The sequence below is a fragment of the Devosia ginsengisoli genome (assembly GCF_024707105.1).
Taxonomy (GTDB): Bacteria; Pseudomonadota; Alphaproteobacteria; order Rhizobiales; family Devosiaceae; genus Devosia; species Devosia ginsengisoli_A.
The window spans coordinates 1-225,475 of the sequence record NZ_JANQAJ010000013.1; the positions used below are offsets into that span (position 1 = coordinate 1).

The following is a 225,475-nucleotide window of genomic DNA, read 5'->3' on the forward strand; positions in this document are numbered from 1 at the left end:
TGCGCTCCTTGATGGCACGCTCCATGCGGAGCAGGCCAAGGCGATAGGAGTTTTCCATGAGTTCGCCGACCGAACGCACGCGGCGGTTGCCGAGATTGTCGATGTCGTCGATTTCGCCGCGGCCATCGCGCAGGTCGACCAGGGTACGGACGACTTCGACAATGTCTTCCTTGCGCAGGGTGCGCATGGTGTCCGGCGCATCGAGCTCGAGGCGCATGTTCATCTTGACGCGGCCAACGGCGCTGAGGTCATAGCGCTCGCTGTCGAAGAACAGCGACTGGAACATGGCTTCGGCAGTATCGACGGTCGGCGGCTCGCCGGGGCGCATCACGCGGTAGATGTCGAACAGGGCGTCTTCACGCGTCTCGTTCTTGTCCACGGCCAGCGTGTTGCGCAGATAGGCGCCGATGGTGACATGGTCGATATCGAGGATCGGCAGCTCGTCGAAGCCCAGTTCGAGCATCTTGGTCAGCGTCTTCTCGTCGAGCTCGTCGCCTGCCTCCATGTAGACCTCGCCGGTCTGCATGTTGATCAGGTCCTCGGCGACATACATGCCATAGAGGTCTTCGTTGACCGCCAGCAGGTGCGTCAGGCCGTTTTCGGCCAGATTCTTGGCCTGGCGGGCCGAGAGCTTCTTGCCGCCCTCATGCACGACGTCGCCGGTCTTGGCGTCGATCAGGTCGTGGGTCGGCTTGGCGCCCTTCCACTTCTCGGCGTCGTAGGGAACGCGCCAGCCCTTCTCGGTCTTCTCGTACTGCAGGGTGCTGTAATAGGTGCGCAGGATTTCCTCGGCATCCATGCCAAGGGCCTTGAGCAGCGAGGTAACCGGAATCTTGCGGCGGCGATCGATGCGCGCATAGACGATGTCCTTGGCGTCGAATTCGATATCGAGCCAGGAGCCACGGTAGGGAATGATACGGCCGGCAAACAGCAGCTTGCCCGACGAATGGGTCTTGCCCTTGTCGTGATCGAAGAACACGCCCGGCGAACGGTGCATCTGCGAAACGATGACGCGCTCGGTGCCGTTGACGATAAAGGTGCCGTTCGACGTCATGAAGGGCATGTCGCCCATATAAACGTCCTGCTCCTTGATATCCTTGACCGAACGGGCGCCGGTTTCCTCGTCCACTTCGAACACGATCAGGCGCAGCGTCACCTTGAGCGGGGCAGCGAACGTGATGTCGCGCGCACGGCACTCGTCGATGTCGTACTTCGGCTGCTCGAACTCGTACTTCACGAATTCGAGAGAAGCGGTATTGGAGAAGTCGGTGATCGGGAAAACCGAACGGAAGACGGATTGAAGCCCTTCATCGGGACGGCCACCCTTGGGCTCGTCGACGAGGAGGAACTGATCATAGGAGGCCTTCTGGACCTCGATCAGGTTGGGCATCTCCGTGACTTCGCGAATGGAACCGAAGGACTTGCGAACCTTGCGGCGGCCGTTGAACGTGGTAGCCATGAAAGCTCCTGTTTCTTTGCGATTTGTCTCGGAGGCAGATATCCAAAAATCCGACTATCAGCCGTCGGGTCTCGGGATATTTGCCCTTTCTCAGGCAGTTACGTGGGCTCAGCGATATCTGAAACCTTCCCGAGCCAAGGGAAGAGGGGCATAAAAACGCCAAACACCCCATGGTCGAAGAACCATAGGGCAACGTGGACGTCAGCGTGCCTCAGACATCGAAATCGTCATATATTCCGCAAATTGGCGCCAGGGACCCATCCAATCGGTCCGGCGAATCATCCCGTGAAAACGAGAATGCGAAATGGCACATAGAGCGCCATTTCGCAGATTTCAAGGCAAAAGTCGAAATTACTTGAGTTCGACCTTGGCGCCGGCGTCTTCCAGCTTCTTCTTGATGTCTTCGGCTTCAGCCTTCGAAGCGCCTTCCTTGACGGCCTTGGGAGCCGCTTCAACCAGAGCCTTGGCTTCGCCGAGGCCCAGGCCGGTGATGGCACGGACTTCCTTGATGACGTTGATCTTGTTGTCGCCGAACGAGGCGAGGATCACGTCGAATTCAGTCTTTTCTTCAGCGGCAGCAGCCGGGGCGCCAGCGCCGCCAGCGGCAGCAACGGCAACCGGAGCGGCGGCGGAAACGCCCCACTTTTCTTCGAGGAGCTTCGACAGTTCGGAAGCTTCCAGAACGGTCAGGGCAGACAGGTCGTCAACGAGTTTGGCGAGATCGGCCATTTGATAAATCTCTCTTTTTCAGGTGTTCAGTTCAAACCGGCCCAAATTCCACAGGAACGGGGCCATGGGGTTACGCTGCTTTGTTGCTCTGTTCCGCATGAGCGGCCAACACGCGCGCGATACCACCAGCCGGTGCGACGACGACCGACGCGATACGCGTGGCGGGCTGCTTGAGCATCCCGGCGAGCGTGGCGCGCAGTTCGTTGAGCGACGGCATGGTCGCCAGCGCCTTGACGTTATTCGCGTCAAGCGCGGTCTTGCCCATTACGCCACCAAGAACGACGTATTTCGCGTTCTTGTCAGCAAACTTCGCCGCAATCTTCGGCGCAGTCATGGGGTCTTCCGCATAGGCGATGACGATCGGGCCGGTAAACAGGCCCGAAATGTCGGCGTGGTCGGTGTCTTTCAGAGCAAGCTTGGCAAGACGGTTTTTCGCGATCTTCACATAGCCACCGGCACCCTTCACCTCACGGCGAAGCGATTCCAGATTGGCTACGGTCAGACCGGTGTTCTGCGCGAGAACGATCGACCCAGCGCCCGAGAGGGCTGACTGAAGCGATGCGACAAGCTCACGCTTTTCCGCTCTTTCCACTGCTAGTCTCCACATTGAGCCCGGCGAAAGTCAGCCGGGCCATTGCCAATTGCTGCCCTCCGATCTCCCGAGGGAGGAGAGGAGCAACGGTTACATGCCTGTCAACCGTGCTGCCCGCGAGGGCAACTGGCCTGGTTCGAACCGGGATCACCCTGCCCTTGCGGACAGGAAAATTCGGTCTTCACCCCATCTATGCTGGCGTCATCAGACATTAAGCCAACCCAAATCGGCTGGCACCGGCAGTCTCGGACAGGACTTTCACAACTTAATGAGAAAAGCTCATCAAAGTTGTGATTCAGGGCAGCAAAAGCCGCCCAGAACTGGTTTGGATGAGGGCTAATGAGTAGACCTCATCCTGAGCTTGTCGAAGGACGAGGTCGTGCCTCGCAACCTTCAACGTGCCCGACCTCGTGGTTCGACAAGCTCACCATGAGGTCTTCGAGAACTTACAGAGCCGAAGCCGGCTCCACATGCACGCCCGGGCCCATGGTCGAGCTCACGGCAACCTTCTTGACGTAGGTGCCCTTGGCGCCGGCCGGCTTGGACTTCTGCACGGCGTCGGTGAACGCCTTGATGTTCTGCAGCAGGGCTTCTTCCGAGAAGGAAACCTTGCCGACGCCCGCATGCAGGATACCGGCCTTTTCGACGCGGTACTCAACAGCGCCGCCCTTGGCAGCCTTGACGGCGCCTGCGACATCGGGGGTAACCGTGCCAACCTTGGGGTTCGGCATCAGGTTGCGGGGCCCGAGGATCTTACCCAGGCGACCGACCAGCGGCATCATGTCCGGGGTGGCGATGCAGCGATCGAAGTCGATCTTGCCGCCCTGGATAGCTTCCATCAGGTCTTCGGCGCCAACGATATCGGCACCGGCAGCCTTGGCTTCATCGGCCTTGGCATCCTTGGCGAACACGGCCACGCGCACGGTCTTGCCCGTGCCGTTGGGCAGGTTCACCACGCCACGGACCATCTGGTCGGCGTGGCGCGGATCGACGCCGAGATTGATGGCGATTTCGACGGTTTCGTCGAACTTGGCCGAGGCGCGCGACTTCACCATCTTGATGGCTTCGTCGAGCTTGTAGAGCTTGTTGCGGTCAATGCCCTCGCGGGCCTTGGCGATCTTCTTACCAACATGTGCCATCTGATCAGCCCTCGACCTGAATGCCCATGGAACGGGCAGAGCCGGCGATCATCGACACGGCAGCGTCGATATTGTCGGCATTGAGATCCTTCATCTTCTTTTCGGCGATATCACGCAGCTGGGCCACGGTGATCGTACCGGCCGATTCCTTGCCCGGCAGCTTGCTGCCCGACTTGAGGTTGACGGCCTTCTTGATGAAGTAGGTGACCGGCGGCTGCTTCATCTCGAAGGTGAAGCTCTTGTCGGCATAGGCGGTGATCACGACCGGAATGGGCGAGTTCTTTTCCATTTCCTGCGTGGCGGCGTTGAACGCCTTGCAGAATTCCATGATGTTCAGGCCGCGCTGACCAAGAGCCGGCCCGATCGGCGGGGACGGCGTCGCGGCGCCAGCCGGCACCTGCAGCTTTACGTAGCCAACGATTTTCTTTGCCAATTTCGTCTCCTAGACAGTGGCACAATTGCCGTTCAGGGAACCGTGGTGCGGAGTGCGTAGGCGGCTTGGCAACCACCATCCCCTTCCACGGGTTTCCGCCGGATCGCTCCGGCGGGTGGTCAGACCTTTTCGACCTGACCGTATTCGAGCTCCACCGGAGTGGGACGCCCGAAAATCGAAACTTCCACCTTGAGGCGGGCGCGTTCCTCGTCGACCTCTTCCACCACGCCGTTGAAGCTGGCGAAGGGACCGTCGGAAACACGCACATTCTCGCCCACTTCGAACGAGACGGAAGGCTTGGGATGCTCCACGCCTTCCTGCACCTGCTGCAGGATAGCCTGGGCTTCCTTTTCGGAAATCGGCATCGGCTTGTTGTCCGAGCCAAGGAAACCGGTGACCTTGGGCGTGTTCTTGATCAGATGGAACGCCTCGTCGGTCATGTCCATCTTCACCAGCACATAGCCCGGGAAGAACTTGCGTTCGGCATCGACCTTGCGCCCGCGACGGACCTCAACGACCTTCTCGGTCGGCACGATCACGTCCTCAAACAGGTGCTCGAGCTTTTTCTGCGCAACCTTCTGGCGGATGTCTTCCGCCACCTTGCGCTCGAAATTGCTGTAAGCCTGAACGATGTACCAGCGCTTGGCCATAAAGCGTCGCCGCTCCTAGTGAATAGTGTCCGTTACCCGCTTAGCGGATCGAAAGCATCAGCCCGACAGCCCAGGAAATGACCTGGTCGGCCAGAAGGAAGAACAGGCTCGCCAGAATAACCAGCACGAGGACCATGACCGTCGAGATCAGGACTTCGTTACGACCCGGCCAGGTGACCTTGGACGTTTCCTGCCGGACTTGCTGCAGGAACTGGATCGGGTTCGGGCGGGCCATATGCGAATCTACTCTTTGGGTTTTTGGTGCAAAACCAAAGGCCGCGCAGGAGTCCCGCACGGCTGGAATGTGGCTATCTAGAGAAACTTGGCACCAAATGCAACAGGCCGCGCCAACAATGATCGCGACCCGCCGACTCGCGCATCGATCAAATTGTTAACGATTCGTGAAGAACGTCTAAAATCCGGCTTGCGCGCGTGCCCGCAATGACATTTGATCCAATCGTGACGAAAAAGCGGCGGGAGGCTGTGGCATGTCTTCTGATGGTACGAGTTTCGCGGTCAAGGGCTGCGAGGTCCGCTATTACGGGCCGCACCAGACCATTGCCGGCCGCATCACCGGCGTTGTGCGCGTCCAGATCGAAGAACATTTCATGGGCAATACCAGCCGCTATCACCTCGATCTCAAGGTGAAGGCCGATGTCGGCGCCGTCGACACGCCCACCGTGCGCACCGCCCTGCTCACCCATGCCGCCCACCAGCTCAACCGCCTCAAGGCGCGCCACAGCGACACCCTGCCGGTGGCGGCGGAATAGCGCGCGAAGAGGTCTTGCGAAACGCGCCCATTGCCATTAGACACACCCTCGCCTGAAGGGGTTTAGCTCAGTTGGTAGAGCATCGGTCTCCAAAACCGAGGGTCGTGGGTTCGAGTCCCCCAGCCCCTGCCAGGCGATTTCCATGATTGCTGGAATTTTATCGACCCGCCGCGCTATCGCGCCTGCAGGTCGATATTGGGATGTTCGGCGATGATTTGCAGGACGATCTCGAAATAGGTCGGCCCCGTTCCTGCCTCCAGCGCCGCCAGGTCAGACTTGATCCGCTCGACGTCGTATCGTGACGGTTCCGCGAGCTTTTTGAGATAGTAGGCGCGGGTCGTGTCGCGTCCGAGCACCTCGCGGCAGGTCTCGAAAGCGTTCCAGACCAGCGTAACATTGGGTTCGCCATGCAAGGCACCAAACCCGCCATACAGCAGGTCGTCCAGCGCATCGAGGCTTGGTCCGAGCTGCCAGTCTGCATCGGCCATGAAGACGCGATTGATCTCGTCATAAAATGACGGGATGTCGTGAACTCGGCTCCCTTCGATGACAAGCGTTTTGGGCATCATGCGCCTTCCATATGGTTGGGGCCCGCGCCTAGCTCCAGATATGGGGTACCAGCGGAATGGCAAGCAGCACATTGCCCAGCAGGCTCGTGAGAAAGCTCACCGAGCGCCACGGCACCAACCCCTTCATGTAGCAATAGGCATGCGCCACTCGCGCCACGAAATAGAGGCCGGCGCCGGCAAGCGACAGCCAGCCCTGCTCGCCCAGGACGATGGAGAGGACCGCCAGCACGAGGAAGATCGGCAATGTCTCCTGCAGGTTGGCCAGGGCACGGCGCGCCCGCGCCAGTTCGCGACTGGGCTTGGGCAGGTCGTCGCGCGGCCCCATCTGGGCCTCGGTTCCAACCTGCTCGGTGAGATAGCGGCTGGGCAGCCCGACCTGCACCAACAGCAGGAGGAGCACGAGAAAAATGATCAACAGCACAATGAAATTCCTTTTGCCCGACAACGGGACACAAACGATCCTGCCACCCTAACGCCTGGGAGCCGCAGGGGATCGCCCTTTACAATGAACTATTCGGTGAACCAGTCCGAATGCGCCGCTGCCACTTTGGGCAGGGAGGTCAGGATTTCGCTCAGATGCTCGCGGATGCCCGCCTCGGCGGCATCGGCATCGTGCCGGCGGATGCCATCGGCAATGGCCGCATGCTGGCCGATCAGCGTTTCGAGCGGCGTGGCATCGGCCAATGATAGATAGCGCACCCGGTCCATCTGTGCCTTGAGGTTTTCCAGCAGCCGCCAGGCGCGTTCGCAATCGGCGGCCTGGGCGATGGCCTGGTGAAAGGCCTCGTCGAGCCGCAGGAACTCGGCAAGGTCCCCTGCCCGGTTGGCCATGCGCTGGCGCTCGATCAGCGTATCGAGCAGGTCATGCTGGCTCCGTTCGGCCTCAGCCGCCGCTTTCCTGGCTACCGCCACTTCCAGGGCCTCACGAATGAAACGGGCATTTTCCACCTCCCGCCGTGAGATCATCACCACCGAGGTGCCACGCTGCGGCCGGATTTCGACCAGCCCCACTTCCGCCAGCTTGATGAAGGCCTCGCGCACCGGCTGCCGCGACACGCCGAACTGGCGCGCCATCTCGGCTTCCGACAGCGGATCGCCCGGCCGCAACTGCAGTTGGATGATGGCCTGGCGCATGGCCTCGAACACCTTGTTACCCACGGTAGCGGGCCGCGCGAGCGGGTTGATGCTGTCAGACAGTGGCGAAATCATCGTCTTTCTTGACTCCCGTATACTACCATACTACCATTTCTTCATAGCCGCTGCATAGATGCCGGCTCGTCGCGGCCCCGGCCGCAAGGGAGGAACCACATGAAATTCATACCGCTCGCAGCGGCTTTTGCTGCTGGCCTGATCGTCTCGTCTTCCATTCCGGCTCTGTCGGCTGACTATACCCTCAGCGTCAATACCGCGCTCGCCACCTCGGACCCGCTCTACAAGGGCCTCGAAGCCTTCCGCGACAATGTCGCCACGGCCTCCAATGGTGCCATCGAGGTCAAGCTGTTCCCCAATTCCCAGCTCGGCCCCGATGAGGACGTGCTGGAACAGGCCCGCGCCGGCGCGCCGGTGGCCGTCGTGGTCGATGGCGGACGCCTTGCGGCTTTCGTCAACGAGTTCGGCGTGCTCGGCGCTCCTTATCTGGCCTCGGGCTATGACGGCATCCGCAAGGTTGTCGTATCCGACAAGTTCGAGGAATGGGTGAAGAAGCTGCACGACACGTCGGGCCATCAGGTCCTGTCGTTCAACTGGTGGCAGGGCGACCGTCACCTGTGGACCAAGGGGCCGGTGAATGTACCAGCCGACCTGGCGGGCAACCGCATGCGCACCATCGGTTCGCCAGTCTGGATCGAGACGATCACCGCCATGGGCGCCGTACCCACGCCGATGCCCTTCGCCGAAGTCTATTCGGCGCTGGAGCAGAATGTCATCGATTCCGTGGAAGCCCAGCTTCCCGCCGGTTTCGGCGCCAACCTGCAGGAAGTGACCTCTGTCCTGACCAAGACCGGCCATGTCAACCTGATCACCGGCCTCGTCACGTCGGGCCCGTGGTTCGACAGCCTGCCGGCCGAGTTGCAGACCGTGCTGCGCGACGAAGCGCTCAAGGCCGGCGACATCGCCTCCTACGGCACCCAGGACGCCCTGGCCCAGATCGAAGCCGATCTGGTCGCAGCCGGCATGACCGTCAACGAGATTGATGTCACGCCCTTCAAGGATGCCACAGCAGGTGTCTACGAAAAGCTCGGCTACGGTGCCCTGCGCGATGAACTCCAGGCCATCGCCAACGCTCCGTAATCCATCGAAAGCGGGCTCCTGCGGGAGCCCGCAGCCTCTTACCTATCGGAGCGCACCATGCTCAAGCGTCTGGCTCAACTCGAGCTGGCGATCTGCTTCGCCCTGCTCGCCGGCATTACCGGCCTGGTCTTCACCGCCGCCCTCATGCGGTTTTTCGGCCACCCGCTGATCTGGTCGGTGGATATGGCGCAACTGCTCTTCATCTGGCTGTGCTTCTTCGGCTCGAACAAGGCCATGCGCGAAAAATCGCATCTGGGCATGGAAGTGCTGGTGTCGCGCCTCGGCTACCAGCGCCGTTTCTGGCTCGAATTCGCCTGCTCGCTGGTCATTCTCGCGTTCCTGGCGGTCCTCGCCGTCGAGGGCTGGAAACTCACCATGCTCAACAGCGAGCGCACGTTCGGGGACAGTACCCTCTCCTATTCCTGGGTCACGGTGGCCGTGCCCTTCGGCTGTGTGCTGCTCGGCGCTACGCTGATCTACAACATGGTCCGCGCCTTCCAGGGCAGGCAGCAGGAATTGCTCATCTATAACCGCACGCAGGCCGAGATCGACGCCAGCGCACCCACGCTGGAGCTCTAGAAATGGCCCTGATCGGTATCGTCTTCGTCATTCTCATGGTCATCGGCATGCCCGTCGCCTTCGCGACCGGCATTTCGGGCTTCATCTTCTTCTTCACCACCCAGGGCATGCCCATGTCCATCGGCGTGCAGAAGATCGCCTCGATGAGCCAGAGCTTCCCGCTGCTGGCCGTGCCCTTCTTCGTATTGGCTGGCCATCTGATGAACGAAAGCGGCATCACCGCCCGCCTGCTCAGGGTGGCGCTGCTTTCGGTCGGCTGGATGTCGGGCGGACTGGCGCAGGTCGCCATCGTGCTCTCCACCCTCATGGGCGGCGTTTCCGGCTCCGCCGTGGCCGATGCCGCCATGGAGGCGCGTATCCTGGGGCCAACCATGGTGGCCAAGGGCTATGGCAAGGGCTTTTCGGCCGCCGCCATCGCCGTAGGCTCGCTTATCACCGCGACCATTCCGCCCTCCATCGGGCTGATCCTCTATGGCTTTGTCGGCAATGTTTCGATCGGCCGGCTGTTCCTGGCCGGCATCATTCCCGGTATCCTGATGATGGCCGTGCTGATGGCCACCACCTATGTCATCGCCAAGCGCCGCAAATATGTGGTGGCCGACAGCGCCCGCCCCACCTTCAAGGCCCTGGCTCTGGCCTGCTGGGATGCAAAATGGGCCCTGCTCTTCCCGGTGGCGCTGGTGCTGGCCATTCGTGGCGGCCTCTTCACCCCATCGGAAGTAGGTTCGGCCGCCGTGGTCTACGCCCTGGCCATCGGCTTCTTCGCCCATCGCGAACTGACCCTGGAAAAAGTCTGGCGCTGCTTCGGCCAGGCAACCTCCGATGTCGGGCTCATCATGCTCATCATCCTGATGAGCGGCATGGTCGGCTATGCCACCATCTATATGCAGGTACCGCAGGAACTGGCCGGCTGGATGCTGGCCGGGATCACCGACCCGAACATGATCGTGCTGGTCATCCTGCTTTTCCTGCTGCTGGCCGGCCTGGCGCTCGACAGCACCGTCATGGTGCTGCTGCTGACGCCGATCTTCGTGCCGATCATCACCCAGGTGGGCATGGACCCGGTGCATTTCGGCATCCTGATGATGTCGATCGTCACCCTGGGTGGCATGACCTGGCCCAGCGGCTCGGCCATGTTCGCGGTCTGCTCGCTGATGAATGTGTCGATCGAGGAATATTCCATCGAGATCGATTCCCTTCATCAGCGCCGTGGTCGCGCTGATCGCCGTACTGCTGTTCACGCCCGACCTGGTGCTGTGGCTGCCGCGCCTCGCTTTCGGCAACTGATCTCTCCCCCACTGCGGGCCGTGCTTTCACGGCGCGGCCCGCATCTTTCTCTTTCGGAGACTTCCATGAAGCAGACCTGGCGCTGGTTCGGCCCGCAGGATCTCACCAGTATCGACGATATCATCCAGAGTGGCGCCGAAGGCATTGTCTCGGCGTTGCACCACGTGCCCAATGGCGTGGTGTGGAGCCCGGAGGAAATCACCCGCCGCCAGCACCAGATCACCACCCGCAAGGATGGCTCGCCCTCGGGCCTCACCTGGGACGTGGTCGAAAGCCTGCCGATCTCCGAGGACATCAAGAAGCAGACCGGCGACTGGCGCGTCCACATCGCCAATTACCGCACCAGCATGGAACATCTCGCCGCCGCCGGCATCGACGTCATCTGCTACAATTTCATGCCGGTGCTGGATTGGACCCGCACCGCCCTGCGCTGGCGCCTGCCCCATGGCGGCACCTGCATGCGCTTCGACATCCACGACTTCGCCGCCTTCGACATCCACATTCTCGCGCGCCCTGGCGCCAGCGAAGACTATACGCCCGCCATCGCCGAAGAAGCGGCCATACGCTTCGCCCTGCTCGATGACGCCGGCAAGAGCACTCTGGCGCGCAGCGTCACCATGGGTCTGCCCGGCTCGACCGATTCCATGTCGCTCGACGATATGCGCACCCATCTCGACCAGTATGGCGCCATCTCGGCGGATAAATTGCGTCGGCACTTCATCGACTTCCTCGAACAGGTCGTGCCGCAGGCCGAAGATCTCGGCCTGCGCCTTTGCTGCCATCCGGACGATCCGCCATTCCCCCTGCTCGGCCTGCCGCGCATCATGTCAACAGGCGCCGATTTCAGGGCTGTTCTTGACGCGGTCGACAGCCCCGCCAATGGCATGACGCTGTGCTCGGGTTCGCTTGGCGCGCGTCCCGATAATGACCTGCCTGGTATCATGGCCGAACTGGGTCACCGCGTGCATTTCCTGCACCTGCGCAACGTCAAGCGCGAAAGTACCGCAATCAAGGGCTCGTTCCACGAGGCCGAACATCTGGAAGGCGATACCGACATGGTGGCGCTGATTGGCGTGATCCTCGCCGAAGAGCGCCGCCGCAAGGTTGCGGGCCGCGCCGACTGGCAAATCCCCATGCGCCCCGACCACGGCCAGGACATTCTCGATGACCTCAACCGCACCACCGCCCAACCCGGCTACCCCACCATCGGTCGCATGAAGGGGCTGGCGGAGTTGCGCGGCATCTCGCGGGCGCTCGACCATGCCAATGTGCGTTACCACGCCTAGCCGCACGCATTTTCCATGCCCACAAGCACTTGTCAGGCCCGGTCATGCCGGGCTATTGGCTAGCGGGTCGGTCACCGACCGGGCGGGTATAGCTCAGTGGTAGAGCAGCAGCCTTCCAAGCTGAATATGCGGGTTCGATTCCCGCTACCCGCTCCAAATCTTCCTTGGAATTGCTTTATTTTCCGGACGAGCCCAACGGGCCGTTTCATTGCCTTTTTCAGGCCGCGCGGGTGCCGATTCGTCGCATCCGTTCACCACAACCGCACCACCTCCCCGGTTTTTTACGGGGCTTTGCCAAAGGGGTGTTGACACGCTGTCATGAGACCACCATAAACCGCCCGGACGACGCGCCCCGGCGCTTCGTTTCCTGCCCAAGGCGACGTTCCGTGGAGGGGTGGGAGAGTGGTTAAATCCATCAGACTGTAAATCTGACCGCTTAGCGTACACTGGTTCGAATCCAGTCCCCTCCACCAACGCCCTTCCCGCACCGGACATGCTTGCTGGCCCGCCGCAAAGGCGCTAGGGCATTGCCATGAGCCGCAACAAGTTTCCCCCCAGCCGAAATACGATCCCGATACCGGGCCGGTCTATCTCTATGGCCTGCATACGGTGCGCGCCGCGCTGGACAATGCCAACCGCATCAAGAAGGTGCTGCTGGCCACGCCCAACGCGCTCAACCGGCTGAAGGAGACCGGCGAGATCGGCAAGGTCACCGTCAAGGAGACCACGCCTAAGGAGCTCGACCGCCTGCTGGGCGATGATGCCGTGCATCAGGGCGCCGCGCTGGAAGTCGATCCGGTGAGCCGCTTTGGCCTCGATGATATCAAGCCGCTGAAGCTCGTGGTCGTGCTCGACCAGATCACCGATCCGCATAATGTCGGCGCCATCCTGCGCACGGCCTGCGCCTTTGGCGCCGATGCGGTCATCACCACCGCCCGCCACTCGCCGCGCGAAACCGGCGTCATGGCCAAATCGGCCTCGGGCGCGCTCGACCTGGTGCCAATGATCGAGGTGCGCAACCTGGGTGACGCGCTGGAAAAGCTCAAGCAGCGCGGCATGTTGGTGCTGGGTTTTGATTCTGAATCGGAACATCAGCTCAAGCCCCGTACGGGCGATCAGCCGCTGGCAATCGTCATGGGGGCTGAGGGCAAGGGCCTGCGCCAGCGCACCCGCGAACTCTGCGACGAAATGGTCAAGCTCGACATGCCCGGCCCGATCAAGTCGCTCAACGTTTCCAACGCCGCGGCCATTGCCCTGTTCGCGGCCACCGCCGGACGGGTCTGATGAGCCAATTTGCCCCCTTCGCCATCGCCCTGCGCCTCTCGGGCGTCACCATCGACCAATATGCGCTCGATGCCGCCCTCAAGCAGCTCACCAGCCGCTACGAGCCCGAAGATGCCGAGGCGAGCCACTATGCCCAGGTGGACGTGCCGGTGAACAATCCCGTACGCGCTTTGCTGGAACTGGCCGAGCGCTCCGGCCTCGCCATCGCGGCCATGTTGGAAGACCGGCGCATCGGCAAGGCCGTGCTCGACATCGCCTTCGACTATCCCGAGCATGGTGAAGCCATGTCAGCCCGCCTGCCCGCCCATGTCGCCGCCGCCATTGCCGGCCATGGCATCGATATCGAAGTGTCGGTCTACCTGACCGATGTCGAGGAAGACGACGAGGACTAACGCCAGGCGCGCCCCGGCATCATTTGCGTGCGGCCGTGCTGTTGCGGATCACCAGGTGGGTCTTCAGCACGTGGCGGACATCGACGGCGGGCGAGCCGCCGAAATTGTCCACCAGCAGCGAAATCGCCACTTCGCCCGCCGCCACGCAATGATTGGAGATCGTGGTCAGGGCCGGGCTGGTCGTGGAGCCCAGCACATCGTCGCAGCCGACAACGCTGATCTGCTCCGGCACCGCGACGGCAAGGTCCGCCAGGCCGGCCAAAATACCCTGGGCCAGCAGGTCATCGAAAGCCACGCAGGCCGTGGCACCCGAAGCGACCACGCGCTCCGCCGATTTCCGCCCACTCTCATACGTCGATCTGTTCGCCGAAATCGACGAGACCTCAAGCCCCTGCCGCCGGGCAGCATTGCGAAACGCGGTGCGGCGCTGCGCATTCGACCATGAAGTCGCCGGGCCGCTGACATAGGCCAGGTGGCGATGGCCGAGTTCAGCCAGATGGGTCACCGCATCCTCCATGCCCGGAGCGCTGTCGATCAGCACCCGCAGCATATTGTCGATGTCGCGATTGATCAGCACCAGCGGCATGCGCTGGGCATAGGCCCATATCTGCGTATCTGAGAGCCGGGACGAGACGAGGACGACCCCATCCACCTGGCTGGCGAAGCGCTCGAGCAGTTGGTCCTCGCGCTCCGGTTTTTCGTCGGAATCACCGAGAAAGACGCAAAGGTCATAATCCTCGGCCTTGCGCTGCGCCGCGCGGATCAAGGGCGGAAAAAACGGATTGGCGACATCGGGCACGACAAGGGCGATATTGCGCGACCGGCCGGTGCTGAGCGCCTGCGCCACCGGGTTGGGCGTATAGCCCAGTTGCTTGGCCACTTCGAGCACGCGCGCGACAGTTTCGCGCGTCAGCCTTTCGGGCTGCGAGAATGCCCGCGAGACCGTGGAACGCGCCACGCCGGCCTGCGCCGCCACCTGGCTGATCGTCGGCCGCTTGCCGCCTGTCCAGTTCATATTCTGCCTCGCCAACACCTGCCCTAGGTTACTGTTTGCCACATTTGTCGAAATTTCGCTACATTGACTTGGCAACCGGTTGCATGATAGTTCGCACCACAATGTGAGGACGACCGGACGCCCCTCCCCGCCCGGCTAGCGGCTTCAGTTCGGCACCATCAGGGAGGCAGAGAAAACATGTCGCAAAAGTCGGGTTTTACGGTCAACCATGCGCCAGATCGCGCCACGCTCGAGCGGCAATCGGCACTGGCTATCGCGGACTCCCTCCGCTCCCTTCTCGCCCGGCAGCAAACCGTGCGCGCGGTATTCGCGGCCGCAGCCAGCCAGTTGGGCACCCTGGCCCTGCTGCGCCAGCAGGACGGGATAGACTGGCATCGTGTGGAAGCCTTCCACATGGATGAATATGTCGGGTTGCCGATCGAACATCCCGCGCGTTTCGGCAACTGGCTGAAGCGCAACGTCTTCGACCACCTGCCTTTGGGTGCCGTGCATCTCATCGAGCCGGGTGCAGATGCACAAGCGGCGGCACAGAACTATGCCGCGCAATTGGCCGCGGCGCCCATCGATCTCGTTTGCCTGGGGATTGGGGTGAACGGCCACATCGCCTTCAACGATCCGCCGGTCGCGGACTTCAACGACCCGCTGACCGTCAAGGTGGTCGAACTGGATCTGGTCTGCCGTCAGCAACAGGTCGATGATGGCGAATTCGCCACCACGGCCGATGTTCCCCGGCACGCGATCACGCTGACGATTCCGCAATTGATGGCCGGCAAACGGCTGATCTGCATCGTGCCGGGCGCCAGCAAGGCCGCAGCCGTGCGCGGCACCATTCACGGACCGATTGACACCGCCTGCCCGGCGAGCATCCTGCGCCGGCACGACGACTGCACCCTTTATGTCGATCAGGAATCCTATCCCCAATGAGCGGCAGCGGCGAGATTTCCGGCATTGACCCGGCAACCGGTCAGCCGCGACGCATTCATTTCGAGAACGGGCTGATCACCCGCATCGAGCCCGCTGCCGAAGCGGAGCACTATCTGGCGGCGGGCCTGATCGACCTGCAGGTCAACGGCTATGCCGGCCACGACCTCAATTCCGGCACGGTGGACGCCGCCACCGTTCGGGCGCTGGGGCAGGCCCTGCTGCAACACGGGGTCACCAGCTTTGCGCCCACGCTCATCACCGCGAGCGAAGCCGGCTTGCTGCACGGACTGCGGACCATCGCGCTGGCCCGCGCCAGCGACCCCGTATTGGCGCAGATGATCGGCCATATCCATGTGGAAGGGCCCTGGATTTCAGCCGAAGACGGCGCCCGAGGTGCGCACCCAGCGGCGCATATCCGCGCTATCGACCTCGACGAATTCCAGCGCTGGCAGTCGGCCTGCGATGGGTTGGTCGGCATGGTCACGCTCTCGCCGCACAGCCCCGATGCACCCGAAAAAATCCCGCATCTGGTGCGCATGGGCGTACAGGTGGCCATCGGCCATACCCATGCCACGCCGGCACAGATTGCCGCCGCGGCCGAAGCCGGCGCCAGCGTTTCGAACCACCTGGGCAATGGCATTGCCACCACCCTGCCCCGGCATCCCAACGCGATCTGGTCGCAACTGGCCGACGACCGCCTCACTGCCGGGCTGATCGCCGATGGCCACCATCTCGATGCGAATACGTTCAAGGCCATGCTACGCGCCAAGGGCGCAGGCCGCGCCTTCCTGGTTTCAGATGCCGTGGCTTTGGGCGGACTACCGCCGGGCCGCTATCGCCAGCCGATCGGCGGCGACGTCGAATTGAGCGCCGATGGGCGGCTGAGCCTGGCCGACACCCCTTACCTGGCCGGTGCGGCACGTAACCTGGCAGAAGGCGTCGCCATTGCCATCGCCATGGCCGGCCTGACGCTCGCCGAGGCGCTCGATCTCGCCAGCCGCCAGCCCGGCCGGCTCATGGGCGGCCGCGGCAGGCTGGAGGTTGGCGCAGCGGCGGATGTGATCTGCTTCGACTGGGCACCGGGGCAGACCAACCTCGATATCCGCAGCGTCTATCTGCGCGGGGAGCGCGTTGTAGGATGAAGGGTGGCGATCTCGACAGCCAGTTGCGCGACTGGCGAAGCAAATATGTTGCCCTCAACCAGGCCAGCCTCCAATGGCTCCTCGATCGCCCTACCTTGCCCGGCGGATGGCTCAACACCAAGGTCAACAGCCTGACGCTGGCCGACTATGGCCGGGATGACGGCCTCCGAGCGCCGCAATACACCTATGGCTGGATCCAGGGGCGCGGGCTGGAAGCGCTGGTGACCCATGCCGGGTACCTGCAAGCCGAAGCCCCCGATCTCGCCGCGCGGGCCATGAACGGGGCCCGATCGCTCTACGAAAACCTTGCCGCACTCTATGCGGAATACGGCAACGGCTATTTCCTCTACGACGGCGATCGGATTCCCATTCATATGGACTCTGCGGGCCAGGCGCATCGGCAACTGCCGGGCGCCGGCTTCGCCACCTATTCACAGGCCTTCATGCTGAAGGGCCTCATCGCCGCCGCACAGGGCTTCGACACACCGCGCGAGGCCGCCTGGCGCGGACATATGCAGACGCTTATTGCCGATCTGGAGAATGGGCACTTCATCCAGAATGAGCGCCAGCCGCTGGATGCGGCCGCCCTGTCCGGCGAACGCGAAAATTACGGCCCTCGCATGATCCTGCTCGGCGCCGCCGCATTACTGCGCGAGCGTGGCCATGAGGCCGACGCCGCCTTTGGCCATCGTTTCATCGATCATGTCCTCAACCGCCACATGAATGCCAAAACGCATCTGCTGCGGGACGAGCCGGATGGCGATCTGTGCAATCCCGGCCACGCCATCGAATTTTTCGGCTTCGCGCTCGGCTTCGTCGCTGCGGACGACCCGCGTATTCCGCAATTGCTGCAAGGATTGCTGGCCTGTTGTGAAGCGGGGTTCCACGGCCCCGGGGTCGCCATCGCCGTATCGGTGAAAACCGGCGCCGTGCTCGAACCGCATTTCCCCTGGTGGACCCTGCCCGAAACGATCCGGGCGACAGCTCTGGCCTATGAGCGGAGCGGCGATGAGCGGTTCATCGAATTCTGGCGTCGGGCCGACACCGCTTTCTGGCAGAACTACCTGCGCTCCGATGCGCCCATCGCCTTCCAGAACCGCGACTGGACCGGGCCAGTGGACCGGGTGCCGGCGACATCCGATCTCGACCCGCTCTATCATACCGGCCTGTCGCTGCTGGGTGCGATCCGGGTCGTCGACCGCCTCACCCGATAATGCGGCCCAGCACATCCATCCAATTGCGCCAGGCCAGCCGTTCGACCAGCTCCTGACCATAGCCGGCATCGGCCAGCGCTTTGATCAGAGCCGGCATGCCGGCTATGTCGCCAATGGCTTCCGGCACTACCGCGCCATCGAAATCCGAGCCGAACCCCACTCGGCCCTCGCCCAGCCGCTCGATCAGATAATCGAGCTGCCGCACCATGAGCGCCATGTCGGTATCGGCGCGCATGTCGCCGTCATCACGCAGGAAGGCGGTGGCGAAGTTGAGGCCCACCATGCCGTCGGAATCCCTGATAGCATCGAGCTGGCGGTCGGTCAGGTTGCGCGCGGCCGGGCAAAGGGCATGAGCGTTGGAATGGGTGGCCACCAACGGCGACTGTGACAGCTTGGCTACATCCCAAAAGCCCTGCTCGGTAATGTGGGAAAGATCGATCAGCATGCCGAGCCGGTTGCACTGCCGCACCAGATCGCGCCCCGCATCGGTCAGGCCCGGCCCGGTATCCGGCGAGCTCGGAAAGCGGAACGGCACGCCATGGCCGTATCGGTTTGGGCGGCTCCACACCGGCCCCAGCGACCGCAAGCCGGCGGCATACAGCACCTCCAGCATGTCGAAATTCGCATCGATGGGCTCGGCGCCTTCCAGATGCAGCACGATCGCCAATCTGTCCGCGGCAAAGGCGGCTTCGATATCCGCCCGGTTCAGACAGAGTGCCACCCTGCCACCAGCCTGGTCGAGGATGCGACGCAGCAGTGCGACCTGCGCGAGCAGCGATGCCTGGGCAGTTTCGAGCGCCAGCAGCCCCGGCAGTGGCATGTCGACACCATCGGGTGTGCGGTGCTCGGCAAAATCGAAACTGCCGCCCGACGGACAGAAAACCGCGAACAGCCCGCCGGCCACGCCACCCTTGCGTGCACGCGGCAGGTCGATATGGCCATCGGGCGACCCATTGAGGAAGGCGCCGGCCGGGTCGGCTACGCCCGACATGACGAGCCGTCCGAGAACATCGTTATGCCCGTCGAAAACCCTGACTGGGTTAGTCATTCGCTTCTATCTCCGTGAAGCTGTGTTTCTGGCCCGGCACCGCTGCCAGCAGCCGTTTTGTGTAATCGGATTGCGGACTGCCCAACACGGCCGCGACACTGCCGGATTCGGCAATCCTGCCACGCTGCATCACCACGATCGTGTCGCTGATCTGCGCCGCCACGCGCAGGTCGTGGGTGATAAAGAGAATACTGAGATCGAGCCGCCGCCTGATGTCGTCGAGCAGCCGCACCACCTGCTGCTGCACCGTGGCATCGAGAGCCGAAACGGCCTCGTCGGCGATCAGAACCTCGGGCTGCAATGCCAGCGCACGCGCAATGCAGATGCGCTGCCGCTGCCCGCCGCTGAACTGGTAGGGAAACCGATCCAGCGAATCCGGCCGCAACCCGACCAGTTCCATAAGCTCGGCGGCGCGCGCCGTGGCTTCTTTCCGCGAAGCGCCGAAATTCATCGGTCCCTCGATGATGGACTCGCCCACTTTGCGACGCGGGTTGAGGGAGCGGTTGGGGTCCTGGAACACCATCTGTACGCGCTGGCGCTGCCGGCGCGACCCGGCGGCCTGCGAGACATCGCTGCCCACCACGATCTGCCCGCCAGATGGGACAGTCAGCCCGGCAAGGCAGCGCGCCAGCGTGCTCTTGCCCGATCCGGATTCCCCCACGACGCTCAGCACTTCCCCGCGACGCAGCGTCAGGTCCACGCCGCCCACGGCATCGAACCGCTCCTGGCGAAACAGGCCCTTGCGGCGCGTGAAGCTCTTGCGCAGGTCGGTCATGCGCACCAAGACGGGGCCGAGGTCCTTCGGCTCGGGTCGTACGCTGCCCAGCTCGGGAATGGCATTGATCAGGGCACGGGTATAGTCCTGCCGAGGGTTTCCCAGCACGGCCTCGGCACTGCCCTGTTCGACCACCTGCCCATGCTGCATGACCACGACATGGTCGGCAATATCGCGCACCACGCCGATGTCATGGGTGATGAACAGAACACCGGTGCCCCGCCGCACCTGCAGGTCCTTGATGAGCCGCAGGATTTCAGCCTGCGTGGTCACGTCCAGCGCCGTGGTCGGTTCATCGGCGATGAGCAGCATCGGATCGAGAATCAGCGCCATGGCGATCATGACCCGCTGCCGCTGCCCACCGGAAAGCTCATGCGGATAAGCGCGGCTGATCTGTTCCGGGCTCGGAAGCTGCACGGCCTGCAAAGCCGCCAGAACCTGCTCCCGCCGCTCACCTGCGCCGAGCTTCGGCCGGTGGATCTTGAGGACCTCCTCGATCTGCGCCCCCACATTCACCACGGGATGCAGGGCCGTCATCGGCTCCTGGAAGATCATCGATACCTCGCGGCCGACGATCTGCCGCCTCTGCTGGGGGGTGACCTTCAACAGGTCCCGCCCGGCCAGCGAAATGGTGCCACGCACCCCGCGTTGCAGCACGCGCGGCAGCAGGCCCATCGTGGCCATGGCGGTCAGGGACTTCCCCGATCCGGATTCGCCCACCAGGCACACCATCTCCCCGCGGCGAATGCGCAGGTCGAGATTGGCCACGGCGTGAGGGCGGTCGGCCCCGATCGGCAGGTCGATCTGCAGACCTGCTATGTCGAGCACTGCAGGCTCTTTGGTCTGGTTCATATCAGTCACTCTTGAGCCGCAGCGGATCGGTGGAGTCGCGCAATCCATCACCCACCAGATTGACGGCGAGAACCGTGGCGGTAAGGAAAAGCGCAGGCACGAATACCCCCCAGGGCGCAATCTGGAAGGCCAGGCGCCCTTCGGCGATCATGTTGCCCCAACTGGGCATTTCCGGCGGCATGCCGACGCCCAGGAAGCTCAGCAGCGATTCCGCCACGATGGCATTGGCGCCGACATAGGTGCCGATCACGATGAGCGGCGCCAGCGCGTTGGGAATGAAATGCCGCCACAGCAACATGGGCAGCCGCGTCCCACCCATGCGCGCCGCTTCGACATAGGGTTCAGTGCGGATGGACAGCGCCAGGCTGCGCGTCAGGCGCACGGTATCGGGCAGGCTGGGAATGCCGATGGCGATCAGCAAGGCCCATAGTCCGCCGCCCCACATGACGACCATGGCAACGCCGACCAGCACCGCCGGCATGGCCATGATGCCGTCGATCACCCGCATGATCAGGCCATCCAGCCAGCGCACCGAACCGGCCAGCAATCCCAGCACCACGCCGACACACAGCACCGCGATACCGACAAGAAATCCCACCGTGAGCGAGATGCGGCCGCCATGCAGCGCGCGCGTCAGTACGTCCCGGCCGATGCGGTCGGTCCCGAGCCAGTGTTCGCCCGATGGCGGCTGCAGCCGCGCGGCGGGATTGATGTCGGTGGGGCCATAGGGGCTGATCCATGGCGCCAGAACGGCGGTGGCGACCAACACGGCCAGAACGGCTAGCCCGAATATCGTGACAGGATCGAGTTGCAGCCGCCGCATGGGGGCCGGGGATGCTATGTCGCTCATTGGCGGATCCTCGGATCGAGCAGCGCATAGATCATGTCGACCACCATGTTGACGAAGATGTAGATGAGCGCCGTCACCAGGATGACGCCCTGGATGATGGGGAAGTCACGCTTGAGAATGGCTTCCGTCACCAACCGCCCCAGGCCGGGAATGTTGAACAGCGTCTCGGTGACCACCACCCCGCCCAGCAGCCCGGCGAAACTGGAGCCGATAATGGTGATAATCGGCACAGCGGCACAGCGCAGGGCATGGGCCGTAAGCACGCGCAGCGGCGTGGCGCCCTTGGCCCGTGCGGTCCGCACGAAATCTTCTTTGAGCATGTCGAGCACCGCCGCGCGGCTGACGCGGGCAAACAACGACATGTAGAAGGCGCCTAGCGTGATGATCGGCAAGGTCATGCCCCGCAGGAACTGTCCGAAATCAGTCTGTGGCGGGGTAAAGCCCTGCACGGGAAACCAGCCGGGCACCAAGGCAAGCCAATAGACCAGCGTATAGGCCACGATGAAGATCGGCAGCGAAAAGCCGATCGAGGCCACGCCCATCAGCAGCTTGTCGGGCCAGCGCCCCGCCGTAACGGCCGCGAAAGTGCCCATGGGCACCCCCAGCACGACCGCGAAGAGCAGCGTACCGATCGCCAGTGCGATGGTCGGACCGATGCGCACCGAGATCATATCGACGACAGGCGTGCCGTAAAACAGCGAGCTTCCCAGATCACCCCGCAGGGTGTTGCCGGCCCAGTCGAGAAACTGGATCGGCAGCGGACGGTTAAGCCCCAGCGCTTCGCGCAGCGTCTCCACCTCGGCGGCGCCGGCACTGTCGCCGGCGATGATCCGGGCGGGATCGCTCCCGCCCAGATGCACCACGAGAAAGACCGCCAGCATGACGATGGCGATGACCGGCACGGTTGCCAGCGCACGCCGGAGGAGGAAAGAGATCATCTATTGCGCGACCTTGGTCACCCCGTAGAGCGGCGATGCCGCGCCGATGACGACATTGTCGACATTGACGTTCCAGGCATCGAATAGCTGGTACTGGCCACCGGGAACGAAGGTCATCAGCTCATAGACGCGCTGCTGGAACTCATCGGCAATCTCGCGGCGCTCCGCCGGATCGGACGTCAGGGCAAAGCGTGCCTTGATGGCCTCCGCCTCGTCGTCGCACGGCCACCCGGCCCAGGCCGCTTCGCAATTGGTCTTGCCCGGCAGGTTCGAGATCGGCGTATCGAGCAAGCCGCCCGAGGCCGTGGTGATGAACATGTTCCACCCGCCCTCCGTTTGCGGCTCCGTCTTCGCCCGCCGCTGGATGATGCTCGCCCAGTCGGACGCCGCCAGTTCGACATTGAAGCCGATGCTGCGCAATTCCTGCGCCGCGATAAGTGCGAAATTGTTCACCGTGGGAAGATCGGTAGGCTGCAGCAGCACGATCGGCTCGCCACCATAACCGCTCTCTTCCACCAGCTTGCGCGCCGCTTCCACATCGCCCGAACCGATAAGCTCCGTACCGATGTCGGTGGAATAGGGGCTATCGCAGGTATAGATCGACCGGCACTCCTTGCCCTCCCCCGGCGCAACGGCGGCCTGCAGATAGCTCTGCTGATCCACTACCATGGCGAAGGCCTGTCGCGCCTTGGCATTGTCGAAGGGCGGGTTGAGCGAATTGAAGCGCAGGACGATCAGTTCGCCGCGCGGATCGCGCGCCGCTACTTCCAGATTGTTGTCCGCCCGCAGGATGGGCAGCATATCGGCGGGCGGGCCTTCGACGAAATCCACCTCGCCGGCCATCAGCGCATTGGCGGCCGTCTGACGGTCGGCGATAAAGGTCCAGACAATGCGGTCGGTGCCGGCAACCTTGCCGCCGGACAGCATGTCCTGCGGCTCCGAACGCGGCACATAGGCCTCGTTGCGGTCGAAGACCAACTGGATGCCCGGCTTGGATTCCTCGGCATTATAGCTGTAGGGCCCCGAGCCGAGAGGCACGGTGAACGGAATGTTGGGGTCATCGCCGATCAGCGACTTCGGATACATGAAGGGAATGGGCTGATCCACCTTGGCCAACACGTCCAGCACCAGCCCATAGGGCGCGTTCAGCGTCAGCACGAATGTCTTGTCGTCGACGGCCACCAGGGACTCAGTGCTCGCCTTGAGCGTGCCGCCCATGCCGTCCTTGGCGAAGAACCGTTCCAGCGAAGCCACGCAGTCCTCGGCCGTTACCGGCGTTCCATCATGCCAGGCCAGCCCGTCGCGCAGCACGAAGGTGTAGACCAGCCCGTCGTCGCTCACCGTGTAGCTATCGACCATCTGCGGATGCGGGACCAGGTTGCTGTCCATCGCAAACAGCGTATCGAACACCAGGAACCCCATATTGCCGGTGATCTTGGCGGTAGTCTGGCTGGGATCGAGCGTCGGCAGGTCGCTCGACGGCACGAATTTCAGCACGTTTTCCTGCGCGAAGACCGGACCGGCCAGCGCGGTTCCGGCCAGAAAGGCCACAGCCAGAGCGGCCGCGAAAAAGTTACGTTTAGGCATCACCAATTCTCCCTTGTCGCGCCACCCCGGGGCACGCGCCGATCCTCCTCGCCCGCACGGCCCACAAATCCAGAGCAAGCACTGAGGCGATGTTGGAAACGCTATAGTGCAACCGGTTGCATGTCAACGCAGCCGTAAGTAGGATACTGGCAGCAACACAGGGAGTGCCGCGCAGCTTCACATGACCCATATCCCGAAAATCCAGGTCGAAATGCACAAACAGGATTATATTTCAAAGCTCTGGGAGCTTCTGCGCACCCAGCCGGCCACGGCACCGCAAGTTGTCCGCGCGACAGATGAAGACCATGGCGACTACATGGTTGAGTCCCTCGACCTGGACTATGCCGGAACCATCATCCGCGGGTTTCTGACACGTCCCAAGGCAACCGGTCGCCATCCTGCCATGCTCTATGCCCATGCGCATGGCCGTCGCTACGACATCGGCGCCCGCGAGCTATTGGATGGTCGGGCCGCGTTACGCGGCCCCTTGGGTCCGGTTTTCGCCCGAGCCGGATTCGTCACCCTGTGCATCGATATGCCGTGTTTCGGAGCCCGGGCCAGTATTTCGGAAGATGCCCTGGTGAAGCAGACGCTCTGGCGAGGAAGCACCGTCATGGGACAAATGCTGAGCGAACTGTCCGGCGCGCTAAGCTATCTCTGTGCCCGCCCGGATGTGGATGCGGAACGCATCGGCGCGTTCGGCATTTCCATGGGCGCCACCCATGCCTATATGCTCGCCGGGCTCGACGCCCGCATAAAGGCCGTTGCTCACCTGTGCTGCTATGCCGATTTCGAGACGTTGATCGAACTCGATCATCACGACCTGCATGGTCACTATCTCACCATTCCCGGATTTTCCCACGCAACGTCGGTGGGACAGATCGCCGGCCTTATCGCGCCGCGGCCACAACTCATCTGCAATGGTGCCGACGATCCGCTGACCCCGCCATCGGCGGTCACGCGCGCCTATAAGGAAACCGAGGCAGCCTATCAGGCATCCGGCAGCCCGGAAAATCTGCGCTATATTGCCTATCCCGACACCGGCCACACCGAAACCGATGCCATGCGGGACGAGGTCATGGCGTTCTTCGCAACGCATCTCGGACAAGCGAAAAGACTGACAGGCGTCAGGGGAGCTGGTCGACGCCCTAGAGCGTCCCCCGCAGCGGCGGCGCATCGGCCGTGATCACGTCGCGACCGAAGACCCCGGTATCCTTGGGCACGAGGCGCACCACCGAATAGCCGCGCTCCTGCAATTGCGCCAGGAACAACGGCAGCGTCTGCACCGTGCGCTGGTGGATGTCGTGGAACAGGATGATGCCGCTGCCCCGCGCGTCCAGCCGCGCCATGGTCCGCGCCACGACGGTCTCAGGCGTGTCCTTGTAGTAATCCTTGCTGTCGATATCGACATCCAGAATGACCATGCTGCCCTGCATCAGATTGGTACGCAGGAAGCCGGTCTGCGACAGATAGGGGAAGCGGAAGAAGGGCGAGAGCACCTGCCCGCCCCCGGCCAATGCCAGCCGCACCGCCCGTTCGCCTTTGGCAATCTCATCCAGCGCCGCCTGCCGATCGAGCGTGCTCAGGTCGACATGGTCGAACGTATGGCTGCCCACCGTGTGGCCGCTCGCCGCCACCTGTTGCGCCAGAGTCGGGTGGGCCTGTGCCGACGCCCCCAGCATCAGGAACGTCGCCTTGACGCCGAAATCGCGCAAAGTGGCAAGAATTTCGGTCGTCTTGCCGGGCCGCGGACCATCGTCGAAGGTCAGGATGACTTCGCCGGGACGCAGGATGATGTCCGTCGTCGAGGCCACGGCCAGCGTCCGCCCGCCGAGATTGCCCGACGAAAAGATCTGCTCGGGCATGGGCTGTTGAGAAATCGGCTGCGAGGCCGGCAGGATGCTGTTGGTGATCAGCGGCGCCGCATTGGCCTGCTGTTGCGCCACCATATGCGGCTCGGGTGGCTTGGCACAGCCCGCCAGCGCCGCACCCGCAACCACAAGACACATAACAAAACGCGAAAGCGACACAGCCTGAACTCAGCACGATCAAAACTGAGCTCACTTTTCGCGATTATGGTTAACAATCCCCTCGCGAAAACTTAAGGATTACTTACCCGCCAACGATTTAGCCTTCCGCCCCAGCGTATCCAGCGCGCTGAGAAAGGCCGAGCGATCAGCCGGCCGGAACCCGGCATTGTAACCCTTGATCTCCCCCGTCTCGCGGAGATGCTGCTTGAGGTCGCGCATGGCCAGCGCCATGCCGATGGAGGCCGTGGTGAAGGGCTTGCCGGTAAAGCCCAGCACATGGCAGCCCTTGTCGATGGCCCGGCTCGCCAGTGGGATATCGGCTGTGAGCACGATGTCGTTGGCCTGCGCAGCGTCGACGATCCAATCGTCCGCCGCGTCGGCCCCTGCCGGCACCACCACGACGCGGATCATTGGATCGCGCGACGGCCGCACCCCGCCATTGCTGACCAGCGTGATGACAAGCCCCAGCCGCTCAGCCACCCGCATGGCTTCTTCCTTGACCGGGCAGGCATCGGCATCGACGAAAATAGTCGGTTCAGGCATGGGCGATGACGTCTTTCACGAAGGCGAGCCGCTCGGCGACCGGCGCCTTGGGCAATTCGACGATGCGATAGCCCAGTTCTGCATAGACGTCACCCATGGGTTGATAGATGCGCTGCGCATGCTCCCAACCCTCGATGCGTTCGGCATCGGTGGCAAATATTTCGCGCCAGGGCGGCGCGAAGAAGACCACCTTGTTATAGCGATAGAGCGTGGCAGCGCGGTGATAGTGCTGACTGTCTGTAATCCCGAGCATGCGGCCATAGGCGACAAGGTCGGGGATACCACGGTCGCACAGCACCGGGCCGGACGCGCTCCGCAGGCTCTGCCAGGTCTGGATATCCCGATCCAGCATGAGTTCGGCAAACATCGCCGGGTTCCGCCATTGCACCGCCGGACCGTCGATCACAGCCTGGCTCTGGATGACCGCCCGCGCCGCCTCCTGCCCGATGCCCAATCCGACCCCGGCGGCGGCCTCCAGGAGTGTCGTCTTGCCACCGGCAGGCGCACCAGTGACGATGAAGAGATTGTCGGCATGATGAGTCATGATGCGTCCTCGTGATGAGACAGATGGAGGCGGGAAATGCAGGGGAAGGTGATCGACAAGGCGCACTGGGCGGATGCCTCGGTGGGCGTCGGCAATTGGCGCGGGGAGTTCGAGGGCGGCGCCCATGGCGCGGGCATTAGCGTGATCTTCGTCCACACCGAAAAACCCGGCGGAGGGCCACGCCTGCACAAGCACCCCTACCCCGAAACCTTCATCATCCGCAATGGCCGCGTGCGCTTCACCGTCGGCGACGAGACGCTCGAGGCATCGGCCGGACAGATCGTGGTCTGCCCCGCCAATGTACCGCACAAATTCGAGAATCTGGGTCCGGGACTATTGGAGCAGATCGACATTCACGAAGCCGGCGCCTTCGAAACCATCTGGCTGGAATGAGGGCATATCCTCATTGTGGCAGGTGAAGCCTGGTATCGAGCGCAAATCCTTCCTGCGACCGCAGGGCGTAGCGTCCAGCGGCCTTTGCTGCGACGAAGACAAGGTTCCAGCTATTGGTCGAAACCACGCTGGGCACCAGCACGAACGGATGCGCACGCAGCAACGCATCCCCGAAAGCCTGCTGGCCGACGCTCGGTATGCCGGGGTGCAGCCAATTCGCATTGGGCAGGGATGACGCCTCGACCACATGCACATCCCCGGGATCGAGAACGCGCAGCGACGTCAGGACATGGGGAACGGTATCCATGCGCTTGAAGCCGCGATGCACCGCCACTTCGAGAATGCTGGTCGAGGCATCGAGCGCACAATAAACCGCCCTGGTACCGGCCCTGCTCCATCGCCCGCCAAACCTGTAGGCGCCCTCCCCGCTGTCCCAGCTTGTGGCGAACTGGCGCGCATCGAGCCGCCAGGCGATGAGGTCGGTTCCGCCCAGCGGGCCGGGCAGCGGTGCCGTCACACATAGACCCCATATTCGATCTGGCCGAGGAAGGCTTCGACCAGTTCCGCACCGGCCGACGTGGTCAGCAGATCAAGCGGCTTGTGGCCGTTCAGCCCGATTGCCGGCTCATTGAGCCATTCCTCGGCATCGCGCTGGCTGCCCATGATTTCAGTGGCCTTGGCCAGTATCTCGGCGAACTTCCACACCCGTCCGCTCTGTTCGACGCTGAGCGGCTGCTTGGGATCAGCGCGCCGGCGCTGCAGGGTGCGCACACTCATACCGATGGCCTTTTCGAAAGCCATGGCATCGAGCACCGTCAACTGCCCCTCGAGATAGCTCAGCGCCTCTCCGGGCAGGCCAGCCGCGATGAGTTGATGGGCATCGAGACCATCATGCACGATCTGCTTGAGCAGCCGCTTGCCGCCCAGCAGCGCCGAAGCGCGGACAGGCTCGCTCACAAAAGGCATCTGGGCAGCTTCGGCCAGACCGTGCATGGCAACCTCCGTCATGTGTCGCATTATTTACGTCACATGTCGTAAAATGTCAAATCAGTACACCACAACGCTCCGGATGCTCTCGCCGGAATGCATCATCTCAAAACCCTTGTTGATGTCTTCGAGCCGCAGCGTATGGGTGATCATCGGGTCGATCTCGATCTTGCCGTCGAGATACCAGTCGACGATCTTGGGCACATCCGTCCGGCCCTTGGCGCCACCGAAAGCCGTGCCCATCCAGGTACGGCCGGTGACGAGCTGGAACGGGCGCGTGGAAATTTCCTGCCCTGCCCCGGCCACGCCGATGACCACCGACTTGCCCCAGCCACGATGACTGCATTCCAGCGCCTGACGCATAACCGTGGTGTTACCGGTGCAGTCGAACGTGTAATCGGCCCCGCCGATCAGATCGCCACGACGCTTGGTAAGATTGACGAGATAAGGAACGATGTCTTCCCCGATCTCCTTCGGATTGACGAAATGCGTCATGCCGAAGCGCTCGCCCCATTCCTTCTTGTCGTTGTTGATATCGACGCCGATGATCATATCGGCACCGGCCAGCCGCAGCCCCTGGATCACGTTGAGCCCGATGCCGCCCAATCCGAACACCACGGCTGTCGCGCCGATTTCCACCTTGGCCGTGTTGATCACCGCGCCGATACCGGTAGTGACGCCGCAGCCGACATAGCAGACCTTGTCGAAGGCCGCCGACGCGTCGATCTTGGCCACCGCGATCTCAGGCAGCACGGTGAAATTCGAGAACGTCGAGCAGCCCATATAGTGATGGATCGGCTTGCCTTCGAAGGAGAAGCGCGAGGTGCCGTCGGGCATCAGCCCCTGCCCCTGCGTGGCGCGGATCGCGGTGCAAAGATTGGTCTTGCCCGAGCGGCAGGAATAGCATTCCCGGCATTCGGGCGTGTAGAGCGGAATGACGTGGTCACCCTTCTTGAGGCTGGTGACACCCGGTCCCACATCCACCACCACGCCTGCCCCCTCATGCCCCAGAATGGCCGGAAACAGGCCCTCGGGATCGGCACCCGACAGGGTGAAGTCGTCGGTGTGGCAGATACCCGTCGCCTTGATTTCGATCATCACCTCGCCGGCCTTGGGGCCGTCGAGATCGACCTCGACGATTTCGAGCGGCTTGCCGGACTGGAAGGCAACGGCGGCGCGGGTCTTCATGAGGGATTCTCCTGTTCGATTTCCCCATGACTGGCACAGGCCCGCCTTGTGGGCAACCGAGCCCTATTGTCCTCCACCCAGCGTCAACGCCACATTCACTGTGGCCGCCAGGATCACGGTATTGAAGAAAAAGGCGAACGTGCTGTGGGCAATAACGCGCCGCCGCATGCTGTTGGACGTCACCTTGATATCAGAGGTCGCAACAGCCGCACCCAGCACATATGAAAAGTAGAGGAACGCCGTGCCGTTCGGCTCCTCATCGCCCGGAAAGCTCAACCCGCCGGCAACCTCGGAATCACCAGCCGCCTCCTCGGGCGCCTCGTAATATTCGTAGGCATAGTGCAAAGCCGCCATCGTGTGGAAGGCAAACCACCCCAGCAGCACTGAGGTCACCGAAATCACCACTTCGCCGATATCGGGATCATCCCCGCCATTGAGGGCGAGGAACAGGGAAACCACGCAGACCACCACCACGCCCACAGCAATGAAGAAAATGCCACCGACCGGGGCATCTTCTTCGCGCGCATGTTTGGCAAGAAATTCCGGCGTCAGCTTCGGTAGCTTCCTGGCCACCATGCCGAGGTAGCACAGGAAAAACGCATTGCCGCCAATGCCGATCGCATAGGCCGGCACCAACCAGACGGTCAGCGCAAAGGCCACGAGCCCAACGCCACATGCCTGATAGAACAGCCGGTGCCTGTGTGACATACGACGCGACAGCACGGAAAAGTGGTTCTTGGGCATCTCAGACTACCAGCGGACGACAGCGCACTGTGCGCCGCCGACCCGACAGCGTCAAACCAGCCCGGTCTGCGCCCCCGGCCCCGGCGTCGCGCCGGGTGGCACCTTGCCGAGAATGATCATGCCCAGCACTTCGTCCTTGGTCACATCCTCGGTGCGGGCGCTGCCCACCACCTGGCCATTCTTCATCACCACCACCCGGTCCGCGAGGTCGAACACGTCATGGATATCGTGGCTGATGAGGAAAATGCCGATGCCGTCGGATTTGAGCTGCTTGATGAGTTCCCCCACCTGCGCCGTCTCCTGCGGCCCCAGCGCCGCCGTGGGCTCGTCCATGATCAGGATGCGGGCATTGAACAGAATGGCGCGGGCAATGGCCACCGACTGACGCTGGCCGCCCGAAAGCGCCTTCACCGGCTCCTTGAAGCGGCGGAAATTCGGATTGAGCCGCCCCATCACCTCGCGCGCCTTGGACTCCATCGCCGCATCGTCCAGCGTGCCGATCGCCGTGGTGATCTCGCGGCCAAGGAACAGATTGGCGGCGGCATCGACATTATCGGCCACAGCTAGCTGCTGATAGATGGTCTCGATACCATAGGCTTTGGCATCGCGCGGATTGTTGATCGTGGCGTCCTCGCCATTGATGCGGATCGAACCGGCATCGCGCTTGTAGGCGCCCGACAGGATCTTGATCAGCGTCGACTTGCCGGCGCCGTTATGGCCGAGCAAGCCCACGACTTCGCCCGGAAACAGGTCGATCGAAGCGCGATCCACCGCACGGATGCCACCGAAGGCGATGGAGATGTCATTCATCTCGACGAGAGGCGTTCTGGTGTCCAGCATGACAAGGACTCCCTAGTGTTTATTGCGGCGGTAGAGCGTGTCGAGCCACACCGCGAAGACGAGGACCGCACCGACCACGATGGATTGCAGCGGGCTGTCGAGCCCCATCAGCACCATGCCCGATTGCAGCGACTGCATGACCAGCGCACCCAGCAGCGCTCCGGCAATGGTGCCGACGCCACCAGCCAGCGACGTGCCACCGATCACCGCCGCGGCGATGACATAGAGTTCGTCCAGCGTGCCCAAAGCATTGGTCGCGGCATTAAGACGGGCTGACGAGATAGCGGCCGCGATGGCGCAGAGCGCGCCCATCAGCATGAAGATCTTGACCGTCACCCAGCGCGTATTGATGCCCGCCAGTTCCGCCGCCTCGGGGTTGCCACCCATGGCGAACACATAGCGGCCGAAACGGGTGCGCGTGGCGATGAAGGTCATGACCACGCCGACGCCAAGTGCGATCAGCACCGGAATGGCGATGCCATGCGAGATGAACAAGCCGCTTTCCGGCACCGGAATGCCATTGGCCTCGGCATATCGGGCGGCGATACGCACCGGCCAGGGATAGGCATTGGCCACCAGGACCGCGCCGATGACCAGTCCGCAGCCGATAATCGCCAGGGCGATTTCGGCCCAGATTGGCCGCAGCGGAAAATTGAAACGGCGGCGCTGGCGCCGACCCCAATAGAGGCCGATGAGAATTGCCGCACAGGCAATGACGGCGACGATCCAGCTCCACAACGAGCCGACCGAGCCCGCCGGGCCACCGCCCATGAGCTGGAAGGTCGGATCCATCGGCGCCACCGTGCGCCCCATGGTCACCCACCAGGCCGCGCCGCGCCAGACAAGATAGCCGCCGAGAGTGACGATGAAAGCAGGTACGCGCAGATAGGCGATGATCGTGCCCTGCAGCGCGCCAATGCCGACACCCACCACCAGGCCCGCCGCCAGCGACAGGACCCAGATCATTGGATGTCCGAGCCCCAGGCCGAGCTGGGATGGCAGGATATCCGTCTGCATCACCCCCATCACCATGCCGACGACACCCAATATGGAGCCGACGGACAGGTCGATATTGCGGGTGACGATAACAAGCACCATGCCGGTGACCATCACGGCCACCGAAGCCGTCTGCACCGACAGGTTCCAGAGGTTTCGCGGCGTCAGGAACAGCCCGCCCGAAAAGATGTTGAAGCCGATCCAGATAATCGCCAGGGCCCCGATCATGCCCAGCAGGCGCGTATCCAACTCGGTCGCCATCAGGAAGCGTTGCAGCGGATTCTGCGCAAACCGGCTCGGGTGAATATTGGTTGGAATGGCGTGCTGATCTGCCAAAGGTGCGTCTCCCCGCTGGGCTGCCCCGCCATCCGGCGGTGCTGTCCTGTCACGACGATGCCGCAGCGCGAACGCCGCGGCACCGTTTCAGTCAGGATATTACGTTTACGTCTCAATCACACGCGGCAACCGAACCGGCGGTCACGCCGGCGCAGACCACGTCCTTGGACACCCAGCCGGCGTCGATGACGACGTCGAGATTGTCCTTGGTGATGGCGACGGGGGCGATGAAGAAGGCGTTCATGGCAACCCCCTTCGGCCCGCCATTGAATGGCACCACGCCGGTGACGGCATCGAGAGCGGTGCCGCCGGCCAGTTCGAGCGCCACTTCAGCGGCCTTCTTGCCCAGTTCGCGCGCGTCCTTCCAGACCGAAACGGTCTGGGTGCCGAGCGCAATGCGGTTGAGGGCGGCATGGTCGCCGTCCTGGCCCGAAACCGGCACCGAACCGGCCAGGCCCTGCGCGGCCAAGGCCGCAATGGCGCCGCCAGCGGTACCATCATTGGAAGCGACGACAGCATCGACTTCATTGTTATTGGCGGTCAGGAACTGTTCCATATTCGCCTGGGCGACTTCCGGGTTCCAGTTGTCGGTATAGGCTTCGCCGACATTCTTGATCGCGCCGGAATCGATGCCGGCCTGCAGCACTTCCATCTGGCCTTCGAACAGGAAGTCCGCATTGGGATCGGCCGAGTTGCCCTTGATGAAGACATAGTTGCCTTCCGGCTGGACGGCAGCGACGCCGGCAGCCTGCAGCCGCCCGACTTCCTTGTTGTCGAAGGTCAGGTAGAAGGCGTCCGGATTCTCGATCAGGCGATCATAGCCGACCACCGGAATGCCTTCGGCAACGGCTGCGGCAACGGCCGGGCCAACAGCTTCGCTGTCCTGGGCCAGCACGATGATCGCATCGGCGCCCTGCGCGATGAGGCTTTCGATATCGGTGAGCTGCTTGGAGGCCGACGACTGCGCGTCAGCCGAGATATAGGTCGCGCCGGCCGCTTCGAGCACGCCCTTGATGGCGGCTTCGTCGGTCTTCCAGCGTTCTTCCTGGAAGTTGTTCCAGCTCACGCCGACAACAACGCCGTCCTGAGCATAGCTGGTCACACCGGCCACGCCGGAAATAACGGTCGTGCACAGCAAGACCGTGAGAAACTTGTTCATGTCTGTCCTCCCTCGCGGGCAGTCCTCTGCCCACTTACGTGCCGGTGGCTTCGCCCCAGCGGGCACTCTCCACCAGCGCCCTGAGCATTAATTTCACTGCTCGAAAAAACATGTGACATACTGGCCTCAATTGAGTCAACTTCAATTTCGAAACCCGAAATAAATACAGTTTGCGATATGGGCGGGGGAATGGTGTGTTGCGTCGGTGTGAGGAGTAAGGCGGTTGGCGCGGAACGTCAGCGATAGCGACAGCGTCCGGCGTCAGAACCGGGGCCTCGTCCTCGGCGCCCTGCGTGTACAGGGGCCTTTGTCGCGCACGGCGCTGGCCGCGAGCACCGGGCTCAGCCATGCCAGCATCACCGCCATCACCCATGACCTCATCAACCAGCAGGTCATTGCCGAGCTGGAACCGCAGGAAAAATCCGACGCGCGCGGGCGGGGCCGCCCCGCCACGCTGGTCGGCTTCAACCGGCAGATCGGCGCGGCCGCGCTGTTCGAGGTCGACGTCAACCGCGCCCGCCTGTCGCTGGTCGATTATGGCGGCATATTGGTGGACCGCATCGAATCGCCGGTGACGCCCACCACCTTCGCCAGTTCACCGCCCGCCGTTTTCTTCGCCGAGCGCCTGCGCCAGCTCCAGGCCCGTAATCCTGTCGAGGCAGCCAGCCTGCGGCGGGTCGCCATTTCCGTGCAGGGCATTCTCGACCGCGATGGCGACGGCCTCAAATGGTCCCCCATCGCCCACCTGGCCAACCGCCCCTTCGCCCACGAACTGGCAGCGGCCTTCGCCGTTCCGGTGGCCTTGCACAAGCGTGGGCGCCTCCTCGCCGAGGGCGCGCGCTGGCTCGACCCCGCTCTGCACGACGCCAGTGTCGCTACTGTCTTCGTCGGCTCCACCGTGGCCATGGGCATGACCTTTCGCGGCCAGATCATGGGGCGGGGCGACGAAGGCGCCACCGAATTCGGCCACATGAACCACCTGCCCAATGGTGCCCTGTGCCGCTGCGGCATGCGCGGTTGCATCGAAGCCTACGCCTCCGACTATGGCGTGCTCCGCACCGCCTATTCCGTACCCGAAACCGCCACCCCTGCCCCGGCCGTGCCGCAACAGGAATATGATGGGCTGATCGCTCGCGCCGAAGCCGGCGACCGCGCCGCCACCCATGCTTTCAACATTGCCGGCCGCGCCGTCGGCTTCGGCCTCAGCCGCATGATGGCGGTGTTCGACCCTTCCCATGTCTTCATTGTCGGCCCCGGCGCCCGCGCCTTCGGCCTGATGCAGGCCGAAATCAACGCTGCGCTGGCCAGTGCGCTAGTCTGCCGCGTCAACGGCCTGCCCCAGATCGTGGCTCATCACGACGAGAAGGAGCCTATCTTCAAGGGGCTGCTGATGAAGACGCTGAACGAAATCGACCAGTCCGACATCGCCGCTCTGGCCTGAGCATAGTCGATCGTATGTATTCGCACCTCGACACGATTAACCAACAGTAAAAATCATAGCTTATGCTTCGCGTGAAGGTAGTATCCACCGCACTCCTGCGGCGTATATACTCCGCTCGAACGGGGCCTAGTCACTATGACCAAGATCGTACCGGTTATCCTCGCGGGCGGCCAGGGCACACGGCTATGGCCCATGTCGCGTGCCGCCCGGCCCAAGCAGTTCCTGCCTTTGACCGGCCCCGCCAGCCTGTTCCAGAAGACGCTGGCCCGTGTCGCTGACAACACGATTTATACGCCAGCCATCGTCATCACTAATTCCGGCTATCGTTTCATCGTCGCCGAGCAGGCTGCCGAACAGGGCGTGGCGCTCGCCGGTATCCTGCTCGAGCCAGTGGTTCGCAATACCGCCGTGGCGATTGCCGCGGCCGCCGCCTTTGCCAGCGACAGCTTCGGCGCCGATGCGGTTCTGCATGTCCTGCCCTCGGACCACGACGTGGCCGTGGACGACGGCTACTGGGCGGCTTTGCATCAAGCCCGTGATGCGGCGGCGACTGGCCAGTTGGTCACCTTCGGCATCATGCCCACCCACGCCGAAACCGGCTTCGGCTATATCAAGGCCGCCGCAAGCGTCGGCGCTGGTGTCCACGCGGTCGAGCGCTTCGTCGAAAAGCCCGATGCCATCACGGCCGGGCAGATGCTCGCCGAAGGCGGCTATTTCTGGAATTCCGGCATGTTTATGCTCGCCGCCGGCACCTTCCTGCATGAATGCGAAACCCTGGCGCCGCAAACCCTTGCCGCCGCCCGCAACGCCGTGGCGCAAGCCCGCAGCGATCTCGATTTCATCCGCCTCGACGAAGCCGCCTTCGCCACCGCCCCCGATATTTCGGTGGACTACGCCATCTTCGAAAAGACCACCCGGGCCGCCATCGTCGCCGTCGATTTTGGCTGGTCAGATCTGGGCAGTTGGGATGCCGTCTGGAAGAATGCCAGCCGCGACGCCGCCCAGAACCTCACCCAGGGTCCGGTGACCCTCGATCAGGTGCGCAATTCGCTCATCGTCTCCGATCACGCCCATGTCGCGGTTCATGGCCTCGACGACATCGCCGTCATAGCCACCAGCGACGCCGTCTATGTCGGCCGCCTGTCCGAGGCCCAGAAAGTCGGTGGCATGGTCAAGACGCTGCGCGCCAACAAGGACACTGCCGGCCTCACCGAAATCCACCGCACCGCCTACCGCCCCTGGGGCGGCTTTACCTCCGTGCTCAGCGGCGAGCGCTTCCAGGTCAAGCGCCTCTTCGTCAAGCCGGGCCGGAAGCTGAGCCTGCAGAAGCACCACCACCGCGCCGAACACTGGATCATCGTGCGCGGCACGGCCGAGGTAACCATCGACGGCACTGTCACCGCTCTGAGCGAGAACCAGTCCATCTACCTGCCCCTCGGCTGCATCCATCGCCTCGCCAATCCCGGCAAGATCGATCTCGAACTCATCGAAGTGCAGACCGGCTCCTATCTCGGCGAGGACGACATCATCCGCATCGAAGACGAATTCGGCCGGGTGTGAGGGGTCGCGAAAGAGAGCATTGCCGGATCGCGACCACGATGCTAATCGGAGCGCGCGCCGGTATAGCTCAGTTGGTAGAGCACCTGATTTGTAATCAGGGGGTCGCGGGTTCGAACCCTGCTGCCGGCACCATCAAACCCTAAGCCTTAGCGGGAAAATCACCTGCACTGACGGTCATGTGGCTGCCGTCTGGCCGCTTATGAAGCGCACGGTTCTTCTGCTGCCCGCGATGCTGGTTGCAATGCAGGCAAGCAGCGGCAAGGTTGCTCAAATCGTCTGAGCCGCCGTCCATGCGCGCCTTCTTGTGCTCAATGGTCATTTGTGTCGGGCCACCCTTTGTGAACGACCGCTTGCAATAGCAACACTTGCCACCCTGGCTTCTGACCAGGTAACGACGAACCCACGCGCGATATTGGCCATCTCTCAACGTTGCCATTTGCGGCCATACGATTGCAGCCACGAAAACTGGTCAAATCCATTACATTGCTATGGTTACGGGCGGTTGTAATAATCTCGCTAGATTATCGTAGAGCCTCACAAACGCCGACTATGGTGCTCCAGCCACCTGCGGCTGACCGTCCAGGCCCCCCCCCGTAGTGTAGCCGCACGTTAAGCAGGCCTCCCCACCCGACCCAAGCAACATTAACTCCCTTTCGGTTCTAGTCTTGCCTGAACAAGGGTAGCGGGCCTAACTACCGCCCATCAAGGCCGTGCTGCTGCCGTTGAAAGCATTTTCGGTGGCGCTTCGAAGAAAATGATGCTTGATCTTCATGTTCGATCGAATGCGATAACGGGCTTTACTGTCACCGCTTCTCGGTTGTGGCCCGGCACGCGCAGGTTTTCATGAAAAGCATCTGGTCATCGCTTCGTGTTTCGCAGAACGTCATGGGCGCCTTCGGCCTGGTGATGGTGTTCAGCATCTTCGTCAACCTGCTGATCCTGACCTCACCCATCTACATGATGCAGGTCTATGACCGTGTGCTGACCACGAGCCGCGTCGAAACCCTGATCTTTCTCAGCCTCATCGCCTTTGCCGCCCTGGCCGTGCTTGGCTTGCTGGACGGCGTGCGCACCTATCTGCTGACCCGTCTCGGCCGTTTTCTCGATCTGTCGCTGCGCGATCCTGTCCTGACCCAGGCCATTGCCCAGTCGCGCCGCGACGGCCAGAACCATCGCCGCCTGATCGACGATCTCGGCACCGCCCGCAACTATCTCGGCAGTGCCGCGGTCCTGCCCTTCTTCGATGCGCCCTGGGTGCCCTTCTTCATTCTCATCATGGCACTGTTGCATCCCTGGCTGGGCGTATTGGCGCTGACTGCGGCCATCGTGCTGTTCGGCATGGCTTTGGCCAACGATCACTTCTGCAAGACCCCGCTGCGCATCGCCACCAGCCAGCAGATCATGGCCAGCGAATTTGCCGGCGCCGCCCTGCAGAATTCCGAAGTCATCCACGCCATGGGCATGCAGGGCGCCGTTGCCGAGCGCTATCGCCAGCAGGTCGAGCAGATGGGCGAGACCGGCCAGAATGCTGCCGATATGGGCGCCACCATTACCGCCGCCTCCAAGGCGCTGCGTATCGCCGTGCAGAGCGCCGCCCTCGGCCTGGGCGCTTATCTGGTGATCCGCGCCGAACTGACCCCTGGCGGCATGATCGCCGGCTCGATCATCCTCGGCCGGGCCCTCGCCCCGATCGAGCAATCCATCGGTTCGTGGAAGCAATTCGTCGCCGCCCGCGACGCCTACAAGAACATCAAGGGCTTCCTCAGCTCGCGCCCTGCCGAAGCCGAGCGCATCGCCATGCCTCCCCTCAAGGGCCGCGTCAGCGTCGAGAACCTGTCCTTTTCAATGCCGCGGGCCGAGCGCCCCAGCCTGCGCCGCGCCAGCTTCCAGCTCGAGCCGGGCACCGCCCTGGCGCTGGTGGGCGCATCGGCCTCCGGCAAGAGCACATTGTGCCGCCTGCTGGTCGGCGCCTGGCAACCCACCACCGGCAGTGTCCGCATCGACGGCGCCGATATCATGACGCTCAATCCCGCCGATATCGGCAGCACGATCGGCTATATGCCGCAAACGGTCGAACTGTTCTCGGGCACGGTCAAGAGCAACATTGCCCGGCTCGGCACCGCCAGCGACGAAGCCGTCATCGCCGCTGCCAAGGCGGCAGGCTGCCACGAGATGATCCTGCGCCTGCAGGATGGCTACGAAACCGAGCTAGGCCCGCGCGGCATGTTCCTCAGCGGCGGCCAGCGCCAGCGCATCGGCCTGGCCCGCGCCCTGTTCGGCGATCCGCAGCTCATCGTGCTCGACGAGCCCAATTCCAACCTCGACCAGGATGGCGAATTCGCCCTGGTTCAGGCCATGCGCGAGCGCAAGGCGCTGGGCGCCACCATTATCGTGGTGAGCCACCGCACCTCCCTGCTCGACCCCATCGACAAGATCGGCGTGCTGCGTGATGGCGTGCTCGACCAGTTCGGCGATCGCGACGAAGTCCTGCGCGAAATGGCAGGCCAGCGCGCCATATCGCGACCGACCCTGGTTCCGGCCACCGATGAACCCAAGCCCGCTACCGGAGCCAAAACGGCATGAACGCGATTGCTCCCGGCACCCTTATGCGCCCCGCCCCGCCCGAGGCGCCCGCCATCCCCACCATCGGCAGGCTGTCGCGCGGTCCGGTGCTTTTCGGCACTGCCGTCGTGGTCCTGTTCTTCGGTGTGTTCGGCACCTGGGCAGCCCTGGCGCCGCTCAGCAGCGGCGCCATCGCCCATGGCGTGGTCAGCCCCGACTCGGAGCGTCGCGTCATCCAGCATCTCGAAGGTGGCATTATCCGCCAGGTGCATGTGCGCGAAGGGCAGCAGGTGCAGGCCGGCGATCCGCTGGTCACCCTCGAATCCACCCGCGCCGAAGCCACCTTCTCCTCTCGTCGCCAGCAATGGCTGCGCCTCATCGCCATGCGGGCGCGCGTCTTCGCCCAGCAGACCGATGCCGACGCCATCGACTTCCCGCCCGAAGTGCTGGAATCGACCAACGCGGACGTCGTTGCCTTTGTCAGCAACCAGCAGCAGACCTTCGAAATCCGCCGCACCGCCCTCGAACAGCAGCGCTCCATCTTCGAGCGCCAGATCGAGCAGCTCGGCAGCGAAATCGCCGCCATCGAGGCCGAGAATGTCGGTCTCAACACCCAGATAACGCTGATCGACCAGGAAGAAGCCGACAAGACCAGCCTGCTCGAGCGCCAGTTGATCTCGCGCTCCGAAGTTCTTGCTTTGCAACGCGAACAGGCCCGCCTGCGCAGCGCCATCGCCTCAAACACGGCCCGCATCGCCCAGGCCGGCCAGAGCATCGAGGAAATCCGCCTTGCGCTCCTGCAGGCCGGCGAAAGCTATCGCAACGAAGTGGCCGACGAGGCGACCCAGGTCAATAACGAGATCGCCCAGATCGACGAGGACATGGTCGCAACCGGCGATGTGCTGCGCCGCACCGAGATCCTGAGCCCCGTCGATGGCTTCGTGCTCAACCTGCGCAGCCAGACCACCGGCGGCGTCATTCGCGGCGGCGATCCGATCATGGATATCGTGCCGCTCGGCGACGACCTCATCGTCGTGGCGCGACTCAACCCGCAGGACATCGATGCGGTCACCGTCGGCCTGCGCGCGCACCTGACGCTGGTGCCCTTCGCCAACCGCAACACCCTGCCGCTCAATGGCGAGGTCATCCAGATCGCGGCCGACGCCACCGTGGAAGAACGCAGCGGCGCCTCCTACTACGAGATGCGCGTCCGCGTCCCCGCTGAGGAGCTGGTATTGCATGAAGGTATGTATCTCAGCCCCGGCATGCCCGCCGACGTGACCGTGGTCACCGGCGAACGCACCCTGCTGCAATATCTGGTGCAGCCCTTCCTCCGGTCGCTCGGCAGCGCCTTCGTCTACGACTGACCGCGTCTCCAGAGCGTCGCGGGCTGAATCAGCCAGCGCCACCCACCGCTTGACCATCCGGACAAAAATGCACCATTTTGGTACAGCATGTGCCATTTTGGCACCGCTTCACAGCGCGGCCAGCGCGTTCATTTACTTGTCATTCGATTGACCTCAATGAACTGCGTTGCCTTGAATTTCTTTGCTTTTCAGTACTTCTCCGAACCTACTTTATTGAAGCAGGTAACCATTCGCTGCTTTCTTGGGTATTCCTGATTGACACCAGGGGGTCCATCCTGTTCTTAGTATTAAGGGAATTTTAACGATGCCCGCGGGGCGCGGGTGGAGGGGAACTTAGTGCAAGCACTCTTGGACGTGCGAACGCCTTCGCGGCGAATGACTTCGTATGCCTTCAATTCTGCACTAATCGCCGACGGCAAGACTGCCGCTCGGCTTTTCGCGTCCATCGCTATGCCCGCGAGCCTGCGCGCAATCGCGCAACCACACCCATTCACCACCAGCGACACCGGCGGCCACGCGCCATCCCCTGCCGCTGTGACACACCCCCATTCAACCAATTTGTTCTCGGAGTAAGACCATGGCTGAAATTCTCGTAGCAGTTGGCCAGTCGATTCAGGCGGCGATCAACAGCGCGGATCCTGGCGATACCGTCAAGCTGGCCAGCGGGGTTCACATCCTCCCCGGCACGCTCTATGTCCGCGAGGGCATCACCCTGCTGGGTGAAGATGGCGCCATCCTTGACGCGAGCGGCCTGAGCGCCGGGAGCTACGGCATCTATGTGGACGAGGATGGCGTGACGCTGTCCAACTTCACCCTGCTGGGCGGCGGCGCGACCGGGCCCGCCCGCGGCATCAAGGCCCAGGCCGACGGCGCGGCCGATCGCCTGGAAAACCTGACCATCACTGATGTCAGGGTCGAGAATTTCCATCGTGCCGAGGTCGATATCAACGGCGCCGACGGCGCCTATCTGTCCAATGTCACCGTCGATGGCCAGAATACCGGCGGCGCCGGTATCGCGCTGACGGACGTGACCAATGTCGAGCTCAACAATATCAGCGTTGCCAACAACAATTGGGGCGGCGTTGCCATTTATTCGGGTGGCGACTTTGCCGACACGCCGAATGGCTCCAACGGCGTGACCTTCACCGGCACCTTCACGGCGCCGATCTCGGCCGCCCAGCCGCAGCCGATCCTGCTGCAAACCGCCAATGGCTATCCCATCACCGACTATGCCCTGCCGGACAGCTACGATTTTGCCGTCTATAACGCCACGGCCGCCGATTACCTGATCTTCTTCGGCAGCGCCGAAGAAGCCATCGCCTATGCGCTCGCATCCGACGCGGCCAATTCGGTGATCTACCAGAACGCCGCTGTGGGCGGCACGGCCTTCGTCGAAGGCAATATCGTCGTCTATCCGGGCATGTCGATCCCGGCGGCCCATGCTGCCGCCAAGCCCGGCCAGGTCGTCCATGTCATCGGCAATGATGCCCCTGGCGCCGAGGATGATACCTATTCCGCGCGCGCCAATGCACCGGACTGGTTCACTGGCGGCGAAGGCGACGATACCTTCTTCGGTGGCGCCGGCGGCGGCGACCGTTTCGTCTACAACACCGCCAATGCGAGCGATATCACCGACATCCTCAAGATCGGCCAGAACGTTTTCCTCACCACCACTGAAGGCACCGACCTCATCAATGGCGTCGAGGAAATCCAGTTCGCCAATGGCGACGTCTATGCCGTTTCCGGCACCAATATCGTGGTCAACACCGAAGCGGACAGCAATGCTACCCCCGCCTTCGAAGATGGCGCTGCCGTTGGTGGCAATGTCCTGGCCAATGATGTTGATCTCGACGGCGCGTCCTTCACCGTCCATGGCATCGCTGCCGGCGCTTCGACCACGCCGACCACCGGGGGCCTCGATGCACCCGTGGCAGGCGTCTATGGCTCGCTGACCATCTCCGCCGATGGCCAGTATTCCTACACGGCTAACAATGCCGACGCCCTGGCAGCGGGCGAAACGGTGACCGACACCTTCACCTATACCGTCAAGGACGGCAGCGTGCTGGTCACCGAAACCATCACCATCACCGTCACCGGCACCAACGATGCCCCCGAGATTGTGACGACAGGCGTTCAGGGGGCCATCTTCGAGGATGGCACCCTCGATTCTGGCGAGCAACGAGACGCCGGCCAGCGACTTTGGTGTGGATTATGCCCTGTCATCAGCCATTCAGCTCGCCCTGACAATTCTGACCACGGCCCCTGCCATCGCCGACGAGGACATGGTCCCCGACCTGCTGGCCAGCATCGTTGACGAACTGCCCAATGGCAGCATCCAGGACGCCTTTGCCATCGTGTTCAACACGCTGGACGACTTCTACGATGACGGCGTGAACTATTCCGATGTGGCGCACAACACCTCGGCCTTGCGCCTCGGCATGGCTTATGCGGAATACCTGGAAAATGGCGGCCGCCCGCTGACCGATGTCATCGTCAAGGCTGCGGCGGACCGTTCGCAGAGCCTGCATGACAACCTGCTGGGCAATTTCGGCCTGCCCACGCTGGCCGACCGCTTCCCCGGCGATCACTACGATCCCACCGGCGCCACCTCGACCGGCATCTATCTCGAGATATTCAACGCGGGCTATGCGTTCCTGCATGACCGCCCCTATTTCGGCGGCTATACCGGTAATGATGCCGGCCCGAGCCGCGCCTTCGATCTGGCCCACGACCTGATCCCTGCCTCCTTCGGCAAGCTCGTCGCAACCGACGTCGATGGCGACGAACTGGTCTGGTCTGTCCAGGGCACCGGCGAGGGCCAATACGGCACGCTTCATGTCGATGCCGACGGCACCTGGCGCTATGACCTCGACAATGCCAGGGCGGAAACCCAGGCCCTGTACGAGGGCCAGCAGGTCAGTGAGGTGTTCATCGTCCAGGTCGACGATGGCAATGGTGGCGTGATCACCACGACCATCACCATCAACGTGACCGGCACCAATGATGCACCCGAATTCGACGCCGACTTCGTATGGCCGACCACGCTCACCGAAAACGAACATGGTACCCAGTTGGCCGGCAATATCGCAGCCCTGATCGAACAGGTCGTCAGCGACCCCGATGGCGGTGACGCCGTCAGCCTCGAGCTGACCTTCACCTACCCCTCGGGCAGCGGCCTTGCCTCGTGGACTGCCACGGTCGATGAAGCCGGCAATGCGATTTACAGCGTCCCTGCCAGCCATGCCGATTTCAACGGCGATGTCAGTGTGCTGATCAAGGCGACCGACTCCTACGGTGCAGTCACCACAAAGACGATCACGGTCACTGTGACCCCCGTCAATGACGCCCCGACCATCAGCGGCGACACCGCCGGGCTGGTCTGGGAGCCGGGCGATCTGGATGCCGCCATCGGCGCCAACCATCCCGCTCTCTTTACGACGCTGGTCGATATCAACGACCAGATCGGCGAGCTGTTCGCGGCCAATGCCAACCCGGATGCCGTCACGGGCGGCTTTGATTGGGACATGGATGCCATTCTCGCGGGCACCAAGGCCCTGCTTGGCCTCGACGCCAGCGACGCTGATGCCATCGCCTATGTCTGGAGCCACATCGACCGGAACTATCTCTCCGCCGTCAACGGTACCCCGGCCACCAGCGAGGCCTCGTTCCGGCTCGGCCTGGAATATATCGAATACCTCCAGGGCGGCGGCAAGCCGCTCTATGATGTGATTGCCAAGTCCACGGCAACCCGCGAACAGACGCTGCATGACAACATCATGAGCGGCGTCACGGGCTATGCGCTGATCCAGCGCTGGGTCAATCAGCATCCCAACCCCGACCTCTATGCCGAATTCCTCGGCATCCTGACCAACGACCCGGATTTGGCGCCTCTGGTCGGCCGCGATCCCTACCAGGGCAATGCCGGTGAAACGAACACCGTTCTTGCTTTTGACATTCAGCACGGCTTCCTGCCGGCGGCCTCCGGCCAGCTCACCGTGTCCGACCCCGATGCGGGCGACAGTCACGAATGGTCGGCCACCGGCTCGACGCCCTACGGCATCTTCGCCATTGACCAGTTCACCGGCGAGTGGACCTTTACCTTCGACCCGGCGGCGGCAAATGGCCTCAACGAGGGTGATGTGATCCCGGTCGACTTCACCGTGACCGTGACCGACAGCCAGGGGGCCACCGATACCCAGGTCGTCACCATCACCATCAAGGGCTCCAACGATGCCCCGACGGTCGACCAGGCCATCTCGGTGGCGCCGACGGCCGAAGATGCGCCTTTCTCCTTCACTATCCCGTCCGACGCCTTTGACGACGTCGATACCGGGGCCGCCCTGACCTACACGGCCACCCTGGCCGATGGTTCGCCGCTCCCCGCCTGGCTGGAGTTCGACGGCGAAACCTTCTCCGGCACCCCCACCAATGACGGCGTCGGCACGATCAGCATCAAGGTCACCGCCACTGACGACAAGGGCGCTTTCACGAGCCAGACCTTCAACCTCACGGTTACCAACACCAACGACGCCCCAACCTTCGACTTCCATCAGGGCTTCGAAACCGATCGCGACGGCATCTTCGATGCCAGCTCGGCCGGCTGGGCGGGCTATGGCAGCGTCGAAGTGGTGACCGACTTCAACGGTGTCTCGGCCGCTGATGGCTCGAGCTTCGCTATCCTCAAGGAGCCAACGCCGGTTGACGACAATGTCGGTCCGTTCAGCCGCTTTGGCGGCTATCGCGACCTCTTTGTCGATGGCATGACCGCCGAAACCAAGGTCTATCTCGACACCGGCTGGGCCGAGGGAGAAGGCTTCAGCTACTCGGTCGCCATGAATGGCAGCACCGGCAACCATCTGCAGGACTACGTGTTCAACGTCGTCATGACCGATACCGGCCTGAAGGTCGGCACCGGCACCGGCGTCGACCATGACGGTCCGGTTTCCGTGCCCGGCAATGCCGGCCCCATCGGCGCGGGCGGCTGGTACACGCTGCAGCATGTGTTCAACAACGTGAACGGCGAGCTGGTCGTTACCTTCAATGTGCTGGATGCCGGTGGCGTCCCGGTGTTCACTTTCGACTACGAAACCGGCCATGACATCGCCGATGTCGGCGGCAACCGCTACGCCTGGTACGCCCGCATCGCGGTCGAGGACGGCATCGCGGTCGACGACATCTCGCTGACCGGCGTCGATAGTGGCGAAGCCACCGAAGACAACGCGGGCAATGGCAGCACTGTCAGCCTCACCGGACAGGTGCTGTTCGACGATGTCGATGGTGACGCGATCCCGACCGTAGATGTTGCAACCGTCCCGGGGAGCTATATCGGCACCTTCACTGCTACGGTTACCGAAGATCCGAGCGGCGCGTCCGGCGGCACGATCACCTGGACCTTCGACGCCAATGTTGATGGGCTCACGACCGGCCAGACCATCATCCAGACCTACGATCTGATGATCGATGACGGCTATGGCGGCACCGCCGTCAAAACCATCACCGTCACCATCACGGGCACCAACGACGCCCCGACGGTTGGCTCGACGATTGCCGACCAGACGGTCGCCGAGGATGCGACATTCTCCTTCGCCATCCCGACCGATGCCTTCGAGGACGTGGATGATGCCACGCTGACCTACACGGCTACGCTGGCAGACGGCTCGCCTCTGCCGTCCTGGCTGGATTTTGACGACGCGACCGGGACCTTCTCCGGGACGCCGACTGACGATCAGGTCGGCACAATCAGCGTCAAGGTCACCGCAACGGATTCGTTCGGCGAAGCCGTCAGCCAGATCTTCGACCTGACCGTCAGCAACACGCCTGACGTGCTGGACACGAGCGATCTTGCCGGCGAAGTCACCGAGCCTGTCGCATTGCTCTCGTTGACGCAGGACACCGGCCAGGTGCTGGTCGATACCGGGTCGGTCATCTTCTCGGGGAGCACGACCAATCAATACGGCTCGTTCATCGTCAATCCGATCAGTGGCAAGTGGACCTTCACCCTTGGACTTGGCGCCGCTGTGCAGGCGCTCAACGATGGTGATCAGGTCGATACCATCTTCACGGTCACCATCCACGATTTGGCGACGGGCCTCGACACCACGGCAGATGTCGTCATCACCATCCACGGCACCAATGAGCAGATCAATGGCTCCTCCGGTGACGATGTCGGCCTCCTGGCCCTGATGGGATCCGACTATGGCGACACGATCAACGCCAATGCCGGCGACGACATGGTCTATGCCGGCGGCGGCAACGACATCGTCTATGGCGGCAATGGCGATGACACGATCTATGCCGGCAGCGGCAATGACACGGTCCATGGCGGCAATGGCGACGACACCATCGACGGCGGCTCCGGCGACGACATCCTCAACGGCGACGCCGGCGACGATCACATCCTGGGCGGCTCCGGCAACGATACGATCGATGGCGGTACCGGCGATGACTACCTCCTCGGCGGCTCCGGCGACGATTTCATCTACGGCAATGGCGGCAGCGATCAGCTCGTCGGCGGCGCCGGTGATGACATCCTCTGGGGCGGCGCTGGCCGTGATACCCTGACTGGCGGTGATGGCGCAGACGTATTCCGGTTCTGGAATGCCGAAGACAGTGTCCGCGGCGGCGCACGTGACGTGATCACCGACTTTGAGAAGGGCGTCGACAAGATCGACCTGTCGCAATATGACGCCAACATCGAAATCGACGGGCCGAACCAGTTCTTCTTCCGCGGCAGCGGAACCGCTTCCCGCAAGGAAGACGCCGGGTTCCTGAAGTTCTACCACGAGAATGGCAAGACATTCATCGTAGGTGGCACGGACAGCAACCCGGACGGCCTGGGTGAACTACTGATCGAACTCGATGGTGTGTATGACCTGACCGCCGATGATTTCATCGGCATTAGCACCTTCGATCCCAATGTTGGGACATCCGGCGACGACACCTTCTACGCTGGCATTTTCCAGAACACGTTCACTGGCAATGGTGGTACCGATACGTTCGTCTTTACCGATACCTCGCAAAGCAAGTACGGCAACAACTGGGACATCATCACCGACTGGCAGCCGGAATATCTCATCGATCTGTCGGGTATGGGTATCAACTTCACCTTTGATGGCGCCGGTGCTGCCAACCGCGACGTATCGGTAGGCGGGCTCAAATACTTCCATAAGGACGGCAACACGTTCGTCGTTGGCGATACCACCAATGATGGCCTGGCGGACTTCAGGATCCAGCTCGATGGCGATCACAACCTGACAACCGATAACTTCATCCTCATCTAACTGAGGCTTGATACCAATCCTGAAGGGGCCGCTCATCGCGGCCCCTTTTTATTGTAGGCTCGAAAGCAACAGGTGCATTGGTCCTCTATCCTGCCCCCTCTCACCCCACGTATTTCTACCCCTGCCCTTTGTTGGACTTTAAGACATTTCATGTTGTATCCAGAGCGCTTGCGCGGCAGGCATCGAGGATGCAGCAAATTCGGCAGGACCTTTCCAGAACCGTAATATTCGCTTCGGCCTGCCTGCTCGGTCTTGTCACGGCGGGAACTGGCGCCTGGGCCATGTATCGCGAGATGCGCCCGCAGGAGCTTGGCATCAGCTCGCTTGATCGCGTCCTCGCCATGACGGAGGCCGCCGAATTGCCGGCGCTCTCCATCATGAGCCAGAACAATGCCCTGCTCGATTGCACCACCGCCCTCGACGCCATGCAATCGCTGGCCATGATGTACAGCACCGTCGAAGCGCGCGCTGAAGTCGCTCCCAAATGCCTGGCCATGGCCGATCGTCTCGTCGCGCAGTCCCCGTCCAATGCCTATGCCTGGTATGTTGGCGCCCAGGCCAGCGCCATGCTTGAGGATTGGGACGGCTTCAACCGGCGGCTGGCCATGTCCTGGCGTGCCGGCCCGACCGAGCAATGGATCGGCGAATTGCGCGTCGCGCTGGCCGAAGACAATTACGACCGCCTTGATGCGCAGACCATTGCCGCCAATGAGGCAGACCTGCACATGCTCGTACTGAGCCTTCACGGCATACGCGCCATTGCCGCGCGTTATGTCGCAGATCCCGGCTTCCGCGAGCGTATAACCGCCATCGTCGAAATCATGCCGGCCGAGAGCCAGCAGCGTTTCGTCGCCAATGTCCGCCGCTTTGCCAATGGCCGGGCGCGCTCATGAGCCAGATCGAGATCAACGGCGCCGGCGTGACAAGCAAGCGCAGCAGCGGCCACATCAAGGCCCGGCTGACGCGCCTCAACGACCTGACCTTCTGGGTCATGCTCGCCGTCCTGGCCCTGACGCCCATTCCTTTCGGCAGCGCCCGCCCCTTCTTCTGGGGCCTCGCCGCCATCATTGTCGGCCTCTGGACCGCAGCCTATATGGCCAGCATGCTGGCAATGCAGCAGAACCTGCGCATCGGCTTCGAGAAATTCGGGGTCCAGACGCTCCTTGCCGCCCTGTTCTGCCTCTGGCTGGTCGTGCAGATGCTGCCGCTCGGGCTCACCTCGGTCCAGCTAGCCGATGGTGTCAGCCTGCCGGTACCGACCATCAGCCTGGCGCCGGGCGCTACTGTGCTGATGCTTATCCGCCAGCTCACCTATGGCCTCTTCTTCTTCCTCATGCTCCAGGTTTCCGCCAATGAAAGCCGCCGCCGACTGCTGTTCGACATTCTGCTCGGCGTGATCGTGGCCTATGGCGTCTACGGCCTGGTCAGCCTGCATTCCGGCGATACCATTCTCGGGCTCGAGAAGTGGGCTTATAACGGCTATGCCACCGGCACATTCGTCAACCGCAACTCCTTCGCTACCTTCCTGGCCATGGGCGGCGTCATCGCTGCGGCTCGCATTGGCAAGCTACTGTCCGATAGTGCCGCTGCTCACCCCGACGATGGCAGGCCGCGTCATCTCCGCGGCAATCTCTTGCTCTATGGCCTCGCCTATGTCTGGCTGGCAGCCGTGGTGCTGTCGACGGGTTCCCGCATGGGCCTTTTCGTCACCGTCCTGGGCGCCGTGCTCGCCGTCGCTATCGCCCTCCGCCGGACCAGGCGCCTGTCGGTACTGGCGCTGATCGTGCCCATGGCGCTCGCCGTTTTGGTCGCTGTCATGGTCTTTTTCGGCAGCGCCCTGTTCGAACGGCTCGGCGATCTGGACGCATCCAGCGACGCCCGCTGGGACCTCTACCGCCAAATATGGCAATTGATCATGCAGCGCCCGCTGACCGGCTTCGGCGGCGGAGCATTCGAATTGGCCTTCCCCATCATCCATCAAGCCCCGGTCAATTCCGACCTGATCTGGTCCCGGGCACACAATAGCTATCTGGCGCTCTGGGCCGAGACGGGCCTGATCTTCGGCACACTACCGCTGATCGCCATCGGACTGATCGGCGCCCGGCTGGCCATCACTGTCGCGCGCAAGCGCGGGCACCTCGAAAGCCAGGCCATTGCGCTGGGCGTGCTGGGCGTGGGTGGTGTGCATTCGCTGGTCGATTTCAGCCTCGAAATTCCGGCCAATACTTTTGTCTTCCTCGCCTTGCTGGCAGCAGGCGCGGCATCGACAGTCAATCTCAAGGCAAGCAGGTAAACCATTGGCGATCGGGGGCTTTTTGCGATCAATCCTTGGGGGCCGAACGCCCACCCCCTCGGCGCGCGCGCATCTTTCCGCCACTGACCTGCCGGCGGCCATCTATGCCGTTGGTGACATACACGGGTGCCTGCCATTGCTGCACCTGTTGCATGAGCAGATATTTGCCGATGCCGCCGGCATCGCGGATGAAAAATGGATCGTCTATCTGGGCGATTATGTCGATCGCGGCCCCAATTCGGCCGGCGTGCTTGATGCCTTGCTCGCCCCCCTGCCAACAGGTTTCCGGCGCATTGCCCTGGCCGGCAATCATGAAGTCATGATGCTGAATTTCCTCGATCACCCGGCGCGCAACGCATCCTGGCTGCAATTCGGCGGCCCCGAAACGCTGGCCTCCTACGGACTCGACGTCAAAAGCCTGCTGGCCTTGCCCGAGCGCCAGCGTATCGCGCATCTGCAGAGCCATATCCCCGAAGAGCATGTCGATTTCCTGGCCACCCTGCCGCTGACCCTGTCGGCGCCTGGCCTGGTTTTCGTTCATGCCGGCCTGCGGCCCGGCATCGCCGTGGCGGCACAGGCCGAGGACGACGCCCTCTGGATTCGCAATGACTTCTTCTCCGCGCCACCACGCCACGACCTGCTGGTCGTCCATGGTCACACGCCCGCCAAGGACCCGGTAGTGGCGCCCGGGCGCATTTGCGTCGATACCGGTGCTTTTGCCACCGGTCTGTTGACCGCCGTCAAGATCACCGCCGCCGAACCGCCCCACTTTATTTCCGTCGCCGTCCCGACGTCGCCGTTGTAACCGTATTTTACTATAGACCTTGGCGCTTGGCACAATCCCATCTACACGATCATTGCCGGAGGCTCGGCGCAGCGCCTCTCAAGGTCAGGAATTGAGTGAATGGACGAGACCGAGATTGATCTCCGCAGCCTGGCCGGTGTACTTCGTCGTCAATTCCGGCTGATCGTCCTGACGGTGATCGTGGTGGTGGGCATTGCCGGTATCGGCGCCTTCGCCCTCACGCCCATTTTCTCGGCCTCCACCCTCATTCTGGTGGACCCCAGCAGCAAGAACCTGCTCGACCCGCAATCCGAATTCGCCAGCGCCGGTGCCGATAGCGCCCGCATCGACAGCGAAGTCGAAATCCTGCGCTCCGACAGTATCCTGTTGCGGGTCATTGCGTCCGAGCAATTGGTGACCGATCGCGAATTCGGCCCGACCCTGGGCTGGCGCGCGCGCCTGCTCTCGTTTCTGCGCCTCTCCGATCAGCAGCTTCCCACCGGCCAGGATGCGCTCAATGATACGCTGGCCAATCTGCGCAGCGCGGTGCAGGTGCAGCGCCGGGGCGGTACCTACCTGATTTCGGTGCAGGTGCGCTCGACCAACCGCGATACCGCGGCCCGCCTGGCCAATGCCATTGCCGACGCCTATATCGCCGAACAGCTCAACTACAAGGTCGGCAGCGTCCTTGCCTCGCGCGATATTCTGCAGGCCCGCATCATTCAGGCCCGCGACTCCATCGTGCGCTCCGAAGATTCGTTCGACGATTTCATCCAGAGCAATATCGAGCGCATTACCGCGGAAGGCGGGGCCACCGGCGTAGCCGCCATGCAGCGCCAGATTGCCGAACTCGCCGCCGCCCGCGAAAGCAATGCCGCTCTCGCTGCCACCGCCCAGGCCAGCATCAGCCAGGGCGACCTGCAAACCCTGGTGACCACCCTCCAGTCCGACGCGCTCGACGTGCTCAAGGCCCAGCGCGACGAAATCACCGCGGCCATTTCGACGGCCAGCGCCGATTCACCGACCGTGGCCGACCTGCGCAGCCAGCTCGAACGCATCAACCAGAACCTGCTCGCCGAAGCCAGCACCGAGGTCAGCAATATCCAGGCCGAGGTGGAGCGCTCCGAACAGCGCGAGGAGAGCCTGCGCGAAGCCATGCGCAACGAGGTGCTCAATTCCTCGCTCTCCGCTGATGTGCTGACTGAACTTTACAGCCTGCAGCAGAGCGCCGAAATCGCCCGCAGCCAGTATCAGACGCTGCTGTCCCGCGCCCAGGATCTCGATACCCAGGCCAATCTGCAGATCGCCGATAGTCGCATCGTTTCCCCGGCTCTCGCGCCGCAGGCTCCTGCCTTCCCCAATCGCACGCTGATCGTGCTGCTGGCGGGCCTGTCGGCCCTGGCATTGGGTGTTGCCCTGGCCTTCCTCTACGAAAACCTCATTGGCGGCTTCACCAACGAGGACCAGGTCGAATCCGTCCTCAAGACGCGCTTTGCATCCGCCGTGCCGCGCCAGGCCAATAGGGGCGCCAACAGGAGCTTTGCCGACCTGCTGATCGAGGAACCGCTGTCGATCTATGCCGAGTCGATCCGCCGCATCCGTCTGGCCATTGATCGGCCCGCCCTGCGCAGCCTCGGCGAACGCACCGGCAGTAATGGCGGCGGCCCGGCCGAAAGCCAGGTCGTCATGGTCTCGTCTTCGGCGCCCAATGATGGCAAGAGCACGATTGCCCTCGCCCTGGCCCGCTCCTATGCCCTGTCCGGCGAACGCACGCTGCTGATCGACTGCGATTTGCGCAAGCCCAGCCAGCATCGCCTGCTGAACCTCAACCCTTCCGAGGGCCTGCAGGAATTCCTGCGCGCCGCCCCCGGCGACAGCAAGGTCATCGGCCAGATCATGGCGGGCGACCCCATGCTCGATAGCCTGACCGTGATCCTGGGTGCGCGCCACAGCGACCTGCCCACCGATCAATTGCTGGCCGGCGTCCCCTTCGGCCGCCTTATCGACGCGGCCCGCAAGACCTTCGACGTGGTGGTGATCGACACCCCGCCCGTCGGTCCGGTCGTGGATGGCCTCTATATCGCGCCCTTCGCCGACATGATCGTCTTCGTGGCGCGCTGGGCGGCCACGTCGCAGACCGAAGCCAAGCGCGCCATCGAGATCCCTCCGCGGCTCGAAGCGTCCCGAAACCGAGATCGTTGCCGTCCTCAATCAGCAGAACGAAACCCGTTCGAGCTACTACAAGAAATACGGCGGATACTATTCCGACGCCTATTGAGCGCAATAAGCCACGGGCCGGATTCCCTACACGGCGCTAACCCAAGCGCATTCGCCCCGCCCAATAGTGTTGCTTTGCGCGGCAATTTTTCCCTCGCGGGCGTCACCTGCCGCCGGTAACCCTTATCCCGAATATTCATTCAATATTGATGCTGTTGGGATAGTGTAAAGGCATACCCGCGGCACCCCCAAGCCTGTGTCGGACACGCCGCTGTCGTGCCTGGGCAGTACCAACGGTCTCAAGGCTCTTGGTGTGGGCAGGACGGAACAGTGTAGTGGCAGCCTCAAGACGCATCCTCGTGCACGACTATTCGGGCCATCCCTTCCAGGTGCAGTTGTCCCGCGCCCTTGCCCGCCGGGGCCACGAGGTCCTGCATGTGTTTTCGACCAATTTCCAGACCCCCAAGGGCAACCTGACGCGCCAACCCACCGATGCCGGCGGTTTCGAGGTGAAGGGCCTGTCGCTCGGACGCGAGTTCCGCAAGGACACCTTCGTCCAGCGGCGCCAGCAGGAGATCGAATTCGGTCGCCTGGTAGCCCGTGAAATCGACGCCTTCTGGCCCGACACGGTGATTTCGAGCAATGCCCCGCTCGACACCCAGAAGCAGATTTTCCGCGCCACCCGCGCCGGCAAGGCCCGGTTTATCTTCTGGCTGCAGGACATCTATAGCGAAGCGATCGGCAAGATCGTGCCGAAAAAGCTGCCCCTCCTGGGCCACGCCATTGCCGCGCTCTATCGAAACCTCGAATTTTCCATCCTCCGCCAGAGCGACCACGTCGTTTCCATCTCCGACGACTTCATCCCCATCCTTGCCGCCCGCGGCGTCGATGCCCGCAAGATCGCCGTCATCGAAAACTGGGCGCCGCTGGACGAGATCGTGCCGGTCGCACGCGACAATGACTGGTCGGCCCGCCACCTCGCCGAAGGCCTCCGCGCCGTCTATTCCGGCACGCTCGGCTACAAGCACAATCCCGACCTTTTGCTGGAAGCAGCCCGGGCCTTCCCCGGCAAGTTCTACGTGTTTTCCGAAGGTCGCGTCGCCGATGCGCTCCGCCAGCGGGCCGCCGATGAAGGCGTCCACCAGCTCGAAGTCCGGCCTTGGGTACCGTTCAGTGACCTGCCCGACATGCTCAGCGGCGCCGATATCTTCATCGCCATGATCGAGGCCGATGCCGGCATCTATTCCGTGCCCTCCAAGATCCTGACCTATCTCTGTATCGGCCGGCCCATCCTGGCCTCCATTCCGGAAGGCAATCTGGCGCGCAAGACGCTGGCCAGGGCCGGTGCCGGCATCGTCGTGTCTCCCGCGGACCCCGCGGCCTTCATCGCCGCGCTCAACCGGCTCGCAACCGAACCGACCACACGCGACGCCATGGCCGAGGGCGGTCGGCACTATGCCGAACAGGCCTTCGACATCGAAAAGATCGCGGATCGCTTTCAGGCTTTGGTGACAGGCCCGCTGTCACATCAGAACATTAGAGGAGTTTAGTATGGTCAAGACTGCATTGGTCTGCGGCGCCGGTGGCTTCATCGGCTCGCACCTCGTTCGCCGGCTCAGGCGCGAAGGCTTCTGGGTTCGTGGCGTCGACCTGAAATTCCCCGAATATGGCGACACCGAAGCGGATGACTTCGTGGTGGGCGACCTGCGCCGCCAGGAGGTCTGCGAGCGCATCATCGACCGCCGCTTCGACGAGGTGTACCAGCTCGCCGCCGATATGGGCGGTGCCGGCTATATCTTCACCGGCGAGCACGATGCCGACATCATGCACAACTCCGCCACCATCAACCTGAACATCGCGGACCTTGCCCACAAGCGCAACATCAAGCGCGTCTTCTACTCCTCCTCCGCCTGCATGTACCCCGCCTACAATCAGGAAGACCCCGACAATCCCAACTGCGCCGAATCCTCGGCCTATCCCGCCGCGCCCGACAGCGAATATGGCTGGGAGAAGCTGTTCTCCGAACGCCTCTTCCTCGCCTATAATCGCAATTTCGGCATGGAAAACCGCGTCGCCCGCTTCCACAATATCTTCGGGCCAATGGGCACCTGGGACGGCGGCAAGGAAAAGGCCCCGGCCGCCATCTGCCGCAAGGTCGCACTGGCCCCTGATAATGGCGAGATCGAGATCTGGGGCGATGGCCTGCAGACCCGCTCCTTTCTCTATATCGACGAATGCCTCGAAGGCGTCGTCCGCCTCACCCGCTCGGAATTCGAAGGCCCGGTCAATATCGGCTCCGACGAAATGGTCACCATCAACCAGTTGGTCGATATCGTGGCCGCCATTGCCGGCAAGACCCTGCACAAGAACCATATTCCCGGTCCGCAGGGCGTCCGCGGCCGCAACTCCGACAATCGCCTGATCGAGGAAAAGCTCGGCTGGCGCCCCTCGCAAACACTGACATCCGGCCTGGAACAGACCTATGAATGGATCGAGCGCCAGGTGCGCAGCAACCATCCCAAGGCAGCCTGACCGCCGCCGATGATGACCGCCCGATGAGCGAAGGCCCCGCCCCCATAGATGCACCGGCGCCCCGCCGCAGACGGAGCCTGGCGCAACTCGTCCAGTCGCGTCTGGCCCGCGTCTTTGCCGGCACGCTGCTGGTGGGCCTGCTATCGCGCCTGCTGGTCTTGGTCATGACCATCATCCTGGCCCGCCAGCTTTCGCCCGATGGCTATGGCATCTTCACCTTCGCCACCGGCACGGCGGCCCTGGCCGCCCAGTTTGCCGGCCTCGGCTGGCCCGCCTTGATGTCCCGCCTCATCCCCACCTTCCGCGTGCAGGAAAACTGGCCGGCTCTGCGTGCCCTGCTGCGCTGGGGCGACGCCATCGTGCTGCTCGGTTCGCTGGTTGCCTTCATCCTGATCGCCACGGCCATGACCCTGCCCGGCTTCGATCAGGACCTGCAGGCGGGCCTGGCGCTCACCCTCATCCTGCTGTTCCCGGCTGCCCTGACCCTGTCGCGCCGCAGCCAGTTGGCCGGCGCCCGCCGTCCCGCCATCGGCATCGCCCTCGACGAAGCCCTGCCCCCAGCCGCCGTCATCCTGGTCGCCGCCATTATCGGGCTCAGCGAGGCCACCCCGGCCGTGCTGACCCACGGGATTGCCGCAACGGTCGGCGCCGTCCTCGCCACCTGGTTCTTCCGCCGCGCCCTGCCCGCCGAAACCTGGCAGGCCACCCCTGCCGGCGATCCCCGGGTCTGGATGGCCATGGCCCTGCCTCTGCTCATGGGCGTGTCCTCCCGGCTTATCATGAACCGCATGGACATTCTCATGCTGGGCCCGCTGAGTTCCTTTCTCGAAGTGGGCTATTTCGGCACCGCCTTCCGCATCACCTATCTGATGACCTTCCCCCAGGTCATCCTGATGCAGATCATCACCCCGCTCCTGTCCGAAAGCATCGCTGCCAACAGGCAGCGCGCCATGTGGCGCCATTTCCGCATCGCCGTGCTGTTCTCGATCGTCACCGTACTGCCGGTCAGCGCCATTCTCGGCCTGTTCAGCGAGCCGATCATCACCTTCATCTTCGGCCACGAATACGCCCCCCGCCGCGCCCTCCCTTACCCTCCTCGCCATCAGCCAGGCCTTCGCCGCCCTCACCATCCCCTGCGCAGGCCTGCTCATCGCCACTGGTCGCGGCGCCATATTCGGCCTCATCAACCTCGTCGCCGTCCTGATCAACATCAGCCTGAACTTCCTGCTGATCCCCCAACTCGGCGCCACCGGCGCCGCCCTCGCCAGCATGGGCGGCACCGCGATCATGCTCGGCTGGCAGGCCACCACCATTTTCCGATACAGACATCGCATCATCCTGCCGATGACACCGACCAACCCAGCGATCGACTGAGGACGCCATGTCTAAGCACTTTGTTCAGAGCACAGTCCTTCGCGGCGCGGCAATAAAGGCCTATCGGGCCTACGCCTCCGTCCAGATCTGGCGAAAGGGTTCCCGGATATTCCTCAACAGCCTGCCAAAGGCTGGAACCCACCTGCTCATGAGCATGCTCGAAACGGCTCCCGGCATAATGAATGCCCGACTACATATCGAACGGCCGGCTAGTCAAACCGGCACGGAGATCGACGCCGCCGCACTCAAACGGCAGCTGGCCAGCATTCGAGGCGGCCAGGTAGCCACCGCACACCTGCCCTATATCGTCTCGATTGCGGGCCTCATCGCAAACGAAGGCTTTCGAACCGTCAATCTGATCCGTTCGCCGCGTGACATGCTGATATCCCGCTATTTCTATATCGTCGGATTGCGCCGGCACCGGCTACACAAGCACCTCGTCGAAACCTATCCCGACAAGAAATCAAGGATCATTGCCTTGATCCGGGCCCGCAGCCGGGCGAAGATACAATTCAGGGCCATTTCCGGCCGTATGCCTTCCCCTTCACCGCATTTTCCGGCTGGCTGACGGCGCCGTGCGTTGTCACGTTGCGCTACGAAGATCTCGTCGGCACGCGCGGCGGGGGCAGCGACGAACGCCAATTGGCGGCGCTGTCGACACTCGCCCGCCATCTCGATCTATCCACCACCGGCGAACATCTGCAGTCGAGATGGGCCGCCGTCCAACATCGCGGCAATGCCACCTTCCGCAAGGGTCAAATTGGCGACTGGGTCAACCACTTCGACGAGGATATCGAAGCAGTTTTCGAACAACACCTCGGCGAGATCGATCGGCTTTATAATCAGGCGGACGTTGCCGCCCCGCTGCAGCAGAAGAGATAAAATGTCGCTCCAGGATCGCAAATTCTGCTTCATAGTCGGGGCGATGAAGGCAGGCACATCCACTCTGGCAGCACAGCTTGGCCGGCAGGACGGCACCTATCTCCCTGTGCTGAAGGAGCCGAATTACTTCCGCGGAAATTTGCTATCACTGATCGACGGCCCGTCGCCCCATGCCACACAATTCATGGCGTCGCATATGAGCGGGGAGGACTATGCAGCCCTCTTCAACCCCGCTAAAGCCACCGACCTGCTGATCGATGCAAGCACCTCATATCTCGTCAATCCGCAGTCCCCTGGCCAGGTCCGCAATTTCGCGCCTGACGCCAGAATTGTCGTCTCGCTCCGCGATCCAACCGAGCGCGCCTATTCCGCCTACAACTTTGTCGCCTCTGGCGTCGGCGATCCCGAGCAGACTTTTGCCGCGGCTGTTGCTAGCGAGCAGTCAGGTCAACGGGAACAATGGGTGTTTGGCTGGCGTCACCTCTATGGTGGCCTGTATGATCGACACCTCCGCTCATGGCTGAATGCGTTTCCCGCTGAACAAATTCTGGTCGTGGATTTCGCAAACCTGGTTTCAGATGGTGAAGCAGCGATAGAACAGGTCTGTAAGTTCATGGGTATCGACTACGATAGTCAGAAATTCAGCCCAGAAGTGGAAAATGCCACCAGCCTCCCTCATCCGATAAATGGCCAGCTTCGCCGGGCCTTGCTTGGTCCAAGCGCATTGAAGGCGGCAATTAAGCCCCTGATTCCATCCCGTTTGCGGCTATATGCCAAAAAGGAGACGCTGCGGGGACTGCGAAAATTTGGTCAGAAGCCCGACAAAATGCCCGATACCATCAGATCGATGCTTGACGACCATTACCGTGAATCGATGCAGGAAACCGAGCGGCTGTTGGAAAAGGCATTTGGTTTGAACGGCGAGGCCAACCCCGCAACGCGCTGGCTGCAATCCAGGCAATCGTCGCAAATGCAAGCTCGCAATGACGGGATTCTGGAAAAGTAGATGGCGAGCTTGGCCAGACCGACCGCGGTAGAAAACAACAGATGGTATGAACGAGCATACCTATACGTCGTTTTTGCCGCGCTCGCCGTCCTGCCACTGGTAATGCTGGCAGCCGTCTTTGACGCTTCGGGCAAGTTCGCCGTCGTTGTCTCCGGCTTGCTCTGCCTGCTGGCAATAAGCTTTCCGCTTCTCTTGCCAGGTCGAAAGACCACTCTTTACGAGCCTCTCATCCTGATGATCATCGCTGTGCTCATCGGGTGCACCCTGCGAGGCGTCTACATCGCCTATTCCGATAACGCCCGTGTTTCCGCTCTCATGCTGGGCCAGAGCTATATCGAGATCGCAGAACGCGCTCCGTGGCTCATGCTCGGTCTGTTTGCCTTGGCGAGCGGCTATGCCGCAACAACCGCTAGGGTGCCCATCGAGCGAATTCGCTGGTTGTTTGATCGGCAGATAACGACAGGCCCCCGCTTCAAGCTGGCTTTGATTATCTCGGTCATCGTGTCCGTACTGGGTATAGCCTTGTTCGTAAATGCCTACGACGTACAGCTTTCGCTGGATTCGATTTCCAGCAAAAGAACGACGTCGATCATCACCGACGACGGCGAAGAGGTCTTCAGCTCGTTGGGGTATCTGCGATTCATGAGCGAGGCCGGATCAAGCGCGCTCTACTATTTTATTACCGCCACGCTCTTCAACAAGAAGAAGCTGACACTATCGAACATCGCCTTGATCATAGCTTTGTTTGTCATCGCCTCGGCCATACCCTTCCTGTCGAGTTCCAGGGCCACGATTGGGCAGCTGATCATCAATTCGGCCTTGCTCTTCTTCATCTTGGGTCGGCTGAACAACCGCTGGCTCTTCGCCTCGATTGTAATCGTCGTGGGCATGGCATTCGGCATGGCCCAGTTGCGCTCGATCGCTCAGACGGATCTCGGCTACCGGGCAGAAGACACCTTCATCGACACGATCGTGGGGTCCGGAAATTTCGTGGACATATCACGCACCAGCGCCATTATTTCGAGAGTTCCGGCGAACACCGATCACCTGCATGGCCTCTCCTATCTGGCGCTCGTGACCGCACCAATTCCCAAGGCATTGTGGCCGGAGAAACCAAATCCCAGCATGGGTCCCTGGGTCCGATCCGAAGTTTTCGGGATATGGGCTCGCAACAACGGCTGGCCGCCGAACGTAATCGGGGAAGCCTACATAAATTTTGGTTATCTCGGTTTGCTGATCATGCCGCTTCTCATCGGCAGCGGCATAAAGCTCGTCTATAATTCATTCGCGCCACTCATAAGAGTAAACCCGGTGGCAGCCTTGATTTATACGGCGATATTCTGGCCGTTGGGCATCTCTTTCATCCAGCTAAATTTTGCGCAGGGCGTTTCGATCACGCTCCAGCCGGCCATCTCGATAATTCTCTTCATACTGCTCGCCACGAGACGAGCACGAAAATAGCGCTCTGCAGCTACGCCTGATCAGCCGGTCAAGGCCTGGAAAACAGCCGCAGCACGCTGCCGCAGCTCCGCTACATCCCCTGCCGCAAGCTCAGCCTTGCGAGCATCGCGAGCATCGCTCTTTTCGGCCGATGGGACGGACTTCTTGAATGCATTGTCCAGCAAGTCCGGATGATCTCCGGCACGTTCGTCACGCTCACGATCGATGCGAAGGAGCAAGGCGCTCGCCCTTTCCCTCGTATGGTTGAAGGGCTTGAATGCGGTCCCGAACCTGCCGTTCAGCCGCGCGATCGGCGCATCAAAATTCTCGATAACTTCATCAAATGGCGCCACCACAAAATGCTCCCTGACTGGCAGCAACGGCTCATGAAAGCCGATATACCGTCGCAAGGCGTCGCGGGCGCTCATGCCATCGCTGAAAACCATGAGTGACAGAGCAGCGGCAACCGGCTCACGAATAACGAGCATGGCTGGCACTCCAAATTTCGCAGCCAGAAGAAATTGCGCCGGCGAATGAAAGTGGTTGCCCATCTTTACCGGCCGACCCTGCGCTTCTTCGAAAGCATATGTGGCAAAGGTGTTGGCCGATCGGGGAAACCCCTCGATCACCACGTCATCGCCCCTGCGGACCACACGGCGGTGCAGGGTTGGGTGTTCGAGCTGCCTCCATCGCCACGCAAAAAACCACGGCGTATTCCGAGCGGCCATGAGCAGGTCAAGCTTGTCTATTTCTGGCTCTCCGTTATTCGACTGGCGGGTTTCAGGCGTAGTTGGTCTAGCAGTGCCTGCGCAGTGACTGGTGCAAGCCGGCCCTCGCTCGCCTGGGCCGGAGAAAGCACACGCCTTGCCACCTCCTCCCGCAGCGATTGAGCCAGCATCGGCTTTATTGTTCGCTGATAGAAACGTGAGCCAACCAGACGCTTCCACGGGCCGGCAGGAATGAGCTTGCCCTCATTGGCATTGAACGCTCGCTCACTGTCTATTTCAGGCAAAGAAGCGGGATTAGCGCCGAGAAAAGTGCAGATTTGTCGGGCGATTTCGGTCCGATTGGCTACATAGGTCTCGAACGGCACCACCAACACCTGGCTGCCCCCGAATATCTGCAGCCATGGCTCCAACTGCCAGTCATATCGGCTATAATTGACATAGCGAGCATATTTGAGCACCGCCGTGTCGATATCTTCCACCACCTCGCCAAGGCCGAACTCATGCCGATACTGGCTGATGATCCGTTCGATTGGGTCACGCGTAATGTAGATGACCTTGAGCAGCGGACCACATACCCGCCGCGCCATTTCGGCAACGCCTTCATGGTCAGGGCGCTTGGCATAAGCCGTGGATGCTTCGCCCTTCAATCGATCCGACCCGGCTGCGGCGAACAGCGACTTGTAGTCCCGCGCAACGGCCCGGGCGTCGTTTCCGTGCCGCACCAGGCATTCGGGCTCCTTCTCTTCGGGTAGAAAGAGTTCGGGATGCGCCGCCAGGTCCCGATACAGCGTCGTCGTACCCGCCTTCATTGCACCGATAATCAAGAAATCAGGAACGATTACAGACATTAGAACCTGCGCGGCTGGCGATATCTTCTATAACAGACATAGGTTATTGGATTGCAAGCGGCGTCCATGCACACATCGGGCAAGGTAAATTGATGGCGCCCATTCCATTCGTCGGCCCCTTTCCGCCGCCCGTTCACGGCCAAGCCGTCGCAACGGCCACCATTGCCGCCCTCCTGGAACAGCGTGGTCTGCCCTTGCAGCGCCTTGATACCGGCGAGGCGGGGGCGGGTGGGCCATGGCGCGGGCGGATTCGGCGCGTGCATGGTGTGCTCCGTGCGGCCATGGCCTGCCTGCGGCCCGGCTCGCGCACAGCCTACCTGTCGGTCAGCGCCAATGCCGGCATGGTCCTGACCGCCCTGCTGGCCGGCCTGGCGCGGCTGGGACGCAAGCGCCCCGTGCTCCACCACCACACCTACGCCCATGTAACCGCCCGAGGGGCCGGCATGGCCCTGCTGGCGCGCCTGGCCGGCCCCTCCGCCATCCACATGACCATATGCCCCGCCATGAGCCGCGAACTGGCCGCGACCTATCCCGAAATCTGCGAAACCACCGCCTTCAGTAATGTCGATGCCGTCGACCGCGCCCTGCTCGATATTCCCCGCTCGCGCAACCTGCCGAGGACCCTTGGCTTCCTGAGCAACCTGACCCTGGAAAAGGGCGTTGAACGCGCCATCGCAGCCTTCCGGCTGGCCCATGCCCACGGCCTGGCCGATAGCCTCGTGCTCGCCGGCCCCTGCCGCGACATTGGCGCTCGCGCCGCCATCGACGCCGCTGGCATGGAGTTCGGCGATCGCCTGCACTATCTGGGCCCGGTGTCGGGTACCGCCAAGCTGAACTTTTTCGCCAGCATCGATCTCTTCCTCTTCCCCTCGCTCTACCGCAACGAAACCCAGGGCATCGTCAATCTCGAGGCCCTGGCCGCCGGCCTGCCAGTCATCGCCTATGGCCTCTGCTGCATCCCCGGTGATCTGGACGACCCGGCCTGCACCGTGCTGGAGCCGGGGCAGCCCTTCGACACTGCCGTCACGGCCTTCCTGCAGGATCTCGCCCCCCGCTACCCGGCCGCTTGCCAGGGGGCACGGGCCAGGTTCCACACCCTGGCCCGCGCTCATGAGGCCGAAATAAACCACCTCGCCGCCATCCTCGCGCTGTAGGCCCTCAGCTCGCCACGCCCACAACCCTTCTGATGACAGCCCTGTCGAGATTGGTTGGCACCGCGAACTCTCCGCTCGCTCCGGCGATCACCTGCGTGCTTCCGTCCGCGAAGGTGAAGGTCAGCTCGTGCGTGCCTTCAGGCAGGTGCAGAGTCAAATTGTCGGCAGCGCGACCACCGGCATCGAGTATCGGGCTGGTAAAACGTGTCCCCACCTCCATGAAGGCGCCCAGCGCGATCACCGTATCGCCGATCACTCCGGTACCAGGCCCTATGGCCACTTCGCAAGAGCCCGAATAGCTGGGCGTCCACCGCACCTGCGCGCAATAAATGTTTGGCGCCGGCTGCACCAGCCCCGCCAGCGTCATCGCCCCCCGACCGGATGTCGACGTGGTCACCCCGCCATCGGGCAAGGCAATCCCCAGCCGCGAACTGCCGCCGTCGCCGCTGGCGATCACCCCCACATTCGGCGTCGAACCCGCTCGCAGCCAGAAGGACAGCGCGTAGCTCTGTTCCGCGACGACCGATAGCCCCATTGCGTGTCGCAGCCGCGCCACGGCATTACCCGCCGTATCGGTCACCAACATCGGCTGCGTGAAGATGCCGAGCACCGGCCCTGGCAGCGGCGTGGCGCTGGCCATGGTGGTGAGCCACGTCTCGAGCCCCACCGGATTGCTCAGCATATTGCTCGAAGCTGGCTCCACCAGCAGGCCCAGATCCGTGCGGGCCGCAATATTGGCGCCGAACGGCACAAAGCTGCCGCTGCCGTCGGCGGCATATTTGGTTGAACCGCGCACCAGACCGAAGGCGGCATTGGCGGCCACCGGCTCGCCATCGCGCATATAGCGATCTCCGGCGAAATCGGCGGCATAGCTGGCCCCGCTCGGCCACCATGTGCTCGGCGTGGTCCACAGATTGATGCCGATATGCATCAAACCAGCCCCACGATGGCACTGGCGCTGGTGCCGGTCGCCTTGATCCGCCGCGCGCGCAGCGGCAACAGAGTGCCCGCCGCCACCCCTTGCAACACCAGCTCAGCGCCCGATTGCAGGGTCACCGCCAGCGCCCCGCCGACCCCGACATAGATCGCGCGGGTCACCTCGCTCAGTTCGGTGGAATCGTGCGGCACAATGGCAAAGCCGTGGCCCGCTGGCCCTTCGAGGCTGTTGGCATATCCATCATATCTGTCTTGCATCTGGCTCATCCTGCCTGTGGGAACACGCCCGCATTCTAGTCCCGCCCCGCCGCACGGGGATAAACGGCAGAACTCACCGGCGATCCAGCGCCCTAAAATTACCTCGAACAAAATTGTCTTTCTGCGGACTGCCGCTGCGGTTAGTCTTTACTGGCGGCAATGCTGGAGGGACGCCATGCGTTGGAAACTTGCACTTATCATCGGCTGTGTTCTGGCCGGCAGCTCGACAATTGCCATCCTGGCCCAGGGGTCTACCGCTCCCGCAGCGGAAAATTCACCATCCGCCGAGCAGGCGCCAGAAGCGCGCAACCTGCGCGAACTCACCCGTATCCTGCGCTCGCCCGATCAGGCGGACGAACTCGAAGGCGCCTTGACCGAACTCGATGCCATGATCGCTTCAGGCAATGCCGATGCTGCACTGCTGCTGGGCAATGAATATTCCCGCGACCGCGGCGCCTTGCCGCTCGATTACGGCAAAGCCGTCGTCTATCTCGAACAGGCAGCGGCCCTCGGCATTCCCGAAGCCTACCTCACCCTGAGCGAGCTGCATCGCCGGGAAACCGGTGGCCTGTCCCGCGCCAAGACGCTCTTCTATCTCCAGGCCGCCGCCGATGCCGGCCTCGACCAGACCTTGCTGCCACTGGCCGATGCCCTGTACCGAGGCACCTATGGCGAACCCGACACCGCCCTGGCCATCAAATATTACGACGCCGCCCTCGCCACCGGAAACGACACTGCCGCCACCCGACTGGTGTCCATCTACCGCGCCGGTACCGGCAGTCCCGACGATGCGGCCATGCTTGTCAAATATCTGGGCATTTCCGCCGAAGCCGGAAACATTTCGGCCCGGCGAACGCTGGCCAATCTCTATCTCCGCGGTGAAGCCGTCCCGCAGGATGCGGCGCTGGCCGAGCAGCATCTGCGCGCAGCGCTGGCCGCCGGCGATGAGAGCGCCGGCATGGCCCTCGCCACCGCCCTGCTCCGGGGCCAGCTTGGTGCCGCTCGCGAAGCCGAGGCGATCCCCCTGCTGCAATCAGCTTTCGATGCAGGCAATGCCGCCGCCGCTGCCCCTCTGGCCGATGCCTATGCCCGCGGACGCGGCGTCACCGCCGACCTGTCCGTCGCCCTCGTCATCCTGCGCAAAGGCGCCGATAGCGGTGACGCCGCCGCCAGGGCGGCCCTGTTCAATCTCTATGTCCGCGGCTCTGGCCGCGCTGTGCCACCCGACCTTGCCGCCGCAAGCGCGCTTTACGACACCATCCCCGAGGATGAGCGCACCGGCCCCGTCGCCGCCAATGGCGTCATTCTGGCTGCCAATGGCCGTAGCCTCGAAGACCTTGCTCACACCTGGGCACTCTTCGACGCGCTGGACCCTGCCTTGCAGGCGCGCACCGGCCAGCAACTCCTACGCGTCAACCCAAACGCCTATGTCTACATGCTGCAGGGCCTGTTGACCGCGCGCGGCCATTATTCGGGCAGCATGTCGGGCCAACTGACCTCATCCACCATTTCGGCCGTCAATCAGCTCTGCACCGAGCTCGACATCACCCAGCAATGCCGCTTCGGCCCCCTGGCACGATCGACCTGGGATGCCATTGCCAGTGGTCTGGCTGGCTGACCAGAAAAAGGGGCGCCGCGGCGCCCCTTGCTCATTGCCCGGCTATCTCACCAGGTAGTCATGCAACTGGTCAGCCAGTTCGCTCGGCTCGAGCTCACCACCCTTGAGCACGATATCAGGGTGCTCAGGCGCTTCGAACGGGCTGCTGATGCCGGTAAAATTCTGCAGTTGGCCGGCTCGTGCCTTGGCATAAAGCCCCTTGGGGTCGCGTTTTTCGGCCACTTCCAGCGACGTGTTGACATAGACCTCGACGAATTCGACATCGCCGGCAATCTCGCGCGCGGTCCGCCGCTCGTTGCGGAAGGGCGAAATGAACGACACCAGCACGATCAAACCGGCATCGGCCATCAGCTTGGCCACCTCGGCCACGCGGCGGATATTCTCCACGCGGTCGGTTTCGGTAAAGCCCAGATCCTTGTTGAGCCCGTGGCGCACATTGTCGCCATCAAGGATGTAGCAATGCTTGCCCTCGGCCGTCAGCCGCTTTTCCAGCAGGTTGGCCACGGTCGATTTGCCCGAGCCCGACAGGCCGGTAAACCACACAATCTTGGCCGTCTGCCCTTTCATCGCGCTGCGAACCTGGCGATCCACATCAAAGCTCTGATAGGTCAGGTTCTGCCCGCGCCGCAGCCCGAAATCGATCGTGCCGGCGCCCAGCGTCTTGTTGCTGATGCGGTCGATCAGGATAAAGCCACCGGTCAGCCCATTCTCGCTATAGGGGTCGAAGGCAATCGGCTTGTCGGTCGAGATGGTGAGCGTCCCCACCTCGTTGAGCTCGAGGTTGCGGGCCGGGCTCTGTTCCAGCGTATTGACGTTGGTCTTGAACTTGAGATTGGTGATCGAGGCTGGCATCACCTGCGAGCCGACCTTGAGCAGATAGGACCGCCCCGGCTGCGCCGCCTCTTCAGCCATCCACACCACGCGCGCCTGGAACTGGTTGGAATATTCCGGCGTCTCGCCGGCATGGCTCAGCACGTCGCCGCGCGAAATGTCGATTTCCCGGTCAAGCACCAGCGTCACCGCTTCACCCGCAATGGCCGCCTGCTGCTCGCCATCCATGGTCACGATGCGCGCAACCACCGCCGGCACGCGCGAAGCCGCCACCAGCACCTCGTCACCCACCTTCACGCTGCCCGAAGCCACCGTTCCGGAAAAGCCGCGGAAATCGAGATTCGGCCGGTTCACCCACTGCACAGGGAAGCGCATTTTCTGCTGCGTACGGTCCTCCGAAACGTCGATCTGTTCCAGATACGGCACCAGCGGCGAGCCCTTGTACCAGGGCGTGCGCTCGCTATTGGCCACCATATTGTCGCCGCGCAGCGCCGAAACCGGCACTGCCGTCAGGCTCTTGAAGCCCAGCTCCTTGGCGAATTCGTTATATTCGGCGACAATTCTGTCGAACACGTCCTGGCTGTAGTCCACCAGGTCGATCTTGTTGACCACCAGCACCACATGCTTCACCCCGATCAGCGACAGGATGAAGCTGTGCCGTCGCGTCTGGGTCAGCACGCCCTTGCGTGCATCGATCAGCAGCAGCGCCAGGTCGGCATTGGAGGCGCCGGTCGCCATATTGCGGGTATATTGCTCATGGCCCGGCGTATCGGCGACGATGAACTTGCGCTTGTCGGTCGAAAAGAAGCGGTAGGCCACATCGATGGTGATGCCCTGCTCGCGCTCGGCCACCAGCCCATCCACCAGCAGCGAGAAGTCGATCCCCTCGTCGCCCACCATGCGGTTGTGACTTTCCTTCTTGAGGCTCGCCAGTTGGTCATCGAGAATGAGCTGGCTGTCATAGAGCAGCCGCCCGATCAGCGTCGACTTGCCATCATCCACGCTCCCACAGGTCAGGAAGCGCAGCAGCGACTTGTTGGTCTGCTGCTCCAGCCACAGGCCGATATCGGTATCCGGCGTCAGGTTTGCGGCCATGGACATCAGAAATACCCTTCCTGCTTCTTCTTTTCCATCGACCCGACGGAGTCGCTGTCGATGAGGCGCCCTTCGCGCTCGGAGGTGCGGCTGGCCTGCATTTCCATGATGATTTCCGGTAGCGTCGCTGCATCGGACCTTATGGCCCCGGTCAACGGATAGTCGCCCAGCGTGCGGAACCGCACCATTTCCTCGCGCGGCTTTTCGCCCGGCTCGAAACGGAAGCGGTCGTCGTCGATCATGATGAGCGTGCCCGAGCGGTCCACCACCGGTCTTTTCTTGGCGAAATACAGCGACGGCAGCTCGATATTTTCCGAATAGATGTAGGTCCACACATCCAGCTCGGTCCAGTTCGAGATCGGGAATACCCGCATGCTTTCGCCGGGGTTGAGCCGCGTATTGAACACGCGCCACAGCTCCGGCCGCTGGTTCTTGGGGTCCCAGGCATGGCTGGCATTGCGATGCGAGAAAATGCGCTCCTTGGCGCGCGACTTTTCCTCGTCCCGCCGCGCCCCACCAATGGCAGCATCATACTGGCCGGCATTGAGCGCCTGTCGCAAAGCCTGCGTCTTCATGATGTCGGTAAAGCGCGACGAGCCGTGATCGAACGGGTTGATCCCCTGCTCCACCCCGTCCTGATTGGTGTGGCTGATCAGTTTGAACCCATGCTGCTCCGCCATCCGGTCACGGAAGGCGATCATTTCCTTGAACTTCCAGGTCGTGTTGACATGCAGCAGCGGAAACGGAATGCGCGAGGGATAGAACGCCTTGCGCGCCAGATGCAGCAAGACGCTGGAATCCTTGCCGATCGAATACATCATCACCGGCCGGTCGAAACTCGCCGCGACCTCGCGGAGGATTTCGATGCTTTCGGATTCGAGCGACCGCAAATGGGTCATCCGTTCACTCGTCATAGATCAACTCCAGGTGCCCAAAAAGGCTCTACGCCAGCGCGGGGTCGCCAAAGGCCACGAAATGCGGGTTGGCGAAGTCGCTATCATGGCCTTGGTTGCGCTTCCCATAACACAGGACTTCGCCGAATAGCGTCTCCACGCGGCCACCAGCGGCTCGCAAAATCGCGTCGCCCGCCGCGGTGTCCCATTCCATGGTGCGCCCGAGCCGCGGATAGAGATCCGCTTCCCCCGATGCCACCAGGCAGAATTTGAGCGACGAGCCAGCCGGCACGAACTTCGCCACTTGGAAGCGTTGCAGCCAGGCATCGGTATCGCCGGCGCCATGCGAGCGGCTGCCCACCACGTCGATGCCATCAGGCGCCGCCCCGCGCACGCAGATATTCTGCCGCTCGATGATGACTCCGTCGACAACGCGCCCACTATGCGCGCCCTCCCCGGCCCGGCCCCACCAGATGCGGCCCAGAGCCGGCGCATGGACCACGCCCAGCACCGGAACGCCATGCTCGATCAGCCCGATATTGACGGTGAATTCGCCATTCCGGGTGATGAATTCCTTGCTGCCGTCAAGTGGATCGACCAGGAAGAACCGTTCGGCGGTAAGCGGCACCTGCCCGGCCGCCGCGGCCTCCTCGGCCACCACGGCAATGTCAGGCGCCATCCGCTTCAGCGCCGCCACGATGATCGTCTCGGCCGCGATGTCGGCCAGCGTCACCGGCGATTCATCGGCCTTGTAGGCAACCGCAAAGTCCGTCTCGTAGATGCGAAGGATTTCCGCGCCCGCTGCAATGGCAACCTCCAGCAGCCTCGCCATCTCGACCATCCAGACTCTCCGAACTCCGGTGCACTACAAAAGCCCAACAAGGCGTGCGGCGTCCCGCTCCGCCGTTAACACGCGGCTCCCATCAGGGCGTGGGCTTAGCTTCAAAGCCATGCGGCCGCAACCGCGCCGCATAGTTTCTTGTACCGCTGCAACCGCGCCGCTTAGTTTCCTGTTCCACCAAGGAATTCATGCCGGATCGTCATCAGGATGATGCGCAGGTCGAGCCACAGCGAGAAATTCTGGATATAGGCCAGGTCATGGTCGATCCGGGCATGGGCCAGCGCCGGGTCGGTCGCATCGCCGCGCAGGCCATTGGCCTGCGCCCAGCCCGTTATGCCCGGCAGCATGGCCAGCCGGTGGTCGTAATAGGGCACGAGCGCCCGATAGCTCAGATGCCCCGCCCGCATGCCAGGCACATGCGGCCGCGGCCCCACGATCGACATTTCCCCGCGCAACACATTCAGCAACTGCGGCAGCTCATCGATGCTCGTCCGCCGCAGGAACGTGCCGACCCGCGTCACCCGCTTGTCATTGCGCACGGTATGGGCAACACCCGTCACATCCTCCTGCTCGCGTCGCATCGAGCGGAACTTGAAGACGCCGAATGCGCTGCCATTGAAGCCTTCCCGTGTCTGCCGGAACAGCACCGGCCCCTTGCTCTCCATGCGAACGGCAATGGCGACGAGGATGAGAAGCGGCAGCAGGAACAGCAGCGCCAGCATCGAAAAAATCACATCGAAGACGCGCTTGGCGGTCATATGCGCGTCGCGGCTCGCGCTGGGGGCAAAAGACAGCGGTTCCTGCAGCAGCTTCATCAGGGGCAGGCCCGAATGATAGCTGATCCGCAGCGCGCTTATCTCTGCCGCGCGGCTGGCTTCACCTGACTTGCTGTTTACCGTCAGGCGTTCTGTACGCTCGAATCCATCAATGGGGATACTCAATTGTAAAGTCCATCATGGTAAGCAATTTGTTACGCCACATCAAACAATAGCAAAGTTCTGTGCAAGACCAACGACAATTTTATACCTGATGTCGTTTCGGTTAACCGCTGCGCCGCCCTTTGCTACCGATCTCCGAAAGAACCTTCCGGAGAAGCACTTCCACCTGCCACACACCGGCAGGTATTGAACTATATCCGCCTTGCCCGGCACCCTGCGGCAGCCAGACAAAAAACAACCGACCTGCCCGTCATGAGCGGCCGGTTGCTGAAACCTCGGGCCAGACGATGGCCAGGCGTGGAAACTGGCCTGCAGCCAGCTTCAGGTGATGGCCTAGGCCGGGCTGGCTACCGCGCCGATGGCGCCGGAGTCTGGCAGCAGGAGCTCGAACAGCGCGTCGATATCGGCCTGGAATTCTTCATCCGCGGCATTGGCCACGAAGACTTCCTGGCGGAGCTCGCTGAACGACTGGTTGGCGACGGTCAGTTCGACATTCGCAACCAGCGCGCTCGCATAAGCATTGATGGCAGCTTCGCAGGCCGCCAGCGTGCCGTCAGGCAGCGTGCAACTGGTGAATACTGTATTGTAGAGGTCTTCAAAACCCGGCACCGGAGCCGCGTTTGCACCGGACAGGCCGGCCACGCTGAGCATACCGGCGGTCACGATCGACGCAACGAGCCTACGCATTTGGAACCTCACTCTTAATACCTTGTTAATATCTCTACTGCCGCCCATGATTACTGTCAATGTTTTGCTTGGCCTCTACATGCCCTTGCAGGACCTTCTTCCCATTAGGCTTAATGCCGGAAATCCGCCGGTTTCAGCCCATTCTTCCCGTCTGCCGGCCCGCCCCGCCCCTGCTCTCCGCGCAAACAAAAAAGCCCTGGCGCCGGGGCACCAGGGCTCTTCTTTATTTGTGTGACAGTTTAACCGGCGGTCCAGCGCGTCGGATTGGGCGAAGACATGGACCGAATATTGTATCCTGATGCGCGCAGCGTCTTGATCGAGTTGGTCAGGTTATCAAGCACATAGTCGCCTTCGCTGGTCTTGACCACCAGCACCGCATGGGGTTCGCCCCGGCGGGTATGGGTATAGGCGATGCGCAATGCGCCGGCCGAGACACCCTGGCGGATGAGCGCGCTGCGCTTGCTGAGCACATAGTCCTCGCAATCGCCGCTGGTCGGGTTCAGCTCCCACACATCGGCCGTGTCGCGTGCCGGGCGGATCGAGCGGTTCACATGGCCGTTGATCTGCTTGAGCACCGCCATGAGGTTCGGGCTCATGGTGACCTGGCTGCTGCCGCCGCCGGCGCATTCGCTCCGGTTCTTGGCGCAGAAGAACTGCATCGAAAGCGGCGTGATCGCGGCGGTCTGGGTGACCAGGTCGAACGTGACGATCTTGCCGGGATTGCTGTAGGCGGCCGCGCCGCCGGTGGAGAACAGGCTGACACTCATGGCCAGGCCCGTCATCACTGCTGCGAATTTGGTATTCATTTGTGCCATCCCCTGATGAACTGATGTCAGCAGGATGCGCGCAGCCGATTGCTGCCGAATGCGAAAATTCGGTACAATTTTATTCAATTGCCGGGCTTGTTCTCCCGGCTGTTCCTGCTGATACCGTCTCCCGTCGAGCAGAGCGTTGAAACCGGCGTCGCAATTCGGCTCAAGCTGGCGTCAAACTTTCATAAAATGCCGCCGGTGCGGCGGATCGCTGGCCCCTCTGCCGACATCATGATAGGCAGTCGCGACCGCTCACCGGAGGCCTTTCCTTGTCCAGCCAGCCCCGTATCTGCATCGTGACGAATGACACGCCCGACGCGGATAGGGCCGCTGCCCGCCTCCGGGCGCGCTATGGCGACCACGCCATCGATGCGGCCGATGTGGTGGTGGCTTTGGGCGGCGACGGCCTGATGCTGCAGACACTGCACCGCGTCATGCGCACCGGCCTGCCGGTCTATGGCATGAATTTCGGCTCGGTCGGCTTCATGATGAACACCTTCTCCGAGGACGCGCTGGATCAGCGCCTGGCCTCGGCCCAGCCCACGCAGATTTTCCCGCTATCCATGCAGGTCCTCGACGTCTCGGGCCACACCCAGCAGGCTCTGGCCCTCAACGAAGTCTCGCTGTTCCGCTCCACCTACCAGGCCGCAAAGATCCAGATCATCGTCGATGGCGAAACCCGGCTCGAGGAACTGATCTGCGACGGCGTGCTGCTCTCGACCCCCCGCCGGCTCCACCGCCTATAATCTGTCCGCCCACGGCCCCATCCTGCCGATCGAGGCGCCCCTGCTGGCCTTGACCCCGATCTCCCCCTTCCGCCCCCGCCGCTGGCGCGGCGCCATTCTTTCCAACCGCGCCGAGGTCAGGTTCATCACCCGCGAGGCGCCCAAGCGTCCGGTCAGTGCCGTCGCCGACAATGTCGAGTTCCAGAACGTGCTCGAAGTCACCGTCCGCGAAGACCGCACCCACGGCGTCACCCTGCTCTTCGACCCCGGCACCAGCCTCGAAGAACGCGTCCTCAGCGAACAGTTCCGGTTTTAGGCGATGCAGCCTCAAGAGTGGAGCCCCCCTCGCCCCTTGTGGGAGAGGGGGTAATTTCTTCGTTCAGAAGAAATTACGGGTGAGGGGTCTGCGCTATCCCATGCTTCAATGCCCGCGGATACCTCAGCGCCCCCTCATCCGCCCTTCGGGCACCTTCTCCCACATGGGGAGAAGGGAAGAGTCACCCTAAGCCGCCGGCAGCGCCAGCCGCTCCTCGCCCACCGGCAACGCCATTGCCCCAGCCGCTTCCCCGGCAAACGCCGTCATCACCCCACGCGCCGCCTTGCGCGCCAGAAGAATATTCTGCTCGCTGAGATAGGCGAACGCCTCTTCCAGCTCCTCGGGGATCACGCCGCCATGTTCGGCGATCAGTTCCTCGGTCAGCACAGTCACCACATAGTGGCGCGCCGCCGCGTCATCGGCCAGGTCGCTGGCCCGCGCATGCAGCACCAGCCGGGCCAGCAGGTTGCGCACGCCCTCCCCCAGCCCGCACCGCACCAGCAGCGCATTGAGCGCCGGTCGGCTGCCATTTTCGAGCAGGCTGAACACCTTGGCCCGCGGTGCCTGCGCCAGTTCGGCCAGGCATTCGGCAAAGAACATCACATGACCCGTCACCACGGCATGCAGCAGCACCCTGGTATTGACCCGGTCGCTCACGATCAGCTCGGCCACATAGGCTCCCGTCCCGGTTCGCACCGCCTCGCGCTCGCCAATGGCCGATAGCGCCGTGTCGCCGCAGTCGCGCAGGATGCGCCCCAGCCGGTCCTCTTCCACCGCACCCTTGACGATGCGGGCGCCCCGCAATGCCTCGGTCGCCTTCTGCACCAGCAGTAGCCGCGCCGCCGCCGGCAGGTCCGGCCGCGCCAGCAGCGCCCCGCGCATTTCGGCATTGCCACCCAGCGATACTGCCAGTTCCGCCAGCAAGACATCGCCCAGCGCCACCTCATGCCGGCGCAGCATCCGCAATGTCACGGGGTCATGCCCCCGCGCCACGATGGCTTTGGCCAGTCGCGGGCTGAGCCTGGCCCGCTGCACCACCGCCACCAGCATGGACAGATCCAGCGTCTTGATCAGCCCCATAAGGTCCGCATCGATCAGGACCGGAGAATATTGCATCACCGCCCGCGCGATCACCGCACTGTCATGCAGCAGCGCCAGCATGATCGGCCGCGGCGCCTCGCTCGAATGCAGCAGGCCATAGGCCAAGGCCGCCCGCACCTTCACCGACGGATCGTCGAGAAACCCGATCAGCGCCGCATAAAGCGCGGCCTGTTCGTCAGCAGGTCCGACATGGTTGAGATAGGCCAGGGCCGAAAGATGAGCCGCGCTGCCCCGCTCCTCGCTGTCAGGCGATTGAGATAGCGACACGAACTCCTGATAGCCAACCATTCCACTCTCCGCACAGCGCGGAATTCACCCTAGTGAGGAAGGTTTAAGGAACGGTTCACCATAAATGAGGCAGTTGGCCCTAGATGGCGGAGAGCACAAACCCGAATAGCTGGCTCGTCCCGGCCCACAGGCCCGCAAACAGCGCCCAACTGGCCAAGGCCCCGCCCAGGATGATCCAGCCGCGTGGCAGCGGCAGGGAGCGCTGGGTCTGAACGGCTGCACTGGTCCGGCGCATATCCGCCTCCTTGGCGTCTTCGCGGGGCATTTGCCCGCTGCATTTCACTACACGGCCCGTTCGTTAAGCTTCCCTCAACGCCGATCCGCCGCTTTTATCGAGGTCGCTCGCATCGCCGCGCTGTTCGTCCGGATGCCTACCGGCAGGTAAACGCCCGGATGCGCCCCAGTGTTGCCCCACCGGCCGTTACTGGGCGTAGAGCTGCGTGAAGAAGGCCCCGCCATCCCCCTCGGCACTGGTCCCCGACACATCCTCGATTTCATTCTTGAACAGGCCGGTAAACGACATGTTTGCCGGCGAAAACCGCGACGGCACCACCGGCAGTTCCGGCGCTACCGGCTGGCTGGCCATCTGCTGCGCCGCAAAGGCCGCATTGGTTGGTCCGCCCTCATGCTTGGACACCAGCACGCGATAGACCTCGCGGATCGTCCGCGCCTCGCCATTGGAATAGAAGATCGACCGATTGGCCGCCGCCTGCTTGGGAAACAGGTTCGCCGCAATCTGGTCCGGGTCCTGCAACCCCGCGGTGAACATCCGCTCGGCTCCCTGCGCCCCCAGAAAATGCGCGATATAGAGTTCCCCCGCACTGGGCATCCGCCCGAAGCGCTGGCTCAGATAGTCGCCATTGCTCTTGGTGAAGGCAGCCGCCAGGTCCGAGGCGATCTTGGGATCCTCGCGCAGCTTGAGAATGTCAGCCTTGGTCCCCGCATCGCGTACGAAATAATCCCCGTCCGACGAGCGCTCGATATTGCCGGCAATGTCGCCATAGCCCAGCCGCGGTCCCTCTTCCTTCATCACCTGCAACCAGGTGCTTTCGAGGAACTGGAACAGCCCCACCGCCGACGAGGTTTGCGCCTTGGCCTGCGGATTGAGGCTGCTTTCGCGCATCGCCGTCTGCAGCAGATAATCGAAATCCACGCCGTTCCGGTCGCCGGCCGCCGTCAGCACATAGGCCAGGCTCTGTGGCACGGAAATTGGCTGTACGCCCATGGAAAGCTGCGACTCAGGGTTGGCGGATTGCCCCGACTACAGCACCACAATGGTTAACCACCTGTTAACCATTCCAAAGCCTGCCAGCCGGAGCCTACCCCCGCCCCAGAGACCTCATGGTGAGCCTGTCGAACCACGAGGTCGCGCGAGTGGAGCTATCCAGCCACGCCTCGTGGTTCGACGGGCTCACCATGAGGGCTACTGAAACAGCGGGAACTCTAAGCCCCCCAATAGCTCACCACGTCTCCCAGCGCCGGCCGCGGCCGGTCCTCGATCGTCGCCGTCGGCGTGCCGATATGCACGAAGCCCACGAACCGCTCTCCGTCCCGCGCGCCCAGCATCGCCGCCGCTTCCGCGTCGAACGTATACCACCGCGTCACCCACGAGGCCGCAAAGCCCAGCGCATGGGCCGCATGCACCAGGTTGAACGCCACATTGCCCGCCGACAGCAACTGCTCGAATTCGGGCACTTTGGGATGATCCTTGGGCGAAGAAATCACCCCGATCGTCAGCGGCGCCGGCAAAAACCGCTGCCGCTCGATCTCCAGTCCCGCCTCATCCAGCCGCGGATTGTTCCGCGCCGCGATCTCGGCCAGCTTCTCGCCCACCTGCTGCCGCGCCTCGCCCGCGATCACCACCAGCCGCCATGGCGTGATCTTGCCATGATCAGGCACCCGCGTTCCAATGGTCAGGATTTGCTCCAGCTCCGCCGCATCCGGCCCCGGATCCTTGAGAAACGCGATGCCGACCGAGCGGCGGGTGAGCAGATAGTCGCGCAGGGCGGCATTGGCAGGCATGGCAGACTCCATCAACGAAGCGTCTCTCTACCACAGTGTCATTCCCGCGAAAGCGGGAACCTCTGTTGGCGATAGCGCAACACATGCACAAGCCGGGGCAAAATCCGCCGCTGGTGCCATTGCGGTGTTTTCTTCCCATGCCGTCTGTGACACAGCTTTTCCCTAATCGCGTCCTAAGAGGGCGCAACTGATTCAGCCGGCTTGGCATCTGACGCCACGGGAGACCCGATGCTTTTGCGACCACTACTCGCCCTCTTGCTTGTGCTGGCCGCAGCTCTTGCCTCCCCGTCGGGCGCCCTCCCGGCCGCTTTCGCGCAGGAAACCGCGGCCGAAATGCCGCCCATGCCGCGCCCCCGGCCCGATCCCGACAGCCTGCCGCCAATGCCGCTGCCGGCGCCCGCCGCCGCGACTCCTGCCACCGAAGCCATTGCCGCCCTCACCTCGGCGCCCCAGCCCGTGGCGCTCAATGTCCGCATCACGCAGGATGGCGCCCCCATTCCCGATGGCGTGGTCTGGCGCATCTTCGATACCCAGCCCGACGCCAATGGCGAACTGGCGCTCGTCGCCAAATCCGACGTCGGCAGCCCCACCGTTGAGCTGCCCCCGGGCGAATATGTCGTCCACGTCGCCTATGGGCGCGCCCAGACCAGCGAGCCGCTGTCGGTCGTCCCCGGCGCCAACGAAAAGACCTTCATTCTCGATGCCGGTGCCCTGCGGCTCAATTCCGCCGTCACCGGCGACATCGCCATTCCGGTCGGCCTGCTGAAATTCGACGTCTTCACCGCCGGCGAGGAAACCGATCGCGCGCTGGTGGCCGAGGGGCTCAAGCCCAACGATATCGTCACGCTCAATGCCGGCACCTACCACATTGTCTCCTATTTCGGCACGACCAATGCTGTGGTGCGCGCCGACCTGCGCGTCGAGGCCGGCCAGTTGACCGATGCCACGCTCTACCATCATGCTAGCCAGGTCGGTTTCAAGCTCGTCTCCGAGGAAGGCGGCGAAGCCATTGCCGACGTCGAATGGACGGTCAAGACCACAGATGGCGCCACCATCTTCTCCGAGCTCGGCGCCTTCCCCTCCACCGTCCTGGCCGAAGGGGAATATCTCGTCCTCGCCAAGCAGGGCAGCCAGGTCTTCAACCGCGAATTCGAGGTCCAGGCCGGCTCCCCGCGCGAAATCGAAGTCCTGACCACGGTTTACTAGCAGCAGCTCGTCGGCGCCTTTGCCCTTGAAGCGGGGCGGCCGATGCCCCAGATTGCCGACACGTCAAAGCGGGAGAACACGATGACGCCGTTCAGCACCACGTCCCGGCAGCGCCTGGCCATTCTTGCCACCGCCTGCCTCATGAGCGTTGCCCTGCCGGCCGGCAGTGCCTGGGCCCAGAAGGTCAAGGACAAGGGCACGACGCCCCCCGCGACCACCGCCATGGCCACCGAGTCCGAAATCACCGTCGACATCCCCACCATCGACGCCGTCGACTCCAATGTGGATGAAGCCACCCTCCGCGCCATCTTCAGCGGCGAGCTCGTCGACAATGCCGATGCGCTGGCCGGCCTGACCGCCACCAGCATCACCATCCCCGAAATCACCCTTTCGGCCACCACCACGCTCGAGGGCGAGACCAACGAGACAACCGTCACCTTCTCCGATCTTGTCCTGTCCGACATTACCGATGGCACTGCCGCCTCGGTCAGCCTTGCCACCATGAGCATGGATGCCGGCGACAATGGCAGCGGCGAATTCGGCCCCCCTCTCCGCCGCCGGCTTCAATATCGGCGGCGTGCTCGGCCTCTATGGCCTGGTCGATGCCGGCGGCCAGACCGAGCTCGAAACCATCTACACCGATTTCAGTTTCGAGGGCGGCAGCTTCGAATCCCCCGAGATCAGTTGCACCATGGGCGCCACCAGTGCCGCCGAATTCAAGGCGCGGCCGCTGAACTATTCCTTCGGCGAGATCATGGCCCTGGCCGAAACCCTCGACGCCCAGCAGGACGATCCCTCCCCCGAACTGATCGGCGCCGCCCTGCGCATGTATGTCGATCTTTTCACCGCCTTTGAAACCTCCCCTGCCACCTTTGGCGGCTTTGACTGCGCTGGCACCGATGATGAAGGCCGTGCGATCAGCTTCAGCATTGCCGGCATGTCCATGGGCGGCATGAGCCCGGGCATCTATCCCGCCTTCTCGATGGATGGCCTGGACATGACCATCGAGGATGACGGTTCGGTGCAGGTGGGCAACATGACCGTCAAGGAAATGGACCTCTCCGCGCCGATCGCCGCCATCCAGGGCGCGCCTGAAGCCATTGACGAAGCCTGGTTCATGGCCAATGCCCGTTCGCTCATTCCCGCCTTTGCCGGCTTCTCCTTCAGCGATGTCGCGGTGGACGTGCCCGATCCCGACAGCGATGGCGAACGCATCAAGGTCAGCCTCGGCGCCTTCGACCTGTCGCTGGCCGACTATCTCAACGGCATCCCCACCAATGTGCTGACCACGGCCAGCAACATCCTGGTCTCACTGCCCGAAGATACCGATGACGAGCAGTTGCGCCAGTTGATCGACCTCGGCGTCACCGAGATCGATGCCGGCTTCACCCTCGATGCCGCCTGGAACGAGGCCGATAACGCCATCGCCATCAACGAAATCTCGGTCACCGGCGCAAATCTCGCCACCGTCAAGCTGGCCGGCACCATCGCCAATGCCACCGAAGCCCTGTTCGGCCTCGACGAGAACCAGGCTCTGGCCGCCGCCATGGGCGTGGCCATTGCCAATCTCAAGCTCGATATCACCGATACCGGCCTCTCCGATATCATCCTGGCCACCGTCGCCGCCGAACAGGGCTCCGACCCTGCCACCATGCGCCCGATCTTCGCAGGCCTGGCCGAAGGCACGGTCATCGGCCTGCTGGCCGGCGCCGCCGAAGCCCAGAAGGTCGGCGCCGCGATCAACAGCTTCGTCAGCGGCAAGGCCAAATACCTGACCATCGAAATGACCGCCAAGGAAGCCCCCGGCCTCGGCCTCATGGACTTCATGGCCGCCGAAGACGACCCCACCGTCCTCATCGGCAAAGTCACCATCGACGCGTCAGCGAAGTAGAAGTGGCCGCTATGCGGCCGATCCTTGCCGGATACCCCCACCTAACCTCCCCCTGATAGGGGAGGAACAGATCGGAAATTTGGCTCGATTTTGCCATATACACCAGCCAGATTCCTCCCCCTATCAGGGGGAGGCTAGGAGGGGGTATCCCCACAAAAACTCACCTCCGCCGCTACCCCACCTCCCGCGCCGCCACCGCCAGCCCCCAGTCCAGCAGCTCCCGCGCCCCCGCTTCCGTGCCTGCCTCGACATAACACCGCAATTCCGGCGCATTACCCGACGCCCGAAAATGCACCATGTCCCCGGCCTCGGTCCGGAACTGCAGCCCGTCAATATCAGACAGCCCGGCAATGCCATGCGGCACAAACAGCCGCCGCGCATAGTCAGTATCCCCGGCCAGCCGTGCCAGAAACGCCGCGCTCTTCTCCCCCGGCACATCCTGCAACCGCCCCGCCAGCGCATGCTGCAATGGCAGCTCCACCACCACCTCTGCTACGCTCCGCCCCTTGGCCGCGGCCAGCCCCAGCGCGCAGAGCAGCGGCAATACCGCATCGCGCGTCACCAGCGGCGGCAGCGCCACGCCCGCCGCCTTCACATTCTCGCCCACAAACGTCCCGCCATTGGCCTCGAACCCGATCGCCGCGCCCGGCGCCCCGGCCATGGCCTCGATGACATAGGGCGAGCCTACCCGCGTCCTGACCACGCGCGAAAATGCCCCCGTGCGCTCGATCCCGGAATTGGAGGTCACCGGCGTCACCACGCTTTGCGCCCCCAGATAGCGCGCCGTGATCAGCCCCAGCACGTCGCCGCGCACGAAGCCGCCCCGCCCGTCCATCAGCAACGGCCGGTCGCCATCGCCATCGGCAGAAACAATGGCATCCAGCCCATAGTCCGCCACCCAGCCCGGCAGCGGCGCGAACACTGCGTCGCCAAAAGCCTCGGTATCGACGGGGACAAAATCCGCGCTCCGCCCCAGGCTCACCACCTCAGCTCCAAAGCCCCTCAGGATCAGCCCCAGCAAATCCCGCGCCACGCTGGAATGCTCGAATACCCCGATGCGCCATCCCGCCAGCACGCCCTCGGGCAACAGCGAAGCAAACCGCGCCACATAGCGCGCCTCGGCCGCCGCAGCCTCATCAGCCATCTCGCCGGCGAAATCGGGAACCACCTCGTCCCGCAACGCCGCGACGATCCCGGCCTCGTTCGCCTTGCTGATCTCCCCGCTGGCCAAGTAGAATTTGAGCCCGTTGCGATCTCCCGGAATGTGGCTCCCGGTCACCATGATCGCCGCGCCGCCAGCCGCCATGGCATGCAGCGCGAGTGCCGGCGTCGGCAGCGTCCCGCAATCCACCGGCTCCAGCCCCGCCGCCCCGATCGCCGCCGCGCAATCGCGCATAATGGCCGGGCTCGACACCCTGAAGTCCCGCCCCAAAAACACCCTGCTGCCACCAGCCAGCCCGGCATGCCGCAGGAAAGCCGCCACATAGCGCCGCGCCACCTGCCCCTCCAGCGCCGCGGCCGGCCCGCGCAATCCGCTGGTGCCGAATTTGACCCCGCCCCCAGCCATCAGGCTCTCCCGTAATAGTCCCTGAACCAGTCGACGAACCGCGCCACGCCCGTTTTCACCGGCGTTTCCGGCAATTGCCCCACCAGTTCCCGTAACAGGGCGGTATCCGATTGCGTCGCCACCACATCGCCCGGCTGCATCGGCAGCATGTTGAGTTCCGCCTTCTGCCCCAAAGCCGCCTCGATGGTCGCGATGAAATCCATCAGCTCGGTCTGCCGCCCCCCGGCAATATTGACCACCCGGAATGGCGCCACCGCCGAAAGGCTGTCATGCGCCACCGGTCGGCCCAGCTCCGGCACCACATCCTTCAGCCGGTCGATAGCCGCCACCAGGTCGTCGACATAGGTGAAATCCCGCTGCATCCGCCCATGGCCATAGACATCGATGGGTCGCCCATCGAGGATAGCAGTGGCAAACTTGATCGGCGCCATGTCCGGCCGCCCCCACGGCCCATAGACCGTGAAAAACCGCAGGCAGGTCGATGGAATGCCGAACAGATGGGCATAGGAATGCACCATCGCCTCCCCCGCCTTCTTGGTCGCCGCATAGAGCGAAACCGGCCCGTCGGCCCGGTCCGTCTCGGCAAAGGGCAGCTTGGTATTCCCGCCATAGACCGAACTGGTCGACGCAAACAGGAAATGCCGCGGCGGCGCAGCCCGCATCGCCTCCAGCAGATTGCCCGTGCCCACCACATTGGATTGCACATAGCTCTGTGGCGCTTCGAGGCTATAGCGAACGCCCGCCTGTGCCGCGAGATGCACCACGATCTCGGCCTCGCTCCGCGCCAAAGCCGCGCTCAGCCCGGCCGTATCCTCCAGCATGCCCGCGACAGCCACGAACCCTTGCTCCCGCGCCAGCAAGGCCAGCCGCGCCCGCTTCAGCGCCGGGTCGTAATAATCGGTAACCCCGTCGTAACCGGTCACCTCATGCCCATCCGCCAGCAGATGCCGCGCCAGGTGAACCCGATGAACCCGGCTGTCCCGGTGACGAATATCTTCACGTCATGCTCTCATTCCGCCGCATCGGCCAGCCCGTCACCGCCTGTGGCGCCTGCCGGCCGTCCGATACTCGTATAGGCAAAGCCATGCCGCGCCACCTCGTCATGCCGATACACATTGCGCAGGTCCACCAGCACAGGCGCTTTCATCGCATCCTTGAGCCGCGCCAGGTCGAGCGAGCGGAATTCGTTCCACTCCGTCACCAGCACCAACGCATCCGCCCCTTCGGCCACGTCATAGGCACTTTCGCCGAATTCGAGCCCCTCGATTAGCTCCCGCGCCGCGCCCATCCCCTGCGGGTCATAGGCCACCACCCGCGCACCCCGGTCGAGCAGCCCCCTGATAATATCGATCGACGGCGCCTCGCGCATATCGTCGGTATTGGGCTTGAAGGTCAGCCCCAGCACGCCGATGGTCTTGCCACGAACCTCCCCGCCACAGGCCGCGATCACCCGCCGCGCCATGGCCCGCTTGCGCTGCTCGTTGATGGCGATGGTGGTTTCCACCAGCCGCATCGGGCTGCCGAAATCCTCGCCGATCCGCACCAGCGCCTGCGTATCCTTGGGAAAGCACGAGCCGCCAAAGCCCGGCCCCGCATGTAGGAATTTTCCGCCGATCCGGTTGTCCAGCCCCATGCCCCGCGCCACCTGCTGCACATCGGCGCCCGTCGCCTCGCAGAGATCGGCCATTTCGTTGATGAAGGTGATCTTCATGGCCAGGAACGCATTGGCGGCATATTTGATCATCTCCGCCGTGCGCCGCCCGGTAAACACCAGTGGCGCCTGGTTGAGATAGAGCGGCCGATAGACCTCGGTCATGACAGCCCGCGCCCGTTCGTCCTCGATCCCCACCACGATCCGGTCGGGTCGCTTGAAATCCTCGATCGCCGCGCCCTCGCGCAGGAATTCGGGGTTGGACACCACAGCCACATCCGCCTCGGGATTGGCCGCCGCGATGATCCGCGCCACCTCGTCCCCCGTCCCCACGGGCACGGTCGATTTGGTGGCGACCACGGTAAAGCCGCTGACGCTCACCGCCACCTCCCGCGCCACCGCATGCACATAGCTCAGGTCCGCATGGCCATCGCCGCGCCGCGAGGGCGTCCCCACCGCGATGAACACCACATCGGCGCCGGCCACCGCTCCCGCAAGTTCGGTGGTGAACGACAGCCGCCCCGCACCCAGATTGGTCGCCACCAGCCCGGCCAGATCCGGCTCGAATATGGGAATTTCGCCACGTCGCAGCGCGTCGATCCAACTCTTATCCGTGTCGATGCACACCACGTCATGGCCGAAATCGGCGAGGCATGCCCCTGTCACGAGCCCCACATAGCCCGCGCCGGCAATGGCGATCTTCATCGCTGTGACCTCCCGAAGCAACCGCGATATGATAACGGTCGCACACGTCCATGTCGCTATTGAAACAGCGCAGGCGCTACTGCGTGTCCGACGGGTTGCCGCGCAGCTTCTTGATTTCCGAGCGGATCGACTTGCCCTCCAGCCGCCGCCTCTTGCTCGCCAGCGTTGGCCGCGTCGCCACCCGCGCCTTGGGCACATGCGATCCCGCCACCAGCAGCCCCACCAGCCGCTCCAGCGCATCGGCCCGGTTCATCGGCTGGTCCCGGTGCGAATTGGCCGTGATGACAATCACCCCATCCTTGGTCAGCCGTTTCCCCGCCAGCACAGCCACCCGGCGCTTCATCGCCTCCGGAATATTGGGCGAATTGGCGAGGTCGAACCGCAACTGCACCGCACTCGACACCTTGTTGACATTCTGTCCCCCCGGCCCCGCCGCCCGCACGAATGTCTCCTCGATCTCGGACGGATCGATGGCAATGGAGCGGGTGATGGGGATCGGTTCGGCCATGGCGAAGAAAGAGCACCCCTCCTAGCCTCCCCCTGAAAAGGGGGAGGAACAGATCCAGCTTGCGGCACAACATTGCCACGCCCACCAGCCAGATTCCTCCCCTATCAGGGGGAGGTTAGGAGGGGGTATCCCAACAAAGACTCACCTTCGCCGTTCTAGTTCCGATACCGTCCAGCGAAAATGATCTCGCCCTCATGCACGGTCAGCCCCTTGATCGTCGCCCGGTACTTTCCCGGCATTCCTTCGGCCTCGACAACCCAGCCCTTCTTCAGCATGCCGGCGAACACCTTCTCGCCGATATCCTTGAAATCGCCAGGCCCCAACGCATTCTCTTCGCCGAGATGCGTCAGGGCCTTGATTTCGCGATTGGACGGTCGCTGCGGCATCAGGCTGCCTTTGCGGCCTTGAGGTCAGGCGCAGTGGCTTCCGCCATCAGCGCGACCAGCGCATCCATGAAGGGCTCCACTTTCTGCCCCTCGGTGCCGAGCCGGCGCACCGAAACCGTGCCCTCCTCGGCCTCGCGCTTGCCGACCACGAACAGCAGCGGCACCTTGCCCACCGAATGCTCGCGCACCTTGTAGTTGATCTTCTCGTTGCGGGTATCGAGCTCGGCCCGGATGCCCGCCGCCTTGAGCTGGTTCACCAGCTTCTGGGCATACTCATCCGCTTCCGACACGATGGTCGCCACCACCACCTGGGTCGGCGCCAGCCACATCGGCATCTTGCCGGCATAGTTCTCGATCATCATGCCGATGAACCGCTCCAGCGATCCCAAAATCGCCCGGTGCAGCATGACAGCATACTTTCGCGATCCATCCTCGGCCACATAAGTCGCGTCCAGCCGTTCCGGCAGCACATAGTCGAGCTGCAGCGTCCCCACCTGCCACGAGCGCCCGATCGCGTCCTTGAGGTGGAATTCCAGCTTGGGCGCATAGAAGGCCCCCTCGCCCTCTGCGATCTCGAAATCGTACCCGGTCGCGCGCAAAGCATCGCCCAGCGCCTTCTCGGCCGCGTCCCAGCGCTCGATGGTGCCGCCGAACTTTTCCGGCCGCGTGGCGAGTTTGATCACCACATTGTCGAAGCCCATATGGCCATAGACCGAATAGAGCAGATGCACGAAATGCTCGGTCTCGCTCTGGATCTGGTCTTCCCGGCAGAAGATATGCGCATCGTCCTGCGTCATCTGCCGCACGCGCATCAGCCCATGCAGCGCCCCATGCGCCTCATTGCGATGGCAGCAGCCGAATTCCGCCATGCGCAAAGGCAGGTCACGGTAGCTCTTGATACCCTGGTTGAAGATCTGGATATGCGCCGGGCAATTCATCGGCTTGAGCGCCATCAACTCGCCCGTGCCACTCAGAACCGGCCCTTCCTCTTCCGTGCCGGGCACTTCGTCGGGCACCACGAACATGTTCTCGCGATACTTGCCCCAGTGCCCCGACGCCTCCCAGAACTTCGAGCTCATCAACTGCGGGGTTTTCACCTCCACATAGCCCGACGAATTGAGCCGGCGGCGGATATACGCCTCCATCTGGTTGTAGAGCACATAGCCCTTCGGGTGCCAGAACACGCTGCCCTGCGCCTCCGGCTGGAAATGGTAGAGGTCCATTTCCTGGCCGATCTTGCGATGGTCGCGCTTCTCGGCCTCCTCCACCATGTGCAGATAGGCATCCAGCTCGTCCCTGGTTGCAAAGGCCGTGCCATAGATGCGGCTCAGCACCGGATTGTTGCTGTCGCCGCGCCAATAGGCGCCCGCCACCTTGGTCAGCTTGAACGCCGTGCCGACATCCTTGACGCTCCGCATATGCGGCCCGCGGCAGAGGTCGATCCACTGCCCCTGCTTGTACATCTTCAAGGACTGGTCAGCCGGAATGGCATCCACCAGTTCCACCTTGAACGCCTCGCCCCGGGCCCGGAAGAATTCCTTGGCCTGGTCGCGCGTCCAGATTTCCTTGGTAAAGGCCGCGCCGCGGTCGATGATTTCGGCCATCTTCTTCTCGATGGCGGGGAAATCCTCTTCCGAAAACGGCTCGTCCCGCTTGAAGTCGTAATAGAAGCCATTCTCGATGACAGGCCCGATCGTCACCTGCGTACCGGGCCACAGCTCCTGCACGGCCTCGGCAAGCACGTGTGCGGCATCGTGCCGGATCAGCTCCAGCACATCCTTGGACCCGCTGTCCCGCGTCACGAATTCGATCTTGCCGTCTTCTTCCAGCGCATCGCTGAGGTCGCTCAACACGCCATTCCAGCGCATCGCCACCGTCTTCTTGGCCAGGCTCTTGGAGATGCCCTCGACCACGGTGGTCCCGGTGGTGCCACGCGCATAGTCGCGAGCTGCACCGTCGGGGAACGTCACCTTGATCGTCATTTCAGGTCTCCAGAAATTGGGATGATGTAGTGGAAATCACTACAGGGCGGCCTGTCTAGCACGGTTTCCGCGCAATTCCAGCCAACACCGCCAAAAACGCGATCTGTTCCTCCCCCCTGTCAGGGGGAGGTTAGGGGGTATCCAACAAGCACTTGCGGGCAAAGCCCGCCCCGCAGCCCCTACCCGGGCAGCCCCTCGAACTGCGGCAGACTATCCGTAATCTCGAACCACGGCGCCTTCGACCCCACGAACATATGGAATTGCGGCCTGATGCTCGGCGCATCCACCATCGTGCCCATGGCCACATGGCCATTCCCGTTCTCGGCGATATACGAATAGAGAAACGAGCCGCAATGCCGGCAATGCACGTCGTGCGTGCCTTGCGGCTCGCCATAGATCAGTACGTCGTCCTGCCCCTGCACGAGGCTGATCTTCTCGAACACGATCGCCGCCATCGGCTTGAAGGCCGAACCCGTAGCGCGCCGGCACCGCGAACAATGGCAATTGAAGGCAGCGTGAAATTCGTCCGGCACTTCATATCGCACCGCGCCGCACAGGCAGGTCCCGCTAATGATCGTGCTCATGCCCCAGCTCCCTCCACGTCCCATAGCGCCATGGCGCATACCACCGCGCGCTCTCCGGCACCGTCTCCGGCACCGGATCGTAGCCATGCGTTCCACCCGGCCGGCAGCGCCAGAACCGTGCCAGCCCCATCCAGCCCCCCGGCCAGAAGCCGAACTGCCAGATCGCGTCGCGCGTATATTCCGAGCAGGTCGGCAAATGCCGGCACGTCCGCCCCATGAAGGCCGAGAATGTATAGCGATAGAGACTGATCAGCAGCACCGCCGCGAATTTGAACGGCAGGTCCACCGCCCGCCAGAACAGGTCGCTGACTCGATCCATCAGCCGGTCGCCGCAACCGATTCAACCGACTCGGCTTTTTCGATTGCCTCAACCACCGCATCAAACACCAGCAGCGTCGACATATGCCGCGCCGAATAGTCCCGCACCGGCTCCAGAAACCGCAGATCGTCCCATTTGCCATCGGGCGGCGCGCCATTCTCCTTGAGCATGGCATGCATCTGCGCGCGCACCTGCCGGAACTCGCCTACCGGGGTCCCGACAATCTCCCTTGCCACCACCGCCGCCGAAGTCTGCCCCAGCGCGCAGGCCGAGATTTCGTGCCCATAGCCGGTGATTACGCCGTCCCGCACGCGCACATCGACCTCGATCACCGAGCCGCAGACCCGGCTCACCTTGCGCGCGCTGGCATCGGCATCATCAAGCCGCCCCGGCTGCGGCGCATTGCCGGCCAGGTCGAGAATCTTCTGGGAATAGAGATCGCTAAGTTCCATCAAACGGGCAATTCTGTTTCTTGTCGCTACCGCCGCCACAACTTATATAGGGGCTCCGAAGCGGGCCGCCATCAACAAACGCGCCCTTTGGAGCGCTTCCAGCAAAAGTGGCCGCCAGTTTGCGGTTCGGAAGCGCGACCAAAAAGAATCCGGAGCATGAAATGCGCCGGGAACCAATCCACGCTTGGCGCATCCAATGCGCATCGAAGCGAAAAGGAACCGCCGATGGACGCCCGCGTCAACCCGCTGCCCAATCAGCCTGCCGATAGCAAGCAGCCGCGCCGCCCCAGCCAGGAAGAAGCCGAAGCCGCCGTGCGCACACTTATCGCCTGGGCCGGCGACGATCCGACGCGCGAAGGCCTGCTCGAAACGCCCGGCCGCGTCACCCGCGCCTATGGCGAATTCTTCGCCGGCTACGAGCAGGACGCCAAGACCATCCTCTCCAAGACCTTCAAGGAAGTCGGCGGCTACGACGATATCGTTCTGGTCAAGGATATCCCCTTCAGCTCCCATTGCGAGCACCATATGGTGCCCTTTATCGGCAAGGCCCACATCGCCTACCTGCCGCATGACGGCGTCGTCGGCCTTTCCAAGCTTGCCCGCTTGGTGGACGTCTTCGCCCGGCGTCTCCAGACCCAGGAAAACCTGACCGCGCAGATCATCGACGCCATCAACGAACATCTCGGCCCCCGCGGCGCCGCCGTCATGCTCGAAGCCGAGCATATGTGCATGTCCATGCGCGGCGTCCACGCCCACGGCGCCGCCACGGTCACCCACCGCTTCACCGGCGTCTTCGCCGAAGACCGCGTCGAACAGGACCGCTTCTTCGCCATGATCGGCAAACGCTGAGAGCGATAGATCGAAGTACCCTCCCGACCTCCCCCTGATAGGGGGAGGAGCCGCATGGTGGCTGTGCCAATATAGTGCCCAAGCGCGATCTGTTCCTCCCCCTGTCAGGGGGAGGCTAGGAGGGGGGTATCCCACAAAAATCTTCTTCTTCGCTGCCATGGCACGCGGTATGAAACCCCATGACCCTGACCTTCACCGACCCCGCCCCCCTCTCCCACGCCGAGCTTGAAGAAGGCACCGCCTTCGCCCCCCGCTTCGACGCCGCTGGGCTCGTGACCGTCGTCACGACAGAAGCCGGCACCAATGAAGTGCTGATGCTGGCCCACATGAATGCCGAAGCCCTGTCGCTCACATTGGAGACCGGCGTGGCCCACTACTGGTCCCGCTCCCGCGGCAAGATCTGGAAGAAGGGCGAAACCTCCAGCGAACTGCAACAGGTCGTCGAACTCCGCATCGATTGCGACCAGGACGCCATCGTCCTCGTGGTCAACCAGACCGGCCGCGGCGCCGCCTGCCACACCGGCCGCAAATCCTGTTTCTACCGCCGCGCAGTGGTCAGCAATGGCACGGTCGCGCTGGAAGACCGCGGCCTGCCAAAACTGTTCGATCCGAAGGACGTCTACGGCCATTGAGGCACGCCCTCGTGGTTCGAGGCGCTGAAGAAGCGCACCTCACCATGAGGGCTACTGAAATACCGCGCTACAAGTAGCCCTCATGGTGAGGCGGGAGCGCAGCGACCCTCGAACCACGAGGGCGTGGCACGATCCTCCTGTCCCTAGCTCTTCCGCTCGAACAGTCCCACCATCAATATCCCGGCGAAAAACCCGCCCAGATGCGCCTGCCAGGCGATCGACATGGCCATCCCGGTCACCAGCGGCAGCAGCGGCACCGCCGCATTCAGCACCACCCAGATCAGGATGAACATGCTGGCCCGCTTGTCTCGCCACAGGTCCGAAAAACTCGCCAACCGCCGCCCCAAAACCACCCGCTCCCCCGTTTCGGGATGCTGCGCCACGATGACGGGCTGGAAGATGAAACGCATCGCTGCCCCGGTCAGTCCCGCCACGCCGCCCGAAGCGCCGATGAGATAGGCCCCCGAATAGAGCGTGGTCGCCGCGAACAGGGCCGCCCCCGCTGCCGCCGATACGAAGAAGATCGCCAGCATCGGCCCAGCCCCGTAGCGCCGCGATACCGGCGTCGCGAAAATGGCGAACCACGCCGCATTGACCAGCAGATGCTCCCAGCCGGCATGCAGCAGCGCGTGGCTGAACGGCGTCCAGATCAGCGGCACGGCCAGCGAGAGATCGTCCAGTCCCGCAATGATACGCAGCGGCTGGAAGGCGAACCAGAACACCAGTTGCATCTGCCCCGCCTGGTTAAGCACCAAGGTTGATGCCAGGTGAACAGCCACCAGCAGGCCGAGAACCGCCGTCACATCGCCCGGCAACAGGAAAACGGGCTCTCGCCCCTGCTGCTGCGGATTTTCCGGTGCCTGACCTTGTTCACTCATCACTTCACTCCGACTCGCTGGTGCCCCGCGCCTTACGCTTCTGTTTTCCACATTGCCCCGGTGACGTTAACCTTAACTGTTCTTTAAGAGCGCTTTTGCCCTGCGCTTTTGCCAAAGTCGTCCCTGCGGCGGCTGCGTTCCTTGGGGAGAGCGCCCGTCGATCCGTGGCGGTCGAGAACATACTATGCAGAAGACGAGCACCAGGACGCTTTACGATTACTGGAATTCCATACGCGGAGCGCGCAGCGCCCCCGACCGCAAGGATATCGACCCCACGCGCATCCGCGACGCCCTGGCCAATACCTTCATTCTCGAGCTCGACGAGAGCGACAAATTCTCCTTCCGCCTCGCCGGTTCGCATCTGTGCACCAGCTATTGCCGCGAGCTCAAGGGCCGGTCTTTCTCGGCATTGTGGCACGACCGCGACAATGACGCGATGGAAACCCTGCTCCGCGCCGTCACCGAGGATCATGCCGTCGCCCTCGTCACCTTCCAGGGCACCACGGCCCTGCATACCAAGGTCAGCTTCGAGACCATCCTGATGCCGCTGCGCCACAACGGCTCGACCCATACACGCCTGCTCGGCGCCATGACCGCCCTCGAAGAACCCTACTGGCTCGGCGTCCAGCCCGTGCTCGAACAGCGCATTACCGGCCTGCGGCTAATCTGGCCGGATGATGTGGCGATGGAGGATTCGGTGCGCGAAGTGGCGACGAATGTCGTCAACGACGTGAGCTTTTCCGGCGCCGCCACGGCCCCCCTGGCCATCCCCGCCGTCGTCTATGGCCGTACCGCCCGCCGCTATGCCCATCTGGCCGTCATCGACGGCGGTCGACAGTAAGTATTTCCTCTAGTGATTCCGTTCAATTTGCGCGGCATCAGTCTGCGCAAAACCACGGACGGCAATACTTTGCGTTAACCAAACCCGGATAGCTTGTTGTGGAAACACAAGCCCTCATGGTCCGGCGAATGCTCAGCGACGACCTTCCTTCCCCGCAGTTCATCGCCCCGACCCGCACCCGTGCGGAATCGAGCAGGTTCCAGCGCGTGCAGGTCTCCGTGCTCGGCCGCTACATGCTGGCCGATCGCCGCGAATTCCCCTGCCAGATCCTCGAAATGTCCCCCGGCGACGCCGTGGTCATCGCCCCCGTGGCCGGCATCGAGGGCGAAAAGGTCATCGCCTATGTCGACCATATCGGCCGCATCGAAGGCACCATCATCAAACAGATCGATGGCGGTTTCCTCATGGATATCGCCGCCTCGCCCCGCAAGCGCGACAAGATGGCGGCCCAGCTCACCTGGCTGGCCAACAAGGATGTCCTCAATCTCCCCGAGGATCGCCGCCACGAACGCGTCGTCCCCGATATCCGCCATTCCACCGTCGTCCTCGACGATGGCCGGCGCTACAATTGCAAGATCATCGATATTTCCCTCTCCGGCGCTGCCATCGAGCTCGATGTCCGTCCCGCCATGGGCACGCCGGTCACTCTGGGCCGCATGCGCGCCCGCGTCGTCCGCCACTTCCAGAATGGCGTCGCGGTCGAATTCGCCTCCGCCCAGGAAATGCTGACCGTCATCCAGCAAAACCTCCGCATGAACTAAGCGGCCCGCGTCTCAATAGCCCTCATGGTGAGCTTGTCGAACCACGAGGGCGTGGCACCACGCCGCCATGGTTAACCCCTTCCAAATTCAATCGATAAAACATGCATAAAAACTGCGTGGCACTTTTCCGATCGCCCTAAGTTGCGCCGCCTAACGTGGTCTCCATCAGGGAGATCACACAATGCGTTTCAACACGAAAGGACTGGCAGCCGCGCTCATGAGTGCCCTTCTGGCACTTGCTGTCACCAGTCCCGCGCAGGCTTTCGACACCACCAATGTCGCCTTTGTGCAGACCATGGGCGGCACCACCTCCATTCCGGTGGGCCATGCCGAATTCTGCCGCAGCCGTCCCGATGAATGCGGCCCCAATGCCAATCCCGTCGCCGCTGTGTCGCTGGACGAAGGCCTGTGGCAGCAGTTGCTGACCGTCAATGCCGGCATCAACCAGGCCGTCATCCCGGTCACCGACCAGGACCTCTACCAGGTCGCCGAATTCTGGACCTATCCCAACGGCTATGGCGATTGCGAGGACTATGTCCTGGCCAAGCGCCGCGCGCTGATCGATGCCGGCTGGCCCGCCAGCACCCTGTTGATCTCGGTGGTCAAGCAGGCCAATGGCGAAGGCCATGCCGTGCTGCTGGTCCGCACCGACCGCGGCGACCTCGTGCTCGACAACCAGATCGGTTCGATCGACCTGTGGAGCCAGACCCCCTACAAGTTCATCAAGCGCCAGTCCCAGGCCAATGCCGGCCAGTGGGTCGACATGATCGACACCCGCGATATCGTGACCGTCACCGCCGGCATCAACTAAGACAGAGCTTCGGATTTCCGGACCCCGCCCAAAGCCTATCCCTGATAGGGGTCTGATGAATGAGGCCAGCTTCGAGCCCCGAAGCTGGCCTCATTGCTTTGAAAACCAGAGACCGTCGCCCTAAAACCGCAGCGCCACATAAACGCCCATGAACAGCAGCCCGGTCAGGAACGCCCAGCCGAACGCCACCACGGCCGAAACCAGCGCCGACGTCATGGAAATCGTGCCGTCTTCCTCATGCTGCCAGCCCATCTGCAGCATGATGTAAGGGCCGCAGATGAAGCTCATCGCCAGGTTGCCCATGGAACTGATGAAGGTCTTGCCGTCATAGCGCAGCATGGCCTGCTGGCGCGCCAGCCATTGATAGAGATGCGTCCCCGCCCCCGCTATGCACAGGCCAACACCGATCAGAAAGGCCGCGAGCAGCAATTCCTTGGTCATACCAATCCGTCCCCGCAGCCATCCGTTAACACTTCATTAAGCATATTGTCCGCCCTATGACCTGTCACGTCCCCTTGGCTGATTTGGTTAATGCTGGAGATGCACCCACAATCGGCGCCTGCCGCCGGCCATTCCGGCCCGTCCTCGCTGGCCTATAACCTTGCCGGAATCGCCGTTCTCGTGCTGCTGCTGGCTGTGGGAGCGGCGTATCTCATCGACAGCCTGAGCCAGACCAACCGCGTCCCGGCTCCTGCGCTCGATGATGGAGAGCCCGTTTCGCAGACCCTTTCAGGCCGCGAATTGGCGATACCCACATCCTGGTTCCGCTATGGCGAGCAGATCCGTGACGGCTTCACCAGCCAGATCGACCTGCGCATTTCCTATGCGCCCGAAGGCGTCGAAACGCCCTCCCCGGTCGATATAACCCTGCTGCCGCGCAGCCGCGTCCGGGCCAGCGCCAGCCTGCTCGACCGCGTCTATCTGCATCAATTCGCCGATGAAACCCTTGGCGGGGTGCCGGGCCTGGTAGGAAAACCCATGCTTGGGGGCAATGGCTATGCCGGCGAAAGCGTCTGGTACGACGCCCTCTCGCCCGCTCCCTTCGTCGCCAAATGCGAACAACCCCTCGCCCCCGATGCCGCCACCCAATGCGTCCGCACCGTCTATCTCCCCAGCGGCATCGCCGCCGTCTACACCTTCGACGCCGCGATCCTGCAGTCCTGGCGCCAGTTCGACCCGGAAATGCAGCGCTGGCTGGGCACTATAAGGGCTTGGTGAGGGGCACAAGGAAGTCGCGCCCACCGCGCGGATTCCTCCCCTGTCAGGGGGAGGCTAGGAGGGGGTATCCCCAAAAAACGTGAGCCTCAGCTCACCTCATCCAGATCGATATCCAGGATCGACATGTTGAAGATGTACGAAATGTCCCCGTCCTCGTCGTCCACATGAATGAGCCCGATCGATTCATCGCCAATGAACACTTCGACGGAATCGTTGAGCTTAGCGCGCGGCCGCACGTCGATGTTCTTGTTGTTGAACTTCAACTGCAGGAACTTCTGCAGCTTGATGATCTCGGGATGGTTCACTGTCGGTGTCCTGCTGATTTGCGTTGAGCCGGCAATCTAGTCACCCTGACAACGCATACAACCCCTGACTGGTGGCATTTTAGCGGGAACAAACCACCTGCCGGGGTTGCGAGAGCATTGCGATACCAAGCCACCGGCCGAATTCCTCCCCCTATCAGGGGAGGCTGGGAGGGGTATCCCCACCAAGACTCTTCAGCCGTTCAGATCATGGACCAGCACAACCTGATCCATCACCAGCGCCGGCTGCGCGCAGCCCGCTTCCCCGATCACCTTGGCCGGCACGCCCGCCACGGTTACCCGCGGCGGCACTTCCTTGAGCACCACCGAGCCGGCCCCGATGCGCGAGCAATCCCCGATCCTGATATTGCCCAGCACCTTGGCCCCCGCCCCGATCAGCACGCCATTGCCGATCTTGGGGTGGCGGTCCTGGTCGGATTTCCCCGTGCCGCCCAGCGTCACATTCTGCAGCATCGACACATTGTCGCCGACCACGGCCGTCTCGCCGATCACCAGCCCCGTACCATGGTCGAGCATGATGCCCCGCCCCATCGGCACCGCCGGGTTGATATCCACCTGGAAAACCTGGCTGGCCCGGCTCTGCAGGTAAAGCGCGAAGTCCCGCCGTCCCGCCTTGTACATGGCATGGGCGAAACGATGCGTCTGGATGGCCTGGTAGCCCTTGAAGAACAGCAGCGGCTCGATGGCGCGGTGGCAGGCCGGGTCGCGCTCCAGCGTCGCCGCCAGGTCCACCCGCGCCATTTCCCCGATTTCGGGCGCATCGCTCAGCGTCTCGGCAAAGGCCTGCCGGATCAGGTCGGCCGACACGTCGTCATGATTCAAGCGCGCCGCCAGCCGATGCGCCAGCGCCTGCTCGAACGTGTCGTGATTGAGAATCGCCGAAATCGCCATGCTCGACAGCGATGGCTCGGCCGCCACGATCTGCCGCGCCCCGGCCCGCACGGCGTCCCATACGGGGTCAACCGTCTTGATCTCTGCCGATTTCCTGGCGCTGCTGGACATGGGCGAGTCTCCGCTTCATCGAGAAACACCGATATAAGCCATATGATGCTCCAGGACAAAGCCCGGACGCATGGTTTGGTTCACATTTAGCTGTCTCAGACGAAATTCCTGCCCAGGAAGCCCAGTGCTGCGGCCTTGAACGCCTTGTCGCCCGTGGCACGCATATGGTCCCGCTTGGGAATGACGAAAGCCTCGGCCTGCGGCAGCAGGTCCGCCAGCGCCTCGGGCGAGCCGGCCATCACATCGGCTTCCCCCACCGCCACCAGCACCGGCACGTCGATCCGCCGCACATCGGCCCGCGCCATGGCCTGGCGCGAGGTTTCCATGCAGGCGGCCAGCGCTTCCCGGTCGGACCCGGTATGGTCGGCGAAAATGCGGAACTGCCGCGCGGTCCTGTGGGTCAGGTCGTCCAGCGATGGCGCCAGCAAGCCGGCTATGATGTCATTGCCGTCGGTCAGCCCGTTGACCAGGTTCATACCCATGCCGCCGAAGATGGCGCAGGCCACCCGCTCCGGATGCTCGAAGGCCAGGAACGCACTTATCCGCGCACCCATCGAATAGCCTAGAATGGCCACGCGCTCGATGCCGAGATGGTCGAGCAGTGCCACCGCATCGCGCGACATATCCCCCGGATAGTATCGCTCGGGGTCATGCGGCTTGTCCGAATTCCCGTGCCCCCGGTTGTCGAGCACGATGGCGCGATACCCCGCCCCGGTCAGCGTCTCCACCCATCCGGTGTCGATCCAGTTAACCTTGCCGCTCGAGGCGAAGCCGTGGATGCAGAGCACGGGAAGCCCTGTGCCGAAGGATTCATAGGCCAGTGTCAGGCCGTCGGATTGAAAGCTCGCCATTCGCAGGTTCCGCTCGTCGATGCTAACAGTGTGTTAGCATTAAGCCGCCAAATGCGGTGGGGTGTGGACTGGTTCGAAGAGTGTCTCCGGGGCCTTTCCTTGCCCCCCGTCCTTGGCATATGGTCCGCGCAAATCAAACAGGTTTTTCTCGCCATGGCCCACGGCACCACGCCCCATTTCCACAATACCGAAGGCCTTCGCCAGATCGAGGTCGGGTCCAAGGAATTCCAGTGCGTCGGCGCCCTGCCGCCCTTTGATCATCCCCATATCTATATCGACATGGGCAAGGATAACGAGGCGGTTTGTTCTTATTGTTCAACGCATTACGTCTACAATTCGCGTCTGGCGCCCGGTATGTCCAACCCGCCCTCCGCGGTCTTCCGCGCCGACGACGCCGCCTAAGCATCCGCCATGCCCGGCACGGGCCGCACCTATTACATAGCCGGCGCGGGAATCGCTGGCATGACACTCGCTTTGGCGCTCGCCAAATTTGGCGCCACCGTCGTCATCCTCGAGCGCAGCCTCACCATTTCCGAATTCGGCGCTGGCCTGCAAGTCAGCCCTAACGCCCGGAAAATCCTCGATAATCTCGGCCTGGACCACGCCCTTTCCGCCCGCAGCCTCGAGCCATCAGGCATCGATATCTACCCCTATCGCCGCCCCGATCCGCTGGTGACGCTGGAGCTTGGCGCCATCATGCAGCAGCGCTTCGGCGCCCCCTATGCCGTCATGCACCGCGCCGACCTCGCCGACGCGCTCTACAAGGCCTGCCGGCGTTTCGCCAATATCGACATCGTCTTCGGTGTCCGTAATTGGGACGTGGTCTCCCATGCCCGCGGCGTCACCGTTTCCATCGACGAGGCCAACGGCCAGACCCGCACCGGCCGCGGCCAGGCCTTCATCGGCGCCGACGGCGTCCATTCCCGCACCCGCACCGACATAATCGGTGGCCCGCCAGCCCGCTACGCCAACAGCGCCGCCTGGCGCACTCTGCTGCAAGCCCCTGCAGTCAAAGACAAATTGCCGCTAGACCGCGTCTCGGTATTCCTCGCACGCGATTTTCACGCGGTGACTTATCCCCTCCCCCATCGCGGTCAGGTAAACTTGGCCCTGTTCGCCCCCCAGCGAAATCCGTCGGATAAAGGAGAAAGCCCCACCCTGCCGCAGAGCATCACAAGCTGGCCTCTCCTCTCCTCGATCATCGAGACGGCAGGCGAATGGACCTCCTGGCCGCTCTACACCGTTGCCGCGCCATCATGGCACAACGGCAATATCGGCCTCGTCGGCGATGCGGCCCACGCCATGGTGCCATTCCAGGCCCAGGGTGCCGCCATGGCCATTGAGGATGCGGCCACCCTCGCTCCCTTGCTCATCACCGAGTCCAATGCCGAAACCGCCTTCGAAAAATACCACGAGAGCCGCCAGCGCCGCACGGCCCGCGCCGCAGGCATCTCGGCCGCCAATGGCCGCATTTTCCACCTGCCATGGCCATTGAGCCTGGCCCGCAACACCGTAATTGCCCTGCAAGGCAGCCGCGGCCACCTGCGTCGGCTGGCCTGGCTTTATGGCTACGAGCCCTGACGCCCGTAGGCTGCCAAAAACACCCGCACCGCTTCCTTTGCCACGACCCGCAATTGCGCATCATCAGGCAATTCGCCATCGCCCATCAGCATGGCGCGATTGACCGGTTCGGCCATGACCAGCCAGTTGAAATTGGTCGCGGCAACCTCCGGTTCCGGACAGGCCAGCAATCCGCGTCCGTCGAGCCGCCCGAAAATCCCCGCCAGCACCTGCATGGCTCGTTGCGGCCCGCGCTCATACAGCACCTGCGCCAGATCGGGAAACCGGCTGACTTCCCCGATCACCAGCCGGCGCAACTGCATCAGCCGCGGCGTCATCACCACAGAGAGCTGCCGGTGGGCATAGTCGAACAGGAATTGCTCCAGTGCCTCGGCACTGTCAGGCTCGGCCGGCGCCGTATGCACACGCAGGTCTGCCGCCCCGGTCATCGAGGTCACGACCTCGATGAACAACGCTTCCTTGCTGCCGAAATTCTTGTAGACGGTCTGCTTGGACACGCCGGACATGGCGGCGATCTCGTCCATATTGGCTCCGAGATAGCCCGCCTTGAGAAAGGTCTCCGTCGCCGCCGCCAGCACCGCCTGACGCTTGCGCTCGGAGCGCCCTGCTTCCACCGGCACCGCGTCTTCTTCCACAGCCATCATCATCTCCAGCCAGAGCATCGTGCGGAAAAGCGGGAACCGATTTCCCGCAAAAACCACGCGACATCAAGGAGATAGAGCCGGTGTCTTGATTCTATCAAATCGCATCAGCTCCAGTCCACTTGACAATCATACTGGACAGTCTAGTTTGATGCAACTTCAGAACTAGACCGTCCAGTTCTCATCGACAGGAGACTCCGCAATGCCAGCCTCACGTCCCCACACCCTCGCCGCCCCTGGCGCCACGCTCTACTACGAAACCTGCGGCACTGGCCCCCTGCTGCTGATCATCCCCGGCGGCCCGCAGGATGCCGGCGTCTTCGCCGACCTCGCGGCGCATCTCGGTAACCGCTACACGGTCCTCGCCTTCGACCCCCGCGGCAATTCCCGCACCACGACCGATGCCGAACCCGGCGCCCTCGACGTCGACCTGCTGGCCGACGACGCCGCGGCGCTGATATCGGCCAATGGCGGTGGCCCGGCCTTCGTCTTCGGCACCAGCGGCGGCGGCCAGATCGGTCTCAGCCTCGCCGCCCGCCATCCAGATCATGTTGCAACACTGGTGGCCCACGAGCCGCCGACCATCATGCTCCTGCCCGATCCCGAGCCCGCCCTGGCCGGTGAACGTGCCCTGCACGAAACCTACAAGCGCGACGGCGTCGAAGCCGCCATGGGCCAGTTCTTCGCCGAAAACGGCCTCGACGGCGACGATTCCGAAGGCCCGCCGGATTTCGACATGCCGCCCGAGGCCGCCGAAACCTTCGCGCGCGTCTCCGGCAACTTCGAATACTGGCTGGCCCACGGCATGCTGCCGCTCAGCACCTACCAGCCCCGGCTCGACACGTTGCGCAGCGGCGCTCCCCGCATCATCGTCGCCATCGGCGAGCAATCCGCCGGCCAGCCCATCGAGGCCATGAGTCAGGCCCTGGCCGCCGCTCTCAACATTACCCCTACCCCCTTCCCCGGCGACCATATGGGTTTCGAAACCGATGCCGCCGGCTTCGCCGATGCCCTCGACCGCGCTTTCAAGGAGACCCGCCATGGCTAAGGACGAAGCCGAAAAATACCTGATGGAAAATGCCGTCTCGCCCGATCACAAGGTCCGGGTCGACAAGGCTCGCTTCATGGCGATGAAAGAGGCGGTGCTCGCCGTATTGCCCGCCGAGGCCCCCGGCATGACCCCGGCTGAACTTCGCGAAGCCATCAGGCCGATCCTGTCGCAGGAACATTTCCCCGGCGGCGAAAAGGCCGGCTGGTGGATGAAAGGCGTGCAGCTCGACCTGGAATTCAAGGGCATCATCGCCCGCGGCAGCACCAAGCCAGTCAAGGTCTACAAGCTCTGACCCAGGCATTTCAGTAGCCCTCACGGTGAGCCTGTCGAACCACGAGGGCGTGCCTCAATCGTGCCACGACCTCGTCCTTCGACAGGCTCAGGTGAGGTCTACTGAGAACGCGTCGTCGAAGCCTTAGCGGGCTTCGCTGACCAGCCGGCTCAGCCGCGCCCACAAATCCTCGATGCTGTCGGCGAATTGCACGGCCCGCTCATAACCAGGCAGCCCAGGCGATAGCACGTCGGCGGCGTAGCCCCGCATCACCTCATAGGCCCGGTGCCGGTTGAGCATCACCACCGGCGGCGTCCGCCCCTGTGCCCTGGCAGCGGCCCAGCTGCCGAACAGCGTCGAAGCCGAGGCCAGCGAGCCGGGCAAAGCCACATAAGCATCGGCCAGTTGCGCCACCCGCGTCAGCCGCTCGTCCCGATCCGGCAACACTTCCATCGTCACGCCGGCCAGGGCCCTCGGCAGCGCGATGGTCGCGTCGGCCACGATCTGCACCAGCCCGCCCGCCGTCCGCGCCGCCGTGATCAGTGGCACGGGAATGACGCCATTTTCCGCCAGGCACACGATATGGGCGCCACGCCGGGCAAAATAGGTGCCAGCCTGGCCCATGATCGACGCCCGCTCGGGGTCGCCGGGCCCCTTGTCCGAGGCGAAAACGGCAACGACGGGTGCGGCGGTGTCCGTCATGCTCATCGGCCGCGCTTCAATCCACCGAGAATACCGCGCACCAGCGCGTTGCCCAGTCGATTGGCCACGGTGCGCGCCAGCGAATTCATCGCTGCCTCGGTCGGCGTCTGCCGGCTGGAACTACGGCGCGGCTTGTCGTCCTGATAGGTCCGCTCGGCCTTGGCCGCAGCGTCGTCCTGCCGCTGGCGCTCCTCGGCCAATTGGCGGTCGCGCGCCTTCTGCGCCAGTTTTTCGAACGCCGATTCCCGGTCGACTGCCGTGTCATAGAGCCCGGCAACCGGCGAATTGGCGATGATCGACCGCCGCTCCTCGGGCAACAGCGGCCCCACCTGCGCCGAAGGCGGCCGGATCAGCGTACGCCCCACCATGGAGGGAATGCCCTTGTCTTCCAGCACCGAGACCAGCGCCTCGCCGATGCCGAGCTGGGTAATGACCTCCTCGGTCGAAAACTCCGGATTAGGCCGGAACGTATCGGCCGCCACCCGTACTGCCTTCTGCTCACGCGGCGTATAGGCGCGCAAGGCGTGCTGCACCCGGTTGGACAACTGGGCCAGCACCGTCTCGGGAATATCGATCGGGTTCTGCGTCACGAAATAGACGCCCACGCCCTTGGACCGCACCAGCCGCACCACCTGCTCGACCTTGTCGATCAGCACCTTGGGCGCATCGTCGAACAGCAGATGCGCCTCGTCGAAAAAGAACACCAGCTTCGGCTTGTCCGGGTCGCCCACCTCAGGCAGTTCTTCGAACAGCTCGCTCAGCATCCACAGCAGGAATGTCGCGTAAAGCCTTGGCGCGCGCATCAATTCGTCCGCTGCCAGGATCGAGATGAACCCCTTCCCGTCCCGGTCGGTACGCATCAAATCGGCAATATCCAGCGCCCGCTCGCCGAAGAAATTCTCCGCCCCCTGCTGTTCCAGCACCAGCAGGGCCCGTTGGATCGCCCCGATCGATGCGGTGGAGACATTGCCGTAGCGCGTGGAGATTTCCTTGGCCCGCTCCTGGATATCCACCAGCAGCGCCCTGAGATCCTTGAGATCGAGCAGCAGCAGCCCTTCGTCATCGGCCAGCTTGAAGGCGATGTTGAGCACGCCTTCCTGCGTGTCGTTGAGCTCGAGCATCCGGCTCAGCAGCAGTGCGCCCATTTCCGAAATGGTGGCGCGGATTGGATGGCCCTGCCGCCCGAACAGATCCCAGAAAATCACCGGGAACACGTCGTCCTTGAAGTCGGTAAAGCCGATATCCTGGGCCCGCTGGCTCTGCCAGTCCTGCGCCGCACCCATCTTGGCCACACCGCTCAGGTCGCCCTTGATATCGGCGGCAAAGACCGGCACCCCGGCGGCCGAAAAACCCTCGGCCATCACCTGCAAGGTCACCGTCTTGCCGGTACCGGTCGCCCCGGTCACCAGCCCATGGCGATTGCCATATTTCAGGGCCAGGTATTCGGGATGCGTGCTGGTCCCGAGAAAGATCTTGTCGTCAACGAGCATCGGCGCCGCCATCCTTTAAGTTGGGTTCTTATAGCCGCCCCGGTTGCGGCGGGACAACTCGTAACTCTGTTTTCCATTGTTGATGGCGGGATCGGCACGGCACGGCACAATGCCAGCATGAGAAAAGCCCTGCCCGCCAACCGCCGCCATGTCCTTGCCGGACTTGCCATTTTGGCCCCTACGCCGGCCGCGCGCGCCCAGTCCCTCCGTTTCAGGAAGCGCCATGGGAAAACTGGGGGTCCCGCTTTCGCGGGAATGACACGGTGGGATGGCTGGACAGAAAATTCAGCTTCCCACAGCCCCTAGACCACCGCTCGTAGTTCCCCCACTTCCGCTCCGCGCACGCTCCTGATCGGCTGATGGGCCAGCGTTTCCAACAAGGCCTTTTGCTCTGCATCCGGCTCGGCCAGTTTCAGTAGCATGCCGGCCAGCATGGCCTGTGAAGCCGCGATATTGCCATCATCGCATTTGAGGGCATAACCCCAGCCCTTGTCGCGAATGGCGCCGCATTGCACGCCTTCGGCCCCCACCTTCTGCATCAGCCTTCCCCTGAATGCCGCCATCAGCAGCGTATCGGCATGGCCGGAGCCCGCCACCAGATGCGGATGGCTGGTCGCCGCATCGAACAAGCGCTGCGCCGCCGTGCCGAGTTCGGCCGACAGGCCCTTGCCCGTCGCCATGCGGGCAAAGCCAAAGGCAAAGGCCCGCAAGGGCGCGGCGAAAGTGGGAATGGAACAACCATCTGTGCCGCATTTGCCTTCGGTCAAGCTCTCGCCGATCACTGCCTCGACGGCGCCACGCACCGCCTTCTGCACCGCATGCTCGCGGCCGACATAACCGGCTGTCGGCACGCCCATGGCCAAAGCCACGCTCAGCATGCCGGAATGCTTTCCCGAGCAGTTATTGTGCAAGGCACTGGGTTCATCACCCGCCGCCCGCAGCGCCTCGCGCGCCGCGGCATTGGTCGGCATATGCGCGCCGCATTCCAGATCGGCAGCCGAAAGCCCCATGCGCGTCAGCAGGCCGTTGGCCGTGGCCACATGGATATCCTCGCCATGATGGCTGGCGCAGGCCAGCGCCAGTTCCTCCTCGGTATGGTGAAACCGCTCGTCGGCATGGCGCGCAAAGATCGGCAGCGCCTGCATGGACTTGATGGCCGAGCGCGGAAAGACGGGCCGCTCGATATCGCCTTCCGAGGCGATGATGCGGCCATCGGCATCCACCACGGCATAGGCGCCGCGATGACGGTTTTCGACCCAGTTGCCGCGAATGGTCTCGGCAAGAACGGGATTGGCAGTCATGGAAAAAACTCCGGTCCAGGCTGGTTCTCACGAACAGCGCAGGACCGGAAAAGTCAACAGAGCATGGGAAGGAGGCAGGCACGAAACTCGCATCGGCGAGGGTGGAGGCCCGAACAGCTTGCGGTTCACGATCTGCGGCGATGGTTGAGCCGCAAACCGCCGGGTCTCCGCCGTCGCCGACGCTAACGACCGGGACTAGAGGTCCCAGTCGTAGACGACGGTCAGGTAGCGGGAATTCACCCAGCCGGTGGTGTCCTGCGCATCGACCAGGCACCAGTCCGAACCGGTCTTGGCCTGGATGCAGCGCTCCACCCAGACATGGCTGCCCGGCGTGAAGGCGCCGACCTGCTGGGAATAGGACGCCGGCCACTTGCGGACATTGAGCTGGTCCCAATGGGCCACGCCCGTCACCTTGGCCAGTTGGTCCACCTGGTAGCCGGCGGCCATGGCGGGCTGCACGGCGAAAGCGCCGGCGGCGACGACAACCAGGCCGCAAAGCGAAGCGACGAGTACTTTTTCCTGTTGCTTGTTCATTCTGTCCCCCTGGACATCTCGTTTGTGGGATCACCCTGCCCGACCCGGCTTGAACTGGTCCTGAGACCCATGTTCAGAAACCGTTCATCTGGCGGGCAGGGTTTGCGGCCCGGCTCAACGCATGTCGCGCTGGTGGACATAGAGGTAGATGCTGTCGCCGCCGCCGAAGAACAGCGACACCACATCGTGCTGGTCGTAGCCCCTGGCCGTCAGGGCCGTCATCAGCGTGCTGTTGCGGGCAAGAGGCAGCCGCAGCGTGTCGACATTGCCGTCGATGAACAGCCAGGTGTAGTCGTGGCCGCGACCGATCAGCCCGTACTCGCAAACGGGGACGAGATAGACCGGCTGTCCCTTGATCGATTCGATATCAGCCCGGCTGACACGCGGCATGAAACCCAACTGATCGTCGCATTCGCTGCTTTCGTGCGTGACGGGATTGTTCGGCCCACCGGGTACGGCGGCGAACTGCGCTGCGCTGGGCAGCGTGGTGGCGGCAGTGGCAAGGCCGGCTAGAACGGCCAAAGCGGTAAGTTTCAACATTGACGTCTCCTGTGTTTGGGTGGCCGGCTCATGCGGCCTTCTCGATGGGTCATCGAGCGTGGCGCTGTTCTGCGCCTTGGCTCTTGAACGCTCCCTGAGACGCACGTTCATCGGCGGTTTACCCGCTCCAACTGCGACGGGGGCCGTTGGCAGCGGGGCGGTTCCGGCTTAGGCTGGCGCCGCTACAACGACAAAATCGCCTGCAAACAGAGGAGGTTCGCATGCCCAAGGTTCTGGTGACGGGTGGGAGCGGCAAGCTGGGACGTGCCGTACTGCGCGACCTGGTGGCCCATGGCTACGACGTTCTCAATATCGACCAGCAGGCTTTGCCCGAGCCCATCTGCCCCAGCGTGCGGATCGACCTGACCAATTTCGGCGAGGTTGCCGCCGCCATCCTCGGCGGCGTTGACGAGCGCAAGGGGCCATTTGATGCCGTAGTACATCTGGCGGCCATTCCGGCACCGGGCCTGGCCGCCAATGCCCGCACCTTCGCCAACAATGTGCCAACCACCTACAATGTGTTCGAGGCCAGCCGCCTTGCCGGCATCAAGAACATCGTCTTCGCCTCCAGCGAAACCGTGCTGGGCCTGCCCTTCGACACGCCGCCGCCCTACGCCCCGGTCGACGAGGAATACTATCCGCGTCCTGAATCGGCCTATTCGCTCGGCAAGCTGCTGGACGAGACCATGGCCGCCCAGTTCTGCCGCTGGGACCCGGACCTGCGCATTGTCGGCCTGCGCTTTTCCAACGTCATGAACCCGGAAGACTACGCCGCCTTCCCCAAATTTGACGCCGATCCGCGCAGCCGCAAGTGGAACCTCTGGGCCTATATCGACGCCCGCGACGGCGCCCAGGCCGTCCGCCGCTCGATCCAGGCCGATTTCACGGGCTTCGAGGCCTTCATCATCGCCAATGCCGATACGGTCATGAGCCGTTCCAACATGTCGCTCCTGGCCGAGGTCTTCCCCGACGTGCCCTCCAAGGGCAACCTCACGGCCAACGGCACGCTGCTCTCGATCGAAAAGGCCAAGCGCATGCTGGGCTTTTCGCCGCAATATTCATGGCGCAACGAAATCGCGGCAAAGGGCTGACGGCGGCAGTCGTCAAAAATTGCATACGAATTGTGCAAGATCATCTCTTGTGCTTTTTCTGAGCACCGGCATAACTGCCGCCGATGCCCGGCCCCGAACTCTCAATTCTGATCATCGACGAAAACCGCATCCGAGCGTCCATTATCGAGGACGGTCTGCGGGAGGCCGGACATTCGCTTGTCGCGGTGATCCATGACGTCAATGAGGTGGCCCGAAGCATCCAGTCCATCCTGCCCGACGTCATCGTCATCGATCTCGAAAACCCCAAACGCGACACGCTCGAGCATTTCTTCTCGCTGTCCCGTTCGATCCAGCGGCCCATCGCCATGTTCGTGGACCGCTCGGATGGCGCGATGATCGAAAAGGCCGTTGAGGCCGGCGTCTCGGCCTATGTAGTCGATGGGCTCAGGAAGGAGCGCGTCAAACCGATCCTCGATATGGCCATTTCGCGCTTCAATGCCTTCTCTCGCCTTACCCGCGAGTTGGAACAAGCCCGGAGCGAACTCGAAGACCGCAAGCTCATCGAACAGGCCAAGGGCATCCTCATGCGGACGCGCAATCTCAGTGAAGCTGATGCCTACGCCCTGCTCCGCTCCACGGCCATGAACCAGAACCGACGGATGGTCGACATCGCCCAGAGCCTTGTGACTGCAGCCGCCATGCTCGGCCCATAGGAAATCGTCATGCCCGACACACACCTCACCGCCGCATTCCTGCCCCTGCTCGACAGCGTTCTGCTGGTCCTGGCGCAGGAAAAAGGTTTTGCGGCGGAAGAGGGCCTGGATCTGCACCTGGTGCGCGAAACCAGTTGGGCCAATATCCGCGACCGCGCCGCCATTGGTCATTTCGATATTGCGCAGATGCTCGCGCCGATGCCGCTTGCAGCCAGCCTCGGCCTCACACCCATCGCCACGCCGACGATCGCCCCCGTCGTGCTCGGCCTGGGCAATAACGCGATCACTGTCAGCGCCCATCTCTGGAAGGCCATGGCGGACCAGGGCGCTCCCGGCGACCTTGCCGCCGGCCCGGCCGGGGCTGCCCTCGCCCGCGTCATCGCTGCCTCGCCCCGCAAACTGCGCTTCGGCGTCGTGCATCAGACCTCGTCGCACAATTACGAATTGCGCTACTGGCTCGCCGCCAGCGGCATCATGCCCGACCGTGATATCGAGATCGTGGTCCTGCCGCCGCCGCTCCTGCCCGACGCATTAGGTACCGGCGGCATTGACGGCTATTGCGTCGGCGAACCCTGGAACAGCATCGGCGTCGCCACCAGGGGTGCCCATATCGCCACCGTCAAGGCGTCGATCTGGCAATCCAGCCCCGACAAGGTCATCGGCATGCGCACGGCATGGGCGGAAAAACACCCCGATCTCGTCTCGTCCGTGATCCGCGCCATCTACCGCGCCGGCATCTGGTGCTCCGACCCCACCAATCACGCCGAAGCGGCGCGCATCATGGCCGCACCGACCTATCTCGACGCCAGCAGCGAAATCGTCAGCCGTGCGCTGACCGGCCGGTTCGACATTGGCGGCGGCAGCATCCGCCTGGTTCCGGACCATTTCGTCCCCCATGCCGGTGCCGCCAACTTTCCCTGGAAGAGCCACGCCCTATGGTACTATTCGCAGATGGTGCGCTGGGGCCAGGTCGTTGCCAGCCCGGCCAATGCTGCCATCGCCGCAGCCTGCTTCCGCCCCGATCTCTATCGAATCGCCCTTGCACCCATCGGGGCGGCAACACCCGTCGCGGATTACAAGACCGACGGCGCTCACCCCGCCCCGCGAACAATTCCCAGCCATGACGGCGCGCTTACAATGGGTCCGGACCTGTTCTTCGACGGGCGGGTCTATGATCCCGACGCCCTTGATACCTATATTGCCAGCCAGCGCCACGCCGTCTGATCCGACCCGGCGCTGCCCGCGAGGATGGAACCACTTGCCGGCGTTCGGCCTTGCGTTGAATGGTCCGCCTGTGTCAACTGCGCGACACAACGAGGCCGGTCAGGATTCACAAGGTTAGCGCCCAAGTATGCAAGCAGCGACCCGTTCACGCCTGACCCTGTCCTGCATTCTGGTGACCATTCTGCTGGATATGATTGGCGTCGGCATCATCGTGCCGGTGCTGCCCGAACTGCTCGAAGACCTTACCGGCGGCAGCGTCGCCGATGCCGCCGTCATCGGCGGTTATCTGGTCTTTGCCTATGCTTTCATGCAGTTCGTTTTCTCCCCGGTGCTGGGCAATCTCTCCGACCGTTTCGGCCGCCGCCCGGTCCTGCTGGCCTCTCTGCTCGGTCTCACCTTCGACTACCTGATGATGTCGATCGCCCCGGTGGTCTGGTATCTCTTCATCGGCCGCATCATTGCCGGCATAGCCGGCGCCGCCCTCGCCACGGCCACCGCCTATATGGCCGATATCACCCCGCCCCATAAGCGCACCCATCGCTTCGGCCTGATCGGCGCCGCCTTCGGCCTCGGCTTCATCATCGGCCCCGTCATTGGCGGCGAACTGGGCGAATTCGGTCCGCGCGTTCCCTTCTACGCCGCCGCCGGTCTCGCCTTTGCCAATTTCCTCTTCGGCCTGCTCGTGCTGCCCGAAAGCCTGCCCAAAACCTCGCGCCGCAAGTTCGACATTCGCCGGGCCAATCCGCTTGGCGCCGTGCTCGCATTGAAGACATATCCCTCGGTGCTGTGGCTGCTGGCCGTGCTCTTCTTCTTCCAGCTTTCGGCCCAGGCGCTGCCGACCGTATTCAGCTATTTCACGGTGGAAGTGTTCAATTTCAGCTCCTCGGCCATCGGCCGAACCCTGGGCGCCTTCGGGCTGGGATTTGCCATCAGCCAGGCCGTGGTCGCCGGCCCCCTGTCACGCGGCATCGGCGAACCCGCCGTCGCCATGATCGGCCTGCTGGCGGCCGTGGCGGCCTTTGCCGCTCTCGGCTTCGCCACCGATCTCTACATGCTCTATCTGGCGATCATGGTCGGCGCCGTCAGCGGCCTGGCGCCGCCCGCGATCAATGGCGTCCTCTCGCGCCAGGTCCCCGACAACAGCCAGGGCGAATTGCAGGGCGCGGTGAATGCCGCGAGTTCCCTCGCCACCATCATCGGCCCCTTGGCAGCCACCCAGATCTTTTCCTACTACACCACCACGCCCGGCTCTGCCGGCTACTTCCCTGGCGCCCCCTTCGTGGCCGCCAGCGTGAGCGTGTTCGCCGCCCTGGTGATCTTTGCCGTTGCTGCGTGGCGCTTCGAGCTTGGCCGCCGGCCCAGTGTTGCAGACCACCCCCACGTTCCTGAAACGCCGCCGCCAGGCCAGGTTCGTATCGCACCCATCGAAGAAGATACCGATGGAAATTCGTCCCGCAACTGACGCCGACCACGCTGCCATCCTGGACATTGTGGCGCCCACGCTGGCAGCCGGCGAAACCTATGCTATCGCCCGCGACCTCGACCGGGCCGGGGTCAGTGCCTACTGGTTCGGGCCAACGCACGAGGTCTTCGTCGCCGAGGATGACAGTGTCGTGCTCGGCACTTATTACCTCATGGCCAACCAGCAGGGTGGCGGCGCCCATGTCGCCAATTGCGGCTACATGACCGCTCCCGCCGCCCAGGGCAAGGGCGTGGCCCGCGCCATGTGCGAGCACTCGCTGGCCCGCGCGAAGGAGCGTGGCTTTCGCGCCATGCAGTTCAACCACGTCGTCTCGACCAACGCCCGCGCCGTCGCCCTGTGGCAGAAGCTGGGCTTCGATATCGTCGGCACCCTGCCCCAGGCTTTCAACCACCCGGTGCACGGTTATGTGGACAGCTACGTGATGTTCCGCTCGCTTATCTAGCGGCACGTACGCCATCGATCACATTGCTTCCCAACTGCAATCCTGCCGCCGCCATTTAACTGTTCCTTATGGGAAAATCGGCCTCATGGCTGAACGGGAGTTGTGAGTCCAACAGTGTCCGGACAGTTTTTCTTTTCGCTGCTGAATCCGGTGGTCACGGCAATGCTGGCGACCACCTTTCTGCTGCTGTGGCGCAAGCGCCCGGACCAGACCTATCTTGCCATATTGAGCCTGTCCTTCTTCGCCTGCGGCCTGGCCTTCGTGGCTAATGACTTCATGCAGCCCTTCGATTCTCCGCTGTCGCGCATCGTGGCCAATGTGTTTTTCCTGGCTGCGACGGTGGGCGCCTGTATCGGTGCGCTGCTACGGGCCAAGGTCGCTGTTCCCGTCAGGTTTTTCGCCCTTGTCTGCGGCCTCTGCGCAGTCGGCTTTTGCTGGTTCCTCTTCGTGTCGCCATCGACCGAAGCACGCATCTACGTCGTCAACGCCGCCTATGTCGTCATCGGCTCGGCTTCCGCCCTCGCCCTGATCCGCGCTCGCCCTTCCAGCGGCCTGGACTGGACCTTTGTGGTGCTGATGGTGTGCCTTATAAGCTTGGGGATTATCCGCCCGTTCGCCGCGTTGATGGACAACCTCGACACCTATGGCGGTGGAACCCTGCGCTACTCCGCCTATTGGGCCACGGTTCAGGCGGCGACGCCCGCCCTTGCCATTGCCGTGGGCATTGCCTTCCTTGTCGCCCTTGCCGAAAGAATGAACGACGAGTTGCGCCTGGAGGCCGATCGCGACTTCCTCACCGGCCTGCTCAACCGGCGCGGCTTTCATAAAGGCGTGCAGCTTGCCCTGGCCGGTAACCGCTTCAGGACTATCCGACCAGCAGTCATCATGGTCGATATCGACAATTTCAAGCGCATCAACGACGAATTCGGCCATGCCGTGGGCGACGATGTCATTGCGGCGATTGCCCTTGTCCTGATGAAACACGGCGAAGCCGAACTAACCGCACGAACCGGCGGGGAGGAATTCACCCTGTTCTACCGCACCGGCACGAACGAGGACCTGCTGGAGCGGGCCGAGGATATCCGGTTGGCCGTATCGCAGACCCGCTTTGCCGGCATTCACGGCGAATGCCCGGTCACCGTGAGCCTGGGGTTGTATTCGGGAGCCCGCCACGACACGATTAGCGAGATGATGGCGGCGGCGGACCAGGCCCTCTATGAGGCCAAGCGCTCGGGCAAGGATCGTGCCGTCATGGGTAGCGACGCCCCCTTCCCTGGTGATGCCAGCCTGGATCGGCGCCAGTTCCGCCAGTCCAGCACAGGCTGACAGGCATAAAAAAGCCCTGCATATGCAGGGCTTTTCGTTTCTTACTTGCCTAGCGTGCTGGGCCAGGTGCCGTGCAGGTCGCTGCCGCGGCCGGCGATCTCGAATCCATGCGCACCGAAGAAGTCGCGCTGCCCCTGGATCAGGTTGGCCGTGCCCTGCGCCTGGCGGTAGCTGTCGAAATAGCTGAGCGCCGCCGACAGGCAGATCATCGGGAATTCGCCGACGGCGGCCGCCGCGACCACCTTGCGCAGGCTGGGATGGCTGTCCTTCATGATGGCCACGAAATCGGGCACCACGAGCAGATTGGCATTGCCGCCCTTCTCATAGGCGGCCGACATCTGGTCGAGGAAGCGCGAACGGATGATGCAGCCGGCGCGCCAGATCTTGGCGATGGTGGCCAGCGGCAGGTTCCAGCCGTTTTCCTCGGAGGCCTTGGCGATCACCGCAAAGCCCTGCGCATAGCTGACGATCTTGCCAGCCAGCAGCGCCTTTTCGAGGTCGGCCAGGGTCACATCGGTCTTGGCGCGGTTGGGCTTGCCGTAAATGCCCTCGGCCGCCACGCGCTCATCCTTGCGCGACGAGATCGAACGAGCAGCGACCGCACCTTCGATGGCCGTTGCCGGTACGCCCATCTGCTGGGCGGCGATGGCGGACCAGACGCCGGTACCCTTCTGGCCGGCCTTGTCGAGGATCAGCTCGACCAGCGGCTTGCCTGTCGGCCCATCCACGGCGGCCAGCACATGGCCGGTAATTTCGATCAGGTAGGAATTGAGCGGACCCTTGTTCCATTCCTTGAACACTTCCGCGCAAGCGGTTGGATTCATGCCCAGGCCGTCGCGCATCACGCCATAGACTTCGGCGATCATCTGCATGTCGCCATATTCGATGCCGTTATGGATGGTCTTGACGAAATGGCCCGCGCCGCCTTCACCCAGATAGGCCACGCAGGGCTCGCCGTTGAACTTGGCGGCAATGGCGGTCAGCACCGGCTCGGCATTGTGCCACTGCGCCTTGGACCCGCCGACCATGATCGAGGGACCATGGCGCGCGCCCTCCTCACCGCCGGATACGCCGACGCCGAGATACCCGATCCCCTTGGGCTTGAGATAGTCGAACCGGCGCTGGGTATCGGTGAATAGCGAATTGCCGCATTCGATGATGGCATCGCCCTCTTCCAGATGCGGCAGCAACTGCTCGATCATATCGTCCACCGGCTGGCCGGCCTTGACCATGATGATGATGGAGCGCGGGCGCTTCACCGCCGCGACGAAATCGGCCAGCTCATACTTGGCGATCGTCTTGCCATCGAGGCCTTCCTTCTTGGCCTCGGCCACGAATTCGTCGATACGCCCGGAAGACCGGTTATGGACCGCGATAGTGTAGCCCTTTTCGGCAATGTTGAGGGCGAGGTTGGAACCCATCACCGCCAGGCCGATCAGGCCGATATCCGCAGTCGACATACAAGCAGTCCTTCCGAGATTTCTTCGACGCATGCACTTAACGCATGGCGCCGAACCTGACCACAAACCAGTCCCCGACGGAAGTCGTATTTACGGGTTTTTGAGCAAACCTCCGCTTCATGTATGGAAGATTTTTGCCGCATGGGTTCCAAACTTGCCACTGGCCGGCCCGTCCTCTAACAACGGCAGTAGTCAGCCATGGATAGTGCGACATGACCAGCATCGCCGACCAGTTCAGCCTCGCCGGTAAACGTGCCCTGGTGACCGGCTCCAGCCGCGGCCTCGGCTATGCCATGGCCGCCGCCCTGGCCGGTGCCGGCGCCGCCGTGGTGCTCAATGCCCGCGATACCGTCGCCCTCGGCGCCGCCGCACAGGACCTGACCGCATCAGGCGCCACGGTCAATGCCGTGGCCTTCGACGTCACCAGCCGCGACAGTATCGATGAGGCCGTAACCCATATCGAGAACGAGATCGGGCCGATCGACATCCTCGTCAACAATGCCGGCATGCAGTTCCGCTCCAGCCTCGAAGCCTTTCCGCCCGAACGGTTCGACCAGGTCATAGCAACCAACCTGACCTCGGTCTTCAATGTCAGCCAGCCGGTGGCCCGCCACATGATCGCCCGCGGCCGCGGCAAGATCATCAATATTTGTTCGCTGCTCTCTGAGCTGTCGCGTCCGTCGGTCGCCCCCTATGCCGCCACCAAGGCGGCCGTCGCCAATATCACCCGCGGCATGGCGGTCGATTGGGCCCGCCACGGCCTCAACGTCAACGGCATCGCACCGGGCTATTTCGCCACCGAGCTCAACGAAGCCCTGCTCAAGGACGACAAGTTCAACGCCTGGATCGAGACCCGCACGCCCATGGGCCGCTGGGGCCAGCCGGAAGAACTGGGTGGTGCAGCGGTCTTCCTCGCCTCCGAGGCCGCGCGCTTCGTCAACGGCCACATTCTCTATGTCGATGGCGCTTTCACCGCGACCGTCTAGGACAGGACGCCATGCCGCTTACCCCATCTCGCATCATCATCGCCATGGGCGTCAGCTCGTCGGGTAAATCGACCGTTGGCCAATCCATCGCGCGGCGCCTGCATGTGCCCTTCCTCGATGGCGACGGCTACCACCCCGAGGCCAATGTCGAAAAGATGCGCGCCGGCATCCCCCTCAACGACGAGGACCGCTGGCCCTGGCTGGAACGGCTGGCCACCGCCCTGCACGAAGCCGCCGACCGCAAGGGCGCTTCCGTCGGCGCCTGCTCGGCACTCAAGCGCGCCTATCGTGATTTCCTGGTCGAAAAGGCCGGCGAGCCCATCACCTTCGTTTATCTCGATGGCTCCCGCGACGTCATCGGCGAACGCATGGCGCGGCGTCATCACGAATACATGCCGGCCAGCCTGCTCGACAGCCAGTTCGCCACCCTCGAAATCCCCGATCCGGAAACGGAAAATGTCCTGGCCGTTCCGGTTACCGATAGTGTCGAAAAGATCACCCAGACGGTGACCAAGGCACTCGACCACCTCAAGACCTTCAAGCGCTGGCAATAGACCGTCGGCGGGCCAGCAAAGCTGCGCCGCGCGGCGCCAGCCGGTAGCCGATTTCAAGGCTCTCCGTGAGCCCCAGCGCCTTGAGCTGGCGCACTCTGGCTTTCAACTTGAGCTTGTCGAGACCCACCTCGTCCGCCAATGATTGCGCCAGCCGGCCCGGATGAGCCTCGATCAGCAGCAGCATCTGCTCGGTCCAGGCTTCCCGTGCATCGAGCCGCGCCAATGCCGGTTCCACCGCATCCAAATCGTCCATCGACTCGCGCAGCGCGATACGTGGATCAGCCCCACCCGGCCGCACTTTTATGCGGTGGAGCACGCCCGGCTTGCCCTTGTCGAGCCAGGTTTCCAGCGCCGCAAGATCGGCGAAGCCGGCTCGACTGAGATCATCGGCCGAGACCGCCGCCAATGCCACGACGTCGACGGCGTCGATGGCCAGCACACCCTTGGCCGTCACCAATGTCCCGCCGGTCTTGACCGTAGGCCGCGTCCAGCGCCGGAACAGGATATCGACCCGCCCGGCCCAGATCGCATCGAGATCGGCCGACCGGATCAGCATCGCCTACTCCGCTGCCACGGGCTTGGCGACGAAACGGCCCTGGCCATAGGCCACCAGCGCCGCCGCCCCGACCACGACCAGCGCCCCGCTGACCGACCAGATATCGAGCGCCACGCCCAGCAGTGCCAGGTCGAACAGGAAGGCCCAGATGATGCCCGAATATTCATAGGCCGCGAGCAGCGATACGGGCGCGCGGGCCACCGCCTCCATCATCAGCACATGGCCGACGCCGCCCAGCACGCCTGCCCCGGCCAGCAGCATGAAGGCATAGGTGTCGAGCTCGGCCCAGCCGAACAGCGCCGTCGCCAGCCCCACCAGGCTGCAGATCACCGCGAAGCTGAGGGCAATGCTGGCCGGCGGATCGGTTCGCGTCAGGTCTTTCACCTGCACGCGCGACAGCGCATTGGTCGCCGCCATCGCCACGCCCGCCGCCACCCCGATCAGCGTGCCATCGCGCACTTCCGCACCGACCAGAGACGGATAGAGCATCAGCAATATGCCGGCAAAGCCCAGCACCACCCCAACAAAGATCACGGCACCCGGCCGCTCGCGCAGGAACGTCATGGCCGCCACGATGGAGAGGATCGGCGCCAGATAGCTCAGCGCCGTAGCCAGCCCTACCGACAGATAGGCCAGCGAGATGAACGAGAAGAACATGACAGCGCAGCCCAGCAAGCCCCTTATCAGGTGTTTGTGCGGGTATTTCGTCCGCAGCGACGCGCCAAGCTGGCCGCGAAACGCCATGTAGATGACGATGGGAATGAGCGCGACAAAGCTGCGCCAGAACACCAGCTGCCCCACCGGGGCAACCTTGGCGGCTTCGTGAATGGCGGCAGACATGGCCGCCATCACGATGAGCGCGACGGTGGCCAGCCACAATGCAGCGGCGGGATTCGGCTTGGTCATGCGCCAGCCATAGCGCTGCAGCGTTTGCAGGAAAAGTGGCAACCACTTTTCCGGTTCGAAAACGCGACGAAACAGATCGGCGCCGGCCTGTCACGCCGGCGCCCCTAACCTGTCGTCAGTCAGCCTGTCGCTTGGCCCATGACCGCATGGCGGTGATGAGATAATCGGCAAAGCCCGGCGCGATGGTCTCATAGCGCGCCCGGAAATCGGGATGCTCGTAGATATCGGCCAACCCGGCATAGGCCGCAGGCGCGCATTCCCGGCCCCACGACTGCGCAACCCAGGCGCGGTGGCGCTCGATCATGGGATCGAGGCTTGCTGCCTGTGGCGGAATTCCCAGGCGCAGGCCTTCGGCCAGCCCCTGCTCCACCGCTTCGAGTTCCTTCATCGCAGTCGCGATTTCGTCCTGGCTCATATCCGACATGGCCTTGCGGCTGCGCTCGATCTGCGCCTCCATATCGCTGCCGTAACGGTCGATGAGCCACTGCTCGTAGGCGGCCTGCTCCTCGGGCGATACCACGCCCGAATACAAATCTGCGTCCTTCATGGCGCGATCTCCTTTCAGTCTGGCGATCGTGCGGTCGATCGTCTTGACCATTCTGGCGTATCGCTTCGCCTGTTCCTCAAGCCGCTCGCGCTGCTTTTGCAGCGTGGCCAGCTTGTCGAAGCCCGGCGCATCGAGAATGGCCGCGATTTCCGCGAGCGGAATATCGAGCTCCCGATGGATCAGGATCTGCTGCAGGCGCAGCAATTCCTCTTCGCCGTAATAGCGATAGCGATTGTCGCCAGTGAACGCGGGCTTCAGCAGGCCTATTTCGTCATAGTGATGCAGCGCCCGCACCGAAATGCCGGCAAGCTGCGCCAATTGATTGACTGTGTAGGTCTTCATCTGTCCACGTCTCCGCAAGACAGGTGGATAGTCCCTCACGCCGCGTCAGGGTCAACCCGGAATGGCATCGGCGCGAGAAAGGCTCGCATTATTGTAGCGATCGTCCTGCGTCACCTCGGCCCCCACCCAGTCGGGTAACGCCACTGCTTGCGCCTCGTCGTCCAGTTCTACCTCGGCAAGCACCAGGCCCTCATGCCGCCCCAGGAACACATCGACTTCCCAGGTCAGCCCGCCATAGGGCACCAGATACCGCCGCTTCTCGACTACATGCGGCTCGGCCATGGCCAGCAACTCGCGCGCATCCGCGATAGGAATTTCATATTCATATTCAGCGCGCGAAATGCCCTCCACCGCGCCCTTGAGCGTCAACACGGCCCGCTCATCGTCCGTGCTGCGTACGCGCACGGTGGCCTTGGCATTCGATGACAGATAGCCCTGCCGCAGCAGCGCGCTACCCGTGGCTATTGGCTGCCAGGCATCGGAAACGACCAGGAATTTCCGTTCGATCTCCCTTCCCACGCTCAGAACCCGAACGTCATCTGCCCGGCCGGCGTACCCACCGAAACGCCCTCCAGCTCGAGCATCCTGAGTTTGGATTCCGCCCCGCCCGGCGCCGAAAAGCCGCCCGGCTTGCCATCGCTGGCCAGCACGCGATGGCAGGGAATGATCAGCGGGATGGGATTGGCCCCCATCGCGGCGCCCACCGCCCGCGACAGCGTCACGTCGCCCAGTTCCCGCGCCAGCGCACCGTAGGTTGTCGTCGCCCCCCAGCCGATCCTGACCAGCAGGTCATAGGCCCTCCGGTTGAATACGGGCACGCCATGCAGATCCAGTGGCACCTCGGAAAAATCCACCGCCTCGCCCTCGGCATAATCCTCGATGCGGTTGATCACCGCCTCAATCGCCCGTGTGGGCTCGCCGGACCGCGCATCGTCGCGATTGATCCGCTGCAGCAATGCCGGCCGATCCAGCCCCGGCAACTGCACGCGCGCCACCCCGGCGTCAGTCCAGCCGATGCCGAATTCACCCAGCGCCGTATCGAAAATCGTGGTTTCCATTGGCAGACCTTATGATCCGAACACGCCGCTTTCCAGACCTACCGCCCTGCTACTGACAGATCCTGTCGCCAGCATGGCCCAAATATCCGGAAACCCACCTTGCAGGAGCACGCGCATGGCCCGGATCGTCGGCTATATCGCTACCAGTCTCGACGGCTTCATCGCCACGCCCGACGAGAATCTCGATTGGCTCACCCAGCAGCCCGACCTCAATCTCGGCGAGCACGATTATCGCAATTTCATCAACACGATCAGCACGGTAGTCATGGGCCGCGCCACCTATGACTGGATCGCAAAGTATCCAGGCGAATGGGAATACGAAGGCAAGCGCGTCATCGTCGTCACCTCGCGGCCCATCGACAATCCCAAGGGGCCGCTGGAAACTCGTTCGGATGTCCCAGCCCTCATCGCAGAACTGCGTGCCCTCGATGACGGCAATGTCTGGATGCTGGGCGGCGGCAAATTGCAGATGGCCTTCATGGAGCGCGGCGCGCTGGACGAGATCGAGATTTACGTCATCTCCGAGATCATCGGCGGCGGGCTGCCGCTGTTTCCGCCGACGGGTCTGCGCGCCTCCCCCAAGCTGGTCTCGGCGCAGAGCTTCGGCACGGCCTGTGCGCGCCTGCACTATCGCTTCGGCTGAAACGCCGAAGGCCGCCCCGATGGGACGGCCCTCGTTCAATTCTACCGTATGGCTCAGCGTTTGAGGGCGTCGCGCGCCGCGTCCTTGGCCTCACCAACCTTCTGCTGAACCTTGCCGACAGCCTTGTCGAGCTTGCCCTCGGCCTGCAGCTTCTCATTGCCGGTCAGGCCGCCGGCGGCGTCCTTCAGGGCACCCTTGACCTGCTTGCCGGCGCCTTTGACTTCATCCTTGTGCATGACTGCCTCCTTGGGGCTGATGTTGCGATAAGCAACGGCCAAACTCGCGGGATGTTCCGTTAAATCGCTGTCATGCCGCACAAAATATTGTCACCCAAAGCGCGTCCCAGCCGGCATTGGCCAAATCCGCCATGGTCTGCTACACGGCGCCATGCCCGGACCCATGCCCACCCTGCTCGACTACCACCCCCCGCTCGAGCCCTATCTCAACGTCCTCCATGTCGACGACGACATCCTGGTCGTCGACAAGCAATCCGGCCTCCTGAGCGTGCCGGGCAAGGATCCATCCCTCTGGGATTGCATCGAATATCGCGCCCGCCAGACATGGCCCAGGGCTGGCATGTGCCACCGGCTCGACAAGGACACGTCGGGCGTCCTCGTACTGGCGCTCAACAAGCGCGCCCATGGCCGCATCGGCAGCCAGTTCGAGCACCGCAAGACCACCAAGGCCTATATCGCCCGCGTCGCAGGGCTTATCGAGCACGATAGCGGCCTGGTCGACCTGCCGCTGGCGACCGATTGGGAAAACAAGCCACGCCAGCGCGTGGACCATGAGAACGGCCGCCCATCGCAGACCGAATGGACCGTGCTGGAGCGCGAGGCCAACGCCACCCGCGTTCGGCTGCACCCCCTGACCGGGCGCACGCATCAGCTCAGGGTTCACATGAAGGCTATCGGCCATGTGATTCTGGGCGATGCCTTTTATGCCGATCCTGAGAGTTTCGCTGCCGCCGACCGCCTGCAATTGCATGCCGCTGAACTGGGGCTGACCCACCCGACGTCAGGCGAGTTCATGACCTTCGTCGCGCCCACGCCCTTCTAGGCTTCACCGAGATAGCTCACCTCGATGCGCTGGAACAGATGGCCCGGCTTCATCGTATCGAGCCATTTGCGGAAATCGGCCACATCCTTGAACCCGGCGCGCCGCGCCTCGGCCTCGCTGACATCGGTAGGCTCCATGTCGGTGATGGCGCCGATCTGCAGCAGGCCCACCTTGGTCTTGAGTGTCCCGCCGGACTTGACCGACGGACGGCTCCAGCGCCGGAACACCAGGTCGACCTTGCCTTGCTTGATCTCTTCGAGCAGTTCGCGCTTGAGCAACATCAGTCCAGTACCGCCTGTGCCGTGATTTCGATCCGCAGGCCCTTGGCCAGCAATTCCTTGACCACCACCGTCGCCCGCACCGGAAACGGCTGCCGGGTGAAGAATTCGCGATAGACCGCGTTCATGCCGGCGGCATCGGCGCTGTCGATGAGGAAAATCTGCACCATCACCAGATTGGCCAGCGTGCCGCCCGCCGCCTTCACCGCGATCTCCAGATTCTGGATGCACCGCCGCGCCTGGGCCTCGATGCCGCCTTCGACGATCACGCCCGTGTCAGGATCCTCGGCAATCGCCACCAGCCACAGATGCTTGCCGGCCCGCACCGCATCGTTGATGGGCGACGACGACGGCGCAATGCCGGTTTCAATGCGTTCGATCATAAGGCCTCCAGTCCTGGTGCGGGCGGCGGGACTTGAACCCGCACGGGGCTACCCCCTCCGGATTTTAAGTCCGGTGTGTCTACCATTCCACCACGCCCGCGTCGGCTCGCAGGTAGCATGGGGGAAGGGTGATGCCAACGTCATTGGACGTTCTGCGGGCAACAGAAAACGCCGCCCGGCCAATTGGCGTCGCGGTTGCACGGTAACGGGCGGCCATCGGGCCTTCCGAAACAGGGTAGAACGGTCCAATGGCCGCCCGTCACGAGCCGGTTTTGCGCGGGGTATGGTTCAGGCGACACCGTTATTGCAGGCGCGGCTGCCGTATTTCCCCCCACTGGACAGGCGCCCCCGTCCCCCGGTCCTCCCGCCCGGCCCTGCGTCGGGGCCGCGTGTATGGCGGGAATAGGCAAGAGTATGCGGGAGGTTTTGGAGATGGGGATAAGTTTTTGTGGCGGCGACCAGCGACGCTGGTTGAGCGGCCGCTTCCGACCCCATCCTGGCCATTCGAAGGTACGGTGGACACTCCCGAAAGCAGCCGTAGTTGAACCTAATACCCATTATGGAACGTCAGCCAGATGCTGAACGGCGAGCCATATAGAGCATCGTGGTTATGTTGCGCGTCACTTGATTGTCGAAATCCTCTCTGGCAATGCGCTCCAACTCGGCCAAGACGGCCTCACGATCCGGGCGCAGACTGACATTGGAATAACTGGCGTACAGCTCGACGGTTTGCGCTGCATCCAACACCACAGACCATGTGCTTCGATGCCAATCGATGCTGTCGAATGCCCCTGTTGCATTGATCGCTGACACGCGAGCATCTACGTCGGCCCCGAACTCTAGGCGAGAATGGCCATCATTCGAGGGGTTGGTTGGGCCACTTGAAAGCAAATCCAGCGTGGCTTCGTGAAAGGGATCAGGTTTGGAGGGATTGCCGTAAATGTTCCAGAACGGAGCCCACCATCCACCACCTCGGAGGGCTCTGGCGATTTTGGCTAGGGCGGCATCTTCATCCAACCAGTGAAACGCCGTCGCGCTTGTGCCAAGATCAAAACTGGAGCTGCCAAGCTCGACATCTTCGAAGGCACTGTTGACGACGCGGAGAGCTGGCTGCACTGTCCCTCCTTCCAAGAAAGTCGCTAAGCGAGGATCAGGTTCAATCGCGAGAAGCGGATTTACACCCAACGTCAGAAGCTGTCGCGTAGCCTTGCCCGTGCCTGCTCCAATCTCGAACGCAGCGGTGCCTTGATTAACCCCGCAGTGTGAGTGAAGCGTCTCAAACACCCAATCGGGATAGTCAGGCCGCGATCTGTCGTAACTGGCAGGATTAAGGCCAAAGGCAGTTCTTCCCGTTTCTTTGGCCAGTGATGAAGCGCTCATTAAGCTTCCCTCCCTAAGGTGCAAAACTCAAGATATTTGCACTGCTTCGTTCCTCCTGCAATCTCAACTGCCTGAATGGTGCATATCTCAGGTTCAAGAGAACGATCGGTCGGTGCGGAGATAATCTCTGGCTTGGCGCCTACCACCTGCCAGAAGCGGACAGTCGGTAATCCACCCCAAATCGGACGCTGCGGGTTTGTCGTCAGTCCGTCCCGCCCGAGATCGGCGCCACATAGGCCACGTCGAGGTCCCATGGGAAGAAAATCCAGGTGTCCTGGCTGACTTCGGTGATGAAGGTGTCGACCAGTTCGCGGCCCTTGGGCTTGGCGTAGACGGTGGCGAAATGGGCGCCGGGAAGCATTTCGCGGACGACGCGGGCGGTGGAGCCGGTGTCGACCAGGTCGTCGACGATCAGCACCTTGCCGCCATTCTTCGCCACGTCGAGGATCGGCTGGCTGATGGGCTTGAGCACCTGGATGCCGCCCTGGTTCTGGTGGTCATAGCTCTTGACGGCCACGGTCTCGACCGTGCGGATATTGAGCTCGCGCGCCACGATGGCGGCCGGCACCAGCCCACCGCGGGCAATGGCGACGACCGCGTCGAACGAGCCCATGCCGGCCAGCCGCCAGGCCAGCGCCCGGCTGTCGCGGTGGAACTGGTCCCAGGTCACGGGGAACGACTTCTGGTTCGGATTGCTCACGGTTCGAGGCTCCTGCGCCGGCGCCGCCCAGCGCCGGGATGAATGAGAAGGATCGTGCTTAGCAAACCTCGGCCACCGCGCCAATCGCCCTGCGCGATTATGCCCAGTAACCGCGCGGTCAGTAGACTTCGTCAGGCGGCGGCACACCAGCTCTGGCATGCGCCGCAGCCACCATCTCGCGCACCTTGCCGGCCGCCTCTTCCAGCCGGGCCGCATCGGACGAGCGCAGGACCAGCTCAGTCATCACCCGATCCTTGCCCATCTGCGGGTAGCTGCCCATCTTGACGTCAGGATATTGCGCCTGCAGTGCGCCGAGCGGCCCGCCCAAAGTCCCCTCGCCCACCGCGGCCCTGATGGCCACCGACAAGACCTTCTTGCCGCCCTTGAGCACCGGCACCAGCGCCTCGAGCATGGCCCGCATGATGACAGGCACGCCGGCCATGACATGCACATTGCCGATGCGGAAGCCTGGGGCGGCGCTGACGGAGTTCACGATGAGCGAGGCGCCTTCGGGAATGCGCGCCATGCGCAACCGCGCTTCGTTGACCTCGGTGCCGGTCTGCTTCCAGCGCGTTTCCAGCATGGCCCGTGCCTCGGGGTGGATTGGCAAAGCCACGCCGAACGCCTTGGCGATAGCGTCGGCGGTGATGTCGTCATGCGTCGGGCCGATACCGCCGGTGGTGAAGACATAGGTGTAGCGGGCGCGCAAGGCGTTGACGGCATCGACGATATCGTCTGTCTCGTCGCTGACCACGCGCACTTCCTTGAGGTCGATCCCCAGATCGGTGCAGAAATCGGCGGTGGCGCCGATATTGACGTCCTTGGTCCGCCCCGAAAGGATTTCGTCGCCGATGACCAGGAGGGCGGCGGTAACGGTGTCTGGACTGGACATGGCAAAATTCCGTGGCTTGCTGCCCGTCAGCAATGCCCTTGCGCGATATCGGCGTCAAGCGAGCGCCCCACCCTTCCAATATCAGGGGCAAGCGACTAATTTGACAGTAATTCTCCGGAGTCCCGCATGATTACCTTCGTCGATGCCCCTGCCAAAGCCCGCCGCACCCCCGGCGTCATTCCGCTGCATGGCAGTGAAGGCTTCGAGGGCATGCGCAAGGCCGGGGCACTGACCGCGCAGGCGCTGGATATCCTCACCGAATATGCCGAGCCGGGCGTGCCCACCTCCACGCTCGACAGGGTCGCCTATGAATTCGCCCGCGATCATGGCGCCGTACCGGCCACCATTTTCTACAAGGGCTACCGTCATTCGCTCTGCACCTCGATCAACCACGTCGTCTGCCATGGCATTCCCGACGAGCGCCCGCTGCGCGACGGCGATATCGTCAATATCGACCTGACCCTGGTGGTTGATGGCTGGCATGGCGATTCCAGCCGCATGTATCCTGTCGGCGAGATTTCGCGGAAGGCCGAGCGGCTGATCGAAATCACCTATGCCGGGCTCGAGGCCGGCATAGCTGCGGCGAAGCCCGGCAATACGACCGGCGATATCGGCGCCGCCATCCAGGCCGTTGCCGAGGATGAACGCATGAGCGTGGTACGCGATTTCGTGGGTCACGGGCTGGGCAAGCTCTTCCACGACGAGCCCAATATCATGCATTTCGGGACGCCCGGCACCGGCGTTCCGCTGAAGCCGGGCATGATCTTCACCATCGAGCCGATGATCAATCTCGGCCGCCCGCATGTGAAAATCCTCTCCGACGGCTGGACCGCCGTGACGCGTGACCGGACGCTGTCGGCCCAGTGCGAGCATTCCATAGGCATTACCGAGACCGGCTGCGAGATTTTCACGCTCTCGCCCGCCGGACTGTTCAATCCCATGGCTGCGCGGGCAGCATGAGCAAGGAGCGGCGCGACGCGTTCGCCGAAGCCAGCTATCCGACGCCGAGCGGGGACGATAGCCGTTCCGGCAATCGCCCCGAAGCCGACGACCAAGCCGGCCACCGCCAGCGCGTGCGCACCCGCTTCCTCAAGGTCGGCGGCGATGCGCTGGAAGATTACGAATTGCTCGAACTGGCTCTTCAGCTAGCCATTCCCCGGCGCGACACCAAGGCTTTGGCGAAGACGCTGCTGCGGGAATTCGGCTCCTTCTCGGGTGTGTTCAACGCCAGCCAGGCGCGGCTGGAGAAGGTCGAAGGGCTGGGGGCCACCTCGGTCGCCCATATCAAGGTGATCCAGGCCGTCGCCGCCCGCTTCGGCCGCGATCGCATCGACAATGAGCAGCCGATCCTGGGTTCCTGGAGCCAGTTGATCGATTATTGCCGCAGCCAGATGGCCTTCGAATCCATCGAGCAGTTCCGCATCCTGTTCCTCGACAAGAAGAACCGGCTCATCGCCGACGAGGTGCAGCAGACCGGCACCGTGGACCACACGCCGGTTTATCCGCGCGAAGTCATCAAGCGCACGCTCGAACTCTCCGCCACCGCGCTGATCCTGGTGCATAACCACCCATCGGGCGACCCTTCGCCGTCATCGGCCGATGTGCGGATGACCAGGGAAATATCGGACATAGCCAAGCCCCTGGGCATAACCCTGCACGATCACATCATCATCGGGAAATCGGGCCACGCCTCGCTGCGCGGCCTCAAGCTACTCTGATTTTTCGGCCGCGACGGGGTGGCTCGCACCGGTGATCCGGTCGAATATCTGTCGCCCGCCGCGCACCGCGGCCTTCAGCTGCGGATTGGCCTTTATGGCCGCCCGCATCTTCTGAAACACCCGATGCGCCTTGACGATCACCGCGCCTTGCAGCGTCAAACCAACATAGTGCTGGCGCAGCGGCATCTGCACATTGCACCAGTGCCGCTTCTCGTCGGTGAAGCCGCTCCCCATGTCGAAGACGCGGATGCCCTGGTCGAACACCGTCTGCATCACCCATAGCAGGCATTGCTTGCCGGGCGAGCCGTTCTGGATAGCCAGATCGTCGCTCATCGAGGAGATGAGGCAGAACATGCGGTCGTTGTGGACCACGTTATAGCGCACGGCGACGATCTGGCCATTGAGCCGCAGGATATGCAGCCGCACATCGACGCCGGAGCCGGCCTTGGCCAGGTCGTGATAGAAACCGATCAACCCGTCACGGACAAAGGTATCGCGGATGCCCATGGCCTTGAAGCGGGCCGAGCGCTGGATGAACATGGTCTCGATGGCGCAGCGCGTATCACCGCCATTGCGCACTTCCTCGAAGCTCACCTCGCCCATGGCGCCGAGCCGGTCCCCCTGCTGCCGGTCATGCTTGCGGCGTGACTTGCTGCGCTGCAGGCGATCGCATTCTTTCCAACTGGAATATTCCGAGCGATAGAGCGTCTCGACGGTCAGGGTAGCGCCCAGTTCGTCGAACAGCCCGCTATGCCCCCCGACCTCGGCCGGGATCGAGCGCAGATAAACCAGGTCGGCGCCATCGAGATGGCTAAACATGGTCTGCCACAGGAGGCAGCGCGCCATCGGGTCGAGCGCCGCAAGACGGCCATAGTTGGAAACGGGTGCATAACACCCGACATTGGCCCCCGGAAACCAGGTGAAGACCGATACGCCGTGAACCTTCTTGCGGTGCAGAGGCAGCAGCGCCACGGCCTCACCATCGACGCAGCCGACGACATAGCGCTGATCCTCCCGCGCTATGCCGTGATGCTGCACCCAGGCATGAATGAAATCGAAGTTCTGCCCGGGCGACTCGATGCCGCCCGCCTGCAAACGCCGCCAGGTCGCTTCCACCACTTCAAGGTCATCAGTGACCTCTGCGGTAATTTCGCCGGCCGCGCGGCTGGTTATCGGCTCGGCGTCGGTGACGGCCCGATTATCCAGCAACGGGGACATGATTTCAAAGGCAGGCATGAGAACTCCTTCGGCCTGCACTTTGCATCAGGCGAAGTAAACCCAAGTTCAACATCTCACGCGCAAATCACGGCGCGTTGCAAAAAACGTTTGAAGGTTAAGCCGGGCTTACCGCTAGCCGAAGGTGGCCAGGACCGGGAAAGTCTCGAGGAACCAGTAGGACAGCCGGGTGAAATTGCCGGTGAGGAACAACACGCCCGTCACCACCAGCAACCCGCCCATGACGCGCTCGACCGTGTGCAGATGCTTCTTGAAGCCCTGGAAGAAGGTCAGGAACGGCCCGATGGCAATGCCGGCCAGAAAGAACGGCACGCCCAGCCCCAGCGAGTAGATGCCCAGCAGTCCGGCCCCTTCCCATGCCGTGTCACGGCTGGCGGCGACAGACAGCACCGCGGCCAGCACCGGCCCGATACAGGGCGTCCAGCCGATGGCAAAGGCCAGCCCCAGCAGGAACCCGCCAAGCGGTCCGCTGGCCATGCCCGGCCCCTGGTGGCGCAATTGCCGGTCGAGCAGGCCGATACGGTAGACGCCGAGAAAATGCAGGCCCATGGCGATGATCAGCACACCGGCAATCGGCGTCAGGATGGGCAGCGCCTGCCGGAAGGCTTGTCCGAAGGCGGTGGCCGTCGCGCCCAGCGTGACGAAGACCACGGCAAAGCCGAGAATGAAGAACAAGGAGGTGAACGCCACCCGCCGCTGCAGGGCGGCCGCACCGGCATCGTCGGCACGCAACTGGTCGAAACTCGCCCCGCTCATATAGGTGAGATAGGGCGGTACCAACGGCAACACGCAGGGGCTGAGAAAACTCAGCACGCCCGCGCCGAACACCAATGGCAGAGAGAATTCCAAGATCGACGCTCCTGTTGCGCCGTGGTTTTACCGCGTCGGAACAACAAAGCAACGCGCCCAGTGTCGCATCGCCGCTTTGTGACCTCCCACAAAGCCGCCGTTTCAGCAGATCTTGCCCGGAAACTTGTGTCAGCCGGGCAAAGCCGACTATTCTGTCCTCCTTTCCGGCACGGAGCGGTTGTGATGGTCAAACCACTGGCTGCGATCCTGGTCATGCTGATGCTCTTCGCAGGCCCTGCGGCGCTCGCCCAGCCGGTTTCATACCCCGAACCGGCCGACCCGCTGCCGGGGCGAGCTGGCGGGACCTATGCCGATCTTGTCCAACTCGTCGCGCCGGGAATCGTCATCGACGGCAGCTCCTATGCCGGGGGCCAGTCGCTCGACATCCGGCATCTGGCCGACTGGGACGATCCGGGCGTGACACTTGCGGCGACGGGCCGGCTGCATATTTCCGCCCTGCCCGTGGGGTCCCAACTGGCCTTGCTGCTCGATTTCGGCACGGCGGCCGACGAGGTCAGCGAGCTCGACATCCTCGCGCTCTTCGATCTCGCGGACACCCCGCGCCTGCTCGACGCGGCCAATGCCAACCTCGATAGAAGCACATCTTTCTCCAAGCCGTTCCCTGCCGGACTCGGCGAAGGAGCCGACCTGCTGCTGATCCAGGGCACACATCACAATTCCGGCCAGGGCTATTCGCTCACGGCCCTGACTCTCGTGCGGGATGGCCGGTTCGAGCTGATCGATACCATTCTCACATTCAGGGAGAACAACTGCGCCTTTGAGCGCAACCAGAATCTCGATGTGAAGCCGATCACGGCGGAGCCCTTTGCCGACATAGTGGCAAGTGTGTTCGAACAGACCGATATTCCGGCAGACGCCTGCACCGACCCCACTCCTCCGGCGGCGGGCACCCGCACCATCACCGTGACCTATCGCTGGGATCCCGCCGCCGGGCGCTATGCCGCCGATTCCGACGCCTTCGACATCCTGGCGCGCGAAAACGAAGCGCGCTTCTGAGACGCGCCTCGCGCGGCGAACCATGCTTTATCCGACGGATAGCTACCCCGGCTGCCCTTGCCCCCCGCCCGCTCCGGCCCTATAGCAGCCTCGTTCCCTACGCGGCTGAGGTGCCCTGCAATGACCACCCGTCCCATCCGCATTGCCCCCTCCATTCTCTCGGCCGATTTTGCGCGGCTGGGCGAGGAGATTGCGTCGATCGACGCCGCAGGCGCGGACTATATCCATGTCGATGTGATGGACGGGCATTTCGTGCCCAATATCAGCTTCGGCCCGCTGGTCATGGCGTCGGTGCGCAAGCTCACCGCCAAGCCCTTCGACGTGCATCTGATGATCGCGCCGGTCGATCCGTATATCGCCGCCTTCGCCAAGGCGGGCGCCGATATCATCACCGTCCATGCCGAGGCCGGCCCGCATCTGCACCGCACGCTGCAGGCCATCCGTGCCGAGGGCAAGAAAGCCGGCGTGGCGCTCAATCCGGCGACGCCAGTCTCGGCGCTGGAAAACGTCATCGGCGACATCGACCTGCTGCTGATCATGTCGGTCAATCCCGGCTTTGGCGGGCAGAGCTTCATTCCGCAAAGCCTCGCCAAGATCAGGCAGGCCGCCGCCCTGATCGGCAACCGGCCCATCGATCTCGAAGTCGATGGTGGCATTACCGCTGACAACGCCCGCGACATCGCGGCCGCCGGCGCCAATGTCTTCGTCGCCGGCTCCTCCGTCTATGGCGGCAATGATGCCGCGACCTATGCCCCGCGCATATCAGCCATCCGCAACGCCGCTTCGACCCGACTCGCCTGAATCAAATTCTGAACCGGAAAGCCCAAGCCCATGATTCCGCGCTACTCCCGCCCCGAAATGGTCGCCATCTGGTCTGCCGAGACCCGATTCGCTATCTGGTTCGAGATCGAGGCGCATGCCACCACCAAGCTGGCCGAACTGGGCGTGGTGCCGAAAGAGTCCGCACAGAACATCTGGGACGTGATGAATGCCCGCAAGGCCGAGACGGGCGACTATGGCTTTGACGTGGCCCGCATCGACGAGATCGAGCGCACGACCAAGCATGACGTCATCGCCTTCCTGACCCATCTCAGCGAAATCGTCGGCCCCGATGCGCGCTTCGTGCACCAGGGCATGACCAGTTCGGACATTCTCGACACGACCCTGTCGGTGCAGATGGCCCGCGCGGCGGACCTCTTGATATCGGACGTGGATGCCCTGCTGGCCGCGCTCAAGCGCCGCGCCTTCGAGCACAAGAACACGATCACCATCGGCCGCAGCCACGGCATCCATGCCGAGCCGACCACGTTCGGCGTCAAGCTGGCCGAGGCCTATGCCGAATTCACGCGCAACCGGGCGCGCCTTGTCGCGGCGCGGGCTGAAATCGCCACGGCCGCCATTTCCGGCGCCATCGGCAGCTTCGCCAATATCGATCCGCAGGTGGAGGAGTATGTCGCCGAAAAGCTCGGGCTGAGCGTGGAGCCGGTCTCGACCCAGGTCATCCCGCGCGACCGCCACGCCATGTTCTTCGCCACGCTGGGCGTCGTCGCCTCCTCCATCGAGCGCGTCGCCGTGGAAATCCGCCACCTGCAGCGCACCGAAGTGCTCGAAGCCGAGGAATTCTTCTCGCCCGGCCAGAAGGGCTCGTCGGCCATGCCGCACAAGCGCAACCCGGTTCTCACCGAAAACCTCACCGGCCTGGCCCGCCTGGTGCGCGGCATGGTGACCCCGGCGCTGGAAAATGTCGCTCTCTGGCATGAGCGCGATATTTCGCACTCCTCGGTGGAGCGCATGATCGGCCCCGACGCCACCGTTACGCTGGATTTTGCACTGGCCCGTCTCACCGGCGTCATCGACAAACTGGTGGTCTATCCCGAAAACATGCGGAAAAACCTCGACCTGCTCGGTGGGTTGCACAATTCGCAGCGCATGCTGCTGGCGCTGACCCAGGCCGGCTATAGCCGCGAGGACAGCTATGCCGCGGTGCAGCGCAACGCCATGAAGGTGTGGGAGCATCGCGGCGACCGCGCCGGACTGTTTGCCCAGAACCTCAAGGACGATCCGCAAGTGACTCTTGATGATGCACAAATCGACGCCATGTTCGACGATGCCTACCACCTCAAGCATGTCGATACGATCTTCAAGCGGGTGTTCGGCGAGGCGTGATGGCGATCACCTACGCACAGGAAAGCGGTCTCACTGCTGAGGAATATATCGGCGTTCTCGGTCAGACCATCATGCGCGACAGGCGGCCGCTTGCCAACACGGCACGCATCCAGGCCATGCTCGACGGCGCCAATTTCGTCGTCACTGCCCGCGATGACGGTGGCACGCTGGTCGGCCTCGCCCGCTGCATCACCGATCATGCCTGGATCTGCTACTGCGCCGAACTGGCCGTGCGCGACAGCCATCAGGGTCAGGGCATCGGCCGGGCGATACTCGACAAGGCCATCGAACTGCTCGGCCCGCGCATCGGTCTCACCCTGATGGCCGACAAGGAAGCCGTCGGTTTTTATCAGAATATCGGCATGGAGCCGGCCAGTGGCTTCTGGCGGCCGAGGACCGACCGCTCATGAAGATTTCCGAATGCGATATCCTCGTCCTGCCCGGCCTCGGCGGCGGTTCGCCCGGTCATTGGCAATTCCGCTGGGCCGAGCGCATGGCCAATGCCGCCATCGTCGAACAGGCCGACTGGAACGAGCCCGAGCTCGATGACTGGGTCGATACTATCGACCAGGCCTGCCGACTGACCACGCGGCCGGTCGTGCTGGTGGCTCATTCGCTGGCGGTTTCCGCCGTCGCTCACGCCGCGCCGCGCCTGCCGGACAATGTGCGCGGCGCCTTCCTGGTCGCGCCGACCGATATCGAACTCAGCCCCGCCGTACCGCCGGAAGTGGTGCCGTTCCGGCCCATTCCGCGCGATCCGTTCCCCTTCCCCTCCATGCTGGTTGCCTCCACCAACGATGTCTATTGCAGCGTCGACCGCGCGGTGGAATTTGCCACCTGCTGGGGTTCGGATTTCCACCTGGCTGGCGAAGCCGGCCACATCAACCTCGCCTCGGGCCACGGCCCCTGGCCGGAGGGCCTGCTGATGTTCACCCGGCTGATGCAGAGGCTGAGATGAGCTACGAGCTGATATCAGGCACGCCCAGCGTCGAGGACTATCGCCGCCTGCGCAGGGTCGCGGGACTGAGCGAAAAATCGCAGGCGGCGGCCGAGGCCGGCCTGCCCAACACCTGGCATGCCGTGATGATCCGGCATGACGGCCGCACGATCGGCATGGGTCGCGTCATCGGCGACGGCGGCACCGCCTTCCAGATCGTCGATATCGCGGTGGAGCCGGAGCACCAGGGCAAGGGATTGGGCAAGCGCATCGTCGCCGCTTTGGTCGAACACCTGCGCGTCCATGCCCCGGCCAGTGCCTATGTCAGCCTCATCGCCGATGGCGATGCGCAATATCTCTATGCCAAATATGGCTTCGCGCCCGTCATGCCCGAATCCATCGGCATGGGGATGCGGATCGGCTGATCGCCACCGCTTTGCCGCAAACCCACAGGCCTGCCCCAAATCTTGGCGAAAATGGTCGCCGGCAGCATTAAATCTTCTTAACTTGAGGCCGCGCTTTACCGGGCCTAAACCACCTCTCGCTGGTTTGGAGACGCCGGCGGGACCGATCGAGCCCGCGACGCGACGGCCCCCGAAAACCGGCCGACAAGGGCCCCGCGCGGCCCGATCCGTCTCATGGAGACATCATCATGCGCAAATTCATCATTCCCGCTTTCATCGCCCTGCTCGCCGCTGCCCCTGGCGCAGCTTTCGCGGCAACGGCAGCGCCGGCCGCCGCCACCGGGGAACAGACCATAGCGGGCACGGTCAAGTTCTTCAGTACGACCGCGCGCTCTTTGGAGCTGGCGGATGGCTCCTGGTACTACCTGCCGATCAGGTTCAAGACACCGGACCTCAAGGCAGGCGACAAGGTGACCGTGCACTGGAAAATGGATGGCAGCGCCCACGACGTAACGGCCATCGACGTGGGCTGATCGCCGCCAACAAAAAGGGGAGCCGGTGCGAAACCGGCTCCCCTTTCGCATTCAGACGCGTGCGGTCAGCCTTCGGCGGCGATCTGCTCGTTGGCGACATTCACCAGGCTCGCCATCTTCTGGCGAATCACGTCCTCGCCGATGGTGAGGCCCTTGGCCTTGAGATCGCCGGAAACCTTGCGGAACACGTCCTCGTCACCGGCTTCCTCGAAATCGGCGGCCACCACTTCGGCAGCATAGGCATTGGCGGCGTCGCCGGTATGGCCCAGCAGTTCGGCAGCCCAGAAGCCGAGCAGCTTGTTGCGGCGGGCTTCCGCCTTGAATTTCTTTTCGGCGTCGAAGGCAAACTTGGCCTCCTGGCCCTTCTGCCGATCCTCGAACTGGCTCATGCAAACTCTCCCGCTTGTCTCTGTCAGTGTCGCCGCTCCGGCGTCGCCAATCGACATAGGGGGTCTGGCTTGCCAAATCAACGTCCGGCGCTGCGACCTTATGCGCCCTGCGATCGGCGGCCATCCCGGTCCACCATGGAAAAGAGCTTGCATTTTTGCTCACTTCTGGCGCATGAAGCGGCCGAATTCTCCCCTCCTCCAACGGTCCCGGATTCCCAATGAACCGTCGTCGCAAAATCTACGAGGGCAAGGCAAAGATCCTGTTCGAGGGTCCCGAGCCCGGCACTCTGGTTCAGTATTTCAAGGACGATACGACCGCCGGAGACGGCGCGCGCCACGAAATCATCGACGGCAAGGGCGTGCTGAACAACCGGATTTCCGAGTTCGTCTTCACCAAGCTCAACGGCCTGGGCATCCCGACTCACTTCCTCAAGCGCATCAACATGCGCGAACAACTGATCAAGGAAGTCGAGATCATCCCGCTCGAGATCATCGTGCGCAATTATGCCGCCGGCTCGCTGGTCAAGCGCCTCGGCCTCGAGCCCGGCACCCAACTGCCCCGCTCGATCATCGAATTCTGCTACAAGGACGATGCTCTGCACGACCCCATGGTCAGCGAAGAGCACATCACCGCCTTCGGCTGGGCCACGCCGGCCGAGCTCGACGACATCATGAGCCTCGCCATCCGCGTCAACGACTTCCTGACCGGCCTGTTCATGGGCGTCGGCATCCAGCTCGTCGATTTCAAGATCGAATGCGGGCGCCTCTATGAGGGCGACCTCATGCGCATCGTGCTGGCCGACGAGATCAGCCCCGATAGCTGCCGCCTGTGGGACATCAAGACCCGCAACAAGATGGACAAGGACCGCTTCCGCGAAAATCTTGGCGGCCTGATCGAAAACTACCGCGAGGTCGCCCAGCGCCTGGGCATCCTGGTTGAAACCGACAATGCGCTGACCACCGGTCCGCGCCTGGTCCAGTAGGATATGGCAATGAAGGCTCGTGTCACCGTCACCCTCAAGGCTGGCGTCCTCGATCCTCAGGGTCAGGCCATCGAAGGCTCACTCAAAAGCCTTGGCTTTTCCGGTGTTGCAGCGGTGCGTCAGGGCAAGGTCTTCGACCTCGTCCTCGACGGAACCGACGAAGCGGCAGCGCGTTCCGCCCTTACCAGCATGTGCGAAAAACTGCTGGCCAATACCGTGATCGAAAACTACGCGGTCGAAATCTCAAATTAACGCCTTCGGGCGATACTCCACGTCGCGCCGCGTACTGGCGCAGGACCACACAGCCATGTTCAAAACCATTTCTCTCTCGGTCATGTTCTTCGCCACCCTTGGCCTGCTTTTCGCAGCTTACGCCTCGGTTCCGGTCTAGTCAGAGCGCCTTGCGCTTAAGGATCTGCAGCGGCCCCGTTTCGGGACCGACCTGCGCCAGCAGCGCATAGCCGGACAGCATGACAGCGATCTCGGGATCCTGGCGCGCCCAGCCGATCCAGTCGAACTGGTCTCCGCCAGCAAGGATGATATCGGGCGGATTGGCCAGCATGTCGTCCCTCAAGCGGCTTCGCTCATAGGTTTCCAACGCCACCATCTCTCGCACGACAGCAGGATCAGTGGTGGCAATTCGCTGCCTGACGGCACCAAGCGTAATCCACAGGCATGGTCGGAATTGACCAGCGTTCCATCGAGGTCGCGGTGCAGCGGGCTGGCGATCTCCAGTTGCGAGGTGAGGTTTGCGATCTTGAGACCAGGCCCGAGCGACGCCAGCACATCCAGCGCTTCATTGCGCAAGCTGTTGCCCTGAATGGCGTGAATGCCGGGCGCTGCAAGCAGGCACACTGCCAGGGCAATCGGAATGGCCTTGCCCCTGCCCTGCGCGTTGCGATCAACGAAACATTGCGCAAAGACCAGGCCGAGCAGCAATTGCGTGGGCAGCAGGTGGTAGACAAACCCCTTGCCCTGAACCAGGTAGGCGAGAAAGAAGCCCAGGGCTGCGGCGATATATTGGCCATTGGGACCGCTGATCATCTCACGCCGGTAGAGCAGCACAAGGCCAGCCAATATCAGCCAGATCGGCACCAGCGGCAGCCCGAATACCAGGGAAACCAATGACGCCCGATCCGCCAGATAGGCGGTCGAAGCCAGCGGCAGCATGGTGCTGAAAAAGCTGGGAAACCAGACCCAGACGGCGAGCCAGTAGGCGATGAGCACCAGCCCGGCAAGCACATGTTCCGGATTGAAGATTGCTCGCCAGGACCGAGCCCGGAACGCGCTGTAGAGGGCTACAAGCAGGATCGGCAGGGCAAAATGCGGCTTGATGGTCATGACCAGGCCCGCAGCCAACCCGGCAATCACCATGTGGGCAAACGCCGGTGCCCGCCCGGTGTTGCGCAACGCGCTGACGGCAAGTGCCGGTAGCAGCAGAATGACGGCAATATGCTCGCGTTCGCCGAAATTCTGGCCCGGCAGAATGGTCAGGGCCACACTGGCGATGAGCCACCAGGTGCTTGTATTCGACACCAGTTCGCCACGGCGCAGAATGGCGGTGCCGATTGCCAGAGCAAGCACAGCCAGCAGCAGCACCGCAGCAACCATGATGGGTTCGGCCGGCGCGCCAAGGGCCTGGGCCAGCGCCACGAAGGGCAGGTAGAGCAATGCCGACATCGGCGGATTGAGCTCGTAGATGTCGATATAGAGGTGCTGGCCCGCCAGCATCCGCTCGCCGACGGTCAATAGCCACGAAACATCGGGGTTGAGCCCACCCACCATCTGGATGGCGAAGGCCAGCAGAATGACCGCCACCACCGCCAGTCGAAGGACAAGCGGCATCTAGGCGAACCCGATGGCTGCGTATTGAGCGCCCAAAGGCAGTTTGGTGAGGAAACTCTCCAGCCGCCGCGCCCATGGCGCCGCTGTAGGCAGGAAGAGGAAGTTCTCGATGGAGGCATCGGAAAAGCCGGCCTCCAGCATGGTGCGGCGTGTACGGCGCTGCGACAGCAGGACCGCGTCGGCATCGAATGCGCAGCGGGCCACGGCTAGTCGGGTAAGCGGATTGAACGGATTATGCTCGATCACCACCGCGATCCCGCCGGGCCGCACGACGCGGCGCATCTCGCGGAGAAAGGCCTGCCACTGGGCCGGCGGAACGTGGTGCATGACACAGACCGTCAGCGCGATGTCGAACTGCCCATCGGCATAGGGCAAAACGTCCGAGGCGCTGGTGTCATAGCGGGCGAAACCATTTTCGCGCCGCGCCCGCTCCACCGATTTTTCCGACACATCGCAGCCGGTGATCGTGCCGAACATGCCTTGCAGGTGTGGATGCAGCCGCCCCACGCCGCAGCCGATATCGAGAAGGTCGAGCGCATCAGGATTCGCAAAATGCCGGCGCGTGATCTTGAACAGCAGGTCCGCCTTGGCCGCCATGAAGAAATCATGCCGCAAGCCGGAAAAGCTTATCGACTGCTCGACAATGCCCTCGTAGCCGGCCTCGATTTCATCGAATTGCGCATCGCTCATCCGGTGGCCCGCTTCCCGGCAACGCCTTCCGCCTCGAAACCAATCTTCCGGGAAACGACATAGAGCGGCCGCCGCTTTACCTCGGCATGAATGCGGCCGACATAGAGACCCACGACCCCGGTCAGCAGCATATTGACGCCGCAAAGCAACGAAATCACTACGATGGTGGACGCCCAGCCATCGACCAGCCCGTCGGTCCAGAACAGCGCCCGCAACAGGACATAAACGCCGTAGGTGAGCGAGCCCGCCGACACGATCGCCCCGGCCCAGATGGCGAGCCGCAATGGCGCATCCGAAAAGCTGATGATGGCGCTGGCGGCCAGGCTCAGCATCTTGCGCAGTGGATATTTGCTGACGCCGGCTGCCCGCGCTTCCCGCTCATAGGGCACTGACGCCTGGCGGAAACCGATCCAGGCGAACATGCCGCGCACATAGCGATTGGTTTCCGGCAATTGCAGGAAGGCATCCACCGCAGCGCGATCCACCAGGCGGAAGTCGCCGACATCCTGCGGAATGTCGATCGCCGCCAGACGATTGACGACCCGATAGAACAGATGGGCCGTCGCGCGCTTGAGCGGGCTTTCCGCAGCGCGGGATATGCGCTGCGCATAGACGACCTCGTAGCCCTCCCGCCACTTCGCGATCATGGCGAGGACGGTTTCGGGCGGGTCCTGCAGATCGGCATCCATGATGATGACGGCCTGACCGCGCGCTGCCTCGAGACCCGCCGTGATGGCGATCTGGTGGCCAAAGTTGCGTGCCAGGCGAAGATAGCAATAGCGATCGTCCTCGCGCGCGAGATTGGCGAGGAACACCGGGCTTGAATCGCTGCTGCCGTCATCGATGAAGATGACTTCGGCGGGCTCACCCACTTTGGCCAGCAGGCGCTCCAGGCGGCGCAGAAGCAGAGGAATGACTGCTTCCTCATTGTAAACCGGGATGACAAAACTGTAGATTATCTCGCGCATTTCGCACCCCGAGGCCCGCCGTTACCTTCGCTTTCAAAGCTTAATCCGCGTTTAACTTCGGCTGCACACATACCCGTTGCAGCCAACGGCGGCATTGCAAGCAAGCCATTAGTTAAATTCTTACCAGTTAAGCATTTTTCTTAATCCTGCCGGCAAGTCGTTACCCGCGATAAGTCATGGGGGGAATACTATACGCCCCAGCTTTACGAAGGGGCATGACATGGCAAGCGGCAACCGTCTCGACTGGGTGGACATGGCCAAGGGCATATCCATCTTTCTCGTCGTCATGATGTATGCGGCCTCCAGCGTCGGCGAAGATACCGGCGGCGTGGGCGCGCTGCATTGGGCCATCGCCTTTGCCACCCCCTTCCGCATGCCCGAATTCTTCCTGATCTCCGGCCTGTTCCTGTCGCAGGTGATCGACCGGCCGTGGAACGCCTATGCCGATCGCCGCGTGGTCCACTACCTCTATTTCTATGCACTCTGGGCGGTGATCCATATCGTCTTCAAGGTGGGCCTCTTGGCCACCGATCCGGTCGGTGCGGTCGAGCAGATCGCCTGGGCGGTGGTCCAGCCCTATGGCGTGTTGTGGTTCATCTACATGCTGGCCGCGGTCAGCGCCGTCACCAAGCTGCTGCACGATCTGAAAGCACCGGTCTGGGGCGTGTTTGGTATCGCCGCCATCCTGCAGGTGGCCGATATCCACACCGGCAGCTATCTTGTCGACCAGTTCGCCGAATATTTCGTCTTCTTCTATGCCGGCTATGTGCTGGCGCCGCATCTGTTCCGGCTGGCGGGCTGGGCCACGGACCATGCCGCGCTGGCGCTGGTCGGGCTGCTCGTCTGGGCCGTCCTCAATGCCGCCCTGGTCTTTTCGCCCGGCTTTGCCATGCATCCGATCCATCCGGTCATGGGCTATGCCGGCCTGCCGGGCCTGCATCTGCTGCTGGCGCTGGTTGGGACCGCGGCCCTCTGCACCATCGCCGCTTTGCTGACCCGCCTGCCCTTTATGGACTGGCTGCGCTGGATGGGGTCGAAATCGCTGGTGATCTATGTCGCCTTCGTGCTGCCCATGGGCATTTCCCGCACGCTGCTGATCAAGCTGGGGATGGATGAGCCCACCGTGCTGAGCCTCCTCATCATGGCGATCTCGATCGTCTCGCCGCTGGTGCTCTACTGGATCGTGCAGCGCATCGGCTTCGGCCGCTTCCTGTTCGACCGGCCCGACTGGGCTCATCTGCCTGGCACCGGCCGCCGCGCCGCGCCGATCGCAACTCCGGCGGAGTAGTATCACCTCGAAAGGAACGGCCATGCGGGCATAGCCCTTATGGCCTTCTCACCTCAAATTGCTCCACGGGAGCAATTTGTCCCTGCGGGCACGGTTCGAAGCTTGCCTTTTTCGCCAAGACTCAGCACAAGGGCCTCGCACCCCCATAGCGAGGACCAGTCGATGAAATCCGCTGTCATCGTCTTCCCCGGTCTCAATCGCGACCGCGACATGATCGCGGCGCTGACCAAGGTTTCCGGCACCGCCCCCACAACGGTCTGGCATCAGGATGCCGATCTGCCCGATGATGTTGACCTGATCGTCATCCCCGGCGGCTTTTCCTATGGGGATTACCTGCGCTGCGGTGCCATCGCCGCGCGCTCCCCCATCATGGACAAGGTGCGCGAGCGGGCTGCCAGGGGCGTCAAGGTGCTCGGCGTCTGCAACGGCTTCCAGATTCTCATCGAGGCGGGCCTGCTGCCCGGCGCCCTGATGCGCAACATGAGCCTCAAATTCGTCTGCCGCGAGGTCAAGCTCGAAGTGGTCAATGCCGATACCGCCTTCACGCGCGGCTATAGCCAGGGCCAGGTGTTCCGCTGCCCCGTTGCCCACCACGACGGCAATTATTTCGCCGATGCCGAGACCATCGCCCGCCTCGAAGGCAACGGCCAGGTGGCCTTCCGCTATGCCGAAGGCACCAATCCCAACGGCTCGATCAACGACATTGCCGGCATTTTCAACGAACAGAAAAACGTGCTGGGCCTGATGCCCCACCCGGAAAACCTGATCGAAGCCGCCCATGGCGGCGACGATGGACGAGCGCTGTTCTCGGGCCTATTGGGCCAAGCCGCCTGATGAACCTGCGCGCGCCCGTCAATCCGCGGACGCTCCTCACCTGGCTGGGCCTGCTGTTCGGCGCCGCCGGTCTCATCCTGCAATTCACCATCTCGATGCAGTCCATGCTGGGCAGTGGCCGCGACCTCTTCGGTTCGCTGGGCGCCTTCTTTTCCTACTACACCATCCTCACCAACATCGTCCTGGTGCTGATCTACCTCTCCGAGGTCCTGCCTGCAGGCTGGCTGGCGCTGTTCCGGCACCCGGTTTTGCGCGGCATGATGGCGGCGAATATCGCGCTGGTCGCGCTCTACGTCTTCTTCGTGCTCCGCTACCTGTCGGTGTTGACCGGCCTGTTCCAGGTGGCGGATTCCATCCTGCACTACCTCTGCCCGGTTCTGTACCTGCTGTGGTGGCTGATCGCCCAACCCCATGGCAACCTGCGCTGGGGCAACCTGCCCGTCATGCTGGCGCCGACGCTGGTCTATTTCCTCTATGCCATGGCGCGCGGCGCCTGGGTGCAGGAATACCCCTATCCCATCCTCAATGCGATCGAGCTTGGCTACGCGCAGGTCGCGCTCAACGCGGTCTATATGACAGCCGGCCTCGCCCTGCTCACCCTCATCGTCATCGCACTTGATCGCCTCCTGGCCCGCCCTTCCCGGACACTCCAATGACCTCCTATCAGAACAACATCGCCATCACGCCCCAGCTCGTTGCCGATCACGGCCTCAAGCCCGACGAGTTCGACAAGATCGTTGCCCTGATCGGTCGCCAGCCGACCTATACCGAGCTCGGCATCTTCTCGGCCATGTGGAACGAGCATTGCTCCTACAAGTCGTCCAAGAAGTGGCTCAAGACCCTGCCGACATCGGGGCCGCGCGTCATCCAGGGGCCAGGTGAGAATGCCGGCGTGGTCGATATCGGCGATGGGCAGGCCGTGGTCTTCAAGATGGAATCGCATAACCACCCCAGCTATATCGAGCCCTATCAGGGGGCGGCGACCGGCGTTGGCGGCATATTGCGCGACGTCTTCACCATGGGCGCCCGTCCTGTCGCGGCGATGAACGCGCTGCGCTTCGGTTCGCCCGACCATGAAAAGACCCGTCATCTCGTGTCCGGCGTCGTGGCCGGCGTCGGCGGTTATGGCAATGCCTTCGGCGTGCCCACCGTGGGCGGCGAAGTGGAGTTCGACGAGCGCTATAACGGCAATATCCTGGTCAACGCCTTCGCTGCGGGCCTCGCCGATACCGACAAGATCTTCTATTCGGAGGCCAAGGGCGTCGGCCTGCCAGTGGTCTATCTCGGCGCCAAGACGGGCCGCGATGGCGTCGGCGGCGCCACCATGGCGTCGGCCGAATTCGGCGACGATATCGAGGAAAAGCGCCCCACCGTGCAGGTCGGCGACCCCTTCACCGAAAAGCGCCTGCTCGAAGCCTGCCTCGAACTGATGCAAACCGGCGCTGTCATCGCCATCCAGGACATGGGCGCGGCGGGGCTCACCTGCTCGGCCGTCGAAATGGGCGCCAAGGGCGATCTCGGCATCGAACTGGACCTCGACAAGGTGCCGGTGCGCGAAGTGCAGATGACGCCCTACGAGATGATGCTGTCGGAATCCCAGGAGCGCATGCTCATGGTGCTGCATCCGGAAAAGGAAGCCGTGGCTCGCGCCGTGTTCGAAAAGTGGGAGCTGGATTTCGCTACGGTCGGAAAGACGACCGACGACCTGCGCTTCCGCGTGATGTGGCAGGGCGCAGAAGTCGCCAATCTGCCGATCAAGGAACTCGGCGACGAGGCCCCCGAATATGATCGCCCCTGGACCGAGCCGAAGACACCGGCTCCGCTTGCATCGGGCGATGTGCCGCAAATGGGCGTGGCCGATGCCCTGCTCAAGCTCATGGGCAGCCACCAGATCGCCTCGCGCCGCTGGGTCTATGAGCAGTATGACACGCTGATCCAGGGCAATTCCCTGCAGCGCCCCGGCGGCGATGCCGGCGTGATCCGCGTCGAAGGCCACACCAGCAAAGCCCTGGCCTTCTCGTCCGACGTGACGCCGCGCTATTGCGAAGCCGATCCCTATGAGGGCGGCAAACAGGCGGTAGCCGAATGCTGGCGTAACCTGACGGCCACGGGTGCTGAGCCGCTGGCGGCCACCGACAATCTCAATTTCGGCAATCCCGAACGCCCCGAAATCATGGGCCAGCTCGTCCATGCCATCAAGGGCATCGGGGAGGCCTGCACGGCGCTGGACTTCCCCATCGTCTCGGGCAATGTGTCGCTCTATAACGAAACCAATGGCCGCGGCATCCTGCCGACTCCGACCATTGGCGGCGTCGGCCTGCTGCCTGACTGGAACAAGATGGCGCGTATCGGCTTTGCCGGTGCCGACCAGGTGATCCTGCTGGTCGGCGCCCCGGCCAGCCGCGGCACCCATCTCGGCCAGTCCGTCTACCTGCGCGACCTGTTCGGCCGCAAGGATGGCCCGGCGCCCCATGTCGACCTGGCGCATGAAAAGCGCACCGGCGATTTCGTCCGCAACCTGATCCGCTCCGGCGTGGCCACTGCCTGTCACGACCTCAGTGATGGCGGCCTGGCCGTTGGCCTGGCCGAAATGGCCGTGGCTTCCGGCATCGGCGCCACCATCACCGATCTCGAAGACCAGAACCCGATCCTGCAATATTTCGGCGAAGATCAGGGTCGCTACCTCGTCACCGTCGATCTCGACCCGCAAGGCGAGGCCCTGGCCGCCCTGTGGCGCGACGCCGAAGCCGCGGGTGTTTTCGCGCCGTGGATCGGCACGACCGGTGGCCCGGACCTGGTGCTCGGCGCGGCCCGCCCGGTGCCAGTCGCCGCGCTCAAGGCAGCCCATGAAGGCTGGTTCCCCAGCTACATGGATGGCGTGGCTGCATAATCCGTGCATCTGCCTTATGATCGCCGCTCTTTGGAGTGTTGTGGCATCCAGGGGCGGCGTCATTAGTGGAGATTACGATGAGATTTGTACCGGCAATTGTGGCCCTGTCCCTCAGCCTGTTGCCGGCGGCCGCCTATGCCCAGACGGCCGGAATCAGCGGCTCTCCCCTGCCCGACCAGCCCTATACGCTGATCTATCCCGACGTCATGGTGACCAGCGGGGAAGCCGGTGGTCCGCTGACCATCAATCATCCTGCCCTGCCGCTGCAATGCGTGCTGACCGTCGTGCCGGTCGAGGATACGGGCTGGACTGCCGAAGGCGCCCTCGCAGCGCTTGATGCGACAACGGTTGCGGCCGGTTGGAACGAGGCCTTCCCGGGCTTCACGCTCGGCGCCAGCCTTGTCACCAACTATCAGAGCAATCCCGCCCTGCAATATGAGGGCACCAGCACCGGCGGCGAACAAGGCCCGATCACGCTGGTTCACACCGAAACCGTCGATAACGGCAACGGCTATACGCTCGATTGCTTCTACGCCACCGAAATGGCCGCTGACGCGCGCCCCGTCGTCGATGCCATCATCGCCAATTTCTCCACAGAGCAGGACGCGCAACCCGTCGTCACGCCCTGATCGCCGCCCAGCCATGTTGAAGGTGCGGCACCCCCATGCCATATCATGGGCGTGGTCCGGCATCGTGCCGGCGTTATTGAGGAGTTGAGCCATGGCCATGGATGCCAGCGAAATCGAGCGGCGGATCAAGGCAGCTCTTCCTGATGCCCAGGTCGATATCCGCGACCTGGCCGGCGATGGCGATCACTACGCCGCCACTGTCGTGTCCGAGCAGTTCCGCGGCAAGTCGCGCGTGCAGCAGCACCAGATCGTCTATGCCGCCCTGCAGGGCGATATGGGCGGAGCCCTTCACGCCCTCGCCCTGCAAACCAGCGCTCCGGAATAATCCATCGTGTCGCTGCGTGACTCGCTCGACTTGATCCGCACCGTCCGGCCCGAGGCCGGCACTTCGGCCCTCGAACACGAGATCATGGCCGAGCGCGCCGCCTCGCTCGGTGCCGCCGAGCAGCGCGTTACGCAAGCCATCGCCGCGCTCGCCGCCGCGACCGATGACCGCGACACTTGCCTGGCGCAGGCCCGCAAGACCGTGTGGGAATATTTCGTGCAGCGCGAACTGATCGGCTTCCGCAAGCACAATGAAGTGATTCAGAACCTCAATATCCCTGGCGAAGTCCTTGCCGGGCTTGGCGCAATGGTCAAGCGTCCATGACGCGGGCCGTCTTCTTCGATGTCGACGGCGTGCTGGTGCATGGCATGCATGCCCGCCCCGAGCTGAGCCGGCGCTGGGATACGTCATTGCTGGCCGATATGGGCGTCGATCCCGTGCGTTTTACCAACGAATTCATCTTCGATGTCTTCATCAAGAAGGTAATCGTCGGCAAGATGTCCGTCATCGAGGCGCTGGAACGCCATCTGCCATCACTGGGCTACAAGGGCTCGCCGATGGTGTTTCACCATTATTGGCTCATGCAGGACAGCGTCCTCAACCAGCCGCTGCTGGACCATATCCGAACGTTGCGCACGCGGCCGGATATCCGCCTCTATATTGCGACCAATCAGGAGCATCTGAGAGCCACCTGGCTCTGGAGCCATCTCGGTCTTGGCGACCTGTTCGACGACATCTTCTATTCCGCCCGCGCCGGTGTGCGGAAACCCGAAAAGGGCTTCTTCGACTTCGTCGAGCAGCGCATCGGCCCACAATCCGAGCCGCCGCTCTTCTTCGACGACACGCCAAAGGTGATCGACGGCGCCCGCGCTCGTGGTTGGGAGGCTGTACTGTTCGACACCGTGGACGACTGCACATCCCACCCATGGATCGCCGCGCGGCTCTAGTCACAATCATCGCCCATTGCCGATGGCGATCTCGACAGCGCCCGACTCCTGTCCTATTTAGAACAACAGCAAAGCGGCCCTTAACCCCGCCCCTCGAAAGGTTTTCGCCATGACCGACATCAACGCCTTCATCGACGACAAGGTGAAGAACAACGACGTGTTCCTCTTCATGAAGGGCTCGCCTGACTTCCCGCAATGCGGCTTTTCCGGCCAGGTCGTGCAGATTCTGAACTATCTCGGCGTCGACTACGGCAGCGCCAATGTCCTCGAAAGCGAAGAGCTGCGCGACGGCATCAAGGCCTATACCAACTGGCCGACCATCCCCCAGCTCTATGTGAAGGGCGAATTCGTCGGCGGCGCCGATATCGTGCGCGAGATGTTCCAGGCCGGCGAACTTCAGTCGCACCTGACCAATGCCGGCATTGCCGTCAAGCAGACCGCCTGATTTCCTGCTTCTTGCCTATAGCAAGCCCGGCCCTTGGCCGGGCTTTTCGTTTGCATCACAGAGATTGATGACCTCTATTCCGCATTATCACTTTGCGGAATGACGGCACGGGCGTAAATAGAGCATCCACCTTTCGGATGCTTCCCATGACCACGTCCGCCCTTCGCCCCGCAGTCCCGCTGCTCGTGCTGATCCTTGCCGGCTGCATCATTGCCGCCGTGGGCAATGGCATTCGCAGCAGCTTCGGCCTGTTCACCCTGCCGATGACCGGCGATCTCGGGCTGACGCGCGAAGGCTGGGGCATGGCCATGGCCATCCAGAACCTGGCCTGGGGCATTGCCCAACCCTTTGCCGGCGCCTGGGCCGATCGCGTCGGCACCGGCCGCACCGTCGCCGTGGGTCTTGCCGTCTATGCAGCGGGCGTCCTGGCCATGGCCTTTTCGCCCGACACTGGCTGGCTGACGCTGACCGCGGGCGTGATCGCCGGCGTGGGCATTGCCGTCAGTTCCTTCTCCGTGGTCATGATCGCCTTCGGCCGCGCCGTGCCCATGGAAAAGCGCTCGCTGATCTTCGGCGTGGCCACCGCCGCCTCGTCCTTCGGACAATTCGCCTTCGCCCCCATCAGCCAGGGCTTCATCAATGCCTTCGGCTGGCAATCGGCACTGGTCTATCTGGGCGTGGCCTTGCTGCTGGTCATTCCGCTGAGCTATGCCCTGCGCGGCCGCACCGAAAACCCGGTCGGCCATGCCGACCTGCCCTTCATGGAAGCCTTGTCGCGCGCCTGGGGCCACGGCTCCTATCGCCTGCTGGTCATCGGCTTCTTCGTCTGCGGCTTCCACCTGGCCTTTATCAATGTCCACATGCCCGCCTATCTGGTGCAGTGTGGCCTCTCGCCCGAAGTCGGCTCCTGGACCATCGCGGTCATTGGCCTCTTCAATATCGCCGGCTCGCTCCTGGCGGGCTATCTTGGCGGGCGCCTGCCCAAGCAACTGCTGCTGGCCACCATCTATTTCCTGCGCGCCGTGGCCATCGGCCTGTTCCTGCTGATTCCGGTCAGCGAGGTCACGGCCTATGCCTTCGCCGCCGCCATGGGCCTGCTCTGGCTCTCCACCGTTCCGCTCACGGCCGGCCTCGTCACCCTGTTCTTCGGCGCGCGCTATATGGGCATGCTCTATGGCGTTGCTTTCCTCAGTCACCAGATCGGCTCCTTCGTCGGCGTCTGGCTGGGCGGCTATGTCTATGACCAGACCGGCTCCTATAGCCTGGTCTGGTATCTCGGTATCGTGCTGGGCCTGGCTTCGGCGGCGGTGCATATCCCGATCAACGAACGCAGCGCCTCCAGCTTCGCCCTAAAAACGGCCTAGGGCGGACAGATCTCAACCATCGGTTTTTACCGATATATAGTCTTGCAAATGTCGTCTTGCGGGTTCATGGTCCGCGCCTGATTTCCGGCGCCCATTTCTTGCGGCGACACCATTCCAGGTTCCTTTATGTCCGATCATTTCACGCGAGTTCTCTCGCGCCCCGAATTCATTGCCCTCATCGCCGCGCTGATGGCGCTCAACGCGCTGGCCATCGACGTCATGCTGCCGGCCCTGCCCTATATGGGCGAGGCGCTCGGCGTCACCAGCGAGAACGAACGGCAGTTCGTCATCTCGGCCTATATGCTGGGCATGGGCATTGCCGTGCTCGGCTTCGGCCCGCTGACCGATCGCTTCGGCCGCCGCGCGCCGCTGCTGGTGGGCATGGGGCTCTACATCATCGCCGCCATTGCCGCCGTCTTCGCCCCGAGCTTCGCCATCCTGCTGATACTGCGCTTCATCCAGGGCATGGGCGCCGCCAGCGTGCGCGTCATCGCCACCGCCGTGGTCCGCGACCGCTATTCGGGCCGCGAAATGGCCGAGGTCATGTCGCTGACCTTCATGGTCTTCATGGCCATTCCCATCATCGCGCCGGGCATCGGCCAGGTCATCCTGCTGGTCGGCGACTGGCACAATATCTTCATCTTCATGGGCCTGCTGGCCGCCGCCTTCTGGATCTGGACCTTCATGCGCCTGCCCGAAACCCTGCCGGAAGCCCAGCGCCGCCCGCTGAGCATCAAGGCGGTGTTCGATGGTTTCCGCATCGTCTTCACCAACCGCGTGGCCTTCTCCTATGGCCTGGCCGGCATGTTCCTGTTCGGCGCGCTGTTCGGCTTCATCAGCTCGTCCCAGCAGATCTATGTCGATATCTATGGCCTGGGCGTCTATTTCCCCGTGGCCTTCGCGGCCATGGCCGGGTTGATGGCGGTGTCGTCCTTCACCAATTCGCGCATCGTCCGTCGGCTCGGCATGCGCCGGCTGTCGCATGGCGCCATGCTGAGCTTCACCGGCTTCAGCGGCATCTGGCTGGCCTTCGCCCTGTCAGGCTTCCTGCCGCTCTGGCTGTTCTTCTCGCTGCTGGCCGTGGTCATGTTCAGCTTCGGCTGGGCCGCCTCGAACATGAACTCGCTCTCCATGGAGCCACTCGGCGCCGTGGCCGGTACGGCCTCGGCCGTGTTCGGCTTCATCCAGACCGTGGGCGGTGCCCTGATCGGCAGCTATACCGGCCAGTTGTTCGACGGCACGACCGTGCCGGCCGCCATGGGCTATTTCGGCATGGGCGTGCTGGCGCTGATCTGCATCCTGGTCGCTGAAAAGGGCCGGCTATTCGGCGTCGGCGAGCAATATGCCCATGCCGACGCCATCCCCGAAGCCGGTCACTGACCGGTTTCGGGCGCCGCGGGTGCGTCGATCTGGCTGCGATCGCTATAGACATGATCGACCAGGCCCCAATCGCGGGCCTGCTCGGGCGTCATGAAGTGGTCGCGCTCCAGCGCGGCCTCGACCTCCTCATAGGTCCGCCCGCAATGCTTGGCATACAGATTATGCATCCGCCGCTTGAGCCGCTGGCTCTCTTCGGCATGCAGCACGATATCGGTCACCTTGCCCTGATAGCCCCCGCTGGGCTGGTGCAGCATGATCGAGGCATTGGGCAGGCAGATACGCGTGCCGGGCTCGCCCGCCATCAGCAGGAATGAGCCGGCCGACATGGCCATGCCCATGCAGAGCGTGCCCACCGGCGCCTTGATGAACTGCATCGTGTCATACATGGCCATGGCCGAGGTCACGACCCCGCCCGGCGAGTTGATATAGAGGTAGATTTCCTTCTTCGGATTCTCCGCCTCGAGGAACAGCAACTGGGCGCAGACCAGGCTGGCCATATTGTCCTCCACCTCGCCATTGACGAAGATGATCCGCTCCCGCAGCAGGCGCGAATAGATATCGAAGGACCGTTCTCCCCGCGTGGTCTGCTCCACCACCATAGGGACGAGTTGCATCATGTCGCGCATCGGCGATTCTCCTTATTCATAGGTGTTGAGCTCAAGTTCTGGACAATATCCCATCGCCTCCCCCCTTGTGGGGAGGGAATGAGGGTGGGGGTATTTCTTGGCGCAGCGTGTGGGGCTCACCCCCACCCTCGGTCCCTCCCCTCAAGGGGGAGGGAGGCGCAGGGGCTGAAACTTCGGCTAGGCGGCCATCATCAGCGGCCCGTTGCTATTCGCCGCTACCGGCACGGCCATCGGCGCATGGGTCAGCCGAAACCAGGTGCCGCCATCGCTGGTCGGCGTCAGCTCGAAAGTCACGAGACTATCCTCCATTCCCACGACGGCGCCCTGTCCGGCCTCGCGCCAGCGATAGGTGAGACTCTTGTTTTCCTCTGCGGTGACGACCGCCAGCTCGATTTCCTGCTCGGGCTTGAGCCAGCGCTCCAGATATTCGGGCACGGTCAGCGCCCGCCAGACCTTTTCGGGCGGTGCATCCAACGCGCATTCGAAGGTGAGCGCATCCGTTTCGGTCATTGATCCATCTCCCTGAGCAGGTCCTTGAGTCCGTCGATCCGGCTCGGCCAGAAAGCGCGATAGCGCGCCAGCCATTCATGCAGCGGTGCCATGCCATCCGGCGCGACGCGATAATGCGCATAGCGCCCCTCGCGCCGCTCGCTGATGAGCCCTGCCCCGCGCAGGACGGCCAGATGCTGGCTCATGGCGGGCTGCGAAATGGCAAAGCCCTCGCGCAGTTCCGTCGCGGTCATCTCAGCCGAAGCCAACCGCTCGAGCATGGCCCGGCGGGTTGGATCGGCCAGCACTTTGAAAATATCGACATCACTCATGCGCAACACATAAGCACACACTTATGAGTTGTGGCAAGGGGGCAGGATTGGCAATGGCCCGGACGTAGGCGGCTAAACAACCCCACCCTCATTCCCTCCCCAAAAGGGGGAGGGAGGCGCATGACTGCAGTCCGGGTTCCGCCCAATGCCTCAGTGTCCACCGGACAGGCTTCCCTCACCCTTGTGGGGAGGGAGTGAGGGTGGGGGTATGGGAACTTCCGCGACCACGGCCTGCCCCTAAAACACGAACACTTCCCGCCGCAACTCATCCCAGGCGTCGTGATTGATCGCCACCAGCAGCCCACCATCGACATGGCTGGGCAGATATGGCCCACCATCCAGCCGGGCGGCATAGGCGCCGGCTTCCTGGCTGATGAGCACGCCGGCCAGATGGTCCCAGGGCATCAGTTTGTTGAAGCAAACGAACTGCGTGTGGCCCGAGGCAAAGGCGCGGTATTCGTGACCGGCTACCCGATAATTGGCCACCATGCGGACCTTGGTGAAGTTGGACAGCACCTGCCCCCGCGAGGCCGCCGGCATAAAGGCCACCGACGACGTGCCCACCATCTGGGCCAGCGGCAGCGGCGCCGCCACGCCAAGGCGCACGGCTTCGCCACCCGGCCGGCGCAGCCAGGCGCCACCGCCCTTCTCGGCCATGACCCAATCGTCTCCCATGGGATCGTAGATGATCCCGGCCACTGTCTCGCCCTTCGAGACGACCGACGCCATGGTGGCGAACAGCGGCAACCCGGCGGCATAATTGGCCGTACCATCGATCGGGTCGACGACCACGGAAAGATCGGAAGTCGCCAGCTTCGGCAGCAGGGCCGGGTCGGCCGCCACCGATTCCTCACCCACGAACAGGGCCTCGGGCATCCATTCCGCAATGCGCGCCTTGATGACCTGTTCGGTCGCCACATCGGCCTCAGTCACCAGATCGATCGCCTCGGTCTTGATATGCACCATACCGGGATCGAGCCGACGAAAGCGCGGCAGAGCTTCCGATCGGGCCGCATCGCGCAGGATGGCGGCCAGTTCCATGAGATCAAAATTCACTTGGAGGTCCTTTTGTCGAACAGGGCGGCAAAGTCGAACAGCCGTGTATCGAGCATATGACTGGCATTGATATTGCCCAGCGCCCGGATCATCACGTCCTTGCGGCCTGGCATGCGCTTCTCGATATCGCCAAGCATGGCCTTCATGGCGTTGCGTTCGAGGCCGTCCTGGGAGCCACAGAGATCACACGGAATGATCGGAAATTCCATGGCATCGGAAAAGCGCTGCAGGTCTTCCTCGGCGCAATAGATCAGCGGCCGCAGCACCTCGATGTCGCCTTCGTCATTGAGCAGCCGCGGCGGCATGGCGGCGAGCTTGCCGCCATGGAACAGGTTCATGAAGAAGGTTTCGAGGCTGTCGTCGCGATGGTGGCCCAGCACCAAAGCCGTGCAGCCCTCTTCCCGCGCGATGCGATAAAGATTGCCCCGGCGCAGCCGCGAGCAGAGCGAGCAATAGGTCGCGCCCTGGGGCAGCTTGTCGGTGACGATGGAATAGGTGTCCTGATATTCGATGCGGTGCTCGATCCCCAGGCCAGCGAGATATTCCGGCAGAATGTGCTTGGGAAAATTTGGCTGTCCCTGGTCGAGATTGCAGGCCACCAATTCTACCGGCAGCAGCCCACGCCACTTGAGATCGAGCAGCAGCGCCAGCATGCCATAGCTGTCCTTGCCGCCTGACAGCGCCACCAGCCACTTCTCGCCCGGCCGCGCCATGGCAAATTTTTCGATGGCCTCACGCGTATTGCGGATCAGGCGCTTACGCAGCTTGTTGAACTCGACGCTCCGCGGCGCATGGGCATAGGCCGGGTGGCCACCGCTCTCCGGTTCGGCCTGTTCGATATCGATGGGCAGGGCTTCGTTCATATCTGCCTCAAAGCAAAGGGGGCGTCGCCGCCCCCTCATAACCCACTCGTCCGGCACGCGCCACTAGATCGGCAGCGGACTGGCTTCCTGCGCATCGGCGGCCACATCATGCCCGGTATCGTACTTGTCCAGATTGCCCTCGAACTCGTGCAGGCGCTTCCAGATGGAGCGTAGCTCGGTCAGGGTGGTCCAGTTGTTCAGCACCACAGAGAAGGCTCCATCCACCTGTCCATAGGCATTGTTGACCTGGAACAGCAGCCCGACCGAAACGGCGCCGGTGAACATGGCCGGCCCGATCATGAGCAGCGGCGTCAGCGAGGTGATCTGGCCATAGGCGTTCGACCACAGGTTGAAATAGCCGTAGTGCAGGTAGAGCCGGAAATAGTTGAAGCGCAGCCCGGTAAACAGGCTGAACAGCGTTTCGGGCTGGGCATGGTGGATCTTGTCATCCTCGCCCAGCACCAGCTCCTTGCGGAATGCGGCTTCCACCTTCTGGTTATTGTATTCCAGGCCCGGCAGGAACCAGCCGACAAACCACGAAATGGCCATGCCGCCGACGCTGACAAGCAAAGCCGCCCAGACGAGCGAACCCGGAATGTCGCGAATGACAGGCAGGTCAACCTGTCCGCTCAGCGTCCACAGAATGGGCAGGAAAGCGATCAATGTGAGTATGGCCCGCAGCATCTGCAGGCCGAGGCTTTCCACGATGCGCGCAAAGCGGTTCGCATCTTCCTGGATACGCTGGGAGGCACCTTCGATTTCGTGCTCCACATTGCGCCAGCGCGGAATGTAGTTCTCGGTGATCGCCTGCCGCCAGCGGAAGCCGTAATGGGAGACCAGGAAGTTGCCGAGCGTGCCCGTCAGTACGATCGGAATGGCTATCCAGATGAATGTCTTGGGCACCACCATGGGGATGACGAAGAATATCCGTTCCCATGCCCATTCCCAGCCGAACAGGGAATGCCAGAATTCGGAGACGTCATGCTCCTGGGCGGTCTGCAGCATGTCGTAGAAGGATCGGTACCAGGCATTGGCCTGCACTGACAGATCGACCTGCAGCCAGATGATCAGGACAATGAAAATGCCCATGCCATAGGCCCATGAGGCCCAGCGGCGGCTCTTGAAGAAGGCGTGAATCATCTGCGTACCCTTAGCGACGTTCCCTTTCGGAACGCGCTCAATCCGTCACAGAATTGTGGCGACGGCAAGCAGGATCGTAAACATGAACAAAAAGTAAGGGCCACTCCGAGGAGCGGCCCTTGCCAATTCCGATATCTGCTTCGCTTAGCGCGAGTAGAATTCGACGACCAGGTTCGGTTCCATCTGGACCGGATAGGGCACATCCGACAGACCCGGCACGCGGGCGAAGGTGGCGGTCATCTTGTTGTGGTCGACTTCGACATAGTCGGGAACATCGCGCTCGGCCAACTGGGTGGCTTCGATCAGCACGGCGAGCTGCTTGGAGCGCTCGCGCACTTCCACCTTGTCGCCGATCTTGACCTGGTAGGACGGGATGTTGACGCGCTTGCCGTTGACCAGGATGTGGCCATGCGACACGAACTGGCGCGCAGCGAACACGGTGGCAACGAACTTGGCGCGGTAGACGATCGCGTCGAGACGGCTCTCGAGCAGGCCGATCAGGTTCTCGCCGGTGTCGCCCTTGACGCGGGCGGCTTCGTTATAGAGCTTCTTGAAGCTCTTCTCGGTGATCGAGCCGTAATAGCCCTTGAGCTTCTGCTTGGCGCGGAGCTGCAGGCCGTAATCGCTGAGCTTGCCCTTGCGGCGCTGGCCGTGCTGGCCGGGGCCATAGGCACGGGCGTTGAGCGGGGACTTCGGACGACCCCAGATGTTTTCGCCGAGACGGCGATCGATCTTGTACTTGGCTGAATGACGCTTCGACATCGCGTATCCTTCTAATAGTTGAATGGATCGCGGCCCTCCTCTGCCTTCCCTGGGGATGGCCGACAGACCCCAAATATTTTGAGAGATCCCGGGTGCGCCTATGGGCCAACGGCCCGGATAGGTGCGCGCCTGATAGAGCGGAAAGCCGCAGGAGTCAAGCAAATGCCCCGCTATGAGGCGCCGCCGCCCTCGACCACCGCGATGTCGGCTATCGCAGCGCCGGTGCGCAAAGGAATGATGGCTTGATAGGCCGCAGAGCGGTAACAGGCCAACGCCTGCTCATAGCTGTCGAACTCGATAAGGATAGCGCGCTTGCGCATCGCGCCTTCGACATCCTCCCGTCGACCGCCCCGTACCAGGAAGCGGCCACCAAACGGCGCCAGTGTTGCATCGATCAGCGCGGAATATTCGCCGTAGCGCTCCGTGTCCTCGACATCGACCTGCGCGATCCAGTAGCCCTTGGCCATCTCTGCCTCCCCTTCTGCCGGGACGCTACGTGAGGCCCACTACGCTGTCGAGCGTTCCCTGGGGCTGGACAGCAACGCCAAACGTCACCACCCTGCCTCTACCGAACCGATGGAGGTCCAGCCTGATCCGCTCCCCCGCCATGCGCGTCGCCATCCTCTGGCTTGCCCTGCTCGCCGTCTTCCATGCGAAGTCCGCCATCGCGACCGCGCTGTTCGGCCCCGACTATGCCGTGGATCGCCACATCGTCATGGCGCTGCTGACGACGGCACTGGCCGTGCCACTGGTCATGCTGGCGCGCCGCTATCTCGACCGGGAACCTATGGCGGGCCTCGGCCTCGCGCTCGAACTGTCGGCCCTGCGCCCCTTCGCCATCGGCGCCATGGCCTGGCTCCTGCCCTTTGCCATCGGGGTAACAGCGTGCCTGGCCTTCGGGTTGGTAACGATTACACCGCTGGCGCCATGGAGCGAAATCCTCGCCTTCGTGCCGCTGTTGATCGTGCTGGTCTTCCTGCTCGAAGCCCTGCCCGAGGAACTGGCCTTCCGCGGCTATATCCAAACCAATCTCGGCAAGATCCTGCCGCTTTGGGCGGCGGTGACCGTGCAGGCGATCTTGTTCGGAAGCTGGGGCGTCGCCCTGTGGTTCCTCTCGTCGGGCGGGATCGATCCGCTGCACGCATCGCTCTTCTACGTGATGGGCGCCATCCTCGGCATGCTTCGCATCATCACCGGCTCGGTCTGGACCGGCATCGGCTTCCACCTGGCCTTTCAGACCATGGCCCAATTGCTGCTGAATGCCGAGCGCGGGCACTTCGTCATCGAAAACGTTGCGCTATTGCAAGTCGTTGCGCTGGGCATATTGCCATTTTCGGTTGCCCTGCCGTTCGTCGAACTGTTCTATCGGCGCAAGGTAGCGTGGCGCGAAAAAGGCCGCCTAGTCGACCATCCGCTTGGCAAGACTGCGCTGCTCGCGCAAGCCGGGGAAAATGCGGCTCCAGATGATGGCGACGCCGATGGCACCGACACCGCCAATAACCACCGCGGCAACCGGCCCGATGAAATGCGCCACCGTGCCGGCGCGGAATTCGCCCAGCTCGTTCGACGCCCCGATAAACACCGAATTGACCGCATTCACCCGCCCGCGCACTTCCTCCGGTGTCCAGAGCTGCATGATGGTCTCGCGAATGGTGACGCTCACCATGTCGGACGCGCCCACCAGCGCCAGTGCCGGAATGGAAATCCAGGCTGTGGTCGACAGCCCGAACACCACGGTGAACAGGCCGAACAACCCGACGAACAGGAACAGCAGCTTGCCGGCATGGTCTGTAATGGGAAACCGCGTCAGGAACAGCGCCATGGCGATGGCGCCGATACCCGGCGCCGCACGCAACAGGCCCAGCTCCTGCGGCCCCGCATGCAGGATATCCTTGGCATAGACCGGCAGCAGCGCCACGGCGCCACCCATCAGCACGGCGAACATGTCGAGCGAGATGGCGCCTAGCACCACCTTGTTGGAAAAGATGTAGCGGAAGCCGCCAAAAATGGTTTCGAGGCTGGTCGCCTGGCCCGACCCGCGTTGCGCCGGCTTTGGAATCAGCAAGACGCTGACCACAGCGAGCATCAACAGCGTTCCGGCCGTACCAAACGCCACCGTGGGCGAGATGCCGTAGAGCAGGCCGCCGGCGGCCGGCCCCATGATCGAGGCCATTTGCCAGGCAGAAGCATTGACGGTGATGGCGTTGCTCAACGCCTCAGGCGGCACCAGATTGGGCGCCAGCGACTGGGCCGCGGGCCCCCAGAAGGCACGGGCGGTGCCCAGTACGATCAGGATGCCGAAAATCGGCCAGACCTCGTGCGCCTCGGCATTGACGAAAGCGAGAAACCCCAAGGCACAGAGCAGTTCGACGCTGAGGCAGACGGCCATGATCATGCGGCGGTTGAAGCGGTCGGCAGTGAGCCCGGTCAGGAGAATGAGCAACAGTGCCGGCAGGAACAGGCTGAGCCCGACCAGCCCAAGCAGGAACACATTGCCGGTGACATCGTAGATCTGCCAGGCAATGGACACCGACATGATCTGCACGGCGAAGCTGACCAGCAGCGTCGTCAGCCAGAAAAAGCGAAAGCCCTTATAGGTGAAAGCGAGGCGGGACGGCGCGACGGGAACGGCGGTGCTCATGCTCTGGAAGTGCCATGGCGCCGAAGCGCAGTCAAAGCCGTTCCGGCGAAATCCGTTCGGCCATAAGAAAATATGCGGCGCTGTATCCCGCCGGTTACTTCTGTCGGTTGGGATTGGGCCGCTGGTGGCGGCGATCGATCGATGAAATCACCCCGCGCAGGGTGCGAATCTCCTGCGACGAGAAACTGCCACGCGTCAGCGCCGTGCGCAGGTTGTGCACCATGCTGGGCTTCTTCTCCGGCGTGGTGAAGAAGCCGGTCTGGTCGAGAACGCCTTCGAGATGTTCGAACAGCCCGACCAGTTCGCTCTTGGGCGCCACCTCGGAAAGCCCGCTGCCGAAGGGCAGGGTTTCCGCCTGCCCCGATTGCCGCCGCCACTCATAGGCCAGGATCAGCACAGCCTGCGCAATGTTGAGCGAAGCAAAGGCCGGCTCGACCGGCAGGGTGACGACGGTATCGGCCAGCGCCACTTCCTCATTGAGCAGGCCCCACTTTTCGCGGCCAAACAGCAGGCCCACGCCCCGCCCGGCGGCGACCTGAGCCGCCATGCGCTGTGCGGCGACATCGGGGCCGATCACTTCCTTCTGCAGGTCGCGCGACCGGGCCGTGGTGGCCAGCACCAGTTCGAGATCGGCAATGGCCGCTTCCAGCGTTTCGAACACCCGTACGCGTTCGATGACATGGTCGGCACGCGAGGCGGCGGCCACCGCCTTCTCGTTGGGCCAGCCGTCGCGCGGTCGCACCAGGCGCAGGTCCCATAGGCCGAAATTGGCCATGGCTCGCGCCGCCGTACCGATATTCTCGCCAAGCTGCGGCTCGCACAGGATCACTGCCGGCGATGGCCGCAACTCGATTTTGATGGATGTATCGGTTCCAGCCATGACGTCAGTATCCCTGCATTTCCCGTGGCGGGACCTGGTAAACCTCGACCCGGTTCCGGCCCGCCCGTTTGGCGTCATACATGGCCCGGTCGGCCAGGGAAATCATTTCAGTGATCGGCGGCGCGCCAGTGGCCGAGAAGGCAAGGCCAACACTGACAGTCACGCTTTGCACGTCATCGCTGTCCAGCACCACCGCCAGGTTTTCGACGGTATGGCGAATCCGCTCGGCAACCGCTGCCGCCTCACGCAGGCTGATCCGCGGCAGCACGAGAGCGAATTCTTCGCCCCCGATCCGGCCGAACAGGTCGCCCTGGCGAATGGACGCCTTGATGGCGGCCGCCACCGCGACCAGCACACGATCTCCGCCGGCATGACCATGCGTATCGTTGATCTGCTTGAAGTGATCGGCATCGACCAGCAGCACTGCTACGGGCGCCTGTTCCGCCACCAGGGCCTCGCGGAGCAGACGGCTCTTTTCTGTAAATGCACCGCGCGTCAGGGCGTCGGTCAACTCGTCGTGCTGCGCCAGGCGCAAGAGCCTATCCATCTGGCGGCGGCGCTCGACATTGGCGCTGGCCACCATAACCGGCCCCAACGCCACAAGCGCGATACCCAGATGCACCGCCATTGTCGATGCGCCACTCACGCCATAGGCGAAAAAGCCCAGCTTGAGTCCCAGCATAGCCAGGCCTGCATAGAGCATTACCAATATGCTTGTCGCCACCATCGGCAGCGAGAGCGCGCACCATATCAGGGCGGGCACAGGAAAGACGATGGCGACCGAATGGGGCACGATCAGGCTCAGGGCGACGGCTACGACCAGCGCGGCAATCGGCGCCACCTGCGCTCCGGGCCGTCCGATCTGGATGCCTGCCGCCGGCCAGGTCAGCACCACCGGTATCAGGGCTAGATAGTTCACCAGCTCCGCAGCGAACCACGCGGACCAGCCGTCGAAATAGCCTCCCGACACGAGTCCCGCCATGGCCGCACCACCGGGCACTGCGCCGCTTGCCGAGCCTGCGATGCTGGCGACCAGAAGCACAACCACACCCTGTGGGCGTGACAGCGAACGGTCCTGGTCGCTGCCAGTCCGCAACATGACGGCAACCGTTGCGGCGCCGATGATATTCGCCAGCGTCATCAACCAGGCCAGGCCGAGCTGGTCACCGACAGCGATCGCGGCCGCCATGTAGCCTGCGGCGGCCGCGAGCAGGATAGAGATACGACTGAGCAGCACATTGCGCAGCAATATGCCGACAAGTACGGCGTTGGCCGGCCAGAACGCAGCCAGAAAACCGGTCGGCCGGGACAGGCTGCCGAGCAGCGCCGCGACAAAGACCAACGCGGCAATCAGGATGATTTGACGGGTATGCTGCCTCAGCGCGTCGATCAGGCGCTTGCTGGCACTGGCCGCAAAAATGGGGGCCATGGGGGTCCTCAAATATTCACCTGGACGCCGCGCCGAACACCTGACCCCCTCGATCCTGTATTCTCCGAGAACGCTGCGCCTCAACCAGACGTTAGAGCAGACCCTGTCCCCGCGTCAGCATGAAAGTCATGCCAGCCATGCAGTTTTTCCAAGTGGTGCGCACTATCCAAGATGGCTAGTTTTTCGCGCGCGCGTACTACGCGACGCGGTGGCGTATCGGCAGATCCCTGACCTTCGTGGACCGTTGCCACTCCCGGTCGAGAATGGCGAAATGCAATTCCTCGTCCCACTCGCCCTGGAACAGGGCATGTTCCCGGTAATGTGCTTCGAGCCGCATGCCCAGCCGCTGCATCAGCTTGATGGAATGGTGATTGCGGCCATCGCTGCGCGCAAACACCCGGTGGATGCGGAAATGATCGAAGGCCAGATCGAACAAGGCCGCCAGCGCCTCGCCGGCATAGCCCTGCCCCGCATGGGCCGGATTGACCACGAACCGCACCTCGCCCTGCCCCGCCGTCGCGTCGGCCCACAGCAGTGCCACATGACCGACAAGCGCCTGGTCGCCCTTGCGGATTACCGCCAGTGTCAGCGTGTCACCCGGCCGCTGCAGGCTCACATGCTCGCGCATGATCTTGAGCGCCCCGGCAATCTCCCCACGGTCGCGCGTGCGACTGAAGACATAGCGTTGCACCGATGGCAGCGCATGATAGGCGCAAAGGCCATCGATATCGCCACGTTCGAAGGTTCGCAGGGTCAGACGGTCGGTGTGAATGGGCAAAATCAGTGACGTCATGGCAGCTGCGATCCCTCCGCAAAGTCGTTGCAAGCCCAAAGCCTCCAACGCCGCCGGAGTCGCGGAAGTTCCTGCCGCCTTCTGGAAAAGAATACTAATGGGTGGCGCCCGCCGTCGGGCATGGTGAAGGGGCCAAAAAGCCTAGTTTCGGCGCCCCAGCCATTCGCGGCGCAGCATGGCATAGACGAACTCTTCGTCCCACTCGCCCTTGAACAGGGCGTGCTCGCGAAAATGCGCTTCCCGCCGCATGCCCAGCCGCTCCATCAGTCGCCACGAGGACCCGTTGCGCACATCGCAGCGCGCCGAAACGCGATGCAAGTCACCCGGACCGAAGGCGATATCCAGCAGCGCCGTGGCCGCTTCGGTGGCATAGCCCTGCCCCTGATAGTCCGGGTCGAATATCCAGCCGACCTCGCCCTGCCGTGCATCGGCGCTGCGCAGGATCAGCGATACCTCGCCGATGACGCTGGCGATCTGGTTGAGTTCCACCGCCAGGATGATCTTGTCGCCGTCGCCTTCCAGCGCCACCTGGCCGATGCGCTGCTGCACCGCCAGCGCGCACTCTTCGCGGCTCAGGGCCACATCGAACAGATAGCGCGCCACGTCCTCCCGCCGCCGATAGGCATAGACGGCATCGACGTCGCCTCTCGTGAAAGGACGCAGTGTCAGCCGCTCGGTGCGGATCGGATAGTCTGGATAGAGCGCCATGCCTCCCCCGTTTTGGCGCCGCACTCTCGCCCAGTCGGGCGCGCAAAGGCAAGACCGGCCTTGCCGCCGGTGTGGCTGCGTGCCAGCCTCATGCCATGTCCAGCTCAGAACACCCCATGATCGACCTCACCACCCATTGCGATTGCGGGGCGATCACGCTGACGGCCCGCGGACGCGTCGTCTCCATGTTCCAATGCGCCTGCGACAACTGCCAGCGCGTATCGGGCAGCGGCCATTCCAGTGTCGTCTTGCTGCCTGCCGATGCGATCAGCGTGGTCGGCGCCACGAAATCCTGGTCCCGTCCGGCCGAGTCCGGCGCAACCTTCACACGGCATTTCTGCCCCGAATGCGGCACGACCATCCATGCCCGAAGTTCACGGGCGCCCGGTTTCGCCATCCTGCCCGCCGGCCTGTTCTCCGGGCAGAACGACTGGTTCGTGCCTAACCAGCTCATCTTCGCGCGCAGCCACCGGGCCTGGGACCTGATTGCCGACCACCTGCCCTGGCACGAACGCTATCGGGAGGACCCGCAATGAGCCTGCCCGTGGAAGAACTGTCCGACCGCATTCGCAACCTGCTCGAACAGCGGCTCGCCATCACCGAGCAGAAAATGTTCGGCGGCCGCTGTTTCATGCTCAGTGGCAACATGCTGGTCTGCCCGATGAAGGATGGCGGCCTGCTGGTCCGGGTCGGCAAGGAACGTTACGACGAGAGCCTGGCCCTGCCAGGCGCCCGCCCCATGACCATGGGCAGCAAGACCATGGCGGGCTTCGTCGAAGTGAGCGGCGACGTGCTGGAAGACGACGAGGTGCTGCTCGACTGGATCGCACTGGCGCGCGGCTTCGTCGAAACCCTGCCCACCAAGTAGCTCAGGCCGGCGCCTTGCCGAAAACCAGCGCCGCATTGACACCGCCGAAGCCGAACGAGTTCGACAGGGCATAGTCGATGGTCTTGGCCTTGGCGGCATTGGGCACGAGATCGAATATGTCGGCCTCCTCCACCGGATCATCGAGATTGATCGTCGGCGGCAGCACGCCTTCGCGCAGCGCCTTGACCGAAATGATGGCCTCCAATGCGCCCGCGGCGCCCAGCAGGTGGCCGGTCGCGGACTTGGTCGAGGACACGGCAAGATCCTTGCCGCGACCGGGGAATACGGCGGCAATGCCGGCGATTTCGGCCGTATCGCCGACCGCGGTCGAGGTTGCGTGGGCGTTGACATAGCCGACCTGGCTTTGCTCGACACCCGCCATGGCAAGCGCGTTGCGCATGGCGACCTGCGCCCCCGCCCCATCAGGCGAGCCGGCCGTCAGGTGATAGGCATCGGCGGACGTGCCGTAACCGGCGAGCACCGCCAATGGGGTGGCGCCCCGGGCCCGGGCATGGCTGAGTTTTTCGATGACGAGCACCGCTGCGCCCTCGGCCAGCACGAAGCCGTCATGTCCTTTGTCGAAGGGGCGCGACGCCTTGTGCGGCTCATCGGCATAACTGCCGCTCAGGGCGCGCGAAGCACCGAACCCGCCGATGGAAATGGGGTCGACCGAGCCTTCGGCGCCGCCAACCACCGCAACTTCGGCCTCGCCGGTCATGATCAGCCGCATGCCGTCGCCAATGGCCTGGGCCGACGCCGCGCAGGCAGTGACCGGCGTACCGATCGGCCCACGGAAACTGTGGAGGATCGACAGCCACCCGGCCGCCAGGTTGGCAAGGAAGGATGGCACGGTGAAGGGCGAAAGCCGCCGGGGGCCCTTCTGCTGGATGATCTCGACCGCGCGGGCCATGACGGGCGAGCCGCCGACGCCCGAGCCGATGATGGTGGCCGTTGCCGCCTGATCCTCTGGCGCGGTCGGGTGCCAACCCGCCTGGTCCAGCGCCTCGCTGGCGGCACCGATGGCATATTGGATGAACAGGTCCATCTTCTTGATTTCCTTGCCGTCGATGAAATCGGCAGCATCGAAACCGTTCGGATTCTTGTCCTTCGTCGGAACAAGGCCGGCAATGTGGCTGACGAACTCGCTCGTATCGAAGCGATCATTGTGGACGATGCCGCTGCGGCCGGCGACAAGCCCCTGCCAGAGCGTATCGACGCCGACGCCCAGGGGGCTGACGGCACCCATGCCGGTGACAACGATGGGGTCGGCGGGATCGGGCTTCAGCATGGTGGGTTCCTGTGTATATGCACGGAGTGAATTTCTCAGAATTGCGGCAGGGCGATGTCGCTACAGCCGCGACAGATGCCGAAGCCCGTCGATGACAGTGTCAAAATCGGGACTGGCGAGCGCCTCTCGCAGTTCCGCCTGCGAACGCCGCCATTCGGGTAGGATGGCATCAAAGGTCTCGCGACCCTGTTTGGTAAGGGCGCCGAGGCGACCATTGCCGCGCCCGGCCGGCGCGCTAGCGACCAGGCCCTTGCGTTCGAGCAGCGCCAGGTTGCGCGACAGCGTGGTGCGGTCCATGGCCAGCGCATTGGCCGTATCGGTGATCGAGCGTCCTGGATGGTTCGCCAGCGCCCCCAATATGTTGAACTGCGCCGCAGTGACGCCAAAGCCGCGCAATTTGCGATCGGCACGGCGGGTCACCGCACGAGCCGCCATGCGCGTATTGAGAACGAGGCAAAGGTCGAAATCATCGATCATGTGCTGCCAGATAAGCGTGCATATGCACGATGTCAACCGGCATGCCCCCTTGCCCTTTGCCGGCTTTGCGCCGCGGCGCACCGATGCTATAGGGCACGCCGAAGGCCAGAGGGCCAATATGCGGATTTCAGGGAGATATTTCCGATGAGCAAAATCAAAGTCGCCAACCCGGTCGTCGATCTCGACGGCGACGAGATGACCAGGATCATCTGGCAGGCGATCAAGGACAAGCTCATTCACCCCTATCTCGACCTGCCGATCGAATATTACGATCTCAGCGTGGAAAGCCGCGACGCCACCGATGACCAGATCACGGTCGATGCCGCCAAGGCGATCCAGAAGCACGGCGTCGGCATCAAATGCGCCACCATCACCCCCGATGAGCAGCGCGTCGAAGAGTTCAAGCTCAAGAAGATGTGGAAGTCGCCCAACGGCACCATCCGCAACATCCTGGGCGGCGTGATCTTCCGCGAGCCGATCATCTGCAAGAACGTGCCGCGCCTCGTGCCCGGCTGGACCCAGCCGATCATCGTCGGCCGCCATGCCTTCGGCGACCAGTATCGCGCCACCGACTTCTTGTTCCCCGGTAAGGGCACGCTGACCATCAAGTTCACCGGCGAAGACGGCAAGGTCATCGAGCACGAAGTGTTCCAGGCCCCCGGCGCAGGCGTCGCCATGGCCATGTACAACCTCGACGATTCGATCCGCGACTTCGCCCATGCGAGCTTCAACTATGGCCTCGCCCGCGGCGTGCCGGTGTATCTCAGCACCAAGAACACCATTCTCAAGGCCTATGACGGCCGCTTCAAGGATATCTTCCAGGAAATCTACGAAGCCGAGTTCAAGGAAAAGTTCGAAGCCGCCAAGATCTGGTACGAGCACCGCCTGATCGACGACATGGTTGCCTCGGCCCTCAAGTGGTCCGGCGGCTATGTCTGGGCCTGCAAGAACTATGACGGCGACGTGCAGTCCGACATCGTGGCGCAGGGTTTTGGTTCGCTCGGCCTGATGACCTCGGTGCTGGCCACCCCCGATGGCAAGATCGTCGAAGCCGAAGCTGCCCACGGCACGGTGACCCGTCACTACCGCCAGCACCAGCAGGGCAAGGAAACCTCGACGAACTCGACCGCCTCGATCTTCGCCTGGACCCGTGGCCTCGCCCACCGCGCCAAGCTCGACGACAACGAGGCACTGGCCAAGTTCGCCGCGACGCTGGAAAAGGTCACCGTCGACACGATCGAAGAAGGCAAGATGACCAAGGACCTGTCCCTGCTCGTCGGCCCCGATCAGCCGTGGCTCTCGACCCTCGGCTTCCTCGACGCCATCGACCAGAACCTGCAGAAGGCCATGGCGTAACCAACCCGTTACGCTTGAAATTCGAAAAGGCCGGGTCCGCGCGACCCGGCCTTTTTTGCGCACTAGGTAACACGGATGTTACCTTCAACCCCGCTCCCGGCGATTTTTGTCGCCCGACGCGGGTTGAGCTGTGCTGATGCCCGCCCATATGCGGTGGGTCCAGGGCTCATTGGAGGGATCAGACATGCGCCGCAGTATCGCAATCGCCACCGCCGCAACAGCCGGCCTTCTCCTCGGCACTGCCGCATTCGCGCAGAGCGCCGACTTCGATTTCAGCGGCTTCGACCGCGTCGATATCGCCACCGGGCTCGACGCCCGGATCACCCAGGGCGACAGCTTTTCGGTTCGCGCGGAATCGCGCAGCCAGGATGCGCTGGACCACCTGCAGATCAGCGTTGATGGCGGCACCCTGACCGCCCGTTTCGAGCAGAGCTTTCTCGATTTCATCATCAGCGGCGGGCTGGTCGGCCAGTTGCTCAATAGCGGCAACGCCATCACCATCGACATCACCTTGCCGGCCTTGGCCGGCGTCACCGCCAGCTCGGGCGCCGATGTCGGCGTGATCGCCGTGACCAACGAGCGGCTCGAACTCGACGCATCGAGCGGCGCCGATATCAAGGTGACCGACGCCGTACTGGGCCACGCCATCGTCTCCGCTTCGAGCGGGTCCGATATCGAAATCAGCGGCTCTGCCGATACGGTGGAAGCCGACGCCTCCAGCGGCTCCGACATCGATGCGGATGATCTCGTGTCCAGCAACGCGATAGCCGAAGTCTCCAGCGGCGCCAACGTGTCGGTGCATGCCACCGCCCGGATCAGGGCCGACGCATCGAGCGGCGGGGATATCGAGGTCCGGGGCAATCCGGCAGACCGCGACGTGGACACCTCCAGCGGTGGCGACGTCAGTTTCGACTAAACAGAAGGGCGCCCCATCGGGCGCCCTTCTCGCATCTGTTTTGTGGCTATTTGCTCTTGCCCGCCGGGGCGGCTTCCACGGTCAGTTCGAACCGTTCGCCGCCTTTGATGGTAATCGGGGTTTCGCTCTCTCCGTCGCCGATACGGGCGAACACGACATAGTCTCCGTCCGGCAGCGTGGTCTGGAAATCCGGGCCATAGCCATAGTCGAAGGACTGGCGTTTGCCATCGATGCTCTTGGCCGCGCCGAACACCTCGACATAGTTGTCGCCGGGCGTGGCAACGGCCAGCACGCCGGCATCGAGCATAACGACCACCTCGGTGAGTTCAGCCGTCTTGACCGAGAACGGCACTTCGCCCTTGGCGCCGCGTAGTCTGTAGACGGCGACGTAGTCGCCTTCAGGCAGTTCGAAGCTCACGTCACCGCCATAGGTGTAGGCCACCGACTTGCGCGAGCCGTCCAGGGCCTTTGCCGCGGCAAGAACCTCGATGAAGATATCGTCCGAAGCCGGCATGCCCTCGACATAGAACGAGGCGATCTCGGCCCGACCGACGCCGACAATCACATCCTCGTCGATCGTCTCGCCCGCCGCCACATCATAGCTGCGCGTCACGGTCGCTTCGCCGATGGACACATCGACCTCGAGCGCCCCGGCCGGAACGACCAGATTGGTGTCGCCGTAATTGGTGGTGACATAGTCGCCGGCATGGCGGATTTCGACCGCGGCATTTTCATCGACATCGGCACCCTCGCTGGGCAGCGGATGCAGCTTGAGAATGATGCCATTGAGCACGAAATGTGGCGCGGCAACCTTGCCCGCCTCGATGGTCACGGGCTGGGATGTGCGGGCATAGCCCATCCTGGCGGTCATGATGTAGTCGCCGGGCTCCAGCGTGCCTTCAAAATCCGAATTATAGTCGGTACCGACATACTCGCCCTGGCTGCCGTCAGCGGCGACCCTGTACCATTCCCAGACCAGATCGGCATTTTCGTTTGCGAGATCAGGTCCGCCTTCGGAGAGGGAAGCGGTCGGCTTGTAGTTGTAGTCTGCAACGGGCTCGGGTTCCGGTTCGGGAGCAGGTTCCGGTTCGGCCTGCACCACCTGCGCAACAGTGGTCGTCAGCGCCTCGACCAGCGCATTTCCGTCATTGGCGGACAGGTATTTGCCGCCGGTATTTTCTGCGAGGCACGCCACCTGCTGGCCCTCGTCGTCCGACAGGCCGAAGCCCAGGACATGCGTGGTGAAGTCGATGCCCTGAGCCTCAAGCTCGGACGCCAGCGCGCAGGGATCGACTTCGCAGGTTTCAAGGCCGTCGGTGATGAGGATCACGGTGGCCTTCTGCTCGGTGAAGAGCAGGTCTTCCGCCGCAAGGCGCACCGCATCGGAAATCGGGGTCATACCCTTGGGGTTGATGCCGTCGGCCGCAGCCGCAATGGCGGCACCGGTGCCGGTCGCCGGCTCCACCAGCATTTCGATATCGGAACAATTGCCCTTCTCGCGGTGGCCATAGGTCATGAAGCCGAGCTCGAGATCGTCGGGCAGCGTGGCCAGCACTTCGTGCAGCGTCTCGCGCGCGATGGTGATGCGCGCCTTGCCGTCAATTTGCGCCCACATCGAACCCGACCCATCGAGCACGATGATGGCCCGCTCGGCGGCAACCGCCGGCAGCGCCAGGCCGAGTGCCGCAATGGCTCCCAGCAAGAAGTTTCGAACAATCCGCATGGGTAGCCCTCCAGCAGCAGCGGCCTCGACTATCGAGCACCGCACAACAGCGTGCAATTGAAATCACGCGCCAGATGACGCCGGAATGAATGCTTCGTTCAGACAATAGAGTAACTTGCCGGAACTACTCGGCCCCTGTCTTGCGCCAGCGCAGCAGGCCGACAAAGAACAGCCCACCGATAACCCCCGTCAGCACGCCGATCGGCATGTCCTGCGGCGGCATGAGGGTGCGGGCGGCAATATCGGCCAGCACAAGGAAGATGGCCCCGACCAGCGCCGAGAGCGGCAACACCCGCCGGTAATCGCCACCCACGCCCATGCGGACGATATGGGGGATCATCAGCCCGACAAAGGCGATGACGCCGGAAAAGGCCACGGCCGAGCCCGTGAGCAAGGCACAAACGATAAACACGGTGAGGCGGAACCGGTTGGCGGGAATACCCAGCGTGGTGGCACTTTCATCGCCCAGCGTCATGGCATTGAGGGCACGGGCTCGCGCGATGAGGTAACCCCCGCAAAGAACCAGTGCTGCCAGCGGAAACGGCAATTGCGGCCATTGCGCCAGGCCCAGCCCGCCCAGCATCCAGAAGACCACCGTATGGGCCGCACGCGGATCGCCGAGGAAGATGAAGAGGTTTCCGGCGGCAGTGATGATGAAGCTGATGGCAACGCCGGCCAGTACCAGCCGGCCGGCGCTTTGCGATTTGGTGAGGTTGGAGACGGCCAGCACGAGACCAGTCGCCACCAGTGCGCCGGCAAAGGCGAAGAGCGGCACGGTGACGAGGCCGAGGAACATGCCGGTATGCAGCAGCACGAGGATCGCCCCGAAACCCGCACCGGACGAAATGCCCAGCAGATGCGGATCGGCCAGCGGATTGCGCGTGACCGATTGCAGGGCAGCCCCGACCACAGCGAGGCTGGCCCCGACAATGGCCCCGAGCACGATGCGCGGCAGGCGCACCTCCCAGACGATGGCTTCGCGGCCCGCCGGCCAGTCCACGCCAACGCTGCCGGGTATGAGCTTGGACGCAATGATGCGCCAGACCGTTTCGACGGGAATGGGCACCGCCCCTGCCCCCACCGCCACCGACATGGTGACGACGAGCAGGATGGCCAGTCCCCCAATGAGGACCGGCATCCAGTGCGCAGCCGCATGGCGGCGGCCAGTGGCGAGATGGCGGTGCGACACGGATCTACTCCCGGAAGGCCGCAGCGAGGCGCTTCACCGCCTCGATATTGCGCGGACCGGGCGTGGCCTCGACATATTCGAGCACGACGAAGCGGGCATGAGCCACGGCCGGAATGGAGGCAAAGGCGGGGTTGGACTTCATGAAGTCGATCTTCTGCTCGGCGGTCACCTCGCCATAGTTGACGATGACGATCACCTCCGGATTGCGCTCGATCACCGGCTCCCAGCCGATCTCGACCCAGCTCGACTGCACATCGTCCATGATGTTGGAGCCGCCCGCCGCCTCAATCAGCGCGGTGGGGATGGCAAAGCGCCCGGCCGTGAACGGCTTGTCCTCGCCCGAGTCATAGACGAAGACCGGCACCGGCGCTTCGAGCAACGGCAGCGTGGCCTGGAAATCGGCCAGCTCCTGCTTATAGCCGTCGACCAGCGCCGTGGCCCGATCGGCAACATCGAAGATGGCGCCGAGGTTCAGCAGGTCGTTGTAGAGATCATCCATGGAGGCCTTGGGCTTGTCCATGATGTGGATGCAGCTCTCGGTCAGCTCGTAGACGGCGATGTCGAACTCGGCCAGCGTCTCGGGCGTCACCTCGCCGCCAACGCGCATGCCGTAGTTCCAGCCGGCGAAATAGAAATCGGCATCGGCGCCGAGCAGCACTTCCTTGCTCGGATATTCCGGCGAGAGTTCGGGCAACTCGGCCACGCCCTCGCGCAGCGTCTCGTCCAGCGTCTTCCAGCTCGAAACGCCGGTATAGCCAACCATATGGTCGGTGAGGCCGAGCGCCAGCATCATCTCGGTGAGATTGACGTCGTTGGAGACGGCGCGCTGCGGGGCGGAATCGAAGGTCACGTCGCGGTTGCAGCTCTGCACGGTCACCGGATAGCCGGCGGCGAGAGCCGAAGAGCTGGCGGCCGCCAGCGCGGCCAGGGCAAGAACGAGGCGCATGAGATCACTCCTGGATCTGGTTGGGGAGATAGAAACTGAGACGCGGCCGGCCCGTGGCCGGATGGGCGTCGAGCAGGGTTTCGACGGCAAAGGCCGCGCGAATGGTGGATTGGGTGAGTGCCTCGCCCGGCGCACCGATGGCAGCGACACGGCCCCCATCGAGCAGCAGCACGCGATCGGCATGGGCCGAGGCCAGAGCCAGGTCATGCAACGAGACGATGACCGTGCAGGCCAGTCGCCCCAGCAGATCGAGCACTTCGAGCTGGTGCCTGATGTCGAGATGATTGGTCGGCTCGTCCAGAATCAGAAGATCAGGTTTCTGCAGCAAGGCCCGGGCAATCATCACCCTTTGCCGCTCGCCGCCCGACAGAGTGGCCAGGTCGCGCGGCGCCAAATGGGTCAGCTCCATCAGCGCCAGCACAGCCTCGACCGCCTCATAGTCCGAGCGATCCGTGCCCCAGCCGCCGCGATGCGGCGTCAGGCCCAGCTCGACGATTTCGGCGACGGTGAGGCCGAAATCGGAGGCCTGTTCCTGCAGCACGGTAGCGATGCGGCGTGCCACCATCTTGCCGGGCAGCGACCAGATATCGGCGCCATCGAGGCGGACTATGCCGGAGCTTGGCCGATGATAGCGGTAGAGGCAGCGCAACAGACTGGACTTGCCAGCGCCATTGGGACCCACCAGAGCCAGCATCTGGCCCGGTTCGACCATCAGGGACAGCGGGCCGACAATGGGTTCGCCCGAGCCCACGCCCCAGCTCAGGTCGTCGATGTCGAGCCGCGCCGGATGCGCGCCGGTGAAGCGGTCAGCCGAAATACCGCCGGATGCCATAGGCAACCTCCGCCGTCAGGCAGGAGGGCACGGGCGATCCGAGCAGCGGAATAGCAGCGTTTGTGCGGCAACTGGTCATCATCGTCTCCCGCGGCACACCCCGGCCGGGTTGAAAGGAAAGGATGACGGCAGGTCTCCTGGCTCGCGGGTCGCTGCGGCGCCGGACCTTCCCAGCCATTCGGCCAGTGGTAATCCCGGTGTCGCTATCCGCTCACAGTTGCGGGGGCAGCCACGGTCTTGCGCCCTGATGGGTACGTCGCACCGTGTTCCCTTTAATCCCGCCGCCCGAGAGGGGCGGCCGGAACCATCGGTTTCAGTGATGCGGGATTCGTCCCGCCAAGGCAAGCGCCTCATTTCGACCCCAATGGCTGCGAAAATTGGCGCCGGGCATTTGGGGGGAATCATCATGCGTTGGTTGCGGCGGATCCTGCTGGCATTGCTGGTGCTGGCAGCCGGCATCTATGTGTTCAATGCCAGTTGGCGCGCGGCCGCGCCTGATGATCCGCAGGTGGCATTGATCGCCCATCGTGGCGTCCACCAGACCTTCAACCGCGAAGGGCTGGAAAACGATACCTGCACCGCCGAGCGTATCTATCCGCCCGAGCACCAGTATATCGAGAACACCATCGCCTCGATGCAGGCCGCCTTCGCCGCTGGCGCCGACATTGTCGAACTCGATGTGCACCCCACCACCGATGGCCAGTTCGCCGTGCTGCATGACTGGACCGTGGATTGCCGCACCGAGGGCACCGGCGAAACACGCAGCCATGACATGGCCTATTTGAAGACCCTCGATATCGGTTACGGCTACACCGCCGATGGCGGCGCCACCTTCCCCCTGCGCGGCACCGGCGTCGGGCAGATGCCCGAGCTCAAGGAAGTGCTCTCCGCCATGCCGGACCGGCAATTCCTGGTGAATTTCAAGAGCCGGGAAGAGCGTGAGGGCGACATGCTGGCGGCGCTGATGGCCGAGCATCCCGAATGGCGCCACGCCGTCTGGGGTGCCTATGGCGGGGACGAACCGACCTATCGTGCCGCAGACCTCATCGATGGCCTCGCCGTCTGGTCGCGGCGGGGTCTCGTCGACTGCCTGCTGCAATATGAAGGGTTGGGCTGGACCGGCTACATGCCGGAAGCCTGCCGCAACACCAAGGTCATGGTGCCGCTCAACGTGGCGCCCTTCATCTGGGGCTGGCCCAATCTCTTCCTCGAACGCCTCCGCAATGCCGGCAGCCAGGTCATCCTGCTCGGCCCCTATGATTCCGGCGATCCCGGTACGGCCGGCATCGATACGCTGGAGCAACTGGCGCAGGTGCCGGACAGTTTCGAGGGTTACATCTGGACCAACAGGATCGAGATCATCGGGCCGGCCATGCAGCAATAGCCCGCGACACAATTCCCATCGACGGAACGCCTGGCGCCCTCTAGGGTCGCTCCATTGCCCGCAGCCCTCGTTTTTCTGGATGTGTCATGCCGATCGGCGTGTTGTATGCAGTTGTCGCCTATTCGGTCTATTCCTGTGGCGACGCCATCATCAAGGGTTTCGGCCAGAGCCTCTCGGTCTTCGAGATCGGCTTCTTCATCGCCGTCTTCGGGCTCATCCCCGCCGCCTTCGCCAAGCCGAAGGGCGAGCATTGGCGCAACAGCTTCCGCCTCGAGCATGTGGCGCTGGTCCACCTCCGCTCCTTTACCGGCGTGGCCTCGTCGATCCTGGTCACGGTGTCCTTCACCACCATCCCCTTCGCCGAGACCTATTCGCTGGTCTTCATGATGCCACTGTTCATCACGGTAATGTCGGTTCTTATCCTGCGCGAACGCGTCGATATCGTGCGCTGGTCCATGCTCGCACTGGGGTTTATCGGCGTCATGCTGGTGGTGCGGCCCGGCTTTCGGGAACTCGAATTCGGACACCTGACCGCCCTGCTCTGTGCCGTCTTCGGCGCCGCGACCACCACCATATTGCGCGTCATCGCGCCCACCGAAAAGCGGGTGAGCCTGATCGCGCTGCCCGCAATCTACATGATCGTCGTCAATGCAGTTCTGATGGTGCCCACCTTCGTCATGCCCACGCCGCAGCAATTCGGCCTGCTGGCCGCCTCGGGAAGCCTGGTCGGACTGGGCCACATCCTGCTGATCGCGGCCACCCGCAACGCCCCGGCCAGCCAGGTCGCGCCCATCCAATATGTGCAGATCGTCTGGGCCATCGGGCTGGGGGCGTTCTTCTATTTCGAATATCCCGACCTGCTGGCCTATATCGGGCTTGCCGTCGTGATCCTGTCCGGGCTGGTCAATGTGTTCGTGGATGGCGCCCGGGCACGCATTGCCGGCCGCTTTGCCGAATACCGCGCCGCCCGCCCCGGCCCGCCGACCAACATTACCGAAGTGCAGGGTCCCGAAATATAGTTCGATCCCGTCGCACGCCCCGTCGACGGCTTGCCGCATCGCTTGTATGGTACAGCCAGTCTTTCGAGTCCTTTCTATTTCCTGGATATTTCGATGCCGGTCGGCGTCCTCTTTGCGTTCCTGGCCTATGCCAGCTTTTCCGTCGCGGACGCCCTCATCAAGGCCACCGGCCCGGCCATGTCGGTCTTCGAGATCGCCTTCTTCACCACGAGCCTCTCCATCATTCCCGCCATGCTGACCAAGCGCGGCGAGCGCTGGCGCGATCTCTACAAGCTGCAGCACCCCCGGCTGGTGCACCTGCGCTGCGCGACCGCAATCGCCAGCACGGCGTGCGTGATGTTTGCCTTCACCCACATTCCCTTTGCCGATGTCTATGCCATCGGCTTCCTGACGCCGATCATGGTCACCCTGCTGGGCGTGCTGGTGCTCAAGGAGCATGTGGCCCTGCATCGCTGGCTGCTGCTGATCATCAGCTTTCTGGGCGTGGTGCTGGTCATCCGCCCCGGCGTTCGCGAGCTGCAACTGGGGCACCTCGCCATTTTCATCAGCGTCTTTCTCGGCGGCATCACCACCATCATCCTGCGCCATGTGGCGCCCAGGGAGCGGCGCGTCAGCCTGGTGGGCCTGCAGGTGCTGTATTCGGGCATCATCAACGGGCTGCTGATGATCCCGTTCTTCGTAATGCCGTCGCTGGAGCAGATGGCCGTTTTCCTCGGCATCGGCCTGTTGGGGGGACCGGCGGCCTGCTGCTGATCTCGGCGGCAAAGCGCTCGCCGGCGAACCTGGTGGCGCCGGTGCAGTACAGCCAACTGATCTGGGCCATCGTGTTCGGGGCGCTGTTCTTCGGCGAATACCCCGACTATGTCGCCATTATCGGCCTCGTCATCGTGCTCGCCGCGGGCCTGGCCAACGTGTTGACCGAGAAGCTGAAGATCGTCTGGAAGCCGCGGCTGTTCTTCTTCCGCACGGGGCTTTGAGGACCGTCACCTTTGATTATCCAGTAGACCTCATCCTGAGCCCGTCGAAGGACGAGGTCGTGGCCACAAGGCCTCCACTCGTCCGACCTCATGGTTCGACAAGCTCACCATGAGGTCTCCAGAGGAATCCTGGATTTCGCGCCGCCCGGCCGCAGCCAGCACGAACCACCCGGGGCAAGCCGGATGGTTCGATAATAGGTCGTCTGGCTAAAGCGCGGCGCGAACCGCCGCGATGGCCTCGGCGGCTTTTCCGCCGTCCGGCCCGCCGCCCTGCGCCATGTCGGGCCGGCCGCCGCCACCCTGCCCGCCCAAAGCGGCGGTGGCCAGCTTGATCAGGTTGCCGGCGGCATAGCGGGCCGTCAGGTCATCGGTGACGCCGATGGCCACGGTGCCCTTGCCGTCATCGCCCTTGAGCACGACGGTCACGACACCCGAGCCGATGCGCTTCTTTTCGGTATCGACCAGGCCCTTCACGTCGCGGGCGGGAATGCCTTCCACCGTGCGGCCCACATAGGTGACCCCGTTGACGTTTTCGTCGGCCGAGGCGGATGCGCCCGATCCGGCACCGCCACCTAGGGCCAGCTTCTTGCGGGCATCGGTCAGCTCGCGCTCGATCTTCTTGAGATTTTCCTGCAGGGCCGAAATGCGATCGAGCACTTCATGGCTGCCCGACCGGAGCAGGCCGGCCGCAGCGTCGACAATCGCGACATTGGTGTTGCCGCGATGGCGGGCCGCCTTGCCGGTCAATGCCTCGATGCGGCGCACGCCGGCGCCGACCGCGCTTTCGGCGACGATGGAGACGAGCCCGATATCGCCGGTGCGGCGCACATGGGTGCCGCCGCAGAGTTCCACGGACCAGCCCAGGCCATTGCCGGTCGGCTCGCCCATGGCGACCACGCGCACTTCATCGCCATACTTTTCGCCGAACAGGGCGCGCGCGCCCCGATTCCTTGGCTTCCTCGACGCCCATCAGCCGGGTTTCGACCGGCGTATTCTGCAGCACGATGGCATTGGCGATATCTTCCACCTCGGCCATTTCCTGTTCCGTGACCGGCTTGGTGTGGACGAAGTCGAAACGCAGGCGATCGGCCGAGACCATCGAGCCCTTCTGCGCGACATGGTCGCCCAGCACGATGCGCAGGGCTTCATGCAGCAGATGAGTGGCCGAATGGTTGGCGCGGATCGACGAACGGCGCTCATGATCGACCACCAGCGTCACCGGCTGGCCGAGCTTGAGACTGCCCTCGGTGACGACGACCTTGTGGGCGAAGACGCCATGGTGCTTCTGCGTGTCGCTGACCGTGGCCGTCAGGCCTTCGCCGGTGAGCAGGCCGGTATCGCCGACCTGGCCGCCGCTTTCGCCATAGAACGGGGTCTGGTTGAGCACGGCAAAGCCTTCTTCGCCACTGGCCAGCGACGCGACTTCCTTGCCGTCCTTCAGCAGGGCCTTGACCTCGCCCTCGGCCGTTTCGGTTTCATAGCCGAGGAACTCGGTGGGACCGAGCTTGTCGGCCAGGCCATACCAGACCGTGTCGGTGGCCGCCTCGCCCGAGCCGGACCAGCTCTTGCGGGCTTCGGCCTTCTGCGCCGCCATGGCGGCGTCGAAGCCGGGCTGGTCGACGGTGATGCCGCGACTGCGCAGGGCGTCCTGGGTCAGATCGAGCGGGAAGCCATAGGTGTCGTAGAGCTTGAAGGCGCTGGCGCCGGCGAGCACAGCGCCTTCGCCCATATCCCGCGTCTCTTCGGCTAGCAACTGCAGGCCGCGGCCGAGCGTCTTGAGAAAGCGCCCTTCCTCCAGCAGCACTGTCTCGGTGATCATCGCCTCGCCGCGGCTGAGCTCGGGATAGGCCTGGCCCATTTCGCGCACCAGCGTCGGCACCAGCTTGTGGATGACAGGCTCGTTGGCGCCAAGCAGGGTCGCATGGCGCATGGCGCGGCGCATGATGCGGCGCAGCACATAGCCACGGCCTTCATTGGAGGGCAGCACGCCCTCGGCGATCAGGAAGCTCATCGAGCGCAGGTGGTCGGCGATGACGCGCAGGCTGCGATTGCCTTCGCCATTCACATCCGCGCCGGTAGCCGCGGCAGCAGCGCCGATCAGCGCCTTGAACAGGTCGATATCGTAATTGTCATGCACGCCCTGCATGACCGCGGCGATGCGCTCGAGGCCCATGCCGGTATCGATCGAAGGATGCGGCAAGCCGTTGCGCGAGCCGTCGCCATGCTGCTCATACTGCATGAAGACGAGGTTCCAGATCTCGATCCAGCGGTCGCCATCTTCCTCGGGCGAGCCCGGCGGACCACCCCAGATATGCTCGCCATGGTCGTAGAAGATTTCCGAGCACGGACCGCAGGGACCGGTATCGCCCATCTGCCAGAAATTCGACTTGGCGCCGAGCCGCACGATGCGGTCCTCGGAAAGGCCGGCAATCTTCTTCCACAGCTCCAGCGCCTCATCATCGTCCTGGTAGACGGTGACCATGAGCTTGTCCTTGGGCAGGCCCCAGTCCTTGGTCAGCAGGTTCCAGGCCAGTTCGATGGCATGGTCCTTGAAGTAGTCGCCGAACGAGAAATTGCCGAGCATCTCGAAGAAGGTGTGGTGGCGCGCTGTGAAGCCGACATTGTCGAGATCGTTATGCTTGCCGCCGGCGCGCACGCATTTCTGCGCCGTGGTGGCGCGCGAATAGGGGCGCTTCTCGACACCGGTAAAGGTGTTCTTGAACTGCACCATGCCCGAATTGGTGAACATCAGCGTCGGATCGTTCCGTGGCACCAGCGGGCTCGATGCCACAGCGTGGTGACCATTGCGGGCAAAGTAGTCGACAAAGCTCGAACGGAGGTCGTTTACGCTGGTCATTAGAGGGCTTTCATTGCGGAAACTGGCGCTGTTGCGCCGCAGAACAGGTCGGCAGGCTTTCTATCGTGCAGCTTGCCGCCCTGTCCAGCATTGCGGCATCCTTGCGGCCGATCGCCAAAAGAAAAGAGGCACCGCTTGCGCGATGCCCCGAAAATCCCTGCATGGGAGGGAGGAACTCAGTCGTCGTCGCCGGAACTATCGTCATCGACGCCGGCCACCAGCAGCACTTCGCCAAGCAGACCCGAGCTTTCACGTACGCCCTGCTCGATCGTGCTGGCAATCGCCGGATTGTCCTTGAGGAACTGGCGGGCATTCTCACGGCCCTGCCCCAGCCGCTGGCTGTCCCAGGAGAACCAGGCGCCGGACTTTTTCGACAATACCGGACTTGACGCCCAGATCGAGCAATTCGCCGGTCTTGGAAATACCTTCGCCATACATGATGTCGAATTCGACCTGACGGAACGGCGGGGCCAGCTTGTTCTTGACCACCTTCACCCGGGTCTGGTTGCCGACGACTTCCTCGCGATCCTTGAGGGCGCCGATACGGCGGATGTCGAGGCGCACCGAGGCGTAGAACTTGAGCGCATTGCCGCCCGTCGTGGTTTCGGGCGAGCCATACATCACGCCAATCTTCATGCGAGATCTGGTTGATGAAGATGACGAGGCACTTGGACTTGGAGATGGACGAGGTCAGCTTGCGCATGGCTTGGCTCATCAGGCGTGCCTGCAGGCCCGGCAGGGAATCGCCCATTTCGCCCTCAAGCTCCGCCTTGGGCGTGAGCGCGGCGACCGAATCGACCACCAACACATCGATGGCGCCGGAGCGGACCAGCGTATCGGTGATTTCGAGGGCCTGTTCACCGGCATCGGGCTGCGAGATCAGCAGGTCATCGACGCTGACGCCCAGCTTGCGGGCATAGATCGGATCGAGCGCATGTTCGGCATCGACGAAGGCACAGATGCCGCCGGCCTTCTGCGCCTCGGCGATGACATGCAAAGCCAGCGTGGTCTTGCCCGAGCTTTCCGGCCCGAAAATCTCGACGATACGGCCCTTTGGCAGGCCGCCAATGCCCAGCGCGATATCGAGGCCGAGCGAACCGGTGGAGATCGATTCGACCTCGATGGAGGACGCTTCGCCAAGGCGCATGATCGAGCCCTTGCCGAAATTGCGCTCGATCTGGCTGAGCGCCGCGGCAAGTGCCTTGTCCTTATCCATCGATCCACCTTCAACAATACGAAGCGGCGCACTAGCCATCTGATCTCTCCTTATTCCACGCTCTTGGAGGCGGCGCAACGCGCTGGCACCATTGGTGGCAATACCCTGAATGTCCGCTATTTGTTCTCATATTGTTCCAGCCGCGTCAAGGGACAAAATAAGAACATTCGCGTTCACACACAGCCCGAATTCGTTAGCAGACTGTTAGCATCGACGCGCGCAACGTGTGACAGGTCAACGGCGCCTCATAAGTATGATTTTTGACTTGCCACCGCATGGCCGGTTGCGCTTTATGCCAGCAGCCCGCGCTGAAAGTTGAGGAGCCGCGCCGTGAACCTGATCCAGTTTTTCGATACCAATGGCGAACGCGCGGTCGGCGCCGTCGACAATGGCGTCGCCCGCACCGTCAATGACGCGACCAGCGTCTATGAACTGGCCATCGCGGCGCTGTCGCGCCATGGCGGTCTTGGCGCCCTGATCGCCGAAAAGGGTCTCGGCGCCGAAGTGGACCGTCCTGCCCTGCTTGCCGAAGGCCGCATGCTGGCGCCGATCGACCATCCCGATCCGGCCCATCTCTATGTCACCGGCACGGGCCTCACCCATCTTGGCTCGGCCGCGACGCGCGACGCCATGCACAAGTCCAACGGCACCAAGACCGAGGAAGGGCTGACCGACTCGATGAAGATGTTCCGCATGGGCCTGGAAGGCGGCAAGCCGGCCGACGGGCTCAAGGGCGTGCAGCCGGAATGGTTCTACAAGGGCAACGGCTATACGGTGATCAATCCCGGCCACCCCATTCCCTCGCCCGGCTTTGCGCTCGATGCCGGCGAGGAGCCCGAGATTGCCGGCATCTATGTGATCGACCAGAACGGCCAGCCGCGTCGGCTGGGCTTCGCGCTGGCCAATGAGTTTTCCGACCATGTGACGGAGCGGGTAAACTACCTCTACCTCGCCCATTCCAAGCTGCGCGCCTGCGCCCTCGGGCCGGAACTGCGCGTCGGCGACCTGCCCGGCCATATCGAGGGCCAGTCGCGCATCTGGCGCGATGGCAGGGTCTTGTGGGAAAAGCCGTTCCTGTCGGGTGAGGACAATATGAGCCACACCATCGCCAACCTCGAATATCACCACTTCAAGTATGACCTGTTCCGCAATCCGGGCGATGTGCATGTGCATATGTTCGGCACGGCGACGCTGAGCTTTGCCGACGGCATCAAGACCCAGCCGGACGACATTTTCGAGATCGAGGAGGCTCAGTTCGGGATGGCCTTGCGCAATCCGATCCGTGTGGAAACCGAGCATCCTGTCATCGTCGGCAACGTCTATTGAGCTTGAAGCCAGCCAACTAACATGTCAGTTATCCCACCGCCTGCTGGAGGGATGACATGACTGCTCGCACATTCGAAAAGCGCCGCATCGGCCGCACCGATCTCGAGGTGACGACGCTGGGGCTAGGCTGTGCTTCCCTGGCCGGCATTTTCTCCGCCGTCCCGGCCGAGCAGGCGCGCGCCACGGTCGGCCATGCGCTCGATGTCGGCATCAACTATGTCGACACGGCCCCGCAATACGGCCTCGGCCGCTCCGAGCATCTGGTGGGCGATGCGCTGCGCGAGCGGCGCGATGGCGTGGTGCTGTCGAGCAAGGTGGGCCGGCTGCTCAAACCCGTCAGCGCCGCCGAGCAGGACAAGGGCAACTGGATCGATCCCCTGCCCTTCAACCAGCGCTATGACTATTCCTATGATGGCGTGATGCGCTCCTTCGAGGACAGCCAGCAGCGGCTGGGCATCCAGAGCATCGATATCCTCTATGTGCATGATATCGGCGTGGCGACGCATGGCGCGGAAGGCAACAAGCCGCTCTGGGCGCAACTGGCCAATGGCGGCTACAAGGCTTTGCGCGAATTGCGCGATGCCGGCGTGGTCAAGGCCATCGGGCTGGGCGTCAATGAATGGCAGGTGCTGATGGACGCCTTTGCGCTGGGCGACTGGGACGTGTTCCTGCTGGCCGGGCGCTACACGCTGCTGGAACAGACCTCGCTTGACCCTTTCATGACCACGTGTATCGAGCGCGGTGCCTCGGTGGTGATCGGCGGCCCGTTCAATTCGGGAATTCTCGTGGGCGGCGACAAGTTCAACTACGCCAAGGCCCCGGACGATATCGTCAGCAAGGTCAGGGCCATCGAAGCCGTCTGCCGCGAATTCGACGTGCCCCTGCCCGCCGCGGCTCTGCAGTTTCCGCTGACTCATCCGGCCGTCTGCAACGTGCTGCCGGGGCCACGTTCGCCGGCCGAGCTGGACGGCATTCTCGGTTGGTGGGACGTCAAGGTGCCCGCCGAGCTGTGGACCACGCTGGCGGCCAAGGGCCTGCTGGCCTCTGGCACGCCCATTCCCGGCGGCGTGGCTTGACGACTCCCGGCCATAAGAGCAATATAACCGGACGGTTCTAGAACCTGAAAGTTATTCCCATGCCGACGCCAGCCGCCCTCGATGCGACCTTCCAGGCGCTTGCCGATCCGACACGGCGGGCCATTCTGGCGCGCCTGGCGCAAGGGGAAGCCTCGGTGATGGAACTGGCCGAACCCTTCGCCATGAGCCAGCCGGCCATTTCCAAGCATCTCAAAGTGCTTGAGAATGCCGGGCTGATCTCGCGCGGTCGCGACGCCCAGCGCCGGCCCTGCAAGCTGGAAGCCGCACCGCTGGCCGAGGCCACAGGCTGGCTGATCGAATACCGCAAATTCTGGGAGAAGCAGTTCGGCCAGCTCGATGACCTGCTCGACGAGCTCAAGCGGCTCGAAGCCATGGCCGGCAAGAACAATTGAGGAGATGGCAATGGGCTTTGGCGGACCGCTGACCGTAACCACGCCTGACGACACGCAGATCGTGATCACCAGGCAGTTCGATGCGCCGCGGCACCTGGTATTCGCCTGTTACACCCAGCCGGCATTGATCCGCCGCTGGCTCAACGGCGCCGAAGGCTGGGTGATGACGGTCTGCGAATTCGACGCCAGGGTGGGCGGCAAATATCGCTACGAGTGGAAAGCGCCCAGCGGCTATGTGATGGGCATGGGTGGCGTGGTCAGGGAAATCGAGCCGGTCGAACGCCTGGTGAGCGCCGAAGTGTTCGACGATGACTGGACCGGCGGCGAGACGGTGTCGACGCTCATCTTTGACGAAGAGAGCGGGCGGACGACGCTGGTCAATACACTCAACTATTCATCGAAAGAAGCCCGCGACGGCGCCCTGGCGACGCCGATGGCCGATGGCATGGAATTCGGATTCAGCAAGCTCGATGCGGTGCTGACGGAACTGAAGGTGCAGGAATGAACGATCCTCGTGTTTCGGCAATCATCTGCGCCGCGGTCGCCGCGTGGCTGGGCTATACGATCTTCTTTTCCGCCGAAGCACCCAGCACATTCCTGGCGGTACTGCAGTGGACGTTCTTCGTCGTGGCGCTGGCGGGGTTGGGCGTGGCGCTGGCGCGGTTGGTTAAGGGGCGGTAGTCGGCTGCGATCCGGGATATTCCAATGCCGGTGCGTGTGGCCAACCCCCACCCTCATTCCCTCCCCACAAGAGTGAGGAAGACGCAAGGCCAACTGGCCGAGTTCCGCTCAATGCTTCAACAGTCACCGGCCAGGCTTCCCTCCCCCTTGTGGGGAGGGAATGAGGGTGGGGGTGCTGCTTGCACCGACCTCCCGAATGAGTCTCAGTTCAAATCCAGCGCATAGGCCTTGAGCACATCCAGCGGGACAAGGCCGAGCACCGCCTGGTTGGTCGAGCGCAGGAAGACGCGTGGGGCTTTGCCGGCCTGGTGGGCCTGGAGCCAGCGCTGGGCGACGAGGCACCAGCGGTTGCCGGCGACGAGGCCGGGAAAGGCGAATTGCGGCATGGGTGTCGAGAGGTCGTTGCCCACCGAAGCCGAATATTCGAGGAACTCGTCCGTTGCCTCGATGCAGACCAGATGCACCGCGGCATTGTCGGGCCCGGCAGCGCAATAGCCGGTGCGGAAGAAGCCGGTCAGCGGATCGCTGGAACAAGGGCTGAGCGGTTCGCCGAGCACATTGAGCTCGGCGGGACCCTCGAAGCGCCCGTGGACGTTCAATTGAGGTCGCCCTTGCCGACCTTCTGCAGCACTTCCTTGACCTTGGTATTGATCTGGTCGAGCGAATAGGGCTTGGGCAGGAATTCGACGCTCTGGTCGTCCTCGATATCGCGGCGCACGCTTTCCTCGGCATAGCCGGAAACGAAGATCACCTTGAGATCGGGCATGCGCTCCCTGATATGCTTCAGCAGCGTCGGGCCGTCCATTTCGGGCATGGCCACATCAGATATCATCAGGTCGATGTTGAAATCTTCATCCTCGAGGACCTCAAGGGCTTCCTCGCCGCCATCGGCCTCGAAAACCTCATATCCGGTAGCGCGCAAGGCGCGGGCCGAAAAGGCGCGCACGCTCTCTTCGTCATCAACCAGCAATATCCGCTCGTGGCCGGTGAGGTCGCGCACCGGGGCGGCAGCAGCAGCGGCCTTGGCTGCCTGTTCGGTGACGCTGGCGACATGGCGCGGCAGGAAGATCTTGAACGTGGTGCCCACGCCAACCACCGAGACCGGGTAGATATAGCCTTCGGTCTGCTTGACGATGCCATAGACGGTGGAGAGGCCGAGGCCAGTGCCCTTGCCCAGCTCCTTGGTGGTGAAGAAGGGCTCGAAAATCTTCTGCAGCACTTCGGGGCTCATGCCGGTGCCGGTATCCTGCACGTCGATCAGCACGTAATCGGCCGGCGCCATGCCTTCGAAATTCAGCCGCTCGGCCTCCGAGCGCTCGACATTGGAGGTGCGGATGGTGATGGCGCCGCCATTGGTCATGGCATCGCGCGCATTGACCACCAGGTTGATGATGACCTGTTCGAGCTGCACCACATCGGCGCGGACCGGCCAGATATTGCGGCCATGCTCGACGCTGAGCGTGTTCTTTTCCCCGATCATGCGCTTGAGCAGCACGGTCAGGTCGTCGACGATCAGCGGCAGTTCCAGCACCTGCGGGCGCAGGGTCTGCCGGCGCGAGAAGGCCAGCAACTGACGGGTAAGGCCGGCCGCGCGATTGGCATTCTGCTTGATCTGCATCAGCTCGCTGAACGAGGGGTCGCCCGGCTTGTGCTTGAGCAGCAGCAGGTCGGAAAAGCCGATAATGGCGGTCAGCAGGTTGTTGAAATCATGCGCCACGCCGCCGGCAAGTTGGCCCACAGCCTGCATTTTCTGGCTCTGGGCGAACTGGGCTTCGAGCTTGCGCTGGTCGGTCATGTCGAGGGCATAGACATTGACTTGTTCGGGCGAGCCATTGCTCATTTCCGACGAGGACAGGTAGAGCCGCACGGCGTGGTCGCCCTCGGCGCTGAGCAGCGCATCGACGGGCTCGACCTCGGAGCGATGCGCGGCGGCATCAGCGATGGCGCGGGCGAATTTCTCCCGGCTCCCCTCGCCGATCAACTCGCTGAGCGGCTGCAATTCGAGGCTCTTTTCCTCGCCTGCCCATTTGAAGATGCGGCCGAACGGGGCATTGGTGCGGATGATCCGCCCTTCGGCGTCGAGCGTGGCAATGGCGAAGGGCGTGTCGTTGAAGAAACGCGAGAAGCGCACTTCGGCGGCGCGCAGGGCTTCTTCGGTGTCGGGCGCCTTGGATTTGTCTAGGACGAGGGTGCGGGTCTCGCCCAGTTCACCATCGGCAAGGCGCGCGGCGCGATGAAGCAGGCGCACCGGGAAGCTGGTGCCGTTGCGGCGCACCAGGTCGATATCGATGATCTCGGTGCCGATTTCGCCATCGCCGCGCCCGCGCATGAGCAGGGTCGCGCCATCGCCGCGCACGAGATCGCTGAGACCCAGATGGCCGGAATTGAACTCGGCCAGGTCGTAGCCGAGCCAGTCGGTCAGGGTCGAATTGAGATACTGGATGCGGCCATGCGCATCGGCGGAGAAGAAGCCGGCCGGGGAATGGTCGAGATAGTCGATGGCGCGCTGCAGGTCGCGGAAGGCGCTTTCGTTATTGTCGCGGTCACGGGTGATGTCTTCCACCGACCAGATGACCAGCGGCTTCTGGGCCTCGTCGGATTCCGGCAGCGGCCGCACCGCGACGCGGTACCAATAGGCCCGGGCGCTGTCGCTCAGCGAGCCGCCCAGGCCGCCGACAATGCGGATATCCTCGATCGCGGCGCGCCCGTCCTTGGCGGCGCGGGACAGCCGGTAGATGGCCTCGCTGGCATCGGACTGGCCGGCAAAAAGCCGCGGCACGCCGACCGGAACCCCATTGGTCATGGCGCCGGAAAAGCTGCCGTAATGCGCGTTGACATAGGAAATCTTGCCGTCACGATCCGCCACGACCGCACCGAAGGGCAGGCTGTCGACCATGGCATTGGAAATGGTACGGCGTTCCTCGCCATTGGCGAAGCGGAACAGGCCGGCGGCGAGGCCGAACAGGCAGAACACGCCGATGACGGCCAGCACGCCGACAAAGGTCATGATGAACTCGGCCGGGATCCTGTCGCCGAAGAAGGAGAAGCCCACCGCAATGGCCACCAGCACCAGGGCAAGCACGACGACCCGCCACAGGCCGGCTCCGCCCCGCCCCGCCGTAACGAGCGGGTCGGGATAAGTGTCCTCGCCTGTTGGCGTCGATGCCATGGGTCAGGATGCTCCGTAACCGGTGAGTCGGGCCGAATCAGGCACGTGGCAATGGTCTAGCAAATGACCCGGTCCTGCGGGAGACCGATCATGGTTTTCAACACGGGATCACGGCGAAACAACAGCATGAACGCCGCCAATGCCGCATGCACAGGATTTTTGGCGCGGTGTCCCAGTCGACACCCTCCCCCTTGAGGGGAGGGATCAAGGGAGGGGGTGTCGAGCGTTCCGCAAGGATCGAGTTCGTGGAGACCTCGGCACCCCCTCCCTGCTCGATTCCACGGACTTAGCTGACGCTAAGTCCTATCTCGCTTCCCTCCCCTCAAGGGGGAGGGTGGGCCTGGTGGCTCTTGCACCATCGTGCGAGAAAATCAGTTCGCCTTCCACCCTGCCCCGCGCTTGAGGCGCATGACGAAGCCGATGACTTCGGCGACGGCCTTGAAATGCTCGTTGGGAATGGATTCGTCCACATCGACGCTGGCGAACAGCGCCCGCGCCAAAGGCGGGTTTTCGACGATGGGAACGTCGTGCTCCTTGGCCAGTTCGCGGATGCGGAAGGCCACCGCATCGGCGCCCTTGGCCACGCATTTGGGGGCCCGCATGGCCTTGTCGTATTTGAGCGCGACGGCAAAGTGGGTCGGGTTGGTGATGACCACGGTGGCATCGGGCACAGCGGCCATCATGCGCTTGCGCGCCCGCTCCTGCCGCAACTGGCGCAGCTTGCCCTTGATGTGAGGATCGCCCTCCATCTGCTTGTATTCGTCGCGGGTTTCCTGAACCGTCATCATCAGCTTCTTCCACCATTTCTGGCGGACATAGAGATAATCGGCAAAGGCGATGACGGTGACGATGGCCAGCACCGCCATGAAGATCTTGATGCCGATTTCCTGGAAATCGCCGAGGATCATCGCCGGATCGGCCGTCATCATGGTGTCGAGCCGGTCGCGCTCGGGCCAGACCACGGCGATCACCACCGTGCCGACAATGACGATCTTGAGCAGGCCCTTGCCAAAATTGACCAGCGACTCGGTGGAGAACAGCCGTTTGGCCCCGGCCAAAGGCGAAATCTTGGAGAGCTTGGGGGTGATCGGCTCGGCGGAGAACAGCGGCCGGTGCTGGATGAGATTGGCCAGCACGGCGCAGGTCGACAGCACGACGAGCGGAATGAGCACGGTGCCGATCAGCGCCAGCGCCAGATTGTTGAAGAAGGCGCCGAAACCCGCGCCGCCCAGCTCGAACCGGTCGGCATTCATGATGATCAGCTTGAGCGATTCCGACAGGCTCGAAGCGGTGGCGGGCGCCATCATGGCGAAGATGGCGGCCGAGCCGAGCAGCATGAACCAGGTGACCACTTCCTGGCTCTTGGCGACATCGCCCTTCTTGTGGGCATCCTCGAGCTTCTTTTGGGAAGGGTCTTCTGTTTTGGCGTCTTGTTCGGGGGCTTCGCTGGACATGGTTCAGCCTCTCCACATCGCAAGGTGTGCCTCGAAGTGGCTGAGATACCAGCCCATCATCATGGTCAGCAGCATGGCGAAGAGCACCAGCCCGATCATGATATTGGCCGGCATCAGCAGGAAGAATACCTGCAAGGCCGGCATGAGCCGGGCCAGGATGCCGGCGCCGAGGTTGAACACCAGGCCGAACACGATGAAGGGCGCCGCCATCTGTACGCCGACGCTGAAGGCGCCGGCTACGGTGCGAATGGCCAGTTGCGCCGCATCGTCGAACATCAGCGGCGCGTCGAGCGGAAACAGCGTGTAGCTGTCATAGGTTGCGGCCAGCGCCACGTGATGCAGGTCGGTGGCGAAGATCAGCACCATGCCGAGAAAGCTGAGGAAGCTGCCGAACACTGCGCCCTGCACGCCCACCTGGGTCGGATCGGCCGCCATGGCGGCCGAAAGGCCGGCCTGGAAAGCGATGATGGCGCCGGCCACCTGCGTCGCCATGACGGTGATGCGCACGATGGCCCCCAGCATGATGCCGATGGCCAGCTCGTGGAAGATGAGGCCGACAATGGCCATGAAATCGGCCGGCATGGCGGGCAGGCTGGACGAGAGCAGCGGATAGACCACCAGCGTGAAGGCCAGCGCGAAACTCAGCCGCATGCGCATGGGGATCATGTCCTCGCCCAAAGCCGGCATGAGCATGAGGATGGAGCCGATGCGCGAGAACAGCAGCAGGTAGACAAAGGCCGTATTGGGCAGCCAGTCGAGCCCGACCGTCACCGTCAGCCGCCCACGATGATCATGTCGACCACGCGGTTCATATAGCCGCCCATGGTGGCGCCGAGGAATGGCAGGGTCAGCAGCATGGTGACGAAGATGGCGATGATCTTGGGCACGAAGACCAGGGTCTGTTCCTGGATCTGGGTCAGCGCCTGGAACAGCGCGATGATGACGCCGACCACAAGGCCGACCAGCATCATGGGCGACGCCACGATGATCAGCGTCCAGATGCCGTCGCTCGCAATGTCGAGAACTTCTGCGCCGGTCATTGTCGGTTCCAGGGTGGAATCACAGCCACAGCTTATCTCATTCCCAGGATTTCAGTGCCCTGAAGCCGCAGTCATCTCCCTCCCCCTTGTGGGGAGGGATCAAGGGTGGGGGTGGCCTCACACGCCGAGCTTGCGGAGCATACCCCCACCCTGCTCGATTCAACGGACTTAGCTGACGCTAAGTCCTATCTCGCTTCCCTCCCCACAAGGGGGAGGGTGGACCCGGTGGCTGGAGGCACCTCAAAGAGAAACTAGATCGGCATCCGCATGATTTCTTCATAGGCGGAGATGACGCGGTCGCGGACGGTGACCATGCTTTCGATGGCGATTTCGGTTTCGCTGAGGGCGGTCACCATGTCCACGACATTGGCCTTGCCATTGACCATGTCGATGGCCATCCGGTCGCTGGTCGCCCCGGCATCGAGCACGCCCTGCACCTGCTGGGCCAGCATGTCGGCGAAGTTGGGACCTGTGCCGCCAGACGCCATGGCGGTGAGGTCGGTCTGGGGCCGCGCGGCCTGGTTGATGAGGCGCTGGGCATTTCCATAGGCGGCGGTGGCGGCGTTGAACGGCGTGTTGACGGCCATTTGTTCTTATTCCTCTCCCGGTCAGCCGCGCAGGATATCGAGCGTGCGCCCGAGCATCTGCCGCGTGACGGTGACGACGTTGAGATTGGCCTCATAGGTGCGCTGGGCCTCGCGCATGTCCATCGCCTCGATCAGCGGATTGACGTTGGGATATTGCACATATCCGGCAGCGTCGGCCGCCGGGTGGCCGGGCTCGTAGCGCGAGGAAAAATCGCTCATGTCATAGGCCAGACGCCCCACCTCGACGATCTTGCCGCCGACATCGGGATCGAAGCTGGCCTCGAAAGTGGGGATGCGGCGGCGATAGGGCTCCTCCCCCGGCGCCTTGCCGGCGGAATCGGCATTGGCGAGGTTTTCGGCAATGACACGCATGCGGGCCGTCTGGGCATGCAGGCCCGTGGCGGCGATGCGGAGCGATGAATTGAAGTCCATGTGACGCTAGCTCTCTATCTGCGCTCAGGCCTGCTTGCCCATGGCGGTGCGGAGGATCTTGATCGATTTCTGGTAGAGGCTGGTCGCCGCCTGATAGTCCATCAGGTTGGTCGTGACCTTCATCATCTCGTCTTCCAGGGTGATGCCATTGCCTTCCGGAGTGATCTCGAAATTGGCCATGCGCTGCGCGCCAAAGGCGCCGCCTTCGCTGCTGGACACGGAAAAGTGCATCGGCTGGGTCGCCGTGGTGGTCACCGCGGCCGACGAAAAGCCCGCCTGGCGGTCGGCAAAGTCATATTGGGCAAGGTCGCGGCCGCGATAGCCGGGGGTTTCGGCATTGGCCACGTTCTCGGCCAAAAGGCCTTGACGGGTCTGGTGCCAGCGCATCTTGTCGGTAAGCGCCGAAAAGACCGGCATGTTCATGAGGCCCATTGGCCGAAGTCCCCCGCGAGTCTAAAAAGCGTGACGCGATGGGCAAATCTTGCCGACCTATGGTTAATCAAGCGTTAACCGACGCCGGTTACGGCAGTTTCAGCCTCGCATTCTGCACATTTGCGGGATGTGGTAGGCAATATGTGCCGCCCGGATTCGGGTGAACCTGATTTGGAGCCGACATGAGTTTTATCACCAGCCTCTTCGGTGGCGAGGGCAACACTTTCCTCACCGCGATCTTCGCCCTCGGCGTGGTCATCGTGGCCATCCTGCTGGTGCTGTGGCTGCTCAAGCTGCTGTTCAAGGCATCGGGGAACGTGGCGCGCGGGCGCAACCGGCGGCTGGCGGTGGTGGATTCGCTGGCGCTGGACCCCAAACGGCAATTGCTGATCATCAGGCGCGACAATGTCGAGCACCTGATCCTCACCGGCGGAGCGCAGGACCTGGTGGTGGAAACCGGCATCGCGGTGGAAGAGGCCCCGGCGGCCCAGCCGACGCGCCGCCCCATTCCCATGGTGGCGACCCGCAAGCCGGCCCCGGCCAAGACCGCGCCCGTTGTTGCGCCTCCGGTCGCCGCACCCTCGGCGCAGCCGGCCGAAGCGGCGCCCGCAGCGCCGGCCACGGCTATCGAGCGCCTGCGCGACCTGGGACAGCCGACGAACAAGAAGGCCCATCTCTCGCTGCGCCATACCGGCCTGCTCCGCCCGGTCAGCGATATGGAAATGCCGGTATCCCCGGAAAACGCGCCCGCTCCGGTCGCACCCGCCGACGACTCAGCTAAAGAGGATACGGCGCGGCGAGACGTAGAAGGCTCCGACCTTGTCGAGGATACCAGCGAGGCAAACCGGAACTGAGGCGCCGCCGTCGCGTCTGCGGCGGCTTGCACCCTATGCCGGCCTTCTCGCCTTTGCGCTTGCGGCGCTGATCCCCAGCCTGGCCTTCGGGCAGGACATTTCCATCGATTTCGGCGACGACACGACGCTGACCGAACGCGCCGTCCAGCTTATCGGGCTGATCACCCTGCTGTCGCTGGCCCCGTCCATCCTGGTGATGGTCACCAGCTTCACGCGTATCGTCGTGGTGCTGTCGCTGTTGCGCACGGCCATCGGCCTGCAGACCGCGCCGCCCAATTCGGTGATGGTCTCGCTGGCTTTGTTCCTGACCCTCTTCGTCATGCAGCCGACGCTGCAGCAGAGCTACGACCAGGGCATCGCCCCGCTGCTGGCCGGCGATATCGAGATGACCGAGGCGTTCGAACTGGGCAGCGCGCCACTGCACGAATTCATGCGCGCCAATGTGCGCGAGCAGGACCTGACCCTGTTCTACGACCTGACCGATGCTCCGGTGCCCGAGGAGCCCGAGGCCATTCCGCTGCAACTGCTGATCCCGGCCTTCATGATCTCCGAACTGCGGCGCGCCTTCGAAATCGGCTTCCTGCTGTTCCTGCCCTTCGTGGTCATCGACATGGTGGTGGCCTCGGTGCTGATGAGCATGGGCATGATGATGCTGCCGCCCGTGGTCATTTCCCTGCCGTTCAAGCTGATCTTCTTCGTGCTGGTCGATGGCTGGTATCTGGTGGCGGGGTCACTGGTGCGTAGTTTTGTGAGCGGGTAGAGGGCCACTACAGCCCTCATGGTGAGCCCGTCGAACCAGGAGGGCGTGGCACCATAGCTCCACTCGCTCGCCCTCGTGGTTCGACGGGCTCACCATGAGGGCTCTGGAGGAATCTTCGCGTGCTTGCTACAGGCTCGCCAGACCCGTGGTCGGTTCGGCAGCATTGAGGGGCGCCAGGGCGCCCTCGCCGGCATAGGTGTCGCGGTAGGAGGCGAGGAAGGCGTTGATGCCGCCGACATCGGCGACCTGGCTGGCCACCGCCTTGAATTCGAGGCTGGTAATGGCGACCTGCCCGGTCACCAGATCGAACATCGGCCATTCCGGCGTTACCACCATCGCATCGCCGAACTTGGAGCGCAGGCGCGACAGACCGAATGTATCGCCCGACAGGGCAAAGCCCACGGCCGCCTTGATCAGCCCGAGGCGGACGGGCTGGGTCAGGGGCTGGTTGCGCGGCTGGTCGGCATAGAAGGCTTCCAGCATTTCGCTGGCCTGGTCGTAGCGCTTGGCGCGCCAATGCGCGTCGATGCGCAGCAGCGTCACGTCGCGCCCGTCAAGGTCCCGCATCAGATCGAGCGCCAACTGGTCGCGTCCACCATCGATCATGGCGCGCGCCTCGAGAATGCGACGCTGGCGCTGCAGGGAGTCCGGCAGGCCGGGCAGACGGGTCTCGTTGAGCACCCGCAGCGCGTCCTGCGGCCGGCGGTCGGCCAGGTAGATGACGGCGAGATCGGCGGCGATCTGGGTGCGGGCCACGCCGCGCAGGCGATTTTGCAACTGGTATTCGAGCAGGTCCGCCGCCTGCGCCAGCAGATCGACGCGCACCAGCCGGCGGGCCAGGTTGCGGATCATTTCGTCGCCGCGGGCGCCGGGCGGGGTCAGTTGGCGGAAATCGTAATAGAGGCCGAGCGCATCGACCGGGCCCAGCGAGTCGGCGACGCCGTTGAGGAACAATTCGCCGAACATATGCTGCGCCTTGTCGCGCAAAGCATTGACCGACGAGCTTTCGGAATAGTTGGCGACGGCCTGCTGCACGGTTTCGAAACCGCGTCGATAGTCGCCATCGCGGAAGTAGAAGTCGGCCAGCATGGTCTGCATATCCGCTTCCAGCGGATTGCCGCGCCACAGCAGCGATTCCGCCGAGAGCGTGTCGGTGGCCTTGGCCAGGTCGAGCGTGCCCTGCTGGTCCAGCAGGCGCAGGGTGCGATAGATGGCCTCGGCGCGCGTGGGGCGGATGTCGGCGGCGATCACCTGGCCATAGGTGTCGATGGCCTCGGAAACGCGGTCCCGCCCTTCATCGATCCGGCCCGACATCAGGTGGTAGAGGCTGGAATCCTCGGGATTGAGGCTGGCGAAATCGATCGAGTCGAGAAAGCGCTCGGCCAGCGTCATGTCGTCGGTTTCCACGGCGGCGCGCAAGGCGGCGAAGTAGAACCTGTTGCGCACCCAGAGCGGGTAGTTCTCGACAATGCTGTTGGCCTCGATGGCGTCGAACCGCGCGCCCTTGAAGTCGTAACTATCGGCCCGGGCGATGGTGCGCCACAGCAAGGCGTCGAGTTCCTGGCCCACGCCGGACGAATTGAGAATGCTCAGCGCATCACTGGGGCGGGAAGCCAGCGTGTCGGCGATGGCGCGGGTGATGCGGATCTTGCGCGTCAGGTCCTCGGCCTTGAGCTCGGTCTCCAGCACGTCGAGGACGCCGAGTGCCTCATGGGCGAAATGATTGGCGACATAATATTGCGCCAGGTCCAGCCGGGCGGCGTCGCGCTCCCTGCCCTCGCTCCCGGCGGCATCGACCAGCAAATCCTCGATATGCTGGTTGAACGTGCCGTAATCCTTCTCTTCCAGCGCCGCCAGGTCGACGAAGCTGCCGCGCAGGCTTTCGGTAATGCCATTGCCGATGGTGCGCGGCGCATCCACCGCCGAAACGGTGAGCCCGCCAGCGGTGGACAGCACGGCCAGATTATTCTCGACGGCGAGGTCGAGTTCGGGGCTTTCCGGCTTGATGACCAAGCCGTGGACGCTGCGCAGGGCCGAGAACTCGACATAGTCGAGCCGGCGGGTCACGCCGCGCGCCGGCGGATAGGCGGTGACCACCTTGAGGAGGTCCCCCACCAGCGGATCGCGGAAATCATGGATGCGGGCGGGCCGCGCCACATCGGCCACGACTTCGAAATTGCCCTCGATATCGCGACGGCGGCTGAGTTCGATCGGCTCGGTCGGCGTCAGCATGATATCGCCCAGCGACAATACCCAGGCCATACCTTCCGAGCCGAGCGTGGCCAGCCGATCCTGCGACAGCTCGATCCGCACCACCTGCGTATCGCCCGAGGTCACCACGGCAAATTCGCTGGCCAAGGCATCGAGTTCGGCCGAATGGGTGGGCGGCGTTATGCCTGAAATGGTGTCGAACATCATCCAGACCGTATCGCCCCGGCGGAACACGGCAGCCGGTGTATCCTGCTCGAACGGAAAGACGACGCGCACGGTCGAACCCAGCACGCTGACAAACGGCGTCACCGTCCGGGCGGCCGTTTCGGGGAAGAGCTTGTCGACCAGGGCCGTGGCGGGGCCTCCCGAGGCCGCGGCTACCGCTTCCGCCTCCTCGGCGGCTTCATCCACCAGATCGGCGGCGGTGAAGCTGGGCAGGCCGACTCCGGCTATGTCGATATCGAGAATATACTGGCTCGGCGAATTCTCGTAGAAGCGCGGGGTAACGCCCTCGGCCAGATCAAGCGTGACCATGGCCCCATCGGGGGTTACCGCGCTTTCGACCGAGGCGATTTCGGGCGGCAGGTCCACCGCCAGGTCGCGCAGGTCGACACCAACAGGCCATTCGAAGGCGATGTGGCTGGTCTCGCCTTCCTGCACATATTCGGCCGTGGTCGGCACGGTCCAGTCGAACTGGACGCGCATGAAAGTGGGATTGCGGCCGACGCGGATATTGGCCTGCGGATTGAGCTCGACCACCTCGGCGGCCTTGCGCTCGCGCTCGGCGCGTATGGCAGCCAGGCGGGCCCGCTCGGCCAGCTCGTCGATGATATCCTGCGGCAAGGCCGGCGGCATGCCCTGCCAGGTGCTGGGCAACAGGTCGATGAAGAGTTTTTCGCCGGCCTCGATGCGGTTGAAGCTGAAGGCGGCGCGCAGGCCCAGCCGCAGCCCCATGCCGTCAGGATCGACCCGCGCCACCGAGAGATAGGGCGCCATCGTGGTGCCGACATCGGGCAGGATGACGGCGATCTTTTCCTCGAATTCGAGCGAGAGCACGCCGTTTTCGATGCGCATCGTATATTTGGGGAGATCGTCGCGGCCCGGAAAGCTCAGGATCAGGCGGGCATAGCCATCTTCCTGGGTGGCAAAGAGCTGGCCCTGCTCCTGCGCCATTGCCGGCGCGATAAAGCTCAGCGCCGCGATGACGGCGCCTGCCAGGACGGCCCGCCCCGCGCGCCGCAAGCCAACCATGATCGCGGTCTTCACCGGCTTCTGCCCGCCCGACGCACTCTGCGCGTCTCATGGCGGAAGCCTTCGGCTCCGGGATCATAAAACGCATGGGTTACACGATAGTCCGTGCCGACCCTAGCGCCCCGGGCTTAACGTCACCTTACGCCGAAGCATAAAGCCTCAGGCATTTCAGCGTTCATCATTGACCCACGATCTGCGGCAGGGCGGCCAGATCGTCCGGGGTCATTTGCGTCGGCGGCTTGTCCGCCAGCGTCGCCATCTGCACCGTCAGTTCCTGTGCCCGCGGAGCCGACATTTCGGCCAGGATCGGCGCCATCTTGCGCGGATTCATCGTCTTGGCCACGCGCAGCAGCACGTCCATGTTGAGATCGTTGAAGATATTGGCCGCATCCTTGGGCCGCATGGTTTCATACATCGCCACGATACCGGCAAACTGGCCCGCTTCCATCTCCGTCCGCTGGTCGACGAGGCTGGAAATCTGGGCTTCCAGCGCCTCCAGCGTGGCCGCGCGTTCCGCGATGCGCTTTTCGGCGGCATCGACGATCGAGGCGCGCAGGGCCAGGTCGCTCTCATATTGTTCCAGCTCGGTGCGCCGGGCCGTCAGGCGTTCCAGCAATTGCTGCTCGGTGCCCGACACGCCATCGACGGCGATCAGGGGAATGATCTGGCCATCGGCGCCAATTTCCGTGGGCACGACATCGCCCGAAGGCAGGCAATCAGCCGCCATCTGGGCAGCAAAGCTGCCTTCAGGCACCGGACGGGGCTCCACCGGAGTCTCCGTGGCTTCGCCGTGGCCGCCATCCGAAGGCTCGGCAGCGACCGGCCGCAGGACGACATCGCCACTCGCGGTGATCGTGGCGTCGGATTCGACGCAATAGGTTTGCGAAGCCGTCGTGGCGGCAACGGGCGGCGCCTCCGGGCCCGGCATTGCGCCAGGTTCGCTAGTTGCCTCTTCTGCCGCCGGCGTGCCATGGCCTCCCCCGGTTTCGGCTGCCGGCGCGCCAATCGTCGGCGCCCCGTCCGACAGGGTCGGGCTGGTATCCTGCATGGTCGGCTCGCCCGCCGGCGTGACCGTCTGGTCCGCCTCGGTCGTGCCCACCGCATTGCCGTCAGTGGCCCCGGCCGCCTGCGCCACGCTGACGCCGCCCAGCACGTAGCCGCCATTGGTCACAAGACCCATTGTCTTGAGCACCAGCAAAGCGGCAATGGCCATGACGACGACGGGCAGCAGCCGGATTTTGGTCACGCAGCGACTCCGCGGGTGCGCACACGCGTCGACAGTTGCTCAAGCGCGGACTGCACCTTGTTGGGCTGCTCGACCGGCTCGATGGCCTGGCTGTGCCGGGCCACGCTGGTGATCTTGGCAATCCGCTCCATCAGCACCGTGCCGGCATTGACGTGGTTGGCCAGCTCGATGCCGAAACGCTCGGCTTCTTCCAGCCGCGCATTGAGCGACAGGTCGGCCTCGACGGCGGTCTGCTTGAGCTCCTTGATCGCCTGATTGGCCAGGTTGGTGGCGCCGACCAGGTCGGCGACCATCTGGCGCATCACGTCCTTGTCGGCGTGAAGGCGCTTCAGGCGCTGGTTGAGCACGATGCAATATCCGATTGTTAGCGCGAGCAGAACGGCGACAGCGCCTTCCACGAACAGCCCCAGAGGCAAGCCGAACATCATCGTCCTTCCATTTTCTCGTCGATCGCCTCGAAGGCCGCCATGGTGACCTTGGGCGGGTTAAGCGGGCGGGAAACCCGCACCGAAACGTGGTTGCCGATATGGCCCATAATGGCCTCGGTGAGATCGACATCGCCGCAGCGCAGCCGGACCGGATCGCTGGGGGAGCGCTCGAACATCACGGTATCGCCGGGCTGCATGGCCAGCATGCGGGAGAGCGGCAATTCCTGCTCGTGCAGCACCGCCTCGATCTCGACATCGGCGGCGTAGATCTCGGTGGCGAGATGGCCTTCCCAGATCGGATCGCGGCCGAATTTTTCACCCATGAACATCTGCAGCAGTTGCTCGCGGATGGGTTCGATCGTGGCATAGGGCAGCAGGATTTCGATCTTGCCGCCACGATCGTCCATCTCGATGCGCAGCTCGATCAGGATGGCGGCATTGCCCGGCCGCGAAATGGCGGCGAAGCGCGGATTGGTCTCCATGCGCTCGAGCTTGAAATTGACCTGCGTCACCGGCTCGAACGCGCGGTGGGTATCGTCGAGGATGACCTCGATCATACGGCGGGCCAGCGCCATTTCGATGGTCGTATAGGGCCGACCCTCGACGCGGATATTGCCGCCGATGCGGCGCCCGCCCAGCAGCACGTCGATCATGGAATAGATCAGGCTGGAATCGACGGTGAGCAGGCCGTAATTCTCCCATTCCTCGGCCTTGATGACCGAGAGGATGGCCGGCAGCGGGATGGAATTGAGGTAGTCGCCGAAACGGACCGACGAGATCGAGTCCATGGTGACTTCGACATTGTCGGAGGTGAAATTGCGCAAGGAGGTCGTCGCCAGCCGGACCAGCCGGTCGAAGACGATTTCGAGCATGGGCAGGCGTTCGTAGCTGACCAGCGCCGAATTGATCAGCGCCTGCACACCCGTCAGCTCGACATTGCTGCCCACGCTGGCATCGAAGCCGAGCAGGCTGTCGATTTCGTCCTGGTTGAGAACGCGGTCGGGACCGCCCTCCCCGTCGCCATTGTCGCCTTCGAGCATGGCGGCCCATTCGGCGGCAGCGGCAGCGGCCCGCTCTTCCTCGGTCATGTCGTCTTCGCTGACCGGGGCGGCAGCGCTCGCGCCGGGGCTGGCGACGTCATCGAGCCCCCATTCGTCCGCCAGCTTGTCCTGTTCGGTCGGGCCCGCCATTACTGCACCAGGATTTCCTTGAACAGCACGGATTCGACGCGGCTGGGATAGATCGCGACGTTGACGCGGCGCAGCAGCTCTTCCTTGAGGCGATAGACGCCCGCCGAACCTTCGAGATCGGAGCGGCGCAGCTCGCGCAGATAGACCTGGAACGCATCGACCACCTTGGCCATGCGCGGCTGGATTTCCAGCATCATGTCCTGATTGGCGACTTCGAGCGCCACGGTCAGCTTCATGAACGAGCTCTTCGGCTCGGCGTCGTCCTTGAGGTTCACGATCATCGGCGGCAGGTTGAAGATGAAGGTGTGGCCGGTATTGACCGCCCCTTCCGGCAACGCGCCTTCCGCAGCCGCTTCAGTCGACGCGGAGGAGGACGAGAGGAAGAAGTAGAGCCCGGCCCCGGCCAGCAACACGGCGATGGCCGCCGCACCGATGATGATGAAGAGCCTGGGGGCCCTTTCCTGGTCGCGGCGCCGTCTTCGATTTCTGCATCAGCGGCCATGCGAACCCTGCCAGATATGAGGCTTGCCGGACGATTCCGGTTGCTACTCCAGCTAAGGGGTCGATGGTTAACGATTGGTTACAAACTGACCTCAAGCGGCAAAATTTGCCGGGCAGCTTTTGCCGCGCACGGAAAGAATGACGCGGCATGGTTGGCACAGCTTGAGAGCTATCTAATTGATTTGATTAAATTTTGTGACTTGGCATGGTTGCTGCAAGGTAAATGGCGAGGCCGCGGCTTGGGGAAGTTGGCAGTCTCGGGGACGTTAACATTCCGGGGATCAGCAATGATCGAGAATGCGCAACTCATCAGCCTTTCCAGGCAGATAGCGCTGCAGCGGCAGATGGACGTGGTGGCCAACAACATGGCCAATATCAACACGTCCGGCTTCAAGGCCGAGAACATCCTGTTCGAGGAATATGTGATGCCGGTCGCCCGCGACCAGGATTTCCCGAGCCTCGACCAGCCGCTCTCCTATGTGCAGGACTGGGCCACGGTCCATGACCTCAGCGGCGGCGCCATGGTGCAGACCGGCAACGACCTCGATGTGGGCCTCAATGGCGACGGCTTCTTCGCCGTGCAGACCCCGGCCGGCGAGCGCTGGACCAGGTCCGGCGCCTTCCAGCTCAGCGCCAACGGCACGCTGGTCGACCTCAACGGCAACCCGGTGCTCGGCGAAGGTGGCCCGATGCAGTTCGGCGCCGAGGAAACCGGCATCCTGATCGCCGCCGACGGTTCGGTCAGCTCCAGCGCCGGCCCCAAGGGCCGCCTGCGCCTGGTCGAATTCGCCAATGCGCAGGAATTGACCCGCGAGGGCAACAACTTGTTTGCCGGCGGCACGCCGGTCGCTGCAACCAATACAAGCGCCATGCAGGGCTTCATCGAACGCTCCAACGTCTCGGGCGTCGCCGAAATGGCCGAAATGATCCGCGTGACCCGCGCCTACGAATCCGCCGCCAATCTGGCCCAGAAGCAGGATGAGCTGCGCCGCAGCGCCATCCAGCGGCTGGGCGACGCCAACGCCTGATCGGAGCAAATGCCATGAAAGCCCTCTACATCGCATCGACCGGCATGGGCGCGCAGGAACGCAACGTCGAAGTCATTTCCAACAACATCGCCAACATGCGGACCACGGGCTACAAGCGCCAGCGCGCCGAGTTCGAGGACCTGCTCTACCAGCAGATCACCCGCGCCGGCTCGCAGACCTCCGACCAGGGCACGATGATCCCGGCGGGCCTGGAAATCGGTTCGGGCGTGCGCACCGTCTCCACCCCGCGCGTCATGAGCCAGGGCGCGGTCAACATCACCGAGCGTGAGCTGGACGTGGCCATCCGCGGCGAGGGCTTCTTCATGGTGCAACTGCCCGACGGCCGCACCGCCTATACCCGCGACGGCTCGTTCGAACGCTCACCCGAAGGCGAGATCGTGACCTCGACGGGCTATGCCATCGATCCGGGCATCGCCATTCCGGGCACGGCCACCTCCATCGCCATCTCGCCCGATGGCATGGTCAGCGCCTATCTCGACAACGAATCCACTCCGACCCAGATGGGCCAGCTCCAGCTCGCCCGCTTCGTCAACAAGTCGGGCCTGGAATCGATGGGCGACAACCTGTTCCTGGAAACGGCCGCCAGTGGCCCGGCCCAGGTCAACGTGCCCAATACCGATGGCACGGGCGACCTGATGCAGGGCTATCTCGAAATGGCCAACGTCAATTCCGTCACCGAAATCGCCGACCTCATCGCTGCCCAGCGCGCCTACGAGATGAACGCCCGCGTCATCTCCGGCGCCGACCAGATGATGCAGGCCACGAGCCAGTTGCGTTGAGGAGGACCGTGAAGATGATCCTGCGTTCCACCATCACTCTTGCCGGACTGCTGCTGTCAGGCGCCGCCTGGGCCGCGCCCGTGCTCAAGGCCGACATCGTCGTCACCGGCGCCATCGTCACCGTCGGCGACATGTTCGAGGATGCCGGTGCCGCTGCCGAGCAGGCCCTGTTCCGCGCACCGATGCCCGGCACCAGCGGCATGGTCGGCCTCGCCGATGTCGATGCTGCGCTCAACCGCATCGGCATCGATGCGTTCGAAGCCGCCGGGGTCGACAGCGTGCGGGTGAGCCGCGCCGCCACCGTCGTGGATGAAGCTGTCCTGGCCGATCTCATCACCGCCGACCTCGCCGCCCGCGGCATTGTCGGCACCGGCATGAGTGTCGACACCCTGTTCTCGAGCCCGGTCCAGCCGCTCAATGCCGAGGCCGTGGCCCAGCCCGCCAGCATTATCAGCCTGCGCTACCTGCCCGGCAGCGGCGCCTTCACCGCCCGCTTCGCCATTGCCGGCATCAACCAGCCGCTCGATGTGGCCGGCTCGATCGAGCTGATGATCGAGGCGCCGCATATCAATGCCAGCCTGCCCGCCGGCACGCTGCTGGCCGAAAGCAATATCGAGATGCGGCCCGTGCCGCTGAAATTCGTCGAAAGCAGCGGCGTGCCGCGGCTGGAAGACGTGGTCGGCAAGACCCTGCTGCGCCAGAGCCGCGAAGGCATGATGCTGCGCGCCGCCGACGTGGCCGTGCCGCTTGCCATCAACAAGAACGACCCCGTGACCATCTATTTCCGCAAGGGCCCGATGACGCTGACCGTCAAGGGCCAGGCCGTTACCGGCGCCGCCTCGGGCGGGCCGGTGCAGGTGCTCAACCTCATGTCCAAGCGCGTCATCAGCGCTACCGCAATCGCTGCCGGCGCCGTCGAAGTCAGCGCCGACCCGCTCGCCGTAGCGGGTATCTAAGCCTCAGGAGACCAGACCAATGAACCTCTTCAAGACAGCCGCCCTCCTGACGCTCACGGCCAGCCTCGCTGCCTGCAGCACCATGGACCAGCTTGCCAGCGTCGGCCAGGCGCCGCCGCTGACCGCCATCGCCGACCCCACCACGACGGCGGGCTACCAGCCGGTGCATATGCCCATGCCGGAAGCCATTGCCGACACCTACCAGCCCAATTCGCTCTACCGCACCTCTGCCAAGGGCTTCTTCAAGGATGAGCGCGCCCACCGCATCGGCGACATCCTGACGGTGATGGTGACCATCGACGACAGCGCCAAGATCGCCAACACCACCCAGACCGGCCGCAACTCCACCAATTCGGCCGGCATGGGCGGCATTTTCGGCGTCGCCGTCGACAATCTCAGCGGCGGCAGCATCAATCCGTCGGCGATGATCGATTTCGACTCCGGCCTCACCAATCGCGGCAATGGCTCGGTCAACCGCTCGGAAAGCCTCGAAACCTCCGTCGCCGCCGTCGTCACCCAGGTCCTGCCCAATGGCAACCTGGTGATCGAAGGCCGCCAGGAAGTGCGGGTGAATTTCGAAGTGCGCGACCTGATCGTCGCCGGTATCGTGCGGCCCTCGGATATCCAGGCCAACAACACGATCCTGTCGTCCAAGATCGCCGAAGCGCGCATCTCCTACGGCGGCCGCGGGCAGATCACCAATATGCAGCAGCCGCGCTACGGCCAGCAGGCCATGGACGCCATCCTGCCCTTCTGAGGCCTATGAGTTTCCCCTGCCGGCGCATTCCCCCAATGGCGCGGCAGGGTCCCCGGCGGGCGCCAGAATGGCCCCGCCCGGTCGGCTCCAGAACAGATCCGGCCTTCCAGAGGCGCAGTCCCCCGGCTGCGCCTCTTCCCCTTTTTCGGGGAACGCATCGGGCCTGCTATGGTTGACCCGGCAACAACCAAGGAGATTGCCATGTCCATGGGTACGGGTATTGCCGTCGGGATCGCCATTGGCGTCGCGATCGGGGTCGCGATGGATAATATCGCGATGGGGATCGGCATCGGTATTGCGATCGGCATCGCCCTGGGCGGCGCCTGGCAGGCCTATAACAAGGACAAGCCGAAGGAGTGAGCGGGGGACCGGCGACGGCAGTAGCCCTCATGGTGAGCCTGTCGAACCACGAGGGCGTGGCAGGATGCTCCACTCGCCCGCCCTCGTGGTTCGACAGGCTCACCATGAGGGCTTTGGTGCCTCAGTTCAAATCCAACGCAGGGCTTATGTGTTAGGACATACACTTGCGGATACCGCCGGGCTATGGAACATCACGCTTCCAGCTATTCCCGGAGCCCCGCATGTCCTTCCAGAAACTCGACACCCTTGGCCGCAAGCTCGAAGCGCTGGAGCATGCCTTGTCCATATTGGGGGCCGATGAAGCCACCCATATGGCGGTCGGCGGCGGTGAAAAGCGGGCCGAGGCCATGTCGAACCTGGCGGGCATGTATCACGCCCAGGCGACTGCGCCCGAGATCGCCGACTGGATCGAAGCGGCAAAGCCAGAAAGCGAGGACCAGACGCTCGCACTGGCCGAGTTCAAGCGCCAATATATCAACGCCACCTGCCTGCCGACCGAATTCGTCGAGCGTCGCACCGCGGCCACCATGCGTTCGGAACAGCTCTGGCGCGAACTGCGCGCCAAGGGCGACTGGGACAGTTTTTTGCCGGCGCTGGAAGGCGTGGTGGCGCTGGTGCGCGAAGAGGCGCAATTGCGCAGCGAGGCGCTGAAACTGGCGCCTTACGATGCGCTGATGGATCAGTATGACCCCGGCAACCGGACGGCCGAGCTGGATGCTGTGTTCAGCGATCTGAAAACCTTCCTCAAGGACTTCGTCCCCGAGGCGCTCGACGCGCAGGAACGCCGGCTGGCCAAGCGCCCGCGCAAGAGCCTCAACGGCCCCTACCCGATCGAAAAGCAGCGCGAGCTGGGCCTGGCCGCCATGCGCGCCGTGGGGTTCGATTTCACCCATGGATCGCTGGCCGTGTCGCATCACCCCTTCTGCGGTGGCGTGCCATCAGACGTGCGCATGACCACGCGTTATCGCACCGATGAATTCCTGTCTTCGCTGATGGGTGTGCTGCACGAAACCGGCCACGCGCTTTATGAGCAGGGCCTGCCCAAGGACTGGTCGCATTGGCCGCTGGGCAAGGCGCGCGGCATGGGCATCCATGAAAGCCAGAGCCTGTTCGTGGAAATGCAGCTCGCGCGAAGCCCCGAATTCTGGGAATTCGCTTTGCCGCTGGTACACCTGCATCTGGGCGAGGACGCTATTCCCGGCTGGGACATCGCCGATATCCTCAACGAGGTGAACTATGTCGAGCGCGGCTATATCCGCGTCGATGCCGACGAGGTCACCTATCCGCTCCATGTCATCCTGCGCTACGAACTGGAGCAGGAGCTGGTCAATGGCAAGCTGGAAGCCAGCCAAATTCCCGAGGCCTGGGACGCCAAGATGACCGAATATCTCGGCATTTCGACCCTCGCCGATCCCAAGGACGGCCCGATGCAGGACGTGCACTGGCCCGGCGGCGCCTTCGGCTATTTCCCCAGCTACACTTTGGGCGCCATGATCGCGGCCCAGCAATGGGCGGCGCTGGAAAAGGCCCAGCCGGGGGTACGCGAAGATATCAGCAAGGGCGAATTCGGCGGCGTGAACCAGTGGCGCAGCGACAATATCTGGTCGCAGGGCTCGCGCTGGTCGACGCCAGACCTGATCACCAAGGCAACGGGCGAGCCGCTCAACGCCGATTTCTTCAAGGCGCATTTGAAGCAGCGCTACCTGGCCTGACGGGAACAGGAGAAGCGGATCACCCGTTTGCCTTCGAAAGGAGGTGCGCGATGATCCGCAAGCTCAAATCCGGGGAATACCGGCTCTATTCCCGCAAGACCGATCCCAAGACCGGCAAGCGCCGCAATCTGGGGACGTTCGACACGCGTGAAGCCGCTGAAAAGCACGAGCGCGAAGTGCAGTATTTCAAGCGACATTGAAGCCTTCCGTGGCTTCCGTCACCCCACCCCTCAATCCCTCCCCATCAAGGGGAGGGAGGCGCATGGGTGACGTCAATGGTCCAATGATAGTTTAGCCACAGAGCCGGCTTCCCTTCCCCCCTGTGGGGAGGGAATGAGGGTGGGGGTAGGCCACACGCACCGGCAAAACTTGACTTCCCCCGCGCCATCCCTATTTTCCTCTCATCCGCAGCACTGACCGGACGGTACCCATGGATTCCACGCTGAACGACTGCCTCGCTTGCATCGCTCACCTGGAATCCGCCCATGCCCGCATCCGTCTCCCTGCACCAGCTTTCCTATTCGACATCAGATAACCAGCCGCTCTTTTCCGGTCTCGACCTCGTCTTCGGCAACGAACGAACGGGGCTGATCGGCCGCAACGGCACGGGCAAATCCACCCTGCTCCGCATCATCGCCGGACGGCTGCAACCGGCCGCCGGATCGGTGACGGTGCTGGGCACGCTCGGCATGCTGGAACAATCGGTACAGGTGGCGCCTGACGCTGATGTGGTCGACCAGCTTGGCGTAGCCGAGGCGCTGGCGCGGCTCGACCGGCTCGAACAGGGCCTGGGCGACATGGACGATGCCGCCGAGGCGGACTGGACATTGCCCGGACGGATCGAAACCGCTCTCGCCGATGTCGGCCTGCCCGCCTATGCGCCGGATCGGCCGCTGGCAACACTCAGCGGCGGGCAGCGCACGCGGCTGGCTTTGGCCCGGCTGATCCTGGCCGAGCCAGACATCATCCTGCTCGACGAGCCCACCAACAATCTCGACGCCGATGGCCGGCTTGCCGTGGTGGACCTGCTGCATCGCTGGCGCGGCGCAGCCATCGTGGTCAGCCACGATCGCGCCCTGCTGCGCGAAATGGATGTCATTGTGGAACTGACCACGCTGGGCGCCACGACCTATGGCGGCAATTGGGATCATTATGCCGAGCGCAAGGCGCTGGAACTGGCGGCTGCCGAGCATGAGCTGAGCACGGCCGAGCGCAGGATCGCCGAGATTGATCGCAAGATTCAGGCCGTGGCCGAAAAGAAGGCGCGCAAGGACGGCGCCGGCAAGCGCAAGGCGGCCAAGGGCGATATTCCCAAAATCATGCTGGGTGGCATGAAGGAGAATTCGGAGAATACCAGCGGCGGCAATGCGCGGCTGGCCAACCGCCAGCACGGTGACGCGGCGGAAGCGGCCAGCGAGGCGCGGGCAAGGATAGAGGTGCTCGCCCCACTTTCGGTGACGCTGACCCCGACCGGGCTGCCGGCGGGCCGTACCGTGTTGCAGGCCGATGGGCTGACGGGCGGGCCGGAGGGCGTATCGCCTGTTATCCGCGATTTCTCGCTGAACATGACCGGCCCCGAACGCGTGGCGATTACCGGGCCGAACGGCTCGGGCAAGACGACGCTGCTGCGCCTGCTGACCGGCACCCTGCCCGCCGCTTCCGGCACGGCCCGCATCCTCGTGCCGCATGCCATGCTCGACCAGACGGTGAGCCTGCTCGACCCCGCCCTCTCCATCCGCGACAATTTCCTGGCGCTCAATCCAGATGCCGACGAGCGAACCTGCCGTTCGGCGCTGGCCCGCTTCATGTTCCGCGCCGATGCGGCGCTGCAGCAGGTGGGCACATTGAGCGGTGGCGAAATGCTGCGCGCCGGGCTGGCCTGCACTATCGGTGGCAACCACCCGCCGCAATTGCTGATCCTGGACGAGCCCACCAACCACCTGGATATCCACGCCATCGAGCAAGTGGAGGCAGGACTGCGCGGTTATGACGGGGCGCTGCTGGTGGTGAGCCACGACGCCGACTTTCTCGACGCCATCGGCATCGGCCGCACAATTGCCCTCGCGATGAACGCAAACTGAATTCACCGCTCAGGACTGGTTCCAAATCACCGGACTAATCCTCGTGTCATCGGCAAGAAGCGCTCGGAGGGAGCGCAGCCCAGACAGGAGAGACCAAATGATCCGCAAGTTCTTCATCACCGCAGTCGCCGCCGTCGCCATCGCTGCCTCGGCCGCCCCCGCAATGTCCAACGACGTCTTCGTCAACCAGTTCGGTTTCGGCAATGCCGCGGGCGGCAGCCAGCTCGGCTGGAACAACCTGCTCGGCGTCGACCAGACCGGCAACTGGAACACTGCCGTCGGCCACCAGAATGGCGGCAACAATGTCGGCGCCATCGGCCAGCAGGGCAACAACAACTACGGCGACACCTGGCAGAACGGCTGGAACAACGCCGCCGGCGTCGGCCAGTTCGGCGACAACCACACCGCCATCCTGACCCAGGACGGCAATGGCAACGTCGCCGCCGGCGTGCAGGTCGGCAATGGCTGCGCCGCCAATGTCAACCAGGCCGGCTCGGGCAATGTCACCGCTTTCGTCCAGGCCTGCCCGTAACCGGTCCTGACGTGACCTGCGCATAGCCGGAAGGGCCACCCCCTTCCGGCTCGTCCGCCACCGAAATCAGGAGGAAGCCATGACCATCTCACCCCGGCGCATCGGCGCCATCGCCCTCGGCCTCGCCGTCGCCGCCTTCGCGGCCAATGCGGGCCTCGCCAATTCCGCATCGGGCGACACCCTATGCGGCATCGCCACCAGCTCCGAGCGCGGCATGCTGGCGCTCGAGGGCACCATTGTCAGCCCCGTCGCGCTCAGCGGCGAATATCGCCTTGCCATCCAGAGCTCGGGCAATGGCGGCTCGTCCAATATCAGCCAGGGCGGCTATTTCACCGCCAATGCCAATGAAGCCACGACGCTGGGCAAGGTGCTGATCAATGCCGGCTCCAGCTACAGCATCGACTTCAATGTCAGTGCCGGTGGCCAGAAGATCGATTGCGATCAGGAAATTGCGAGCCTGCGTTGAATCACATCATCAGGGACGGCTGAAAAGGCTCCGGGACACCGGGGCCTTTTTTGTGTGTCTCGAGTAGCCCTCATGGTGAGCCCGTCGAACCACGAAGGCGTGGCACCCAAGCCTCCACTCGCTCAACCTCGTGGTTCGACAGGCTCACCATGAGGTTTTCGATAATTTCAACGCACATTCCCTCGCTGAACCCATTCTGAACACCCCGCTCCAAACCGGTTCAGTCGCGCTCCCCTAGTCTCGGGTCATCGGCTGGAACACCCCAGCACATACCAACAGTTTCTCAGGGAGAGATGCCATGACCACCACGTTCACCAAGACCTTCGTCGCCGCCGTTGCAGCCGCCGTCATCGGCACTGCCGCCCTCGCCGCCCCCGCCATGGCTGCCGGCCAGGTTTCGATCAGCTTCACGCCCACGGACCCCGACCAGCAGCAGGCGCTGGGTGCCGGCCTGCAGATCTTCTCGCTGATGCAGGGCCTGTCCTCGACCGGCGCCAATGCCAGCCAGAACGGCAATTTCAACGCCGCCGGCTTCAACCAGAACGGCTCGGGCAATCACGGCCTGATCGTGCAGGAAGGCAATGGCCATAACGGCACCATCGAGCAGAACGGCAACAACAACAATTGCGGCCTGTTCCAGTTCGGCGAAAACACCAATGGCCAGTGCGTGCAGAACGGCAATGGCCAGTCGAGCGTGACGACGGTGTTCGGCTTCTAAGCCAAATCGGAATGCAATCTGGCGGGCCCTGCGGGGCCCGTTTCCGTTTCTAGTTCAAAAACACCGTCACCGTATCGGCCTGGCCCGCGGCATCTACCACGGACAGGGTGACAAAGCCCGGTCCGTCGGGTTCCCACAGGCTCTGGCGGGCGAATTCGGGGCGGCCGAAGGGGGCGCCGTTGGCGAAGAAGATGAAGGGTGGCACCCCATTGCGCACCTTGACCATCAGCGGGGAGATGTCACCCGCCGCCAGGCCGAGATCGACATCGACGCCATCGGCCGGAAAGGCGATTTCGGGCGCAGCGACGCGGGCGACCATATCTTCGTTGGGGTGACGGAAGCGGCGCAAAGGCATCGGCAATTCGCTGTTGGAGGCAAAGAGCACGCCCTGCGGCGCCCGGGGCAGCGGCGCCTTGCGATTGCCGAGGCGGTCGAAGGCCTCGAACAAGATTGGCGCGGCGCCGGTAATGCCTGATAGCCCCGGCACCGGGGCGCCATCGGGCCGCCCGACCCAGACGCCGATGACCGTCTTGCCATCGAAGCCGATGGCCCAGCCGTCGCGATAGCCATAGGACGTGCCGGTCTTGTAGGCGATGCGGCCGGGCGAGCCGTTGAGCGGCGGCGGCACGTCGGCGAGAATGTCGGACACATACCAGGCCGAAACCGGATCCAGCACCGGCGCAGCGATTTCGGCTGATGGTGCCGGCCCGATCCCGTCATAGAGCCGGATCGGCTTGCCGCCATTGCCGATGGCGGCATAGACGGAGACGAGGTCGCGCAGGGTGATGCCGACGCCGCCAAGGCCCACGGCGAGGCTCGGCGCGGTATTGATCGGCAGGCGCGGATCGGCATGGGCGCGGCGCAGGCGGGATACCAGGCGCGCCGGACCGACCGCATCGAGCACCACCACGGCGGGGATGTTGAGCGACTCCGTCAGCGCGTCGTGGATGGTCACCGTGCCCCGGCTGAAGCCGTCGAAATTGACCGGGACATAGGCGCCGAAGGCGGTGGGGCGGTCCTCGATGAGACTTTCGGGATGGGCCAGGCCCAGCTCGAAAGCCAAGCCGTAGATCAGCGGCTTGAGGGTCGAGCCGGGCGAGCGGATGGCATTGGTCATGTCGACGAAGCCGGCGCTCTGGATAGAGAACAGGCCCGCCGAACCGACCGAGGCGAGAACTTCGCCGCTGGCGATATCGGCGGCGACGATGGCGACGGATACTTTGGGATCGATCAGCCTGGCACGGCCGGCAGCGAGATGCTCCAGCGCATCCTGCAGGCGCTTGTCCACGGTCAGCTCGATCGCTCGCGCCGTGGGTTGTGCTCGCACCGCCTGCGCGGCCATATGCGCCGCCAGCATCGGAAATTCCCGCCTTCCGGTAGGCACCGGTTCGCGCTTGGCGACCAGGGCGTCTTCCGGCGGCAGGGCGCCAGTTGCCACCAGCCGGTCCAGCACCATGTCGCGGCTGCGCTCGGCGGCGACGGGATCGCGGTCGGGACGGCGTGCTTCGGGTGATTGCGGCAAGGCCACCAGCAGGGCGGCCTCGGCGATGGTCAGCCGTCCAGGCTCCTTGCCGAAATAGGCCAGGGTCGCCGCGCGAATGCCCTCGATATTGCCGCCATAGGGAGCCAGGGTGAGGTAGAGATCGATGATCTCATCCTTGCTGAGCTCGTGTTCCAGCCTGTCGGCATGCACCATCTGGCGCAGCTTGCCCCAGATATCGCGCGTCGGCTCGCCCTCGATCAGCCGCGCCACCTGCATGGTGAGCGTCGAGCCGCCGGAGACGACGCGACCGGCCATGACGAACTGCCCGGCAGCGCGCAGCATGGAGCTCCAGGCAATACCACTATGCTCGGCAAAGCCGCGGTCCTCATAGGCAATGAGCATCTGGATGAAGCGCGGATCGACGGCGGTGCGATCCACCGGCAAGCGCCAGCGGCCGTCGCCGGTGGTGAACGGACGGAGTAGCATACCATTGCGATCGGTGACGGCGACGGAAACCGGCAACGTCGCTACGTCGGGCGTCGGCGGCAGCGTACCGGCAATGCCTGATAGCATGGAATTAAGCTGGATGGCGCCCGCGGCCGCAACGACGAACACGCCGAAACCCGCAAGCGTCAGCCACCGCGCCAATCCCTTCCGGGAGCGGCGCGGCTGCGGTTCGGGTGCGGCTGCCTCAACCCCGCTCATGGTCCGGTCGGTGTGACCTCGATGGCACCGGCGGCGGTGTTCGCCCGGAATTCGGGGCGATACATGTCTTCCACCGTTGCGCCGGGCAGCACGAATGTGCCGGGCGACACGGCGCGCACCAGATAGGCGGTGGTGAAGGTGCCGGTTTGATCGAAATAGCGGAAGGCGGCGACATACTGGTCGGTCCGCGATTCCACATGGGTTGCCGCATTGAGTTCGAGCCAACTGAAATCGGCTACGCCGCTGCCGGCGGAGAGGTCCGGATTTTCGATCTCGAAGCCCGCAGGCAGCGGATCGGCCAGGAGATACTGGCCCGAACCCAGGTTTTGCGGCCGCACTGTCAGCACCACGACGAGGCGATCATTCTGCGCAATGGGCGCCGCCTGCGGGTCGACCGGCGTGCCATCGGGCAGGAAATATTCGCGGGCGATGGTGAAGCCATCGCTGGTGGCACGCGGCGGCGTGATCGGATAGCCGGTCACGGTCACCTTCGCCTCGGTATCGGCAGCGCCAGTATTGGCGATCTCGACCGTTTCGAAACCGGTCTGATCGTAGCGCCGATAGACCTGGCCCGTGAGGGCTTCGCCATCGAGCGTGATCGAGCCATCAGTGCTGGAGGCGCCGAGTGCTGCTGCGGCCATGAGGGTCCAGCTATCTTCCTGCGTCGAGGTATAGCGCGCCCGGTCACGCAGCTTGGCCAGTTCATTGGCCAGTTCCGTAAGGTTGATACCAGCCGGCTTGAACTCGGCGGCCAAGGCCAGCACGCCGGCATAGTCGCGCATGCGGCTGCCATAGTCGCCGCGATAGCGCTTGATGTTGTCGGGTGATTTAAGCCCGGCAATGGCTGCCTCGAAAGCGGATTTGGCGCGTGTCGGGTCGCCATAGAGCGCCAGCGCCGCCCCGAGTTGCGCCTGGGCTAGGGGCGAGCCGAAGGCATTGAGGCGCGCCTCGTGATAATAGCGCAGGTCGCCCATGGAGACCCGCCCAGCCCGGGCCAGATCGTAGAGCGCATAGGCGATGTCTTCGCCGCCATTGTCGAAGTCGGAGGCGTAGGACAACTGATTGGCCAGGTTGTCGAAGGCCATGGTCAGCGACTGTTCAGGCACGGCATAGCCGGCTGCCTTGGCGCGCAGCAGGAAGTCGGTGACATAGCCATCGAGCCACAGGTCGCCGCCATCGAATGGCCCCCAGAGGCCGAAGCCGCCATTGGAACTCTGCTTGGCGAGCAGGTTGGCGATGGCGTCCGTCACGGTCTGGTTGAGCTTGTCGTCGGTTGCGGTGCCTACCAGCTTGGCCACGTCGTTGAGGTAGAGCAGCGGCAAGGCGCGGCTCGAAACCTGCTCGGCACAGCCATAGGGGTAGCGGTCGAGCGCCAGCAGCAGACCGGGCACGTCGAGCCGGGCAATCGGCCCGATCGCCAGCGTCATGGCGCCGGTATCGGTCATGTAGCTCTCGAAATAATCCGGACCGACGGTGATGCTCTCACCCGCCTTGATCGGCAGGACGCGGCTGGTGGTGACAGGTGCGCTGGTGGGCCGCACGCCGAGGAGGAGTTCCTTGGTCTGCGTGCTGCCGTCGGGCGCGGTGATGGTCAGCACAACCGGCCAGTCGCCGATCTGCATGCCGTTGAGCCTTAGATCGAGCGCGGTTCGCTCGCCCTGGGCCAGCTCGACATCGCTGTCCGCGGCCGGCGTGGCAATGCCCTCGCCGGTCGCCAGCGAAACGCCATAAGAGCCATCGGCGCCACCGACATTGTTGATTTCGACCAAGAGGCGCGACTCGTCGCCGACACGGAGGAAGCGCGGCGGGCTGAGGGTCACGACGACAGGATCACGGACGATCACGTCGGCCGAGGCGTGGCCAACCGCAGTGTCGGTCCAGGCCATGGCCATGACGCGCACGGTGCCGGAGAAGTCCGGCATGTCGAAGGTGATGGTGGCCTTGCCGTCGGCATCGACCTCGACAATGCCCGAATGGAGGGCAACGAGAACCGAAGTCGGCGGCGGCGTGCCGGTGCGGGACGAACCACCGTCACCGCCCGAGCGCATGGCGCCGGACAGCCCCTGGGTCGGATCGATCAGCGAGCCATAGAGGTCGCGGATATCCATGCCGAGCTGACGCTGGCCGAAATACCAGCCATCCGGGTCAGGCACCTTGAAATTGGTGAGGTTGAGAATGCCCAGATCCACCGCGGCCACGGCCACATAGGCCTTTTGGCCGGCGGCCAGATTGCCCAGTTCCACCGTGGTGGTGAAGCTCTGCCGCGGCAGGGTCACCTCGGGCGTATCGAGGCTCACGTCGAGCTTGCGGTCACCCGGCTCGACATCGGCGAAGGCCAGGCCCAAAGCCCGCGACGGCATGCGCTTTTCGGCAACGTCGGACGGGCGATAGAGAATGGCCGTCACATAGGCGCCGGGGCCCCATTCATCGGTCACTTCGAGCGGAACCGTAGTGCCGCCTTCAGGTACATCGACAGCCTGCATGGCGATGACGCGGTTGTCGATCACCATCACCAGCGCCGTGCCGGCAAATTGCGGGTCGAGCTTGAGCTGGGCGGTATCGCCCACCTTATAGCCGGGCTTGTCGAGCGCGACCTGCAAGGTGTCGGGCGTATCGCTGCCGGCATCGGCATAATAGTAGCCGGCATAGAATTCATAGCTGGACGAGGTCGCATCTGGCCCGCTGCTGTCCACCTCGACCCGGTAGCGGCCCCAATCGACATTGGTGCCGATCGTCGCCGGCCCGCCATCGGACGTGGCGGCGGTGCCGCTGGCGATTTCGCGCGTCGTGGTGATGGCTTCCCAGCGCCAGTTGCTGCCGGAGCGGTACCATTGGTAATGGGTCTCGACGCGCGAAATGCTCCAGTTGAGGTCGTCCTTGGCGACGGCTTCGCCGTCAGGTGACACGACGACGATATCGAAGCGAGCCTCGCTGCCCTCGGCGAGCCCGGACGCGTCGCTGAAGACCGGCTTGATGCCGATAAGGTCGCTATTGGCGAGCACCGGCCGGCTGATGCTGCGCTCGATGCTGCGCCCATTGGTATCGACCAGGCGCATCAGCACCTGCGCCTGCAGCGGGCGCGTCGTGGCCTGCGGCTCGGGCAGCACGATCTCGGCTACGGCATGGCCGGTTTCATCGGTCGTGCCGACGACGCCCAGCGGCTCGCGATTGGTTTCGATCGTATCGTCCAGCCGGCCGAATGTGTAGCCGGGGAAATCCGGCAGGCTCGTTACCGGACGGATGATGGCATCGGCCTCGATGGCGAGACCGGGCGCGGTGGCGCCATAGAGGTATTTGGCGTCGACATCGACTTCGGTCACCTCGCCGGTCGCCATCGGCGCATCGGCAGCGCTGATCTCGAAGGCCAGCCGCTCGGGCTCGAAATCCTCCACGAGGAAACTGGTGCTCGACAGTGCTTCGGCCTTCGGATCGGCATAGAGCCGGGCCGTCCAGGAGCCGCGCATGGCCTCGGCGACCAGCGGCAAGGCCACGAAATAGCCACCAGCGCCTTCGTCGCTTAGCACCTGCCTGCTGGAAATAACGCCATCCGGGCGCTCGACTTCCAGGGTCAGCGGCAGGCCGGTGACTGCATTGGCGCGTTCGTCGCGCAGCAGAGCAGTGAGATAGACGGTTTCGCCGGGGCGATAGACACCACGCTCGGTGGTGGCGAAGATATCCAGCGGGCCGGGTGACGGCCGCCCTTCGACGCCACGATCGGTCAGGTCGAAGGCCGGGCGCGACAGGTCGAGGAAGGCATAATCGCCATCGCCGGTCTCGGCGACCAGCAATTGCGGCGCCCTGCCCCCTTCGCCCCGCGCCAGGCCCGGCGCGAAGACCGCGCGGCCATCGGCATCGCTGGTGGTCTCGCCCAGGATTTCATTGTTGACCGCGACAAGGCGCACCTTGGCATCGGCAATCGGCTGCGCATCGGTGAGGCTGCGCACGAAGGCATGCACGCCATCGTCGCCGGCAATGGTGGTGAGGCCCAGATCGGTGACGATGAACCACTGCGTGGCCACGCTGTCCCAATATTCGGTCTGCTCATCCTTGATCTTGGCGGTGATGACATAGGCGCCGGCCTCCATCTGGCCGAGCGTTTCGGCCACGGGAATCGCCGTGGTGGTCAATTCATTGGGCTTGCCCCGCGCCAGATCGACTTCGCCGTTCCAGACCTGCTCACCCACGCGGCCGGCAATGTCCTCGGCGTCATATTCGGTCAGGCTTCCCTGGAAGATGCCGTCGCGCACGGCGGTTGCGATGGAACGGTCGCCCACGCGATAGATCATGACTTCGGCCACATCGGCATTGACCGAGGTGATCGGCAGCCCGCCACCCAGACCCGCCGGCATGACATAGGCATTGTTGGCAAAGCCGACAAAGGGCGAGCGATCCGGTATATAGATGTCGAGCACGACATCCTTGAGCAGTTCCTCGCCATCGACCGACGGCAGGCCGGCGCGCAGGCGAATGGCATAGCGCCCGCCATGCAGCAGGCCGCCAATGCAGATCTGATCCTGCTCGGGCTCGACGGAAGCCTGCGGCGTATCGGCGACGACCACGAACGCCGACAAATCGGTCGAGCCATAGGGCAATGGGTCGGAAAAGACCGCGCAGACGCGCGGCGAGGCGGCCTCGGCATCGACGACGTGGTTGACCACGCGGAAGCCGTGCTGGGCGACGACACTATCGAGATGGGTGGCGACGGCCTCGTTTTCCGCCAGCTTCAGGCTCACCCGGTAGGTCGCGATGACCTCGCGCCACATTTCGCGATATTCCATCCCATTGGCCAAGGCAGCCAGGGCATCGGCGCGGTCCTGCGGCTCGCTGGCGCGCAGGAAGGCGTTCATGGCCGCCGAAGTGGCGAGGCGCGCCAGGTCGCCGCTATTGTCGCCTTCCGACAGACCCGCAACCGTTTCGGCTTGCGTCAGCGCCACCTGCGCCAGGGCCTGCCAGACCGCACGATCATTGGCATTGATGGCCAGGGCCTGCCGGTAGGCGGTGATGGCCGCGAGGGAATTGCCGGCCGCAGCGGCCTCCTCGGCGGAAGCCACCAAGTCGGCATAGGTGACCTTGGGCGGCGGCGCATCGGTCTGCGGCAGGCCACGGGCAAAGCTGCGCGCGGAATCGATGATGCTCTGGGCGGGGAACGGCAATTCGGCCTGGCGGACCGCTTCGATCACGGCCGGCGACGGCGCCCGGCTGACGCGGCCCGACACGGCACCGGCAAATTCGGTCTGCTCGCCGACCGCGCCCTTGAGGAAGCACCAGTTGGACTGGCTGTTGAAGGTGAAGGCACGGCAGATATTGTCGTCGGTGCAGGCCGCGGTGCAGGCATCGAGATCGGTATTGCGGATAATCGAATAATCGGAACCCGGCAGGTCGGTATCCTGCAGCAGCGTGACCTTGTGGTCAGCCGCCAGCGCCGGAGAGGCACCCAAGGCCAGAACCAGCGCCAGCCCCAGCGCGCGCATCTTCGAGATGACCTGCAGCATCGTTGCCCTCCCAAGCTCAACGCCACCATATGGACGCGAAGCTGGGGCGGAAACAAGGCCACAAAGAATATTGAATTGCCTGCAGATTGATGCTGGCAGGCCGCTAAAGAAGAAAGGCCCGCATCTATTGCGGGCCTTTCTCTATATCGCCGGGTTCCTACTCGTCCCGGTACACTTTTTCGCGGCGTTCGTGCATTTCCTGGGCTTCCAGGCTCAGCGTGGCGATGGGCCTTGCATCGAGCCGGGCGATGCCGATGGGATCGCCCGTTTCCTCGCAATAGCCATAGGTGCCGTCATCGATGCGCTTCAGGGCGGCGTCGATCTTGGAGATCAGCTTGCGCTGCCGGTCGCGGGTGCGCAGCTCAAGGGAACGATCGCTCTCGGAACTGGCCCGATCGGCCATATCAGGGTGATTCTGGCTCTCTTCCTGCAGGTTTTCGAGGGTTTCCCGGCTCTCGCGGAGAATGTCGTCCTTCCAGGCGTTGAGCTTTGCCCGGAAATACTCCCGCTGGCGCGGATTCATGAACGGCTCGTTGTCACTGGGCCGGTATTCAATCACTTCTGCAACCGAAGACATCAGCAGACTCAACTCCAATGCACCCCTAAGGCGGCCTATATATGCGCGTCGACCTCACCGGGCAAGCGTTCAAAAGTGGCGCTGCTTAACACGGGAAAGCCTCGGCGCGTCAGGCGCATAGCACAGTATTGACAACATTTTGATGATCGGGGCTCACGCCGAGGGGAAACGCCCGAACTTGGCCAGTTCCACGCGCACCCGCAGCTCGATGTCATCGAGCACCGCATCGAGACCCGGCAGCGAGTGCTCGCGCGCCTCCGACAGCATCGCCACCATGCTGTCCAGCCGGTCGGCACTGATCCGGCCAACCAGCAGATCCGCCTTGATATCGTCGAGCAGGTCGAGCAGCGAGGCGCCGCGACGCACCGCCTTCTTCCGGCCGGTCAACGGGCCGTCCACGGCCTGCAACGCCAGGATGGCGTCGATCCCGCCGGTGGCTTGCATAGGCACATTGCCCGCCACCCGCGCCGGGGCGCATTGCCGCCGGCCGGCACGAAATCCGCACCCGAGCCGGAACGGCCGATACCGCTGCCGCGGCCGGCGCCCGTCGTTCGATTGGTGGTTTCGATGCGCAAGGCTGGACTCAAATCACTTTGCTGCCGTCACCGGCAAAATCTGCCGCCAGCCGTTAACAAGGCATTAACGAACCCGGCAAGAATTGCTCACCACGTCCGCTTGACGAGCCAAACCCGGTTTGAAACATCCAAAATATCCTTGAATCCCAAGGCACTGCCGCTACCGGATCAAACTGGCACGGTTTTCGCAATGTGACCGTCGAACGCTGCGCCATGGGGATGGAGCGGCCAGACGACGGGGATGCCGGATGACCAAATCGCTGCTGCACAGGCTGATCGCGGGACTGCTCACCATGACAATGGTGTTGCTGCCTGCCATTGAAGCGCAGGCCGCCTCCGCCCGTATCAAGGATATCGTGAATTTCGAGGGCGTGCGCGAGAACCAGTTGGTCGGCTATGGCCTGGTGGTCGGGCTCAACGGCACCGGCGACAGTCTCAACAACTCCCCGTTCACCAAGCAGTCCCTGCAATCCATGCTGGAGCGGCTGGGCGTCAACACCGCCGGCGAGAATGTCCGCACCGCCAATGTGGCGGCGGTGATGGTCACCGCCAATCTGCCCCCTTCGCCACCCAGGGCTCGCGCATGGATGTGTCGGTCGCCGCACTTGGTGATGCCGATAGCCTGCAGGGCGGCACATTGCTGGTGACCCCGCTGCTCGGCGCCGATGGCGAGGTCTACGCCATCGCCCAGGGCCCGGTTTCCATCAACGGCTTCAAGGCCCAGGGCGACGCCGCCACCATCATTTCCGGCGTGCCGACCACCGGCCGCATTTCCTCCGGCGCCCTGATCGAGCGCGAGATCGACTTCCATCTCGGCAGCCAGACCTCCTTGCGCCTGGCCCTGCGCAACCCGGACCTCACCACGGCGCGCCGCATCGCGCTGGCCGTCAACGACTTCATCGGCGCCCCCACGGCAACGCCGGAAGACCCGGCCACGGTGCGCCTCACCCTGCCCTATGGCTTCAACGGCAATATTGTCGACCTGCTGACCGATATCGAACAGTTGATGGTCCAGACCGACCAGACGGCCAAGATCGTCATCGACGAGAATTCCGGCATCATCGTCATGGGCAAGGATGTGCGCGTGTCGAGCGTGGCGGTGGCACAATCCAACCTCACCGTCACCATCGCCGAAAATCCCACCGTGGTTCAGCCCAATCCACTGAGCCTGGGCGTCACCGCGGTCGAGCCCAATACCAACCTCAATGCCAACCTGTCGGAAAGCGCCCTGTCGGTCGTCAATGAATCCGTGTCGCTGCAGGAACTGGTCGATGGGCTCAATGCCCTGGGCATTTCCCCGCGCGACCTGATCGCCATTCTTCAGGCGATCAAGGCCACCGGCGCGTTGCAGGCCGAAATCGAGGTGCTGTAATGTTCGTCAATAACAATACGCAGCCAGGATCGACGCTTACCCCGGCCCAGATCGCCAGGGTCCGCCACCAGGCCGAAGAACTCGAAGGTGTGTTCCTCAACACGCTGACCAAGGAACTCTTCTCGTCCATCAAGACCGATGCCAGCGTCATGGGCGGCGGGTTCGGGGAAGAAACCTGGCGATCCATGCAGTCCGAACAGCTCGCCGCGACCATGGCGCAGAATGGTGGGCTGGGCATCGCCGAACAACTCCTGCCCGACCTGCTCGCCATGCAGGAAGCGGCCAATAACCAGAACATTTTGCCCGGAGCCTATAAATGACCGCAGCCGCACGCCTCGCCGCCCTCGACAGCCTGCCGGCGGACGAACTCTGCCGCTTGGCCGAAAGCGCCCTGTCGGCACTGGTCGACGTGATGAACCAGGAAACCACCCTGCTCCGCGCCGGCCATATGCGGCAGGCCAATGCCCTGACGCCCGAAAAGACCCGGCTGGCGCAGGACTATGTGGGCTTTGCCCGCTCGGTGCAGCGCCAGAGCCTGCGGCTGAGCACCGAAGCGCCCGCTGCCGTCGAACGGCTGCGGCTGGGCCATGAAAGCCTGGCCACCCAAATGGCCGAGAACCTGCGCGTGCTGGCCACGGCGCGCATGGTCACCGAAGACCTGCTGACCGACGTCGCCAAAATCGTCGGGCAACAGAACAAGGCAAAGACCTATGGACGCGGCGGCGCGATCACAGCAGATGCGACAACATCGGCACGCGGCATCGCAATCAACCGCGCCCTTTGACTTGGACTCAATTTTAACCAACTACGACGGATTGAAGTAACCGACCCGCAATTGCGGTGTATATACGATGACGACTGGCATTCGTGTATGCACTGGACAGCGTCATGATCACTGCAGTTGCGGCAGATCCAATCATCAGTAGCGGCGGCCTCGCTGGCTACCGGCAGCGCCCCACCACCGGGGAACGCAGCCTGCTGCCTGACAGCCCGCCGCCAGCGCCGAAGAATTCCGGTGCGAGCGACAATGGCGCCTTTCCCCAGCAGGATGCGCAGGCCGAGCCTTCGCCCGAGCCGCGCCCGGATGCCGGCTCCATGTTCGCCGCTGCCGTGATCGCGGGCGCCTTGCCGCCCGTGCCGACCACGATGGAAGAGCTGATCATGCGCATCGGTTCGATCCCGATCCCGCCGGAATCCCAGGCCAGGCTCAAGGATCTCCTCGCCTAGGTTAATACAGCATCACCAGCCATTGTGCTGCATATGGTCACGAGCCCCGGATTTCCGGGGCTTTTTTCTTCGCGCCAATACAGCATCACGCGCAATTTGCCTAAATATTCGTCACCCGCTTAATGCTTCTTTAGAGGCTGCCGGATGAGGATCGGCTTGCCTCAGGAGAGGCGTGTTAGTTTGCGTAATCCTAGAAAAGGACTTAGTAGCATGGGTGATATCTCCCTCTCGAAAGCCGTTCGCTCGAACCTGCTTTCCCTCCAGAACACCGCCAACCTGATGGCCCAGACGCAGGAGCGTCTCGCTACCGGTAACAAGGTGAACTCGGCTCTCGACAACCCCACCAACTTCTTCACTGCTGCCGGCCTCAACAGCCGCGCCGGCGACCTGAACCAGCTGATGGACTCGATGGCTAACGGCATCCAGACCCTGAAAGCCGCCGATAATGGCCTGACCTCGATCACCAAGACCCTGGAATCCATGCAGTCGACGCTGCGCCAGGCCCGTCAGGACAAGTCGTTCCAGACCTCGTCCTACACCATTGCTCTGGGTGACACCCCGGCCGGCACGGAAGTCATGTCGTTCAGCGGCGGCGCGATCGGCGAAACAGCGCTCGACCTGAATCTCACCAAGACCATCAATGTGGCCGATGCCGCTTCGACCACGAGTACGGTCGACAGCCTGACCCGCGACAGCACGCTTGACGACGCCGGCTTCACCGCCGCCGGCACCTTCACTGTCAGCAATGGCACCCAGACCGCCACCTTCACCATCGCCGATGAAGAAGTTGACACCGTGGGCGCCCTTATCGACGCAGTCAACGGAACCGCGGGCCTGAACATCACGGCCAGCCTCACCGAAGACGGCGAAATCGCCTTTACGGCTGCCAACAACACCACGGGCATCACCATCGGCGGCACCGCCACCGGCGGCATTACCGGCGTGACCACCCAGGCAGTGCCGACCCCAGTGGACGGTTTTGTTGCCAAGACCGTCGATGAACTCGTGAAAGAGGTCAACGACAAGGCCGGCCCGTTTGCGGGGAATATCCGTGCGTCCAACGACAACGGCAAGCTCCGCATCGAGAACCTGTCGACCCAGGATCTGGACGTTGCGACGCCGACCGGCGTGACCGGTGAGACTACCATTACCGGCAACACCGTCCGTGCCGACCTGGCCAGCCAGTATAACGAACTGCGTGATCAGCTCGACAAGCTGGCTGACGATGCCTCGTTCAACGGTATCAACCTGCTGCGCGGCGACAAGCTGACCATCACCTTCAACGAGACCGGTACCTCGTCGATCGACATCAACACCAAGGGCGAAGAGGCCATCAACTCGGCCAACCTCGGTGTCGAGACCTGGATGGAAGCATCGACCCTGGACAGCGACAGCAACATCGACGCCGAACTGGCCAAGCTGAAGCTCGCTCTCAACGATGTCCGTTCGCAGTCGTCGGCTTTCGGCTCGAACCTGTCGATCGTGCAGAACCGTCAGGACTTCACCAAGAACATGATCAATACGCTGCAGACCGGCGCCGCCAATCTGACGCTGGCTGACATGAACGAGGAAGCCGCCAACCTGCTGGCCCTGCAGACCCGCCAGTCGCTGTCGAGCTCCTCGCTCTCGCTGGCTTCGCAGGCCGACCAGTCGGTCCTCCAGCTGATCCGTTAATCGGTTCTTCTCATCGCAATTGGAAAGGCGGGCTCCGGCCCGCCTTTTTTCGTTTGTGCCCCCCTCTTTGCGAGGCGCGGCACAAGCCGGCGCCGCAACATGGTTACCATCATGCCAACAAGCATGGTTAACGCCACATTAGGATTCTGTGCGCTAAAAGTGATGCAACCTCAAGGAGAGGCATGAGCCGACGATCGGCGCCGTAGTGAAGGAAGCACAATGTCCGATATCTCTCTCTCGAAAGCCGTTCGGTCGAACCTGCTTTCGCTGCAGAACACCGCCACCATGATGGCCAGGACACAGGAACGCCTGTCCACCGGCAACAAGGTGAACTCGGCTCTCGACAATCCGACCAATTTCTTCACGGCCTCCTCGCTCAATGCCCGCGCCGGCGACCTGAACTCGCTGATGGACTCCATGGCCAACGGCATCCAGACGCTCGAAGCGGCGGATAACGGCCTGACCTCGATCACCAAGACGCTGGAATCGATGCAGTCCACCCTGCGCCAGGCGCGGCAGGACAAGAGCTTCCAGACCGATTCCTTCTCGCTCGACCCTGAAAACATCGGCGTGGGCCTGGCTCGTACGCTCGACTTCACCAACGGGGCCTTCGAGACCCCCGGCAGCATCAACCTGCACAAGAATGTCATCGTGGGGCAGAACGGCTTCGTCAATGGCGGCACGGCCGGCAAGGCCGGTACGCTGGAGATCGAAACCCCCAGCCTCAATGGCGGCACGGCCATCACCGTGGCCTTCACCGCCGCCGATACGGTCGAGACCTTCGCGGCCAAGATCAATGCCCACATCTCCACCCTGAGCGATGGCGGCGGCGTGACAGCCCGCGCGGTGAACGGTCAGCTCGAAATTGCCAGCGCCAAGGCGGAACCCGTCACACTGGCCGGCACGGAACTCGAATATGTCGGCCTCGGCGGCGCGGACGAAGCAGCCACCCCGGCAACCCGCAATGGCTCTGCAGCCGTGGCGGCCGGCGCCATCGGCGCCTTCTCCTTCACCATCAACGGACTGACAGTCAATGTCGGTGCCGTCAACAACGTCGCGGCGACGGACAATGCCGACGCCATCGTCGATTACATCAACAACTCCTCCGCCGCCCAGGCCGCAGGTGTGGTGGCCAGCAACAATGCCGGCGTCATCGAGCTCGAAAATGCTGATGGCAAGAACTTCACGGTGAACGGCACCGGCCTCACCACGCTCAATATCGCGGCCGGCGCCACGACGGATGGTATTCCAGCCTCCGGCACGGCCGTCCCGACAGTCCAGGCCTTTGCGGTCAAGACCGTGGATGAGCTGGTGCGCGAGATCAACCGAGACCTCCGAGCTCAAGACCAAGATCCGCGCCAGCAACGACAATGGCAAGCTGCGCATCGAGAACCTGTCCACCCAGGAACTCGATATCGCCGGCGTCACCTCCTCGGGTATCGTCGATGGCACCTCGTTCGGTGCAGCCAAGATTGACGGAAACTCCGTGCGTGGGGACCTCGCCGAGCAGTTCAACGAGTTGCGCGACCAGCTCGACAAGCTGGCCGACGACGCCTCGTTCAACGGTATCAACCTGCTGCGCGGCGACAACCTCAAGATCACCTTCAACGAAAACGGCACGTCTTCGATCGACATCCAGACCAAGAATGGCGATGCTTTGAGCGCCGCCAATCTCGGCCTGTACGACCTGATCGCGAAGAATCTCGATGCGGATGCCGACATCGACACCCTGCTCGGCGAAGTGAAGATGGCCCTGGCCAACGTGCGCTCCCAGGCCTCGTCCTTCGGCTACAATCTGTCGATCGTGCAGAACCGCCAGAACTTCACCAAGGAAATGGTCAACACGCTGCAGACCGGCGCCGCCAACCTGACGCTGGCCGACATGAATGAGGAAGCCGCCAACCTGCTGGCCCTGCAGACCCGCCAGTCGCTCAGCTCCTCCTCGCTGTCGCTGGCTTCGCAGGCCGATCAGTCGGTTCTCCAGCTTCTCCAGTAAACGCTCCGTTCAGGACGATCATCGCATCAAGGCGGGCCTCGGCCCGCCTTGATTGTTTTCGCCATGATCGCAAGCTAGACCTGACGGTGACATATTCGAGTCGCGGAGGCTGGTTGAATGGCGCTCAAGGTGGAGCTCAAGCCGGGCGAAAAGCTGCTGGTGGGCAACTGCATCATCACCAATTCCGATCAGCGGACGCGCCTGTTCATCGATGGCCGCGCGCCGATCCTGCGGGAAAAGGACATCCTGACCGCCGAAACGGCCAATACCCCGGCCAAGCGCATCTATCTAGCGGTGCAGTTGATGTATATCGGGGATGATATCGGGCTGACGCGGGACCAATATTTTTCGCTGGTCAACGAGTTCCTCGAAGCCGTCCCGTCATCCACAGAAATAGTAAACCAAATCAACAACGAGATATTAACCGGGCAACTGTACAAGGCTCTGAAGGCTGCTCAACGCCTCATCGAGTACGAACAGGATCTCTTTTCCAATGCATCAACAGGGCGCTAGTGCGTACCAGCAGACCGCCAAGGTCGTCGAATCGTCCCGCGAGCGCGAATCCGCGCTGCTGATGAAGGCGGCGGCCGGCCTGCAGAAGATCAAGGATGAGTGGCCCGACAGCTACGACAGCCTGAAGCCCGCCCTGACGTTCAATCGCAAGCTGTGGACCATTTTCATGGCCTCGGTGACCAAGGACGACAGCCCCCTGCCCCATGATGTGCGCCAGAATATCGCCAATCTGGGCATGTTCATCATGAACCAGACCCGCGACATCCTGCTCGACGTCAATCCCCAGCCCCAGCAGCTCGACGTGCTGGTGCGGCTCAACCGCCAGATCGCCGCCGGCCTGCGCGGCATGTAATTCGGCATCAATGCCTGCAAAAAAGCCCCTCGCAGTGCGAGGGGCTTTTGCATTTTGGCGGGATGGTTCGGCTAGATGAAGTTCACCAGGCTGAGCTTGCTGACCATCGAGGTCGTCTGGTAGCTCGCCTGCAGGCGCGTCTGCAGCGCCAGGATTTCCATGGCCACATCTTCCTTGCTCACCGTTTCGATATCGCTGAGCAGGTTGTCAAGCTGGGCCTTGTAATTGGTGTGGCGCTCGGCCGAATTATTGTTGGCAATCTGCGCCACGGCCAGTTCCATCGTCAGGATTTCGATGGAGCCACGTTCCGAATTGTGTGACTCCGACATTTCCGATTGCTGGCGCAACGCCATGGCATCGAAACGGGCCAGCGCATTCGGATCGCCGTCCGGATAGGTCTCGACCGACATGGCACCGAGCGTGCGGATCATACGCAGAAAACCGGATTCATTGGCTTCAAGACCGTAGGCGACCCGACTGGAATCATCGACCTGGGCGGTCACGCTCTGACGCGGATTGCCTTCGGCAAGCATGGCGGTCTGCGTCAGGGCCAGTTCCAGGCCCTTGGCGAAGTTTGCCGCATTTTCGTCGGCGCTGCCGCCAATGCTGAACTGGCCGGCCATGGCCTTGCCGGTCACCGCGGTCAGTTGAACCGTGCGCGTCGTGCCATCGGGCTCCCGAAGGGTGACGCTGACCACTTCATTGGGCGTCAGCGTGGCCGAGAAAGCGACATTGACGCTGCTGGGATCGGCGCCGGTATAGGTGGTGTCGATATTGGCCGTGTCGGCCGAGACGCCGATGATCTGGAAACCATGCGCCGCCGAAACCGGCGACTTTTCCTGCAGGGTCACGACGCCGCCCGCCGTATCGATGCCCAGCCGCCCCAGCCCTTCGGCCGCGACGGCCGGTGACTGGCCGCGATACCATAGCACGGTATCGGCATCGGTGGCCACCTTGAGCGCCGTCGCGGTCGCCGGATCGCCATCGACGCGCAGGGCCGGCTCGCCCGGACCATTGAAGAACATTTCCGCCGCCGCGAAGGTGGACGCTGCTTCCAGATCGGACCCCGCCGCCGCCTCGAGACTCGTCTGCAAGGCAGCTTGGAAGTTGGTCGCGGTAACGGCCGGATCGGCGGGAACAGCGGGGGCCGACAGTGCCGGGATCGACCACGAACTGGCCGGGACCGGCAGGTCCGTCCTCGGGTGCGATCGCCGTCAGCGTGATCTGGGTATCGCGACCATCGGGCAGTTGCAGCCCCAGAGTAATGGTCTGGCCGGGCAACATCTGCGCGGCGGGCGGCGCTTCGAAGGTGATGGTATTGGTATTGCCCGGCTGCGGCACGGCGGCCGGTGACGGCGCCACGCTACCGACATTGACGGAGGCCAGCGGGGCGGTGCTGGTCACGCGCAGCAGCTTGAAGCCGAACGGGTGAATACCATCCTCGGTCAGGCTGACGGAATTGGGGGTCGGCTGATCCAGCACCAGGCGCCCGAGGCCATCGGCGCCGGCATCGGCGGCCTTGCGCTCGCCCACCACGGTCTTGAAGCCATCCTTGCCGCCGATGCCTTCGAGCAGGCTGTTGGTATCGGGCAGCGGGGCGCTGTCGGTATTGGCGCCGCCGAACAGATAGCGGCCTGCGACATCGGCATTGAGCAGGGTCACCAGCTCGTCGAACCGCGCCTTGGACAGGCCTGGCAGGGTAGCCATATTGATATTGTTGGTGCCGTATTGCCCCTGCACCGCCGAATTGCGCGTTTCCGCTTCCATGGCATCGAGGCGCGTCATGGTCTTGTCGAGGAAGCTCAGCCGCAGGTTGACCGTGTCGATATTGGCCGAGAAGCCCTCGATCTTGCTCAGACGCGCCCGCACCGACAGCGACATGGGCAGGTCGCGCCCCATTTCGGAGAGCTTGGAGGCTTTCTCGCCGGTACCCAACTGCATCTGCAGCGTGGCAAAGCGATCCTGCATCTTCGAGATGACGCCGAATCCGGTCTGCAGCGGAAACATCGACTTGTTGACGATCATCCTACTCTACTCCTTCACGACCGCGCCCAAGGACCAACTCACGTGGCCGCCAGCAGCGCGTCGAGCAGTTCCTTGACCACCGACACCACACGCGCATTGGCGGCATAGGCATTCTGCAATTCCATGAGGCGTGCCATTTCCTCGTCGACATTGACGCCGTAGTCGGATTCCATCTGGTCCACGATGGTATCCAGCGTCAGTTGCCGGTCGGCATTCCTGGTAATGGCGGCATTGGCGGTCGAACCCTGGAAACTGACCACCTGCGAGATCAGCTCGCTGAGATTGCCGCTGAGCTGGAAGCGGCCGGCATTGGCCACCGGATTGCCGCCGGATACGAACTGCATCTTGTTGAGCTGGTCGATCACATAATTGGCGCGGTCGGCATCGCCCAGCGTGCCCCCGACCTCGTGCTGCACCAGCAGGCGATTGTCCGCGATGATGGCCGGATCGATGGAAATGCGCGCCGCAAAGCCCTGCTTCTGCGGCGGATCGGTATCGAGGTTGTTGGTGAAAGCCGAATTGCCCTGATCCACGAACAGGTTGAAGCCCAGCCCCGAGCCCTGCAATCCCGTCGAGCTCGAACGGGCGACGAGCGTGCGCACGTCGGTATTGCCCGCCGCACCATCGTCTAGGATACGAAGATTGTTCGTCCCGGTGCTGCTGATGTTCAGATTGGGCAGCTTGGCGTCGAGCGTCGCGGCAACGGCGGTTGCGCCGGCCGAGAAATCCACGCCAATGACCCGCTGGCCGGAGGCGTCGATATAGTCCTGCGCCTGGCTGGTATTGACGATGCGGACCCGCTTTTCCACGCCGTTCTCGGCATAGGTGAGCAGCACATCGTTACCCGGCGCCAGGTTGGAAATATCGACATCCAGCCCTTCGGCGGTGCCATCGGTGGCGGCGACGCCATCGGTTCTGTTGGTCGAGAAAGCCATGGCCAGGCTGGCCGCGATCTCGTCGAGTTGCTCCTGCGCCTCGACCAGCGTCTTGTCGCGCAAGGCGACCAGACCGCCGAGTTCACCGCCCTGCAACACCCCCTGCGCCAGCAGGTCGATGGTGAGGCCTGACGGGGTCGTCAGCGTCATCTTGCCGACCGTACTCTTGGCCGGGTCCGGATCGAAGGTCGAGTTCGGCGACAGGGTACCGGCGCTCTCGAACTTGAAGCTCGAAACGCCATTGTCGAGCAGGCCGACGCCGGACCGCGTCATCAGCGCCACCGTGCCATCGGGACGGTAATCCGCCCGCACGTCGATCATCTCGGCGACAGAGGAAACCAGGCGGTCGCGCTGGTCGAGCAGCGCTGCGCGCGAGGAGTCCGTCATGCCCAGATCGAGCATGCGGTGGTTGACCTCGGCGAGCGAGTTCAGCATGCCGTTGAGGCTGTGGACGTTGGCGGCGATCTGCCCTTCGGTCTCCTGCCGCATCCCCTGGATGGTGGTGGACAGCCGGTTGAGCGTTTCCACCATGTTCTGCGCCGCAGCGACGGCATCGGCCCGCGCATTGTAGTCGTCGGGGCTGGTTGCGATGCCTTGCAGCGCGTTCTGCAGGTTGCCGAACACCGTATCGAGCGAGCCGGCCGTGCCGGGCTTGCCCATGAAGCCCTGCATGCGGTCGAGGAAGCTGGCCTGGATGCTCGAATTGGCGGAATCCGACACCTGGCGAGTGTAATAGGCCTGCAGGCTGGCATTGAAGGCGCGCTGCGTGCCCACGGAGCGCGCGTAGCTGCTGTCCTGCGAATTGTAGTCGACAATGTTGAGCGTCTGCCGGTGATAGCCGGGCGTACCGGCATTGGCGACGTTGCGGCTCAGGATGTCGAGCGAGTCCTGATTGACCCGCAGGCCGGACACGGCGTTGATAAGGGACGATGTCAGACCCATTCACGGGACTCCGCACTGAACAAGGCGGTTCGGGGCACCGGCCCCGAACCCTACTGCCGGACCCGCCTCAGCGGACCATATTGAGCGCTTCCTGCAGCATCTCGTCGGCGGTGCTGACGATGCGCGTGCCGGCCGCATAGGCCTGCTGCGTCACGATCAGCTTGGTGAATTCGTCGGAAATGTCGGTATTGGACGCTTCCAGTGCTCCGCCGATAATGCCCGAACCGGCAATGTCGAGCAGTGCCTCGCCGGATTCCGACGTTGCCGCGAAGACGCCGCCATCCAGGCGCTTCAGCTTGTTGATGGCGTTGAATTCGGCCGTCACCACCTGCGCCATGTCGATGCGTTCGCCATTGGAATAGGTGGCAACCACCCGGCCATTGTCATTGATGGCCACCGAGACGAACTCGCCCGCGCCATAGCCGTTCTGGTTGATGACCGAGACATTGGCCGTGCCGTTGACGTCAGCAAACTGCGACATGCCGTTGTCGTAGCGCATTTCCACGTCGCCGATCGCCACGCCGTTCACGTTGAGACCGGTCAGTGTCGTGGCGCCGGTCGAAGGCAGGGCCAGCGAGCCGTTCGCGGCGAACTGGAAGGTCTCGTTGACGCGGGTCCACTTGGTTTCCGCGCCGGCCGCATTGCTGTTGGACATGTAGTAGAGGTGCCAGGTATCGGCCCCGCCGCTGGTGGCCTGGGGGCTGTCCACCTTGGCCCAGCGCAGGGTGACGGCCGCCGGAGCACCATTTTCGGCATAGACCGTGATGGCGCCGCCATAGATCGAGTTGGACTCGAACTTGACGTTCTGGTCGGCCGTGATGCTGTTGACGGGTGTGCCCTGCGGCACCGAGCTTACCGGCTGGGTGGTGGTGAAACCCAGGGCGGTACCGCCGCCGCCATCGGTAGCGCTCACCGCTAGGCTGACGCCGGAGCCGGTCGGCATGGTGACCACCAGGTGGTCCGAGCCATCCAGGGCGACCGTGGAGCCGCCGGCGCCCGTCCGCCCCTGCATGTGGGTTTCAATGGCAGCGGCAAGTCCGGCCAGGGTATTGGTCGGCGCGACCGAGATGTCGATATACATATTGGCGGCATTGTTCGCCGGAATCGTGCCGCCATCCTGGAAGTGATAGGTGAACGGCGTCCCGCCGACATCGATCCTGACGGAGTCGCCATCCAGATCGGTGATGGCGGCGGCCCATGGCGCGCTCGAGATGGAATTGGCGGACGTGAATGTCGCGGCCGGATCGTAGTCCGCCGCATGCAGCAGCTCGCTGTTCGGAACATTGGCCCGATACGCGCTGGTCTTCGGCATCTGCGGCAGGTTGGCCTGATAGTTGATGCTGTTCGTCTGCCGGGCCGGCAGGAAGGAGTTGGACAGCTTGATGACTTCAGGCACCGAGCCCGAAATATTGCCCGTACCCGGATCGATCGGCAGGCCCTTGAGGTAATAGCCGGCGCCATTGACCAGCATACCGTCCTTGTCGATCTCGAAATCGCCGCGGCGGGTATAGAAATTGGTGCCGGCGAACACGGCATTGCCGTCCGACTGACCGACTTTGGGTTCGACCACGAAGAAGCCGTTGGAATTGAGCGCGATGAAGGTCTCGTTCGAAACCGTCTTGATATCGCCCTGCACATCGTTGGTGCCGCGCGACTGGGCCAGCACGGCGCCGGGCACCTGGCGCGAAATCGGGGCATCGGGAATGAGATCGAGGAAATCGGTCTCGATCCGCTTGTAACCCGTGGTCTGCGAGTTCGCGATATTGCCCGAGATATTCTCCAGCGCGTGGGCCTGGGCCCGCAGACCGGTCACCGCACTGGAAAGAGCGCCATAAATGCCCATGTGATACTCCGTAAAACCCGTTTGCGTCACCGGACGCGTTCGCCATATCTGATGCAAACGGGATGCCAACTCGGCGCAACGTTGAATTTGTTGAGCTTTTTGGCCCGGACAGGTCAAAATGTGGCAACATGTCGGCAATTGAGTCCGAGCGGGCGGCAGAAATTGCCGCCCGCTTGTGAAGGCGGGGCGGTTGCAGTAATGCAAGGGCCTGAAATTCCGGGGCATTCCATGCTGTTCAGTAGTGCCGATGAGTTCGTGAAAGCGCCACGCCGCGCCGTGACGGTGTTCGGCATGGCCGGCGTCGGCAAGACGCGGCTGTCCAACATGCTGCGCGCCAGCAAGTGGTTTCACTACTCGGCCGACTATCGCATCGGCACGCGCTATATGGGCGAGTACATCGTCGACAACTTCAAGCTCGAGGCGATGAAGGTGCCGTTCCTGGCCGAGCTGCTGCGCTCGGACTCGATCTACATCTCGTCCAATATCACCTTCGATAATCTCGATCCGCTATCGACCTATCTCGGCACGCCCGGCAATCCCGACAAGGGCGGCCTGCCGCTGGCCGAATACCAGCGCCGCCAGGAGCAGCACCGGATCGCCGAGGTCGATGCGCTCAAGGACGTGCCGCATTTCATCGAGCGCGCCAAGGCGCTCTATGGCTATGACGATTTCATCGCCGATACCGGCGGCTCGCTGATCGAGGTGATCGACCCCACCGACCCCGAAGACCCTGTCGTCAAGACGCTGGCCGCCTCGACCGCCCTGCTCTACATCCGCGGCACGGAAAAGGACGCG

Annotated in this window: 227 protein-coding genes, 5 tRNA genes, 9 pseudogenes and 1 riboswitch (1 of these 242 cut by a window edge); of the genes and pseudogenes, 118 read left to right on the top strand and 123 right to left on the bottom strand. The window is 63.3% G+C overall.

All coding sequences use genetic code 11. The features are described from left to right. The 7 genes and pseudogenes from NVV79_RS20000 to secE form a co-directional block, all read right to left on the bottom strand. Nucleotides 1-1,459, bottom strand: a pseudogene (locus NVV79_RS20000) (DNA-directed RNA polymerase subunit beta); the annotation flags it as partial. Between the two features lie 351 nt (nt 1,460-1,810). Further along, complete coding sequence (gene rplL, locus NVV79_RS20005) at nt 1,811-2,188, bottom strand: 50S ribosomal protein L7/L12 (RefSeq protein ID WP_146289267.1); 378 nt, start codon at nt 2,186-2,188, stop codon at nt 1,811-1,813. A gap of 70 nt (nt 2,189-2,258) precedes the next feature. Further along, nucleotides 2,259-2,780, bottom strand: a complete 522-nt coding sequence (rplJ, locus tag NVV79_RS20010; protein WP_303993238.1) for a 50S ribosomal protein L10 — start codon at nt 2,778-2,780, stop codon at nt 2,259-2,261. Nucleotides 2,781-3,226: 446 nt separating this feature from the next. After that, nucleotides 3,227-3,919 carry a 50S ribosomal protein L1 gene (gene rplA / locus NVV79_RS20015; protein WP_303993240.1) on the bottom strand — a complete coding sequence of 231 codons (693 nt, stop codon included), beginning with the start codon at nt 3,917-3,919 and terminating at the stop codon, nt 3,227-3,229. A gap of 4 nt (nt 3,920-3,923) precedes the next feature. Continuing rightward, entirely contained in the window at nt 3,924-4,352 is a 429-nt protein-coding gene (gene rplK, locus NVV79_RS20020; protein WP_146289270.1) for a 50S ribosomal protein L11, read from the bottom strand. Between the two features lie 119 nt (nt 4,353-4,471). Then, nucleotides 4,472-5,002 (bottom strand): transcription termination/antitermination protein NusG, encoded by a 531-nt coding sequence (nusG, locus tag NVV79_RS20025; protein WP_056251191.1) that lies wholly within the window; start codon nt 5,000-5,002, stop codon nt 4,472-4,474. A 40-nt stretch (nt 5,003-5,042) separates the two neighbouring features. Continuing rightward, the gene (gene secE, locus NVV79_RS20030; protein ID WP_303993247.1) at nt 5,043-5,237 is read right to left on the bottom strand and encodes a preprotein translocase subunit SecE; all 195 of its coding nucleotides are present in this window, start codon (nt 5,235-5,237) and stop codon (nt 5,043-5,045) included. A 253-nt stretch (nt 5,238-5,490) separates the two neighbouring features. Between secE and NVV79_RS20035 the strand changes: the two genes are divergently transcribed. Both NVV79_RS20035 and NVV79_RS20040 read left to right on the top strand, forming a co-directional pair. Beyond that, nucleotides 5,491-5,772 (top strand): hypothetical protein, encoded by a 282-nt coding sequence (locus NVV79_RS20035; RefSeq protein WP_303993250.1) that lies wholly within the window; start codon nt 5,491-5,493, stop codon nt 5,770-5,772. A 56-nt stretch (nt 5,773-5,828) separates the two neighbouring features. Beyond that, a tRNA-Trp gene (locus NVV79_RS20040) sits at nt 5,829-5,904 on the top strand. Between the two features lie 41 nt (nt 5,905-5,945). Here NVV79_RS20040 and NVV79_RS20045 read toward each other — a convergent pair. The 3 genes from NVV79_RS20045 to NVV79_RS20055 all read right to left on the bottom strand — a co-directional run bounded on the left by NVV79_RS20045 (nt 5,946) and on the right by NVV79_RS20055 (nt 7,550). Further along, a complete protein-coding gene (locus NVV79_RS20045; RefSeq protein WP_303993252.1) occupies nt 5,946-6,338 on the bottom strand; it encodes a barstar family protein in 393 nt (130 codons plus the stop codon). A 31-nt stretch (nt 6,339-6,369) separates the two neighbouring features. Continuing rightward, entirely contained in the window at nt 6,370-6,762 is a 393-nt protein-coding gene (locus NVV79_RS20050; protein WP_303993255.1) for an MAPEG family protein, read from the bottom strand. Between the two features lie 89 nt (nt 6,763-6,851). Then, entirely contained in the window at nt 6,852-7,550 is a 699-nt protein-coding gene (locus NVV79_RS20055) for a GntR family transcriptional regulator (RefSeq protein WP_303993257.1), read from the bottom strand. A gap of 99 nt (nt 7,551-7,649) precedes the next feature. On the opposite strand from NVV79_RS20055, the gene NVV79_RS20060 reads away from it, so the two are divergent. The 8 genes and pseudogenes from NVV79_RS20060 (at nt 7,650) to NVV79_RS20095 (ending at nt 13,458) form a co-directional block, all read left to right on the top strand. Then, nucleotides 7,650-8,630 (top strand): C4-dicarboxylate TRAP transporter substrate-binding protein, encoded by a 981-nt coding sequence (locus NVV79_RS20060; RefSeq protein ID WP_303993260.1) that lies wholly within the window; start codon nt 7,650-7,652, stop codon nt 8,628-8,630. Between the two features lie 57 nt (nt 8,631-8,687). Then, complete coding sequence (locus NVV79_RS20065) at nt 8,688-9,209, top strand: TRAP transporter small permease (protein ID WP_303993263.1); 522 nt, start codon at nt 8,688-8,690, stop codon at nt 9,207-9,209. Nucleotides 9,210-9,256: 47 nt separating this feature from the next. After that, a pseudogene (locus tag NVV79_RS20070) lies at nt 9,257-10,333 on the top strand (TRAP transporter large permease); the annotation flags it as partial. 228 nt (nt 10,334-10,561) lie between these two features. Then, nucleotides 10,562-11,782, top strand: a complete 1,221-nt coding sequence (uxuA, locus tag NVV79_RS20075; protein WP_303994340.1) for a mannonate dehydratase — start codon at nt 10,562-10,564, stop codon at nt 11,780-11,782. A gap of 82 nt (nt 11,783-11,864) precedes the next feature. Continuing rightward, a tRNA-Gly gene (locus tag NVV79_RS20080) sits at nt 11,865-11,938 on the top strand. 232 nt (nt 11,939-12,170) lie between these two features. Next, a tRNA-Tyr gene (locus NVV79_RS20085) sits at nt 12,171-12,255 on the top strand. Nucleotides 12,256-12,391: 136 nt separating this feature from the next. Beyond that, a complete protein-coding gene (gene rlmB / locus NVV79_RS20090) occupies nt 12,392-13,066 on the top strand; it encodes a 23S rRNA (guanosine(2251)-2'-O)-methyltransferase RlmB (protein WP_303993266.1) in 675 nt (224 codons plus the stop codon). Continuing rightward, entirely contained in the window at nt 13,066-13,458 is a 393-nt protein-coding gene (locus tag NVV79_RS20095) for a hypothetical protein (protein WP_303993269.1), read from the top strand. The genes rlmB and NVV79_RS20095 overlap by 1 nt, the downstream gene beginning before the upstream one ends. A gap of 19 nt (nt 13,459-13,477) precedes the next feature. Here NVV79_RS20095 and NVV79_RS20100 read toward each other — a convergent pair whose 3' ends face one another. Then, nucleotides 13,478-14,473 (bottom strand): LacI family DNA-binding transcriptional regulator, encoded by a 996-nt coding sequence (locus NVV79_RS20100; RefSeq protein WP_303993271.1) that lies wholly within the window; start codon nt 14,471-14,473, stop codon nt 13,478-13,480. A 177-nt stretch (nt 14,474-14,650) separates the two neighbouring features. On the opposite strand from NVV79_RS20100, the gene NVV79_RS20105 reads away from it, so the two are divergent. From NVV79_RS20105 to NVV79_RS20115, 3 genes are read left to right on the top strand one after another with little or no spacing between them, the layout of a single operon-like run. Then, nucleotides 14,651-15,397: a glucosamine-6-phosphate deaminase gene (locus tag NVV79_RS20105; protein ID WP_303993274.1), complete on the top strand. Its 747-nt coding sequence runs from the start codon at nt 14,651-14,653 to the stop codon at nt 15,395-15,397. Next, nucleotides 15,394-16,539, top strand: a complete 1,146-nt coding sequence (locus tag NVV79_RS20110; RefSeq protein WP_303993277.1) for an N-acetylglucosamine-6-phosphate deacetylase — start codon at nt 15,394-15,396, stop codon at nt 16,537-16,539. Before NVV79_RS20105 ends, NVV79_RS20110 begins: the two co-directional genes overlap by 4 nt. After that, nucleotides 16,536-17,753 carry an AGE family epimerase/isomerase gene (locus NVV79_RS20115; protein WP_303993279.1) on the top strand — a complete coding sequence of 406 codons (1,218 nt, stop codon included), beginning with the start codon at nt 16,536-16,538 and terminating at the stop codon, nt 17,751-17,753. The genes NVV79_RS20110 and NVV79_RS20115 overlap by 4 nt, the downstream gene beginning before the upstream one ends. Here NVV79_RS20115 and NVV79_RS20120 read toward each other — a convergent pair. The 5 genes from NVV79_RS20120 to NVV79_RS20140 are packed head-to-tail and all read right to left on the bottom strand — an operon-like array spanning nt 17,743 to nt 23,803. Next, nucleotides 17,743-18,801 carry a dipeptidase gene (locus NVV79_RS20120; protein WP_303993282.1) on the bottom strand — a complete coding sequence of 353 codons (1,059 nt, stop codon included), beginning with the start codon at nt 18,799-18,801 and terminating at the stop codon, nt 17,743-17,745. The two genes, NVV79_RS20115 and NVV79_RS20120, sit on opposite strands and share 11 nt — an antisense overlap. Next, nucleotides 18,794-20,428 carry an ABC transporter ATP-binding protein gene (locus NVV79_RS20125; RefSeq protein WP_303993285.1) on the bottom strand — a complete coding sequence of 545 codons (1,635 nt, stop codon included), beginning with the start codon at nt 20,426-20,428 and terminating at the stop codon, nt 18,794-18,796. The genes NVV79_RS20120 and NVV79_RS20125 overlap by 8 nt, the downstream gene beginning before the upstream one ends. Nucleotide 20,429: 1 nt before the next feature. Further along, nucleotides 20,430-21,278: an ABC transporter permease gene (locus NVV79_RS20130; RefSeq protein ID WP_303993287.1), complete on the bottom strand. Its 849-nt coding sequence runs from the start codon at nt 21,276-21,278 to the stop codon at nt 20,430-20,432. After that, on the bottom strand, nt 21,275-22,216 hold the full coding sequence (locus tag NVV79_RS20135) for an ABC transporter permease (protein ID WP_303993288.1): 942 nt from the start codon (nt 22,214-22,216) through the stop codon (nt 21,275-21,277). The genes NVV79_RS20130 and NVV79_RS20135 overlap by 4 nt, the downstream gene beginning before the upstream one ends. Then, entirely contained in the window at nt 22,217-23,803 is a 1,587-nt protein-coding gene (locus tag NVV79_RS20140; RefSeq protein ID WP_303993290.1) for an ABC transporter substrate-binding protein, read from the bottom strand. It lies immediately after the preceding gene. 181 nt (nt 23,804-23,984) lie between these two features. Between NVV79_RS20140 and NVV79_RS20145 the strand changes: the two genes are divergently transcribed. Next, nucleotides 23,985-24,989 (top strand): S9 family peptidase, encoded by a 1,005-nt coding sequence (locus tag NVV79_RS20145; RefSeq protein ID WP_303993293.1) that lies wholly within the window; start codon nt 23,985-23,987, stop codon nt 24,987-24,989. Here NVV79_RS20145 and NVV79_RS20150 read toward each other — a convergent pair. The 3 genes from NVV79_RS20150 to NVV79_RS20160 form a co-directional block, all read right to left on the bottom strand. Continuing rightward, nucleotides 24,952-25,812 (bottom strand): polysaccharide deacetylase family protein, encoded by an 861-nt coding sequence (locus tag NVV79_RS20150; protein ID WP_303993295.1) that lies wholly within the window; start codon nt 25,810-25,812, stop codon nt 24,952-24,954. The genes NVV79_RS20145 and NVV79_RS20150 overlap by 38 nt on opposite strands. Before the next feature lie 99 nt (nt 25,813-25,911). After that, nucleotides 25,912-26,376 carry a YaiI/YqxD family protein gene (locus NVV79_RS20155; protein ID WP_303993297.1) on the bottom strand — a complete coding sequence of 155 codons (465 nt, stop codon included), beginning with the start codon at nt 26,374-26,376 and terminating at the stop codon, nt 25,912-25,914. After that, nucleotides 26,369-26,920 carry an AAA family ATPase gene (locus NVV79_RS20160; protein ID WP_303993300.1) on the bottom strand — a complete coding sequence of 184 codons (552 nt, stop codon included), beginning with the start codon at nt 26,918-26,920 and terminating at the stop codon, nt 26,369-26,371. The genes NVV79_RS20155 and NVV79_RS20160 overlap by 8 nt, the downstream gene beginning before the upstream one ends. A 36-nt stretch (nt 26,921-26,956) precedes the next feature. Here NVV79_RS20160 and NVV79_RS20165 point away from each other — a divergent pair, with 36 nt between their 5' ends. Next, entirely contained in the window at nt 26,957-27,313 is a 357-nt protein-coding gene (locus NVV79_RS20165; RefSeq protein WP_303993303.1) for a cupin domain-containing protein, read from the top strand. A 10-nt stretch (nt 27,314-27,323) separates the two neighbouring features. On the opposite strand, the gene NVV79_RS20170 is transcribed toward NVV79_RS20165, so the two are convergent. From NVV79_RS20170 to xylF, 7 genes are all read right to left on the bottom strand, one after another. Next, entirely contained in the window at nt 27,324-27,830 is a 507-nt protein-coding gene (locus tag NVV79_RS20170; protein ID WP_303993305.1) for an RES family NAD+ phosphorylase, read from the bottom strand. Further along, nucleotides 27,827-28,306 (bottom strand): antitoxin Xre/MbcA/ParS toxin-binding domain-containing protein, encoded by a 480-nt coding sequence (locus NVV79_RS20175; protein WP_303993308.1) that lies wholly within the window; start codon nt 28,304-28,306, stop codon nt 27,827-27,829. The genes NVV79_RS20170 and NVV79_RS20175 overlap by 4 nt, the downstream gene beginning before the upstream one ends. A 54-nt stretch (nt 28,307-28,360) precedes the next feature. After that, entirely contained in the window at nt 28,361-29,488 is a 1,128-nt protein-coding gene (locus NVV79_RS20180) for an S-(hydroxymethyl)glutathione dehydrogenase/class III alcohol dehydrogenase (protein WP_303993311.1), read from the bottom strand. 63 nt (nt 29,489-29,551) lie between these two features. Next, entirely contained in the window at nt 29,552-30,148 is a 597-nt protein-coding gene (locus tag NVV79_RS20185) for a DUF1345 domain-containing protein (protein WP_303993313.1), read from the bottom strand. A 135-nt stretch (nt 30,149-30,283) separates the two neighbouring features. After that, nucleotides 30,284-31,072 carry an ATP-binding cassette domain-containing protein gene (locus tag NVV79_RS20190; RefSeq protein WP_303993316.1) on the bottom strand — a complete coding sequence of 263 codons (789 nt, stop codon included), beginning with the start codon at nt 31,070-31,072 and terminating at the stop codon, nt 30,284-30,286. Between the two features lie 12 nt (nt 31,073-31,084). Next, nucleotides 31,085-32,386: a sugar ABC transporter permease gene (locus NVV79_RS20195; RefSeq protein ID WP_303994342.1), complete on the bottom strand. Its 1,302-nt coding sequence runs from the start codon at nt 32,384-32,386 to the stop codon at nt 31,085-31,087. 130 nt (nt 32,387-32,516) lie between these two features. Then, nucleotides 32,517-33,563 (bottom strand): D-xylose ABC transporter substrate-binding protein, encoded by a 1,047-nt coding sequence (gene xylF, locus NVV79_RS20200; RefSeq protein ID WP_303993318.1) that lies wholly within the window; start codon nt 33,561-33,563, stop codon nt 32,517-32,519. A 223-nt stretch (nt 33,564-33,786) separates the two neighbouring features. On the opposite strand from xylF, the gene NVV79_RS20205 reads away from it, so the two are divergent. The 3 genes from NVV79_RS20205 to NVV79_RS20215 all read left to right on the top strand — a co-directional run bounded on the left by NVV79_RS20205 (nt 33,787) and on the right by NVV79_RS20215 (nt 36,696). Beyond that, entirely contained in the window at nt 33,787-35,004 is a 1,218-nt protein-coding gene (locus tag NVV79_RS20205; protein ID WP_303993320.1) for an ROK family protein, read from the top strand. A 135-nt stretch (nt 35,005-35,139) separates the two neighbouring features. After that, nucleotides 35,140-36,564: a mannose-1-phosphate guanylyltransferase/mannose-6-phosphate isomerase gene (locus tag NVV79_RS20210; protein WP_303993322.1), complete on the top strand. Its 1,425-nt coding sequence runs from the start codon at nt 35,140-35,142 to the stop codon at nt 36,562-36,564. Between the two features lie 56 nt (nt 36,565-36,620). After that, nucleotides 36,621-36,696: transfer RNA gene (locus NVV79_RS20215), tRNA-Thr, on the top strand. A 7-nt stretch (nt 36,697-36,703) separates the two neighbouring features. Here the strand turns inward: NVV79_RS20215 and NVV79_RS20220 are convergent. Next, entirely contained in the window at nt 36,704-37,000 is a 297-nt protein-coding gene (locus NVV79_RS20220; protein ID WP_303994344.1) for an HNH endonuclease, read from the bottom strand. Between the two features lie 407 nt (nt 37,001-37,407). On the opposite strand from NVV79_RS20220, the gene NVV79_RS20225 reads away from it, so the two are divergent. From NVV79_RS20225 to NVV79_RS20300, 16 genes and pseudogenes are all read left to right on the top strand, one after another. Then, nucleotides 37,408-39,147: a type I secretion system permease/ATPase gene (locus NVV79_RS20225; RefSeq protein WP_303993324.1), complete on the top strand. Its 1,740-nt coding sequence runs from the start codon at nt 37,408-37,410 to the stop codon at nt 39,145-39,147. Then, the gene (locus NVV79_RS20230) at nt 39,144-40,493 is read left to right on the top strand and encodes an HlyD family type I secretion periplasmic adaptor subunit (RefSeq protein ID WP_303993326.1); all 1,350 of its coding nucleotides are present in this window, start codon (nt 39,144-39,146) and stop codon (nt 40,491-40,493) included. The genes NVV79_RS20225 and NVV79_RS20230 overlap by 4 nt, the downstream gene beginning before the upstream one ends. Before the next feature lie 577 nt (nt 40,494-41,070). Next, a complete protein-coding gene (locus NVV79_RS20235) occupies nt 41,071-42,807 on the top strand; it encodes a VCBS domain-containing protein (protein ID WP_303993329.1) in 1,737 nt (578 codons plus the stop codon). Between the two features lie 124 nt (nt 42,808-42,931). After that, a complete protein-coding gene (locus NVV79_RS20240; protein WP_303994346.1) occupies nt 42,932-47,773 on the top strand; it encodes a VCBS domain-containing protein in 4,842 nt (1,613 codons plus the stop codon). A 188-nt stretch (nt 47,774-47,961) separates the two neighbouring features. Next, complete coding sequence (locus tag NVV79_RS20245) at nt 47,962-48,666, top strand: hypothetical protein (protein WP_303993332.1); 705 nt, start codon at nt 47,962-47,964, stop codon at nt 48,664-48,666. Further along, nucleotides 48,663-50,066, top strand: coding sequence for an O-antigen ligase (locus NVV79_RS20250; protein ID WP_303993334.1), 1,404 nt, complete (start codon nt 48,663-48,665; stop codon nt 50,064-50,066). The genes NVV79_RS20245 and NVV79_RS20250 overlap by 4 nt, the downstream gene beginning before the upstream one ends. Next, nucleotides 49,954-50,871 (top strand): metallophosphoesterase family protein, encoded by a 918-nt coding sequence (locus tag NVV79_RS20255; protein WP_303993337.1) that lies wholly within the window; start codon nt 49,954-49,956, stop codon nt 50,869-50,871. Before NVV79_RS20250 ends, NVV79_RS20255 begins: the two co-directional genes overlap by 113 nt. A gap of 99 nt (nt 50,872-50,970) precedes the next feature. Next, nucleotides 50,971-53,247: a Wzz/FepE/Etk N-terminal domain-containing protein gene (locus tag NVV79_RS20260; protein WP_303993339.1), complete on the top strand. Its 2,277-nt coding sequence runs from the start codon at nt 50,971-50,973 to the stop codon at nt 53,245-53,247. Between the two features lie 155 nt (nt 53,248-53,402). Beyond that, the gene (locus NVV79_RS20265; protein WP_303993342.1) at nt 53,403-54,617 is read left to right on the top strand and encodes a glycosyltransferase family 4 protein; all 1,215 of its coding nucleotides are present in this window, start codon (nt 53,403-53,405) and stop codon (nt 54,615-54,617) included. Nucleotide 54,618: 1 nt separating this feature from the next. After that, a complete protein-coding gene (locus NVV79_RS20270; protein ID WP_303993345.1) occupies nt 54,619-55,599 on the top strand; it encodes an NAD-dependent epimerase/dehydratase family protein in 981 nt (326 codons plus the stop codon). Nucleotides 55,600-55,622: 23 nt separating this feature from the next. Further along, a pseudogene (locus tag NVV79_RS20275) lies at nt 55,623-56,657 on the top strand (oligosaccharide flippase family protein); the annotation flags it as partial. Nucleotides 56,658-56,742: 85 nt separating this feature from the next. Continuing rightward, nucleotides 56,743-56,973: a polysaccharide biosynthesis C-terminal domain-containing protein gene (locus NVV79_RS20280; protein WP_303994348.1), complete on the top strand. Its 231-nt coding sequence runs from the start codon at nt 56,743-56,745 to the stop codon at nt 56,971-56,973. A 148-nt stretch (nt 56,974-57,121) separates the two neighbouring features. Continuing rightward, a complete protein-coding gene (locus NVV79_RS20285) occupies nt 57,122-57,541 on the top strand; it encodes a hypothetical protein (RefSeq protein WP_303993348.1) in 420 nt (139 codons plus the stop codon). A gap of 20 nt (nt 57,542-57,561) precedes the next feature. Continuing rightward, the gene (locus NVV79_RS20290) at nt 57,562-57,855 is read left to right on the top strand and encodes a hypothetical protein (RefSeq protein WP_303993350.1); all 294 of its coding nucleotides are present in this window, start codon (nt 57,562-57,564) and stop codon (nt 57,853-57,855) included. 1 nt (nt 57,856) lies between these two features. Further along, complete coding sequence (locus NVV79_RS20295; RefSeq protein WP_303993353.1) at nt 57,857-58,861, top strand: sulfotransferase; 1,005 nt, start codon at nt 57,857-57,859, stop codon at nt 58,859-58,861. Beyond that, nucleotides 58,862-60,322 carry an O-antigen polymerase gene (locus NVV79_RS20300; protein WP_303993354.1) on the top strand — a complete coding sequence of 487 codons (1,461 nt, stop codon included), beginning with the start codon at nt 58,862-58,864 and terminating at the stop codon, nt 60,320-60,322. It abuts the gene before it with no gap. Between the two features lie 20 nt (nt 60,323-60,342). Here the strand turns inward: NVV79_RS20300 and NVV79_RS20305 are convergent, their stop codons facing one another. Both NVV79_RS20305 and NVV79_RS20310 read right to left on the bottom strand, forming a co-directional pair. Next, on the bottom strand, nt 60,343-60,933 hold the full coding sequence (locus tag NVV79_RS20305) for a hypothetical protein (RefSeq protein ID WP_303993356.1): 591 nt from the start codon (nt 60,931-60,933) through the stop codon (nt 60,343-60,345). Between the two features lie 113 nt (nt 60,934-61,046). After that, complete coding sequence (locus NVV79_RS20310) at nt 61,047-61,877, bottom strand: sulfotransferase (RefSeq protein WP_303993359.1); 831 nt, start codon at nt 61,875-61,877, stop codon at nt 61,047-61,049. A gap of 92 nt (nt 61,878-61,969) precedes the next feature. On the opposite strand from NVV79_RS20310, the gene NVV79_RS20315 reads away from it, so the two are divergent. Next, complete coding sequence (locus NVV79_RS20315) at nt 61,970-63,031, top strand: glycosyltransferase (protein ID WP_303993362.1); 1,062 nt, start codon at nt 61,970-61,972, stop codon at nt 63,029-63,031. 4 nt (nt 63,032-63,035) lie between these two features. Here the strand turns inward: NVV79_RS20315 and NVV79_RS20320 are convergent, their stop codons facing one another. Together NVV79_RS20320 and NVV79_RS20325 are read right to left on the bottom strand one after the other, a co-directional pair. Continuing rightward, nucleotides 63,036-63,962 carry a hypothetical protein gene (locus NVV79_RS20320; protein WP_303993365.1) on the bottom strand — a complete coding sequence of 309 codons (927 nt, stop codon included), beginning with the start codon at nt 63,960-63,962 and terminating at the stop codon, nt 63,036-63,038. Continuing rightward, nucleotides 63,962-64,225: a hypothetical protein gene (locus NVV79_RS20325; RefSeq protein ID WP_303993366.1), complete on the bottom strand. Its 264-nt coding sequence runs from the start codon at nt 64,223-64,225 to the stop codon at nt 63,962-63,964. Before NVV79_RS20325 ends, NVV79_RS20320 begins: the two co-directional genes overlap by 1 nt. A 175-nt stretch (nt 64,226-64,400) precedes the next feature. On the opposite strand from NVV79_RS20325, the gene NVV79_RS20330 reads away from it, so the two are divergent. Further along, nucleotides 64,401-65,843 carry a tetratricopeptide repeat protein gene (locus tag NVV79_RS20330; protein WP_303993369.1) on the top strand — a complete coding sequence of 481 codons (1,443 nt, stop codon included), beginning with the start codon at nt 64,401-64,403 and terminating at the stop codon, nt 65,841-65,843. A 42-nt stretch (nt 65,844-65,885) separates the two neighbouring features. Here the strand turns inward: NVV79_RS20330 and cysN are convergent, their stop codons facing one another. From cysN to NVV79_RS20360, 6 genes are all read right to left on the bottom strand, one after another. Next, the gene (cysN, locus tag NVV79_RS20335; protein ID WP_303994350.1) at nt 65,886-67,769 is read right to left on the bottom strand and encodes a sulfate adenylyltransferase subunit CysN; all 1,884 of its coding nucleotides are present in this window, start codon (nt 67,767-67,769) and stop codon (nt 65,886-65,888) included. Between the two features lie 5 nt (nt 67,770-67,774). Continuing rightward, entirely contained in the window at nt 67,775-68,683 is a 909-nt protein-coding gene (gene cysD / locus NVV79_RS20340) for a sulfate adenylyltransferase subunit CysD (RefSeq protein ID WP_303993373.1), read from the bottom strand. A gap of 28 nt (nt 68,684-68,711) precedes the next feature. Next, entirely contained in the window at nt 68,712-69,503 is a 792-nt protein-coding gene (cysQ, locus tag NVV79_RS20345) for a 3'(2'),5'-bisphosphate nucleotidase CysQ (RefSeq protein WP_303993376.1), read from the bottom strand. Nucleotides 69,504-69,664: 161 nt separating this feature from the next. Continuing rightward, the gene (locus NVV79_RS20350) at nt 69,665-70,444 is read right to left on the bottom strand and encodes a sugar transferase (protein ID WP_303993378.1); all 780 of its coding nucleotides are present in this window, start codon (nt 70,442-70,444) and stop codon (nt 69,665-69,667) included. 330 nt (nt 70,445-70,774) lie between these two features. Beyond that, nucleotides 70,775-71,128: a hypothetical protein gene (locus NVV79_RS20355; RefSeq protein ID WP_303993381.1), complete on the bottom strand. Its 354-nt coding sequence runs from the start codon at nt 71,126-71,128 to the stop codon at nt 70,775-70,777. A gap of 239 nt (nt 71,129-71,367) precedes the next feature. After that, complete coding sequence (locus NVV79_RS20360) at nt 71,368-71,934, bottom strand: transglutaminase-like cysteine peptidase (protein ID WP_303993384.1); 567 nt, start codon at nt 71,932-71,934, stop codon at nt 71,368-71,370. Nucleotides 71,935-72,209: 275 nt separating this feature from the next. On the opposite strand from NVV79_RS20360, the pseudogene NVV79_RS20365 reads away from it, so the two are divergent. After that, a pseudogene (locus NVV79_RS20365) lies at nt 72,210-72,981 on the top strand (NAD kinase). Nucleotides 72,982-73,167: 186 nt separating this feature from the next. Here NVV79_RS20365 and NVV79_RS20370 read toward each other — a convergent pair. From NVV79_RS20370 to NVV79_RS20385, 4 genes are all read right to left on the bottom strand, one after another. Continuing rightward, nucleotides 73,168-74,370 (bottom strand): DUF2336 domain-containing protein, encoded by a 1,203-nt coding sequence (locus tag NVV79_RS20370; protein WP_303993387.1) that lies wholly within the window; start codon nt 74,368-74,370, stop codon nt 73,168-73,170. 79 nt (nt 74,371-74,449) lie between these two features. Further along, nucleotides 74,450-74,605 carry a hypothetical protein gene (locus NVV79_RS20375; RefSeq protein ID WP_303993389.1) on the bottom strand — a complete coding sequence of 52 codons (156 nt, stop codon included), beginning with the start codon at nt 74,603-74,605 and terminating at the stop codon, nt 74,450-74,452. Between the two features lie 186 nt (nt 74,606-74,791). Further along, nucleotides 74,792-75,595, bottom strand: a complete 804-nt coding sequence (locus NVV79_RS20380) for a transglycosylase SLT domain-containing protein (RefSeq protein ID WP_303993392.1) — start codon at nt 75,593-75,595, stop codon at nt 74,792-74,794. 218 nt (nt 75,596-75,813) lie between these two features. Further along, nucleotides 75,814-76,392: a nitroreductase gene (locus NVV79_RS20385; protein ID WP_303993394.1), complete on the bottom strand. Its 579-nt coding sequence runs from the start codon at nt 76,390-76,392 to the stop codon at nt 75,814-75,816. A gap of 228 nt (nt 76,393-76,620) precedes the next feature. Between NVV79_RS20385 and NVV79_RS20390 the strand changes: the two genes are divergently transcribed. Further along, nucleotides 76,621-77,598 (top strand): hypothetical protein, encoded by a 978-nt coding sequence (locus NVV79_RS20390; protein ID WP_303993397.1) that lies wholly within the window; start codon nt 76,621-76,623, stop codon nt 77,596-77,598. On the opposite strand, the gene NVV79_RS20395 is transcribed toward NVV79_RS20390, so the two are convergent. Then, nucleotides 77,595-78,107 carry a hypothetical protein gene (locus tag NVV79_RS20395; protein ID WP_303993399.1) on the bottom strand — a complete coding sequence of 171 codons (513 nt, stop codon included), beginning with the start codon at nt 78,105-78,107 and terminating at the stop codon, nt 77,595-77,597. The two genes, NVV79_RS20390 and NVV79_RS20395, sit on opposite strands and share 4 nt — an antisense overlap. Nucleotides 78,108-78,121: 14 nt before the next feature. Here NVV79_RS20395 and NVV79_RS20400 point away from each other — a divergent pair, with 14 nt between their 5' ends. After that, entirely contained in the window at nt 78,122-79,489 is a 1,368-nt protein-coding gene (locus tag NVV79_RS20400; protein ID WP_303993401.1) for a hypothetical protein, read from the top strand. Between the two features lie 172 nt (nt 79,490-79,661). On the opposite strand, the gene NVV79_RS20405 is transcribed toward NVV79_RS20400, so the two are convergent. From NVV79_RS20405 to NVV79_RS20445, 9 genes are all read right to left on the bottom strand, one after another. Then, nucleotides 79,662-81,056: a phosphomannomutase gene (locus tag NVV79_RS20405; protein WP_303993404.1), complete on the bottom strand. Its 1,395-nt coding sequence runs from the start codon at nt 81,054-81,056 to the stop codon at nt 79,662-79,664. Then, nucleotides 81,056-81,979, bottom strand: a complete 924-nt coding sequence (locus NVV79_RS20410) for an NAD-dependent epimerase/dehydratase family protein (protein ID WP_369684752.1) — start codon at nt 81,977-81,979, stop codon at nt 81,056-81,058. The genes NVV79_RS20405 and NVV79_RS20410 overlap by 1 nt, the downstream gene beginning before the upstream one ends. A gap of 86 nt (nt 81,980-82,065) precedes the next feature. Continuing rightward, nucleotides 82,066-83,412: a UDP-glucose/GDP-mannose dehydrogenase family protein gene (locus tag NVV79_RS20415; RefSeq protein WP_303993408.1), complete on the bottom strand. Its 1,347-nt coding sequence runs from the start codon at nt 83,410-83,412 to the stop codon at nt 82,066-82,068. Between the two features lie 76 nt (nt 83,413-83,488). After that, nucleotides 83,489-83,920 (bottom strand): alternative ribosome rescue aminoacyl-tRNA hydrolase ArfB, encoded by a 432-nt coding sequence (gene arfB, locus NVV79_RS20420; RefSeq protein WP_303993411.1) that lies wholly within the window; start codon nt 83,918-83,920, stop codon nt 83,489-83,491. A gap of 155 nt (nt 83,921-84,075) precedes the next feature. Then, entirely contained in the window at nt 84,076-84,306 is a 231-nt protein-coding gene (locus NVV79_RS20425; RefSeq protein WP_303993414.1) for a hypothetical protein, read from the bottom strand. Continuing rightward, entirely contained in the window at nt 84,306-86,288 is a 1,983-nt protein-coding gene (thrS, locus tag NVV79_RS20430; RefSeq protein WP_303993442.1) for a threonine--tRNA ligase, read from the bottom strand. The genes NVV79_RS20425 and thrS overlap by 1 nt, the downstream gene beginning before the upstream one ends. Before the next feature lie 179 nt (nt 86,289-86,467). After that, on the bottom strand, nt 86,468-86,872 hold the full coding sequence (locus tag NVV79_RS20435) for a GFA family protein (protein WP_303993445.1): 405 nt from the start codon (nt 86,870-86,872) through the stop codon (nt 86,468-86,470). Beyond that, nucleotides 86,856-87,191 carry a membrane protein insertion efficiency factor YidD gene (yidD, locus tag NVV79_RS20440; protein ID WP_303993448.1) on the bottom strand — a complete coding sequence of 112 codons (336 nt, stop codon included), beginning with the start codon at nt 87,189-87,191 and terminating at the stop codon, nt 86,856-86,858. The genes NVV79_RS20435 and yidD overlap by 17 nt, the downstream gene beginning before the upstream one ends. Continuing rightward, a complete protein-coding gene (locus NVV79_RS20445) occupies nt 87,191-87,643 on the bottom strand; it encodes an iron-sulfur cluster assembly scaffold protein (protein WP_303993452.1) in 453 nt (150 codons plus the stop codon). Before NVV79_RS20445 ends, yidD begins: the two co-directional genes overlap by 1 nt. A gap of 225 nt (nt 87,644-87,868) precedes the next feature. Here NVV79_RS20445 and folE point away from each other — a divergent pair, with 225 nt between their 5' ends. Both folE and hisI read left to right on the top strand, forming a co-directional pair. Further along, nucleotides 87,869-88,492 carry a GTP cyclohydrolase I FolE gene (folE, locus tag NVV79_RS20450; protein ID WP_303993454.1) on the top strand — a complete coding sequence of 208 codons (624 nt, stop codon included), beginning with the start codon at nt 87,869-87,871 and terminating at the stop codon, nt 88,490-88,492. Between the two features lie 179 nt (nt 88,493-88,671). Continuing rightward, on the top strand, nt 88,672-89,124 hold the full coding sequence (hisI, locus tag NVV79_RS20455; protein ID WP_303993457.1) for a phosphoribosyl-AMP cyclohydrolase: 453 nt from the start codon (nt 88,672-88,674) through the stop codon (nt 89,122-89,124). Between the two features lie 143 nt (nt 89,125-89,267). Here the strand turns inward: hisI and NVV79_RS20460 are convergent, their stop codons facing one another. Continuing rightward, nucleotides 89,268-90,002 (bottom strand): rhomboid family intramembrane serine protease, encoded by a 735-nt coding sequence (locus tag NVV79_RS20460; protein WP_303993459.1) that lies wholly within the window; start codon nt 90,000-90,002, stop codon nt 89,268-89,270. A 184-nt stretch (nt 90,003-90,186) separates the two neighbouring features. Here NVV79_RS20460 and NVV79_RS20465 point away from each other — a divergent pair, with 184 nt between their 5' ends. The 3 genes from NVV79_RS20465 (at nt 90,187) to NVV79_RS20475 (ending at nt 92,415) form a co-directional block, all read left to right on the top strand. Beyond that, complete coding sequence (locus NVV79_RS20465) at nt 90,187-90,843, top strand: PAS domain-containing protein (protein ID WP_303993462.1); 657 nt, start codon at nt 90,187-90,189, stop codon at nt 90,841-90,843. A gap of 128 nt (nt 90,844-90,971) precedes the next feature. Continuing rightward, on the top strand, nt 90,972-91,604 hold the full coding sequence (locus tag NVV79_RS20470; RefSeq protein WP_303993464.1) for a PilZ domain-containing protein: 633 nt from the start codon (nt 90,972-90,974) through the stop codon (nt 91,602-91,604). 181 nt (nt 91,605-91,785) lie between these two features. Further along, entirely contained in the window at nt 91,786-92,415 is a 630-nt protein-coding gene (locus NVV79_RS20475; protein ID WP_303993467.1) for a transglutaminase-like cysteine peptidase, read from the top strand. A gap of 120 nt (nt 92,416-92,535) precedes the next feature. On the opposite strand, the gene NVV79_RS20480 is transcribed toward NVV79_RS20475, so the two are convergent. Continuing rightward, nucleotides 92,536-92,856, bottom strand: coding sequence for a hypothetical protein (locus tag NVV79_RS20480; protein WP_303993470.1), 321 nt, complete (start codon nt 92,854-92,856; stop codon nt 92,536-92,538). Nucleotides 92,857-92,946: 90 nt separating this feature from the next. Here NVV79_RS20480 and NVV79_RS20485 point away from each other — a divergent pair, with 90 nt between their 5' ends. Then, nucleotides 92,947-93,633, top strand: coding sequence for a hypothetical protein (locus tag NVV79_RS20485; protein ID WP_303993473.1), 687 nt, complete (start codon nt 92,947-92,949; stop codon nt 93,631-93,633). Between the two features lie 86 nt (nt 93,634-93,719). Here NVV79_RS20485 and NVV79_RS20490 read toward each other — a convergent pair whose 3' ends face one another. From NVV79_RS20490 to NVV79_RS20500, 3 genes are all read right to left on the bottom strand, one after another. After that, a complete protein-coding gene (locus tag NVV79_RS20490) occupies nt 93,720-93,938 on the bottom strand; it encodes a DUF3126 family protein (protein WP_146289396.1) in 219 nt (72 codons plus the stop codon). Nucleotides 93,939-94,130: 192 nt separating this feature from the next. Beyond that, the gene (cysE, locus tag NVV79_RS20495) at nt 94,131-94,958 is read right to left on the bottom strand and encodes a serine O-acetyltransferase (RefSeq protein ID WP_303993476.1); all 828 of its coding nucleotides are present in this window, start codon (nt 94,956-94,958) and stop codon (nt 94,131-94,133) included. 95 nt (nt 94,959-95,053) lie between these two features. Then, nucleotides 95,054-95,809, bottom strand: a complete 756-nt coding sequence (locus tag NVV79_RS20500; protein ID WP_303993479.1) for an alpha/beta fold hydrolase — start codon at nt 95,807-95,809, stop codon at nt 95,054-95,056. A 153-nt stretch (nt 95,810-95,962) separates the two neighbouring features. On the opposite strand from NVV79_RS20500, the gene NVV79_RS20505 reads away from it, so the two are divergent. Together NVV79_RS20505 and NVV79_RS20510 are read left to right on the top strand one after the other, a co-directional pair. Beyond that, nucleotides 95,963-96,211 carry a zinc-finger domain-containing protein gene (locus NVV79_RS20505; RefSeq protein WP_303993481.1) on the top strand — a complete coding sequence of 83 codons (249 nt, stop codon included), beginning with the start codon at nt 95,963-95,965 and terminating at the stop codon, nt 96,209-96,211. A gap of 9 nt (nt 96,212-96,220) precedes the next feature. Further along, a complete protein-coding gene (locus NVV79_RS20510) occupies nt 96,221-97,390 on the top strand; it encodes an FAD-dependent monooxygenase (RefSeq protein WP_303993484.1) in 1,170 nt (389 codons plus the stop codon). On the opposite strand, the gene NVV79_RS20515 is transcribed toward NVV79_RS20510, so the two are convergent. Then, the gene (locus NVV79_RS20515) at nt 97,378-98,031 is read right to left on the bottom strand and encodes a TetR/AcrR family transcriptional regulator (protein WP_303993487.1); all 654 of its coding nucleotides are present in this window, start codon (nt 98,029-98,031) and stop codon (nt 97,378-97,380) included. The two genes, NVV79_RS20510 and NVV79_RS20515, sit on opposite strands and share 13 nt — an antisense overlap. 202 nt (nt 98,032-98,233) lie before the next feature. On the opposite strand from NVV79_RS20515, the gene NVV79_RS20520 reads away from it, so the two are divergent. After that, nucleotides 98,234-99,079 (top strand): alpha/beta fold hydrolase, encoded by an 846-nt coding sequence (locus NVV79_RS20520; protein WP_303993490.1) that lies wholly within the window; start codon nt 98,234-98,236, stop codon nt 99,077-99,079. Continuing rightward, nucleotides 99,072-99,374 (top strand): hypothetical protein, encoded by a 303-nt coding sequence (locus NVV79_RS20525; protein WP_303993494.1) that lies wholly within the window; start codon nt 99,072-99,074, stop codon nt 99,372-99,374. Before NVV79_RS20520 ends, NVV79_RS20525 begins: the two co-directional genes overlap by 8 nt. Nucleotides 99,375-99,497: 123 nt before the next feature. Here the strand turns inward: NVV79_RS20525 and NVV79_RS20530 are convergent, their stop codons facing one another. The 5 genes from NVV79_RS20530 to NVV79_RS20550 all read right to left on the bottom strand — a co-directional run bounded on the left by NVV79_RS20530 (nt 99,498) and on the right by NVV79_RS20550 (nt 103,920). Continuing rightward, complete coding sequence (locus NVV79_RS20530; protein WP_303993497.1) at nt 99,498-100,061, bottom strand: LOG family protein; 564 nt, start codon at nt 100,059-100,061, stop codon at nt 99,498-99,500. Beyond that, nucleotides 100,058-101,545 (bottom strand): helicase HerA-like domain-containing protein, encoded by a 1,488-nt coding sequence (locus NVV79_RS20535; protein WP_303993500.1) that lies wholly within the window; start codon nt 101,543-101,545, stop codon nt 100,058-100,060. The genes NVV79_RS20530 and NVV79_RS20535 overlap by 4 nt, the downstream gene beginning before the upstream one ends. Before the next feature lie 302 nt (nt 101,546-101,847). After that, nucleotides 101,848-102,846 (bottom strand): asparaginase, encoded by a 999-nt coding sequence (locus NVV79_RS20540; protein WP_303993503.1) that lies wholly within the window; start codon nt 102,844-102,846, stop codon nt 101,848-101,850. A gap of 195 nt (nt 102,847-103,041) precedes the next feature. Continuing rightward, on the bottom strand, nt 103,042-103,380 hold the full coding sequence (locus NVV79_RS20545) for an SH3 domain-containing protein (protein WP_303993506.1): 339 nt from the start codon (nt 103,378-103,380) through the stop codon (nt 103,042-103,044). Nucleotides 103,381-103,494: 114 nt separating this feature from the next. Then, nucleotides 103,495-103,920, bottom strand: a complete 426-nt coding sequence (locus NVV79_RS20550) for a hypothetical protein (protein ID WP_303993509.1) — start codon at nt 103,918-103,920, stop codon at nt 103,495-103,497. A 221-nt stretch (nt 103,921-104,141) separates the two neighbouring features. Here NVV79_RS20550 and NVV79_RS20555 point away from each other — a divergent pair, with 221 nt between their 5' ends. The 6 genes from NVV79_RS20555 (at nt 104,142) to NVV79_RS20580 (ending at nt 110,160) form a co-directional block, all read left to right on the top strand. Beyond that, a complete protein-coding gene (locus NVV79_RS20555) occupies nt 104,142-105,011 on the top strand; it encodes an NAD(P)-dependent oxidoreductase (RefSeq protein WP_303993512.1) in 870 nt (289 codons plus the stop codon). Nucleotides 105,012-105,094: 83 nt separating this feature from the next. Then, on the top strand, nt 105,095-105,685 hold the full coding sequence (locus NVV79_RS20560; RefSeq protein WP_303993516.1) for an ANTAR domain-containing response regulator: 591 nt from the start codon (nt 105,095-105,097) through the stop codon (nt 105,683-105,685). 9 nt (nt 105,686-105,694) lie between these two features. Next, complete coding sequence (locus tag NVV79_RS20565) at nt 105,695-106,909, top strand: CmpA/NrtA family ABC transporter substrate-binding protein (protein WP_303993519.1); 1,215 nt, start codon at nt 105,695-105,697, stop codon at nt 106,907-106,909. A 127-nt stretch (nt 106,910-107,036) separates the two neighbouring features. Next, the gene (locus tag NVV79_RS20570; RefSeq protein WP_303993521.1) at nt 107,037-108,371 is read left to right on the top strand and encodes a TCR/Tet family MFS transporter; all 1,335 of its coding nucleotides are present in this window, start codon (nt 107,037-107,039) and stop codon (nt 108,369-108,371) included. Beyond that, the gene (locus NVV79_RS20575) at nt 108,349-108,834 is read left to right on the top strand and encodes a GNAT family N-acetyltransferase (RefSeq protein WP_303993524.1); all 486 of its coding nucleotides are present in this window, start codon (nt 108,349-108,351) and stop codon (nt 108,832-108,834) included. The genes NVV79_RS20570 and NVV79_RS20575 overlap by 23 nt, the downstream gene beginning before the upstream one ends. Nucleotides 108,835-108,948: 114 nt before the next feature. Further along, the gene (locus NVV79_RS20580; protein WP_303993527.1) at nt 108,949-110,160 is read left to right on the top strand and encodes a GGDEF domain-containing protein; all 1,212 of its coding nucleotides are present in this window, start codon (nt 108,949-108,951) and stop codon (nt 110,158-110,160) included. Between the two features lie 41 nt (nt 110,161-110,201). On the opposite strand, the gene gndA is transcribed toward NVV79_RS20580, so the two are convergent. Beyond that, nucleotides 110,202-111,620: an NADP-dependent phosphogluconate dehydrogenase gene (gene gndA / locus NVV79_RS20585; protein WP_303993530.1), complete on the bottom strand. Its 1,419-nt coding sequence runs from the start codon at nt 111,618-111,620 to the stop codon at nt 110,202-110,204. A 212-nt stretch (nt 111,621-111,832) separates the two neighbouring features. Between gndA and NVV79_RS20590 the strand changes: the two genes are divergently transcribed. Continuing rightward, nucleotides 111,833-112,606, top strand: coding sequence for an SDR family oxidoreductase (locus NVV79_RS20590; RefSeq protein WP_303993532.1), 774 nt, complete (start codon nt 111,833-111,835; stop codon nt 112,604-112,606). Between the two features lie 11 nt (nt 112,607-112,617). Further along, entirely contained in the window at nt 112,618-113,160 is a 543-nt protein-coding gene (locus tag NVV79_RS20595) for a gluconokinase (protein WP_246132826.1), read from the top strand. Here the strand turns inward: NVV79_RS20595 and NVV79_RS20600 are convergent. From NVV79_RS20600 to NVV79_RS20620, 5 genes are all read right to left on the bottom strand, one after another. Next, nucleotides 113,144-113,716 (bottom strand): hypothetical protein, encoded by a 573-nt coding sequence (locus tag NVV79_RS20600; protein WP_303993535.1) that lies wholly within the window; start codon nt 113,714-113,716, stop codon nt 113,144-113,146. The two genes, NVV79_RS20595 and NVV79_RS20600, sit on opposite strands and share 17 nt — an antisense overlap. 3 nt (nt 113,717-113,719) lie before the next feature. Beyond that, nucleotides 113,720-114,664, bottom strand: coding sequence for a DMT family transporter (locus tag NVV79_RS20605; RefSeq protein ID WP_303993538.1), 945 nt, complete (start codon nt 114,662-114,664; stop codon nt 113,720-113,722). A gap of 73 nt (nt 114,665-114,737) precedes the next feature. Further along, the gene (locus tag NVV79_RS20610) at nt 114,738-115,511 is read right to left on the bottom strand and encodes a MerR family transcriptional regulator (protein WP_303993541.1); all 774 of its coding nucleotides are present in this window, start codon (nt 115,509-115,511) and stop codon (nt 114,738-114,740) included. A gap of 51 nt (nt 115,512-115,562) precedes the next feature. After that, nucleotides 115,563-116,030 (bottom strand): CYTH domain-containing protein, encoded by a 468-nt coding sequence (locus NVV79_RS20615; protein ID WP_303993544.1) that lies wholly within the window; start codon nt 116,028-116,030, stop codon nt 115,563-115,565. 2 nt (nt 116,031-116,032) lie between these two features. Next, nucleotides 116,033-116,569 (bottom strand): methylated-DNA--[protein]-cysteine S-methyltransferase, encoded by a 537-nt coding sequence (locus tag NVV79_RS20620; protein ID WP_303993547.1) that lies wholly within the window; start codon nt 116,567-116,569, stop codon nt 116,033-116,035. A 115-nt stretch (nt 116,570-116,684) separates the two neighbouring features. On the opposite strand from NVV79_RS20620, the gene NVV79_RS20625 reads away from it, so the two are divergent. Then, nucleotides 116,685-117,212 (top strand): dihydrofolate reductase family protein, encoded by a 528-nt coding sequence (locus NVV79_RS20625; RefSeq protein ID WP_303993550.1) that lies wholly within the window; start codon nt 116,685-116,687, stop codon nt 117,210-117,212. 53 nt (nt 117,213-117,265) lie between these two features. On the opposite strand, the gene NVV79_RS20630 is transcribed toward NVV79_RS20625, so the two are convergent. Next, nucleotides 117,266-117,448: a CsbD family protein gene (locus tag NVV79_RS20630; protein ID WP_303993552.1), complete on the bottom strand. Its 183-nt coding sequence runs from the start codon at nt 117,446-117,448 to the stop codon at nt 117,266-117,268. 163 nt (nt 117,449-117,611) lie between these two features. Here NVV79_RS20630 and NVV79_RS20635 point away from each other — a divergent pair, with 163 nt between their 5' ends. Continuing rightward, entirely contained in the window at nt 117,612-118,271 is a 660-nt protein-coding gene (locus tag NVV79_RS20635; protein ID WP_303993554.1) for an RluA family pseudouridine synthase, read from the top strand. Here the strand turns inward: NVV79_RS20635 and NVV79_RS20640 are convergent. The 6 genes from NVV79_RS20640 to NVV79_RS20665 form a co-directional block, all read right to left on the bottom strand. Continuing rightward, nucleotides 118,268-118,552, bottom strand: coding sequence for a hypothetical protein (locus tag NVV79_RS20640; RefSeq protein ID WP_303993555.1), 285 nt, complete (start codon nt 118,550-118,552; stop codon nt 118,268-118,270). The two genes, NVV79_RS20635 and NVV79_RS20640, sit on opposite strands and share 4 nt — an antisense overlap. Further along, complete coding sequence (locus NVV79_RS20645; protein WP_303993557.1) at nt 118,552-118,932, bottom strand: RidA family protein; 381 nt, start codon at nt 118,930-118,932, stop codon at nt 118,552-118,554. The genes NVV79_RS20640 and NVV79_RS20645 overlap by 1 nt, the downstream gene beginning before the upstream one ends. Nucleotides 118,933-118,946: 14 nt before the next feature. Further along, a tRNA-Leu gene (locus NVV79_RS20650) sits at nt 118,947-119,032 on the bottom strand. Nucleotides 119,033-119,499: 467 nt separating this feature from the next. Further along, the gene (locus NVV79_RS20655; RefSeq protein WP_303993559.1) at nt 119,500-120,312 is read right to left on the bottom strand and encodes a class I SAM-dependent methyltransferase; all 813 of its coding nucleotides are present in this window, start codon (nt 120,310-120,312) and stop codon (nt 119,500-119,502) included. A gap of 202 nt (nt 120,313-120,514) precedes the next feature. Then, entirely contained in the window at nt 120,515-121,012 is a 498-nt protein-coding gene (gpt, locus tag NVV79_RS20660) for a xanthine phosphoribosyltransferase (protein ID WP_303993561.1), read from the bottom strand. 118 nt (nt 121,013-121,130) lie between these two features. Beyond that, nucleotides 121,131-121,904: a molybdopterin-binding protein gene (locus NVV79_RS20665; RefSeq protein WP_303993564.1), complete on the bottom strand. Its 774-nt coding sequence runs from the start codon at nt 121,902-121,904 to the stop codon at nt 121,131-121,133. 126 nt (nt 121,905-122,030) lie between these two features. On the opposite strand from NVV79_RS20665, the gene map reads away from it, so the two are divergent. Together map and radC are read left to right on the top strand one after the other, a co-directional pair. Next, nucleotides 122,031-122,864 (top strand): type I methionyl aminopeptidase, encoded by an 834-nt coding sequence (gene map / locus NVV79_RS20670; RefSeq protein ID WP_303993567.1) that lies wholly within the window; start codon nt 122,031-122,033, stop codon nt 122,862-122,864. Then, complete coding sequence (radC, locus tag NVV79_RS20675) at nt 122,861-123,622, top strand: DNA repair protein RadC (protein ID WP_303993570.1); 762 nt, start codon at nt 122,861-122,863, stop codon at nt 123,620-123,622. The genes map and radC overlap by 4 nt, the downstream gene beginning before the upstream one ends. On the opposite strand, the gene NVV79_RS20680 is transcribed toward radC, so the two are convergent. Then, nucleotides 123,614-124,858 carry a GNAT family N-acetyltransferase gene (locus tag NVV79_RS20680; protein WP_303993573.1) on the bottom strand — a complete coding sequence of 415 codons (1,245 nt, stop codon included), beginning with the start codon at nt 124,856-124,858 and terminating at the stop codon, nt 123,614-123,616. The two genes, radC and NVV79_RS20680, sit on opposite strands and share 9 nt — an antisense overlap. Nucleotides 124,859-124,972: 114 nt before the next feature. After that, a complete protein-coding gene (locus tag NVV79_RS20685; RefSeq protein ID WP_146289434.1) occupies nt 124,973-125,707 on the bottom strand; it encodes a cytochrome c biogenesis CcdA family protein in 735 nt (244 codons plus the stop codon). Nucleotides 125,708-125,890: 183 nt separating this feature from the next. Here NVV79_RS20685 and NVV79_RS20690 point away from each other — a divergent pair, with 183 nt between their 5' ends. From NVV79_RS20690 to NVV79_RS20720, 7 genes are all read left to right on the top strand, one after another. Beyond that, nucleotides 125,891-126,724 carry a hypothetical protein gene (locus NVV79_RS20690; RefSeq protein WP_303993576.1) on the top strand — a complete coding sequence of 278 codons (834 nt, stop codon included), beginning with the start codon at nt 125,891-125,893 and terminating at the stop codon, nt 126,722-126,724. Between the two features lie 120 nt (nt 126,725-126,844). Continuing rightward, complete coding sequence (rpe, locus tag NVV79_RS20695; RefSeq protein WP_303993579.1) at nt 126,845-127,525, top strand: ribulose-phosphate 3-epimerase; 681 nt, start codon at nt 126,845-126,847, stop codon at nt 127,523-127,525. Nucleotides 127,526-127,555: 30 nt separating this feature from the next. Then, the gene (gene purB, locus NVV79_RS20700) at nt 127,556-128,890 is read left to right on the top strand and encodes an adenylosuccinate lyase (protein WP_303993582.1); all 1,335 of its coding nucleotides are present in this window, start codon (nt 127,556-127,558) and stop codon (nt 128,888-128,890) included. After that, a complete protein-coding gene (locus NVV79_RS20705; protein WP_303993585.1) occupies nt 128,890-129,300 on the top strand; it encodes a GNAT family N-acetyltransferase in 411 nt (136 codons plus the stop codon). The genes purB and NVV79_RS20705 overlap by 1 nt, the downstream gene beginning before the upstream one ends. After that, nucleotides 129,297-129,848 (top strand): alpha/beta hydrolase, encoded by a 552-nt coding sequence (locus NVV79_RS20710; RefSeq protein ID WP_303993587.1) that lies wholly within the window; start codon nt 129,297-129,299, stop codon nt 129,846-129,848. Before NVV79_RS20705 ends, NVV79_RS20710 begins: the two co-directional genes overlap by 4 nt. Further along, nucleotides 129,845-130,252 carry a GNAT family N-acetyltransferase gene (locus tag NVV79_RS20715; protein WP_303993590.1) on the top strand — a complete coding sequence of 136 codons (408 nt, stop codon included), beginning with the start codon at nt 129,845-129,847 and terminating at the stop codon, nt 130,250-130,252. The genes NVV79_RS20710 and NVV79_RS20715 overlap by 4 nt, the downstream gene beginning before the upstream one ends. A 227-nt stretch (nt 130,253-130,479) precedes the next feature. Next, entirely contained in the window at nt 130,480-130,764 is a 285-nt protein-coding gene (locus tag NVV79_RS20720) for a DUF1344 domain-containing protein (protein ID WP_303993593.1), read from the top strand. Nucleotides 130,765-130,829: 65 nt separating this feature from the next. On the opposite strand, the gene NVV79_RS20725 is transcribed toward NVV79_RS20720, so the two are convergent. Continuing rightward, a complete protein-coding gene (locus NVV79_RS20725; protein ID WP_303993596.1) occupies nt 130,830-131,153 on the bottom strand; it encodes a DUF1476 domain-containing protein in 324 nt (107 codons plus the stop codon). Nucleotides 131,154-131,371: 218 nt separating this feature from the next. Here NVV79_RS20725 and purC point away from each other — a divergent pair, with 218 nt between their 5' ends. After that, entirely contained in the window at nt 131,372-132,136 is a 765-nt protein-coding gene (gene purC / locus NVV79_RS20730) for a phosphoribosylaminoimidazolesuccinocarboxamide synthase (protein WP_303993599.1), read from the top strand. Nucleotides 132,137-132,145: 9 nt separating this feature from the next. Beyond that, nucleotides 132,146-132,388 carry a phosphoribosylformylglycinamidine synthase subunit PurS gene (gene purS, locus NVV79_RS20735; protein WP_303993602.1) on the top strand — a complete coding sequence of 81 codons (243 nt, stop codon included), beginning with the start codon at nt 132,146-132,148 and terminating at the stop codon, nt 132,386-132,388. Nucleotides 132,389-132,527: 139 nt separating this feature from the next. Here purS and NVV79_RS20740 read toward each other — a convergent pair whose 3' ends face one another. Genes NVV79_RS20740 through NVV79_RS20755 form a run of 4 tightly spaced genes read right to left on the bottom strand, consistent with a single transcriptional unit; the run spans nt 132,528 to nt 135,639 of the window. Continuing rightward, nucleotides 132,528-132,698, bottom strand: coding sequence for a hypothetical protein (locus NVV79_RS20740; RefSeq protein WP_303993604.1), 171 nt, complete (start codon nt 132,696-132,698; stop codon nt 132,528-132,530). 8 nt (nt 132,699-132,706) lie between these two features. Further along, entirely contained in the window at nt 132,707-133,981 is a 1,275-nt protein-coding gene (locus NVV79_RS20745) for a hypothetical protein (protein ID WP_303993608.1), read from the bottom strand. Beyond that, nucleotides 133,982-134,671 (bottom strand): class I SAM-dependent methyltransferase, encoded by a 690-nt coding sequence (locus tag NVV79_RS20750; RefSeq protein WP_303993609.1) that lies wholly within the window; start codon nt 134,669-134,671, stop codon nt 133,982-133,984. It lies immediately after the preceding gene. Continuing rightward, the gene (locus tag NVV79_RS20755) at nt 134,668-135,639 is read right to left on the bottom strand and encodes a glycosyltransferase family 2 protein (RefSeq protein ID WP_303993611.1); all 972 of its coding nucleotides are present in this window, start codon (nt 135,637-135,639) and stop codon (nt 134,668-134,670) included. Before NVV79_RS20755 ends, NVV79_RS20750 begins: the two co-directional genes overlap by 4 nt. Nucleotides 135,640-135,859: 220 nt before the next feature. Here NVV79_RS20755 and NVV79_RS20760 point away from each other — a divergent pair, with 220 nt between their 5' ends. The 11 genes from NVV79_RS20760 to NVV79_RS20810 all read left to right on the top strand — a co-directional run bounded on the left by NVV79_RS20760 (nt 135,860) and on the right by NVV79_RS20810 (nt 145,741). Further along, nucleotides 135,860-136,927 (top strand): acyltransferase family protein, encoded by a 1,068-nt coding sequence (locus NVV79_RS20760; protein ID WP_303993613.1) that lies wholly within the window; start codon nt 135,860-135,862, stop codon nt 136,925-136,927. A 162-nt stretch (nt 136,928-137,089) separates the two neighbouring features. After that, nucleotides 137,090-137,761, top strand: a complete 672-nt coding sequence (gene purQ, locus NVV79_RS20765; protein ID WP_303993616.1) for a phosphoribosylformylglycinamidine synthase subunit PurQ — start codon at nt 137,090-137,092, stop codon at nt 137,759-137,761. After that, a complete protein-coding gene (locus NVV79_RS20770) occupies nt 137,761-138,417 on the top strand; it encodes a Pr6Pr family membrane protein (RefSeq protein ID WP_303993617.1) in 657 nt (218 codons plus the stop codon). The genes purQ and NVV79_RS20770 overlap by 1 nt, the downstream gene beginning before the upstream one ends. Further along, the gene (gene purL / locus NVV79_RS20775) at nt 138,414-140,651 is read left to right on the top strand and encodes a phosphoribosylformylglycinamidine synthase subunit PurL (protein WP_303993620.1); all 2,238 of its coding nucleotides are present in this window, start codon (nt 138,414-138,416) and stop codon (nt 140,649-140,651) included. The genes NVV79_RS20770 and purL overlap by 4 nt, the downstream gene beginning before the upstream one ends. A 77-nt stretch (nt 140,652-140,728) precedes the next feature. Next, a complete protein-coding gene (locus NVV79_RS20780; protein WP_303993624.1) occupies nt 140,729-141,280 on the top strand; it encodes a hypothetical protein in 552 nt (183 codons plus the stop codon). A 91-nt stretch (nt 141,281-141,371) separates the two neighbouring features. Continuing rightward, nucleotides 141,372-141,605 (top strand): BolA family protein, encoded by a 234-nt coding sequence (locus NVV79_RS20785; RefSeq protein ID WP_146289523.1) that lies wholly within the window; start codon nt 141,372-141,374, stop codon nt 141,603-141,605. 6 nt (nt 141,606-141,611) lie between these two features. Further along, entirely contained in the window at nt 141,612-141,929 is a 318-nt protein-coding gene (locus NVV79_RS20790; RefSeq protein ID WP_303993629.1) for a DUF6665 family protein, read from the top strand. Then, on the top strand, nt 141,926-142,552 hold the full coding sequence (locus NVV79_RS20795) for an HAD-IA family hydrolase (RefSeq protein ID WP_303993632.1): 627 nt from the start codon (nt 141,926-141,928) through the stop codon (nt 142,550-142,552). The genes NVV79_RS20790 and NVV79_RS20795 overlap by 4 nt, the downstream gene beginning before the upstream one ends. 109 nt (nt 142,553-142,661) lie before the next feature. Beyond that, nucleotides 142,662-142,997, top strand: a complete 336-nt coding sequence (gene grxD, locus NVV79_RS20800; protein WP_303993634.1) for a Grx4 family monothiol glutaredoxin — start codon at nt 142,662-142,664, stop codon at nt 142,995-142,997. 146 nt (nt 142,998-143,143) lie between these two features. Continuing rightward, complete coding sequence (locus NVV79_RS20805) at nt 143,144-144,361, top strand: MFS transporter (protein ID WP_369684753.1); 1,218 nt, start codon at nt 143,144-143,146, stop codon at nt 144,359-144,361. Nucleotides 144,362-144,487: 126 nt separating this feature from the next. After that, nucleotides 144,488-145,741, top strand: coding sequence for a multidrug effflux MFS transporter (locus NVV79_RS20810; RefSeq protein ID WP_303993639.1), 1,254 nt, complete (start codon nt 144,488-144,490; stop codon nt 145,739-145,741). On the opposite strand, the gene NVV79_RS20815 is transcribed toward NVV79_RS20810, so the two are convergent. The 8 genes from NVV79_RS20815 to NVV79_RS20850 all read right to left on the bottom strand — a co-directional run bounded on the left by NVV79_RS20815 (nt 145,735) and on the right by NVV79_RS20850 (nt 151,476). Beyond that, on the bottom strand, nt 145,735-146,367 hold the full coding sequence (locus NVV79_RS20815) for an ATP-dependent Clp protease proteolytic subunit (protein WP_303993641.1): 633 nt from the start codon (nt 146,365-146,367) through the stop codon (nt 145,735-145,737). The two genes, NVV79_RS20810 and NVV79_RS20815, sit on opposite strands and share 7 nt — an antisense overlap. Before the next feature lie 177 nt (nt 146,368-146,544). After that, complete coding sequence (locus tag NVV79_RS20820) at nt 146,545-146,877, bottom strand: SRPBCC domain-containing protein (protein WP_303993644.1); 333 nt, start codon at nt 146,875-146,877, stop codon at nt 146,545-146,547. Beyond that, a complete protein-coding gene (locus tag NVV79_RS20825) occupies nt 146,874-147,188 on the bottom strand; it encodes a helix-turn-helix transcriptional regulator (protein WP_303993647.1) in 315 nt (104 codons plus the stop codon). The genes NVV79_RS20820 and NVV79_RS20825 overlap by 4 nt, the downstream gene beginning before the upstream one ends. 237 nt (nt 147,189-147,425) lie before the next feature. Further along, entirely contained in the window at nt 147,426-148,229 is an 804-nt protein-coding gene (locus NVV79_RS20830) for an inositol monophosphatase (RefSeq protein ID WP_303994354.1), read from the bottom strand. Between the two features lie 11 nt (nt 148,230-148,240). After that, the gene (gene ttcA / locus NVV79_RS20835) at nt 148,241-149,107 is read right to left on the bottom strand and encodes a tRNA 2-thiocytidine(32) synthetase TtcA (RefSeq protein ID WP_303993650.1); all 867 of its coding nucleotides are present in this window, start codon (nt 149,105-149,107) and stop codon (nt 148,241-148,243) included. A gap of 63 nt (nt 149,108-149,170) precedes the next feature. Further along, nucleotides 149,171-150,247, bottom strand: a complete 1,077-nt coding sequence (locus NVV79_RS20840) for a putative transporter (RefSeq protein ID WP_303993653.1) — start codon at nt 150,245-150,247, stop codon at nt 149,171-149,173. Nucleotides 150,248-150,391: 144 nt separating this feature from the next. Further along, a complete protein-coding gene (gene rpsD / locus NVV79_RS20845) occupies nt 150,392-151,009 on the bottom strand; it encodes a 30S ribosomal protein S4 (protein ID WP_303993655.1) in 618 nt (205 codons plus the stop codon). A gap of 170 nt (nt 151,010-151,179) precedes the next feature. Then, nucleotides 151,180-151,476 (bottom strand): DUF1330 domain-containing protein, encoded by a 297-nt coding sequence (locus NVV79_RS20850; RefSeq protein WP_303993657.1) that lies wholly within the window; start codon nt 151,474-151,476, stop codon nt 151,180-151,182. Between the two features lie 380 nt (nt 151,477-151,856). Here NVV79_RS20850 and NVV79_RS22710 point away from each other — a divergent pair. Further along, a pseudogene (locus NVV79_RS22710) lies at nt 151,857-152,189 on the top strand (CPBP family glutamic-type intramembrane protease); the annotation flags it as partial. A 219-nt stretch (nt 152,190-152,408) separates the two neighbouring features. On the opposite strand, the gene NVV79_RS20860 reads toward NVV79_RS22710, so the two are convergent. The 5 genes from NVV79_RS20860 to NVV79_RS20880 form a co-directional block, all read right to left on the bottom strand. After that, nucleotides 152,409-153,650, bottom strand: a complete 1,242-nt coding sequence (locus NVV79_RS20860) for an MFS transporter (protein WP_303993662.1) — start codon at nt 153,648-153,650, stop codon at nt 152,409-152,411. Between the two features lie 94 nt (nt 153,651-153,744). Continuing rightward, nucleotides 153,745-154,530: an RNA methyltransferase gene (locus NVV79_RS20865; RefSeq protein ID WP_303993665.1), complete on the bottom strand. Its 786-nt coding sequence runs from the start codon at nt 154,528-154,530 to the stop codon at nt 153,745-153,747. 4 nt (nt 154,531-154,534) lie between these two features. Beyond that, a complete protein-coding gene (locus tag NVV79_RS20870) occupies nt 154,535-155,959 on the bottom strand; it encodes a sensor domain-containing diguanylate cyclase (protein WP_303993668.1) in 1,425 nt (474 codons plus the stop codon). 196 nt (nt 155,960-156,155) lie between these two features. Next, nucleotides 156,156-156,752: a GNAT family N-acetyltransferase gene (locus tag NVV79_RS20875; RefSeq protein WP_303993670.1), complete on the bottom strand. Its 597-nt coding sequence runs from the start codon at nt 156,750-156,752 to the stop codon at nt 156,156-156,158. A gap of 141 nt (nt 156,753-156,893) precedes the next feature. Next, entirely contained in the window at nt 156,894-157,460 is a 567-nt protein-coding gene (locus tag NVV79_RS20880; RefSeq protein WP_303993673.1) for a GNAT family N-acetyltransferase, read from the bottom strand. Nucleotides 157,461-157,576: 116 nt separating this feature from the next. Between NVV79_RS20880 and NVV79_RS20885 the strand changes: the two genes are divergently transcribed. Both NVV79_RS20885 and NVV79_RS20890 read left to right on the top strand, forming a co-directional pair. Beyond that, the gene (locus NVV79_RS20885) at nt 157,577-157,996 is read left to right on the top strand and encodes a GFA family protein (RefSeq protein WP_303993675.1); all 420 of its coding nucleotides are present in this window, start codon (nt 157,577-157,579) and stop codon (nt 157,994-157,996) included. Next, nucleotides 157,993-158,328, top strand: coding sequence for a TfoX/Sxy family protein (locus NVV79_RS20890; RefSeq protein WP_303993676.1), 336 nt, complete (start codon nt 157,993-157,995; stop codon nt 158,326-158,328). The genes NVV79_RS20885 and NVV79_RS20890 overlap by 4 nt, the downstream gene beginning before the upstream one ends. Before the next feature lies 1 nt (nt 158,329). Here NVV79_RS20890 and fabF read toward each other — a convergent pair whose 3' ends face one another. Together fabF and NVV79_RS20900 are read right to left on the bottom strand one after the other, a co-directional pair. Further along, on the bottom strand, nt 158,330-159,616 hold the full coding sequence (gene fabF / locus NVV79_RS20895) for a beta-ketoacyl-ACP synthase II (protein ID WP_303993678.1): 1,287 nt from the start codon (nt 159,614-159,616) through the stop codon (nt 158,330-158,332). A gap of 60 nt (nt 159,617-159,676) precedes the next feature. After that, nucleotides 159,677-160,093: a MarR family winged helix-turn-helix transcriptional regulator gene (locus NVV79_RS20900; RefSeq protein WP_146289541.1), complete on the bottom strand. Its 417-nt coding sequence runs from the start codon at nt 160,091-160,093 to the stop codon at nt 159,677-159,679. Nucleotides 160,094-160,237: 144 nt separating this feature from the next. On the opposite strand from NVV79_RS20900, the gene NVV79_RS20905 reads away from it, so the two are divergent. Next, a complete protein-coding gene (locus NVV79_RS20905) occupies nt 160,238-161,449 on the top strand; it encodes an NADP-dependent isocitrate dehydrogenase (RefSeq protein ID WP_146289542.1) in 1,212 nt (403 codons plus the stop codon). Nucleotides 161,450-161,633: 184 nt separating this feature from the next. Beyond that, nucleotides 161,634-162,365: a head GIN domain-containing protein gene (locus NVV79_RS20910; RefSeq protein WP_303993687.1), complete on the top strand. Its 732-nt coding sequence runs from the start codon at nt 161,634-161,636 to the stop codon at nt 162,363-162,365. A 46-nt stretch (nt 162,366-162,411) separates the two neighbouring features. On the opposite strand, the gene NVV79_RS20915 is transcribed toward NVV79_RS20910, so the two are convergent. The 4 genes from NVV79_RS20915 to NVV79_RS20930 form a co-directional block, all read right to left on the bottom strand. After that, a complete protein-coding gene (locus NVV79_RS20915; RefSeq protein ID WP_303993690.1) occupies nt 162,412-164,088 on the bottom strand; it encodes a VWA domain-containing protein in 1,677 nt (558 codons plus the stop codon). A 124-nt stretch (nt 164,089-164,212) separates the two neighbouring features. Then, complete coding sequence (locus NVV79_RS20920) at nt 164,213-165,226, bottom strand: iron ABC transporter permease (RefSeq protein ID WP_303994356.1); 1,014 nt, start codon at nt 165,224-165,226, stop codon at nt 164,213-164,215. Between the two features lie 55 nt (nt 165,227-165,281). Next, complete coding sequence (locus NVV79_RS20925) at nt 165,282-166,223, bottom strand: ABC transporter substrate-binding protein (RefSeq protein WP_303993692.1); 942 nt, start codon at nt 166,221-166,223, stop codon at nt 165,282-165,284. Nucleotides 166,224-166,227: 4 nt separating this feature from the next. Beyond that, nucleotides 166,228-167,055, bottom strand: coding sequence for an ABC transporter ATP-binding protein (locus tag NVV79_RS20930; RefSeq protein ID WP_303993695.1), 828 nt, complete (start codon nt 167,053-167,055; stop codon nt 166,228-166,230). A gap of 109 nt (nt 167,056-167,164) precedes the next feature. After that, nucleotides 167,165-167,379: riboswitch (cobalamin riboswitch) on the bottom strand. 82 nt (nt 167,380-167,461) lie between these two features. Between NVV79_RS20930 and NVV79_RS20935 the strand changes: the two genes are divergently transcribed. The 4 genes from NVV79_RS20935 to NVV79_RS20950 all read left to right on the top strand — a co-directional run bounded on the left by NVV79_RS20935 (nt 167,462) and on the right by NVV79_RS20950 (nt 170,435). Beyond that, nucleotides 167,462-168,439, top strand: a complete 978-nt coding sequence (locus tag NVV79_RS20935; protein ID WP_303993698.1) for a glycerophosphodiester phosphodiesterase family protein — start codon at nt 167,462-167,464, stop codon at nt 168,437-168,439. A gap of 86 nt (nt 168,440-168,525) precedes the next feature. Further along, a complete protein-coding gene (locus NVV79_RS20940; RefSeq protein WP_303993701.1) occupies nt 168,526-169,458 on the top strand; it encodes a DMT family transporter in 933 nt (310 codons plus the stop codon). 93 nt (nt 169,459-169,551) lie between these two features. After that, a complete protein-coding gene (locus NVV79_RS20945; protein WP_303993704.1) occupies nt 169,552-170,211 on the top strand; it encodes a DMT family transporter in 660 nt (219 codons plus the stop codon). A 32-nt stretch (nt 170,212-170,243) separates the two neighbouring features. Continuing rightward, on the top strand, nt 170,244-170,435 hold the full coding sequence (locus NVV79_RS20950) for a hypothetical protein (protein WP_303993707.1): 192 nt from the start codon (nt 170,244-170,246) through the stop codon (nt 170,433-170,435). 207 nt (nt 170,436-170,642) lie between these two features. Here the strand turns inward: NVV79_RS20950 and alaS are convergent. Together alaS and recA are read right to left on the bottom strand one after the other, a co-directional pair. Continuing rightward, nucleotides 170,643-173,292, bottom strand: a pseudogene (gene alaS, locus NVV79_RS20955) (alanine--tRNA ligase). 176 nt (nt 173,293-173,468) lie between these two features. Continuing rightward, a pseudogene (gene recA, locus NVV79_RS20960) lies at nt 173,469-174,547 on the bottom strand (recombinase RecA). A gap of 300 nt (nt 174,548-174,847) precedes the next feature. On the opposite strand from recA, the gene araD1 reads away from it, so the two are divergent. From araD1 to NVV79_RS20985, 5 genes are read left to right on the top strand one after another with little or no spacing between them, the layout of a single operon-like run. Next, nucleotides 174,848-175,834, top strand: a complete 987-nt coding sequence (gene araD1, locus NVV79_RS20965; RefSeq protein WP_303994358.1) for an AraD1 family protein — start codon at nt 174,848-174,850, stop codon at nt 175,832-175,834. A 56-nt stretch (nt 175,835-175,890) separates the two neighbouring features. Beyond that, nucleotides 175,891-176,910, top strand: coding sequence for an aldo/keto reductase (locus NVV79_RS20970; protein WP_303993710.1), 1,020 nt, complete (start codon nt 175,891-175,893; stop codon nt 176,908-176,910). Nucleotides 176,911-176,969: 59 nt separating this feature from the next. After that, entirely contained in the window at nt 176,970-177,323 is a 354-nt protein-coding gene (locus tag NVV79_RS20975) for a helix-turn-helix transcriptional regulator (RefSeq protein WP_056232192.1), read from the top strand. A gap of 10 nt (nt 177,324-177,333) precedes the next feature. Continuing rightward, on the top strand, nt 177,334-177,828 hold the full coding sequence (locus NVV79_RS20980; RefSeq protein ID WP_303993717.1) for an SRPBCC family protein: 495 nt from the start codon (nt 177,334-177,336) through the stop codon (nt 177,826-177,828). After that, on the top strand, nt 177,825-178,004 hold the full coding sequence (locus NVV79_RS20985; protein ID WP_303993720.1) for a hypothetical protein: 180 nt from the start codon (nt 177,825-177,827) through the stop codon (nt 178,002-178,004). Before NVV79_RS20980 ends, NVV79_RS20985 begins: the two co-directional genes overlap by 4 nt. A gap of 203 nt (nt 178,005-178,207) precedes the next feature. On the opposite strand, the gene NVV79_RS20990 is transcribed toward NVV79_RS20985, so the two are convergent. The 8 genes from NVV79_RS20990 to flgB all read right to left on the bottom strand — a co-directional run bounded on the left by NVV79_RS20990 (nt 178,208) and on the right by flgB (nt 185,118). Next, entirely contained in the window at nt 178,208-178,603 is a 396-nt protein-coding gene (locus tag NVV79_RS20990; RefSeq protein ID WP_303993723.1) for a DUF2237 family protein, read from the bottom strand. Then, nucleotides 178,600-181,173 (bottom strand): cell cycle histidine kinase CckA, encoded by a 2,574-nt coding sequence (cckA, locus tag NVV79_RS20995; RefSeq protein WP_303993726.1) that lies wholly within the window; start codon nt 181,171-181,173, stop codon nt 178,600-178,602. Before cckA ends, NVV79_RS20990 begins: the two co-directional genes overlap by 4 nt. A gap of 371 nt (nt 181,174-181,544) precedes the next feature. Beyond that, nucleotides 181,545-182,627: a flagellar biosynthesis protein FlhB gene (gene flhB / locus NVV79_RS21000; protein ID WP_303993729.1), complete on the bottom strand. Its 1,083-nt coding sequence runs from the start codon at nt 182,625-182,627 to the stop codon at nt 181,545-181,547. A 3-nt stretch (nt 182,628-182,630) separates the two neighbouring features. Continuing rightward, nucleotides 182,631-183,398: a flagellar biosynthetic protein FliR gene (gene fliR, locus NVV79_RS21005; protein ID WP_303993732.1), complete on the bottom strand. Its 768-nt coding sequence runs from the start codon at nt 183,396-183,398 to the stop codon at nt 182,631-182,633. A 2-nt stretch (nt 183,399-183,400) separates the two neighbouring features. Continuing rightward, nucleotides 183,401-183,667, bottom strand: coding sequence for a flagellar biosynthesis protein FliQ (gene fliQ, locus NVV79_RS21010; protein ID WP_303993734.1), 267 nt, complete (start codon nt 183,665-183,667; stop codon nt 183,401-183,403). Between the two features lie 251 nt (nt 183,668-183,918). Then, nucleotides 183,919-184,254, bottom strand: a complete 336-nt coding sequence (locus NVV79_RS21015; protein ID WP_303993737.1) for a flagellar hook-basal body complex protein FliE — start codon at nt 184,252-184,254, stop codon at nt 183,919-183,921. Nucleotides 184,255-184,275: 21 nt separating this feature from the next. After that, complete coding sequence (gene flgC, locus NVV79_RS21020) at nt 184,276-184,686, bottom strand: flagellar basal body rod protein FlgC (RefSeq protein WP_303993740.1); 411 nt, start codon at nt 184,684-184,686, stop codon at nt 184,276-184,278. A gap of 24 nt (nt 184,687-184,710) precedes the next feature. Then, a complete protein-coding gene (gene flgB / locus NVV79_RS21025) occupies nt 184,711-185,118 on the bottom strand; it encodes a flagellar basal body rod protein FlgB (RefSeq protein WP_146289563.1) in 408 nt (135 codons plus the stop codon). Nucleotides 185,119-185,300: 182 nt separating this feature from the next. Here flgB and NVV79_RS21030 point away from each other — a divergent pair, with 182 nt between their 5' ends. Next, nucleotides 185,301-185,972, top strand: coding sequence for a flagellar biosynthetic protein FliO (locus tag NVV79_RS21030; RefSeq protein ID WP_303993744.1), 672 nt, complete (start codon nt 185,301-185,303; stop codon nt 185,970-185,972). 67 nt (nt 185,973-186,039) lie between these two features. Further along, complete coding sequence (fliP, locus tag NVV79_RS21035; RefSeq protein ID WP_303994360.1) at nt 186,040-186,732, top strand: flagellar type III secretion system pore protein FliP; 693 nt, start codon at nt 186,040-186,042, stop codon at nt 186,730-186,732. A gap of 126 nt (nt 186,733-186,858) precedes the next feature. On the opposite strand, the gene NVV79_RS21040 is transcribed toward fliP, so the two are convergent. The 5 genes from NVV79_RS21040 to NVV79_RS21060 form a co-directional block, all read right to left on the bottom strand. Then, complete coding sequence (locus tag NVV79_RS21040) at nt 186,859-190,209, bottom strand: lipopolysaccharide assembly protein LapB (protein ID WP_303993747.1); 3,351 nt, start codon at nt 190,207-190,209, stop codon at nt 186,859-186,861. Nucleotides 190,210-190,372: 163 nt separating this feature from the next. Beyond that, nucleotides 190,373-191,440 (bottom strand): MotE family protein, encoded by a 1,068-nt coding sequence (locus NVV79_RS21045; protein WP_303993749.1) that lies wholly within the window; start codon nt 191,438-191,440, stop codon nt 190,373-190,375. Next, nucleotides 191,437-191,865 (bottom strand): DUF6468 domain-containing protein, encoded by a 429-nt coding sequence (locus NVV79_RS21050; protein ID WP_303993752.1) that lies wholly within the window; start codon nt 191,863-191,865, stop codon nt 191,437-191,439. The genes NVV79_RS21045 and NVV79_RS21050 overlap by 4 nt, the downstream gene beginning before the upstream one ends. Beyond that, nucleotides 191,865-193,058, bottom strand: a complete 1,194-nt coding sequence (fliM, locus tag NVV79_RS21055) for a flagellar motor switch protein FliM (RefSeq protein WP_303993755.1) — start codon at nt 193,056-193,058, stop codon at nt 191,865-191,867. The genes NVV79_RS21050 and fliM overlap by 1 nt, the downstream gene beginning before the upstream one ends. Further along, nucleotides 193,058-193,471, bottom strand: coding sequence for a flagellar basal body-associated FliL family protein (locus tag NVV79_RS21060; protein ID WP_303993758.1), 414 nt, complete (start codon nt 193,469-193,471; stop codon nt 193,058-193,060). Before NVV79_RS21060 ends, fliM begins: the two co-directional genes overlap by 1 nt. A gap of 378 nt (nt 193,472-193,849) precedes the next feature. On the opposite strand from NVV79_RS21060, the gene flgF reads away from it, so the two are divergent. The 11 genes from flgF to NVV79_RS21115 all read left to right on the top strand — a co-directional run bounded on the left by flgF (nt 193,850) and on the right by NVV79_RS21115 (nt 202,969). Further along, complete coding sequence (gene flgF, locus NVV79_RS21065; RefSeq protein WP_303994362.1) at nt 193,850-194,587, top strand: flagellar basal-body rod protein FlgF; 738 nt, start codon at nt 193,850-193,852, stop codon at nt 194,585-194,587. A 14-nt stretch (nt 194,588-194,601) separates the two neighbouring features. After that, nucleotides 194,602-195,387, top strand: coding sequence for a flagellar basal-body rod protein FlgG (gene flgG, locus NVV79_RS21070; protein WP_303993762.1), 786 nt, complete (start codon nt 194,602-194,604; stop codon nt 195,385-195,387). Nucleotides 195,388-195,401: 14 nt separating this feature from the next. Beyond that, on the top strand, nt 195,402-196,343 hold the full coding sequence (gene flgA, locus NVV79_RS21075) for a flagellar basal body P-ring formation chaperone FlgA (protein WP_303993765.1): 942 nt from the start codon (nt 195,402-195,404) through the stop codon (nt 196,341-196,343). A gap of 19 nt (nt 196,344-196,362) precedes the next feature. Beyond that, on the top strand, nt 196,363-197,100 hold the full coding sequence (flgH, locus tag NVV79_RS21080) for a flagellar basal body L-ring protein FlgH (RefSeq protein ID WP_303993768.1): 738 nt from the start codon (nt 196,363-196,365) through the stop codon (nt 197,098-197,100). A 201-nt stretch (nt 197,101-197,301) separates the two neighbouring features. Continuing rightward, nucleotides 197,302-197,460, top strand: coding sequence for a hypothetical protein (locus NVV79_RS21085; RefSeq protein WP_303994372.1), 159 nt, complete (start codon nt 197,302-197,304; stop codon nt 197,458-197,460). A gap of 221 nt (nt 197,461-197,681) precedes the next feature. Then, nucleotides 197,682-199,172: a carboxypeptidase M32 gene (locus NVV79_RS21090; protein WP_303993771.1), complete on the top strand. Its 1,491-nt coding sequence runs from the start codon at nt 197,682-197,684 to the stop codon at nt 199,170-199,172. Between the two features lie 50 nt (nt 199,173-199,222). Continuing rightward, a complete protein-coding gene (locus NVV79_RS21095) occupies nt 199,223-199,372 on the top strand; it encodes a hypothetical protein (protein ID WP_146289574.1) in 150 nt (49 codons plus the stop codon). A gap of 285 nt (nt 199,373-199,657) precedes the next feature. Beyond that, a complete protein-coding gene (locus tag NVV79_RS21100; RefSeq protein WP_303993775.1) occupies nt 199,658-201,253 on the top strand; it encodes an ABC-F family ATP-binding cassette domain-containing protein in 1,596 nt (531 codons plus the stop codon). Nucleotides 201,254-201,350: 97 nt separating this feature from the next. Then, nucleotides 201,351-201,785, top strand: a complete 435-nt coding sequence (locus NVV79_RS21105; protein ID WP_303993779.1) for a curlin — start codon at nt 201,351-201,353, stop codon at nt 201,783-201,785. Nucleotides 201,786-201,864: 79 nt separating this feature from the next. Further along, on the top strand, nt 201,865-202,251 hold the full coding sequence (csgH, locus tag NVV79_RS21110) for a curli-like amyloid fiber formation chaperone CsgH (protein ID WP_303993782.1): 387 nt from the start codon (nt 201,865-201,867) through the stop codon (nt 202,249-202,251). Nucleotides 202,252-202,549: 298 nt separating this feature from the next. Then, nucleotides 202,550-202,969, top strand: coding sequence for a curlin (locus NVV79_RS21115; RefSeq protein ID WP_303993785.1), 420 nt, complete (start codon nt 202,550-202,552; stop codon nt 202,967-202,969). A gap of 49 nt (nt 202,970-203,018) precedes the next feature. Here NVV79_RS21115 and pbpC read toward each other — a convergent pair whose 3' ends face one another. The 4 genes and pseudogenes from pbpC to NVV79_RS21135 all read right to left on the bottom strand — a co-directional run. Beyond that, nucleotides 203,019-205,157, bottom strand: coding sequence for a penicillin-binding protein 1C (pbpC, locus tag NVV79_RS21120; protein ID WP_303993787.1), 2,139 nt, complete (start codon nt 205,155-205,157; stop codon nt 203,019-203,021). Beyond that, nucleotides 205,154-210,649, bottom strand: a complete 5,496-nt coding sequence (locus NVV79_RS21125; RefSeq protein ID WP_303993790.1) for an alpha-2-macroglobulin family protein — start codon at nt 210,647-210,649, stop codon at nt 205,154-205,156. Before NVV79_RS21125 ends, pbpC begins: the two co-directional genes overlap by 4 nt. Nucleotides 210,650-210,806: 157 nt before the next feature. Further along, on the bottom strand, nt 210,807-211,226 hold the full coding sequence (dksA, locus tag NVV79_RS21130) for an RNA polymerase-binding protein DksA (protein WP_146289580.1): 420 nt from the start codon (nt 211,224-211,226) through the stop codon (nt 210,807-210,809). 153 nt (nt 211,227-211,379) lie between these two features. After that, nucleotides 211,380-211,694, bottom strand: a pseudogene (locus tag NVV79_RS21135) (flagellar assembly protein FliX); the annotation flags it as partial. Between the two features lie 400 nt (nt 211,695-212,094). On the opposite strand from NVV79_RS21135, the pseudogene NVV79_RS21140 reads away from it, so the two are divergent. The 9 genes and pseudogenes from NVV79_RS21140 to flaF all read left to right on the top strand — a co-directional run bounded on the left by NVV79_RS21140 (nt 212,095) and on the right by flaF (nt 218,935). Then, a pseudogene (locus tag NVV79_RS21140) lies at nt 212,095-213,173 on the top strand (flagellar basal body P-ring protein FlgI). Further along, on the top strand, nt 213,173-213,493 hold the full coding sequence (locus tag NVV79_RS21145; RefSeq protein ID WP_303993793.1) for a rod-binding protein: 321 nt from the start codon (nt 213,173-213,175) through the stop codon (nt 213,491-213,493). Before NVV79_RS21140 ends, NVV79_RS21145 begins: the two are co-directional and overlap by 1 nt. Next, nucleotides 213,490-213,957, top strand: a complete 468-nt coding sequence (locus tag NVV79_RS21150) for a flagellar protein FlgN (RefSeq protein ID WP_303993796.1) — start codon at nt 213,490-213,492, stop codon at nt 213,955-213,957. Before NVV79_RS21145 ends, NVV79_RS21150 begins: the two co-directional genes overlap by 4 nt. 104 nt (nt 213,958-214,061) lie before the next feature. Beyond that, on the top strand, nt 214,062-214,400 hold the full coding sequence (locus NVV79_RS21155; RefSeq protein ID WP_303993798.1) for a hypothetical protein: 339 nt from the start codon (nt 214,062-214,064) through the stop codon (nt 214,398-214,400). 210 nt (nt 214,401-214,610) lie between these two features. Further along, nucleotides 214,611-216,074: a flagellin gene (locus tag NVV79_RS21160; RefSeq protein WP_303993802.1), complete on the top strand. Its 1,464-nt coding sequence runs from the start codon at nt 214,611-214,613 to the stop codon at nt 216,072-216,074. A gap of 219 nt (nt 216,075-216,293) precedes the next feature. Then, nucleotides 216,294-217,550, top strand: a complete 1,257-nt coding sequence (locus NVV79_RS21165; RefSeq protein ID WP_303993805.1) for a hypothetical protein — start codon at nt 216,294-216,296, stop codon at nt 217,548-217,550. A 10-nt stretch (nt 217,551-217,560) separates the two neighbouring features. Next, nucleotides 217,561-218,070, top strand: a complete 510-nt coding sequence (locus tag NVV79_RS21170; protein ID WP_303993807.1) for a flagellin — start codon at nt 217,561-217,563, stop codon at nt 218,068-218,070. Between the two features lie 117 nt (nt 218,071-218,187). Further along, nucleotides 218,188-218,583: a flagellar biosynthesis repressor FlbT gene (gene flbT, locus NVV79_RS21175; RefSeq protein ID WP_146289588.1), complete on the top strand. Its 396-nt coding sequence runs from the start codon at nt 218,188-218,190 to the stop codon at nt 218,581-218,583. Next, on the top strand, nt 218,564-218,935 hold the full coding sequence (flaF, locus tag NVV79_RS21180) for a flagellar biosynthesis regulator FlaF (protein ID WP_303993810.1): 372 nt from the start codon (nt 218,564-218,566) through the stop codon (nt 218,933-218,935). The genes flbT and flaF overlap by 20 nt, the downstream gene beginning before the upstream one ends. 699 nt (nt 218,936-219,634) lie before the next feature. Here flaF and NVV79_RS21185 read toward each other — a convergent pair. The 3 genes from NVV79_RS21185 to NVV79_RS21195 form a co-directional block, all read right to left on the bottom strand. Continuing rightward, a complete protein-coding gene (locus tag NVV79_RS21185) occupies nt 219,635-220,960 on the bottom strand; it encodes a hypothetical protein (protein WP_303993812.1) in 1,326 nt (441 codons plus the stop codon). A 38-nt stretch (nt 220,961-220,998) separates the two neighbouring features. After that, nucleotides 220,999-222,837, bottom strand: a complete 1,839-nt coding sequence (gene flgK, locus NVV79_RS21190; protein ID WP_303993815.1) for a flagellar hook-associated protein FlgK — start codon at nt 222,835-222,837, stop codon at nt 220,999-221,001. A gap of 67 nt (nt 222,838-222,904) precedes the next feature. Further along, nucleotides 222,905-224,680, bottom strand: coding sequence for a flagellar hook protein FlgE (locus NVV79_RS21195; protein ID WP_303993817.1), 1,776 nt, complete (start codon nt 224,678-224,680; stop codon nt 222,905-222,907). Between the two features lie 228 nt (nt 224,681-224,908). On the opposite strand from NVV79_RS21195, the gene NVV79_RS21200 reads away from it, so the two are divergent. Continuing rightward, on the top strand, nt 224,909-225,475 hold the 5' portion of the coding sequence (locus tag NVV79_RS21200; RefSeq protein ID WP_303993820.1) for an ATPase. It continues 300 nt past the right edge of the window; only the first 567 of its 867 coding nucleotides appear in the window; it begins with the start codon at nt 224,909-224,911; the stop codon falls past the right edge of the window.

Coding starts and splice junctions, on each gene's coding strand:
- rplL (WP_146289267.1), bottom strand. CDS start 2,188: ATGGCCGATCTCGCCAAACTCGTTGACGACCTGTCTGCCCTGACCGTT.
- rplA (WP_303993240.1), bottom strand. CDS start 3,919: ATGGCACATGTTGGTAAGAAGATCGCCAAGGCCCGCGAGGGCATTGAC.
- nusG (WP_056251191.1), bottom strand. CDS start 5,002: ATGGCCAAGCGCTGGTACATCGTTCAGGCTTACAGCAATTTCGAGCGC.
- secE (WP_303993247.1), bottom strand. CDS start 5,237: ATGGCCCGCCCGAACCCGATCCAGTTCCTGCAGCAAGTCCGGCAGGAA.
- NVV79_RS20035 (WP_303993250.1), top strand. CDS start 5,491: ATGTCTTCTGATGGTACGAGTTTCGCGGTCAAGGGCTGCGAGGTCCGC.
- NVV79_RS20045 (WP_303993252.1), bottom strand. CDS start 6,338: ATGCCCAAAACGCTTGTCATCGAAGGGAGCCGAGTTCACGACATCCCG.
- NVV79_RS20055 (WP_303993257.1), bottom strand. CDS start 7,550: ATGATTTCGCCACTGTCTGACAGCATCAACCCGCTCGCGCGGCCCGCT.
- NVV79_RS20060 (WP_303993260.1), top strand. CDS start 7,650: ATGAAATTCATACCGCTCGCAGCGGCTTTTGCTGCTGGCCTGATCGTC.
- NVV79_RS20065 (WP_303993263.1), top strand. CDS start 8,688: ATGCTCAAGCGTCTGGCTCAACTCGAGCTGGCGATCTGCTTCGCCCTG.
- uxuA (WP_303994340.1), top strand. CDS start 10,562: ATGAAGCAGACCTGGCGCTGGTTCGGCCCGCAGGATCTCACCAGTATC.
- NVV79_RS20095 (WP_303993269.1), top strand. CDS start 13,066: ATGAGCCAATTTGCCCCCTTCGCCATCGCCCTGCGCCTCTCGGGCGTC.
- NVV79_RS20100 (WP_303993271.1), bottom strand. CDS start 14,473: ATGAACTGGACAGGCGGCAAGCGGCCGACGATCAGCCAGGTGGCGGCG.
- NVV79_RS20105 (WP_303993274.1), top strand. CDS start 14,651: ATGTCGCAAAAGTCGGGTTTTACGGTCAACCATGCGCCAGATCGCGCC.
- NVV79_RS20110 (WP_303993277.1), top strand. CDS start 15,394: ATGAGCGGCAGCGGCGAGATTTCCGGCATTGACCCGGCAACCGGTCAG.
- NVV79_RS20115 (WP_303993279.1), top strand. CDS start 16,536: ATGAAGGGTGGCGATCTCGACAGCCAGTTGCGCGACTGGCGAAGCAAA.
- NVV79_RS20120 (WP_303993282.1), bottom strand. CDS start 18,801: ATGACTAACCCAGTCAGGGTTTTCGACGGGCATAACGATGTTCTCGGA.
- NVV79_RS20125 (WP_303993285.1), bottom strand. CDS start 20,428: ATGAACCAGACCAAAGAGCCTGCAGTGCTCGACATAGCAGGTCTGCAG.
- NVV79_RS20130 (WP_303993287.1), bottom strand. CDS start 21,278: ATGAGCGACATAGCATCCCCGGCCCCCATGCGGCGGCTGCAACTCGAT.
- NVV79_RS20135 (WP_303993288.1), bottom strand. CDS start 22,216: ATGATCTCTTTCCTCCTCCGGCGTGCGCTGGCAACCGTGCCGGTCATC.
- NVV79_RS20140 (WP_303993290.1), bottom strand. CDS start 23,803: ATGCCTAAACGTAACTTTTTCGCGGCCGCTCTGGCTGTGGCCTTTCTG.
- NVV79_RS20145 (WP_303993293.1), top strand. CDS start 23,985: ATGACCCATATCCCGAAAATCCAGGTCGAAATGCACAAACAGGATTAT.
- NVV79_RS20150 (WP_303993295.1), bottom strand. CDS start 25,812: ATGTGTCTTGTGGTTGCGGGTGCGGCGCTGGCGGGCTGTGCCAAGCCA.
- NVV79_RS20155 (WP_303993297.1), bottom strand. CDS start 26,376: ATGCCTGAACCGACTATTTTCGTCGATGCCGATGCCTGCCCGGTCAAG.
- NVV79_RS20160 (WP_303993300.1), bottom strand. CDS start 26,920: ATGACTCATCATGCCGACAATCTCTTCATCGTCACTGGTGCGCCTGCC.
- NVV79_RS20165 (WP_303993303.1), top strand. CDS start 26,957: ATGCAGGGGAAGGTGATCGACAAGGCGCACTGGGCGGATGCCTCGGTG.
- NVV79_RS20175 (WP_303993308.1), bottom strand. CDS start 28,306: ATGCACGGTCTGGCCGAAGCTGCCCAGATGCCTTTTGTGAGCGAGCCT.
- NVV79_RS20180 (WP_303993311.1), bottom strand. CDS start 29,488: ATGAAGACCCGCGCCGCCGTTGCCTTCCAGTCCGGCAAGCCGCTCGAA.
- NVV79_RS20190 (WP_303993316.1), bottom strand. CDS start 31,072: ATGCTGGACACCAGAACGCCTCTCGTCGAGATGAATGACATCTCCATC.
- xylF (WP_303993318.1), bottom strand. CDS start 33,563: ATGAACAAGTTTCTCACGGTCTTGCTGTGCACGACCGTTATTTCCGGC.
- NVV79_RS20210 (WP_303993322.1), top strand. CDS start 35,140: ATGACCAAGATCGTACCGGTTATCCTCGCGGGCGGCCAGGGCACACGG.
- NVV79_RS20220 (WP_303994344.1), bottom strand. CDS start 37,000: ATGGCAACGTTGAGAGATGGCCAATATCGCGCGTGGGTTCGTCGTTAC.
- NVV79_RS20225 (WP_303993324.1), top strand. CDS start 37,408: ATGAAAAGCATCTGGTCATCGCTTCGTGTTTCGCAGAACGTCATGGGC.
- NVV79_RS20230 (WP_303993326.1), top strand. CDS start 39,144: ATGAACGCGATTGCTCCCGGCACCCTTATGCGCCCCGCCCCGCCCGAG.
- NVV79_RS20235 (WP_303993329.1), top strand. CDS start 41,071: ATGGCTGAAATTCTCGTAGCAGTTGGCCAGTCGATTCAGGCGGCGATC.
- NVV79_RS20240 (WP_303994346.1), top strand. CDS start 42,932: ATGGCTTATGCGGAATACCTGGAAAATGGCGGCCGCCCGCTGACCGAT.
- NVV79_RS20245 (WP_303993332.1), top strand. CDS start 47,962: ATGCAGCAAATTCGGCAGGACCTTTCCAGAACCGTAATATTCGCTTCG.
- NVV79_RS20250 (WP_303993334.1), top strand. CDS start 48,663: ATGAGCCAGATCGAGATCAACGGCGCCGGCGTGACAAGCAAGCGCAGC.
- NVV79_RS20260 (WP_303993339.1), top strand. CDS start 50,971: ATGGACGAGACCGAGATTGATCTCCGCAGCCTGGCCGGTGTACTTCGT.
- NVV79_RS20270 (WP_303993345.1), top strand. CDS start 54,619: ATGGTCAAGACTGCATTGGTCTGCGGCGCCGGTGGCTTCATCGGCTCG.
- NVV79_RS20285 (WP_303993348.1), top strand. CDS start 57,122: ATGAGCATGCTCGAAACGGCTCCCGGCATAATGAATGCCCGACTACAT.
- NVV79_RS20295 (WP_303993353.1), top strand. CDS start 57,857: ATGTCGCTCCAGGATCGCAAATTCTGCTTCATAGTCGGGGCGATGAAG.
- NVV79_RS20300 (WP_303993354.1), top strand. CDS start 58,862: ATGGCGAGCTTGGCCAGACCGACCGCGGTAGAAAACAACAGATGGTAT.
- NVV79_RS20310 (WP_303993359.1), bottom strand. CDS start 61,877: ATGTCTGTAATCGTTCCTGATTTCTTGATTATCGGTGCAATGAAGGCG.
- NVV79_RS20315 (WP_303993362.1), top strand. CDS start 61,970: ATGGCGCCCATTCCATTCGTCGGCCCCTTTCCGCCGCCCGTTCACGGC.
- NVV79_RS20320 (WP_303993365.1), bottom strand. CDS start 63,962: ATGCATATCGGCATCAATCTGTGGACCACGCCGAGCACATGGTGGCCG.
- NVV79_RS20325 (WP_303993366.1), bottom strand. CDS start 64,225: ATGCAAGACAGATATGATGGATATGCCAACAGCCTCGAAGGGCCAGCG.
- NVV79_RS20330 (WP_303993369.1), top strand. CDS start 64,401: ATGCGTTGGAAACTTGCACTTATCATCGGCTGTGTTCTGGCCGGCAGC.
- cysN (WP_303994350.1), bottom strand. CDS start 67,769: ATGGCCGCAAACCTGACGCCGGATACCGATATCGGCCTGTGGCTGGAG.
- cysD (WP_303993373.1), bottom strand. CDS start 68,683: ATGACGAGTGAACGGATGACCCATTTGCGGTCGCTCGAATCCGAAAGC.
- cysQ (WP_303993376.1), bottom strand. CDS start 69,503: ATGGTCGAGATGGCGAGGCTGCTGGAGGTTGCCATTGCAGCGGGCGCG.
- NVV79_RS20355 (WP_303993381.1), bottom strand. CDS start 71,128: ATGCGTAGGCTCGTTGCGTCGATCGTGACCGCCGGTATGCTCAGCGTG.
- NVV79_RS20360 (WP_303993384.1), bottom strand. CDS start 71,934: ATGAATACCAAATTCGCAGCAGTGATGACGGGCCTGGCCATGAGTGTC.
- NVV79_RS20370 (WP_303993387.1), bottom strand. CDS start 74,370: ATGGTTGGCTATCAGGAGTTCGTGTCGCTATCTCAATCGCCTGACAGC.
- NVV79_RS20375 (WP_303993389.1), bottom strand. CDS start 74,605: ATGCGCCGGACCAGTGCAGCCGTTCAGACCCAGCGCTCCCTGCCGCTG.
- NVV79_RS20380 (WP_303993392.1), bottom strand. CDS start 75,595: ATGGGCGTACAGCCAATTTCCGTGCCACAGAGCCTGGCCTATGTGCTG.
- NVV79_RS20385 (WP_303993394.1), bottom strand. CDS start 76,392: ATGCCTGCCAATGCCGCCCTGCGCGACTATCTGCTCACCCGCCGCTCG.
- NVV79_RS20390 (WP_303993397.1), top strand. CDS start 76,621: ATGCTTTTGCGACCACTACTCGCCCTCTTGCTTGTGCTGGCCGCAGCT.
- NVV79_RS20395 (WP_303993399.1), bottom strand. CDS start 78,107: ATGCTCATGGTGGCAAGGCTGACCGAGGCGGCAGTGCCATCGGTAATG.
- NVV79_RS20400 (WP_303993401.1), top strand. CDS start 78,122: ATGGCAGCGGCGAATTCGGCCCCCCTCTCCGCCGCCGGCTTCAATATC.
- NVV79_RS20405 (WP_303993404.1), bottom strand. CDS start 81,056: ATGGCTGGGGGCGGGGTCAAATTCGGCACCAGCGGATTGCGCGGGCCG.
- NVV79_RS20415 (WP_303993408.1), bottom strand. CDS start 83,412: ATGAAGATCGCCATTGCCGGCGCGGGCTATGTGGGGCTCGTGACAGGG.
- arfB (WP_303993411.1), bottom strand. CDS start 83,920: ATGGCCGAACCGATCCCCATCACCCGCTCCATTGCCATCGATCCGTCC.
- NVV79_RS20425 (WP_303993414.1), bottom strand. CDS start 84,306: ATGCCGCAGCGACCGTCCAATCGCGAAATCAAGGCCCTGACGCATCTC.
- thrS (WP_303993442.1), bottom strand. CDS start 86,288: ATGACGATCAAGGTGACGTTCCCCGACGGTGCAGCTCGCGACTATGCG.
- NVV79_RS20435 (WP_303993445.1), bottom strand. CDS start 86,872: ATGAGCACGATCATTAGCGGGACCTGCCTGTGCGGCGCGGTGCGATAT.
- yidD (WP_303993448.1), bottom strand. CDS start 87,191: ATGGATCGAGTCAGCGACCTGTTCTGGCGGGCGGTGGACCTGCCGTTC.
- NVV79_RS20445 (WP_303993452.1), bottom strand. CDS start 87,643: ATGGAACTTAGCGATCTCTATTCCCAGAAGATTCTCGACCTGGCCGGC.
- folE (WP_303993454.1), top strand. CDS start 87,869: ATGGACGCCCGCGTCAACCCGCTGCCCAATCAGCCTGCCGATAGCAAG.
- hisI (WP_303993457.1), top strand. CDS start 88,672: ATGACCCTGACCTTCACCGACCCCGCCCCCCTCTCCCACGCCGAGCTT.
- NVV79_RS20460 (WP_303993459.1), bottom strand. CDS start 90,002: ATGAGTGAACAAGGTCAGGCACCGGAAAATCCGCAGCAGCAGGGGCGA.
- NVV79_RS20465 (WP_303993462.1), top strand. CDS start 90,187: ATGCAGAAGACGAGCACCAGGACGCTTTACGATTACTGGAATTCCATA.
- NVV79_RS20470 (WP_303993464.1), top strand. CDS start 90,972: ATGCTCAGCGACGACCTTCCTTCCCCGCAGTTCATCGCCCCGACCCGC.
- NVV79_RS20475 (WP_303993467.1), top strand. CDS start 91,786: ATGCGTTTCAACACGAAAGGACTGGCAGCCGCGCTCATGAGTGCCCTT.
- NVV79_RS20480 (WP_303993470.1), bottom strand. CDS start 92,856: ATGACCAAGGAATTGCTGCTCGCGGCCTTTCTGATCGGTGTTGGCCTG.
- NVV79_RS20485 (WP_303993473.1), top strand. CDS start 92,947: ATGCTGGAGATGCACCCACAATCGGCGCCTGCCGCCGGCCATTCCGGC.
- cysE (WP_303993476.1), bottom strand. CDS start 94,958: ATGTCCAGCAGCGCCAGGAAATCGGCAGAGATCAAGACGGTTGACCCC.
- NVV79_RS20500 (WP_303993479.1), bottom strand. CDS start 95,809: ATGGCGAGCTTTCAATCCGACGGCCTGACACTGGCCTATGAATCCTTC.
- NVV79_RS20505 (WP_303993481.1), top strand. CDS start 95,963: ATGGCCCACGGCACCACGCCCCATTTCCACAATACCGAAGGCCTTCGC.
- NVV79_RS20510 (WP_303993484.1), top strand. CDS start 96,221: ATGCCCGGCACGGGCCGCACCTATTACATAGCCGGCGCGGGAATCGCT.
- NVV79_RS20515 (WP_303993487.1), bottom strand. CDS start 98,031: ATGGCTGTGGAAGAAGACGCGGTGCCGGTGGAAGCAGGGCGCTCCGAG.
- NVV79_RS20520 (WP_303993490.1), top strand. CDS start 98,234: ATGCCAGCCTCACGTCCCCACACCCTCGCCGCCCCTGGCGCCACGCTC.
- NVV79_RS20525 (WP_303993494.1), top strand. CDS start 99,072: ATGGCTAAGGACGAAGCCGAAAAATACCTGATGGAAAATGCCGTCTCG.
- NVV79_RS20530 (WP_303993497.1), bottom strand. CDS start 100,061: ATGAGCATGACGGACACCGCCGCACCCGTCGTTGCCGTTTTCGCCTCG.
- NVV79_RS20535 (WP_303993500.1), bottom strand. CDS start 101,545: ATGCTCGTTGACGACAAGATCTTTCTCGGGACCAGCACGCATCCCGAA.
- NVV79_RS20540 (WP_303993503.1), bottom strand. CDS start 102,846: ATGACTGCCAATCCCGTTCTTGCCGAGACCATTCGCGGCAACTGGGTC.
- NVV79_RS20545 (WP_303993506.1), bottom strand. CDS start 103,380: ATGAACAAGCAACAGGAAAAAGTACTCGTCGCTTCGCTTTGCGGCCTG.
- NVV79_RS20550 (WP_303993509.1), bottom strand. CDS start 103,920: ATGTTGAAACTTACCGCTTTGGCCGTTCTAGCCGGCCTTGCCACTGCC.
- NVV79_RS20555 (WP_303993512.1), top strand. CDS start 104,142: ATGCCCAAGGTTCTGGTGACGGGTGGGAGCGGCAAGCTGGGACGTGCC.
- NVV79_RS20560 (WP_303993516.1), top strand. CDS start 105,095: ATGCCCGGCCCCGAACTCTCAATTCTGATCATCGACGAAAACCGCATC.
- NVV79_RS20565 (WP_303993519.1), top strand. CDS start 105,695: ATGCCCGACACACACCTCACCGCCGCATTCCTGCCCCTGCTCGACAGC.
- NVV79_RS20570 (WP_303993521.1), top strand. CDS start 107,037: ATGCAAGCAGCGACCCGTTCACGCCTGACCCTGTCCTGCATTCTGGTG.
- NVV79_RS20575 (WP_303993524.1), top strand. CDS start 108,349: ATGGAAATTCGTCCCGCAACTGACGCCGACCACGCTGCCATCCTGGAC.
- gndA (WP_303993530.1), bottom strand. CDS start 111,620: ATGTCGACTGCGGATATCGGCCTGATCGGCCTGGCGGTGATGGGTTCC.
- NVV79_RS20590 (WP_303993532.1), top strand. CDS start 111,833: ATGACCAGCATCGCCGACCAGTTCAGCCTCGCCGGTAAACGTGCCCTG.
- NVV79_RS20595 (WP_246132826.1), top strand. CDS start 112,618: ATGCCGCTTACCCCATCTCGCATCATCATCGCCATGGGCGTCAGCTCG.
- NVV79_RS20600 (WP_303993535.1), bottom strand. CDS start 113,716: ATGCTGATCCGGTCGGCCGATCTCGATGCGATCTGGGCCGGGCGGGTC.
- NVV79_RS20610 (WP_303993541.1), bottom strand. CDS start 115,511: ATGAAGACCTACACAGTCAATCAATTGGCGCAGCTTGCCGGCATTTCG.
- NVV79_RS20620 (WP_303993547.1), bottom strand. CDS start 116,569: ATGGAAACCACGATTTTCGATACGGCGCTGGGTGAATTCGGCATCGGC.
- NVV79_RS20625 (WP_303993550.1), top strand. CDS start 116,685: ATGGCCCGGATCGTCGGCTATATCGCTACCAGTCTCGACGGCTTCATC.
- NVV79_RS20630 (WP_303993552.1), bottom strand. CDS start 117,448: ATGCACAAGGATGAAGTCAAAGGCGCCGGCAAGCAGGTCAAGGGTGCC.
- NVV79_RS20635 (WP_303993554.1), top strand. CDS start 117,612: ATGCCCACCCTGCTCGACTACCACCCCCCGCTCGAGCCCTATCTCAAC.
- NVV79_RS20640 (WP_303993555.1), bottom strand. CDS start 118,552: ATGTTGCTCAAGCGCGAACTGCTCGAAGAGATCAAGCAAGGCAAGGTC.
- NVV79_RS20645 (WP_303993557.1), bottom strand. CDS start 118,932: ATGATCGAACGCATTGAAACCGGCATTGCGCCGTCGTCGTCGCCCATC.
- NVV79_RS20655 (WP_303993559.1), bottom strand. CDS start 120,312: ATGAGCGCTTCATCACTGGCCAAAGAAACGGGAAGAACTGCCTTTGGC.
- NVV79_RS20665 (WP_303993564.1), bottom strand. CDS start 121,904: ATGTCCAGTCCAGACACCGTTACCGCCGCCCTCCTGGTCATCGGCGAC.
- map (WP_303993567.1), top strand. CDS start 122,031: ATGATTACCTTCGTCGATGCCCCTGCCAAAGCCCGCCGCACCCCCGGC.
- radC (WP_303993570.1), top strand. CDS start 122,861: ATGAGCAAGGAGCGGCGCGACGCGTTCGCCGAAGCCAGCTATCCGACG.
- NVV79_RS20680 (WP_303993573.1), bottom strand. CDS start 124,858: ATGCCTGCCTTTGAAATCATGTCCCCGTTGCTGGATAATCGGGCCGTC.
- NVV79_RS20690 (WP_303993576.1), top strand. CDS start 125,891: ATGGTCAAACCACTGGCTGCGATCCTGGTCATGCTGATGCTCTTCGCA.
- rpe (WP_303993579.1), top strand. CDS start 126,845: ATGACCACCCGTCCCATCCGCATTGCCCCCTCCATTCTCTCGGCCGAT.
- purB (WP_303993582.1), top strand. CDS start 127,556: ATGATTCCGCGCTACTCCCGCCCCGAAATGGTCGCCATCTGGTCTGCC.
- NVV79_RS20705 (WP_303993585.1), top strand. CDS start 128,890: ATGGCGATCACCTACGCACAGGAAAGCGGTCTCACTGCTGAGGAATAT.
- NVV79_RS20710 (WP_303993587.1), top strand. CDS start 129,297: ATGAAGATTTCCGAATGCGATATCCTCGTCCTGCCCGGCCTCGGCGGC.
- NVV79_RS20715 (WP_303993590.1), top strand. CDS start 129,845: ATGAGCTACGAGCTGATATCAGGCACGCCCAGCGTCGAGGACTATCGC.
- NVV79_RS20720 (WP_303993593.1), top strand. CDS start 130,480: ATGCGCAAATTCATCATTCCCGCTTTCATCGCCCTGCTCGCCGCTGCC.
- NVV79_RS20725 (WP_303993596.1), bottom strand. CDS start 131,153: ATGAGCCAGTTCGAGGATCGGCAGAAGGGCCAGGAGGCCAAGTTTGCC.
- purC (WP_303993599.1), top strand. CDS start 131,372: ATGAACCGTCGTCGCAAAATCTACGAGGGCAAGGCAAAGATCCTGTTC.
- purS (WP_303993602.1), top strand. CDS start 132,146: ATGAAGGCTCGTGTCACCGTCACCCTCAAGGCTGGCGTCCTCGATCCT.
- NVV79_RS20740 (WP_303993604.1), bottom strand. CDS start 132,698: ATGCTGGCCAATCCGCCCGATATCATCCTTGCTGGCGGAGACCAGTTC.
- NVV79_RS20745 (WP_303993608.1), bottom strand. CDS start 133,981: ATGCCGCTTGTCCTTCGACTGGCGGTGGTGGCGGTCATTCTGCTGGCC.
- NVV79_RS20750 (WP_303993609.1), bottom strand. CDS start 134,671: ATGAGCGATGCGCAATTCGATGAAATCGAGGCCGGCTACGAGGGCATT.
- NVV79_RS20755 (WP_303993611.1), bottom strand. CDS start 135,639: ATGCGCGAGATAATCTACAGTTTTGTCATCCCGGTTTACAATGAGGAA.
- NVV79_RS20760 (WP_303993613.1), top strand. CDS start 135,860: ATGGCAAGCGGCAACCGTCTCGACTGGGTGGACATGGCCAAGGGCATA.
- purQ (WP_303993616.1), top strand. CDS start 137,090: ATGAAATCCGCTGTCATCGTCTTCCCCGGTCTCAATCGCGACCGCGAC.
- NVV79_RS20770 (WP_303993617.1), top strand. CDS start 137,761: ATGAACCTGCGCGCGCCCGTCAATCCGCGGACGCTCCTCACCTGGCTG.
- purL (WP_303993620.1), top strand. CDS start 138,414: ATGACCTCCTATCAGAACAACATCGCCATCACGCCCCAGCTCGTTGCC.
- NVV79_RS20780 (WP_303993624.1), top strand. CDS start 140,729: ATGAGATTTGTACCGGCAATTGTGGCCCTGTCCCTCAGCCTGTTGCCG.
- NVV79_RS20785 (WP_146289523.1), top strand. CDS start 141,372: ATGGCCATGGATGCCAGCGAAATCGAGCGGCGGATCAAGGCAGCTCTT.
- NVV79_RS20795 (WP_303993632.1), top strand. CDS start 141,926: ATGACGCGGGCCGTCTTCTTCGATGTCGACGGCGTGCTGGTGCATGGC.
- grxD (WP_303993634.1), top strand. CDS start 142,662: ATGACCGACATCAACGCCTTCATCGACGACAAGGTGAAGAACAACGAC.
- NVV79_RS20805 (WP_369684753.1), top strand. CDS start 143,144: ATGACCACGTCCGCCCTTCGCCCCGCAGTCCCGCTGCTCGTGCTGATC.
- NVV79_RS20810 (WP_303993639.1), top strand. CDS start 144,488: ATGTCCGATCATTTCACGCGAGTTCTCTCGCGCCCCGAATTCATTGCC.
- NVV79_RS20815 (WP_303993641.1), bottom strand. CDS start 146,367: ATGCGCGACATGATGCAACTCGTCCCTATGGTGGTGGAGCAGACCACG.
- NVV79_RS20820 (WP_303993644.1), bottom strand. CDS start 146,877: ATGACCGAAACGGATGCGCTCACCTTCGAATGCGCGTTGGATGCACCG.
- NVV79_RS20825 (WP_303993647.1), bottom strand. CDS start 147,188: ATGAGTGATGTCGATATTTTCAAAGTGCTGGCCGATCCAACCCGCCGG.
- NVV79_RS20830 (WP_303994354.1), bottom strand. CDS start 148,229: ATGGAACTGGCCGCCATCCTGCGCGATGCGGCCCGATCGGAAGCTCTG.
- ttcA (WP_303993650.1), bottom strand. CDS start 149,107: ATGAACGAAGCCCTGCCCATCGATATCGAACAGGCCGAACCGGAGAGC.
- NVV79_RS20840 (WP_303993653.1), bottom strand. CDS start 150,247: ATGATTCACGCCTTCTTCAAGAGCCGCCGCTGGGCCTCATGGGCCTAT.
- rpsD (WP_303993655.1), bottom strand. CDS start 151,009: ATGTCGAAGCGTCATTCAGCCAAGTACAAGATCGATCGCCGTCTCGGC.
- NVV79_RS20850 (WP_303993657.1), bottom strand. CDS start 151,476: ATGGCCAAGGGCTACTGGATCGCGCAGGTCGATGTCGAGGACACGGAG.
- NVV79_RS20860 (WP_303993662.1), bottom strand. CDS start 153,650: ATGAGCACCGCCGTTCCCGTCGCGCCGTCCCGCCTCGCTTTCACCTAT.
- NVV79_RS20865 (WP_303993665.1), bottom strand. CDS start 154,530: ATGGCTGGAACCGATACATCCATCAAAATCGAGTTGCGGCCATCGCCG.
- NVV79_RS20870 (WP_303993668.1), bottom strand. CDS start 155,959: ATGGCCCCCATTTTTGCGGCCAGTGCCAGCAAGCGCCTGATCGACGCG.
- NVV79_RS20875 (WP_303993670.1), bottom strand. CDS start 156,752: ATGACGTCACTGATTTTGCCCATTCACACCGACCGTCTGACCCTGCGA.
- NVV79_RS20880 (WP_303993673.1), bottom strand. CDS start 157,460: ATGGCGCTCTATCCAGACTATCCGATCCGCACCGAGCGGCTGACACTG.
- NVV79_RS20885 (WP_303993675.1), top strand. CDS start 157,577: ATGATCGACCTCACCACCCATTGCGATTGCGGGGCGATCACGCTGACG.
- NVV79_RS20890 (WP_303993676.1), top strand. CDS start 157,993: ATGAGCCTGCCCGTGGAAGAACTGTCCGACCGCATTCGCAACCTGCTC.
- fabF (WP_303993678.1), bottom strand. CDS start 159,616: ATGCTGAAGCCCGATCCCGCCGACCCCATCGTTGTCACCGGCATGGGT.
- NVV79_RS20900 (WP_146289541.1), bottom strand. CDS start 160,093: ATGATCGATGATTTCGACCTTTGCCTCGTTCTCAATACGCGCATGGCG.
- NVV79_RS20905 (WP_146289542.1), top strand. CDS start 160,238: ATGAGCAAAATCAAAGTCGCCAACCCGGTCGTCGATCTCGACGGCGAC.
- NVV79_RS20910 (WP_303993687.1), top strand. CDS start 161,634: ATGCGCCGCAGTATCGCAATCGCCACCGCCGCAACAGCCGGCCTTCTC.
- NVV79_RS20915 (WP_303993690.1), bottom strand. CDS start 164,088: ATGCGGATTGTTCGAAACTTCTTGCTGGGAGCCATTGCGGCACTCGGC.
- NVV79_RS20920 (WP_303994356.1), bottom strand. CDS start 165,226: ATGCCGGTCCTCATTGGGGGACTGGCCATCCTGCTCGTCGTCACCATG.
- NVV79_RS20925 (WP_303993692.1), bottom strand. CDS start 166,223: ATGCGCCTCGTTCTTGCCCTGGCCGCGCTGGCGGCCGCCAGCTCTTCG.
- NVV79_RS20930 (WP_303993695.1), bottom strand. CDS start 167,055: ATGGCATCCGGCGGTATTTCGGCTGACCGCTTCACCGGCGCGCATCCG.
- NVV79_RS20935 (WP_303993698.1), top strand. CDS start 167,462: ATGCGTTGGTTGCGGCGGATCCTGCTGGCATTGCTGGTGCTGGCAGCC.
- NVV79_RS20940 (WP_303993701.1), top strand. CDS start 168,526: ATGCCGATCGGCGTGTTGTATGCAGTTGTCGCCTATTCGGTCTATTCC.
- NVV79_RS20945 (WP_303993704.1), top strand. CDS start 169,552: ATGCCGGTCGGCGTCCTCTTTGCGTTCCTGGCCTATGCCAGCTTTTCC.
- NVV79_RS20970 (WP_303993710.1), top strand. CDS start 175,891: ATGACTGCTCGCACATTCGAAAAGCGCCGCATCGGCCGCACCGATCTC.
- NVV79_RS20975 (WP_056232192.1), top strand. CDS start 176,970: ATGCCGACGCCAGCCGCCCTCGATGCGACCTTCCAGGCGCTTGCCGAT.
- NVV79_RS20980 (WP_303993717.1), top strand. CDS start 177,334: ATGGGCTTTGGCGGACCGCTGACCGTAACCACGCCTGACGACACGCAG.
- NVV79_RS20985 (WP_303993720.1), top strand. CDS start 177,825: ATGAACGATCCTCGTGTTTCGGCAATCATCTGCGCCGCGGTCGCCGCG.
- cckA (WP_303993726.1), bottom strand. CDS start 181,173: ATGGCATCGACGCCAACAGGCGAGGACACTTATCCCGACCCGCTCGTT.
- flhB (WP_303993729.1), bottom strand. CDS start 182,627: ATGTCCAGCGAAGCCCCCGAACAAGACGCCAAAACAGAAGACCCTTCC.
- fliQ (WP_303993734.1), bottom strand. CDS start 183,667: ATGACCGGCGCAGAAGTTCTCGACATTGCGAGCGACGGCATCTGGACG.
- NVV79_RS21015 (WP_303993737.1), bottom strand. CDS start 184,254: ATGGCCGTCAACACGCCGTTCAACGCCGCCACCGCCGCCTATGGAAAT.
- flgC (WP_303993740.1), bottom strand. CDS start 184,686: ATGGACTTCAATTCATCGCTCCGCATCGCCGCCACGGGCCTGCATGCC.
- flgB (WP_146289563.1), bottom strand. CDS start 185,118: ATGGGCCTCATGAACATGCCGGTCTTTTCGGCGCTTACCGACAAGATG.
- NVV79_RS21030 (WP_303993744.1), top strand. CDS start 185,301: ATGAGTTTTATCACCAGCCTCTTCGGTGGCGAGGGCAACACTTTCCTC.
- NVV79_RS21050 (WP_303993752.1), bottom strand. CDS start 191,865: ATGTTCGGCTTGCCTCTGGGGCTGTTCGTGGAAGGCGCTGTCGCCGTT.
- fliM (WP_303993755.1), bottom strand. CDS start 193,058: ATGGCGGGCCCGACCGAACAGGACAAGCTGGCGGACGAATGGGGGCTC.
- flgG (WP_303993762.1), top strand. CDS start 194,602: ATGAAAGCCCTCTACATCGCATCGACCGGCATGGGCGCGCAGGAACGC.
- flgA (WP_303993765.1), top strand. CDS start 195,402: ATGATCCTGCGTTCCACCATCACTCTTGCCGGACTGCTGCTGTCAGGC.
- flgH (WP_303993768.1), top strand. CDS start 196,363: ATGAACCTCTTCAAGACAGCCGCCCTCCTGACGCTCACGGCCAGCCTC.
- NVV79_RS21085 (WP_303994372.1), top strand. CDS start 197,302: ATGTCCATGGGTACGGGTATTGCCGTCGGGATCGCCATTGGCGTCGCG.
- NVV79_RS21090 (WP_303993771.1), top strand. CDS start 197,682: ATGTCCTTCCAGAAACTCGACACCCTTGGCCGCAAGCTCGAAGCGCTG.
- NVV79_RS21095 (WP_146289574.1), top strand. CDS start 199,223: ATGATCCGCAAGCTCAAATCCGGGGAATACCGGCTCTATTCCCGCAAG.
- NVV79_RS21100 (WP_303993775.1), top strand. CDS start 199,658: ATGCCCGCATCCGTCTCCCTGCACCAGCTTTCCTATTCGACATCAGAT.
- NVV79_RS21105 (WP_303993779.1), top strand. CDS start 201,351: ATGATCCGCAAGTTCTTCATCACCGCAGTCGCCGCCGTCGCCATCGCT.
- csgH (WP_303993782.1), top strand. CDS start 201,865: ATGACCATCTCACCCCGGCGCATCGGCGCCATCGCCCTCGGCCTCGCC.
- NVV79_RS21115 (WP_303993785.1), top strand. CDS start 202,550: ATGACCACCACGTTCACCAAGACCTTCGTCGCCGCCGTTGCAGCCGCC.
- pbpC (WP_303993787.1), bottom strand. CDS start 205,157: ATGAGCGGGGTTGAGGCAGCCGCACCCGAACCGCAGCCGCGCCGCTCC.
- NVV79_RS21125 (WP_303993790.1), bottom strand. CDS start 210,649: ATGCTGCAGGTCATCTCGAAGATGCGCGCGCTGGGGCTGGCGCTGGTT.
- dksA (WP_146289580.1), bottom strand. CDS start 211,226: ATGTCTTCGGTTGCAGAAGTGATTGAATACCGGCCCAGTGACAACGAG.
- NVV79_RS21145 (WP_303993793.1), top strand. CDS start 213,173: ATGTTCGTCAATAACAATACGCAGCCAGGATCGACGCTTACCCCGGCC.
- NVV79_RS21150 (WP_303993796.1), top strand. CDS start 213,490: ATGACCGCAGCCGCACGCCTCGCCGCCCTCGACAGCCTGCCGGCGGAC.
- NVV79_RS21155 (WP_303993798.1), top strand. CDS start 214,062: ATGATCACTGCAGTTGCGGCAGATCCAATCATCAGTAGCGGCGGCCTC.
- NVV79_RS21160 (WP_303993802.1), top strand. CDS start 214,611: ATGGGTGATATCTCCCTCTCGAAAGCCGTTCGCTCGAACCTGCTTTCC.
- NVV79_RS21165 (WP_303993805.1), top strand. CDS start 216,294: ATGTCCGATATCTCTCTCTCGAAAGCCGTTCGGTCGAACCTGCTTTCG.
- flbT (WP_146289588.1), top strand. CDS start 218,188: ATGGCGCTCAAGGTGGAGCTCAAGCCGGGCGAAAAGCTGCTGGTGGGC.
- flaF (WP_303993810.1), top strand. CDS start 218,564: ATGCATCAACAGGGCGCTAGTGCGTACCAGCAGACCGCCAAGGTCGTC.
- NVV79_RS21185 (WP_303993812.1), bottom strand. CDS start 220,960: ATGATCGTCAACAAGTCGATGTTTCCGCTGCAGACCGGATTCGGCGTC.
- flgK (WP_303993815.1), bottom strand. CDS start 222,837: ATGGGTCTGACATCGTCCCTTATCAACGCCGTGTCCGGCCTGCGGGTC.
- NVV79_RS21195 (WP_303993817.1), bottom strand. CDS start 224,680: ATGGGCATTTATGGCGCTCTTTCCAGTGCGGTGACCGGTCTGCGGGCC.